Here is a 230686-nt window from a genome sequence, read left to right on the forward strand (position 1 = left end):
TCTGCTGCGAGGGGCAGCGAGATGACCATGGTGAGTCCACCGCCGGGGGTGTCCTCGGGTGTCAGGGTACCGCCCATGCCCTCGGCGAATCCGCGCGAGAGGGCGAGGCCGAGGCCGAGGCCGGTGGTGTTGTCGGTGTCGCCGAGGCGCTGGAACGGCTGGAAGATCTCGTCGCGCTTCTCGGCGGGAACGCCGGCACCGCGGTCGATGATGCGGATCTCGGCGTGGTCGCCGATCGTGCTCGTCGAGACGATCACCCGGCTGTCGGCGGGCGCGTGACGGTGGGCGTTCGCGATGACGTTGACGAGCACTCGCTGCAGCAGCACCGGGTCGGCCGACACGGCGGGCAGCCGGGCATCGAGCGCGAGCTCGACATCCGACGGCCCGAGGCCGAGCTCGTCGACGGCAGCGAGCACGGGGCCCGCGACATCGAGCCGCATGGTCGAGACGGCGAGCACTCCGGCCTGCACCCGGCTGACGTCGAGCAGGTCGGTCACGAGCGACGACAGGGTCGCGAGGCTCTCGTCGGCGGTCGCGAGCAGCTCTTCCCGATCGGATGCCGACAGCGCGTGCGCCCCGCGGAGTCCGCCGATCGCGGCGACGGCTGAGGCCAGAGGGCGGCGCAGGTCGTGGCTGACCGCCGAGAGCAGGGCGCTGCGCACCTGGTCGGTCTCGGCGAGGGCAGCGACCTCGCGCGCCGTGGCACGCAGGTCGGTGTGCTCGATGGCCGCCGCCAGCTGCGCGACGATCGCGTCGAGCAGGCGTCGGGCGGGGGTGTCGAGGGGTTCGCCGTGCAGCTCGAGCACGGCGGGTGCCGATCCTCCGGCACCGACCGGGATGGTCGTGGCGCGTCCGTCGGGCACGGGTTCGCCGTCGCTGGCGAGCACCTCGCCGTCGGCGGTGAGCAGGCGGACGCCGGTGAGTCCGAACGCCTCGCGCGTGCGGCTGACGAGGGCGAGCACCGCGTTGTCGCCGCGCAGCACGTTGCCGGCCACGGCCGCGAGCAGCTCTGCTTCCGCGGCGGCGCGCTGGGCGGTGCGGGCTCGTCGGGCGGCCTGGTCGACGATGATGCTGACGAGGATGGCGATGGTCACATACAGCGCGAGGGCGAGCACGTGCAGCGGGTGCGCGATCGTGATGGTGAAGAGCGGGGCGACGAACAGGAAGTCGAGGGTGATGCCCGACAGCACCGCCGCGAAGACGGCAGGCCGCACGCCTCCCACCAGGGCCACGATCACGACGAGCAGCTGGAAGGCCAGCACTTCGACCGTGATCGACTCGGGGCTGCGGAACGCGAACATCGCCCACGAGAGCAGCGGGCCGACGACGAGCGCCAGTGCGAACCCGAGCGCTTGACGCCGCCAGCCGAGGGCGCCGCCGGTGATGCGGGGGAGTGCGACGCGGCCGCCCGCGGCGGCGTGAGTGACGATGTGCACGTCGATGTCGCCGGAGCGGCGGATGACCTCCGAGCCGATGCCCGGTCCCGTCAGCGCCGCCGCGAGACGCCCACGCCGGCTGACACCGATCACGAGCTGAGTGGCATCCGCCCCGTGGGCGAACTCGACGAGCGTGCCGGGGATGTCGTCGCCGATGATCTGGTGGAAGCTGCCGCCGAGGGATTCGACGAGCGACCGCTGCGCGGCGAGGGCGCCGGGGGTCTCATCGCGCAGCCCGTCCTGCGCGGCGACGTGCACGGCGAGCAGTTCGCCGCCAGCCGAGCGTGCGGCGATGCGGGCCCCTCGGCGCAGCAGCGTCTCGCCCTCGGGTCCGCCGGTGAGGGCGACGACCACGCGCTCGCGCGCCTGCCAGGTGCCCTCGATGCCGTGGTCGGCCCGGTAGCTGCGCAGCGCGCTGTCGACCTCATCGGCGAGCCACAGCAGTGCGAGTTCACGCAGAGCCGTGAGGTTGCCCAGCCGGAAGTAGTTGGACAGGGCCGCGTCGATCCGCTCCGCCGGATAGACGAGTCCGGCGGAGAGACGGTCGCGCAGCGACTGCGGTGCCAGGTCGACGACCTCGATCTCGTCGGCGGCGCGCACGACGGCATCCGGGATCGTCTCCTGCTGCGCGATGCCGGTGATCTTCTCGACCACCGCGTTCAGCGACTCGATGTGCTGCACGTTCACGGTCGTGACGACGTCGATGCCCGCGTCGAGCAGCGCACCGACGTCCTGCCAGCGCTTCGGGTTCTGCGAGCCGGGGGTGTTGGTATGCGCGAGTTCGTCGACCAGCGCGATCTCGGGTCGGCGTGCGAGCACCGCATCCAGGTCCATCTCGCTGAGCGGCACGCCCCGGTGCAGATCGGTGCGACGGGGGACCTCGGGAATGCCGATGGTCTGCGCGGCGGTCGCCGCGCGCTCATGCGTCTCGACGATCGCGATCACGACGTCGCGGCCCTCGTCGAGCAGCCGGCGCCCTTCGACGAGCATCTCGAAGGTCTTGCCGACACCGGGGGCTGCGCCGAGCAGCACGCGGAGTCGGCCGCGCCGCGGCATCCGCTCTGCCGTCATCAGCCCTCCTGCTCATCGAGCGCGAGATTGAGTTCGGCGACGTTGATGCGTTCTTCGCCGAGGAATCCCAGATCCCGCCCTTGAATCCTAGACTCCACGAGGTCGCGCACCTGCTGCGCGGGCAGGTCGCGCTCGGCCGCCACCCGCGGCACCTGCAGCAGCGCGTACGCGACGCTGATGTGCGGGTCGAGGCCGGATCCGGATGCCGTCACGGCGTCGGCCGGCACAGCAGCCGGGCTCACGCCCTCGCGCTCGGCGATGGCTGCCTGGCGCTCGCCGATCGACGCGACGAGGTCGGGGTTCTCCGGACCCAGGTTGCTGCCGCTGGACGCGGCTCCGTCGTAGCCGTCACCGGCGGCCGACGGACGCGACTGGAAGTACTCGGGCAGCGCCTCGCCGTCGGCATCCGTGAACGACTGACCGATCAGCGAGCTGCCCTTGTCATCGCCCAGCGGCGAGCCGTTCGCCTGGAACGGCAGGAGCAGCTGACCGATGCCGGTGACGACGAGCGTGTAGCCGACGCCGAGCACGAGGGTGAGCACGAGCATCGCGCGGATGGCGACGCCGGTGGTGCGGGCGACGGTGCGGGAGGAGGACATGGAGTGCCTTTCGATGAGAGAAGGACGAAGACGGACGCCGGTCAGAAGCCGGGGATGAGGGTGATGACGAGGTCGATCAGCTTGATACCGATGAACGGTGCGATCACTCCGCCGAGGCCGTAGACGAGCAGGTTGCGCTGCAGGATCTGCGAGGCGCTCGCCGGGCGGTACTTCACCCCGCGCAGCGCGAGCGGGATGAGGAAGACGATCACGATCGCGTTGAAGATGATCGCGCTGGTGACCGCGGACGCCGGCGAGTGCAGCTGCATGATGTTGAGCGCCGCGAGGCCCGGGAACACCCCCATGAACATCGCCGGGATGATGGCGAAGTACTTGGCGATGTCGTTCGCGAGCGAGAAGGTCGTGAGCGCGCCGCGAGTGATGAGCAGCTGCTTGCCGATGCGCACGATGTCGATGAGCTTGGTCGGGTCCGAGTCGAGGTCGACCATGTTGCCGGCCTCCTTCGCGGCCGACGTGCCCGTGTTCATCGCGACGCCGACGTCGGCCTGGGCGAGAGCGGGGGCGTCGTTCGTGCCGTCGCCCGTCATGGCGACGAGTCGCCCGCCCTCCTGCTCACGCTTGATCAGCTCGAGCTTCTGCTCGGGTGTCGCCTCGGCGAGGAAGTCGTCGACGCCCGCCTCCTTCGCGATCGCGGCGGCGGTCAGCGGGTTGTCGCCCGTGATCATGACCGTGCGGATGCCCATGCTGCGCAGTTCCTCGAACCGCTCGCGCAGGCCGTCTTTCACGATGTCCTTGAGGTGCACGACGCCGAGCACCTCGCCGGATCCCGCCGGACGCTTCACGGCGACCACCAGCGGGGTGCCGCCGCTCGTGGCCACGCCGTCGACGAGGCCGGCGAGTTCGGCATCCGTGTCGAGCCCGAGCCAGGCGTCGATCGCCGAGCCTGCGCCCTTGCGGATCTGCGTCCCGTCGGCGAGGTCCAGTCCCGACATGCGGGTCTGCGCGGTGAACGGCACGACCACGGCATCCGCCGGCTCGTCGACCCGGATGCCGCGGCTCAGCGCCAGCTCGACGATCGAGGCGCCCTCGGGCGTGGGGTCGGCGAGGGATGAGAGGGCAGCGACACGCAGCAGCTCGTCGGGGTCGACGCCGCCGAGGCGAAGCACCTCGTGGGCGCGGCGGTTGCCGTAGGTGATGGTGCCGGTCTTGTCGAGCAGCAGCGTCGTGACGTCGCCTGCGGCCTCGACGGCGCGGCCCGACATCGCGAGCACGTTGCGCTGCACGAGACGGTCCATGCCGGCGATGCCGATGGCCGAGAGCAGGGCGCCGATCGTGGTCGGGATCAGGCACACGAGCAGGGCGATCAGCACCGGGATGCTGACGGGCGAGGCCGCATACGAGGCGATCGGGTTGAGCGCGAGCACGACCACGACGAACACGATCGACAGGCTCGCGAGCAGGATGTTGAGCGCGATCTCGTTGGGTGTGCGCTGACGGCTGGCGCCCTCGACGAGCGCGATCATGCGGTCGACGAACGTCTCGCCGGGCTTCGAGGTGATGCGCACGACGATGCGATCCGACAGCACGCGGGTGCCTCCGGTGACAGCGCTGCGGTCACCGCCGGACTCGCGGATGACCGGGGCGCTCTCGCCGGTGATGGCCGATTCGTCGACGGTCGCGATGCCCGCCACGATGTCGCCATCGCCGGGGACCAACTCGCCGGCCGTGACGATCACGATGTCGTCGCGCTGCAGCTCGGCCGATGAGACGTCGACCGCCTCGGTGCGCTCGGCCGTGGCATCCGTCGCCGAGTCATAGCGGACGACCTTGCGGGCCATCGTGCTGGTGCGGGTCTTGCGCAGACTCGCGGCCTGGGCCTTGCCGCGGCCCTCGGCCACGGACTCGGCGACGTTGGCGAACAGCACGGTCAGCCACAGCCAGATCGCGATGCCCCAGGTGAAGGGTGCGGGCACGGGTGTTCCGCCGGAGTCGGCCGGGCCGCCGAGGAGCGGCTCGGCGATCGCGAGCACGGTCGTGAATGCGGCACCGACCCAGACGAGGAGCATCACGGGGTTGCGCACGAGCGACGCGGGGTTGAGCTTGCGCAGGGCGCCGGGCAGGGCCTGCGTCAGCTGTGCCCAGCCGAATGAGCGGGGCGGTGCGGTCGGGGCGGGGGCGGATGCCGCAGCATCCTGCTGTTCCGAGGGCGTGGTGGTGAGGGTCATGTCAGACGAGTCCTTCAGCGAGGGGTCCCAGTGCGAGCACGGGGAAGTAGGTGAGTGCTGTGATGATGACCGCGACGGCGGCGAGGAGCCCGACGAACTGCGGCCGGTGCGTGGGCAGCGTTCCGGTGTTCTCCGGCACGCGCTGCTGTGCGGCGAAGGATCCGGCCAGGGCCAGCACGAGCACGATCGGAAGGAACCGGCCGAGCAGCATCGCGATGCCCAGTGCGGTGTTGAACCACGGGGTGTTCGCGGTGAGGCCGGCGAAGGCCGAGCCGTTGTTGTTCGACGCCGAGGTGAAGGCGTAGAGCACCTCGCTCATGCCGTGCACGCCGGGGTTGAGGATGCTGGTCGCCTCGACGTCGGCGCGGATGCCGGGGATCGCGAAGCTCAGGGCCGTGCCGACAAGAACGAGGGTGGGCGTCACGAGGATGTAGAGGCTCGCGAGCTTGATCTCCTTCGGGCCGATGCGCTTGCCGAGGTATTCGGGGGTGCGGCCCACCAGCAGTCCGCCGACGAACACCGCGATGATCGCGAGCACGAGCATGCCGTAGAGGCCGGAGCCGACGCCGCCGGGGGCGACCTCGCCGAGCATCATGTTGAGCATCGGCATCATGCCGCCGAGTGCCGTGTACGAGTCGTGCATCGAGTTGACGGCGCCGGTCGACGTCAGGGTGCTGGCGCTGCCGAACAGGGTCGAGCCGAGGATGCCGAAGCGCACCTCCTTGCCCTCCATCGCCGCACCCGCGAGTTCCGGAGCGCTGCCGCGGCCGGCGAGTTCGAGAGCCGAGAGCGCGAAAGTCGAGATCAGGAAGATCGTTCCCATCACGGCGGCGATCGCATAGCCCTGGCGGTTGTCGCCGATCATGCGACCGAACGTGCGGGGGAGTGAGAACGGGATCACGAGGATCAGCAGGATCTGCAGCAGGCTGGTCCAGCCGGTCGGGTTCTCGAACGGATGCGCCGAGTTGGCGTTGAAGAAGCCGCCGCCGTTCGTGCCGAGCAGCTTGATGGCCTCCTGCGAGGCGACCGGCCCGCCCGGGATGGTCTGCGTGCCGCCCGAGACCGTGGTCACATCCGTGAAGCCGGCGAAGTTCTGCACCACGCCGCCCGCGATCAGGGCGATCGCGCCGAGCAGGGCGATCGGAAGCAGGATGCGTCCGAGTCCGCGGATCAGGTCGACCCAGAAGTTGCCGATCGTCGTCGAGCCACGGCGAGCGAAGCCGCGGATCAGAGCGATCGCGACGGCGAGGCCCACGGCTGCCGAGACGAAGTTCTGCACCGTGAGGCCCGCGAGCTGCACGGTGTAGCCCATGGTCTGCTCGGGCGAGTACGACTGCCAGTTGGTGTTCGCGACGAATGACGCCGCGGTGTTGAACGCGAGCCCTTCGGGCACGGCCGGGAGTCCGAGCGACTCGGGCAGGAAGCCCTGCAGACGCTGCAGCCCGTAGACGAGCAGCAGACCGACCACCGAGAAAGCGAGCACGCTGCGGGCATAGGCCCGCCAGGTCTGCTCGGATGCCGGGTCGACGCCGATCAGTCGGTACAGGCCGCGCTCGGCCTTCAGGTCGCGCGGGGTGCTGAAGACGTGGGCCATGTAGTCGCCCACCGGGCGGTACAGCAGCACGAGGGCGATGATGAGGACGGCGGCCTGCAGGACGCCGAACCAGATGTCGGCACCCGCGCCCATCAGAACTTCTCCGGGGCGACGAGAGCCACCACGAGGTAGACGACGGCGGCCACGGCGAGGGCGGCGGCGATGATCTCGAAGACGCTCACAGTCGTTCCACCCCCTTCGCGACAAGAGAGACGAGGGCGAACAGCGCGAGAGTCAGCGCGATGTAGATGATGTCGAGCACGAGACTCGATACAACTCCCGTGCGGACCGGCATATGGCGATCCTCACGCTTTGCCTACGGGGCCGTGCGGGATGCATGCGACTTGCTCACATCTCGGGGTCGATCCGACTTTCTCGCATCTCGTTGTCGCATCCGTCGTTCGTCGTTCGTGGTTCGGGTAGGAGGTCCCCGATCGGGTGGCCTCAGACGCGAGAGGTGCGGTGGTGACTGTGTACAACGACCCGATGGTGGCGAACCTCGTCTACCGGCTCGAGGCTGAGCACGCCGAGGAGCAGATCGTGCGACGTCGGGAGGCGCTCGAGCATCCTGGTCTGATCCGGCGCCCTTCCCTCCGTGTGCGCGCTCGCCGCCTCTGGGCGCGCATCTCTTCCGGCGGAAGCGGGGAACCGGGATGATCGTCCTGACGGCAGGATCGGAGCGGAACCTGCTCGATCGAGCGGACGGAGAGACCACAGGTGACGCGGCGACGAGGTCGGATCGAGGGTTCTCGGTGAACACCGACGTCGCAGAGCACGTCGCGCAGGTCTATCGCGACGAGTGGGCGCGCATCGTGGGAGGTCTCACCCGACGATGCGGTGATCTCGACCTCGCCGAGGAGATGGCTGCTGAGGCGTTCGCGTCGGCCGCTGAGCGGTGGCCGAACGAGGGCGTGCCGCCCAATCCCGCCGGCTGGATCACCACCACGGCCTACCGAAAGGCCATCGATCGACTGCGTCGTGAGTCGTTCCGCGATGCCAAGCAGCGGGAGGCTCTCATGCTGCACGATCCCGAACCGCCGGAGCCGACGGGCGTCATCGACGACGATCGCCTCCGTCTGCTCTTCACCTGCTGCCATCCGGCGCTGTCACTCGAAGCACGCGTCGCCCTGACCCTGCGGATCATGGGCGGGCTCACCGTCGAGGAGATCGCCCGGGCCTTCCTCATCCAGGAATCTGCGGTGCGGCAGCGCATCACCCGAGCCAAGGCGAAGATCAAGACCGACCGGATCCCCTATCGGATGCCGGCTGCCGACGATCTCCGCATCCGGATCGACGGAGTGCTCGCAGTGCTCTATCTGATCTTCAACGAAGGGTATTTCGCGTCCGGGGCCGGAGTGCCCGCACTGCGTCGCGAGCTGACGGGCGAGGCGATCCGGCTCGCCGGACTGCTCCGCGAGCTGCTGCCCGCCGACGAGGAGGTCACGGGTCTGCTGGCGTTGATGCTGCTCAGCGAGGCGCGCGCCGCGGCACGCGTCACCGACGGCGGCGAGCTGGTGCGCCTAAATGAACAGGACCGTGGCTCGTGGGACCACGAGCTCATCGGTCGAGGCCTCGCACTGCTCGACGAGCCACCCACCGCGGCCCCCGGTCGTCACCGACTGCTGGCCGAGATCAACGCGGTGCATGTGCGGGCGACGGATGCCGAGCACACCGATTGGGCGCGCATCGTCGGACTCTACGAGCAGCTCGAGCGGATCGATTCCAGCCCGGTCGTGACCCTCAGCAGGGCGGTCGCCGTCGCAGAGCGGGACTCGCCCGAACGAGCACTGCTGATCGTGGAGACGCTGCGCGATGCGCTGGATAAGTTCCATGCCTTCCACGTGACGCGCGCAGAGCTGCTGCGCGCTGCGGATCGGTCGGACGATGCTCGGGCTGCCTACGAGCGCGCGATCGCCCTCGCCGACAACACCGCGGAGATCATCCACCTGACCCGACGCCGCGACGAGCTCGCGGCGTCCTTCGCACCCGGGGAGCCCGGGCGCACGACGAATGGAGAGAGCAGATGAGCAACAAGTACCTCGTGATCCACATGACCGACCCGACCGGCGGCACGATGCCGCAGGGAGAGGATCAGCGCCTTCTCGAAGACTGGGCGGATGAGGGCAGGGCGGCCGGCAGCCTGGGCGAGGGCGCACCCGTCGCCGGGGCGGACCAAGCCAAGTCGGTGGCCGTGCGAGACGGCAAGGTGCTCGTCACAGACGGCCCCTTCCCCGAGTTCAAGGAATGGTTCGCCGGCTACGACATCGTCACCGCCGAGTCGATCGACGAGGCGGCGAGCTTCATGGCGAAGCACCCGACCGCCGTAATGGGGCGGGTATACATCCTGCCGGTGGTCAAGCTCCCCTGGGACGAGGACTGAAGGCCGGACTGCTTAGATCGGTTGCGCTCGACGGCGGTGACGGTGGCGATCCCTGGTGCGTCGAGTGTGGCGGATGGTGTTCCGGCTGCGGAGATCGTCTATGACGCGCGGGGCAACACGACGCGTCTGGGTGACATGCAGTTCACCTATGACGCGGCGAACCGTCATGTCGGGACGACCTACGCGGATGGTTCGACCGTGGCGATCGCGTGGGATGCGACGGGGCGCATCGTGTCGCGGACGATGGATCCGGCGGGGTCTGCTCCTGCGGTGGTGACGCGGTATCTGTTCGCGGCGGCGGGGGATGCGGCATGGGGTCAGAAGGTCGGCACTGCCCTGACCCGCAGTCTCGGATTGCCGGGTGGGGTGTCATGGACGAATCAGGCGGGCATGGTGACGTGGTCGTTCCCGAATCTCGCCGGGCACGGGCTGATGACACGTTCGGGCGGGACGAACGGGGCGTTGCTGCTGTGGGATCCGTTCGGGCGGCCGGTGGATCCGGTGACGTTCGCGTTCGGCACGGCGGCGTCGAATGACACTGGTCAGGTGGCTGGCAACACGCTGTGGCATCAGGGGTCGTTGAAGCCTGCGGAGTCGGTGGGGTCGACATTGGTGGTCGAGATGGGTGTCCGGCTGTATGTGCCCGCGCTGGGCCGGTTCCTGCAGGTCGACCCTGTCGAGGGTGGCGGAGCGAACGACTACGCGTGGCCCACCGACCCCATCAATATGCATGACCTCAGCGGCAGAGCTTGGTGGGATGACGCGGCAAAGTGGATTACGGATAGTCCAGCGGGCAACGCGTTGATGTTCGCATGCGGATTCATCCCGGGCGCTGTTGGCATGGCGTGTGGTGCGATTGAGACAGCTGCCTATGTTGTGCAAGGCCGCCTCGGCGAAGCCGCCGTATCGGCCGTGACAATGGTGGCAAGCTCTGTCGGAGGGGGTGCGGCCATTCGGGCCCTGAACGCGGCCTCAGCAGGCGCCATTGCAAATCGAACGCTGCACGTGGGAGTGTCGGCTGCACGGCCGAATCGCGCAACGATCCGCGCAGTGACTCAGCAGGTGCGGTCGAACAACCGATGGCTCGGAAACGGGGTGGCAAACGTTATGGTCGGGTCGGCGAGCTACGCAGCCAAGCCAGTGGCTGCAGTGTGGACTGTCAACTGGGGCAAGCCCTATAGGGCGATGGGACGCTCGTGGGGAAGGTGAGAGGTTCTGGCCGCGGTGCCCGACTGGGCTGTTTGCTCTTGGGTGCGGCGGCTAGTGGCCTGTTCGTCGTGGTCAGCTGGGGCTCGGAGTACTGGTGGATTGGAGTTCCGGTATACGGCGTCGCCGTGGCCGCACTCCTTCGGTCGTTCTTCCTTGGCGTGTGGGCTGGGCCTGGCGAAGTAGTCGTGGTGTCGTGGTTTCGCCGCTACTCCTTCACTCGCGGACAGGTCTCGGCTTTCGATGTGACTCGCTACTACGGTGCGGGTGGCGATGGCGTCGGATGGCTCCCGTTCATCGGTTCCCTGCGCATGATCGAGGTAGAGCGTGTGACAGGTCGACGGGTGCCTCTGCCCGTCACCGTCGGGCGTAGCCGCAACGTCGTTCTCCTCGCTCGGCTCATGAGGGAAGCGCTCGAGATGAACCCCCACTAGCGTAGGAGCAGACGCAAGTGAGAAATCCCGGTGAACGCCTTCCGGAGTGCGATCAGATCCTTCGCCCAGTGCGCCGCAAGCATCAGCGGATGCGGCGCGGCGGTCCCGGACGCTCACCGGATCACACTCCCTCCGGATCTACACTCAGCGAGTGAGTGCGACGCGACGGCGGCTGGGAGCGGGGACGATCATCGTCCTGGCGCTCATCGCCGTGGCACTCGTCTGCATCGTCACGGGCGTCCTGCCGTCAGCGGATGCCGGGGCGCTCGGTGCCCGCATCGCACCGGTGCTCGGGTTCGTCATCGCGATCACGATCGTCGCTGAGCTGGCCCGGGATGCCGCGGTGTTCGACGTCGTCGCTCAGCGTCTGGCTCGGTGGGGGCACGGGCGCGTCATCCTGCTCTGGTTGTCTGTCGTGGTGCTCGCCGTCATCAGCACGGTGTTCCTGTCGCTCGACACCACGGCGGTGATCGTGACGCCGGTCGTGGTCGTGCTCGCGCAGAGCGTCGGCATCCCCCCGCTGCCGTTCGCCCTCGTCACCGTGTGGCTGGCGAACACCGCATCTCTCGCACTGCCCGTGTCGAACCTCACCAACCTGCTCGCGGCACGGTCGATCGGTGACGACCCGCTCGCGTTCCTCGCACTGAGCTGGGCGCCGACACTCGTCGGGGTGCTCGTGCCCGTCGTGATCCTCACGCTGCGACACCGGCGCACGCTTTTCGGCGGGTATCGCACTCCGACAGGCGGTGCCCCTTCCGACCGGATGCTCTTCTGGGCGGCGTCCGCCATCCTGCTGCTCCTGATGCCGCTGCTCGCAGTGACCCATGACGTGTGGATCCCCGCGACGGTCGCAGCGCTCGTGCTCATCGTCGTGTTCGGCATCCGGCGTCGCCATGTGCTGCGACTCTCGCTCGTGCCATGGCAGGCGATCGGCCTGGCGGCGGCCCTGTTCGTCGTGGTCGAGACCGCGCACGCGAACGGCATCCTCGACTTCCTGTCGGTCCTCGCGACCAGTGGACACGCGCCCGCAGAACTGCTGCGTCTCTCTGCGGCGGGCGCGCTCGCCGCGAACGGGGTCAACAACCTGCCCGCCTACCTGATCCTCGAACCCACAGCCGGCGATCCGGTCGCGCTCATGGCGCTGCTGATCGGCGTGAACCTCGGCCCCCTGATCACCCCGTGGGCATCGCTCGCCACCCTTCTCTGGCATCACAGGGTGGTGTCGCTGGGTGTCGAGATCCGCTGGGGCAGCCTGATGCTCTGGGGAGCGATCGTCGCCGTGCCGACGGTGCTGGTCGCCACGCTCGTGCTCGTCTTGGTCGCAGGCTGAGATCCGGCATCCCGATCCCGGCCGCAGGGGAGGGAAAAGGGCAGCGACTCGCGTCACGGGATCTGGGGGAGGTCCGCGGCACGACATGGGGAGTGTGTGCCGGGTGAGGGTCGCTGCCCTACTCCACAACGCTACGCACATGCCGTCGGATCCGGTGAAACTTCAGTGCCTGATGTATGGTGCGTCGGCATGACACCGGCATAAAGTGTGCCCGTGGGCGACATCAGCGCATCTCTGCCGATCCGGCCGCGGCAGCTGATCCGCGACCAGGTCTTCGCCACGCTCGCCGAAGAGATCATCTCTGGGCGCATGCAACCCCTCGAAGAGATTCGCGACCAGGACTTGCAGGCCGAATACGGCGTCTCCCGCACGCCCATCCGCGAGGCTCTCAACCGTCTCGCCGATCTCGGACTCATCGAGGTCAGCACCAACCGGTTCACACGCGTCGCGCCGGTCGACCTCGAGGCACAGGCGGAACGTGTCGAGACCGCCGTCGCCATGATCGGATACTGCGCCGTCAGAGCAGTGCCGACCTACACCGACGAGCAGGTCGCCTCTCTGCACGAGAGGATCGACGGACTCCTGGTCGCCGAGCTCGCAGGAACCTCGAGTCGCGAGGGGCTCAGCCTCTGGTACGCGCTGTGGGGCGAGATCGTGCTCAACGCCCACAACCAGACGATGATCGACATCCTCGACGGTCAGCTGGTGCTGCACCTCACCCGAACAGTGCCCGCGCAACGCGTGCCCGACGAACTCGTCGACTACATGCGCGCGGCCCTCGATCAGCTGCGTGCCCTGCTCGATCGGCGCGACGGCGTCGGGGTACGAGACCTCATCGAACCGCTGTTCCTGAGATCGACGATCGAACCTCTCCGCGCGGCGGCGGCGCTCGCCGCGGCATCCGCCTCCGTCTCCGCCGGCTCGACGCCCGCCGTCCTCTTACCCGGGGACTGACATGCCCGACCGGCGGATCGACAGGCTGAACTCCACGCGACTGCTGGGAGGGATCGAGCAGCCACCGCCCGTCATCACCTCCCGCGCGGATGCCGTCGTCGACTCGCTCGCGCACTCGATCGAGTCGGGCGAACTGGCGCCCGGCGATCCCTTATCGGTCACCGCCCTCGCACAGCGGCTCACCGTCGCCGCGGCGACCGTGCGATCAGCCCTCGGCACCCTTGAATCGATGCATCTGATCGAGCACCGTCTGAACAGGGCGTCGGTCGTCGTGACGCCGACCCCCGCGTGGTTCGTCGCTGTCGCCGCTGAGTGCTCCGGCCTGTCGATCGCGGCGGCCGACCTCGGCATCGCGGAGGCGACCGAGGCGCAGATCGCCGATCTCGCCGAGCGGGCGGCGACCGTCCGCAAACTCTGGGCGTCGGACGAGAGCGATCAGGTCATCGGAGCGGAGGGGCTGTGGGAACTGCTCGACCTGCTCGCGGTGTTCTCGCGCAACCGACACCTCAGCGCCCTGCACGCGTCGAAGCGCACGGCGCTGGTGCTCGGCATCCGCTCGCTCAGCCGGCCCCGCAACCCCGCCATGCTCCGATCGGTCGTCGACGCGCTCGTCGCCGCAGCGCGCGATCGCGACCGCCTCGAAGCGACGGATCTGGTGAGAGACCTCTACACGTTCGTGGTCGACGGGGTCACAGAACTCTGACGCGTCGGTGTCCACTCCTCCGCGAGGATGCCGTAGTTGAGCCCGTCGAGCCACTCGCCCGACCGGTGCAGAGCGGTCTTGCGGCTGAACTCCTCCCGGCGCATGCCGAGCCGCTCCATCAGACGCCACGAGGGCTCGTTGTCGGCGAAGCATCCGGCGTGCACCCGGCGCAGCCCCAGCGGACCGAAGCAGACGTCGATCACGGCGCGGATGGCCTCGGTCGCATAGCCGCGACCGGTGTGCGCGGGGTCGAGCACCCAGCCGAGCTCGGCCTCGACGCCCCTCGCCTGATCAGCGACCTCGAGCTGCGCCCAGCCGTCACCGATCCTGATCATGATGTCGCCGATCGGCGTGGGCCCGTCGTTCTCCGTGATCAGCTCGACGAGGTACATCGACGTGAGGCGGCCGGGGTCGAGATACCGCTCGCGGAACTCCTCGAGTGTGGCCGGCGCGAGTCCGAGCCACCGGTTCACCACCGGCCGTCGACGCCACTCCCACATGACGTCGACGTCGGGTGCCGTCATCGGCCGGATCTGCAGCCGCTCGGTGCGGACGGGCCAGACGTCGGTGTGCGGCGAATCGGTCATCGCCCCAGCCTATTGAGGGGCGTGGCCGGACACTCGACGCATCTCGGCCGCGAGTGCCGCGTTCGTCTCGTCGAACCGCCCGGTGATGGTGTCTCGCACCTCGGGAGACTTGTTCTGGCTCAGCTTGGCGCGCGCGTCGAACCGGTCGACACGCATCCTCAGCCCGACGGTTCCCTTCGCCGCTCGCCGGGTGCCGGCCTCGTCCTCCGACAGGCTGCGCCCGTGCGGCATTCCCTTCTCGAAGTGGTCGGTCAGCTGCGCGAGCATGGCGTAGTTCTCCTCCTCGGTGAGGATCTCGGGAGTGCCGTAGAGATGAGCGGTCACGTGGTTCCAGGTGGGCACGAGGTCGCCGGGTGCATAGAGGCTGGGCGACACGTAGTCGTGGGGGCCCTGGATGATCACGAGCACCTCGTGCGCGCCCAGTTCATGCAGCTGCTCGTCCGGCCGACCGAAGTGGCTCGCGATCACGATCTCGTGTTCGTCTTCGATCAGCAGCGCGGGGTAATGCGAAGCGATCAGCCCTGTGCTCGCGGGGGACACGAACGTGGCCCACGGGTTGCCGCGGATCAGGCGCTTCACCTCGAGCGGGTCGGTCATCAGGTAACGGGGTGTGTGGCGCATCAGAACTCCTCGTTCAGGGGGCGGGTGGTGGGTCGGGGATGGATCAGTCGGGTGCGCACCGCGAGCGCGGCGCACACGATGACGGCCAGGCCGCCGAGCGCGGTGGGCCATCCGATCTGCTCATGAAGAAGCAGCGCGGCCCACGCGATGCTCATCACGGGTTGGACGAGCTGGATCTGGCTCACCGGGGCCATGGGCCCGATCGCGAGCCCGCGGTACCAGGCGAAGAATCCGAGGAACATGCTCACCACGCCGAGGTAGGCGAAGGCGAGCCACTGCACCGGCGATGCCGTCGGCGAGTCGGCGACCGCCGAGGCCAGGGTCAGCACGAGCATCAGCGGCGCGGCGAGCACGAGCGCCCACGACACGGTCTGCCAGGCTCCGAGCTCCCGAGCGAGCAGGCCGCCCTCCGCATAGCCGACAGCCGCAGCGAGCACCGCGGCGAACAGCAGCAGATCGGCCCAGTGGAGTGCGCCGAGATCCCCGTTCTGCAGTGACGCGAAGACCACCGCCGTGATGGCGCCGAGTGCGGCGAACCACCAGAACGCACGTCCCGGCCGTTCGCGCGTGCGGAGCACGACGATGACGGCCGTCGCTGCGGGGAGCAGGCCGATCACCACGGCGCCGTGGCTCGCCGGTGCGGCGGTCATGGCGAACGACGTCAAGAGGGGGAACCCGGCGACGACACCACCGGCCACGATCGCGAGTCGCCACCATTGCACCCTGGTCGGCGGATGCTGCCGGGCGGCCGCCAGAGCGATGGCAGCGAGCGCTGCGGCGACGACCGCGCGACCGGATCCGATGAACAGAGGCGAGAGGCCGCCGACCGCGATGCGGGTGAAGGGGAGGGTGAACGAGAAGGCGGCGACGCCGAGAAGCCCCCACCAGAGGCCCGCACGGGATAGCGCTGTGCGAGCAGGAGCGATAACGCTACTCTGTTCTTTCATGAGTCAGGATAGCAGTGACCGGATCGTAGGAGAACTGCGTCGGTGGATCGAGGCGGCGCCTCCGGGGTCTCGGGTTCCCTCGAATCGAGCGCTCGTCGCGCAGTACGGAGCGAGCCCTGTGACGGTGCAGAAGGCGATGGGACGCCTCGCCCGGCTGGGCCTGATCGAATCCCGACCAGGCGCGGGGACGTTCGTGCGCGCGCAGAAGACGCCGCGCCCCGCCGACTACGGCTGGCAGACATCCGCGCTCGGGGCTCCTCCCGCGCGACTCGCCGGGCTCACCTCGACGCAGCGCACTGTCGCTCCCGACGCGATCGGCATGCATTCCGGGTATCCGGCGGTCGACCTGCTTCCCGAGCGGCTGGTCCGTCAGGCGATCACCCGTGCGGCACGCACCTCGTCAGCGCTCACTCGCTCGCCCGCCGCCGGGATGCCGGAGCTGCAGGCCTGGTTCGCGGCCGAGCTCGCGGCATCCGCCCCCGCAGACGTCACTCCGGCATCTGCCAGGGATGCGCTCGTGATCGCGGGCAGCCAGAGCGGGCTGAGCTCCATCTTCCGAGCCGTGGTCGGGGCCGGGCAGCCTCTGCTGATCGAGTCGCCCACCTACTGGGGTGCTCTTCTCGCCGCCGAGCAGGCCGGGGTGGTGCTGGTGCCGATCCCGTCGGGGCCGGACGGGCCCGATCCGGATGCCGTCGAGCGGGCGTTCGTCGAGACCGGCGCTCGTGCGTTCTACGCGCAGCCCACATTCGCCAACCCGACGGGCGCCAGGTGGCCCGCGTCGACCAGCCTCGCCGTTCTCGAGAGCGTGCGGCGGCACGGTGCCTTCCTCATCGAAGACGACTGGGCGCACGATCTGGCCATCGACGGCGATCCGCGTCCGATCGCGGCGATGGACGATGACGGCCATGTCGTCTATCTCCGTTCGCTGACCAAGAGCGTCTCGCCCGCGCTGCGGATCGCCGCGGTGATCGTGCGGGGTCCGGCGCGCGAGCGCATCCTCGCCGACCGTGCCGCCGAGTCGATGTACGTGAGCGGGCTGCTGCAGGCTGCCGCGCTCGACGTCGTGACCCAGCCGGCGTGGAAGAGCCACCTGCGTGGCTTCCGCGACCACTTGAGGGCGCGACGCGACCTGCTGCTCGCGAGCCTCGCCGAGCACGCCCCGACCGCGACGGTCGAGACGGTGCCGGCCGGTGGCCTCAACCTCTGGGTGCGGCTTCCGGAGGGCACCGATGTCGTCGGCGTGGTCCGAGGATGCGAGACCCGCGGCCTCATCATCTCTCCCGGATCCGAATGGTTCCCCGCGGAGCCCTCCGGAGCCTATGTGCGACTCAACTACGCGAACGCCGACCCGACGCGATTCCCCGAGGCGGCGGAGATCCTCGGCGGTGTGCTCGCGGCATCCTGACCGGCGTCAGCTCTCGGGCGGACCCTCGGGGCGGTGCGCGCGGCGGCCGTTCACGACGACCGGTCGCCCTGCGCGCTCCTGCCCCGGCAGCGGGCGTGAGCGTCGGCCGTAGATCAGCTCCGACGAGTCGAGCAGCCACGGCACGAGCGTGATCGAGACCCCGTGCACGAGCATCAGCTGGTTGGCCAGGCGGCGTGAGCGGCGGTTGTGCAGGAACGTCTCCCACCAGTGCCCCACGATGTACTGCGGCAGATAGACCGTGACCACGGACGAGCCGTGCTTCTCGCGGTACTGCTTGATGAACTGCGTCACCGGCTGTGCGAACGACCGGAACGGCGACTCGACGATCACCAGCGGGATCGGCACGAGGTGATCTGCCCAGTCCTTCTGCAGCTGCGCGGCATCGTCGGATGCGACGGCGACGTGCACCGCCAGAGTCTTGCCGTGCTTGGCGGCGATCGCATAGTCGATGGCCTTGATCACCGGCTTCTGCAGGCGGTTGACGAGCACGATCGCCAGGTCGCCGGTCGCGCCGAACTTCGTCGTGTCGTCGATCGCGATCTCGTGCTCGACGTCGCGGTAGTACCGCTTCACGCCCATCATCAGGAACGCCAGCACCGGGATCGCGAAGAACACCAGGTAGGCGCCGTGCGTGAACTTCGTGATCGTCACGATCAGCAGCACCGCCACCGTCATCGCGGCGCCCACCGAGTTGATGACCAGTCCGATCTTCGCCGAGCGGCGGTCGGATGCCGAGGCGCCGTCGACGCCCGACCCGGGAGTCGTCCCCACCGGCCCGCGCAGCACGCGGCGCCAGTGCCGGACCATGCCGATCTGCCCGAGCGAGAACGACACGAAGACGCCGATGATGTAGAGCTGGATCAGCGTGGTGAGCTTCGCCTGGAACACCACGAGCACGATGATCGCCGCGATCCCCAGCACGATCATGCCGTTCGAGAACACGAGGCGGTCGCCGCGGGTGTTCAGCGACTTGGGGGCGTAGCCGTCACGGGCGAGCACCGAGCCGAGCAGCGGGAATCCGTTGAAGGCGGTGTTGGCAGCCAGCAGCAGCACGCAGGCGGTCGCCGCCTGGATGATGAAGAACAGGATGCTGCCGCCGCCGAACGTCGCAGACGCGATCTGCGCCATCAGGCTCGGCTGCGGGTTCGAGCAGTCGAAGCCGATCAGGTCGCACGGGTTCTCGGCGTAGTGCACGCCGGTGATCAGGGCCAGGGCGGTGAGCCCGGCGAACAGGCACGCGGCGATGGAACCCATCAGCACGAGCGTGGTCTGGGCGTTGCGGACCTTCGGGGTGCGGAAGGCGGGCACGCCGTTCGACACCGCCTCGACGCCGGTGAGGGCCGAGCATCCGCTCGAGAACGCCCGCAGGATCAGAAGGATCACCGCGGCCTGGCCGAGGTCTTCGGAGTGCACGGCGAACTCGGCGCTCGAGGCGACCGGCGCATCGCCGAGGAAGGTGCGGAACAGCCCGGTCACGATCATGAAGCCGACGGAGGCGATGAACACGTAGGTCGGGATCGCGAAGACGAGCGAGGCCTCGCGCACTCCTCGCAGGTTCACCACGATGATGAGGATCACGAATCCGACCGCCAGCTCGACGCGCAGCGGATCGAGGCCCGGCACCGCCGAGATGATGTTGTCGACGCCGGATGCCACCGACACGGCGACCGTCAGCACGTAGTCGACCAGCAGCGCGGCCGCGACGATGACGCCGGGGATCTCGCCGAGGTTCTTCGAGGCGACCTCGTAGTCGCCGCCGCCCGAAGGGTAGGCCTTGATGAGCTGCCGGTAGCTGAGCACGACGACGATCAGCAGCACGACGACCGCGACCGCGACGAGCGGCGTGAACGACAGGAACGTCAGTCCGCCGATGAGGAGGATCATCACGAGCTCCTGCGGCGCGTAGGCGACCGAGCTCAGGGCGTCCGACGCGAAGATCGGCAACGCCATCTTCTTCGGGAGCAGCTGATCGTCGACCTGTGCGCTCGTCAGCGGGTCGCCGATGAGGATGCGCTTCACGCGAGGAGGAGCGTCGAGGTTGTCCCGGGTTTCATCTGACACGTCGGGCGACATTACGCCCGCGAACGGCTTCCTCACGCGTTCCTCACGGAATCCCTACGGGTGCCCCGGTGTCCCTAACGGAATCCTTACGCGGCCGAGGCGGTCACTCGGAATGAGGGCGCGGCATGTACCACTCGGTGAACGCGGTCGCCCGGCCCTCGGCATCCAGTCGGACGATCCAGAGATTGAGATAGTCCCTTTCAGACGGGTACTGCGTGCGCCCCTCGATCGCCACGAAGTCGTCATCCTCGCGGACGATCCACCACTCGAACGACCACGTACCCGGATCGTCGAGGTCCTCGAGCCAGCCGGCGACGATGTCGGCCCGACCGACCCGCGGCTCGGCGTCGGGGCTCGTGAGGTAGATCGCGTCTTCGCTGAAGAGCGCCGCGATCTGCTGCGGGTCGTTCGATCGCCACGCCTCGACGTACGCCTCTGTCCACTTCTCGCCTGCGGTAGCCATGTCGTCCGTTGTAGACCCGGCCTCCGACATCGTCAAGACCGCGCCGGACCGAATTTCTCATCGGCGATGCACAGCCTGCGCCGATCACGAACGCGTAACGTCGGATGCATGACGTCCCTTCAGCTCACCGACGATGCGATCCAGCAGACTCGGGAGCTCCGCGATGAGTTCCAGCGCTTCCTGCGCGAGTACGAGTTCGGGATGCGGGAGGTGGAGACGAAGATCTCGATCCTGCGTGACGAGTTCACCCATCACCACGCGTACAACCCGATCGAGCACGTCAAGAGCCGGTTGAAGACCCCCGACAGCATCGTCGAGAAGATCGCCCGCAAGGGCATCGTCGAGCCGGACTTCGAGCGCATCCGCTCCGAGATCACCGACATCGCCGGCGTGCGCGTGACGTGCAGCTTCGTCGCCGACGTGTACCGCCTGTTCGACCTGCTCACCGCGCAGGACGACGTCACCGTGCGCACTGTCAAGGACTACATCGCCACGCCGAAGGAGAACGGCTACAAGAGCCTGCACGCGATCATCGAGGTGCCGGTGTTCCTGTCGACCGGGGCGCTCGCGGTGCCGGTCGAGGTGCAGTTCCGGACCATCGCGATGGACTTCTGGGCCAGCCTCGAGCACAAGATCTATTACAAGTTCTCGAACCAGGTGCCCTCGCACCTCGTCGACAGCCTGACCGATGCGGCCGAGGCCGCCGCCGAGCTCGACAGCCGCATGGAGCGTCTGCATCGCGAGGCGCACGGAGTGCCGCAGCGCCAGCTCGCGCCGCCGCCCCCGCCGCACGTCGTGCAGGTCTGACCCGACGCTCGTCGTCTCCGGTGCGCGGCGCACGCGAGCGGCGCGGTGTTGCGCGCGGCGGCGGGCTCCGGGAGCATGGGCAGGTGGTGAAGACGCAGCAGCCCCCGGTCGCCGACCTCGAGCGCACCCTCGTCGAGCTCCCCGGTCTCGACCGCGGACGCCAGCTGTGCGAGTGCGACCACGGCGACGACGAGGCCTATGCCGCCTGCGGACGCAAGGCCAAGTGGCGCGTCACGGTCGACTGCGTCTGCGGGGAGAACCACCCGCGTCGCGTCGAGATCCTGTGCTCCCGGTGCCTGCGCACTCTGCGCCAGCTGCAGGACCGCGACACCATCACCGCGCGGCGTCTCTGACGCACCGGCGCTCGCGACCATCCGTTCGCGCCTTCGCTCCGAACAACCGCTGACCACACCGTCGGCGGTGCGAAGGAGCAGATCATGGCACAGCGCAGCAAAGACCCACAGCGCAGCAAGGGCAGACGATTCATCCTCTGGGCAGCACTCTCGGGTGTGATCAGCGGTGCCGTCTTCCTGGCCACCGCAGAGCTGTTCGCGCTGATCTTCGCGCGCTCAGCGAGCCCGATCCTCGCGGTCGGCGGTTTCGTGATCGACATCGTGCCGCAGCCCTTCAAGGAATTCGCGATCGCGACCTTCGGCGAGTACGACAAGATCGCGCTGCTGGTCGGTCTCGGTCTCGCGGTGGTGATCGCGTCGGCGATCGCCGGAATCCTTCAGCTGCTCCGTCCCCCGCTCGGCGTGATCGCCCTGGTGGTCGCGGGCGCGCTCTCCACCGCGGCGATCGTGACGAGGGCGGGAGTCACGCCCCTCGCCTTCCTGCCTCCCGTGCTCGGCACCATCGCAGGGTCGATCCTGATGGTGCTCCTGATCCGCCGTCTGAAGACGTGGAGGGCCTCGGCGGTTCCCGCCGTGATGACCGACCGCAAGGGCGAGGGTCTCGCCGCGACCGGCACCGGGACGGTGGGCCAGGATGCCGCGCAGCCGCCGAAGGATCTGGGGCGTCGGCAGTTCTTCATCCTCGCCGGGATCGCGAGCGTCTCGGCGGTCGTCGTCGGCATCGCGTCGCGCACGGTGAGCATGACGGTCGCCTCCGTGGCGTCGATCCGGGAGGCGCTGAAGCTCCCGGCGCCGAAGTCGACGGTCACGGTGCCGAAGGGCGCCGAGCTCGACATCCCGGGCCTGAGCAAGCTGTTCACCCCGAACAAGGACTTCTACCGCGTCGACACCGCGCTGACCGTGCCCACGATCGACCCCAGCACCTGGCGTCTCGTGATCGACGGCATGGTCGATCAGCGCGTCGAGATGAGCTTCCAGGACCTCCTCGACATGGGGCTCGACGAGTATGCGATCACCCTCACCTGCGTCTCGAACGAGGTGGGCGGCGACCTCGTCGGCAATGCGAAGTGGCTCGGCGTCCCGCTGCGCGATGTTCTCAAGAAGGCAGGGGTGAAGTCCGGAGCCGACATGGTGCTGTCGAAGAGCGTCGACGGATACACCGCGAGCACGCCGCTGTCGGCGCTGACCGACGACAACCTCGATGCGATCCTCGCGGTGGGCATGAACGGCGAGCCGCTGCCGCTCGAGCACGGGTTCCCGGTGCGCATGGTCGTTCCCGGTCTCTACGGCTACGTCTCGGCGACGAAGTGGCTGACCGAGCTCAAGGTGACGACGTTCGACAAGGACGAGGCCTACTGGACCCCGCGTGGATACAGCGCCGAGGCGCCGATCAAGTTCGCCTCGCGCGTCGACACTCCCAAGGTCGGCGAGGCGGTCAAGGCCGGCCGCATCCCGATCGCGGGCGTCGCGTGGGCGCAGTCGGTCGGCATCGAGCGGGTCGAGGTGCGCATCGATGAGGGCGACTGGATGCCGGCGACGCTGTCGGCACCGATCAACGAGGACACCTGGGTGCAGTGGTTCATGGAGTGGGATGCCACGCCGGGCACGCACTACGTGGCCGTGCGAGCCATCAACAAGAACGGCGACCTGCAGATCGAAGAGCGGGCGCCGATCGCGCCGAACGGTTCGTCGGGGTGGCAGCGGTCGCTGATCCGCGTCGCCTGATGCCGGTGCGTGACCCCGGGTCTCGCCCTAGTGTGGGAGCCATGACGTCGCTCCCCGCCTGCGTGATCACTGTCTCGGATCGATCCTTCGCGGGTGAACGCGAAGACAGGGGAGGGCCGATCGCGGTCGGGCTGCTGCGGGATGCCGGGTGGCACTGCCCGGATGCCGAGGTCATCGCCGACGGCGCCACCTCGGTCGCGGATGCGCTGCGCCGAGCGGTGGCCCGCGGCGTGAGGCTGATCGTGACGACCGGGGGGACCGGCGTCAGTCCGCGCGATGAGACGCCGGAGGGCACCCGTCGGGTGATCACCCGCGAGGTGCCCGGCATCGCCGAGGAACTGCGCCGCAGCGGCCTCGCCGACACCCCGCTGTCCGTGCTCTCTCGTGGCGTGGCGGGCATCGTCGAACCGGCCGGATCGCTCGTGGTGAATCTTCCCGGGTCGCCCCGGGCCGTGGCATCCGGTGTTCCCGTCGTGCTCACCGTCGCCAGACACGTCGTCGACCAGGTCGAGGGCGGTGATCACTCGTGAACGAGGTGCGGATCGCAGCGATCTCGGAGGAGAAGCTCGACGTCGACGCGCATCTCGCTGCGGTGGACGACCCGGCCCTGGGCGGGGTCACGACCTTCATCGGGCGCGTGCGCGACAACGACCCCGATGCGACGACCCCGGTGGTCGGGCTCGAATACAGCTCGCACCCCGATGCGGAGCCGACGCTGCGACGCATCGCCGAGGAGGCGGCAGCGGATGCCGTCGGCGACGCCAGGGTCGTGGTCGCCGTGAGCCACCGAATCGGTCGCCTCGACGTCGGGGATGCGGCCGTGGTCATCGCGGTCGCGGCAGAGCATCGTGCTGAGGCCTTCGAGGTGTGCCGCGCGGTCATCGAGGACATCAAGACGTCGCTGCCGGTGTGGAAGCGCCAGGTCGAGTCGGACGGCTCGACCTCGTGGAAGGGCATCGGCGGCTGAGTCGAGTCGCGGCTGCTTCACGCGGCCATTCGCGCTTCTGAAGGCCGTTTTCGGCATCCGCGTCCTTCTGACGCGCAGATCGCCGCACGAAGCGCACGCCCCGCGGGCATCGCTTCGCCTGCGGCCTATCCCCCGGCGAACGGGGGAAGCACGTCGATCAGCTGGGCGTCGTCGAGCGGACGGTCGTCATCGCTGCGCACACCGTCGACCATGACCGCGCACCGCGGAAGGATGTCGGCGAGCGCCGGATGGTCGGCGACGACGGCGGCGCGCAGCTGCTCGAGCGAGTGCTCGCCGCGGTCCTCGGCGTCGGTGCCCGCGGCCTCGGCGGCCGCAGCGAAATAGCGGACGCGGGTGGTCACAGGGTCTCTCCCTCGCGCACCCAGTCGCCCGAGCGCCCGCCCGACTTCGCGACGATGCGCACGTCTTCGATCACGACCGAGCGGTCGAGGCCCTTGATCATGTCGACGATCGCGAGGGCACTCACCGAGACCGCTGTGAGGGCCTCCATCTCGACGCCGGTGCGGTCGGCAGTGCCGACGGTCGCCTCGACGTGCACGCCGTCGTCGACGATGTCGAGTTCGACCGACGCGCGGTGCACGCCGATCACGTGGGCGAGGGGCAGCAGAGCGGGTGTCGACTTGGCGGCCTGGATGCCGGCGATGCGGGCGACCGCGAGAACGTCGCCCTTGGGTGCGGTGCCGTCGCGCAGGGCAGCGATGACTTCGGCGCCGCAGCGCACGAATCCGCGCGCGGTGGCGGTGCGGACCGTCGGCTGCTTGCCGGTCACATCGACCATGTGGGCGTGGCCGGCCGAATCGAGATGCGTGAAGCTCATCCGACCAGCATGACATCGATCGCATCGCCCACGGCGACGGCCTCGACCTCAGCGGGCACGACGGCGAACGCGTGGGCGCGGGCGAGTCCGCCGGCCAGGTGCGATCCCGAGCCGCCCGAGGTCGCCGGGCGCACGGTCCTGTTCACGAGGTCGACGACGGCGGGCAGGTACTGACGGCGTCCCGGCGGGGTGGTCCACGCGGCATCCGCGGTGAAGGATGCGCGCGGGCGGTGGATCTCGGAGCGACCCTGCAGCGCCAGCAGCGCGGGGCGCACGAACACCTCGAACGACACCGCCACGCTCACGGGGTTTCCGGGAAGACCGAACACCAGAGTGCCGGCGTCGAGCACGCCGAACGCCTGCGGCTTGCCCGGCTGCATCGCGACGCTCGCGAACTCGACCTCGCCGTGTCCGTCGAACGCGCCGCGCACGGGCTCGTACGCACCGGCGCTCACGCCGCCGGTGAACACGATCACGTCAGCGCCGCGTTCTACGGCGGTCGCCGTGACGGTGCGCACGGCATCGGCGTCATCCGCGACGCGGGCGACGAGCACGACCTCGGCGTCGGCATCGGCGACGAGGAGCTCGAGCAGCGGACCGTTGGAATCGGGGATGCGGCCGCGCGCTGCGGGCTCGCCCGGCTCGAGCAGCTCACTGCCGGTCGATACGACGGCCACCCGGGGTGCGCGTGTCACCGTCACGCTCTCGACCCCGGCGGCGACGGCAGCGGACAGCTGGAACGCTCCGAGGCGCTCGCCGGCGAGCACCACTGCGTCACCGGCGCGCAGGTCGGCGCCGCGACGGCGGATGAACGCTCCTGCGGTCGACGGTGCGCGCAGCACCCGCACCTCGCCCAGCGAATCGGCGAGACCGCCGACGGTGTCCTCGAAAGGCACGATCGCGTCCGCCGCCGTCGGGGCGGGCGAGCCGGTCATGATGCGTGCCGCCTCGCCGGCTCCGAGTGCCGGGTCGTCCGACACCCCGGCGGGCAGATCTGCGACGACGCGGAGCACGACAGGGCTCTCGTCGGATGCCGAGGCGACATCCGCTGCCCGCACGGCGAAGCCGTCCATCGCGGAGTTGTCGAAGAGCGGGATGTCGTGCGCCGCCGTCGCAGGCTCTGCGAGCGTGCGCTGGGCCGCGTCCCGGATCGCCCGTGCCTCGGCGGGCAGTGCGCGTACGGCATCCAGCACCCGCGCGAGCTGATCCTCGACGGATCGGCGGCCGCCGCCCTCGGCGCTCATGCCGACACCGCCGAACGGATGGCGATCTCGTGCTGTCTCGAGGTGAGGGAGTCGATCATCGCGAGCCGGCCGAGCAGCGGCTCGCCCGCGCCGGTGATGAGCTTCACGACCTCGCCCGCCAGCATCCCGCCCACCTGCACGCACAGGGCCCCGAGCACGCCGACCTGCGCGCAGCTGGGCGGCTCGCCCTCGGTGCCGAGCGGGAAGAGATCGGTGAGCACCACGGGCGTGTGGCCTTCGGGGGGATTCGACCAGAACACGGTGGCCTGCGCGTGCCACTCCTGCACGGCACCCCACACGAGCGGGATGCCGAGGGTCTCGGTCGCAGCGGCGACGTCGCGGCGGGTCGCGAAGGAGTCGCTCGTGTCGACCACGATGTCGGCCCCGGCGAACAGGCGCTCGGCGTTCTCGGAGTCGAGTCGCTCGGAGGCCGTCACGACCTCCGCACCCGGTGACAGTGCGCTGATCGCGCGCGCCGCCGAAACGGTCTTGGGGCGGCCGATGTCCTCGACACGGTGAGCGAGCTGGCGCTGCAGATTGGTCAGCTCCACGATGTCGTCGTCGATCACCGTGATGCTGCCGATTCCTGCCGCGGCCAGTGCGAGGAGCACGGGGGAGCCGATGCCGCCGGCGCCGACCACGGTGACGTGGGCCGCGGCGAGACGGCGCTGCCCCTCCTCTCCGATGCCCGTGAGCACCGCGTGCCTGGCGGTGCGGACGAGTTCGGCCGGGTCGAGGGCGGGCGCGGGAGCGACGAGCGGCTGCATTGCACCAGGCTATGCCCGGGGTGCGCGATTGCGGCGGGGGCGAGGGGATTCGTCCGGAGTTCGCAGCGAACGGATGCCGATCGAGCGTGTTGCTTCCGTGAATGCGGTGATTTTTGGTTTCAGCATCCGCGTCTGCGGTAGTGTTCACCCATGCAGAGCTTTCGGATCGCCCGCGCAGCACAGCTGCTCGGAGTGAGCGATGACACGGTGCGGCGCTGGATCGATCAGGGCCTGCTGCCGACGACGGATGCCGTCCCGGCCGAGATCCCCGGTGACGCTCTCGCCGCCCGCGCTGTGGAGCTCGCCGAGGAGGCGCAGGCGTCGGATCATGCTCTCTCGAGCGCCCGCAACCGCTTCGTCGGCATCGTGACGCGCGTGCAGATCGACGGAGTCATGGCACAGGTAGATCTGCAGTCCGGACCCCATCGCGTCGTCTCGCTCATGTCGGCCGAGGCCGCCCGCGAGCTGAACCTGGAGGTCGGCTCGCTCGCCACCGCATCCGTCAAGGCGACCAACGTCGTCGTCGAAGTGCCGAAGGGCTGACATGAATCGCGCCCTGCGTCGCACCGTCGCGGTCGTCCTGGCCGCCGCCGCTCTCGCCCTCACAGGGTGCACCGCCGAAGCCCCGGCCCCTGCCAGCTCGGGAGATGCACCGGAGAGTGCCGTCAGCGGCGAGCTCACGGTGTACGCCGCCGCATCGCTGTCGGGCGCCTTCGACGAGATCGGTGCGGCCTTCACCGACGAGAACCCCGATGTGACGTTCAGCGGCGTCTACGACGGATCGTCGACGCTGGTCACCCAGCTGCGCGAGGGCGCTCCGGCCGACGTCTTCGCCTCAGCCGACGAGGCGAACATGGACAAGCTCGAGGATGCCGCGGTCGACCCGACCCTGTTCGCCTCCAACACGCTCGTGATCGCCGTTCCCTCGGGCAATCCGGGTCGCGTCGAGGCCCTCGCCGATCTGGGCGACGTCACCACCGTGCTGTGCGCCCCCGAGGTGCCGTGCGGCGCCGCCTCGGCGACGCTGCTCTCGAACGCCGGCGTCGCGGTCGACGCCGCGAGCCTCGAGCAGAACGTCACCGCCGTGCTCACCAAGGTCGCAGCCGGTGAGGCGGATGCGGGCCTCGTCTACGCCACCGACGTCGTCGGTCGCGACGATGTCGAGGTGATCGTGCCCGACGGTGCCGACGACGTCGTCAACCGCTATCCGATCGCGACGCTGTCGGAGGCATCGAACTCTGCGGCCGCCGACGCGTTCGTCGCGTTCGTGCTGTCGGATGATGGCCAGAGCATCCTGGCCGACTTCGGCTTCGGAGCGCCGTGACCGCGGCCGCTTCACACGGATACGCGCCGCGTGCCCTGGCCATCCCGGCCCTGATCGGTCTCGCGTTCCTCATCCTCCCGCTCGCGGCGCTCGTCGCCCGTGTCGAGTGGTCGACCTTCATCACCGACGTGACGTCGGAGTCCGCGCGCTCGGCTCTGCTCCTGTCGCTCGGCACCGGCCTCGTCGCCACTCTGCTGTGCATCGTGATCGGCGTGCCGCTGGCGTTGACGATCGCCCGCTCCGGGCCCCGCCTGGCCGCCGTGCTGCGGGCCGCTGTCACGGTGCCGCTCGTGCTGCCGCCGATGGTCGGCGGTGTCGCCCTGCTCTACCTGTTCGGGCGGGCGGGGTGGTTCGGCGGTCTCGGGATCTCCTTCAGCACGCCGGCCGTCGTGCTTGCGCAGACCTTCGTGGCGCTGCCGTTCCTCGTGCTGGCGGTCGAAGGGGCTGTGCGCACCTCCGGTGTCGAGTACGAGCGGACAGCCGCCGCGCTCGGAGCCGGCCGCTGGACGATCCTGCGCCGCATCACGCTGCCGCTCGCGGCGCCCGGGATCGTCGCGGGCGTGGTGCTGTGCTTCGCCCGGGCCATCGGCGAGTTCGGCGCGACGGCACTCTTCGCGGGCAACCGCCCCGGCGTCACGCAGACCATGCCCCTGGCGATCTACACGGCCTTCAACGGCGCAGGCGTCACCCAGGGGGCCGCGGTCGCCCTCGCGCTGCTGCTGCTCGCCACGGCGATCCTCGTGCTGCTGCTCGTGCGCGGCTGGCGGCCGGGGGCGGCGCGATGAGCGCGCCTGCTGTCGCCGGGCTGCGCGCCCGCGTGGTCGTGCCGCGAGAGCACTTCACCGTCGATGTCTCGCTGCAGGTGGAGACCCGCGAGACGGTCGCCGTGATGGGACCCAGCGGAGCGGGCAAGTCGACGCTGCTGCAGGCGCTCGCCGGACTCGAGCCGCTGGGCGGGGGCGAGATCGCCGTCGAGGGCCGGGTCGTCGACCGGGTCGCGAAGCCGCGGGTGAGGACCGAGCCGATGCGCCGCGGGGTCGTGCTGCTCGGGCAGAAGCCCCGGCTGTTCCCGCATCTGTCGGCGCGCGAGAACGTGGCGTTCGGGCCACGGGCGGCGGGCACTGACGCCCGCGCGGCGCGGGCGGGGGCCGACGATTGGCTCGCACGGGTCGGACTCCCCGGCTCCGGAGAGCGGATGCCGCACGAGCTCTCCGGCGGTGAGCAGCAACGGGTCGCGGTCGCTCGCGCGCTCGCCGCATCCCCTCGCGTCGTACTGCTCGACGAGCCACTCGTTGCCCTCGACCCCGAGACGGCCGGCGACATCAGGCGGATGCTGCGCGACCAGCTCATCTCGACCACGACCGTCGCGGTCACGCACGATGCCGCGGATGCCGTCGCGCTCGCCGACCGGCTGATCGTCGTCGAGGCTGGTCGCGTGACGCAGGTGGGCCCGGTGCGCGAGGTGCTCGCCGCCCCGGCATCCGGTTTCGTCGCGTCGATCGCCGGGGTCAACCGCCTGGTCGGGGTCGCGAGTGGGGGAGCATGGCGCAGCGGCGACGCGCGGTTGACCAGCGCCCATCCTGCATCGCGTGCTCTCGCCGCGACGGACGGCGTTGCGCTCGCCGCGGTCTTCCGCCCGGGCGACGTGCGGGTCGCCGAGGCAGGCCCGGAGTCGTGGCCGGCTGCGGTGACGCGCATCGAGCCCACGCTGGGAGGCGTGCGCGTGCACACCGATGCAGGCGCGATCGACCTGTCGCTGGATGCTGCCGGAGGCGTGGCGGTCGGCGATCGGATTCGGCTGCGGGTGGACCCGGCGCTGGTGCGGTTCGTCGCAGTTCCGTGCGCTGAGCTCGCCCGATGACTGGTGAACTCCCGGCCGAATCTCCAGCCAGGTGGCCTGGGCGAGCGCCGCGCGTCCCGAAAGGACCTGGCAATATGCCGGTCGTCGCGCCCGCATGGGCCGCGCGACGCGGGGCGCGGGTAGTCTCGGAACATGTCGGGGAGAGGGAAACTGCGATGACGGCCGTGCCGGTCGTGATCGGTGTGCGCTCGCCGCATCCCGTGGTCGCCACAGACCCCGCGCCCGCGTCGCAGGGACTCGTCGACACCCACGGGCGCGTGCACCGCGACCTGCGCATCTCGCTGACCGACCGCTGCTCGCTGCGCTGCACCTACTGCATGCCCGAGCAGGGAAACGAATGGCTGGCGCGCACCAGCATCCTGTCGACCGACGAGATCGTCGAAGTGGCGCAGGTCGCCGCGTCGCTCGGCATCCGCACCTTCCGGCTCACCGGCGGTGAGCCGCTGCTGCGTGCCGACATCGTCGACGTCGTGCGCCGTGTCTCGGCGATCGAGGGGGACGAAGGCCCTGTCGAGGTCGCCATGACGACGAACGGCATCACGCTCGCGAAGCACCTGCCCGACCTGATCGACGCCGGCCTCACGCGACTGAACATCAGCATCGACACGGTCGATCGTCAGCGCTTCGCCGACCTCACGCGTCGAGACCGCATCGACGACGTGTTCGAGGGCATCGCGGCAGCGGCGGCATCCGAACTGCGCCCGCTCAAACTCAACACGGTCGCTATGCGCGGCGTCAACGACGACGAGCTGCCCGACCTGGTCGCGTTCGCGATGGAGGTCGGCGCGCAGTTGCGCTTCATCGAGCAGATGCCGCTCGACGCCGGGCACACCTGGGATCGCGATTCGATGGTGACGCGCGAGGAGATCCTCGAGAAGCTCAGCGCGCGGTGGGATCTGGAGCCGGTTCCCGGCCGCGGCGGTGCGCCGGCGGAGAAATGGCGCATCGACGGCGGACCGCACGAGGTCGGCGTCATCGCCTCGGTCACCGCCCCCTTCTGCGGCGCGTGCGACCGACTTCGACTGACCGCCGACGGACAACTGCGCAACTGCCTGTTCTCGAACGCGGAGTACGACCTGATCGGCGTGCTGCGCGGCGACGGAGCATCCGACTCCGCCCGGCGTGCTGGCGGGATCGCCGACATGCTGCGCTCCTGCGTGCACGGCAAGCTGCCGGGGCACGCGATCAACGACCCGTCATTCCTGCAGCCCGCCCGAGGCATGAACGCCATCGGCGGCTGAGTCAGCCCCGCTTCGCGTTCACAATTCAGCAGAGAACGTGCGTTCCGCGTGCTCAGGGCCTGAATCCGGCCCGATCCCGACCGCTGATGCTGAATTGTGAACGGCGAGAACGCGCGTCAGTCGAGGAACTCCCGCGCGGCGGCCGACAGTGCGGTGACGCCGACCTCGATCGTCGGGTGGATCTCGGGCGCGAAGAACGGCGAGTGGTTGGTCGGGATGTCCTTGTCGAGCGTGCCGGCGGCGGCGGATGCCGCGAACTTCGCCGCATCGATGCCGCCCCAGAACCAGAAGACCAGCGGCGCGCCGGTGTCGCGGGCGAACCACGACACGTCCTCGCTGCCGGTGAACATCCCGGGGTCGACGACCGACGCCTCGCCGAGCGCGCGCTGCAGGGCGGAGGTGACGCGCGCGGTGGCATCGGCGTCGTTGATCGTCGGCGGCAGGGTGTGGTCAGTGCGGATCTCGGGCTCGCGCTCGGCTCCGGATGCCGCCGCCTCGGCCCGCACGATGCGCTCGACGCTCGCGAGCACCTTGTCGCGCATCTCGTCGTTCGGATAGCGCAGGCTGAGCTCGAGCTTGGCCTCGGCCGGGATGATGTTGTTCTTGAGGCCCGCATGGATCGAGCCGACCGTCACCACTGCGACATCGCGCGGGTCGACCTCGCGCGATGCGATGGTCTGCAGCCGCATGACGGTCGCCGCGGCCATGACGACCGGGTCGATCGTGGAGTGCGGGCGTGAGCCGTGTCCGCCGCGTCCGTGCAGCACGACGGTGAGTCCGTCGGATGCCGCCATCTGCGTACCGGGGCGCACGCCGATGGTTCCGGCGGGCAGGGGAGTGACGTGCTGGCCGAGCACGACGTCGGGGTGCGGCACGAGATCGCGCAGTCCGGCGTCGAGCATGGCACGGGATCCGGCGCCGTACTCCTCGGCGGGCTGGATGAGCACGACCACGGTTCCCGACCAGTCGGCCTTCTCGGCGACGAGCTTCTCGACGGCGCCGATCATCGCCGTGACGTGCATGTCGTGGCCGCAGGCGTGCATGACGGGCACGGTGTTGCCGGCCGGATCGATGCCGGTCGCGGTGCTCGCGTACGCCAGCCCGGTCTCCTCGCCGACGGGCAGCGCGTCCATGTCGGCGCGCGCCCACACGACCGGGCCGTCGCCGTTGCGCAGGATGCCGACCACGCCGGTGACGCCGATGCCCTCGTGCACCTCGAGGCCGAGATCCCGCAGGTGGCCCGCGGCGATGCCGGCGGTGCGCGTCTCCTGGAACGAGAGCTCGGGATGCTGGTGCAGGTCGGTGTAGAGCGCTTCGAGGTCGATCGTCATGGCCCGAGCCTAGTCGCGGCGGTACGACTCCAGTGCCGGTCCTGGATGCAGTACGCCGTTGACGATCGACCGGATCGCGAACTCGCTCGCCTCGCCGAGGTCGAACACGTCGCGATGCAGCAGCCATTGCAGCTGCAGGCCATCCATCACGGCGAGGATGCTGGCGGCGGCCGTCGTGATCGTCGAGGGCTCGGTCACTCCCTCCTGCGCGCACAGGGCGTGGAAGGCATCCGTCACCTCGCGTCGCAGCGTCGTGTATCGCTCTTCGAAGTACTCGCGGCCGGGGTGGTTGTCGGTCACGGACTCCGATGAGAGCACGGTGTACGCCTGCACGATCCCGGGGCGCCGCTCGTTGGCGATGGCGGTGCGCACGAGGTGCAGGAAGAGCTCGGGTCCGCCGGGGATGTGCTTCTCGGCGAGCTCGGCGACGTCGGCCTGGTCGCGGTAGGCGAGCACCTCGAGCAGCAGCTTCTGCTTCGACCCGAAATGGTGCAGCACGCCGGCGTGGGTGATGCCCACCTGCTCGGCGACATCGGCGAGGGTGCCGTTGGTCGATCCCTTGTTGCCGAAGATCTCGACGGCGGCTTTGAGGATCTGCTCGCGCTTCTCGCGGGTGGCAGGCCGGACGGACGTGTGGGCGACAGCATCCTTCGACATGGTCCATCCTCTTCTGCACGGAATCCTGCACTGGATCGTACTTGCCAACTCTACTTACCAACGAGTAACCTCGCACCAGCTTACTTTCTCGCCAGTAAGCGAATGCAGTCGGATGCCCGGGCACCGACAGCCACACAGCACAACGACCCGTGCCCAAGGAGAAGCAATGAAGCTCAGAAAGTCCATGATCGCCGTCGCGGCGATCTCCGCCCTCGGCGTCTCGGCCCTCGCCGGCTGCGCAGCCGGCGGATCGAACGACGGTGACGCCGGATCCGGCGGCGCAGCACTGACGATCGCCAAGCCCGACGGTGCGATCACCACCGAGTCGAACAACCCCTACGTCGGCGACTCGTCGGCGTCGAAGTACGGCTACGGCAAGGTCATCTTCGAGACCCTCGGTCTCGTCAACCAGACCGGCGACCGCGAGGTCACCCCCTGGCTCGCCGAGAGCATCGAGTGGAACGACGACTACACGGCCCTCACCGTCGTGCCCCGCAAGGACGTCACCTGGAGCGACGGCGAGCCGTTCACCGCCGACGACATCGTCTTCACCTATGAGCTCGTGTCGACCCCCGAGCTCGACACCGCCGGCCTCAAGTTCGAGGGGGCGACCGTCGAGGGCGACGCCGTCACCCTGAACTTCGGCGAATCGAAGTACGTGAACCAGGCGCGCGTCCTGCACGTGCCGATCGTGCCGAAGCACATCTGGGAGAACCTCGACGAGCCGGCCACCGACCCCGTCAAGGGCGACGACCTGGTCGGCACCGGCCCCTACGCCCTGTCGAACTGGTCGACCGAGTCGGTCACGCTCGAGGCCCGCGACGACTACTGGGGCGGCGATCTCGCGGTTCCCGAGCTGCACTACGTCTCGTACGGCGACAACACCGCTCTGACGACGGCTCTCGCGCAGGGCGAGGCCGACTGGGCGCAGGCGTTCATCCCGCAGATCCAGGAGCAGTTCCTCGACGCCGACCCCGAGCACAACAAGTTCTTCGTCGCGCCGACCACGGGTTCGGCGACGCTGTTCATGAACCTGCAGCAGAAGCCGTTCGACGATGTGGCGTTCCGCCAGGCGCTCGCCTGGGTCATCGACCGCGACGCCTACGTCGACATCGCCCGTGAGGGCGCGAGCGAGCCGGTCTGGTCGGTGACCGGTCTGTCGTCGATCCTCGAGGACGAGATCCAGCCCGAGTTCCAGGGCGAGGAGTACTCGGTCGACGCCGAGAAGGCGCGCGACCTGCTCGAGAGCGCCGGATACACGTGGAAGGACGACGCGCTGATCGACCCCGACGGCACGCCCGTCTCGTTCACGCTCTCGGTGCCCTCGGGCTGGAGCGACTGGAACACCGCGCAGGAGCTCATCGCCGAAGACGTCACCGAGGCCATCGGCGCCGAGGTCAAGATCGACATGCCCGACTGGGGCGGCTGGGCAGGCCCCCGCGACGACGGCTCGTTCTCGGCCATCATCCACTGGCTGGAAGACAGCGGCACGGCATACGGCCTGTACACGTCGACGATGGACCCGCGCTGGATCTCGCCCGAGGGCATCGCCGGGTTCAACTTCGGACGCTTCGAAGACCCCGCGGCAACCGAGGCGCTCAACACCTACGCGAACGCGTCGTCCGATGAGGAGCGCACTGCGGCGATCACCACGCTCGAGCAGATCTTCGTCGAGCAGGTCCCGGCGATCCCGCTGGGCGCGCACCCGCTTCTCGGCGAGTACAACACCCGCAACTACGTCGGGTGGCCCTCGGAGGACGACCCGTACGCCTCGGGCGACCCGACGCAGCAGAACATCGTGCAGATCCTCACGAAGCTGAAGCCGGCCGAGTAAGCAGTCCCGGAGGGGCGGATGCAGCGGCATCCGCCCCTCCCACCGACCTCCCGACCGACGAAGGACCCCTCATGTCAGAACCACTGCTCAGCGTGCGCGACTTCTCGGTCGTGTACGACGTCGACCCTCCCGTCGAGGCGGTGAAGAACGTCACGCTCGAACTGCAGAGAGGCGAGATCCTCGGTCTCGCCGGGGAGAGCGGATGCGGCAAGACCACGCTCGCCTACGGCGTGCAGCGTCTGCTCCGGGCCCCTGCGGTGATCGCGGGCGGCAGCGTGACCTTCCACGATGCATCGGGTGTCGACGTCGACATCAACGCGCTCGACGTCGAGGCGATGCAGAAGTTCCGCTGGGACAAGGTCTCGATGGTGTTCCAGGGTGCGATGAACGCACTGAACCCGGTGGCGACGATCGGCTCGCAGCTCGAGGACGTGTTCGAGATCCACCGCCCTGACATGACGCGACGGCAGCGCAGGGCCGAGGCCGAGGAACTGCTCGAGATCGTCAAGGTCGGGCGTCAGCGCACCCGGTCGTTCCCGCACGAGCTCTCCGGCGGCATGCGCCAGCGTGTCATGATCGCGATGGCCCTGGCGCTGCGCCCGCAGCTGATGGTCATGGACGAGCCGACCACGGCGCTCGACGTGCTCGTGCAGCGGGAGATCCTCAAGCAGATCTCGCAGCTGCGGCACGAGTTCGGCTTCTCGGTGATCTTCATCACCCACGACCTTCCGCTGCTGCTCGAGATCAGCGACCGCATCGCCATCATGCGCGAGGGCGAGATCGTCGAGCTGGCCTCCGCCGAGCAGATCTGGACCGACCCGCAGAACGACTACACGAAGACTCTGCTGTCGTCGTTCCCCCGACTCACCGGTGCGAGAGGAGTGCTGACCCGATGACCACTCTCGAGTTCGCCCACGTCAGCAAGATCTACAACGTCCGCGGAGCCGGCCAGCTCAAGGCGCTCGACGACGTCAGCTTCACCCTGAACTCCGGCCAGACCATCGGTCTCGTCGGCCAGTCGGGCAGCGGCAAGTCGACCATCGCGAAGATCCTCACCCAGCTCGAGACTCCCACGTCCGGCGAGGTGCGGCTCGACGGCGCACCCATCCCGCGGCGCGGCAGGGGACTGCGGAAGTACCGCCAGCAGCTGCGGATGGTGTTCCAGGACCCGTTCGCCTCGCTCAACCCGTACCACTCGATCCGCTATCACCTCGAGCGCCCGATCCGTCTCGACGACGTCGTCCCCAAGAAGGACACCGAGGCCGAGGTGCGCCGACTGCTCGAGCGCGTGCGCCTCGACGCGGATGCCGTGATCGACCGCCGCCCTCATGAGCTGTCGGGCGGCCAGCGTCAGCGCGTCGCCATCGCCCGTGCGCTCGCCTCGCGGCCGTCGCTGCTCGTCGCCGATGAGCCGGTGTCGATGCTCGACGTGTCGATCCGTCTCGGAGTGCTGAACCTGCTCGCCGATCTGCAGCGCGAGGAGGGCCTCGGCGTGCTCTACATCACCCACGATCTCGCCACCGCCCGTCACTTCAGCGACAAGATCATGGTGCTGAACCAGGGTCGGGTCGTCGAGTACGGCGACGCCGACGACGTGATCCTCACCCCGCAGGACCCCTACACGCGCGAGCTGCGGGCGGCGTCGCCCGACCCCGACAAGCACTTCGCGACGACAGGCTCGCACGGAGGTGCACTGTGACCACCGCATCCCCCGATCTGGGTCAGATCGACCAGGAGAACCGCGACGCGCTCGAGGTCGGCACCACCGCGACCGTCGCGCAGAAGGGGCGAGCCGTCGTGCCCTGGCGGTTCTTCGCCGGTCGGGCCGGCTTCTACCTGTTCACGCTGTGGGCGGCCATCACGATCAACTTCTTCCTCCCGCGGTTCATGAAGGGCGACGCGGTCAGCTCGTACCTCGCGCGCAACCGCAACATCAGTCCCGAGGCGGCGGACTCGCTGCGGGCGCTGCTCGGCATCGACACCGACAAGTCGATGTGGCAGCAGTACTTCGAGTACTGGGCGATGCTGTTCCGCGGCGACCTCGGCATCTCGACACTGCACGGCCTGCGTCCGGTGAGCGAGGTGCTGGCATCCGCTCTCCCGTGGACGCTCGGTCTCGTCGGTCTCGCCACGATCATCTCGTTCGCGCTCGGCACGGTCGGCGGCGCGATCGTCGGCTGGAAGCGCGGCAGCAGGCTCGACGCCCTCATCCCGATCACGACGTTCTTCAACACGATCCCGTACTTCTGGCTCGGTCTCATCGCGATCGCGATCTTCTCGTCGACCCTCAAGTGGTTCCCGTCGTCGCACGCCTACGACAAGGGGCAGTCACCCGAATGGAGCCTCGACTTCATCGGCCAGGTCATCGTGCACGGCACCCTGCCGGCGGTCACGATCATCATCGCCTCGCTCGGCGGATGGATGCTGGGCATGCGCAACATGATGCTCACGGTGCTCGACGAGGACTACATCACCGTCGCCCAGGCCAAGGGCATGCCGAACAGGCGGGTGCTGTGGGCGTATGCCGCTCGCAACGCGGTGCTGCCGCAGATCCAGAGCTTCGCCCTCTCGATCGGGTTCATCGTCGGCGGCACGATCGTCATGGAGATGGTCTTCAGCTACCCGGGCGTCGGCAAGCTGCTGCTCGATGCCACGAACGCGAAGGACTTCGCCCTCATGCAGGGCGTGTTCCTCGTGATCACGCTGTCGGTGCTGGTCGCCAACATCCTGGCGGACATCGTCTACGCATACCTCGACCCGCGCACGCGCCAGACGGAGGCCTGACATGAGCGTTCCCACCTCGACCGACACGACCGCGCCCGACGGCAGCGCGATCCCCACCGGGATGCCGGAGACTGCCACGTTCCGCACGGCCCGCGGGGACCAGCCGACCCGCAAGACGTTCTGGTCGCAGCTCGCCCAATCGTTCGCGATGTTCCGCAACCCCAAGTCGATCGCCGGCCTGATCATCCTCGGGGTGTTCGTGCTGATCGCGATCTTCGCGCCGCTGCTCGCCCCCTACGGAGCCACGCAGAAGGACCGCACGGCGCTGCGGCAGCCGCCCTCGCTCGACCACTGGCTCGGCACCACGCACATGGGCGAGGACGTGCTCAGCCAGCTCATCTTCGGCACGCGCGGTGTCGTCGTGGTCGGATTCCTGTCGGCGATCATCGCCACCGTCATCGCGATCACGATCGGCGTCATCGCCGGATACGTGCGCGGGTGGAAGAGCGAGTCGCTGTCGGCGCTCACGAACGTGTTCCTGGTGATCCCCGGCATCCCGCTGATCATCATCGTGGCGTCGCAGTTCGAGAACCCGCCGCTGATCGTGATCGCCGCAGTGCTGGGCCTCACGGGGTGGGCATGGGGCGCGCGCGTGCTGCGCGCGCAGACCATGTCACTGCGCAACCGCGACTTCATCCAGGCGGCGCGCGCCAACGGCGAACCGCTGCACCGCATCATCACCGTCGAGATGCTGCCGAACCTCATGGCGCTGATCGCGTCGAGCTTCGTCGGCACCGTCACCGCGGCCATCCTCGGTCTGACGACCCTCGCCTTCATCGGGGTGATCCCGGTGAGCAACCTCAACTGGGGCACCATCCTGTTCTGGGCGCAGCAGAACGGCGCCTTCCCGAGGCTGTGGTGGTGGTACGTGCCCGCAGGACTCTGCATCGCGATCATCGGCGTCGCCCTGTCGCTCATCAACTTCGGCATCGACGAGTACGTCAACCCGAGGCTGCGGTCGGCCGGTGAGCGTGCCCGCGCGATGAAGAAGAAGGGGCTCGACGTGAACGATCCGGTGACGGCGGTGCGCAGCGCGCCGACGACCGACTCGGGTACCGTGCAGAGCGCGGCGACAGCGACGACGACCCATACGAAGACCGACAAGAAGACACAGAACGCCGAGTGATGACCTCTCAGACCCTGACCGAATCCCTGCCCTACCTCGACCCAGAACTGCCGATCGCCGCGCGCGTCGCCGACCTCCTCGACCGCATGACGGTCGAGGAGAAGATCGGGCAGATGCTGCAGCTCGACGCTCGCGACGACCTCGACGATCACGTGCTGGGCAAGCACGTCGGGTCGATCCTGCACACCTCGCCCGAGCGCATCATCCGGGCGAACGAGCTGACCGCCCAGACGCGACTGCGCATCCCGCTGCTCGTCGCCGAGGACTGCATCCACGGCCACTCCTTCTGGCCGGGAGCGACGATCTATCCGACGCAGCTCGGCATGGCCGCCACGTGGGACGCCGAGCTGGTCGAGAAGGTGGCGAGGGCCACCGCGGTCGAGGTCGCGGCGACCGGCATCCACTGGACCTTCTCGCCGGTGCTCTGCATCGCACGCGACCTGCGCTGGGGCCGCATCGACGAGACGTTCGGCGAAGACCCGTTCCTCATCGGCGAGCTCGCCTCCGCCATGGTGCGCGGATACCAGGGCGAGGGCCTCGACGACCCCACCGCGATCCTCGCGACGGCGAAGCACTTCGCAGGCTACTCCGAGACGCAGGGCGGGCGCGACGCCAGCGAGGCCGACATCTCGCGGCGCAAGCTGCGGTCGTGGTTCCTGCCGCCGTTCGAGCGGGTGGCCCGTGAAGGATGCCGCACATTCATGCTCGGCTACCAGACCACCGACGGGGTGCCGATCACGGTGAACGACTGGCTGCTCAGCGATGTGCTGCGCGGCGAGTGGGGTTACACCGGCACGCTGATCACCGACTGGGACAACGTCGGACGCATGGTCTGGGAGCAGCATGTGCAGCCCGACTACGCGCACGCCTCGGCTGCGGCGGTGAGCGCGGGCAACGACATGGTGATGAACACTCCGGGCTTCTTCGCCGGAGCTCTCGAGGCGGTGTCGAACGGCCTGCTCGCGGAGGACGCCTTCGATGACGCCGTGGCGCGCATCCTCACGCTCAAGTTCGAGCTGGGACTGTTCGAAGACCCGCGACTTCCGCAGGGCGACCTGGATGCCGTGGTCGGCAGCGCCGCCCACGCCGAGCTCAACCTCGAGACGGCCCGCCGTTCGATCGTGCTGCTCGAGAACGACGGCGTGCTGCCGCTCGACGCGTCGGCGCCGCTGACGGTCGCGGTCGTCGGGCCCCTCGCTGACGACGCCCAGACGCAGCTCGGCGACTGGGCCGGCGGATCGGGTCAGGCCGGATGGCTCGACGGACAGCCGCGCGAGATGATCGCCACCGTGCTCGACGGTCTCGCCGGTATCGACGGATGGTCGGTGACGCACACGCGCGGCGCCGAGATCCTCACGCTCGACGACGATCCGCGGGGCACGAAGTTCCCCGACGGGCAGCCCCGGCCCTCGGTCGTCGTCCCGAGCGCACCCGACGACACGATGATCGCCGAGGCCGTCGCTGCGGCCGAGGCGTCCGATGTCGTGGTCGCCGTCGTCGGCGACCGTATCGAGCTCGTGGGCGAGGGCCGCTCGACGGCGACGCTCGAGCTGATCGGCGGACAGAACGCGCTGCTCGACGCGCTCATCGCGACGGGGAAGCCCGTCGTCGTGGTGCTCCTGGCCTCGAAGCCGCTCGTGCTGCCGGCATCCGCATCGAAGGCCGCCGCCGTGATCTGGGCGGCGAACCCCGGCATGCAGGGCGGCCGCGCGCTCGCCGAGATCATCTCGGGTGCGGTCGAGCCGTCGGGGCGCCTGCCGATCTCGTTCGCGCGCCACGTCGGGCAGCAGCCGACGTACTACAACCAGATCCGCGGCCAGCACGGCGACCGTTACGCGGACCTCACGCAGTCTCCCGCGTGGGCGTTCGGCGAGGGGCTGTCGTACTCGACGGTCTCGTACGGCGAGCTCTCGCTCGACACCGACCGGCTCGGTCTCGCCGACACGATCGTCGCCGAGGTGACGGTGACGAACACCGGTTCGCGCCCGGTGCGCGAGACGGTTCAGGTCTACGTCCGCGACTCCGTCACGAGCGTGAGCTGGGCCGACAAGGAGCTCAAGACCTACCGCCAGGTCGACGTCGCGCCCGGAGAGTCGGCGCGCGTGCGGCTCGAAGTGCCGGTCGCCGAGTGCTCGATCGTGGATGCGGCCGGCAACCGTCGCGTCGAATCCGGCGCGTTCGAACTGCTGGTCGGTCCGAGCTCGCGCGAAGAAGCCCTGCGGAGTGCTGCGTTCACCGTGGCATGAGTCTGCGACGAGGGCGCTCAGGCGTCCTCGTCGCGGAGGCGCTGCGGCCCCGCGCCCTGACTTCCCAGGGCATCGTCGGGGTTGAGCAGACCGCACGCCTTCATCGACAGGCATCCGCAGCCGATGCATCCCGTCAGCTCTCGTTCGAGTCGCTCGATGCCCTCGCGGCGCTTCTCGAGTTCGCGCTTCCAGCGCCGTGACGCCCGCTGCCAGTCGGCGTGACTCGGGGTCTGCGTGAGCGGGACGTCGGCGAACGCGTCCTGCACATCCGACAGGGGGATGCCGAGGCGCTTCGCCACGGTGATGAGCGAGACCCGGCGCAGCATGTGTCGGGCGTAGCGGCGCTGATTGCCGGCGGTGCGCGTCGACGCGATGAGACCGAGGCTCTCGTAGAAATGCAGGGCGGACGGGGCGACGCCGGTGCGCCTGCTCATCTCGCCGATCGTCAGCGGCTCGTCGGGTCCGTGCGCAATCCGGTCCGGATCGGTGCTCATCGCGGCCTCCTCGATTTGACCTCAAGTGTACTTGAGGTCATACGGTGGCAACCGTGACCCGAACGGAGACCGCCACCCGATGACCTACGTGATCGCCCTGCCCTGCGTCGATGTCAAGGACCGTGCGTGCATCGACGAATGCCCTGTTGACTGCATCTATGAGGGCGAACGCTCGCTGTACATCCACCCCGACGAATGCGTCGACTGCGGCGCGTGCGAACCCGTCTGCCCGGTCGAGGCGATCTACTACGAAGACGACCTGCCTGACGAGTGGCAGGACTACTACAAGGCCAACGTGGAGTTCTTCGATGAGCTCGGGTCGCCCGGTGGCGCCGCGAAGCTCGGCATCATCGAGCGCGACCACCCGATCATCGCCGCACTTCCGCCCCAGGAGGCACCCGAATGAGCAGTCAGCAGCACCCCGCCGCGCCGGTTCCGTCCGAGGTCGGTGAAGGGCTCAAGGCCGCGTTCCGCGCGCATCCGGCGGGGGTCGCGATCATCACGGCGATGACCCCCACCGGTCCCGTCGGTCTCACGGCGTCGAGCGTCGCATCCGTCGCGGTCGACCCCGCGGCGATCGTGTTCTCGGTCACCAGGGCCACCGGCAGCGCGGGCTCGATCCTCAACGCCGAGTCGTTCGTCGTGCACCTGATCGACGACGAGCACTCGGCCCTGGCGCAGAGCTTCGCGGTGAGCGGCGCCGACCGCTTCACCCCCGAGCAGGGGTGGGGCACCCTTCCGACCGGTGAGCCGTACCTCGCCGAGGCGCGCGCCGCGATGCGCGGTCACACGATGTCGACGGTCGCGGTCGGCTCATCGACCGTCGTGGTCGCCGAGATCGACGAGGTGCTGCTCGGGCGGGCGGGCCGACCGCTCGTCTACCTCGACCGCCGATTCCACTCACTCCCCACCGATCAGAACGACTGAAAGGAACAGCATGCCCACTCCGTACACCCTTCCCGAGCTGCCGTACGACTACTCGGCGCTCGCCCCCCACATCTCCGGCAAGATCATGGAGCTGCACCACTCCAAGCACCACCAGGCGTACGTCACCGGTGCCAACACGGCGCTCGAGCAGCTCGGCGCGGCCCGCGAGTCCGGCGACTTCGCCGCCGTGAACAAGCTCGAGAAGGACCTCGCGTTCAACCTCGGCGGTCACATCAACCACTCGGTGTTCTGGGAGAACCTGTCGCCCGACGGCGGCGGCAACCCCGAGGGCGAGCTGGAGGCCGCGCTGACCGACGCGTTCGGCTCGATCGACGCCTTCCGCGCGCACTTCACCGCCACCGCGCTCGGTGTGCAGGGTTCGGGCTGGGCTGTGCTCGCGTGGGACAGCGTCGGTGCGCGTCCGGTCATGTTCCAGCTGTTCGACCAGCAGGGCAATGCCCCGCTCGGCGTCACGCCGCTGCTGCAGCTCGACGTCTGGGAGCACGCCTACTACCTCGACTACCTCAACGTGCGCGCCGACTACGTCAAGGCGTTCTGGGAGCTCGTCAACTGGTCCGACGTGCAGCGCCGGTTCCAGGCTGTGCAGGAGAAAACCGCGGGCCTCATCGTCGCCCGCTGAATCTCACGCCTTCTCGCCTGCGCGCGACCTGTCTTTGCCCGTTCCCTCGGGAGGAGATCACCACTCGGGAGGAGGATGCCACGGCATCCGTCCTCCCGAGGCGCACTTCTCCTCCCGAGGCGCAGCGGACACCGAGGATCAGGTCGGCGACGTGCGGTTCAGCGCAACTGGGCGAACCTCTCGACCTCGCGTGTGGGTCCGACGACGAGCACGACGTCGCCGTCGCCCAGCACTGTGGCCGCCTCTGCGTTGCGCCACTCGCCGTCCGGCGCGCGGAACGCCGCAATGGTGACGCCGTAGGTCGAACGCACCGCGCCATCGGTAAGGGTGATCCCCTGCAGGTGCGCCGGGGCGACCGTCTTCACCACGGCGTATCCTCGATCGATCTCGAGATAGTCGGCTGCCGCGCCGCGTACGAGGTGTGCGACGCGGCGGCCCATGTCCTTCTCGGGATAGATCACTCGGTGCACGCCGAGCTGCTCGAGCACGGCTCCGTGTCGTTCATCGACGGCTTTCGCCCAGATCACCGGCACCTTCATGGTCAGCAGCAGCGAGGCGGTGAGGATGGACGCAGTGATGTCGCTGCCGATCGCGACGACCACCCGATCGAACTCGCCGACCGCGAGCTGCTCGAGCACGTCGATACGCGTGGAATCGGCACGCACGACCTGCGTGAGCTGACCGTTGAGCGACTGCACCAGATCCTCGTCGGCGTCGATTCCCAGCACTTCAGTGCCCGAGGCCATCAGCTCGAGTGCGAGCGAGGTCCCGAACCGGCCCAGTCCGATGACCGCTACGGAGTCGGCCTCGGCGATCCGCCGAGCGTCCTGCCTGAATGAAAGAAATCTGGACACGCGGGTCCTTTCGTGCGTTGTGAGCGTGGCGATCAACCGATTGCGGGGCGCTCTTTAGGGAGATCGTAGGCGCTGGGGCGCTCGCGCAGGGCGAGAGCGGAACCGAGCGTCAGGGGCCCGAGCCGGCCGAGGAACATGAGCGCGACGAGGATCAGGTGCGCGGCCGGCGGCAGGTCCGCAGTGATCCCCGCCGACAGGCCGACGGTGCCGAAGGCCGACACCACCTCGAACAGCACGCGGTCGAGATCGAAGTCTGTCATTGCGAGGATCGCGATGACCCCCGTCATGACCGCACCCAGCGCGACGATCACGACGGTGATCGCCTCCCGGTGGACGGCGCGCGACAACCTCTTGCCGAAGACATTCACCGCCGCGCCGCCGCGGAGCTCCGTCCACATGATGAAGAAGAGAACTGCGAAAGTGGTCACCTTGATGCCGCCGGCGGTGCCGGCCGGTCCGCCACCGATGAACATCAGCACGTCCGTTCCGAGCCAGGTCTCGTCATGCATCTGAGAGATGTCGACGGAGTTGAAGCCCGCCGTGCGCGACTGCACGGAGTGGAAGAACCCGGCGAGGATCCGGTCGCCAGGCGAGAGCGCGCCGAGCGTTCCCGGGTTGTCCCACTCGAACAGCAGCACGTACGCCGTGCCGATCGCCAGCAGGGCCATCGTCGCCGAGAGCACGATGCGGGTGTTCATGGTCCAGTGCAATGGACGGCGGAACTCGCGTCGCAGCTGTCGCAGCACTGGGAAGCCGAGACCGCCGAGAACGATCGCCGCGCAGATCGGCAGGCAGATCCAGGGGTCGCCGACGAAGCCCATCAGGCTGTCTGTGTAGAGGGCGAATCCCGCATTGTTGAAGGCGGAGACGGCGTGGAACACGGCATGCCACGCAGCGCGCGCGGGGTCGTATCCATAGCCCGTGAGGAATCGCACGAACAGCAGCGCCGCCACGACGACCTCGATCATCAGGGTGGTGACGAGGATGCCGGTGGCGATGCGCTTCATACTTCCGCCGCCAGACGTCTTGGTCTCGGTGCCGGCGAGGATCCGCGATCGCACTGAGAGGCGGCGCGCGAGTGCGAGGCCGATGAGCGCCGCGAAGAGCATGATGCCCAGGCCGCCCACCTGGATCAGCGCCAGGATCACGACCTTGCCGAAGGGGCTCCAGAAGACCGCGGTGTCGACGACCACGAGACCCGTCACGCACACCGCGGACGTCGCGGTGAACAGGGCGTCGATCGGTGGAGTCCACGTCTGGGCGCTCGACGAGATCGGCAGCATGAGCAGCACCGTGCCGATGATGATGACCGCTCCGAACCCGGAGGCGATCACCTGGGCGGGGGCGAGACTTCGACGCCGACCGGCGGCGCGACGGAGCAGGGTCACGCATGGACACTACCCGTAACCGGGGTCGCGACCGAACGACATCCCGTGTGGCGCGTCACCGATCACGGGTTCCGAGCTCCTGCGTCTGAATGCCGCGGATCGGGGCCTCTCTGTGCAGAGACGAATGCGTTCGGCGTGCGTCGAGACACGAAGAGGTCGATCATGAGCAGGTTCCTGGTTCTCTACCGTTCAGCAGTGAGTGCCGCCGAGCAGATGGCGACAGCCGATCCCGAGTCGGGCGCGGAGTCGATGAAGGCGTGGATGGACTGGGCCGCGCGAGCGGGCGACGCGATCGTCGAACTCGGTTCGCCGACGCAGAGTGTCGCGGGCGGTGAGCCCGGTTCCTTCATCGGCGGGTATTCGATCATGCAGGCCGATGATCTGGCGGGCGTCACGGCCGCGCTCGCCGAGCACCCCCATCGCGGGTGGGGTGGGACGATCGAGATACTGGAGATGCTCGAGATCCCGGGCATGTGATCAGAGCGCGCTGAGCCGCTTCCGGGCGAGCGAGCGTCAGGCGAGCAGTTCGCCCGCGAGCGCCTCGATGCGACGGCGGATGTCGTCGCGGATCGGGCGCACGGAGTCGATGCCCTGCCCGGCCGGGTCGTCGAGCTCCCAGTCCTCGTAGCGCTTGCCGGGGAAGAACGGGCAGGCGTCGCCGCATCCCATCGTGATCACGACATCGGATGCCTGTACGGCCTCGGTCGTGAGCACCTTGGGCTGCTCGGCGGTGATGTCGATGCCGAGTTCGCTCATGGCCTCGACCGCGATCGGGTTGATCTGGTCGGCGGGCATGGATCCGGCGGAGCGCACCTCGATGCGGTCCCCGGCGACCTCGCGCAGAAAGCCTGCGGCCATCTGCGAGCGTCCGGCGTTGTGCACGCACACGAAGAGGACGGAGGGCTTGGTGGTGGTCGTGCCGGTTGTCGTGCTCCGGACGAGCAGCGTCTCTCGAATCTTGTTCGACACGGCCTCTCGCAGGGGGCGTACGGCATCGGCGTCCCAAGACTCGGGATTGGGGAACGACCACTCGAGCACTTCGCCGCGAGGGGTGGATGGCAGGGCGAGCCCCGGCTTCATGAGGACCACGATGTCTGCCGCATCCAGGTCGTCGGGCGTGACGGCCCGCGGCGTTCGGTCGGTGATGTCGATTCCCAGCTCCGCGACGGTGGCTGCGACGGCCGGGTTGACCTCGTCGGCTGGAGCGAGGCCGGCTGATGCGGCAGTGAAGCGATCACCCGCGAGGTGCTCCAGAAGGGCAGCGCCGAGCTGAGAGCGACCCGCGTTGTGCTGACAGATGAACAGGACGCGGGGAGTGCGGTCGGTCATGTGGTCTCTTTCCGGTGCGGTGGGATGGCGGCAAGACGCGGGGCCAGCGCCGTGATGCGGCGTTCCAGCTCTTCGAAAGCGGTATCGAAAGCATCGTCCGTGCCGAGGCGGACAGGGTCCGGGATGGACCAGTGCAGGTGCCCGGTGAGGCCGATCTCTTCGTGCGCGTTGTCGCAGACGGTGACAACCAGATCTGACGTATCCCACACCGACTCGAGCGCGCGCGGCGATTCGTCGGGCAGGTCGATCGCGCGGCGGCCGGCGACAGCGACGGCTCCTGCATCGATTCGATCGGCGGGATGGGTTCCTGCGGATGTGGCAGGGATGCTGCTGTGGGTCGACCATAGCGCCGCGGCGAGTTGAGACCGCGCCGAGTTCGCTGTGCAGACGAAGACGACGCGGCTCGCGCGCTCGACGCGCCCCGGGGTGAGCCCGTCGAGTGCGGAGTCGACGAGGTGGACGTAATTGCGACGTTTGTCGGCTTCTGACCTCGAACGGGACACCATCCCGACCGACTCCAGTCCGTTCAGATGGTGGGTGATCAGGTTCGAGGGGAGTCCCAACGCCACGCTGATCTCGCTCGGGGACAGATCTCCTAGGGTGAGAAGGTCGACGATGCGCAGGCGCGACGGGTCGCCGAGTGCAGCGTGCTTCGCGGCGCGCTCCTCGGCACTCTGCGGTCGATCGATATTCATTACTTCAATGTTGACTGAAGTACTTGGCGTAAGTCAAGATGAGCCGACATGAATACCGCCACCTCCTCACCCCCGGTGTCCCATCGACCCCATCTCATGCGCCGCGCTGCTGCCGAGTACGTCGGAACCGGCCTCCTCGTCGCCATCGTCGTCGGTTCGGGCATCGCCGCGCAGCGACTGTCTCCGGAAGACACTGGATTGCAGCTCCTCGAGAACAGCCTCACCACGGCGCTCGGTCTTGCGGTCCTGATTCTCATGCTCGGCCCCGTGTCCGGGGCGCACTTCAACCCTGCGGTGACGATCGTGGACTGGCTGCTGGGCCGCCGCGCCGGGACGGGTATCCCGGTGCGTGATGTCGCTCCCTATGTGCTCGCACAGATTCTCGGCGGGGTCTCCGGCACGCTTCTCGCCGGGGCGATGTTCGACGCGGCGCCCGCGTTCTCCCTCAATGAACGCGCGACAGGCGGGCATCTGATCGGCGAGGTGGTCGCCACCGCCGGGCTCGTTCTACTGATCTTCGCGCTGGCACGCACCGGCGCGGGGTCGGTCACGGCGGCGGCCGTCGGCGCCTACATCGGCGCGGCCTACTGGTTCACCAGCTCGACCTCGTTCGCGAATCCTGCGGTGACGATCGCCCGGATGTTCACCGATACCTTCGCCGGCATTGCGCCGGCATCCGTTGCGCCGTTCATCCTCGCCCAGCTCGTCGGCGCCGCCCTCGGCCTCGCGCTGCTGCTCCTCTTCTACCCGACCGTCGCCCGCATCGCGGGCGACGTCGTGGTTCCGCAGCTCGAAAACCGGCCCTGAAAGGCACGCTCATGCACCTTGTAGCGATCGGCGGAAGCGACGCCGGAATCTCGACCGCCATCCGCGCCCGCGAACTCGATCCGTCCGTCGATGTCACCGTCGTGGTGGCCGACGCGTATCCGAACTTCTCCATCTGCGGCATCCCGTACTACTTCTCCCGGGAGGTGCAGCCCTGGCAGTCGCTCGCCCACCGCACACACGCCGATCTCGAAGCCACCGGCATGAACCTCCGGCTCAACACTCTCGCGACCGCCATCGACGTCGACAGCCGCCGGCTCACCGTCCGCAACGCCGACGGCACGGAATCGACCATCGCGTACGACGAGCTCATGGTCGGCACGGGGGCATCGCCGTCGACGGCCGGCATCGCAGGGCTCGATCAGCTCGGCCCCGACGACGGCGTGCACCTATTGCATTCGATGGGCGACACGTTCGCGCTCGAGAGGTATCTCGATGAACATCAGCCCGAGACGGCGATCATCGTCGGAGCGGGCTACGTCGGCCTCGAGATGGCCGAAGCCCTCACCGTGCGCGGCCTCCAGGTCACCCAACTCCAGCGTGGACCCGAAGTGCTCTCTACTCTCGATCCCGAACTCGGTTCCCTCGTCCATGACGAACTCACCCGCCACGGCGTCGACGTCCTCACCCGCACGCGGGTGGAAGCCGTCATCCGCGACGCGGCCGGAATCTCAGTCCGGGGAACCCGCGACGGCGAGGCGTTCTCCCGCACTGCTGACGTGGTGCTCGTCGTCGTCGGCGTGCGCCCCAACACCGGGCTTCTCACCGCTGCCGGTGCGTCGACGGGAGCGGGCGGCGCCGTGGTCGTCGACGAGCGGATGCGCACCGGCCTTCCGCACGTCTGGGCCGCGGGCGATGGAGTCGTGACGCACCACCGTCTTCTCGGCGTCACCTACCTGCCGCTCGGCACGACGGCCCACAAGCAGGGGCGCGTCGCGGGCGAGAACGCGATCGGCGGCGACGCTCGGTTCGCCGGAAGCCTCGGCACGCAGGTGGTCAAGGTGTTCGACGTGGTGGCCGCTCGCACGGGGCTCCGCGACCACGAAGCAGAGGCGGCAGGGTTCGCACCGCGAAGCCATACCGCGCTCGCGGACGACCATAAGCGCTACTACCCGGGGGCGACACCCATCAGCATGCGTATCACGGGCGATAGTCAGGATGGCCGACTGGTCGGCGCGCAGCTCGTCGGTACGCGCGGCGCAGAGATCTCGAAGCGCGTGGACACCTACGCCACGGCGCTGCACCACGGGATGACCGTCGCTGCGATGAGTGACCTCGATCTCTCCTACACGCCCCCGCTCGGCTCCCCGTGGGATGCCGTGCAGATCGCCACACAGGCGTGGGAGCGCGAGGTGGGTTCGGCCTGAGGGCCCAGCGCTCGGTGAATCGCGATCAGCCGACGGTGACGGGGCGCAGGCCGATCTGCAGCACGGCCGGCGCGGCGCAGCATCCGCTCGCGCCGTCGTCGAAGTCCCCGGACCCCCCGCATACCCCGGTCGCGGGCAGGGTGAGTTCGTTGCGGGCCGCGTCCTCCCGATCGCCGACGAGGTGGGCGGCGACGCTGCGCACCTGCTCGTATCCGGTGAGGGCGAGGAAGGTCGGAGCTCGGCCGTAGGACTTCGCGCCGACGATGAAGAGGCCCTCCTCCGGCTGCATGAGCTGTCGGGCACCGGTCGCGCCCACCGAACCGCAGGAGTGGATGTTGGGGTCGATCTCGGAGGCGATGCCGGCGACCGCATCGAGAGCGGGGTCGAGATCGATTCGGAGTTCGCGCAGGATGCCGGTGTCCGGCCGGAATCCGGTGAGCGCGAACACGTGCGCGATCTCCGCCATCTCGCGTCCGTCTTCGGCGACGATCACCAGGCCGCTCCCGTCCCGTCGGAACTCGGCGACGCGGAATCCTGTCACCACCTCGACGACACCGTCATGGATCACCTTCGACACCCGAGAGCCGAGCGCTGCGCGTTCGGGCAGCTCGTCTCCGGCGCCGCCCCCGAGAACGTTCGCGGCGCTCCCTCGGCGGAGCAGCCAGGTGACGCGGGTCCCCGGCGACCGGCGGGCCAGTTCGCTCAGGCGCAGCACGGCGTGCGTGGCGGAGTGTCCCGATCCGACGACGACCACATGCGAGCCGGCGAGCCCGGACACGTCGTCGGGGATGCGGTAGGAGATCAGATCGGATGCCGCGGCCTCGCCCACGGCGGGGAAGCCGTCTGCGCCCGCAGGGTGGGGGAGACCCCAGGTGCCGCTTGCGTCGATGACCGCCCGGGCGCGGATCCGCGACTCGGTGCCGTCCGCGTCGAGGGTGTGCACGACGAACGGCTGGTTCCTGCGTCCGGACTCGACGACCTTGTCGCGACCCTGGCGAGCGACGCCCGTGACGGCGGTGCCGTACCGGATCCGCTCACCGAGTGCGCCCGCGAGAGGCGCCAGGTAGTCGCTCACCCATTCCGCCCCGGTCGGACAGCCCGCGGTCGGTGCGGTCCACCCGGTCGGCTCGAGCAGGCGACGCGCGGCGGCATCCGTCAGCTCGGGCCACGCCGAGAACAGGCGCACGTGGCCCCATTCGGAGACCGCGGCGGCAGGGCCGCGCCCTCGTTCGAGGACGACGACGTCTTCGCGGCGTTCGACGAGATGCGCCGCCGCTGCGAGACCCTGCGGCCCCGCGCCGATGACGACGATGGGAAGCTCGGACACGACATCTCCTCAGATCGAAAGACTTCAATATGAGAAGCGTCGCCCACGTATCGAACATTGTCAATACGTGAGAGGATGAGCGCATGACGCTTCCGGTGACGATCGAGCAGACGGGCTGCTGCACGCCGCGCGCGGCATCCGCTCTTCCGCTCGCCGAGGCTGAACGGATCGCCCGCCTGTTCAAGGCGCTCGGCGACCCGACGCGCATCCGTCTGCTCTCGCTGATCTCGTCGGCCGCGGGTGGCGAAGCCTGCATCTGCGACCTCACCGATCCGGTCGGTCTGTCGCAGGGCACGGTCTCGCATCACATGAAGCTGCTGGCGGACGCCGGACTCGTCACACGTGAGCAGCGCGGCAAGTGGGCGTACTTCTCCCTCGCCGAGGGTGCTCTCGACGCCGCCGGCGACGCCCTGCGAGCCGTCTGATCCTGCTGCGCTCCTCAGGTCGGCGGGCGGTCATCCCGATAGGCTGATTCCATGGCCCTCCTCTCGATCGCCGGTTCGGCGCGCGCTCCGCATGAGCTGCGCTCGGCGACTCCGATGAAGGAATGGATGCGCGTCGTGCTCCACCCGGGCACGAACGGGTGGACCAGCGTCTGGGGCACTCTCTCGCACGGCGAGATCGCGGGCTGCCCGCCGCCACGCGACTAGACCGCGCCTCTGTGGGGTGCGGTCTTCCGCGTCGTTCACCCCTTCTCTCGCGTGAGGTCTCGTCATGTCCGCTTCTCCTGTCCGCACCCGTCCCCGTCTCCGCCTGGCTCCCCAGGAGCTGTGGCGAGGCATCCGCTCCAACGCCCGCAGCGAGGTGCTCGGGGGTTCGCTGTTGCTCGCCGCCACCGTCGCCGCGCTGATCCTCGCCAACACCCCCGCCGTGTCGTGGTACGAGTCGGTGCGCGACTTCACGTTCGGCATCCCCGAGCTGCATCTCGATCTGAGCATCGGGGCCTGGGCCGCGGACGGCCTGCTCGCGATCTTCTTCTTCGTCGTGGGTCTCGAGCTGAAAGAGGAGTTCGTCACCGGCCGACTGCGCGATCCGCGTCAGGCGGCGCTGCCGATCGCCGCAGCCGTCGGCGGGGTGATCGTGCCGGCGATCATCTTCGCCCTGATCAACGCGGGCGACGGCGACGCCCTGCGCGGCTGGGCCATCCCGACCGCCACGGACATCGCGTTCGCGGTCGCCGTGATCGCCGTGGTCGGGAAGTCCCTCCCACCGGCGCTCCGCGTCTTCCTGCTCACACTCGCGATCATCGACGACCTGATCGCCATCACGATCATCGCGACCTTCTACACCGACTCGATCAGCTTCCCCTGGCTGACTCTCGCGCTGCTGCCCCTCGCAGGATTCGCGCTGCTCGTGCAGAAGGGCGTGCGGGCGTGGTGGATCCTGATGCCTCTCGCGATCGCCGTGTGGGTCTGCATCCATGCCGCCGGCATCCACGCGACCGTCGCCGGAGTCCTCCTCGGTTTCGTCGTTCCTGTCATCCCGACCGAGCGCGCTCGGGTGCCGCGAGGGACGGATGCCGACGGCGAGCCCCTCTACGACGGCCTCGCCCCGCACTTCGCCGACCGGTGGGGTGTCGTGGCGACGCTGTTCGCCGTGCCCGTGTTCGCCTTCTTCGCGGCGGGCGTCACGATCGGCGGACTCGCGGGGCTCGCGTCGGCGCTGACCGATCCGATCGCGATCGGCATCATCGTCGGCCTCGTCCTGGGCAAGCCGATCGGGATCCTCGCGACCACGTTCCTGCTCAGCCGGGTGCCCGCTCTGCGTCTCGACGAATCGCTGCGCTGGCCCGACCTCACCGGCATGGCGTTCCTCGCCGGAATCGGATTCACCGTCTCCCTGCTCGTCGGAGAGCTCGCCTACGGGTCGAGTTCGGTCGCCGACGAGCACGTCAAGATCGGTGTGCTCCTCGGCTCCCTGATCGCCGCGGTGATCGGCGGGCTGATGCTCGCGAGGCGCAACGCTCTCGCCCGCCGATCGCTGCTCGACGCCTGAGGGCGACGGTCAGGAGCTGCCGACCGTCGACTGCAGCTTCGCCATCACCTGGGTGATCGTGAACGATGCCGATTCCTGGCGAGCGGGGAACTCGGCAAGGGTGTGCAGCATGTTCGCCACATACGCCTGGGCCGGGATGAACAGGAAGATGTGGTCGAGCACCCAGTCCCAGTAGGTGTTCGAGGTGATGTCGGCGCGCTCGAACGGATCGGTGCGCAGATTGAAGAGCTTCGGGAACCGCAGCTCGATGTAGGGCTCCTGCCACACCTGCAGGGTTCCGACCGCGCGCTGCTCCAGGAAGACGAACTTCCAGTTCTCGAAGCGCAGCGCCGTGAGGTCGCCGTCGTCCGAGACGTAGAAGAAGTGTCGTCGCGGGCTGTGCTCGGCGACTCCCGTGATGTAGTCGAGCTGGTTGTTGCCGTCGAGATGGACCCTGAAGTCGGTGCCGTGCAGATCCGTGCCCGCCTTCAGACGCTCGGCGATGTCGGTGTCGCCGGCCGCCGCGAGCAGCGTCACGAACCAGTCGTTGTGGCTCACGATGCCGTTGAGCGTCGTGCCCGCGGGGACGTGCCCGGGCCAGCGCACCATCGCCGGGACCCTGTAGGCGCCCTCCCAGTTCGAGTTCTTCTCGTTGCGGAACGGCGTCATGCCGGCATCCGGCCAGCTGTTCATGTGCGGGCCGTTGTCGGTGGAGTACATGACGATCGTGTTCTCGGCGAGGCCGAGCTCGTCGAGCAGATCGAGCAGACTGCCCACCACGTCGTCATGATCGAGCATCGTGTCGTGATACTCCGACTGCCAGCGTCCGGCCCGCCCCTTGCTCTCCTCCTTGGTGTGGGTGCGGAAGTGCATGTGCGTCGAGTTGAACCACACGAAGAACGGGGTGTCGTCGTCGGCCTGAGCGCGGATGAAGTCCGCCGCAGCATCGCGGAACTCCTCGTCGACGGTCTCCATGCGCTTCTTCGTCAGCGGACCGGTGTCTTCGATGCGCTGCGTGCCGTCGTCGTTCGCCCACGAGTGGATCACGCCGCGCGGGCGGAACCGCTCGCTGAACCCGGGGTACTCCTCGTCGGTCGGGTAGTCCGGGTGCTCCGGCTCCTCCTCGGCGTTCAGGTGATAGAGGTTGCCGAAGAACTCGTCGAAGCCGTGCGCCGTCGGCAGGTGCTCATCGCGGTCGCCGAGATGGTTCTTGCCGAACTGGCCGGTGGCGTAGCCGTGGTGCTTGAGCGCATCCGCGATCGTCGGATCCTCGGGCTGGAGCCCCAGCTTCGCCCCCGGCATCCCCACCTTCGTGAGACCCGTGCGATAGGGGTTCTGTCCGGTGATGAACGCCGCACGCCCGGCGGTGCAGCTCTGCTCGCCGTAGTAATCGGTGAACTTCACACCCTCATCGGCGATCCGGTCGATGTTCGGAGTCCGATAGCCCATCAGGCCGTCGGTATAGGTGCTCAGATTGGCGATGCCGATGTCATCGCCCCAGATGATGAGGATGTTGGGCTTGTCGGACATTGTCGCTCCTCGGTCGGCGGTGAGGCCGGGCAGGCGCCCGTGCCGCTCAGCCAACCAGGGGCTCGGGTCAATGCCCAGGGGGGCCTCACACCGAGCGGGTGAGGCGGAATCCGATGTGCGACATGCCGGTGTCCTCCGCCTGGGGCGAGCGGGCGGCCGGGCGGAAGCGCAGGCAGTAGTCGGGGGAGCACAGGTGTGATCCGCCCTTCAGCACCCGGCGCGGGATGCTCGGGAAGCCCTCCTGCGCGCTCGCCGCTGCCAACAGGTTCGCGCGCTTGCCGGGATCCACCGGCTTGTCCGACAGTTTCAGATGCCGCGGCGTGTAGAAGTCGCTCGTCCACTCCCAGACGTTCGCGATCATGTCATAGAGTCCGTAGCCGTTGGGGGCGTAAGACCCGACCGGGGCCGTGCCGCCGACGCCCTGGTTGTCATACGGGAAGCGACCCAGCCAGGAGTTCGCCTGCGCCTCGCCACCGGGGTAGATCTCGTCGCCCCATGCGAAAGGCGCACCGTCGACCCCGCCTCGGGCGGCGTACTCGTGCTCGGCCTCGGTGGGCAGCCGCATCCCGACCCAGTCGGCGTAGGCGACCGCGTCCTCGAACGCGATGTGCACGACCGGATGCTGCAGCCGATCGTCGATCGACGAGTCGGGGCCGAACGGATGCCGCCAGGAGGCGCCAGCCTGCCAGCGCCACCAGTTGCGCCAGTTGCGCAGGTCGGTCGGGCCGGGGGTCGGCGTGAAGACCATGGAACCGGGCACGAGGTCCTTCGGATCCGCATCCGGAAAGGCAGCCGGGTCGAGAGGCCGCTCGGCCACAGTGATATATCCCGTGGCATCGACGAATTCCGCGTACTGCGCGTTGGTCACCTCGTAGCGGTCGATCTCGAACGAGGCGACCTCGCGCTCGTGCACCGGGCGCTCGTCGGGGTAGAAGTCCTCGGACCCCATCCGGAAGGTTCCGCCGGGGATCAGCACCATGTCGCGAATGTTCGTCACCCGCGTCAGCGTAGCGTCCGGGTCGTCGCGCGGGGCAGGATGCTCGCCCGCGTGGGGCTAGCCGACCAGGCGCGCGGTCGTGCCGCGGACGTTCAGCTCGTAGGGGAGCTCGGCCGGAATGCCGGCGGCGTCGCCGTCGGCGAGCTTGGCGAGCACGGCGTCCGCCGCACGCTCGCCCTGGCCCAGCGGGAACTGATCGACGGTGCTGAGTCGGAAGAACTCGCCGAGCTCGTGACCGTCGATGCCGACGATCGAGAGGTCGTCCGGCACGGCGAATCCGAGGTCGCGGGCGGCGAGGATCGCCCCGATCGCCATCTCGTCGGATGCCGCGAACACGGCGGTGGGTCGCGGGCCGGGGCGTCCGAGCAGCTGCTTCGCCGCGCGGTATCCGCCCTCGACCGTGAAGTCGGCGGGCTCGAGGAAGGCCGGATTCAGAGGGATGCCGGCCTTCGCCAGTGCCTTCTCGAAGCCCAGGCGACGATTCGTCGGGATGTGGAAGTCGATGTCGAACTCGGGGTTCGCGCCGATGTGGGCGATGTCGCGGTGTCCGAGACCGATCAGGTGCTCGGTCGCCAGCTGGGCCACGGCGACGTCGTCGACGGTGAGGGTGTCGAGCTTGGGGTTCGGCCCGCCGATCGCGATCACCGGCAGGCCGAGGTCGAGCAGGTACTGCGTCTCGTCGTCGTCGAGCTCGATCGACACCGCGATCACCGCATCCACTCGCTGCCGTCGCAGGAAGGTGTCGAACACGTGGCGGCGCACGTCCTTGTCGGCGGTGATGTTGTAGAGGGTGATGTCGTAGCCCTCGCGCATCAGCGCGGACGACACCCCCGACAGCACGGTGCTGAAGAACCATCGGTCGAGGAAGGGAACCACGACCCCGATGTTGCGGGTGCGGCCCGATGCCAGGCTCGATGCGCGGGAGGACACGACGTAGCCGAGCGCCGATGCCGCCTCCTGCACGCGCAGGCGGGCCGACTCCGACACATGGCCTCGGCCGCTCAGCGCGCGCGAGACCGTCGCGGTCGAGACGCCGGCGAGCCGGGCGACCTCATCGATGCTCGCCATGGGGGATCCTCTCTGAGCCGTTCCGGTCGCAGTTCGTGCCGTCGGGCGGTGCCGTGGGCGGCGCGAACTGCGACCGGAACATGATGCGACGTTACGCCTTGGTGTACCAGACCGCGGTGTCGACCGGCACGGCGCCACCGTCGAACGGCTGGCTCTGCAGGATCACGAACGCGTCGGTCGGCAGCGGCAGCGGCTCGGTGCCGAGGTTCGCGAGCACGTGCACGTCGCCGCGGCGGAACGCCACCGCATCTGCGCCGGCGTCTTCCCAGACGAGCGATCCGCTGCCGAAGCCGTGCTCACGGCGTCCGGCGAGCAGGCGCTTGTAGAGCGCCAGTGTCGAGGCGGGGTCGACCTCTTCGACGTCGCGCGAGTACGACGCCCAGTCGGCGGGCTGCGGCAGCCACGACGCACCGGTCTCGTTGAAGCCGAACGCCGGAGCATCCGCCTCCCACGGCAGCGGCACACGGCATCCGTCGCGACCGTAGCGCTCGCCGTTGGTGCGGAACCACGTCGGGTCCTGACGGAAGGCGTCGGGGATCTCCATCGCCTCGGGCAGGCCCAGCTCCTCGCCCTGGTAGAGGTATGCCGAACCCGGAAGCGCGAGCATCACGGTCGTCGCCGCGCGAGCGCGCGCGAGTCCGATGGCGGTGTCGGGCTTGTGCGGGGTGTTCGGGCCGATGCCCTCGCCCTGCGGGTTCTCGGCCGTGAGCGCGAGTCGCGACGCGTGGCGCACGACGTCGTGGTTCGACAGCACCCAGGTGCTGGGTGCGCCGACCTCGCCGAACGCGTCGAGGGATTCGCGGATGACAGACCCCAGAGCCTTCGCGTCCCACTCGGTCATGAGGTAGGGGAAGTTGAAGGTCTGGTGCATCTCGTCGGGGCGCACCCACAGGGCGGTCTGCTTGAGCGTCGGCATCCAGGCCTCACCGCACAGCGCGCGGTCGCCGTCGTACTCGGCCAGCACCTTGTGCCAGTCGCGGTAGATGTCGTGCACTCCGTCCTGGCCCCAGTACGGCACGTTCGCCTCGCCGCCGCCCATCGAGTCGGCGTCTGCCGGGGGCGTGTAGTCGGGCAGGCCGTCGGCCTTGATCATGCCGTGGGCCACGTCGACCCGGAAGCCGTCGACGCCGCGGTCGAGCCAGAAGCGCAGGATCGAGCGGAACTCCTCGCGCACCTCTTCGTTGTTCCAGTCGAAGTCGGGCTGCGTCGGGTCGAAGATGTGCAGGTACCACTGGCCCGGCGTGCCGTCGGCCTCGGTCACGCGCTCCCACATGCCGCCGCCGAAGACGGACTCCCAGTTGTTCGGGGGCAGCTCGCCGTTCTTGCCCTTGCCGTCGCGGAAGATGTACCGCGCGCGCTCGGGGCTGCCGGGAGCAGCCTTGAGGGCCTCCTGGAACCAGGCGTGCTGGGCCGACGAGTGGTTGGGGACCAGGTCGACGACGACGCGGATGCCGCGGGCGTGCGCCTCGTTCAGCATCGTGTCGAAGTCGTCGAGGGTGCCGAACAGCGGGTCGACGTCGCGGTAGTCGGCGACGTCGTAGCCGGCGTCCCGCTGCGGGCTCGTCATGAACGGGCTCAGCCAGATCGCGTCGACGCCGAGCTCCTTCAGCGAGTCGAGCCGGCTGGTGATGCCGGGCAGGTCGCCGATGCCGTCGCCCGAGGCGTCGGCGAACGAACGGGGGTAGATCTGGTAGATGACCGCGCTGCGCCACCACTCGGAACCGGGGGCTGCGATCTGCTCAAGCTGTGCCATGGCAACAGATTAGTGCAAACGCTTACATGATTGCCAGAGCGAGCATCGAATCGATTCGGGGATCCGATATTCTGCGCCGGTCCGCAGCCGCTTGCAGGCCCGGGAGTATGCTTCGGGCATCCGACCACAGGAGGCTGTCATGGTTCCCGAGATCAACTACTGGGCCGTTCTGCTCGCGACCGCCTCGAGCATGATCGTCGGCTCGATCTGGTACGCGCCGAAGGTGTTCGGCACCCGCTGGTCGAAGCTCGCGAACGTCGACATGGACCGTCCGGGGGCGAGCGCGACGATGGCGATCATCACCACCGTGATCGTGAGCTTCGCGACGGCGTGGGTGCTCGCCGGAGCATCCGCGATCGCCTGGCACTTCTACGACGGATCGTTCTTCTGGGCCGCCGTCGTCACCGGCGTGCTGCTGTGGGCCGGGTTCACGGCCGCGCGGTTCATCACGCACGACGCCTTCGAGGGTCGTCCGACGGCGTTGACCACCATGAACATCGCACACGAGATCGTCACGATCGTGGTCATGGCCGTGATCATCGGCGTCTGGCCGCCGGCTCTCGGCTAGCTCGCCGCGGCATCCTTCGTGAGGTCCTGCGCGAACATGACGAGGATCCCGCTCGGGCCGCGCAGATAGGTGAGCCGGTAGACGCCCTGGTAGTTCGCGACTCCTCGCAGCGGGTGATATCCGTGCCGGGCAGCGATGGCCAGGGACTCGTCGATGTCGTCGACGGAGAACGCCACCCGGTGCATCCCGATCTCGTTCGGCAGGGTCGGCTCGGTCTCGATCGCGTCGGGATGGATGTATTCGAACAGCTCGAGCTGACCGTGGCCGTCGGGTGTCTGCAGCACGGCGATCTTCGCGTGGTTGCCGTCGAGGCCGACGGCGGTGTCGGCCCATTCGCCGCTGACCTCGTCCCGACCGAGCACGGTGAGGCCGAGATCGGTGAAGAAGGCGATCGTCGCCTCGAGGTCGCGCACGGCGATGCCGACGTTCTCCAGTGTGATGGGCATGGCTCGCATGCTACTCGCGGGGCGCGACACGCCGGGCGCCTCGAAAGACTAGACCTTCGCCACTTCCGCCGAGACTTCCTGGTATGCCAGCATTTTGCACGTGACCTCCTGGTCGCCTGCGGTCGCCGACTGCGGTTCAGACCGAGGGGGTCTTCATGTCGGGTTCATCGCGCCGTTCAGCGCCATGGATGATCGCCGCCGCACTCATCGCCGCCGCGATGGTCGCGGGCGTGACCACCGCGGCCTCCGGTGATGCCCCCGCCGACGACCCGACCGCCGCACCGGATCCGACTCTGTCGGTCGCCCTCGCCTACGAGTTCCTCGATGCGCGCGTCGACGAGTTCTGCGACGGCGCGGGGCACTGCCTTCCCCGCAGCTATCAGGGAGGCTTCTTCACCGACCTGCCGACCTGGGACTTCACCCCGTCGTTCGTCTACGACGACGCCCTCGTCGTGATCGCGTACACGGCACGCGGGCTCCCCGACGACATCCGTCGGGCGCGGACCATCGGCGACACCCTGCTCTTCGTGCAGGCGAACGACCCGATCGGCGACGGCCGAGTGCGCACCTCGTACGAGCCGCACGGCATCCGTCAGGGGAGGGTCGAGATCACCGGCCCCGGCACGTTCACCGGCAACCAGGCCTGGACCGGTATGGCGCTCGCGCGTCTCTTCCACGCGACCGGCGACTCGAAGTACCTCGATGGGGCGGTGCAGATCGCCGAATGGATCCAGAACAACACCGCCGACATGGTGCGAGCGCCCTTCGGCTACACCGGCGGTCAGCTCGAGAACGGCTCGTCGCTGGAGTGGAAGTCCACCGAGCACAACAGCGATATCGCCGGCTTCTTCACGCAGCTCGCACAGCTCACCGGCGACTCCGTCTGGGCCGATCGGGCGGGCGTCGCGTCGGCCTTCGTGGCCGCGATGCAGAGCGCCGACGGCCATGTCGACACGGGCACCCTGCTGGATGGGTCGACGGTCAACACCCGCCCCATTCCCCTCGACGCGCAGACCTGGAGCTCGCTCGCCACGCGCGACCCCCGCTACGACACCTCGCTGGACTGGACGCTGACCCACCTCATCGCGACGGACGGGCAGTATCAGGGCGCGTCGATCAGCGACGTCGACGTGTCGAAGGTGTGGTTCGAGGGATCCGGCCACCTGGCGCTCGCTCTCACGCTGCGCGATGCGCCCGGTGACGCCGAGCGCGTGGAGTCGCTGCTGAGCAGCATCCGCCTCGGTCAGCGCGATGCGCCCAACGGCGACGGCAAGGGGATCGTGGCGACGTCGACCGACGGCCTCGACTCGGGCTTCGGCGACCTCTACTACGCCAGCCTGCACACCGGTGCGACGGCCTGGTACCTGCTCGCCGCCGCGGGCGACAATCCCTTCGCGCTGCCCGTCGACTGACCCGTCGCGCTCTGACGCCTGCCGCCACGTCGGGCGCGGTGCGGGGTCACTTTTGCACCGGCGGCGCGGTGCGGGGTCACTAGTGCACCTCCGACGCGGTGCGTGGTCACTATTGCACCGGATTCGGGTGATTCGGGTGCGGAACTGGCCCCGGCTGCGGGCGCGGTGCGGAACTGGCCCCGGCTGCGGGCGCGGTGCGGAACTGGCCCCGGCTGCGCGAGCGGGATCGGAACTGGCCCCGGCTGCGCGAGCGGGATCGGAACCGCCCCCCTCGGTGCTGGGGCCGGCGTCATCGCGCCGGTGCGGGGCCAAAAGCGCATCCTCCGCTGATGCGGGGCCAATAACGCATGCGAAACCGGCGATTCGGGTGCAGAACTGGCCCCGGCTGTGCGCGCGGGTGCAGAACTGGCCCCGGCTGTGCGAGCGGGTGCGGAACTGGCCCCGGCTGCGGGTTCGGATGCGGAACTGGCCCCGGCTGCGCGCGCCTACCGCTTACGCGGCGACGCGGGCGACGGCGGCGATCGCGCTGGTGAAGAAGTCGACTCCATCGATGCCCGAGCGCATGGCGGCCGAGGTGTCGGGGCCGAAGCCGGCCTCGGTCGCGTGCTCGGGGTGCGGCATGAGCCCCACGACGTTGCCCGCCTCGTTGGTGAGTCCGGCGATGTCGCGCAGGGAGCCGTTCGGGTTCACGCCCGCATAGCGGAATGCCACGAGGTTCTCGCCCTCGAGACGGTCGAGCGTCTCCTCGTCGGCGATGTACCCGCCGTCGGCGTTCTTCAGCGGGATCGTGATCTCCTGGCCCGTGCGGAAGCGGTTGGTCCACGCGGTGTCGGAGTTCTCGACGATCAGCTTCTGATCGCGCCGCACGAAGTGCTGGTGATCGTTGCGGATCAGGCCGCCGGGCAGCAGGTGCGCCTCGACCAGCATCTGGAAGCCGTTGCAGATGCCGAGGATCGGCATGCCCTTGGCCGCGGCGTCCTTGACCTCCGCCATGATCGGCGAGAGCGCGGCGATCGCACCGGCGCGCAGGTAGTCGCCGTAGCTGAAGCCGCCGGGCAGCACGAGGGCGTCGACGCCCTCGAGGTCGTGCGAACCGTGCCAGAGGGCCACCGGCTCGGCGCCGGCGATGCGCACGGCGCGCTGGGCGTCGCGGTCGTCGAGCGAGCCCGGGAAGGTGATGACGCCGATGCGCGTGGTCACTCGGCGACCTCGATGCCGACGACGTCCTCGATCACGGAGTTGGAGAGCACCTCATCGGCGATGCGGCGGGCCTCGGCGAGGATCTCGTCGGTGACCTCGCCTTCGACGGTGAGCTCGAAGCGCTTGCCGATGCGGACATCGGAGAAGCCCTCGACGCCCAGACGGGAGAATGCGCCGGACACGGCCTTCCCCTGCGGGTCGAGCAGTTCGGGCTTGGGCATGACGTCGACGACGATGGTGGGCATGAACGGCTCCGGAAGTCGCGGGCGGACGGGCTTGTCCAGTCTACCGGCTCGGGACTCGCCCGATTCCCGGGTGACGGGGCTCAGGCGTGGAAGACGGTGTGCAGGTCGCCGATCGCCTCGCGGCCGCCGAGACCGTCGATCTCGAACAGCACGGAGATGCCGACGACGTGGCTGCCCAGGCGCTCGACCAGTTCGCGTCCGGCGGCGAGCGTGCCCCCGGTGGCGAGCACGTCGTCGATGAGCAGCACGCGGGACCCGACGGGCAGATCGTCGTGCATCTCGATCGTCGCGGTGCCGTATTCGAGGGCGTAGTCGACGGATGCCGCGGGGCGGGGCAGCTTGCCGGCCTTGCGGATCGGGATGAGGCCGACGCCTGCGGCGATCGCGGCCGCTCCGGCGAGGATGAAGCCGCGTGCCTCGATGCCCGCCACGACGTCGAACTGTCCGGCGAACGGCGCGATGATCGCGTCGGTGGTCGCCTGCAGGGCCTCGGCGTCGGCGAGCAGCGGGGTGATGTCGCGGAAGATGATCCCCGCCTCGGGATAGTCGGGGATGCTGCGGATCAGGGATTCGGCGCGGACGAGGGCGGGGGAGAGATCGGTGTCGGGCACCGGTCAAGGCTACGCGAAAGGCTCGGGCTTGACACCATGGGAGCGCTCCCATAGAGTCACTGGACAGTGCATGGGAGCGCTCCCACAGGAATCCTCACGGGAAGCCATCACGGAAAGCCCACGCACGACCCCGAGCACCACCCGCACCACCACTGCACGACCCACCACAAAGGAGTGAACTGTGAACACACGTGCCCGCAAGCGGATCCTGACGACAGCAGCCGTCGCATCCGTCTCCGCCCTGGCCCTCGCCGGCTGCGCCTCCGCCGATGCCGGCGACAGCGCTTCCGGTGACGAGAAGGTCACACTGACCGTCACCACCTTCGGCACCTTCGGATACGACGACCTCTACGACGAGTACGAGAAGGCGAACCCGAACGTCACGATCGAGGCGACCAACATCGACACCGGCGGCAACGCCCGCACCGACGCGTTCACGAAGATCGCAGCCGGCTCGGGTCTCAGCGACGTCGTCGCGATCGAGGAGGGGTGGCTCGGCGCGATCATGGACGTCTCCGACACCTTCGTCGACCTGCGCGACTACGGCATCGAAGACCGCAAGTCCGACTGGGTCGACTGGAAGTACGGACAGGCGACCGACGCCGAGGGCCGCGTGATCGGCTACGGCACCGACATCGGCCCGAGCGGCATCTGCTACAACGGCGCCGCCTTCGAGGCAGCCGGCCTGCCCAGCGACCGCGAGTCCGTCGCCGAGCTGCTGAACGGCGACTGGGAGAACTACTTCGCGGTCGGCGCCGAGTACACGGCCAAGACCGGCAAGGCCTGGTACGACCACTCCGGTTTCGTCTGGAACGCCATGGTCAACCAGCTCGACGAGGGGTACTACACCTCTGACGGCGAGCTGAACGTCGAGGACAACGCCGAGCTGAAGGAGCGCTTCGAGCTGCTCGGAGCCGCGACCGAAGGCGGTCAGTCCGCTGCGCAGACCGCGTGGGACTGGAACGGCGGCAAGTCGTTCGTCGACGGCACCTTCGCCACGTTCGTCTGCCCGGGCTGGATGCTCGGCGTCGTGCAGGGCCAGGTCGAGGCCGGCGGCGGCGACGCCTCCACCGGCTGGGACTTCGCCGACGTCTTCCCCGGCGGCGCAGCCAACTGGGGCGGCGCATTCCTGTCGATCCCCGAGAGCTCGCAGCACAAGGAGGCCGCGGCCGACCTCGCCGACTGGCTGACGCAGCCCGAGCAGCAGGTCAAGCAGTCCGCCGCCGCGGGCAACTTCCCGTCGACGATCAAGGCGCAGGAGACCCTCTCGTCCGAGGCGACTCCGAACGCGTTCTTCAACGACGCACCCACCGGTGCCATCCTCGCCGAGCGCGCCAAGGGCGTCGTCGCCCAGTTCAAGGGCGCCGATGACTCGGTGATTCAGGAGAACGTCTTCGGTCCGGCCCTCAGCGGCCTCGACCGTGGCGAGACCGACACCCAGGGCGCCTGGGATGCCGCGGTCGAGCTCCTGAACGAGCTGGTCGACTGACCCAGCCACCGCATCCGTTCCGGTCGCAGTTCGTGCCGCGCCGCCTTCACCGGGGCGACACGGACTGCGACCGGAGCACCACGGAAGCCCGGAACAGGACCAAGGAAGAGTCATGACCCTCACGCATGAGCGCTCGGAGACGGCATCCGCGTCGTCGAACGACGCGAAGAGCCCGAAGACGGATGCCGCGGCTCGGCGTCCCTGGCGGCACCGCATCTCGCGGTTCGACCAGAACGCCTCCCCGTACTTCTACATCTCGCCGTTCTTCCTGCTCTTCGGGCTGGTCGGACTCTTCCCGCTGCTCTACACGGTGTGGGTGGCCGTGCACGAGTGGGACCTGCTCAAGGGGCAGGGCGAGTTCATCGGCGCCGGGAACTTCGTCGAGATCCTCGGCGACCCGATGTTCTGGAACTCGATCTTCAACACCCTGAGCATCTTCCTGCTGTCGGCGATCCCGCAGCTCGCGGTCGCCCTGGTGATCGCCTACCTCCTCGACCGCGGCCTGCGTGCCCCGACGTTCTGGCGCATGAGCGTTCTCATCCCGTTCGTCGTGACCCCCGTCGCCGTCGCCATCATCTTCTCGAGCATCTTCAACGAGGCCGACGGCCTCGCCAACAACCTGCTCAATCTGATCGGCATCGCCGACCAGGAGTGGAAGCACAACACGGCGCTGTCGCACCTCGCGATCGCCGTGATGGTGAACTTCCGCTGGACCGGCTACAACGCCCTCATCCTCCTCGCCGCCATGCAGGCGGTGCCGCGCGATCTCTACGAGTCGGCAGCCCTCGACGGAGCCGGCGCTGCCCGCCGGTTCTTCTCGATCACGATCCCCACGATCCGCCCCACGCTGATCTTCGTGATCATCACGGCGACGATCGGTGGTCTGCAGATCTTCGCCGAGCCCCGGCTGTTCGACGTCTCGACGGCGGGCGGCATCGGCGGCAGCGACCGGCAGTTCCAGACGACCGTGCTGTTCCTGTGGGAGCTCGCCTTCTTCCGCCGGGACCTCGGCGAAGCATCCGCCGTCGCCATCCTGCTGTTCCTGCTCATCGTCGGCATCGGCGTCATCAACTTCCTGATCTCCCGACGCATCTCGACCGGGGATGCTCCGAAGAGCCGCGCCGCGCGCCGACGAGCCCGCACCGCCGCTGCCGCCGCAGCCGAGACGGCCGCCGCCGGCACGACGATCGCCACCACGACCGAGGAGAATGCGCGATGACCGCCACCCAGGCGCTGAGCGTCCCCGAGAAGATCCGCCGCCGTCGAGGCGCCCTGGGCGGCAACGCCGGGATCGGCAGCCGCCCCGGCTTCCTCACCTACGGCCTGCTCGCCGCGTTCATCATCGGCAGCGTCTACCCGCTGTGGTGGTCGGTCGTCGTGGCGAGCGGCACGAACGCCACGCGTGGCGAAACCCTGCCGCTGATCCCCGGCGGCAACTTCTTCACCAACGCCGCCAAGGTGTTCGACGCGATCCCGTTCTGGCTCGCTCTGGGCAACTCGTTCCTCATCTCGGCGATCATCACGGTCTCGGTCGTCACGTTCTCGACGCTGGCCGGCTATGCCTTCGCCAAGCTGCGCTTCACGGGCCGCGACGGACTGATGATCTTCGTGATCGCGACCATGGCGATCCCGACGCAGCTCGGCATCATCCCGCTGTTCATGCTGATGCGGGAGCTCGGCTGGACCGGATCGATCGGCGCGGTCATCGTGCCGACACTGGTCACCGCCTTCGGCGTCTTCTTCATGCGGCAGTACCTGGTCGACGTGATCCCGGACGAGCTGATCGAGGCGGCGCGGATGGACGGCGCGAACCAGTTCCGCACGTTCCTCACCGTCGGCATCCCGGCCGCTCGCCCTGCCATGGCGATCCTCGGCCTCTTCACCTTCATGACTGCGTGGACCGACTACCTCTGGCCGCTGATCGTGCTCTCCCCGCAGAACCCGACACTGCAGACGGCCCTCAGCCAGCTGCAGTCCGGCTATTACATCGACTACTCCATCGTGCTCGCCGGTGCGGTGCTCGCGACCCTTCCGCTGCTCGTCCTGTTCGTCGTGGCGGGCCGGCAGCTGGTCAGTGGCATCATGGCGGGCGCGGTGAAAGGATGACCCCTATGACCCGTGCCTTTCCCGAGAACTTCCTGTTCGGCGCCGCGACAGCGGCGTACCAGATCGAAGGGGCGGCTTTCGAAGACGGGCGCACCGCGTCGATCTGGGATGCCTTCAGCAGGGAGCCCGGCGCCGTGATCGGCGGCGACAACGGCGATGTGGCGTGCGACCACTACCACCGCTATCCGCAGGACGTCGCTCTCATGAAGGAGCTCGGGCTGCAGACCTACCGCTTCTCGACCTCGTGGTCGCGCGTCCGGCCCGACGGCGGCGCGGTCAACGCGAAGGGCGTCGACTTCTACGAGCGCCTGGTCGACGAGCTGCTCGCGAACGACATCCTGCCCTGGCTGACGCTCTATCACTGGGACATGCCGCAGGCGCTGCAGGAGACCGGCGGGTGGACCAACCGTGACACCGTCGGACGCTTCCTCGAGTACGCCGGCACGATGCACGACGCCCTGGGCGATCGGGTGAACGTGTGGACGACCCTGAACGAGCCGTGGTGCTCGTCGTTCCTCTCTTATACCGGCGGCGAGCACGCTCCGGGTCACACGAGCGTCGCGGAGGGTCTGCTCTCGGCGCACCACCTGCTGCTCGCCCACGGCGAGACGGTCCGCGAGCTGCGTGGCCGGGATGCGAGCCTGAATCTCGGCATCACGCTGAACCACACGGTCGCAGACCCCGCCGATCCGACCAACCCCGCAGACATCGACGCCGCGCGTCGCGTCGACGGCCAGTTCAACCGCTGGTTCCTCGACCCGATCTACCGGGGCGTGTACCCGGACGACATCATCCGGGACATCCGGTCGGTGGATGCCGATGCCGTCGCCCGCTTCACGGATGCCGTGCACGACGGCGACCTCGACGTCATCTCTCAGCGCATCGACACGCAGGGCGTCAACTACTACCACGGCGACTTCGTCTCGGGCACGGCTCCCACCCCTGAGCGGACCCCGCTCAGCGGCGGCCCCGCGACCGACCGGGTCGGTCGAAGCCCGTATCCGTCGAGCGAGGGCATCCACCCCGTCGAACGCGGACTCCCGCGCACGGCGCAGAACTGGGAGGTGCAGCCCGAGGGGCTCACCCGTCTGCTGCAGCGCGTGTGGACCGAGTACGCCGAGCCCGCCGGAACCGTGCTGTACATGACCGAGAACGGTGCCGCCTATGACGACGTCGCGGTCGTCGAAGACGGTGAGACCCGCGTGCACGACGACGACCGCACCGAGTTCCTGCGCCTGCACCTGGCCGCCGTGCTCGATGCGGCGGATGCCGGCGTCGACGTGCGCGGCTACTTCTACTGGTCGATGTTCGACAACTTCGAGTGGGCCTGGGGCTACGACAAGCGGTTCGGCATCGTGCGCGTCGACTACGACACCCAGGAGCGGAGTCTGAAGGACTCCGGTCGGGAGTACGCTCGCATCATCGCCGCTCGCGCTCTCTGACGCCGGGCGGCGTCACCAGGGAGCATCCGGCCTCGCCGCCGGACGGAGGGAGAGTCGTGTCGTCACGAGCGACCATCGAAGAGGTGGCATCGGCCGCCGGAGTCTCACGGTCGACGGTGTCACGCGTCGTCAACGGGTCGACGGCGGTGAGTCCTGAAGCCCTCGAGTCGGTGAAGCGGGCCATCGAGGAGCTCAGCTACGTGCCCAACCGCGCGGCTCGCTCACTCGCGTCCCGACAGACCCACGCGATCGCCCTGATCGTCCCCGAGGACACCACGCGGTTCTTCGGAGATCCCTTCTTCGCGGCGATCGTCGCGGGCATCACGGGGGCGCTCCGCGGCTCTGACTACCTGCTCAACCTGCTGATCGCGAGCGACGACCCCGGCGACAAGATGACGAGCTTCGTGCGCAACGGCGGTGTGGACGGCGCGCTCATCGTCTCGCACCACACGAGCGACGCGTTCATCGACCGGGTCGCCGATGCCGTGCCCGTGGTCTGGGGCGGCAGGCCGGTGCGCATCCGCGAGGGCGACTACGTGGTCGACGTCGACAACGTCGCCGGCGCCCGCACCGCCACCCAGCACCTGATCGAGACCGGTCGCACGCGGATCGCCACGATCTCGGGGCCCATCACGATGGTCTCCTCCGTCGACCGTGTGCAGGGCTTCCGCGGGGCACTGGCCGATGCAGGGCTCTCGCCGTTCGCCGAGGAGGCCGGTGACTACAGCGAAGCCAGCGGAGCGGATGCCGCGCGCCGCATCCTCGCGGCGGGGCGTCCGGATGCGATCTTCGTCGCCAGCGACCTCATGGCCCGTGGCGCGCTCACGGCGCTGCGCTCGGCCGGCATCCGTGTTCCCGAAGACGTGGCGCTCGTCGGGTTCGACGACTCGTCGGTCGCGCTGAGCACTGACCCGCCGCTGACCACCATGCGGCAGCCCATGTACGCGCAGGGCGAGGCGATGGCCGGAGTGCTGCTCTCGCGCCTGGCCGGACGCGACCCGGCGCACACGACGATCCTGCCGACGGAACTGGTGGTGCGCGCCTCGTCGTGACCTCGCGCGGGCCGGGATCGAACGGGTGCGACCGAAGAACACGGATGCGGACCATACGCCCCTCCAGGTCGGTCCGCATCCGTGGGTCTTCGGGCGATCAGCCGATCCGGTCCCGTGACCGCTGATCGATCGTCGCGGGCCACGACAGCGTCGCCCACGGGCCGTTGCGCTTGGGCATCACTGCCGTCGCGAAATCCGTCCACACCTCGCCGTACTTCTCGAACGACTCCGCGTCGAGGTTCCCGTCGCTCCAGTGCATGACCCGTCCGGCGATGTAGCTCAGGCCGAAATCGACCCATGACACGAACGACGGGCGGGTGTCGACGTTGATCCGGTGGATGATGCGGCGGGCCTCTGCGACGTCGGCGTATCCGAGCGCGACACCCCACGTCGTCATCGCCACGGCCTGACCGAGCGCATACGCGTCGAGTGTGCGCACATACACATCGGGCGTCACGACATCTTTTCCGACTCGTCTGCGCACCTCGCGCTCGATGCGCTCGATGCCGGCCACGAACGGTAACGCGTCGCGCGCGTCTCCGCCTTCGGCGACGATCCCCGCGAGCCACTCCCGCGTGGTCGGCACACGCCCGAGGGCGGTGTCCAGGTCGTTGCGGACAGCCAGACGGAGCATCCAGGCCTGACGTCGACGTCTCACGGTGCTGAGATGGTCGATCATGCCGAGCCAGTCGTCACGGGAGCGGATGCCCCACGTCTCGGCGACGAGCGCTCTGTCGTCAGGTCCCAGAGAGGGGGCCGTCGGGTCGTTCCAGGGCCCGGACGGGAGGGAGCTGATCTGCAGCAGGCCCAGCGCGATCTCGTTCGCCTCGGTGTCGGTGGTGGAGAACCGCTCGGATGGCGCGAGCCTCTGGGGACGCGTGAACCATGATGTCGGGCTCATCACACTCCTGAGGGTGGGGCCTGGGGCCGCTCATAGCTTGAACAGCTATTCAGTCGCTAATATATAGCCTCCGGGGGGAAATCCGAAGTCGTCCGATGCTGGGGAGCGGGACCGATGGCACGTTCAGACGAACACAACCGGGCCGCGCGGGAGCGCGCCCGCGAAGCCATTCTCGAATCGGCCATCATCCTGTTCGCCGAACGAGGCGTCTCCGGCGCGAGCATCGCCGAGATCACCCGCCGCGCCGGGGTCGCGCAGGGACTCGTGAGCTACCACTTCGGCGGCAAGGACCAGCTCGTGGCCGCCGTGATCGACCGCTGGTACGAGGCGCTCTTCGCGATCCCGCAGGTCGAGGGGCCCGCCGACGTCCGGCTCGCCGGGATCATCGACGGTGCTCTCGCCGCCACCGGTTTCGCCCTCCCGGTGCAGCGAGCGGTGTTCGCGATGCAGCAGCAGCCCAGCACCCACCGCATGTTCGCCGAGGCCGAGACCCGGTTCGCGGAGCAGGCGATCGCATCGGAGAACGCCGTCCGCGAGATCTTCCGCGAGAGGGGTGCCGCCGATCCTCCGCTCGAGGAGATCATGCTGCGCACCACCCTCGAGGGCGTCTTCATGAAGTACGCCGTCTACGGCGACACCTACCCGCTCGAAGACGCCCGACGCTGGGTGCGGCGTCTCTACGGCCTGCCCGAGCCCGAGGCGCCGCTTCCGCTGCAACTCGCGCCCCGGGATCCGGACGCGAGGACCAGGGCGGCGGGGGCTCTGCGGGACGAGGAGTGACCGAGCTGCGGCCGACCCTCCATCGCGGACGGCGTCAGCCCAGCTGCATCCGGGCGAAGGCCCCGAGCACCACGCGCTCGGACTGCACGAGGTAGCGCTCGAGCTCGGCCGCACCGGCCGCCGCACCGCGGGCGAGGAAGGTGTCGAGCACCGCGCGGTTCTTGCGCACGAACGGCTCGTGCAGCGAGCGAGGATCGTCGATCTTCAGGAACGCGAGTCTCAGCTCTGCCGCGAGGTCACGGTAGGTGCGGGCCAGACGGGGGCTGTCCGCGAGCGACACCAGGGCGACATGGAACGCCATGTTGGCGCTGCCCACCGCGCGCCACGTCTCGGCGTCGTCGAGGAGTGCGTCGTGCGCCGCGGCCTCGGCGGCGAGCACGGCCTCCTGCATCTGCTGGACCGCCGGATGCTCCGGCTCGGAGTGCAGGAGCGCGGTGCACTCGATGATGCGACGTGCGCGATAGATGTCGATCACGTCGGCGATCGACGGCGAGGCGACGGAGACGCCCCGGTGCGGCACGTGCTCGAGCAGACCCTGCTCGGAGAGGGCGCGGAACGCCTCGCGCAGCGTGTTGCGTGCCACGCCGAAGTGCTCCGCGATGGCCGATTCCGACAGTCGGGAACCGGGTGCGAACGCGCCGTCGATGATCTGCTGTCGGAGCGCATCGGCGAGCATGCCCTGCTGGTTCATGCCTTCATCGTAGGCGGCGGCCTGAGCGGATCGTTCGAGGAAGCATCTCCGCCATCACACGAATGCAACTCGGCCGTAGCACAGCGGAAACAAAGTTGTTGAACAATATTGCTCGATCCGTTCTACACTGGGTGTCACTCGACACCCACCAACGACGATGGGAATCCCCCCCGCAATGTCAGAGAACACCGCAGCCCCGCTGTCCGCCGAAGACGAAGTCCGGCTCTCCGCCGCCAAGAGACGCGCCGGCCGCAGCGCCGTGATCGGCGCCATCTTCCTGATGGCCACCAGCGCCATCGGTCCCGGGTTCATCACCCAGACGGCCACCTTCACCGCGACGATGGGGGCGGCCTTCGCGTTCGCGATCCTCGTCTCGATCCTCGTCGACATCGCCGTGCAGCTGAACGTGTGGCGCATGATCACCTCCTCCGGCATGCGCGCCGGGGAACTCGCCAACAGGGCAATCCCGTTCTCCGGGCACGTGATCGCCGTGCTCGTCGTCATCGGCGGCCTCGCGTTCAACATCGGCAACATCGCGGGTGGCGGCCTGGGCATGAACGCGCTGCTCGGCATCGATCCCAAGCTCGGCGGAGCGCTGACCGCCGCCCTCGCGATCATCATCTTCCTCATCAAGAAGGCCGGTCCGGTGATGGACATCGTGCTCGTCGTGCTCGGCATCGGCATGATCGTGATGACCGTGATCGTCGCGGTGATCGCCCAACCGCCCATCGGCGAGGCGCTGCGCCAGACGTTCGCGCCGGACGAGCTCAACTTCGCCACGATCACCACGATCGTCGGCGGAACGGTCGGCGGATACATCACCTACTCGGGTGCCCACCGCTACCTCGACTCGGGTCACACCGGTCCCGAGCAGGCGGGTCCTGTCATGCGCGCCGCGGCGAACGGCATCCTCGTCACCGGCGTCATGCGCTACGTGCTGTTCCTCGCGGTCCTCGGCGTGGTCGCCTCGGGCGTCTCGCTCGACCTGTCGAGCCAGGCCGCGAACCCCGCGGGACAGGCCTTCGGCGCCGTGCTCGGCGACGCGGGACTCCGCATCTTCGGCGCGATCTTCTGGGCCGCCGCGATCAGCTCGGTGATCGGCGCGGCATACACGTCAGCGACCTTCCTCTCGACCTTCACGAAGAAGCTCCGGGGCGGATGGCCGCTGCAGCTGGCCACCGTCGCCTTCATCGTCGTGTCGCTGATCGTCTACCTCTCGATCGGCACCGCGCCGGCCGCGATCCTCGTCTTCGTCGGCGGCTTCAACGGGCTCATCCTCCCCATCGGCCTCACGGTGTTCATGTACATCGGCTGGTTCCGCCGTGACCTGCTCGGCTCGAAGAAGTACCCGCTGTGGCTGCTCATCGCCGGCACGCTCGTGACGCTGCTGACCTGGTACATGGGCATCGTCTCGGTCGGCCCCATCTTCGCCTTCCTCGGAATCGGAGCGTGACCCCATGACATCGATCGACCTGAACTCCGACCTCGGCGAGAACGTCCCCGACCGGGTGGTCAGCGACGACGAGAGCATGCTGCGCCTCGTGACGAGCGCGAACGTGGCGTGCGGGTTCCACGCGGGCAGCCCCGAGGGCATCCGATCGACTCTCGAGAGCGCCGTGGCCGGAGGCGTCGTGATCGGCGCGCACCCCGGCTACCGCGACTACGAGAACTTCGGCCGCACGAAGGTCGAGATCGACTCGGCCACCCTGCAGGCGCACGTCGAGTACCAGCTCGGTGCCCTGATCGGTCTTGCCGCAGCCGTCGGTGGCACGGTCGCCTACGTCAAGCCGCACGGAGCGCTCTACAACACGATCGCCCGCGACGAGCGGCAGTCGAAGGACGTGGTGGCGGCGATCCGCGCGATCGACCCGAACCTCGTGCTGCTGGGTCTGGCCGGAGGCGTCGTGCTCGACGTCGCCGAGCGTGCGGGCCTGCAGATCGCGGCCGAGGCCTTCGCCGATCGGGCGTATCAGCCCGACGGCCAGCTCGTCTCACGAACCGAGGCGGGCTCGGTGCTGCACGACCCCGTCGCGGTCGCCGAGCGCATGGTGCGCCTCGCCGGCGAAGGAGTGATCCGCGCGATCGACGGCACCGACGTGCCCGTCAGCGCGCAGTCGATCTGCGTGCACGGCGACAGCCCCGGCTCGGTGGCCATGGCCGCCGAGACCAAGCGGATGCTGCAGGACGCCGGCATCACGATCGCACCGTTCGCGGGAGTCTGAGATGACCGTTCTCGCCACCCCCGACCAGCTCGCCGCCGCGCGGGCAGCGCGAGCCGCCATCCGGGCGGGGCACGCCGCGCCGACCAGCGGCGTCGCCGTCGGACTGACGCAGGCGAACCTCATCTCGGTGCCCGCGGACTGGGCCTTCGAGACGCTGCTCTTCGCACAGCGCAACCCGAAGCCGTGCCCCGTGCTCGAGGTCATCGAACAGGGCGAGGTGGAATCGCGGCTCGCCCCGGGCAGCGACATCCGCACGGACATCGGCCGGTACCGCGTCTGGCGCGACGGCGAACTGGTCGACGAGGTCTCCGATGCGACCGAGGCGTGGGAGGAGCAACCCGACCTCGTCTCGTTCCTGATCGGATGCAGCTTCACGTTCGAGTCCGGGCTCGTGCAGGCGGGCATCCCGATCCGCCATCAGGAACTCGGACGCAACGTGCCGATGTACCGCACCGCAGTGACTTGCACCCCCGCGGGCAGGCTGAGCGGCGAGATGGTCGTGTCGATGCGACCGATCCCCGCGGACCGTGTGGCCGATGCCGTGCAGATCTCCGGCCGCACCCCCGCCGTGCACGGGGCCCCGGTGCACATCGGCGACCCGGCATCGCTCGGCATCGCAGACCTCGCCCGCCCCGACTTCGGCGATGCCCCTGAGGTGCGCGAGGGCGAGGTGCCGGTGTTCTGGGCGTGCGGCGTCACGCCGCAGGCCGCCATCATGGCCTCGAAGCCGCCGTTCGCCATCACCCACGCGCCCGGCTACATGTTCGTCACCGATGTCCCCGATGCGGAGTACCTGGTCTGATGCGCATCCTCACGGCATCCGACCACGCGCTTCTCGTCGAGGCGGCCGACCTCGACGAGGCGATGCGTCTGAACCTCGCGTGGGACGGCGTGCACGGCGTGGTCGAGCGCATCCCCGGCGCTCGCACGGTGCTCGTGCGGTTCGATCCGCTGGCGGTGTCGGCCGCCGATCTCGCCCGCGCGCTCGCCGCGACCGAGATCGACACCGCTCATCTGCCGGCCACGGGCGAGGTCACTGTTCCGGTGCGGTACGACGGGGAAGACCTCGACGAGGCGGCGTCCCTGCTGGGTGTCTCGGCATCCGAGCTCGTGAACCGCCACCTCGCCGCCGAGTGGACGGTCGCCTTCTCGGGCTTCGCCCCCGGCTTCGGGTATGTGGTGAGCAGTGATCCGCTGTTCGATGTGCCCCGCCGCTCGTCGCCCCGCACCCGTGTGCCGGCCGGATCCGTGGCCCTCGCCGGCCAGTTCACCGGCGTGTACCCGCGCGAGAGCCCCGGCGGATGGCAGCTCATCGGACGCACGGATGCCCTGATGTGGGACATCGATCGCGACCCTCCCGCGCTGCTGTCGCCCGGCACGACGGTGCGGTTCGAGCAGGTGCGGGCGCAGGCCGTGATGTCGGACAACGCAGACGATCGTGCCGACGCGCGGCGCGTCACCGAGCGAGACGCCGCGGCGAGCGCGACGGACCCGGGTTCTCCGGCGTCCCCGGCCGTCGAGGTCGTGCGTCCGTCGATGCAGCTGCTGGTGCAGGATGCTGGTCGTCCGGGATTCGCGGCGCTCGGCGTCTCGGCGTCCGGTGTCGCCGATCGCCGCGCCATGCGCGAGGCGAACCGGGCAGTGGGCAATGCGAGCGGCGCGGCGGTGCTCGAGAGCGTCGGCGGTGCCGTGCTGCGATTCCGGGGCGCCGGGGTCGCCGCTGTCACGGGCGCTGTCGGGGCGCTCGACCTGATCGACGCGGACGGTGTGGCGCGTCGCATCGCCCATGGCGCGCCCTTCGCCACCGTCGAGGGCGACGAGCTCACGCTGGGGCATCCGACCAGCGGGCTGCGCTACGTCATCGCGGTCCGTGGCGGAGTGGCCGTCGACACGGCGCTCGACAGCCGCGCGAGCGACACCCTCGCCGGGCTCGGGCCCGATCCGCTGGCTGCCGGAGACGTGCTGCGCATCGGCGCTTCCGCACGGCATCCCGTCGAGCCGGATGTCACCCCGCGGACGCTGCCGGCATCCGGTGACGTCGTCGACCTCGAGATCACCCTCGGCCCTCGGGACGACTGGTTCACCCCCGCAGCGCTCTCGACGCTCGCCGGCCAGGAGTGGACCGTGACCCCGCGGTCGGACCGCGTCGGCATCCGGCTCGAGGGCGACAGGCCCCTCGCGCGCTCCGTCGGGGGCGAGCTGCCCAGCGAAGGGGCGGTCACCGGGGCGATCCAGGTGCCGCCTGACGGTCAGCCCGTGCTGTTCCTCCCGGATCACCCGCTCACCGGCGGGTATCCGATCATCGGCGCCCTCACCGATCGCAGCCTCGACCTCGCCGCGCAGCTGCCGCCCGGCGTGCGCATCCGTTTCATCGTCAAGGAGACCTCATGACCAAGGTGCTGATCGCGAATCGCGGAGAGATCGCCGTGCGCGTCATCCGCGCCTGCGTCGAAGCCGGGTACACGTCGATCGCGGTCTACGCCGACCAGGATGCCGATGCGCTGCACGTGCGGCTCGCCGATGAGGCTGTCGGACTGGGGGGAGACACCGCTGCGACGACCTATCTCTCGATCGATGCGCTGCTGGACGCCGCCCGCACGAGCGGTGCGGATGCCGTGCACCCGGGCTACGGATTCCTCTCGGAGAGCGCGGAGTTCGCGCGGGCCGTCGAGGGTGCGGGCCTCATCTGGATCGGCCCGTCGCCCGACAGCATCGATGCGCTCGGCGACAAGATGACCGCGCGCCGGATCGCGCAGCGCGTCGGGGCCCCCCTGGCCGCCGGCACCGACCAGCCGCTTGCCGGCCCCGAGGAGGCCGTGGCCTTCGCCGAGGAGCACGGGCTTCCGATCGCGATCAAGGCGGCGTTCGGCGGAGGCGGCCGAGGGCTGAAGGTGGTGCATGAGCTGTCGGAGGTCGCGGATGCCTTCGAGGCCGCGACGCGCGAGGCCATCGCCGCCTTCGGGCGGGGGGAGTGCTTCGTCGAGCGCTTCCTCGAGAGCCCGCGCCACATCGAGGTCCAGGTGCTCGGTGACGGACTCGGCGGCGTCGTGGTCGTCGGCGATCGAGACTGCTCGATGCAGCGACGCAACCAGAAGCTCATCGAAGAGGCACCCGCGCCGGGCCTGTCGAGGGATCAGCGCACGCGGTTCCACGACGCGGCCAGGGCGATCTGCGCCGAGGTGCAGTACCGGGGCGCAGGAACCGTCGAGTTCCTCCTCGCGGCCGACGGCACGATCTCCTTCCTCGAGGTGAACACCCGACTCCAGGTGGAGCACCCCGTCACCGAAGAGGTCACCGGCACGGATCTCGTGCGCGAGCAGTTCCGCATCGCCTTCGGCGAGGGGATCTCGTTCACCGAGACGCCCATGCCGACCGGGCACGCCTTCGAGTTCCGGATCAACGCCGAAGACCCGGGTCGCGGATTCCTGCCCAGCCCCGGTCGTGTCGAGTCCTTGCGGATCCCCGGCGGACCCGGTGTGCGCTGGGACAGCGGCATCGAGGCGGGCGACGTCGTTCAGCCCGCCTTCGACTCGATGATCGCGAAGCTCGTCGTGCATGCCGACGACCGCGACGCGGCCCTCGTGCGGGCGCGTCGGGCGCTGCGCGAGCTTGTCGTCGAGGGGCCGGCCACGCTCATCCCGTTCGATATGCTCGCGCTCGACGACGAGGCGTTCGCCACCGAGACCTTCGCGGTGCACACCCAGTGGATCGAGAGCACCCTGCTGCCGCGCCTCGAGCCGCAACTGCGTCCCGCCCCCGCACCGGATGCCGCTCTCCAGCGCTTCCCCGTCGAGATCGACGGGCGCCGTGTCGTGCTCGGGCTCCCGATGGCGCTGCTCGCGGGGCTCGGCGGCCTGGCGGATTCCGGAGGTGCGCCCGCCGCATCCGATCCGACCGAGCTGCGTGCTCCGGCACCGGGAACGCTCGTGCGGTGGCTCGCAGACGACGGGGCGAGCGTCGCCGAGGGCGATCCGATCGCGGTGCTCGACGCCATGAAGATGGAGACCACGGTCACCGCCCATCGTGCCGGCACGCTGTCGCACAGTGTGGAGCTCTCGGCCTCGGTCGCGCCCGACGCGGTGCTCGCCGTCATCGCCTGAGCGCTACCGCGCCCTGACACGAAGATCCCGGATGCCACCTCAGCGGCGGCATCCGGGATCTTCGCGTTCGCGAGTCGAGCGTGATTACGCGGGGTCGCCGCCCAGCGGCCCCACGGCCTCGAGGGGGCGAGGGTCGTCGGCGCCGGTCTTGCGGGCGCGGGCGATGAGGTTGCCCACGTGGTAGATCAGCAGAGCGGCGACCGTGCCGAGCACGATGCCGCCGAAGGCGAAGTCGCCGAGCTGCATCGAGAAGCCGGCGACGCCGATCACGAGCGAGACGGCCGCGGTGTACTGGTTGACCGGTCGTGAGAAGTCGACCTTGCTGTCGACCCAGATCTTGATGCCGATGATGCCGATGAGACCGTAGAGCGCGGTGGTCGCGCCGCCGAGCACACCGGCGGGGATCGAGTTGAAGACCTCGCCGACCTTCGGCGAGAACGCCAGCAGGATGGCGAAGAGACCGGCGACCCAGTAGACGGCGGTCGAGTAGACGCGGGTCGCGGCCATGACGCCGATGTTCTCGCCGTACGTCGTCGTGCCCGAGCCGCCGAAACCACCGGCGATGGTCGTGGCGACCCCGTCGGCGATCAGCGCGCGACCGGTGTGCTTGTTGATCGCGGGGTCTTCGGTCATCGTCGCGACGCCGCGCACGTGCCCGACGTTCTCAGCGACGAGCACCAGGACGACCGGCAGGAACATCGCGATGGTCGACCAGGTGCCGGGAGCGACGAAGTCCGGAAGCTGGAACTCGGGCAGACCGACCCAGGGGGCGTCGGCGATGAGCTCCGCCGGCGTCTTGCCTCCGCGCAGCGCGTTGGGGACCTCGAAGGAGCCCGTGAAGGCGGCGTAGATGAAGCCGACGGCGACGCCGAGGAAGATCGAGATGCGTCCGAGGAATCCGCGGAACAGCACCGCGAACAGGATGATCGCGACGAGCGTGATGGTCGCGGTCACGGGGTCGATCCGGAAGTTGTTCCACGCGGTGGGGGCGAGGTTGAAGCCGATCAGGGCGACGATCGCGCCGGCGACCACCGGGGGCATCAGAGCGTCGACCCAGCGGAGGCCGGCGAACTGCACGACCAGGCCGACGACCGTGAGCAGGATGCCGACCGCGACCACGCCCGCGAGGGCGGATCCGGTGCCGCCGGCTGCGACCGCGGCGGTGATCGGCGCGATGAACGCGAACGACGAGCCGAGGTAGCTGGGCAGCTGGTTCTTCGTGATCAGCAGGAAGATCAGGGTGCCGAGGCCGCTGAACAGCAGCGTCGTCGAGACCGGGAAGCCGGTCAGCGTCGGCACCAGGAACGTGGCTCCGAACATGGCGACGACGTGCTGGGCACCGATCGCGATCGTGGCCGGCCAGTTCAGGCGCTCTTCGGGCTTGACGACGGCACCGGGTTCGACGGTGCGTCCGTTTCCGTGGGTCTTCCACAGGGGCATGCGGGCTCCTCAGGATCGGGGGGAGTGGGAGTGCTGGAGCAACACTACCGATTCCTGAGTGTTGGCTGGGTGCGCGGGGACGGAGGAGCGGCGGGGTCGCCGCGCGCTACGAAGGAGAACTCGCGCAATGAAGGACCGCATCCGCAGATCGCCCCTTCGCTGGGTGAGATCTCCTTAGCAGCGAGTGGGAAACGGAGTGAGGGACGGGGGCGGTACCGGGCCTCAGGCCCCGAGGCGCTCGATGAGCTCGCGATACCGGGCGGCGGTGCGCTCGACGATGTCGTCGGGCAGCACGGGCGGTTCACCCTGCTTGTCCCAGTTCGCGGCCAGCCAGTCGCGCACGATCTGCTTGTCGAAGCTCGCCATGCGCTCGCTCGGCGAGGTTCCGGTGCGCCAGGCCTCGGCATCCCAGTACCGGGACGAGTCGCTCGTGAGCACCTCGTCGGCCAGGTGCAGGACGCCGTCGGCATCCGTCCCGAACTCGAACTTGGTGTCGGCGAGGATCAGGCCCTTCTCCTCGGCGATCGCGGCGGCCCGTGTGTAGAGCGAGATCGAGACGTCGCGCAGCTCGGCCGCGCGCTCTGCTCCGACGAGCTCGACGGTCTGCTCGAAGGTGATGTTCTCGTCGTGCTCGCCCATCGGCGCCTTGTAGGCCGGGGTGAACAGCGGTTCGGGCAGGCGGTCGCCGTTCTGCAGGCCGGCGGGCAGCGGGATGCCGCAGACGGTGCCGCTCTCGGTGTACTCGGCCCATCCGGATCCGGTGATGTAGCCGCGCACGACGCATTCGACCGGAAGCATCTCCAGCGACTGCGCGAGCATGGCGCGGTCGGCGACGCTCGCGGGGATCTCACCGTCGGCGAGGTGGTTGGGCACATCGTCGAGCTCGCTGAACCACCAGCGGCTGAGACGCGTGAGCAGCGCGCCCTTCTCGGGGATGCCGGGCGAGAGCACGAAGTCGAACGCGCTCACGCGATCGGACGCGACCACGAGGATGCGGGTGTCGGCGGCGTCGTCCGAGGCGTACAGGTCACGGACCTTGCCCGAGTAGATGTGGCGCCAGCCGGGGATGGTCTGCGCGTTGCTGTCCGAAGGTGTGCTCACCCGCCCATTATCCCGGGTCGACGTCGCCGGTGTCGTGTCAAGCCCTGGTGCGACCTCCGATGCATCGGCGAGGCTCGACGGAAGACGAACGGAGGAGTCATGACGAAGGATCTCTCCACGGGGGACCGGGTGAGCTGGAACACGTCGCAGGGGCGCACGCACGGCACCGTCGAGGAGAAGCGGACGAAGGACTTCCGGTTCGCCGGGCAGAGCTTCACCGCCTCCGACGACGATCCCGCCTACATTGTGAAGTCGGAGAAGAGCGGCGACACCGCGGCGCACAAGGGATCGGCTCTGCGCAAGCTGAGCAGCTGACGCTCGCGGGCGCCGTCTTGTCGATGACGCGTGCCAGGCGTATAGTCCACATGGACTATTTCAAGCGGAACCATCTGGGGAGGGGCCGATGCAGCGATTGACCCCGATGGGCGTCATGGTGCTGGCGCTGCTGCGCGAAGGCGACATGCACCCCTACGAGATGGTGCGCCTGATGCGCGTGCGCCGCGACGAACGGCTGCTCGCCGTCACGAACGGGACGCTCTATCACACGGTCGGCCGACTCCAGCGGGCCGGTCTCATCGACGAGGTGGGCATCGACCGAGAGGGCAACCGCCCCGAGCGCACCACCTACACGCTCACGGATGCCGGACGGGACGCGCTGATCGCCTGGCTGCGTCGCGAGCTGTCGATCATCGAGCGCCCGGCCGAGTTCCGCATCGCACTCGCCGAGGCTCACAATCTCGAGCGTCCCGACGTCATCGACCGCCTCCGCGAGCGTCGCTCCGCGCTCGCCGAAGGCCACGCGCTGCACCGTGACGGGCTGGTCGGCGCTCGCAGAAGGGGCGCCCCCGAGCAGGTGCTCGTCGAGTTCGAGCGCCAGGAGGTGCTGCTCGACGCCGAGCTGCGCTGGCTCGACTCGCTCCTCGATCGTCTCGAGGCCGAGGAGTTCCCCTGGGGGCCCACGGCTTTCGAGAACACCGACCGCTACCTCGCTCAGCGAAAGGCTGCACAGCAATGACCGATTCCCCCTCGACCGGAGGCCGGCCCACGGCATCCGGGTCATCCGGTCCCTCGACCGGCACCTTCGCCGCCGGGCATCGACCCGCGAGCCCCTGGCCCGCGCTCTGGGCGCTCGTCATCGGCTTCTTCATGATCCTCGTCGACACGACGATCGTCTCGGTCGCGAACCCCGCGATCAAGGCGGCGCTCGACCCGACCACCAACAACCTCGACAACGTCGTGTGGGTCACCAGCGCCTACCTGCTCGCCTACGCGGTGCCGCTGCTGATCACGGGCCGTCTCGGCGATCGGTTCGGCCCGAAGAACATCTACCTCATCGGCCTCGCGATCTTCACGCTCGCCTCGCTCTGGTGCGGGCTGTCGAACTCGCTCGAGATGCTGATCGCCGCTCGCGCCGTGCAGGGGCTCGGCGCCGCCTTCATGACGCCGCAGACCATGGCCGTGATCACCCGCACGTTCCCGCCCGAGCGCCGCGGCGCCGCCATGGGGCTGTGGGGTGCGACGGCCGGCGTCGCGACCCTCGTGGGACCGCTCGTCGGGGGCCTGCTCGTCGACGGCTTCGGCTGGGAGTGGATCTTCTTCGTGAACATCCCCGTCGGGATCGTCGCCTTCGTGCTCGCGTGGAGGCTCGTCCCGAAGCTGCAGACCAGTGCGCACCGGTTCGACATCCTGGGCGTCATCCTCAGCGCGGTGGCGCTGTTCCTCATCGTCTTCGGACTGCAGGAGGGCGAGAAGTTCGACTGGGGCGTGATCTGGGGACCGATCTCGGTGTGGGGCATCATCATCACCGGCCTCGTCGTGCTCGCGCTCTTCATCGTGCAGCAGGCGCGCACGCGCAGCGAGGCCCTGGTGCCTCTCGCACTGTTCCGCGACCGCAACTTCTCGGGGGCGAACGTCGCGATCGCCGCGGTCGGCTTCACCGTGACGAGCATGTCGCTGCCGATGATGTTCTTCCTGCAGACGGCGCGAGGGCTCACCCCGACGCAGGCCGCGCTGCTGCTGATCCCGATGGCCGTGCTGTCGGGCGTGCTCGCCCCGTTCGCCGGCAAGCTGCTCGACCGCATCGACCCGCGGATCATCCTCATCCCCGGTCTGCTCTGCGTGGTCGTCGCGCTCGTCTGGTACTCGGCCCTGATCAACATGGACACCGAGATCTGGATGTTCCTGCTGCCCTCGGCGCTCATGGGCGTCGGCAACGCCGGAATGTGGGGACCGCTCGCCACCACCGCGACGCGCAAGCTGCCTCCCCGCCAGGCCGGTGCCGGCGCGGGCATCTACAACACGACCCGCACCATCGGATCGGTCATCGGCTCGGCATCCATCGCCGCGTTCATGCAGTCGCGTCTCGAAGCGAACCTGCCGGGTCTCGCCGACGCATCCGCGGGGATCGAAGGCGGAGGATCGCTTCCTCCGCAGGTCGCCGAGGGATTCGCCGCCGGCATGTCGCAGGCAATCCTGCTGCCGGCCTGCGTGATGGTCATCGCTCTCGTGGCGTCGCTCTTCCTCGGACGCTACGACAAGGCGGATGCCGCGGCATCCGCCCCCGCGGAGGCGCCCGCCCCCGCAGCGTGACCGGTCCGTCGGCGAGCCGGGTCGACTGCGCGATCGTGCAGCGGGCCCGGCTCTCCCGGTTTGCGGCCGTCACCGCGGATGTGATCTCATCGGGCGATGACGATCGAGCTCACGAGGCCCACCACCGACCTGTTCGACTCCTGGGCGGCTGCGGTCGCCGAGTTCGGTGACGGGCACGTCGACGGGTCGGGTCTGCAGGCGCCGGTCACCCCGGATCGGGCGACGCTGGACGCGCTGATCGAGAAGTCGGCGGTTCTCTCCGACACCTCCGCGCAGCTGCCCGAGGATGCCGTGCACAACGATCTGTACTGGATCGTGGATGACGGCGAGGTCGTCGGGTTCCTGTCCTTCCGTCACGAGCTCAACGAATGGCTGCGTGAGGCGGGCGGTCACATCGGCTACTCGGTGCGCGCCTCCCGTCGTCGCCAGGGCTACGCATCGGCCGCGCTGCGGCTCGGACTCGAGCGTGCCCGCGAGATCGGACTCGAGCGCGTGCTGGTCACGTGCGACGACGACAACGTCGGCTCCTACCGAACGATCGAGGGCGCCGGTGGCGTGCTGCAGGACGTCAGCGACCAGTCGGAGCGTGGACACGCCATGCTCCGGCGCTACTGGATCACGCTCTGACGCCGATCCGCGAAGCGCCTCCGGGACAGGGGTGCCGGTCGTCGCCGGTTAGGGTTGATGGTCGACGACCATCCCGGTGGCAGCATCCTGCCCCCCGTCCCCTCTGAGGAGCATCCGTCGTGATCCGAAATCCCACCTCTGCATCCGCGCGCCTGCGCGCGCTCGGACGCACCGCCGGGGCGATGGCGCTCACGGCGTTCGTCGCCGTCGGAGCCCTGCTCGGCGGAGCCTCCGCCGCGACTGCGGCCGATGACTCCGAGACCTACGTCATCGGCACGGACACCACGTTCGCGCCGTTCGAGTTCACCTCTCCCGACGGTGAGCTCGTCGGCATCGACATGGACCTGCTGCGTGCGATCGCGAAGGACCAGGGCTTCGAGGTCGAGATCCGTCAGCTCGGATTCGACGCCGCCGTGCAGGCCTTGCAGGCGAACCAGGTCGACGCGGTCATGGCCGGGATGTCGATCACCGAGGAGCGCCAGGAGACGTTCGACTTCAGCGAGCCGTACTTCACCAGCGGCATCCAGCTCGGAGTGCTCGAGTCGAGCGACATCCAGTCGCTCGACGACCTCGACGGCGAGGCCGTGGCGGTCAAGACCGGCACGCAGGGCCAGACCTTCGCGGAGGAGAACCAGGACGAGTACGGCTTCCGCATCACGCCCTACCAGGACACCACCGACATGGTCGACGCTGTCAAGGCAGGCCAGGCCGTCGGCTACTTCGAGGACTTCCCGGTGCTCGCCTACGGGATCCAGCAGGGGTCGGGCTTCCGCCTGATCGGTGAGCCCGAGCTCGGCGGCGAGTACGGGTTCGCCGTCAACAAGGGGCAGAACCCCGAGCTGATCGAGATGTTCAACGAGGGTCTCGCGAATCTCCAGGCCTCCGGAGAGTACGACGAGATCGTCGACAGCTACCTCGCCGGCGGCGAGGAGACCACGCAGGCGACCGACATCTTCTCCGTCGCCGTGAAGTACTGGCCCGCTCTCATGGAGGGCCTCTGGCTCACGATCCTCGCGACGCTCGTCGCGATCGTGGCCGCGTTCATCCTCGGCCTCATCTTCGGCTTCGGCCGCGTCTCGGCCTTCGCGCCGTTCCGCTGGGTGGCCACGGCCTACGTCTACGTCTTCCGCGGCACACCGATCCTCGTGCAGGCGTTCTTCGTGTTCTTCGCCATCCCGCAGCTCTTCCCCGGGCTCACGTTCAACCCCTTCGTCGCCGGCGCCATCACGCTCTCGCTCAATACGGGCGCGTACATGACGGAGATCATCCGCGGTGGCATCCAGGCCGTCGATCCGGGCCAGGCCGAAGCGTCGCGTTCGCTCGGTCTCGGACACTGGAAGACGATGCAGAAGGTCGTGCTGCCTCAGGCGTTCCGCATCATGGTCCCCTCGTTCGTCAACCAGGGCATCATCACCCTCAAGGACACGTCGCTCATCAGCGTCATCGGCCTCGCAGAGCTGACCTTCGTGTCGCGTCAGATCATCGCCTCGACGTACTTGTCGGCGCAGGTGCTGACGATCGTCGCCATCATCTACTTCGTCGTGATCACGCTTCTGACGCTGCTCGCGAACCGCCTGGAGAGGAAGTTCACCGCATGAGCAAGATCGAGGTCAGAGACCTGCACAAGTCCTTCGGCGACAACCACGTGCTCAAGGGCATCGACCTCACGGTCGAGGACGGCGAAGTCGTCGCGGTCATCGGCCCGTCGGGGTCGGGGAAGTCGACCCTGCTGCGCTGCCTCAACAAGCTCGAGGAGCCCACGTCGGGCCATGTCATCGTCGACGGCGTCGACCTGACCGACAAGAGCGTCAAGCTCGACGAGGTGCGCCAGCGCATCGGCATGGTGTTCCAGCACTTCAACCTGTTCCCGCACATGACGGTGCTCGAGAACATCACTCTCGCTCCCGTCGAGCTCGGCAAGCTCTCGAAGGCCCAGGCGAAGGAGCGCGCTCTGGCTCTGCTCGACCGCGTGGGCCTGGCCGAGAAGGCCGATGCCAAGCCGGCATCCCTGTCGGGCGGTCAGAAGCAGCGCGTGGCGATCGCCCGCGCGCTCGCGATGGACCCCGAGATCATGCTGTTCGACGAGGCGACCAGCGCCCTCGACCCCGAGATGGTGGGCGAGGTGCTGCAGGTCATCCGCGACCTGGCGTCCGGCGGCATGACGATGGTGCTCGTGACGCACGAGATGGGCTTCGCCCGCGAGGTCTCGGGCCGCACGGTGTTCATGGACGCCGGAGTCGTCGTCGAGGAGGCGCCGCCCGCCGAGCTGTTCGGCGCGCCGAAGAACGAGCGGCTGAAGGACTTCCTCTCGAAGGTGCTTTGAGCGGCACTCCGTGACGAAGGCCCCCATCCGGTTCCGGACGGGGGCCTTCGTTCGTGTCGGGTCAGGGGGTCGGAGTCGGCGTCGGCGCCGGATGCCGGCGGATCGTCGCGCTGACCAGCGCCGCTACCGCGCAGAGCCCGGCGGCGGCGAACCAGGCGAACGTGTACTGGCCGGTGTGGTCGCGCACCATGCCCGCAAGGAACGAGGCGATGCCGGCGCCGATCTGGTGCGCGGCGAACACCCAGCCGAACACCAGAGGCCCTCGGTCCCCGAAGACCTCGCGACACAGCGCGATGGTCGGCGGAACAGTCGCCACCCAGTCGAGGCCGTAGATCACGATGAAGACGATGATGCTCGGCTGCACCTCGGCCGACAGCAGGCTCGGCAGGAAGAGCAGGCTCACGCCGCGCAGCGCGTAGTAAGCGGCCAGCAGGATGCGGGGGTTCACCCGGTCGGTCAGCCACCCGGAGAACACGGTGCCGGCGATGTCGAAGATCCCGACGACGGCGAGCAGTCCGGCCGCGGTCGTCGTCGGCATCCCGTGGTCGTGCGCGCTGGGGATGAAGTGGGTGCCGATCAGGCCGTTGGTCGTGGCGCCACAGATCGCGAACCCGATCGCGAGGGCCCAGAACGTCTTGGTGCGGGCGGCGTCGCGCAGCGTCGTGAGGGCGAGGCGGGCGGCGCCCCACGCGTTGCCCTTCGGCCGCGCGGCCACGGTGACAGGGCCGGTGTCGCCGTAGCGGGTGACGCCGAGATCGCTCGGTCGGTTGCGCACGAAGATCCAGACCAGGGGGACGACCGCGAGAGCACCGCCGGCGATGATGAGAGATGCTCCGCGCCATCCGATGTCCTCGGCCGCCGCGGCGATCACGGGCAGGAAGATGAGCTGTCCGGTCGCGCTGCCCGCGGTGAGCACACCCGAGACCAGCCCGCGTCTGGTTGCGAACCAGGTGTCGGTGATCGTCGCAGCGAAGACCAGCGCCATGGACCCGGTGCCGAGCCCGATCAGCACACCCCACGTGAGTATGAGCTGCGCCGGGGTGGCCACGAAGACGCTCAGCGCGGCGCCGGCGCCGATCACGAACAGAGCGGTCACGGTCACCGCGCGGATGCCGAAGCGCTGCATCAGCGCGGCGGCGAAGGGGGCGGTGAGGCCGAACAGCAGCAGGTTGACCGTGACGGCGAGGGAGAGCTCCGCGGTGGTCCAGCCGAACTCGTCCTGCAGGGGCAGCATCAGCACCCCGGGCGCGGCGCGGAATCCGGCGGCTCCGATCAGGGCGATCAGGGCCACGAGTGCGACGATCCAGGCGGGATGGATGCGGCGCTGCCGGAGTGCGGGTGTCGGGGTGCCGGTCGGCTCCTCGACCGAGTCTGCGGTCACGCTGCGTCGCCCGACGTCAGGGCGAACGGCTCGCCGCCCATGCTGCGGCGGGTCCATCGCGTGCTGTCGGCGTCGAGTGGGGCGGCGCAGGTCGCGCACCAGTCGGCGGATGCCGTCGCCTCGCCGCAGCGACCGCAGCTGACGGTCAGGCCCCAGGACCCGTCAGGATCGGTCGTGCTCGTGAAGCGCGCGTAGGCGTGCAGGATCGGGAGGGTCTCGCGTCCGGCGTCCGTGAGCCGATAGCCGGGGTCACCGTGTGCGACGAGACCCGCCTCGCCCATCGAGGCGAGGCGCCGGGCGAGCACGGAGTCGGCGGCGCCGGTCGCATCGCGCAGCTCGTCGAAGCGCGAGCGGCCGGAGAAGAGCTCCCGCAGGATCAGGAGGACCCACGGGTCGGCGAGCACATCGGCGGAGCGGGCGATCGGGCAGGTGGCTGTCGACCAGTCGGAGCGGAGCGGCATCCGCCAACTTTCTTGAAGAAAGCTGGTGGTGTCAACAGTTCTCGGCCGAGTTGGCGGAGTACCTGCGCGAATCGGCAGGAAAGCGACGACGGGTCGGACTACTCCGCGACGCGGGCAGCGATGTCCGTGCGGAAGTGCGAGCCCTCGAGGGTGATGAGACCGATGGCCTCGTATGCCCGGTCACGCGCGGTGCGGAAGTCCGATCCCACGGCGACGACGTTGAGCACGCGGCCGCCGGTGGCGATCAGCGACCCGCCGGGTGCGTCGGGGCTCGCGGTCGCCGCGTGCACGAGACGCACGCCCTCGACCGCCGCCGCATCGGAGAGGCCCTCGATCGGACGGCCGGTCTGCGGAGCCTCGGGGTAGCCCTCGCTCGCGAGCACCACGGTGATTGCGACGTCGTCGCTGAACACGGGCTCGGGCTGATCCTCGAGCGTGCCCGATGCCGCGGCGAGCAGCAGCTCCGACAGCGGGGTCACGAGACGCGGCAGCACGATCTGGGTCTCGGGGTCGCCGAAGCGGGCGTTGAACTCGATCACGCGCACGCCTGCGGGAGTGAGGATGAGGCCGGCGTACAGCAGGCCGATGAACGGCGTGCCCTCTTCGTCGAGCTGACGGATCACGGGCAGGGCGACGTCGCGGGTGACCTCCTCGACGAAGGCCTGCTCGCTGCCGAACTGGTCGGTGAGCCAGGGCAGCGGCGAGTAGGCGCCCATGCCGCCGGTGTTGGGGCCTTCGTCGCCGTCGAGCGCGCGCTTGAAGTCCTGGGCCGGGCTGAGCGCTCGGACGGTGTCGCCGTCGCTCAGGAAGAACAGCGAGACCTCGGGGCCCGAGAGGAACTCCTCGATCAGCACGGGACCGGACGGCAGGTAGTGCTCGGCATGAGCGAGAGCCTCGGCGCGATCGGATGTCACGATGACACCCTTGCCGGCAGCGAGGCCGTCGGCCTTCACGACGTGCGGGGCGCCGAGGTCGTCGAACGCGGCCTCGACCTCTGCGGTGGTGGTGGCGCGCACTGCGCGCCCGGTGGGGACACCGGCGGCATCCATGATGCGCTTCGCGAACGACTTGGACCCCTCGAGCTGGGCCGCGGCCTTGCCCGGGCCGAACACGGGAATTCCGTGGGCCCGGAGGACATCGGCGACTCCGGCGACCAGAGGAGCCTCGGGGCCGACGACCACGAGATCGACCGCATGCTCGTTGGCGAAGGAGGTCACCGCGGCGCCGTCGAGCATGTCGAGGGTGACGGGGGTCGCATCCTGGGCGATGCCGGCGTTGCCGGGGGCGACGAAGATCTCGTGCTCCGCGGTCTCTGCTCGCAGAGCGAGGATGATCGCGTGCTCACGGGCACCGGAACCGAGGACGAGAATCTTCACCCGTCCAGACTACCGAGGCGGGGGCGCGGGTTTCGGCGGGTTCCCGGTCAGACGTCGATCGCCCGCTCGATCGACGGGTCCCACGGCAGAGTCCACCCGGCTGCATCGAACAGCGCATCGAGAACCATCGCCGTGAAGCCCCACACGATCGTGCCGTCGATGTCGAACGCGGGCCCCTTCCACGTGCGTCCCATGCGGTGGATGGTCGACGTGTGCCGATTGGCGGGGTCGAGCAGCTGTGCCACGGGAACGCGGAAGACCTCGACCGTCTCGGCGTGATCGACGGCGGCGACGCGCGACGGAGTGCGCCACCACCCGAGCACGGGGGTGACGACGTGGTTGCTGGCGGCGAGAGGAAGCTCGGGCAGCGTCGCGAGGATCTCGACGCCGTCCGGGTCGAGTCCGGTCTCCTCCTCGGCTTCGCGCAGGGCGGTGGCGACGGCATCCGCATCCGTGTTCTCGGCCCGGCCGCCCGGGAAGGACACCTGGCCGGGATGCGACGAGAGGGTCGCTGCCCGACGCTGCAGCAGTACATCGAGGTCGGCGGCGACAGTCGCCTCGTCGGTCCCGGCCGCGATACTGTCCAACCGCCCGAACAGCACGAGCACCGATGCCGGATGCGCACCGCCGCCGACCGCCGGGAACGGCTTCGCCCACGCATCACCGCGCCGCGTCGCCGCGATCAGCTCGGCTCGCGCGCCACGCAGGGTATCGGGATTCTGGCTCATCGCCTCGAGCCTATTCCTGTGCGCGCGGGCGCCGGGCGACTATCGGTCCGATCCAGGTCGCCGGCGAAGGAGATCTCCGCGTGCGAAGGAGGGATTCGGGTGATCTGTCCTTCGAAAGCGCAGATCTCCGTCCGAGGCGCCCGCGCCTACGAGGCACCCCCGACTGCGCCGCACAAGCCTCGGCGTACCCTTTCTCCATGCCCTCCAGGAAGATCGACATCATCGACGGACGCGCCGCCCTCGACGAGGTCAGGCGCGCGGATGCCGCAGGTGAGAAGCCGCAACGCGCTCCCCTCGCGACCGCCGTGCGCTACCTGCTGCAGCTGCTCGACGAGAAGGCCCCGGGCAACAGCGTCGAGGTGCGGGTGCCCCCGTTCGGTGCCGTGCAGGTGATCCAGGGCCCCCGTCACACCCGCGGCACCCCTCCGAATGTCGTCGAGATGGACCCGGCGACCTGGATCGCGGTCGCGACGGGCGTGGAGCACTGGTCGGATGCGGCGGGCTCGGGGCGCGTGAGCGCTTCCGGAACCCGCGCCGATCTCTCGGACGTCCTGCCACTGCGCCCCTGACCCGTCGCACGGCTGAGTGCGCAGGAGGGGGAGCGACCCGCAGCCAACGGTGGGACAATGGATGCATGTCCTCCCACGATTCCTCCCAGACGGTCGAGGCGACCGTCCGCCGCGTGCCGCGCTTCGGCGTGTTCATGGGCATCGGCGTCGTGCTCGGCATCATCGCCGCCGGCATCCTGACGATGATGGGCAGCTACGAGCCGTCCGAAGCGGTCAACGTCGTCTACCCGCCAGGGCAGGTGTTCGGATTCCTGCTGCTGTGGACGGTGCCGATCGGCTTCGCCCTCGCGAGCGTCGTCGCCTTGATCCTCGAACGCGTCGCGCGTCGCCACGACCACGTCGTCAGGGTCGAGCACGAGACGATCATCGCGAACGACTGATCACGCCCCGGGGCGTCACGCCAGTTCGGCGATGATGGGCCGGATCGCCGCGTCGAACGAGACCACGTCGCGGCGCAGGCCGTCGGTCACCGCGACGGTGAGCGCGCCGATCCACCAGATCCCCCGTTGCGAGAATGGCAGCACCTGCACGTTGAGCTCGAACGAGTGCGCACGGCGACCGATCTCGCGCTCGAACTCGGCGATCGCGCTGGCATAGGCGCGATACGACTCGCCCCCGATCGTCCCGCCGCCCGACCGGTTGGCGATCGAGCTGTGGATCGACGACACGTAGCGATCGTGCGCGACGCGGGCGTAGTGCATCGCCGATGCGGCATGCGGCGCGATCGCCTCGGCGAGCTGTTCGGCACCGGTCGCCGGCAGCGCCACCAGCGTGTCGAACCCGTCGACGAGCTCGAGCGGCACGCCGGACGGATGCGCTCGGGGCTCGACGGTCATGTCCCAGTAGTCGCGCCACTGCTTCTCGAGCTCGGGCGTCACCTCGGCGGCATCCGGTGCCCGGACGGGCAGATCGCGCAGGCTCGGAAGATCTTCCGGGGCGCGGATGCCGAGCGATTGCCGCAGCGCGAGCGCGACGAGCACCGGAACGCTCGCGTCCTCGCGGATCAACCACTGCGGCTTGTCGGCCATGGCCCCATCGTAGGAGATGGAGGGAGGGGAGAGGAGGTCTCCGCGGGCGGTAGGCTGGAGGTGTGGCTGCCTCCCCCACCAATCCCTATTCCGAAGCCGGCGTCGATACCGCTGCAGGCGATCTCGCCGTCGAGCTGATGAAGTCTTCCGTGCGCGCGACGCACGGCCCTGAAGTGCTCGGCGGTGTCGGCGGATTCGCCGGACTGTTCGACGCGAGTGCGCTGCGCGACTTCCGTCGTCCGCTGCTCGCCACGAGCACAGACGGCGTCGGCACGAAGGTCGCCATCGCGCAGGCCATCGACAAGCACGACACGATCGGCCAGGACCTGGTCGGCATGGTCGTCGACGACATCGTCGTGGTGGGCGCCAAGCCGCTCTTCATGACCGACTACATCGCGTGCGGCAAGGTCTTCCCGCAGCGGATCGCCGACATCGTGCGCGGCATCGCCGAGGCGTGCACCGCGACGGGGACCGCGCTCATCGGCGGCGAGACCGCCGAGCACCCCGGTCTTCTCGGCCCGCGCGACTACGACGTCGCAGGAGCCGCGACCGGAGTCGTCGAGGCCGACGGCATCCTCGGGGCCGACCGCGTGCAGGACGGCGACGTCGTCATCGCCGTCGAGTCCAGCGGACTGCACTCCAACGGCTATTCCCTCGTGCGCCACATCGTCACGAACGCGGGCATCGGCTACGGCGACAACGCCGCCGACTTCGGCAAGACGTGGGGCGAGGCGCTGCTCGAGCCGACTCGTCTCTACACGCTCCCGCTGCTGCGCCTCATCGAGCAGCTCGGCGGCGGCACAGGCTCGGGCGGGGTCCACTCGCTCAGCCACGTCACCGGCGGCGGCATCGCGGCGAACCTCGCGCGCGTGCTCCCGCAGGGCAGCTGGGCCGAGGTCGACCGCAGCACCTGGTCGCCGAGCCCGGTCTTCCGCGTGCTCAGTGACATCGCCGGGTCCACGCTGGAGTCCGCCGAGGGCACCTGGAACCTCGGAGTCGGGTTCCTCGCGATCGTCGCAGCCGACAAGAAGGATGCCGCGATCGCAGCGCTCGCGGCCGACGGCATGCCCGCGTGGCAGGTCGGAACCGTGGGCTTCGGCGCGCGGCCGGCAGGAGAGTTCGAACAGGGCGCCAAGGGCGTCGACGGTGGAGCGGTGCGCCTGATCGGCGCCTACGCGGACGGAGCGAAGTAAGAGTCCATGTGCGGCATCGTCGGAATGGTGGGCTCTGCCCCGGTCAATCAGGACATCTACGACGCACTCCTGCTGTTGCAGCACCGCGGTCAGGATGCAACGGGAATCGCGACCGCCGAGGCGAACGGCGTGATGCACAACGCCAAGGCGCAGGGCATGGTCCGCGAGGCGTTCCGCACTCGTGACATGCGCGGACTGCTCGGCAACGTCGGCCTCGGTCATGTGCGTTACGCGACCAAGGGCACCGCGTCGAACGAAGAGGAGATGCAGCCGTTCTACGTGAACGCGCCCTACGGCATCATCCTCATCCACAACGGCAACCTGACGAACACGCGCGAGCTCACGGCCGACATGGCCAAGCGCGACCGCCGTCACCTCAACTCGTCGAGCGACACCGAGCTGCTGCTCAACGTCCTCGCCGGCGAGCTGCAGAACACGACGTCGACGGTCGACCTCGACGCCGAGCGCGTCTTCGAGGCCGTCGAGCGCACGCACGAGCGCATCGAGGGCGCGTACGCCGTGATCGCGGTGATCGCGGGCTACGGTCTGCTCGCGTTCCGCGACCCGTTCGGCATCCGTCCCCTGATCCTCGGCCGTCGTCCTTCGACCGTCCCCGGCGCAGAGGGCCGCGACGAATGGGTCGTGGCGAGCGAGTCGCTGGTGCTCGAGAACGCCGACTACGAGGTCGTGCGCGAGGTCGAGCCCGGTGAGGCGATCTTCATCACCAACGAGGGCGAGCTGCACAGCCGGCAGTGTGCGAAGGAGACCACTCTCGCGCCCTGCGCGTTCGAGTACGTCTACCTCGCCCGACCCGACTCGGTCATGAACGGCGTCTCGGTCTACGAGTCGCGCCTGCGCATGGGCGACCGTCTCGCCGACACGATCGCGAAGCACGTGCCGATGGACAAGATCGACGTCGTCATGCCGATCCCCGACTCCTCCCGGCCCGCCGCCATGGAGGTCGCCCGCAAGCTGGGCATCGAGTACCGCGAGGGCTTCTACAAGAACCGCTACGTCGGCCGCACCTTCATCATGCCCGGGCAGGCCGTGCGCAAGAAGAGCGTGCGTCAGAAGCTGAACGCGATGTCGACCGAGTTCCAGGGCAAGAACGTGCTGCTGATCGACGACTCGATCGTGCGCGGGACCACGTCGAAGGAGATCATCCAGATGGCCCGGGATGCCGGTGCCACCTCTGTGACGTTCGCCTCCGCGGCTCCGCCGGTGCGTCACCCGCATGTCTACGGCATCAACATGCCGTCGCGTCACGAGCTCATCGCCCACGGCCGGACGATCCCCGAGATCGCCGCCGAGCTGGGCTGTGATCACCTGGTCTATCAGGAGGTCGAGGACCTCAAGGCTGCGATCACCGAGGGATCCGTGCTGAGCGACCTCGACATGAGCTGCTTCGACGGCCGGTACGTCACCGGCACGGTCTCCGACGAGTACCTGGCCTGGGTGGAGGGGTCGCAGACCTCGTGACCTCGGGTGCGCAGCCGCTCTGGCGTGGCCGTGCGCTCGCGCTGGTCGGCATCGTGCTGGTCGCGTTCTCGCTGCGCTCGGCCGTGGCGTCGCTGTCGCCCGTGCTCGACCACGTCGCCGACGACTTCCCGGTCTCGTCGGTCGTCGTCGGCCTGATCGGAGCCGCGCCGCCGGTGTGCTTCGCGGTGTTCGGGCTGCTGACGCCGCTGTTCGAGCGGAGATTCGGACTCGAGCGCGTGGCTGTCGTGGCGATCGCCCTGATCGCCGCCGGACTGCTGCTGCGCAGCCTCGCCGTCGACTCGACATCGCTGCTCGCCGCGACGGCAGTGGTGTTCGCGGGCGTCGGCTCGGGGAACGTGCTGCTGCCGCCGCTGGTGAAGAAGTACTTCCCCGATCGCCTCGGCCTGATGATGACGGTCTACTCGACCACCATGGCGGTGTCGACGTTCGTGCCGCCGCTGGTCGCAGTGCCGCTCGCCGACTCGGCCGGGTGGCGGGTGTCGCTGGGGCTGTGGGGCGTGTTCGCCGCGATCGCGCTCGTGCCCTGGGTGGCGATGCTCGTCACGAGCCGGGCGGATGCCGTCGCCTCGGCCCCCGCGCGTACGGAGTCCGCCGCGACCGAGATCGAGCGCGACGGCTACGACGCAGCATCCGTGGCGACCGGACCGATCGCGACGACGCCCGCCAACCCGCGGGTCTTCGGTCGGCTGTGGCGGCTGCCGATGGCCTGGTCGATCGCGTTGGTGTTCGCGTCGTCGTCGACGCTGGCCTACGTCTCCTTCGCATGGCTGCCGTCGATCATGATCGACGTGGGCGGGGTCTCACCGACGAATGCGGGGCTGCTGCTCTCGCTGTTCGGTCTGATGGGCCTGCCGTGCTCTCTGCTCGTGCCCATTCTCATCGTCCGGTTCCAGGCGACCCGTCCTGTGTTCTTCATCTCGATCGCGTGCGGGCTCATCGGGCTGTTCGGATTCCTGTTCCTGCCCACGGTGGCGCTGCCGCTGTGGGTGGTCTTCTACGGCCTCGCACCCGGGCTCTTCCCGCTCGCCCTCGTGCTGCTCAGCATCCGGGCCCGCACGCCCGAGAGCGCGGTGGCGCTCAGCGGTTTCGTGCAGAGCATCGGCTACGCGGTCGCCGCGGTGTTCCCGCTGCTGATCGGCCTGCTGCACGACATGACCGACAGCTGGGAGATTCCCCTGTGGGTGCTCGTCGGGGTTCTGATCGCGGTGATCCCCGCCGGATGGATCGCCGGTCGACGTCGCACCATCGAAGAGGACTGGGAGCGTCGCCACGGTCGCTGGTGACTCGCGGCGGTGAAGGGGCGCCGGTGGATCGGCGTGGGCCCGAGGCCCCTCAGTGCGCTCGCACCTCGTCGCCGACGCTGATCGTGCCGCCGACCCACGGCGCTGACGCATCGGCCGGGTCCTGCGGCGGCAGAAGGAGTCGGCCGAGAGTCGGCTCGTCCTGACCGTGGGCGCTCGTGAGGGTCGTGAGCACCTTCGCGTCGCGAACGCCCGTGTCGGGGTTGGCGTGTGTCGCGAGGCAGCGCACGATCGGCCCCGCGGTGCGGAACGTCACCTCGCCGATGCTCAGCTCGCCGGCCCAGTCGAGCTCCGACCAGGGGGCGACGTCGTCGATGACGACGTTGGAGCGGAACCGGCGGTCATCGATGCCGAAGCCGAGAGAGTCGCTCAGTGCGTCGACACTGCCACGACTGTGCACGGAGACGTAGCCGCGCTCACGATCCTGGAACCTCGGCGTCACACCGTCGCCGACGAGTACGAGCGGCAGTCGTCCGGGGCGCCGGATCCGCCGGCCCTCCGGGCTCGCGAGCACGAAATCGGTCACCGCGTCCGCGAGCTCGCCACGACCGGAGTCATCGAGTCCCGCCTCGACGAGCACGGAACCCTCGTGCTCTATCCGCACGCGCTGCCGATCGTCGTCGTAGTCGGTGCGCAATGCCGCGAGGCCCGGGAAGTCCTGCAGGGAGAGTCCCTTCGCCTTCGGCCAGTGGTCGAGTCCGTCGCGAGACTCCGGCGCGATCGCGTCGGCGAAGCGGAACGCCAGCACGCGATCGCCGGCGATGCGCCCACCAGGCTGCACGGTGAGGGACTCGACCGACTCGGGCGTGAAGCCCTTGATCGGATGACGGAAGAGGGAGACGACGCGGGCCATGGGTCGATCCTCTCAGGGCACGCGGTGTCCGTCCGTCACGAGCCCGGCGTGGATGCCGAGAGTTCCGGGATTTCGGACACGACGAAACCCCCGTGCGGTGCACGGGGGAATCGATGACGAGCGAAGAGGCGGTCAGGCCTTTTCGAGTTCGTCCTCGTCTTCGTCTGCATACTCGTCGGCCCACTTGTCGACGTATGCGTCTTCAGCGTCGCTCGGGTGCGCGAGTTCGCGCTCGAGCGCCGAGTAGTTCACCGACGGACTGAACGACTTCAGTTCGCGGGCGATCTTGGTGTGTTTCGCCTTTTGACGGCCACGGCCCATGCCTGAGACCCCCTCACGAGTTAAGCTGCGGGCAACGACTGGCCCGAGTCATTCACGACACCGGCTGAGGGCCGGTAAGAGTAGCATTCAGAATAGCACGCGGCCAGACCGCACTGGCCCGTTGGCAGCTGGTGAAGGGAGCGATCCTCATGACCGACAACACCTCGACGCCCTCCGACGAGGCCGCGCAGAACGCGACACTGCAGAAGGCCGTGATCGTCGGGATGCAGCCGGGGCAGCCGAAACGGGTGATCGAAGAGGCGGCGCGATTCGCACGGCTCCTCCGCGTGCCGCTGGTGGTCGCACACGTCGACGTCACGCGCTTCGTCACCTATGAGGACCCCGACGGCTACGTGCACTCGGCGCCCATCGACATCAACTTCGATGCCGGCACGGCCGAGTTCGAGGCCGTGCAGGCGGAGGCGGCTGCGGCCCTCGACGGAACGGGCCTGACATGGACGGCCCGGCAGCTCGTGGGCGATCCGGCGCTCGCCATCAAACAGCTGGCGAACAAGCTCGACGCCCAGCTGATCGTGGTCGGCACACGCAAGCGCGGCATCGGAGAGTCGATCCGCGAGTTCTTCACGGGGTCCGTCGCTGCCCGCCTCGCGCACCGCCAGCACCGGTCGGTGCTCGTCGTGCCGCTGCAGGAGCCCGTGCCCGACGAGCAGCCCGAGATCTGGACCGAGTAGGTCTCGCATCCCTCGCTGAGCTCCGACGGGTGCGAACGGCCGAAGCCCCTCTCGTCGTGTGACGGGAGGGGCTTCGAGCGTCTCAGCAGGCGTCGGCCGCTGAGCTCAGCGGCCGAGTGACGCCAGCGCGGTGGTGATGCCTCGCGCCGCGGCGTCCAGGCCGTCCTCCAGCTGCGAGACGACGGATGCCGGCAGCGTGCCGCCCTTCGCCACATGCGTGCGGAGGTCGGTGCGCACGCGTGCGCGGAAGGCGTTGATGACGGCATCCGCTCGGTGCAGCTCCTCACGGGTGACGATGCGCTCGTCGTCGCCTGCGGTCCGCGGACGGGACTTGGATGCGGCGCGGTCGTCCTTCTCCGCCGTGGCGAGGTCGGCGCGGAGGCTCTTCATGGCCTCCTTGACGCTCTGCCGCACCTCGTTGGCGATCAGTCGCACCGAGTCGGTCAGGCCGGCCTCGATTCCGGCGAGGTCGCCCTCGCGAGATGCCAGCTCGGCGCGTCCCGCATCCGTGATCGCGTAGATCGTGGTGCGACCGTCGACCGTCTTGGTGACCAGCCCCTCTTCCTCGAGCTTGGCCAGCCGAGGGTAGATGGTGCCGGCGCTCGGCGTGTAGGTGCCGCCCGTGCGATCGGTCAGTGCCTGGATGATCCCGTAGCCGTGCTGCGGCGCCTCGGCGAGCAGCGAGAGCAGGTAGAGCCTGAGGTCGCCGTGCGAGAAGACTGCGGGGCTCATGCTTCCCACTCCGCATCGTCGGTGATCGACTCGGGCGTGCGCCGCAGCACGGTCACGCCGCCGGAGACCGAGTTGGCGCGCAGATCGACGAAGCGTCCTGCGAGCTCGCCCGTCGAGCCGGTGTAGTTGTTGATGCCGGAGGAGCCGCGTTCGACGCCGTCGATCAGCAGTCGCCCGCTCAGCGAGCGGATGACGTAGTTCGCAGCGAGCGACTCGTCGAGGCGCACCGTGGTGCCGCCCGAGACCGAGTTGACGTTGATCGTGTTCACGTCGCCTGCGGCGTCGACCAGTGTCGAGCCCGAGACGATGTCGACGGTCGCGCGACGGATGGTGCCCGTGACTGCGACATCGCCCGAGACGCTGTTCGCGCTGATCGATCCCGTGAGTCCGCGCACCTGCACGTCGCCGGAGACCGAGTTGACGGTCAGGTCGCCGATGAGGGTGTCGACGATGAGGTCGCCCGAGACGGTGTTGAGGCGGGCGTCGTTGCGGATGCCCGAGACGAGCGCTCCGGCGCTCACGACGCCGAGGTTGAGGGCGATCGAGCGGGGGACGGCGACGCTCACCTCGGCCTTGGGGCCGCCCGATCCGAAGTTGCGGAACACCTCGAGGAAGTTGTCCCAGCCGAGCTGCGGGTGGTCGATCTCGACCTCGCCGTTGTTCGCCTCGATGCGGAGGTCCTTGGTCGTGACGCCGTGCACCTCGATGCGGATGCCGGGTTCGTCGTGTGCGATGACATCGACCTGACCGCCGACCAGGCCGATCTTCAGTCGGGTGACGTTCTCGATGTCGATGACGCGTTCTTCGCCGGGGGCGATGAGCCACTTCTCGGTCATGTCTGCTTCTCCTGGTTCGAGGGATCACGATATATCGTGTCTGCACAGAGTAACACGATATATCTCGACTCTGTCAAGGGGGGGTGTGGCCGGAGCATCCCGTCTGCAGAATCGCGGCACGTCTGCAGGAGAATCCGCCTGGGAGGTTCCTGCAGACGTGCTTCGGTCCTGCACACGGTCTGGACGATCCGGCCTGCACACGGTCTGGACGACCGGGCCTGCAAACGGTCTGGATGACCGGGCCTGAACACAGGAGACAGCCCAGGAGGACGCCTCAGACGAGAGGCGGGGTGTGCCAGATCCGGTCGATGTAATCGCGGATCGAACGGTCGGACGAGAAGAAGCCGGTGCGGGCGACGTTGAGGATCGCTGAGCGGGTCCACGCGTCCTGGTCGGCGTACGCGGCATCCACTCTGCTCTGTGCCTCGATGTAGGACGCATAGTCGGCGAGCACCATGAAGCGGTCTTCGTAGAGGAGATTCGAGACGACCGGCTCGAACACCGAGCGGTCGCCGCGGGAGAAGGCCCCGGATGCGATCAAATCGATCGCCCGGCGGAGTCCCTCGTCGTGCTGGTAGAACTCCTGCGGCCGGTAACCGCGGATGCTGAGCGCCTCGACCTCGGGCTCGCTCATGCCGAACAGATAGAAATGGTCGTCTCCGACGAGCTCGCGGATCTCGACGTTCGCCCCGTCGTCCGTCCCGATCGTGAGCGCGCCGTTCAGCGCGAACTTCATGTTGCCGGTGCCTGACGCCTCCTTGCCTGCGAGCGAGATCTGCTCCGACAGGTCGGCGGCGGGGATGACCCGCTCGGCCAGCGTCACGTTGTAGTTCGGAGGGAAGACGACCGTGAGGCGGCCTTCCAGCCGAGGGTCGGTGTTCACGACCTCGCCGACCGCGTTGATGAGGTGGATGATGCGCTTCGCCATCGCGTAGCCGGGAGCCGCCTTCGCCCCGAAGATCGCGGTGCGCGGCACGACATCCGACACTGCGAGGCGTCCGGAGATCACCCCCTCGTAGGTGGTGACGATGTGCAGCACCTTGAGCAGCTGACGCTTGTACTCGTGCAGGCGCTTGACCATCACATCCAACATGTGGCCGTCGCTGATCTCGACACCGTCGCGTTCGCGCAGCGCGTCGCTCAGGCGGCGCTTGTTGGCGGCCTTCACCGAGGCGAACGCGGCGCGGAACTCGGCATCATCGGCGAAGGGCTCGAGTTCGTGCAGGCGCTCCAGATCGGTGGTCCAGCCCTCGCCGATCGCCGCGGTGATGAGCGACGAGAGCTCGGGATTGGCGAGGCGGAGGAAGCGCCGCGGCGTCACGCCGTTGGTCACGTTCGTGAACTTGTCGGGGAAGAACGCATCGAAGTCGCTCAGCACCTTGTCGCGCAGCAGCTGCGAGTGCAGTTCGGCGACGCCGTTGACCTTGGCGCCCGCGACGGTCGCGAGGTATGCCATGCGCACCGAGCGGACCGGGTGCTCCGCGATGATCGACATGTTGCGCACGAGCATCTCGTCATCGCCGAACCGCTCGCGCACCGCGACGAGGAACTCGTCGTTGATGCGATAGATGATCTCGAGGTGGCGGGGCAGCAGGCGTCCGAGCAGCTCGACCGGCCACACCTCCAGCGCCTCCGGAAGCAGTGTGTGGCACGTGTAGGCGAAGCACTGCTGCGTGATGGCCCACGCGGCATCCCACTCGAGATGCCTCTCGTCGACGAGCACCCGCATGAACTCGGGCACAGCGATCACTGGGTGCGTGTCGTTGAGCTGGAAGATCACGCGGTCGGGGAGGTTCGCGAGCTCGAAGCCGTCGGCGAGCATGTTGTCGAGGAAGTCGTGGATCGACGCGGCGACGAAGAAGTACTGCTGCTGCAGACGCAGTTCCTTGCCCTGCGGCGTGGAGTCCTCGGGGTAGAGCACCTTCGAGATGGTCTCGGCGTAGGTCTGCGCGCGCACCGCCTCTTCGTAGTCGCCGGAGTTGAAGATGCGCAGGTCGAACGCGCTGGTGGCGACGGCGCTCCACAGGCGCAGGGTGTTGACCCGCCCGTTGCGGAACCCAGGGACCATGTAGTTGTACGGCACCGCCTGCACGTTCCACGCCGGCACCCAGCGGCTGCGCGTGATGCCGTCGTCGTCGTACTTCTCGGTGTGGCCGCCGAACGCGATGGTCTGTGCGTCTTCGGGACGGGCGAACTCCCACGGCGAACCGAGCGTGAGCCAGGAGTCGGGCTGTTCGACCTGCTGGCCGTCGACGAACGTCTGTCGGAAGATCCCGTACTCGTAGCGGATGCCGTATCCGATGCTGGGCACGCCCATCGTGGCGAGCGAGTCGACGAAGCAGGCCGCGAGGCGCCCGAGCCCGCCGTTGCCGAGACCGGGCTCGACCTCGTGCGCGCGCAGGTCGTCGAGCGAGACGCCGCACGCGGCGAGGGCCTCGTCGGCGATGTCGGTGAGGCCGGCCGCGAGCAGATTGTTGTCGAGCTGGCGACCGAGCAGGTACTCCGCCGAGAGATAGCAGACGCCCTTCGCCTGCGTCTCCTTCTGGTGACGCAGATCCTCGAGCCAGCGAGCCATCAGGTAGTCGCGCACCGTGTGCGCGAGCGCGAGATAGCGGTCGTTCGCGCTCGATGCCGACAGTGCGACGCCGCGCTCGAGATTGAGGTTGTGCAGAAATCGCTTCACGAATTCGTCGACGGTGCTCGGGGGAGCGATCACCGGAGCGAGGGCGAGCGGATGCATGGCGGAGTGTGATTCGGGCACGTGTCGACCGTAGCGATGGTGGGGCCACAACGTGTGACGAGCGGATGAAGAATATCGGTTGGCGTCACTCGACCGCCCGCGAGGAGGCGGTGCGGCGAGCCCGACTGACGGACCACAGGATCCGGCCGTCGTTGAAGACCGGAATGAGGAACACGGCATGCGCCAGGTACCACCCGTGCAGCTGGAGTCCCGGCGCGAGCAGCCACAGGGCGGCTCCGACGACGACGCACGCGCCAGGACCCGCGAGGGCGGCGAGCACGGCGTCCCGGTCGCCGACTCGGCCGTGCGGACTGATCGACGTCCTCCACAGCGAGCGCTCGAGCGTGATCGCCGTGACGCCGGTCGCCCGGGACAGCACGGCGAGGTGCCCGAGTTCATGCAGCGCGAACGACCCGCCGAGGCCGGCGGCGTAGTGGACTGCGATCATCAGTGCGGCCTCGACGATCGCGGGCTGCCCGGTGATCGCGCCCAGAGCGACGGTCGCGGTCAGCAGAACCGCGAACACGGTGTTCATCGGCCAGGCGGCGAGCAGCAGCCATCGGCAGACCAGAACCCCATCGATGCGCGACACACTGACCGACCACATGTCAGTCGGCCTCGGCGAGGAGCTGCCTCTTCCGTTCGAGAAGGCCGTCATGCACGACGAACACGGCGAGGATGAACACGGCGACCACGATCACGCCGAGGATCAGCGGAAGGGGATCGTTGACGCCGGTGCCGAGCTGGACCGCGCCCTCTGCGCTCTGCCGGACGTCGACGAAGACCGAGTCGAAGAACCCCAGGCGTCGACCCTCGGCGGATCCTCCGGTGAACATCAGCCAGATCGCGGCGGTGACGGCGGATCCTGCGATGACGACGAGCGCTCCGACGACGCTGATGGCGGCCCTAAACAACCACTTCATGACGAGAGGTCCTTTCTATCCTGTCCATCCCTGCGATGGAGAGTGCGGCGGCGATCAGGGTGAGCGCGAGCATCACTCCGACCGTGAACGGTGGGGGAAGACCCAGGAGGTTGGTGCCGAGCATGATCGTGCCCGTCACGAGGCCGGCGACGGCGGCTCCCGCGATGACCGAGAAGGGGTTGCCCTTCTCGGGCGGGAAGGCGATGCCGGCGAGGGTGAGCACGATGACGTTCGACACCGCGAAGCCGACGACGGAGAGGATCTCGTCGAGCCTCGCCCCGGTGAGAGCGGACAGGATGCTGATCGGAGGTGCGATGATCGCGAGGGTCGCCAGCTGGGGTCCGATCACGAGCACGTACCGCATGCCTGGACCGTGGCGGCGCGGACCGCACGCCCGCAGGGGCTCCGTCGAGACGTAGGCGTACACGGACTGCACGGTGACGGCCAGCAGCAGGATCGGCGGGAGTCGGATGTCGGCGAGGAAGAGCGCGTAGGAGCCTGCGAGGGAGATGCCGCAGACCGTCACCGTCTCGATTCCCCTGATGTGGGCGGCGAAGTACGCGCCGAACTCCGTGGGGCCGAACAGGCGGGGCACGATCGCGAAGCGACGGGTCGGATCGAACTGTCGCGGCGCGATCGCGAAGACGGCGCAGACCAGCAGCGCCAGCATGGCCAGCCAGATGCCCGTGGCCGCCATGATCCCGTGACTCGCGGCGATGTCGGCGAAGAGCAGCTGCACCGCGAAGTAGTCGCCGCCCTGGCCGACCGCCGCGAAGAGCACGGATTCCGACTGCGTCGACACGCCGAGGTAGAGGGCGACAAGCGTGGCCGCCAGCACCACCGGCACGATGAACGCCCGGAGCCTCGCCAGCCGCAGACGCAGCAGCAGTCGCTCCAGGCCCAGGTAGTAGACGCTCGCGACGAGATAGGCGACGGTCGAGGGCATGACCAAGCAGGTGATGACCTGATCGAGGATCCCGAATCCGCCGATCGAGATCGTGCCGGTGACCAATGCGCCGAGCATGAGTATCACGCCGAGGCCCACGACCAGCGACTCGAAGAGCATGAATCCCAGCGTTCGCGCCCGATTGGTCAGGGGGAACGAGAACGTGAGCTCGACCAGATCGCTCGCCTTCATGAAGAGCACGCGCACGACCGTGAAGACCGTCAGGACCCACAGCGGGGTGGACACGCCGACGACGCGCAGAAGCGGGGAGAGCTGCTCGGGCTCGCTGATCAGCTGGCGGAGGATCACCACCCCGAACGCGCAGAAGCCGACGAAAGCGGCGAGACCGGCGAGAGCGATCGTCCAGCGCACCGACGGCAGGCGCAGCACGCCCCGACGAGCGATGCGCCTGACGAGGAACACCGAGAGGAAGCCGGCGAGCTGCAGGGCGGGAGTCATTCCACCGCCCTCGACGGCTGCGCGATCGCGGTCTTGACGAGGGAGTCGACCGAGCCGAATTCGCGCAGGATGCGGGGGAGCGGGAGGTCGAAGGCGATCTCTCCGCGACGCAGCACGATGATGCGGTCGCACACGGCCTCGAGAAGACGGAAGTCATGGCTGCACAGCAGCAGCCCCTTCGCCCCTCCGATCCGGGATGCATCCGTCTCGAATTCGAAGAGCGCATCGACGTCGACGCCGTTGAGCGTCTCGTCGATGATCGTGAGCGGGCGCTCGAGCAGAAGCGTCGAGATGAGCTGGATCTTCTTGCGCATGCCGTGCGAGTAGTCCTCGATGAGGTCGAACTGACGCGCCTCCATCTGATAGCGGCTGAGGAGTTCGTCGGCCCTGGTCGGGTCGGCACGGTGGCGATAGAGGCGGAGCATCAGATCGAGGTACTCGCGCCCGGTCAGGAACTGCGGCAGGTAGTCGTTGCTCGCGATGAAAGCCAGCTGCTCGCGCGATGCGCGGTCCTGATGAGGGCGCCCGGTGATGCGGATGCTCCCCTGGCCGAGCTGCAGCAGATCGGCGGTGAGGCGGATGAGCGTCGACTTGCCCGATCCGTTGGGTCCGACGAGACCCACTTTCTCGCCGCGCTCGATCGCGAACGACACATCACGGAGCGCCGGAGCGCGCTTCGAGTAGGCGAACGAGACCGATGAGACGTCGAGGAGGACGTGCGGGTCCGGTGCGAAGCCGCCGCTTCCGGACATCGGGGTCGATGTCCGGAAGCGACGAGGGGTTAGACGCATTCGATCCACACTGAGACGCCGCTCTTGCCCCACTGCCAGTTGCCGGTGAAGCGCCTGCCACCCGCCTTGAAGAAGCACCACAGCGCCAGCGCTGCCAGGAACGCGACGCCGAACACGAGAATCGCCGCGATCACCACCAGCCACCAGGCATCGAGACGCAGGATCGCCTCATCCAGTGCGTCCTGTGCGCGGCGCTTCATCAGCGTCGGCTCCATTGCCGCCATTAGGGACATCTGTCCACCTCCGTTTTGTCGTTACACACGGAGGCTGTCATCGCTGCGTCACGAAAGCTAGTCATTCGAGTGCAGAATGCCGACATGCGTGGATTCACTTGACATTGACGCAGCGTCAACTTCTACCGTGGAGTCATCATCAGTTCCAGGGAAGGAGGACGAGATGGCTGGTCGCGAATGGTCGATCCAGGACATCGCCCGTCTCGCGGGCACCACGAGCAGAACCCTGCGTCACTACGACGACGTGGGCCTGCTGCCGCCCTCGCGCATCGCGCACAACGGCTACCGGCACTACGACGAGGCGGCGCTCGTGCGCCTGCAGCGCATTCTGCTGCTGCGCGAGCTCGGACTCGGTCTGCCGCAGATCGCCGAGGTGCTCGACCCGGTGAACGCACGGCAGAGCGAGGAATCCGCGCTGGAGACGCACCTCGAGCTGCTGCGCGAGGAACAGTACCGACTGGCGCGGCAGATCGCGTCGGTCGAGAACACCATCAACGCATTGAGAGGAGGTGAAGAACTCATGGCAGAGAACATGTTCGACGGTTTCGACCACACCCGTTACAAGGAGGAGGTCGAGCAGCGCTGGGGTCGGAAGACCTACGCCGACAGCGACCGCTGGTGGCGCGGGATGACCGACGCCGATCGCGCCGACTGGCAGCAGCGCGTCTCCGACCTCGGCCGGGACTGGACAGCTGCCGCCGAGAGGGGCATCGATCCGGCATCCGCCGAGGCTCAGGACATCGCCCGCCGTCACGTCGAGTGGCTGACCGGCATCCCGGGCACTCCCGCGGCCGTGCCCGGCGGCGACGTCAAGGCGTACGTCATCGGCCTCGGTGAGATGTACGTCGCCGACCCGCGCTTCGGCGCGAACTACGCCACGTCCGCCGGCGGAACGCAGGGCGCCGAGTTCGTCCGCGACGCGCTCCGCGTCTACGCGGACGGCAACCTGTAACCCGCTGCACCGCCTTCGCCGGTCGCCGCGGGGTCGAGAGCGCATCCGAATCACCCGATTCCGATGTGTTCTCGACCCCGCATGGGGGTCACGGCATTGCACAAGTGCGGACACCGGATCAAGGCCGGGAACGGATGCCGGAGGTGGGCGTAGGGTCATGGCATGGGCCACCGACGCAGACGCACGGATGCCGCGCCGCTGTTCGCGGCGGCGGCCGTCGCCTACACCGCGAACGTCGCCCTCGGTTCGGCCGTCGCCGCGAGACTCATCGACACGAGCAGCTTCCGCTGGCTGCACCATGCGATCTACATAGCGACGTGCGCCACTTCGGCCGCCGCGTTCTCGGCGATCCTCTGGGGCCGGCCGAAGCACGCGAGCCGTCGCGCGGCCCTGGCCCTCGCGCCCGCCGCCGCGCCGCTCGCCGCCATCCCGTATCTCGGCACGCACAGCCGACGGCATCCGCTCGTCGCGCTCGCCGCAGCCCCTTTCATCGTCGCGGGCCTCGTCTGCTCGCGCCTCGCCACCGACCGGAAGTGAACGCATGGAACTGCTCGACGCCATCCGCCGCCGCAAGACCACGAACGGGCCCTTCCTGCCCGACCCGGTATCGGAGGAGCATCAGCGCATCCTGCTGGAGGCGGCAGGTCGGGCGCCGTCGCAGCTGAACAGCCAGCCGTGGCGGTTCGTGGTCGTCGAGAACCGCGACACGATCGACAAGATCGCCCGCATCTCGGGCGACAGCATGACCGAGGCGATGTCGAACGGCACGTTCTTCGAACGCTACAAGCCGTACTTCCGCTTCAGCCAGGCCGAGATGGAGGAGAAGCGCAGCGGGATGCTGTTCGACAAGCTCCCCGCGGCCCTCCGCCCGTTCACGAGTCAGGTGTTCACCAAGCGCGGCCAGAAGCTGATGAACACGTTCGGGGTGCCGAAGACCCTCGGGGAGGAGAATCACAAGCTCGTCGCGGGATCGCCGCTGCTGCTCGGCGTGATGCTCGATCGCAGCGAGTACCGACCGGGCCAGCTGTCGTCGTTCTACTCGGTGTTCAGCATGGGCGCGGCGATGGAGAACGTCTGGCTCACCACGGTCGAGCTCGGCATGGGCATCCAGTTCATCTCGTTCCCGATGGAGGTCCCTGGGCAGTGGGACGAGATCGTGAAGCTGCTGCGCGTGCCGGACGACCTCGAGCTCATGGCGGTGTACCGCCTCGGCTATCTGCCGCCCGAGCAGCGCCGCCCGGCCATCGACTGGTCGAGCCATCAGCGCAAGCTCGCCTCGCAGTACGTGTTCCGCGAGAACTGCGACCAGCCGCAGCAGGGATGGGACGCGCCGCCGCCGGGCGCCGGAGCGCCGACGGCGGGCTGAGCCTCAGCCGCCGACCTTGCGGGGCACGGGCTTGAGGTCCTGCAGCGCCGGCCCCTCGATGCGCGTGCCGTCCGCCGTGAAGCGCGAGGCGTGCAGCGGGCAGTCCCACGTGCACTCGGCGTCGTTCCAATCGAGCACGCCTCCGAGGTGCGGGCACACGGCCGAGACGGCCCGAGTGACGCCGTCGACCGTCGAGATGCCCACGGGTCGGCCGCTGCGGTTCGCGACCACGCCCTCGCCCTCTGCCGGCTTCGGGACCGGCACGGGCCGACGCTCGGCGTCGACCCACCCGGTCGTCGCTGCGGCGGCGACCTTGGCGCCCTCGATGGCCCCGCGGGCAAGATCGGCCGGCACGGTGAGCCTCGTGCCGATCTTGACCATCCACGACGGTCGGTCGTGCCAGTTCGCACCGAGGATCTCCGCGGTGAGACGCAGAGCGGCGGCGGGGGCGTTCGACAGACCCCACTTGGCGTACCCGGTCGCGAAGCGGATGCGGCCGAGACCCCGGGGCATGGCGCCGACGAAGGGGATCTGGTTGTTCGACTGATAGTCCTGGGCAGACCAGCGGTGGGTCTCCTCGGCATCCGGGAAGTACCGCCTCGTCCACTCGACCAGATCGTCGATCGCGGCGGTCTCGCCGTCCGAGCGGCCGACGGAGTGGCCGTTTCCGCCGACCACCAGTCGAGCAGGACCGCCGGGGCCGTCCGCATCCGACACCGGGCGGATCGAGCGCGTGGGGCTGTCGACCGAGATGAACGTGCTGTCCGGCACGCCGCCGGGGAGGCGGAACGAGACGCAGTACGAGCGGAAGGCGCGCATCTTCGCGAAGTAGAGTCCCCGGTCGAGGATCGGGTACCCGGTCGCGATCACGATGTGATCGGCGAACAGCGGGCCGAGCGGTGTCTCTACTCGAGGGTCGGGCAGCGCATGCGTCGCCGTGACCCGGACGCCGGTGTGCAGGGTTCCCCCGGCGGAGAGAAGCTCGTCCGCGAGCGCATGGGTGACGAGTGCCGGATCGATGGTCACCTGGTCGTCGAGCGCCACGGCTCCCGCGGCGGGGAAGGCCGCACCGGCCAGCTCTCCTCGCGTGAGCATCCTGGTCTCGAGGCCCGCCTCCCGCGCCGCCTCGTGCACTTCGCGCACCGAGTCGATGCCGCCGGCGTCCTGCGCGTACGAGTGGTCTATCCGCCGCTCGTAGCTGACTCCCGCGTGATCGGCGAAGCCGACCAGCCAGTCCATGCCCTCGCGATTTCCCTCGACGTAGGCCTGCACGAGCGCCGCGGAGTGGTGCTTGCGGATCTCGGCGAGACGCTTCCCCTGCAGCAGGGTGAGCTTGCCGGTGTTGCCGCCGGTCGCGAGCTCGGCGACGGATCCCGCCTCGATCACCGCGACGTCGAGACCGGCGCGCGTGAGCATGACCGCCGTGCTGAGGCCGGTGAGGCCCGCACCCACGATGATCACGTCGTGTCGTGCGCCGGGGTCGAACGGTGTGCCGATGGGCGGGGTCCGGTCGAGCTTCCACAGTGGCTTCATGGCCTCAGTCTTCGCCTGCCGACCGGCTTCGCCCAACGGGTTGACATTCGAGGGATGCGTTGCAATGGCGCGGATAGAGTTGCCGCGTGACCTTTCGCCGCCTGCTCCTCGTCTTCGTCGGCGGGAGCATCGGCACCGCCGCTCGGCTCGCGATCGGTCTGCTGATGCCGGATGTCGGGGGCGTGCCTCTCGCGACCATCGTCGTGAACGTGCTCGGATCGCTCCTGATCGGCGTTCTCGCCGCGCGCCTGCCCGGCGCCACGGAGCTCAGACTGTTGCTCGGCACGGGCGTGCTCGGCGGCTTCACGACCTACAGCGCGTTCATGACCGGAACGGTCGCGCTCTGGGGCGACGCCCCGGTGCTCGCATTCGCGTATGCGGCCGCCAGTCTGGTCCTGGGACTCGCCGCCGCCGCGGCGGGCCTGCGACTCGGACGCCCGCGTCGACCGACGCTCCCTGCGGGAGGGAGGGCATGACTCCGCTGCTGTTCGTCGCGGCCGCGCTCGCCGGAGGGGTGGGAGCCCTCCTCCGGTACGTCATCGACCTCGGTGTCTCGAAGGTCGTCGGACGCCGCCTCCCTTGGGGCATCCTCGTCGTCAATCTCACCGGATCGTTCGCGTTGGGCCTGCTGACCACGGCACTGCCGTCCGAGTCGTTCGTGGTCGGGGCCGGTCTTCTCGGCGGATACACGACGTTCAGCACCGCCATGCTCGACACCGTCGTGCTGTGGCGAGACGGTCAGCGCAGAGCATCCGCTGTCAACGCCATCGGGATGCTGCTGCTCGGGCTGATCGCCGCTGGTCTCGGGCTGGCGCTCGGGTCGACGCTCTGACCGTCGACGTCGGGATCCGGGCGAACCCACAGCTTCGCGATGCAGAATGTACAAACGTACATGTACGCCCGTACAGGGGTGATCGCGCTGGGGGTCAGGATGAGCGATGGCACGCGCCGCCGCCGCGATCCTGAAGCGCGCCGTCGCGAGATCATCACCGCGGCAGCCGAGCTGATCGTCGAGATCGGCGTCGACGCACTCACCCACCGCAAGGTCGCAGCCCGGGCCGGAGTGCCGCTGGGATCGACGACGCAGTACTTCGCCACGCTCGACGATCTGCGTGACGCGGCGATCGGAGCGCTGGCCGCCGAGATCGAGGCGCGCATCGACGCGACACGACGGGCCGTCGTGATCGAGGGAGTGACGCCAGAGGGGCTCGCGCGCCTCGTGCGCCGCGGGCTCGAGGACGCACGCGCCGTCCAGGCCGACCGCGCCGTCGTGACCGCCGCGGTGCATGACCCGCGCGTCCGGCAGTTCGCGCGACTGTGGTCCGACGAGATCGTCGGCTTCATCGCGCCCGTTCACGGGGTCGACAGAGCGAGGGCCGCAGCCGTCTTCATCGACGGCGTACTCTGGCACTCTCAGATCCACGACGAGCCGCTCGACGAAGAGCTCATCCGCGACGCCCTCGCCGGGATCCTCACTCCTCAGGCGTCCACCTCCGCACCCACCGCCGCAGCATCCGCCTGACCCGCAGAGAGAGAATCCGCCTTGTCGAACCTCGCCGTCCTGAGTCTGAAGAACCGCGCACTGATCGCGTTGATCACGATCGTCGCCGCCGTGTTCGGCGGGCTCGCTCTGACGAACCTCAAGCAGGAGCTCATCCCGTCGCTCGAGCTGCCCAACCTGATGGTCATGACGACCTACCCCGGCGCCTCGCCCGAGGTCGTCGAGAACGACGTCTCGACCCCCATCGAGTCGGCGATCCAGGGTGTCCCCGGCCTCGAGGGCACGACCGCCACGAGCACGACGAACGCGTCGATCGTGCAGGCCACCTTCGCCTACGGCACCAACCTCGCGACCGCCGAGCAGAAGATCCAGCAGGCGATCAACCGCATCTCGGGGCAGCTGCCGGAAGACGTGAGTCCGCAGGTGCTGACGGTGTCGATCGATGACTTCCCGGTGATCCAGGTCGCCGTGACCGGCTTCGAAGACGCCGAGAACGCGCAGGCCGAGCTGCAGAGCGTCGCGATCCCCGAACTCGAAGACGTCGACGGTGTCAACGCCGCGGAGATCATCGGCGGCGTCGGCCAGCGCATCACGATCACACCCGACGTCGCGAAGCTGGCGGCGATCGGTCAGAGCACGCAGGCCATCACCACGGCGCTGCAGCAGAACGGCACGCTGTTCCCCGGCGGCGACATCACCGAGAACGGCCAGACGCTCACCGTCCAGACCGGCGCGAAGATCACCTCGGTCGATGAACTCGCGGCGCTGCCGCTCGTCGGCACCACCGAGAGCATCGGCGACGTCGCCACGGTGGTGCAGGAGAGCGACCCCATCTCGTCGATCTCGCGCGTCGACGGCAAGGACGCCCTCTCGATCTCGATCACCAAGCTGCCGGCCGCGAACACCGTCGAGGTGTCGCAGGGTGTCATCGCCGCGCTCGACACGATCGGCGAGGCCTTCCCCGACGCCGAGTTCACGATCATCTTCGACCAGGCTCCGTTCATCCAGCAGTCCATCGAGACGCTCGCCACCGAAGGCCTGCTCGGACTCGTCTTCGCCGTGATCGTCATCCTCGTGTTCCTGCTGTCGATCCGCTCGACGCTCGTCACGGCGATCTCGATCCCCACCAGCGTGCTCATCACCTTCATAGGGCTGCAGGCGTTCGGATACTCGCTGAACATCCTCACCCTCGGCGCGCTCACGATCGCGATCGGCCGTGTGGTCGACGACTCGATCGTCGTGATCGAGAACATCAAACGGCACTATGTGGGGGATGCCGACAAGGGAGACGCCATCCGTCTGGCGGTGCGCGAGGTGGCGATGGCAGTCACATCCTCGACCATCACGACGGTCGCCGTCTTCCTGCCCATCGTGTTCGTCGGCGACATGGTCGGCGAGCTGTTCCGGCCGTTCGCCATGACCGTGTCGATCGCGATGGTGGCGTCGCTGCTGGTCTCGCTGACCATCGTGCCGGTGCTCGCGTACTGGTTCCTCCGCCCGGGAAAGCCGCTGCTCGATGAGAACGGCGTGCAGATCGACCCGGAGGACCCGGACGCTCCGCCGACGCGACTGCAGAAGGGCTACCGTCCGATCCTCGGCTGGACGCTGAAGCACTCCGGCCTGACCGTCGTGCTCGCCGTCGTGGTGCTCGGTGCGACGCTCGCCGCCGCACCGCTCATGAAGATCAACTTCCTCAGCGACTCCGGTCAGAACACCATGACGGTGACGCAGGACCTCGGCCCGACCGCGAGCCTGGAGACCAAGTCGGAGGCGGCGATCGCCGTCGAGGACGCACTGCTCGACATCGACGGCATCACCCACGTGCAGGCCTCGATCGGCTCGAGCGGATCCGCCCTGCGTGACGCGTTCTCGGGCGGAGCGGGCGTGACCTATTCGGTGCTCACCGACGCGGATGCCGACCAGGAGAAGCTCCGAGCCGATGTCCAGGACGCGATCGAGGGCCTCACCGACGTCGGCGAGGTGTCGGTCGCCGCCTCCGCCGGACTCGGCTCGAGTGACATCGAGATCACCGTCTCGGCATCCGACTCCGAAGACCTGCAGACCGCCACCACCGCCGTGGTGGACGAGCTCGACGGTCGGGACGGCATCGGACAGGTCACCGACAACCTCGCCGCGGCTCTGCCGTACCTGGCCGTGGTCGTCGACCGCGACGCCGCCGCGCAGCGTGGACTGTCGGAGGTCGCCGTCGGATCCATCGTCTCGAACACGATGCGCCCCCAGCAGGTGGGCACGGTCGAGATCGACGACACCGCGCTGACTGTCTACCTCGCCGCATCCGAGCCGCCCGCCACCGCGCAGGCGCTTCGTGAGCTCACCATCCCGAGTGCCACCGGTGTGGTGCAGCTGCAGGACATCGCGACCGTCGAGGAGCGCAACGGCCCGACCTCCATCACCACCGAGCAGGGACGCCGCACCGCCACGATCACGGTGCCCCCGGCATCCGACAACCTCGCCGTGGCGACCCAGTCGGTCACCGAGGCGCTGGCCGCGGTCGACCTGCCTGACGGCGCGTCAGCCGAGGTGGGCGGTGTCGCCTCGCAGCAGGCCGACTCGTTCTCGCAGCTCGGGCTCGCCATGCTCGCCGCGATCCTGATCGTCTACGTCGTGATGGTCGCGACGTTCAAGTCGCTGCGTCAGCCGCTGCTGCTGCTCGTCTCTGTGCCGTTCGCGGCCACGGGCGCGATCCTGCTGCAGATCGTCACGGGTGTGCCGCTCGGCGTCGCCTCGCTGATCGGTGTGCTGATGCTCATCGGCATCGTCGTGACCAACGCGATCGTGCTCATCGACCTCGTCAACCAGTATCGCGAGAAGGGGCTGTCGACGATCGATGCGGTGAAGGCCGGTGGCGAGAAGCGTCTGCGTCCGATCCTCATGACGGCGCTGGCGACGATCTTCGCGCTCACCCCGATGGCACTCGGCATCACCGGGCACGGCGGGTTCATCTCGCAGCCGCTCGCCATCGTCGTGATCGGTGGACTCATCTCATCGACCGTACTGACGCTGATCGTTCTGCCGACGCTCTACAACCTGGTCGAGGGTGCGAAGGAGCGGCGACGCGCCCGCAAGGCGGGGTCGGGCGACGACGGCTCTGCACCGAACGGCGACTCGGACCCCTCGGACGGCCCTCGTCCTTCGGGCGATCTGGCGCTGGCCGGCGCGGGCACGTCGGAATCGGGCTCGGCGGAATCGGGTTCGTCGCTGCCGCACGCGAATCAGCTGACGCGCCGGGAGCTGCGCGAGCGCGGCGAGTAGTCGCCCTCGCCGTCCCGTCCTCCGCACGACGGAGTCTGACGCCCGCCCGGAACTTCATTCCGGGCGGGCGTCAGCCGTTTCCGGCGGAGTTGTGGAGCGGGCGCCGCCGAGCTCAGTCGAGCGTGATGCCCCAGTCGAGGGTCCAGGTCTCACCGGGGGCGAGGCGGCGCAGGCCGACACCGCTGTTCAGCGCATCGGCGGGCGCGGTCATGGGCTCGATCGCCACCGCGAGGGGCTGGCCCGGGTACTTGTCGGTCGTGTAGACCTGCACGAAGTCGAACCCGGCGCCCTGCCAGAGGGTGAGTCGCCGACCGTCGGGGGCGGTCAGCGAGTGCCGGACCAGCCCGTCGGCATCACGGTCGAGGTCGGTGAATCCGGTGTCGAGGCTCACATCGCCGATGCGCACTCCGTCGCGCAGCGCGGCATCCGCCGGGTGCGTGCCCGTGGGGAGCATGCGCTCGTCGGTGTCGAACGCGGTCTGCGCCGGCACCCGCAGCACGAGCTCGTGCGGGTCGACGTCGCCGATCGTCACGAACGGATGCGTGCCGAGTGCCACCGGTGCCGCGGTGGCGGAACGGTTGGTCAGCGCGTGCGTGACGTCGATCCCGTCGGCACGCAGCACGTAGGTGACACTGGTCTCGACGAGATAGGGGTAGCCCGTCTGCGGCACGATCGTGGCGCTCAGCGTCGTCGCCGACGCCGTCTCCTCGATCGCGTAGGCCGTGAATCGCAGCAGCCCGTGGCTGGCGTTCATGAACTTCGGCTCGGTGATCGCGAGCTGCCGCTCGGTGCCCTCGTCGTTCCAGGCTCCATCCCTGACGCGATTCGGCCAGGGCGTGAGCACGACGCCCGAGCAGGAAGGGGTCGGCGAGTCGAGTGGATACGGGGCGATCAGATCGACGTATCCGATGCGGAGCGAGCGGAGGGATGCGCCGACCTGCGCGATCTGAGCGCTGACGTCGCCGAGCTGGAGGTGCACCTGTGTGCCGGTGGGGGATGCGGAGTTCACTCCGCAATCGTATGGCGAGCAGCATCCGCGATGGGGCTGGGCGGTTTTTCAGGTGCGACCGCTACACTTGATGGGTCGGCTTCGGACACCCGCGCATGGCGCGGACGTTTTTGTGTAAGAAGTGTGAGTCCAGGGGCCGATGGTGAGCGTCGCTCGACGCTAATCAACCATCACATGAATGGCCCCGGCCGCTGACAGTCCGGAACCCCGTCCGATCGCATCCGATCCGGCGCTGGGTGCTCGCGCGTGTGCGCGGCGCTGTTCTCGTGCGAGAACTCAGAAGGACACACCCATGCCCAAGAACAAGAAGCCCCGCGGCGGACGCCCCTCCGCCAACTTCGAGCCGCGCTACGGCGCGAACAAGACCTCGTTCCACGACCGCCACGCCGGTGGGCGCGACAGCGCTCGCGACACCCGCGATTCCCGCGACGTGCGGGGCGGACGAGCGGATGCCGGCGAGCGGCGCACCCCGGCGGCCGGCTTCGACCGTCGTCCCGGCAGCCGCAGCGCCAGCCACCGCGGCTACCGTCCCGCAGAAGAGGGCGCACCCAAGCAGCGCTGGTCCTCGCAGGAGCGCGCGGGTCGCGATGAGGCCCGTGGCATCCGCAACCGTGCGGAGTCGGGTCGCCGCGAGGCACCGCACCGCGGCGGTTCCGAGCGTCCGCGCTTCGACGATCGTGCCGAGCGCCCCCGCTACAACGACCGTTCCTCCACGGGCTTCGACCGTCCGCGTCGCGATGACCGCGGCGGTCAGCGTCCGACCGGTCCCGGTACGTACCGCGATGAGCGCGGCGGCCAGCGCGACGAGCGTCCGCGCCGCGACGACCGCGGTGCGGGCACGCAGCGCCAGGGCTTCCGCGACAACGATCACCGCGATGGCGGACGTCCGGGCCGTGACCAGCGCTCCGGCGGCTTCCGCGACGATCGCGGTGGTCAGCGCTTCTCCCGTGACGAGCGCCCGCAGCGCGACGACCGCGGCGCATCCGAGCGTCCGCGCTTCAACCGCGACGACCGCTCGCCGCGTTCGGGCGACCGCACCGAGCGTCCGCGCTTCGACCGCGCGGCATCCGAGCGTCCCCGCTTCGACCGTGACGACCGCCCGCGTCGTGATGACCGTGGCGCGGGCCCGCGTCGCGATGACCGCGGCGCCGAGCGTTCCTACGACGCCGACCGCGCACGCCGTGCCTTCGACCGCGACCGCACGCAGCGGTCGATCGAGGGTGGGCGTGACGAGCGTTCGCGTCCCTCGACCGGTGGCGCGTACCGCACCGATCGTCCCCGCCCGCTGACGTCGGACACCCGCGGGCGGCCGTCGCGCAATGAGCGACCCAGCCGTAACGACTGGAACGCCACATCGAGCGCGGCACCCGCCAAGAAGTTCGAGCCGACGGACGACGTCGTGCACGAGCGCCTCGAGGCCAAGTCCGTCGCGGCGGTCGAGGTCGACGGTGTGACCTTCGGCGACCTGGGTCTCGGATCCAACATCGTCGAGACCCTCGTCGGCATGGGTGCGGCGACTCCGTTCCCCATCCAGGCGGCCAGCATCCCGGCCGTGCTCGAGGGGCGCGACGTCCTCGCCCGTGGCCGCACCGGCTCAGGCAAGACCATCGCCTTCGGCGCACCGCTCGTCGAGCGCGTGCTGCAGTCGCAGGCGGGCAAGCGCCGTGAGTTCGGCCGCTCGCCGCGCGCGATCATCCTCGCTCCCACGCGCGAGCTCGCACTGCAGATCGACCGGACCATCCAGCCGATCGCCCGCAGCGTCGGCCTGTTCACCACGCAGATCTACGGTGGCGTCCCGCAGGGCCGTCAGGTGGGTGCGCTGAAGAAGGGCGTCGACATCGTCATCGGCACCCCCGGTCGTGTCGAGGACCTCATCAACCAGGGCAAGCTCGACCTCTCCGACTGCCGCATCGCGGTGCTCGACGAGGCCGACCACATGTGCGAGCTCGGATTCGTCGAGCCCGTGCAGCGCATCCTGCGTCACACGGCCGACGGCAGCCAGAAGCTCCTCTTCTCGGCCACGCTCGACCGTGAGGTCGCGGCACTCGTCGACGAGTTCCTCGTCGACCCGGCCGTCTACGAGGTCGCCGGTGAAGATCAGGACTCGAGCACCATCGAGCACCGTGTGCTCGTGATCGAGCACCGCGACAAGGCCGAGATCCTCACCTCGCTCGTCGACCGCGACGGCAAGACCCTGGTCTTCGCCCGCACCCGCGCCTACGCCGACATGCTCGCCGAGCAGTTCGACGACGCCGGCATCCCCGCGGTCTCGCTGCACGGTGACCTCAACCAGGCCAAGCGCACGCGCAACCTGGAGCGCCTGACGTCGGGTCGCGTGAACGTGCTCGTCGCCACCGACGTCGCCGCCCGCGGAATCCACGTCGACGACATCGACCTGGTCGTGCAGGCCGACGCTCCTGACGAGTACAAGACGTACCTGCACCGTTCAGGCCGCACCGGCCGCGCCGGTCGCTCGGGACGCGTCGTCACGCTCATCACGCGTCAGCGCCAGCGTCGCATGACCGAGCTGCTGGAGCGTGCGGAGATCGACGCGCCATTCGAGAACGCGCGCATCGACGACGACCTGATCGAGGAGATCGCCGGTCGCGTGCCGACCGCCGCCGACCTCACGGCCTGATCCGTCACGTTCGAAGGCCTCGCTTCCGCATTCGCGGCGGCGGGGCCTTCGTCGTTTGCTCGGCCGATCTGCGGCACAGGGACGCGCGGTGCGGTCGGGTGCGCGTCCTGCGAAGGAGATCTCTCACTCCGAAGGGCTGACGCGTCGGATCGCTCCTACGGAGCGCGTGATCTCCTTCCGAGCGGCGGCTCAGCCGAGCTGGTGCTCGTGGATGGCCGTGGTCAGTGTCGTGCCGTTGAGGTCGAGGTAGAGCACCTGCTCGGTCACGGTGAGCGTCATCGTGTTGCGGCGTGCGATGAGCGGTGCCGCGGAGTCGATGAAGCCGGGGTCGAAGCTGTAGACCCGGAGGTCCTCGGAGCGGTGGATGCGCTTGTCGGCCCACGGCGCCATGACCTTCGCGGGGTCGCGGTGCGTATAGACGACGGTGCGCTCGGCGAGGCGGCTGCCGTAGTGGAGGCGCTCTGCATCGGGCGCGCCGACTTCGATCCACGCCGTCGTCTTTCCGGTGAGGTCGCGCACCAGCACGGCGGGCTCATCGGTCTGCGAGATGCCGCCGCCGAATGCGATGCCCTCGGTGAACTCGAGTCCATAGGCGAGCACGCGGGTCAGCATGTAGGCGTCGGTCTCGGACGGATGCCGCGCCACGCGCAGCGAGTAGTCGTCGTAGACACCGCGATCCATGTCGGCCAACTGGACGTCGAACGTGTGCATCGTGGAGCCGGTAGCCATAACGCTCGAGCCTACGCGCCCCGGGGGTGGCTTCCCGACCTCCGACGCTCCACCGGACCGGCGTTCAGAACAGCATCGGCTGTGCGGGGGCGGGCGCTGGCGTGAATGCGGGCGCCGGCCTCCCGTGCGGTGCAGAAGCCCGGATGCCGCGCACGGGGTAGTCGTCCTCGTGCTGCCCATCGAGTCCGTGCAGTCTGATCAGCGGCCGTGCGCGCTTCGCGAGCCATTGGCGGTAGCCCTTCGGCGCCTCGGCGGAGACTCCGGGGTACAACCCGCGATACGACGACACGAGGTCGGGGCGGAAACCCTCGAGCCACTGCATGAACCAGGGCTTCACTCCGGCGCGCAGGTGCAGGGCGCCGTAGATCACGCGGCTCGCTCCGGCCTCCTTGATGCGCCGCAGGGCGGTGTCGATCGCCTCGACCGAGTCGGTCATGTGGGGCATGATCGGCATCAGGAAGACGGTGACGCGGAAGCCGGCATCCCGCAGTGCGCGTACCGTGTCGAGCCGTGCCTGGGTCGTCGGAGTCCCGGGTTCGATCGCCTTCTGCAGATCGTCGTCGTACATCGCGATGGACATCTGGATGTCGACGGGAACGCGCTGCGCCGCCCGCACCAGCAGCGGGATGTCGCGCCTGATCAGGGTGCCTTTGGTGAGGATCGACATCGGTGTGCCCGACGTCGCGAGGGCATCGATGATCCCCGGCATCAGCTTGTACCGACCCTCGGCGCGCTGATACGGATCGGTGTTCGTGCCCAGAGCGACCGTCTCGTGCTCCCAGCTGCCGCGACGCAGCTCCTTCTGCAGCACCTCGACGACGTTGACCTTCACGACGATCTGCGAATCGAAGTCCGATCCGCCGTCGAGATCGAGATACTCGTGCGTTCCTCGGGCGAAGCAGTAGACGCAGGCATGGCTGCACCCGCGGTACGGGTTGATGGTCCAGGCGAACGGCATGCGCGATGCGCCGGGTACATGGTTGAGGGCCGACTTCGACAGCACCTCATGGAACGTCATGCCTGCGAACTCCGGCGTGGTCACCGTGCGGAGCACGCTGGAGCGATCTTCGAGGCCGGGTAGCGCAGCGGCGTCGACGTCACCGAGTTTCTGTCCTTGCCACCGCATGTCATCCATTCGAACATAAAGACGATACTCCGTCAACCGAGCGTGTGAATTCTGTTCGAATGGACATGAGGGACAATGGAAGCATGTTCTTCCCGCCGCAGCCTCAGCATGCGGCGCCGCGCTCCCCGATCCGCGGACCCGCACTGCCCATCGGTCTCGCGGCGACGGCGATCGGCGTCCTGCTGTCGCTGGCCGGTGCGCCGGTGGCCGAGACGACCGACGAGCTGGCGATGCCGCAGCCGTCCGTCGTGCAGGAGGTGCCGGCGGTCGAGGTCGGTGCGACCACCGCTGCCGATCCGTGTTCGGAGCCGAGCGTGCTCGAGGCGATAGCCGTCGCCGACGATGCGGCGATCATCGCCGGCTTCGGGGGTGGCGAGAGCTTCCGTTCCGCTGTCGTGGCGGGCAACGCACCCTGCATCGCGCTCGACGACCCGGCTCACGTCTGGGTCGTCGTCAACAAGGCGCGTCCGCTCGCTCCGGTCTCCTTCGCGCCGTCGGCGCTCGCCGACCTTCCGCTGCAGATGACCACCCGCTCCGGTCAGGCGCGGACGGACGTCGCCGCGGCGGTCGGAGAGATGGCTGATGCGGCGGCCGCCGAGGGCGCGGGGCGCATCGGAGCGAACAACGGCTACCGATCGTATGAGCTGCAGGTCGTGACCCACGCCTCGCATGTGCGCAACAGCGGGCAGGCGGGAGCGGACGCCTCGTCGGCGCGTGCCGGTCACAGCGAGCATCAGACGGGGCTGGCGCTCGATCTCGTGGCGTGCGATTCGTCGTGCGGAGCCATCGAGTCGTTCGGCGCGACGGTGCAGGGGCAGTGGATCGCGGCGCACGCCTGGGAGTACGGCTTCATCGTGCGCTACGAGCAGGTCGGCTCCGGCATCACCGGATACAAGCCCGAGCCCTGGCACCTGCGATATCTCGGCCGCGAGCTCGCGGCGGCGTATCACCACGGCGGGTATCACACGCTGGAGGAGTTCTTCGGGCTCCCCGCGGCCCCTGATTACGCCCACTGAGCGCAGTGACAGCGGCGCGTGTGCGACCGCATTGCGGCATCCGACAATCGCGGTACCGAGTCTCACGGATTGTGGGATGCATTCTCACAACGAGCTGTCGCGGTGTCGGCGACCCGGCATAGAATCGCCGGAGCAATGACGCACGAACGTTCGGGAGGACGCAATGGAACGCGACATCTACGAAGAGGATCACGAGGCCTTCCGCGACCTCGTCAAGGACTTCGTCAAGCGCCACGTGAACAACGAGGCCATCGAGCGGTGGGATGCCGCGGGTGAGATCGACCGGGCGACGATGCTGGCCGCAGGCGAGGCCGGTCTGATCGGACTGTCCGTCCCCGAGGAGTTCGGCGGTGCCGGCATGCTGCAGGACTACCGCTTCCGCACCATCGTCATGGAGGAGGTCATCGCTTCCGGAGCAGGGTCGCTCGCCGGTGCCTTCGGCATCCAGGACGACCTCGCCGTGCCCTACCTCGTGCACATGGGCACGCAGGAGCAGAAGGAGAAGTGGCTGCCCCGCATGGCCACGGGCGAGGTGCTCGGTGCGCTCGCCATGACCGACCCCGGCGCGGGCTCGGACCTGCGCGGCATCAAGACCAACGCGAAGAAGGTCGACGGGGGCTACATCCTCAACGGCGCCAAGACGTTCATCTCGTCGGGCTCGACGGCCGACGTCGTGGTGACCTTCGTCAAGACCGGTGAGGGCAACCGTCCCGACGCGTTCAGCCTGCTGCTCGTCGAGAAGGGCATGGAGGGCTTCGATCAGGGCAAGAAGCTCAGCAAGATGGGCTTCCACGGCTGGGACACGGCCGAGCTCAGCTTCACCGACGTGTTCATCCCCGACGAGAACCTCATCAGCGGCAAGGAGGGGCAGGGCTTCATCCAGCTGATGCTGAACCTGCCGCTCGAGCGGCTGTCGATCGGCGTGGCCGCGGCCGCTGCCGCCCAGGCCGCCCTCGACTGGACCGTCGCCTACACGAAGGATCGTGAGGCGTTCGGCGAGCGCATCGCCGACTTCCAGAACACCCGCTTCCGGCTCGCCGACATGGCGGCGACCACCGACGCGATGTGGGCGTACATCGACCGTGCGCTGCTCGCCTACAAGAACAGCACCCTCACCGCCGAGGACGCTGCGAAGGTCAAGTTCTGGGCGACCGAGCGCGAGTGGGAGGTGCTCGACACGGGTGTGCAGCTGCACGGCGGCTACGGCTACATCATGGAGTACCCGATCGCCCGCGCCTTCACCGACGCCCGCGTGCACCGCATCTACGGCGGCACGAACGAGATCATGCGCGACCTCGTCGGCCGCCAGATCGTCGGCAAGCGCTGACGAACCTCTCAGAGAAGGGCCCCGGATGCCGGCATCTGGGGCCCTTCTCCTGTCGATGGCACGGCTGACCGCATGAAACGGGCCTGCAGGCGCGCAGGCGGACAGGAGCCAGCGCGGGTCAGCGGGGCAGCCGGCCACCGACGCCGGCCTTGCGCAGCCGATCGGCGATGAGGATGCCGAGTGCGGTGGCGCCGAGGCAGCTGCCGAGGGTCACGGCGAAGAAGGTGATCTGGAGGGGAAGCCCGAAGCTGCCGAGATCGAACGAGGCCCAGGCGAGGATCGGGTAGACGATGCCGACGATCAGTGCCCCGAGGTAGTGCAGCCAGGTTCCCCAGTAGCGCCAGAGGACGAACAGGAACGGCAGCTCGGTGAACGCCGCCCACCAGAGGTTGGTGGCCACGCTGCTGAAGCCGTAGCCCGAGAACGGCACGATCACGAGACCGGCCAGCAGGCCCACCAGCAGGCCGACGAGTGGGCGCCGCAGCAGGCGGAGGGCGATCACCGAGGGGAGCAGCCAGAGGCCGGCCAGCGCCACGCTCACGAAGGGCAGGCCGGGGAAGAGGATCGTCGAGATCCAGTTCGCCGGGGCGAGGAGCGCGCCACCGGCGACTCCGAGTGCCGCGCACGTCAGCAGGATCGCCGTCGGGATGCGGAATCGCGAGCGTCCGCCGCCGGTGCGGGGTCGATTCTGCACCTCGGAGCCCGATTCGCGGTGCGTTTCCGACCCCGCACCGTTCACAGCATCCGCGCCGCTCATGCGAGGGGCTCCGCCGCAGCCTCGCGGGCCGCCTTCGAGGTGGGCGAGGCCGCGCCGATCTTCCAGTAGCCGCAGAAGCTCACGTCGTTCTTGTCGACACCGCGCTCGCCGACGAGATGCTTGCGTGCACCCGAGGCCAGCGACTGCTCGCCCGCGGCGTACGCGTGGAACGGCGCTGCCGGCAGCGTCAGCTCGCGCAGCCGGGCGAGGGCGAACGACCCGGGGGCGAACTCGTGCGGCCGCGCGAGCCAGATGATCTCGACGCCGGCGGGGTGCGGGAACTCCAGAGCGTCGGCCTCGGACGGCACCTCGATGATCGCCGTTCCCGTCGCGTCCGCAGGCAGTGACGCGCAGATCGAGGCGATCGCGGGGAGCGCCGTCTCATCGCCGACCAGCACCACGCGATCCGTTCCGCGCTGCGGGTTGAACGTGAGGCCCTCGTCGATGATGAGCACGTGCTCGCCGGGTTCGCAGGTCTCCGCCCAGCGTGACGCGGGGCCGGCCGTGCCGTCGGCCGCAGACCCGTGCAGCACGAAGTCGACGTCGATCTCGGCGCCCGACTCGGCGGTGGCCCCCCGGTACGCGCGCACGCTGTAGTTGCGCATGACCGGGCGCTCGCCGTCGGGGATCCGCAGGAACCTGAGGTATCCGAACATCTTGTTCGCCTTCGCGGGAACGCGGTCGAGCCCCGCGTCGCCGCCGATCGGCAGGAACAGGCGGAACCACTGGTCGAAGCCCATCGGGCGGAACTTCTCGATCTCACCGCCTCCGAGCGTGACCCTCATCCAGTGCTCGGAGAGGCGCTCGGTGCGCAGCACGCTGAGATGGAGGAGTTCGGCGGTCTCGGGCTTGACCAGTCTGCTGTATGCCATGCGGGCGCCTTTCAGGGCAGCTGCCAGGGGAAGAAGAGCATGAAGATCGCGGCGGATGCGGCGATCGAGGCGACGATGAAGACGGTGTCTCGGATGCGGAACGGCACGAGGTGCCTCTCGGTGCGCGTCGAGTGCGCGCCGAAGGCCCGCGAGTCCATGGCCAGGGCCACGCGCTCGGCGTGGCGGATCGCACCCGCGAGCAGCGGAACGATGTATCCCCAGCCGCGAGCGATGCGCGCGAAGGGACTGCTGCCCCCATGGTGCCCTCGCACGCGATGCGCGGCTCTGATCACCGCGAGCTCGTGCCCGAAGCGCGGCACGAAGCGGAACGCGGCCAGGGCCGTGTAGCCGATGCGGTAGGGCACCCGCAGCTGCTGCACGCTGGCGCGCACGAGGTCGGGGCCGGTCGTGGTCAGGCCGCCGATGAGTGCGAGGGAGACGATCGCGCCGAGCCGCAGAGCCGTGGCGAAGCCGATCGCGAGGGCGCCCTCGCGCAGCGTCCAGTCGCCGAGCTGCACCACGGCAGCGGTGTCGCGCACGATCTCGGCGTCGACCCACAGCGAGAACCCGAGCCCGATGGCGATCATGCCGATCGGGAGTGCGAGGAACAGCACCGCGGCGATGCGCCAGGTCACCCGCGATCCGAGGACGATCACCGCGAGGGACAGCGCCAGGAAGGCGGCGGGCGTGGCGAGATCGCGCACGAGGATCAGCAGCACCATGGCCGGGGCGACTCCCGCGACCTTCGCCAGCGGATTGAGCGCATACAGGAACTGGCGCCGAGACGATGCCGACATCGCGGCATACGGGTCGAAGGCGTGGGCGGTCATGCGATCGCCCGTCCCGCTGCGGCGAGCACGCGCTGCAGCGCCGGAAGGCGGAGCCCTGCCTCGACGAACGGCGTCTCGTCGGCGAAGAGCGCGTCGGTGCGGTCGGCGGCGTGCACGCGACCGTCTTTCAGGATCACCGTGTGCGACGTGTGCTCGGCGACGAGCTGCAGGTCATGGGTCACGATGACGATCGTCGTCCCCTCGTCACGCAGGTCGTGCAGCAGAGTGAGGAGCTCGGACGCCCGTGCACGATCCTGGCCGAAGGTCGGTTCGTCGAGGGCGAGCACCCGCGGGCGGGTGATCAGGGCCGTGCCGACCGAGAGGCGGCGCTTCTCGCCGCCCGAGAGCAGGAACGGATGCACATCGGCCTTCGCCTCGAGGCCGAAGCGCATCAGCATGGCGTCGACGCGCTCGCGCGTCTCGGCATCCGGGGTGTGCCGCAGCCGAAGTCCGTGCGCGAGCTCGTCGAACACGGTGTGCGCGATGAACTGGTGCTCCGGGTTCTGGAACACGAACCCGATGCGGCTCGAGAGCTCGCGCGGCGAGGCCGACCCGGGGTCCATGCCGTCGACCGTGACCTGCCGCCGGGGCGGCGGGACGACACCGGCGAGCGCCTGCAGAAGGGTGGTCTTTCCGGCGCCGTTGGTCCCGACGATCGCCGTCAGGGTTCCCGCCTCGATGTCGAGGTCGATGCCGTGCAGGATCTCCGTGCGGTGACGACGAACCGTCAGCCCGCGGGCGCGGACGATCGGAGTGGCTGCACGGTCTGCCGCATCCGTCATTCCTTCGTGCGTCTGCAGGACCGACGCACGGATGCCGGAGGAGACAGCGGTATCCGGTCCTGCATCCGTGCCGTGGTCCTGCACACCGGACGGGTCAGGAGTGGCGGATGCCGCCGCCAGTGCCGCGGCAAGCTCCTCGGGTGTCAATGGAAGGTCGTCGAGATGCAGTGTTCCGGCATCCCGCATCCGCAGGGCCGCGAGTGTCGCCGCAGGCAGCCAGACACCCATCTCGACGAGCTCCGCCGCGTGCTCCCGGATGATCCGGGCCGGCGGTCCGTCGAAGACGACCCGCCCTGCGCGGTCGAGCACGATCGTGCGGGTCAGGAACCCCATCGCGGCGTCGAGATTGTGCTCGACGAGCAGGATGCCGCGGTCGCCCGCTGCGATCACGTCGGTCAGTGCGGCGTAGACGTCGTCGATGCCCTGCGGATCGAGGTTCGCGGTCGGTTCGTCGAGCACGATCAGGGGCGACCCCATCGCCAGCGCGCACGCGATCGCGAGACGCTGACGCCCGCCGCCGGACAGGCGATCGGGGTTCTCATCGCGCCGCTCCCACAGGCCGACACGGCGCAGTGCGTCTTCGGTTCTCGTGCGCACCTCGTCGAGCGACAGCAGCAGGTTCTCGGGGCCGAAGGCGACCTCGTCGTAGACCGTGCCGGTGACGATCTGGGCGTCCGGGTCCTGGAAGACCATCGCGACGTGGGTGCTCAGCGATGCGGTGTCGGCATCCGCCGTGCTGACTCCGCCGGCCTCGACCGATCCCGTCATGGTCGCGGGCACGGCGTGCGGGATCAGCCCGTTGAGCGCGAGCGTGAGCGTCGACTTGCCCGAACCCGAAGGGCCGAGCAGCAGCACCACCTCGCCGGCATCGATGTCGAAGGTGACGTCCCGCGGCGAGGGGTGCACAGCATCGGCGTGGGTGATCGAGAGGTCACGCACGCGGAGGAGAGGCGCAGATGAGCGCACGGCATAACCCCGGTTTCAGCGGATCGGTACCGTTCTAACTTAGCTGAGCCTTACCTGATCTGCACAGGCCGGACGGCTCGGAAGGGTCGGACGCCGTGATCAGCGCCGAGCGACGCCTGCGCGGCTGAGAGACGATCCGATCGCGAGTCCTGCTGCGGTCCACGCGATCGGACCGAGCACCGCGATCACGAGGTAGGAGATCTCCGCCCACAGCGGGAAGGTCGCGAGGTCGACGGCGAAGAACACCACGACGGCCACGATGACCCCGATGATCGCTGCGGAGATGAAGAAGCGCCAAGGGCCCCAGGAGCGGTAGCGGGTGAGCGCGGCGATGCCCTCCTGGATCGCCCCGAACAGCAGAGCGGTGCCGATGAAGCGCAGCGTCCAGGCGGGATTGAACGCGCTCGAGATGAGGGCGGCGAACACGTGCGTGACGAGGGCCACGAAGGGGCGGCGCAGCACCTCCTGAGCGATGATCCCCGGCAGCACGTGCGAGCCGAGCACGAGTCCGTAGAGATACGGAGCGCCCACGATGACGATCGGCGTGATGAGCCCGGCGATCCCCCCGAGGATGCCCGTGGCGACGCCGATCGCGGCGCAGACCAGCAGCACGCGGGTCGTCAGAACGGGGGAGGGGGCCACCCCTCCAGCCTACTGTCGACCATTGTCGACACGGCTGGCCGTTCGTCCAGGAATAATCCCCGACCCTGGTGTGTGGACGGAAGCCGGGCGTAGCTTGAACGGCGGTGCGGCACCGCAGTCGCACCGTGATCATCGGGAGAAGCACATGGGTCGAACACCCCTCCGGATGGCAGCGGCCACCACCCTGGCAACGCTGTTCATCGCATCGACGGCAACCGCAGGCTACGCAGGCACGGAGGAGGTGACAAACCCCACTCCGGTCGACGGCACGCCCGGTCACTACATCGTCGTGCTGAAGTCCGATCCGCTCGCGAGCTACACCGGCGACGTCAACGGGCTCAAGGCCACCAAGCCCGCCGAAGGCGAGCAGCTCGAGACGCAGTCGCAGGATTCGCAGCGCTACGTGCAGCACCTCGAGGCCGAGCAGCAGACGGTCGCGCAGGAGGCGGGAGTCACTCCCGAGATCAGCTACCAGGTCGTGCTCAACGGCTTCAGTGCCGAGCTCACGGGCGCGCAGGTCGACAAGCTGCGGGCGTCGAAGGACGTGTACGACGTCTACCCCGACTTCATCCGTCACCCCGACGCGCAGACGTCGACGGACTTCCTCGGCCTCGGCGATGACAAGAAGGGGCGTGGCGGCGTCTGGCAGCAGACCGGCGGCGTCGACAAGGCCGGCGAGGGCGTGGTCGTGGGTGTCATCGACACGGGCATCGCTCCCGAGCACCCCTCCTTCGAGGGCAAGAAGCTCAAGAAGCAGCCGAAGAACGACAAGCGCCACAAGGGCGGTCAGCCGTACACCGACGGCACCTTCGTCTACTTCGACAAGTCCGACGGCGGCCAGTTCCAGAGCACGATGGTCGAGGCTCAGGAGTGGGACAAGGGCGACTACTCGTCGAAGCTCATCGGAGCCCAGTACTTCTACACCGGTGCCGAGGCGGCCGGATTCGACTTCCAGTACGACTACCTCTCGCCGCGCGACGGCGACGGCCACGGTTCGCACACCGCGAGCACGGCGGCCGGCAACTTCGGCGTGAAGGCCTCGATCGAGGACGTCGACTTCGGCAAGATCTCGGGGGTCGCCCCCGGAGCCAAGGTCGCCGCCTACAAGGCCTGCTACGTCGGGCCCGATGAGGCCGTCACCACCGACGACATCTGCGCGGGCAGCGACCTGATCGCCGCCATCGACCAGGCGGTCGCCGACGGCGTCGACGTGATCAACTACTCGATCGGCGGCGGAGCGGCATCCACCGTGCTCGCCCCCGAGGACATCGCGTTCTTCAACGCGGCGGCAGCCGGCGTCTTCGTCGCCACGAGCGCCGGCAACGACGGTCCCGACTCCGTCACCGCCGACCACGCCTCCCCCTGGTACACCACGGTCGCGGCATCGACGATCCCGACGTGGGAGGGCACCGTGCAGTTCGACGGCTTCGCCCAGGCCGGCGCATCGGTGAGCGTGCCGTTCGGCACGACTGTCACCGGGCCGTCGATCTACGCGGGTGACGCGCCGGCTGCCGGACAGGCTGCCGCCGATGCCGCGCTGTGCCTTCCGGGCACGCTGGATGCGGCGAAGGTCACGGGTCACATCGTGGTCTGCGACCGCGGGGGCAACGCCCGCGCCGAGAAGTCGCAGGTCGTGAAGGATGCCGGCGGCATGGGCGTCGTGCTCGTGAACGTGCCCGGTGGTGCGGACTCGCTCGACAACGACTTCCACGCGGTGCCCACCGTGCACCTCTCGTCCGTGCATCGCGCAGCCGTGCTCGCCTATGTGCAGGGCGGCGCCGATCGCCCGATCACGCTCGTCGGCGAGAACACGACCGGTGTCGTGACCCCGGTGCCCCAGATCGCCGGCTTCTCGAGCCGTGGCCCGATGCTCGCCGACGGCAGCGACATCATGAAGCCCGACATCGCAGCCCCCGGCGTCGCGATCCTCGCGGCCACGCAGAACGGGCCCGGAGAGGCGCCGACCTTCGGCATCCTGTCGGGCACGTCGATGGCGTCACCGCACATCGCCGGTCTCGCGGCGCTGTATCTCGGCGAGCGTCCCAACGCGAAGCCGGCTGAGGTCAAGTCGGCCATGATGACGACCGCCTACGACACGGTGAACCCCGACGGCTCGGCCAACAAGGACCCGTTCCAGCAGGGTGCGGGCCAGGTCGACCCGAAGCGCTACTTCAACCCGGGCCTGCTCTACCTGAACGACGTGCCCGACTGGGCCGCGTTCCTCGAGGGCAAGGGTCTGGCGGAGTTCGACGGCGTCGAGCCGATCGACGGCAGCGACCTGAACATCGCATCGTTCTCGATCGGATCGCTCGCGAGCGCGCAGAGCGTCACCCGCACGGTCACGGCGACCGAGAAGGGCACGTTCACGGCATCCGTCGATCTGCCCGGCGTCGACGTGACCGTCGAGCCCTCGACGCTGAAGTTCACCAAGCCCGGCCAGACCGCGACCTACACGGTCACGTTCGACAACCAGAGTGCTCCCGTCGAGCAGTGGGCGACCGGGTCGCTCACCTGGACGAGCAAGAGCAACTCGGTGCGCTCGCCGATCGCGGTCTTCCCCGTGACGGCCGACGCGCCGGCCGAGGTCGAGGGCACCGGAGTCGAGGGGGCGACCACGGTCGAGATCACCCCCGGCGTCGACGGTGCTCTGGCGCTCGGGCTCTCGGGACTCACGCCGTTCAGCCTGCTGGAGGACCCCGACGGCCGTGTCGTCGGACACTCGGGCGATGAGGCGTCGGGCGACGAGAACAAGGACGTGTCGTGGATCGTCGACGTGCCGGCGGGCACGACGCTCTCGCGCTTCGATCTCGACTCGTCGGATGACGCGGGCAGCGACCTCGACCTGACCGTCTACCGGGTCGTGAGCGCCGACGACCTGCGCTACTACGAGCGCTGGCAGTCGGCGACCGGTTCGGCGGATGAGCAGGTCACACTCCCGGCTCCGACGGCGGGCACCTACCTGGTGGTCGCGAACGTCTACTCGACCTCGGCCCCGATGACGTGGGACATGACCTACGCCAACGTGCAGCCCGAGGGCGAAGGGGCGTTCACCGCGACCCCGAACCCGATCGAGGCCGTCCGCGGCCAGGCGACGAGCTACGAGCTGAGCTGGACCGGCCTCACCGCCGGCACCCGGTACCTCGGCCTCGTGCAGTACGGCGAGTCCGCCGTGCGCACGATCGTGACGGTCGACACGCAGTAGCGATCAGCGCCGGCGCCCCGTGCTCTTCGGAGCGCGGGGCGCCGTCGCGTGCGGTCGCCGCATCGTCGAGGCCGCGTCGCGTCGCGCGCGGGGCGCGGTGTCGCAGTCAGAGCCGTCAGATCTTGCGGCCGCGCGGCATCAGCCGCACGTCGGGAAGAGGCGGAGCGGGGATGCGGACGTCGTGCCCTTCGACGACACCGAACCGCGCGGAGGCCGCCTCCCATTCGGTGCGAGCCTCGACGATCTCCTCGTGCGTGCGTCCGGCGAAGTTCCACCACATGACGATCTCGTCCTCGAAGGGCTCGCCGCCGATGAGGAACAGCAGCGCTCCCTGTGTGCTGGACACCTCGACCGAGTCCCTCGAGTCACCGAGGTACAGCATGTCGTTCGACGACATCCCGTGCGTGGCGACGACGGCATCACCCTCGACGAGCATGAGGCCGTGCTCCCATCCCGAACGCAAGGGCAGGTGCAGGCGAGCGCCCGCGGGGATCCGGATCTCCGCGCCGACGATCGGGGTGTGCACGGTGGCGGGCGATGAGGTGCCGGCGAACTCGCCGAGGACGACCGTGGCGGTGGCGTCCTGACCCTCGTCGGCAGGGAGCGGCAGCTGTGGCAGCTCGGTGTGCCGTTCGAAACCGGCAGCGCCGTGCCGTGCGCTCTCGGGCAGCACCACCCAGAACTGCAGGGCGTCGAGGGGGATCGGATCATCACCGATCGAGTACTCCGAATGCGAGATGCCGTTGCCGGCGGTCATGAGGTTCAGCTGGCCCCTGCGGAGGTCGGCGTCGCTGCCGACCGAGTCCCGGTGACGGATCTCTCCGACCAGCGGCCAGGTCACGGTCTGCAGGCCGATGTGCGGATGCGGTTCGACCCGCATCCTGGTGTCGGCGGGGCCGAACCGGTCGAGGAAGCACCACGCACCGATGGTCGGGAGGTTGCGATGCGGCAGCACGCGCAGCACGTTCATCCCGCGCACCCCGCCGAGCGGCACCTCGCGTGGCTCGAGCACGATGCGTCGTTCGCCGATCATCACGCCTCCGTCGGAGCAGCGCCGGGCCGCTTCGGCCAGCGGATCTCGGCGCCCGGGATCTCATGCGTCGTCAGGTACTTCGCGATGTACGGGCAGAGCGGCACGATCGCGTCGCCGGATGCCGCGGCATCCGTCAGGGCGCGCTCAGCGAGGATCCCCGCGAGTCCCTGACCCTGGAACGCGGGGTCGATCTCGGTGTGGATGAAGCGGATCGCGCTCGGACGCAGCTCGAACTCGGCGAAGCCGGCGAGCGTCTCATCCGAGTGGATCTCGTAGCGGGAGGCGTCGTCGTTGCGGGTGACGGTGATGTCGGTCATCGGGGCTCCTTCGGGCGTCTGCGACAAACCTACGCCCGCTGAGCGTCCACAGGCGCGGCCGACGTCGGCGGGGGTCGTTACGCTGGAGGGATGCCGCAGACTCCCCGTGACCCGTACGAGGATCTGCCCTACGCCGACGAGCCGTGGGACGGCGCAGGGTGGGAGCCCTCCGAGCCGCCCGAGCCGATGGACTGGGAGCCGCAGGGCGCCGGGTACGAGCCGCCGCTCGACTGGGGCCAGGGCCCCGTGACACCGGTCGGATCGGCGTCCGCGCGCTCATCCGCACGCCCGTCTGCTCCCGGGGTGACGGCGACGGCCGCGCGACAGGCGGCCCCCAGCCGATACGCGACTGCGGCCGAGGCGCTGCACACGGTCTTCGGCTACGACGAGTTCCGCGGCGATCAGGCCGCGATCGTCGATCAGGTCATCTCGGGCGGTGACGCTGTCGTGCTCATGCCCACCGGCGGCGGCAAGAGCGTCACCTATCAGGTGCCCGCACTCGTGCGCGAGGGCACCGGCCTCGTGATCAGCCCGCTCATCGCCCTCATGCACGACCAGGTCGACGCGCTCCGGGCCAACGGCGTCAACGCCGCCTATCTCAACTCGACCCAGGCGATCGAAGAGCGGCGCGAGGTCGAACGGGCGTACGTCGCCGGCGAACTCGACCTCATCTACGTCGCCCCCGAGCGGCTGTCCTCGCCGCAGACGACCGCCCTGCTGCAGCGCGGCACGCTCAGCGTCATCGCGATCGACGAGGCGCACTGCGTGTCGCAGTGGGGTCATGACTTCCGCCCCGACTACCTCGCACTCGGCGATCTGGGCGAGCGGTTCCCCGGTGTACCGCGCATGGCGCTCACGGCCACCGCCACCCGGGCGACGCACAAGGAGCTCACCGAGCGACTGCGTCTCGACGCCGCCCAGCACTACGTGGCCAGCTTCGACCGGCCCAACATCCAGTATCGGATCGTGCCCAAGGTCGATCCGCGCAAGCAGCTCGTCTCGTTCATCCGCGCGCAGCCGGAGGGCTCAGTCGGCATCGTCTACGCGCTGAGCCGGAAGTCCGTCGAGCAGACCGCGACCTATCTCGCCGCTCAGGGCTTCGACGCGCTGCCGTATCACGCCGGTCTTCCGGCCGAGGTGCGCGCGAAGAACCAGTCCCGGTTCCTGCGCGAGGACGGCGTCGTGATGGTCGCGACGATCGCCTTCGGCATGGGAATCGACAAGCCCGATGTGCGCTTCGTCGCTCACATCGACCTGCCGAAGTCCGTCGAGGGCTACTACCAGGAGACCGGTCGCGCGGGCCGTGACGGCGAGCCGTCGATCGCCTGGATGGCGTACGGCCTGGGCGACGTGGTGCAGCAGCGCCGCATGATCGACCAGAGCCCGGGCGATCGCACGTTCAAGATGCGCCTGGGGCAGCACCTCGACGCGATGCTCGCGCTGTGCGAGACGGTCGAGTGCCGCCGCCAGAACCTTCTCGGCTACTTCGGGCAGGACTCGCAGCCGTGCGGCAACTGCGACACGTGCCTCGACGAGACCGAGACCTTCGACGGCCTGATCCCGGCACAGAAGCTGCTCTCGACGATCGTGCGGCTCAAGCGCGAGCGCAATCAGGCCTTCGGAGCCGGGCATCTGATCGACATCCTCCGCGGAGCCTCGACCGAGCGCATCCGTCAGCAGGGGCACGAGAAGCTCGCGACCTATGGAATCGGCGCCGACCTCTCCGACCAGGACTGGCGCAGCGTCGTCCGCCAGCTGCTCGCACGGGGGATCATCGTGGCGCAGGGCGACTACGGCACGCTCGCTCCGGGCGAGCAGTCGGCCGGCGTGCTGAAGGGCGAGACCCCGGTGCCGTTGCGCAAGGACACGATCGGACGCCCCGCTTCGTCGCCGCGGGCACGCAAGGCGAGTGCGGCGGACGCGCTCGATCAGTCCGACCGCCCGCTCTTCGAGGCGCTGCGGGCGTGGCGCGCCGAGACGGCGCGCGAGCAGGGCGTTCCGGCGTACATCGTCTTCGGCGATGCGACGCTGCGTGCGCTCGCCGAGCATCGTCCGGCTTCGCTGGCCGACCTCGACGGGATCACGGGGATCGGCGCCAAGAAGCGGGATGCCTACGGCGAGGGAGTGCTCACCGTCATCGCGGCCGGTTGACGCAGGGCGCCGTTCAGCTCGGCAGCACGTCTTCGAGATGCGCGCGCAGGTGGGCGCCGACGTCGACGGCCCCGCGGTCGTAGAGCCACTGGTACTGCAGGCCGTCCCACAGGGCGATCAGCCAGATCGCCTCGTGCTCGGGGTCGCGGTGCTCGGGCAGATCGCCGTCGATGCGGGCGAGACGGAACAGCTCGGTGAAGTAGTCGATCGCCTGGGAGAACCGCGTGGCGAAGTAGTCGTGCGCAGGGTGCATGGCCGGCACCGCTTCGCAGGAGAGCACCGCGTAGACCTCGATGAGGCCGGGCTCGTCGAGTGCGCTCACCCGTGCTCCGAGCGGGATCGCGCGCAGCGCGTCGGCGGCTCGCTCGGCATGGGTGGACTCGCTGCGCACACGGATCGCGCTGTCGCGCTCGGAGAGCACCGCGCTGAGCAGCAGTTCCTTCGACGGGTAGTGGTGGAGCAGAGTGGACTTCGAGACGCCGACAGCCTGGGCGATGTCCCGAAGACTGGTGTCCCCGTAGCCGTCCTGGGAGAACAGGCGTGAGGCGTCGGCGAGGATCTGCGCGCGGCGGCGCCGTCCCACCTCGTATCCCGGGGAGTCGTCGACGGCGGGCTCTCCGAACACCGGCGGCAGGGGACCGGCAGCGGTCGGAGAAGGGTCGGGGCTGTCGGCATCCCGCCACCCGTAGGGCAGTGCCCACAGGGCTTCGCGCTCCTCGAGCATCTGCACGACGTCGACCCGGTCAGGCAGGTACTGAGAGATCAGCTGCAGCCCGTCCCAGCCCGCGCTGTGACGCACGGACTCGTCCGCGACGTCGCGGTCGGCGCCGATCGTCCCATGCAGCGCCGCATCTTCGAGGACATCCGTGCTGAGGCGGTGCAGGCGTGCATACCGCTGGCGCATCCGCTCGTGCGCCGGGTGTCCGGAGGCGGATGCTTCCCCGGTGAGTGCGGCGAAGAGTTCGAGGTAGCCGGGGGTGCGCGCGTTGCGTCGAGCCACGTCCGCGAAGATCAGTTCACCGGAATCGGATGCCGCAGCGAGCAGGTCGAATGCCCGTTCGTTGTCGTCCTCGAAACCGGCGACGACCTCGGCGAGCAGGTCGTCCTTCGACGCGAAGTGTCCGAGCAGCCCCGGATGGCTCACGGATGCCGCGGCGGCGATGTCGCGCAGGGACGTCGAACGGTATCCGTTCGAGACGAAGAGCTCTCGGGCCGCGTCCACGATCCGCTGACGCGTGGCCGCGGCGCGCGCCTGGCGCGAGCCCGTCGTGGCTGCTGTCGTCATCCCGTCCACCCTTCCCTCTCATTCTCTCTCATTACCAATCGGTAGACATTCACTTACCAATCGGTCGATATTCCGGTATTGTCATCCTCACGTCGTGTCGCAGATGACCGGCGCACCTTGCCCGAAAGGATCCACCCGTGACAGAGCTGTCATCGGCCGCCACCGCGGCCGCCGTAGGAACGACCGGTTTCAAAGTTCCCGGCACCACCCCGCTGAAGACGCCCCGTGGCTACACCCCCGGACTCGCCGCCGTGAACTTCGGCGTCTACCTCGCCCTGCTCACCCCGGTGATGGTGTCGATGGCCTTCAAGATCCAGCGGCTCGACCCCACCAACACCGAGGCGAGCCTCGGACTGGTGATGGGTGTCGGCGCGGCCTTCGCTCTCGTCGCGAATCCCCTCGTCGGTCGCCTCTCCGACCGCACGACCTCGCGGTGGGGCATGCGTCGCCCCTGGATCCTCGGCGGTGCGATCGTCGGCCTCGGCGGCTTCGCGATCATCGGCGCCGCGACCTCGGTGCTCGTCGTTCTCCTCGCGTGGTGCCTCGTGCAGGCATCCATGAACGCCGTGCTCGCGGCGGCCAACGCGACCCTGCCCGATCAGGTGCCGGTCTCGAGCCGTGGCAAGGTGTCGGGCATCATCGGCATCACGACCCCCATCGGCATCCTCGCCGGCAGCTTCATCGTCAACTTCCTCCCCGGCGACTTCGAGCGCTTCTTCGTCCCCGGCGCCATCGCGCTGATCCTCGTCATCGTGTTCGTGCTCACCCTCAAGGACCGTCGTCTCACCGAGAAGCCCGCCACGCGCTTCACGGTCGGCACGTTCTTCGGCTCGTTCGTGTTCAACCCCCGCAAGCACCCCGACTTCGGATGGACCTGGCTCACGAAGTTCTTCGTGATGTTCGGCTACGCGGGCATCGCCACCTTCCTGCCGCTCTACCTGGTGACCAAGTTCCAGCTCGACGAGCAGGGCGCAGTCGGCACGATCCTGATCGCCAACCTCGCCTCCATGGCCGCGATGGCTATCTCCGCGCCGCTCGGCGGATTCCTCTCCGACAAGATCGGCAAGCGCCGGCCGTTCGTCGCGATCGCCGGCGTCATCATGGTCGTGGGCCTCGTCATCCTCGCGATCGCTCCGTCGATCGCCGTCGTCATCGTCGCTCAGGCCATCATCGGACTCGGTGCCGGGTCGTTCCTGTCGGTCGATCTCGCGCTGGCGACCGAAGTGCTGCCCAACCCCGACGACGTGGCGAAGGACCTCGGCGTGCTCAACATCGCCAACGCCCTTCCCCAGTCGATCGCCCCGGCCATCGCGCCGAGCATCATCGCTCTCGGCGCCGCGACGCCGCTGGGCGGCTACACGACCTGGTACCTCTTCGGAGCGCTCGTCGCACTCGCCGGCGCCGTTCTCGTCTACCGCATCAAGGGAGTCAAGTGACCATGACCGACACCGACGTGACCACCGCCCGACCGTGGCTCGACGCGGCCCTGCCGGTCGATGAGAGAGTGCAGCTCCTCCTCGACGAGATGACCGTCGAGGAGAAGGCCGGACTGTTCTTCCACACGATGATCGCGATCGGAGACCTCGATGAGGCGAACCCGATCTTCGGCACACCGAGCGCCCGCGAGTTCATCGACCTCAAGAACATGACGCACTTCAACCTGCTGGGGGCGGCGCCCACCGGGCGAGAGATAGCCGCCTGGCAGAACGAGCTGCAGCGGCTGGCGGCCTCGACCCGGCTCGGCATCCCGGTCACGCTGTCGACCGACCCGCGGCATTCGTTCAGCGAGAATCCCGGGGCGTCGATCCTCGCCGGACCGTTCTCGCAATGGCCGGAGACCCTGGGTCTCGCAGCCACCCGTGACCCCGAGCTGGTCGAACGGTTCGCAGATATCGCTCGTCAGGAATATACGGCTGTCGGCCTGCGCGTCGCCCTTCACCCGCAGGTCGACCTCGCCACCGAACCGAGGTGGGCGCGGCAGACGGCGACGTTCGGAGAGGACCCCGAATTGACGGGCATTCTGGGAGCGGCATATATCCGCGGGTTCCACGGCGATTCGTTCGGTCCCGGATCGGTCTCGACCATGACCAAGCACTTCCCCGGCGGCGGGCCGCAGCTCGACGGCGAGGACCCGCACTTCCCGTACGGGCGGGAGCAGGTGTATCCCGGGGGTGCGTTCGACCTGCACCTCAAGCCCTTCGAGGATGCACTGGCCGCCGGCACGCGTCAGATGATGCCGTACTACGGCATGCCCGTCGGCACCGAGTACGAGGAGGTCGGGTTCGGCTTCAACAGGTCGGTGATCACCGGGCTGCTGCGCGAGCGATTCGGGTTCGACGGCCTGGTGTGCACCGATTGGGGGCTGATCAACGATGCGGAGATCTTCGGCCAGCCGTTCCCTGCCCGCGCCTGGGGCGTGGAGCATCTGACGCCGCGAGAGCGGATGCTCAAGGTGCTCGATGCGGGTGTCGATCAGTTCGGTGGCGAGGACTGCCCCGAACTGCTGCTCGGGCTGGTCGCCGAGGGCTCGGTCTCGGAGGAGAGGCTCGACCTCTCCGCGCGACGGATCCTGCGGGAGAAGTTCGAGCTCGGGCTCTTCGAGAACCCGTTCGTCGACGAGGACGCGGCGGACGAGATCGTCGGCAGCGCGGAGTTCCGCGCCGCGGGAGAGGCGGCCCAGCGCGCCTCCGTGACCGTGCTGACGAACGATGGCTCGCTGCCCTTCGCCCCCGGGATCAAGCTCTACGTCGAGGGGATCGAACCATCCGTCGCAGCCGCGTACGGCGACGTCGTGGCGACCGTCGACGAGGCCGACCTGGCGATCCTCCGTCTCCAGGCGCCGTTCGAGCAGCGCGACACGACCTTCGAGAACTTCTTCCATGCGGGGTCGCTCGAGTTCTCCGACGAGGTGCTCGCGCATGTCGCCGCCATCGCCGGAGCCGTGCCGACCGTGGTCGATGTGCTCGCCGATCGACCGCCCATTCTCGAACCGATCGTGGCCGGTGCGGCGGCCGTCACCGTCAACTGGGGTGTCTCAGGGGCGGCGCTGCTCGATGTGCTGAGCGGCGTCGCGAGCGCGCAGGGCAGGCTCCCGTTCGACCTGCCGAGGTCGATGGCCGCGGTCGTCGCCTCGCGACCCGATGTGCCGTTCGACACCGCTGATCCGCTCTTCCGATTCGGCGACGGGCTCGCTCTGTAGCCCTCGCTTCACGCCCTGAACCGCCCCGCAGACCTCGGTCTGCGGGGCGGTTTCGTCGTGTGGCCGGAGTGCGTGTCGCGCCTGCGCGGAGTGCGCTGGGCCCCTCCTATTCGTCCTGGAAAAGGCGTCCTCGCCGACAGACCTGTGGGCAGGTCTCAATGACCGATGACGAAATGTCTCACCCGATGACGTTTCCTGAAAGATCACTGGACAATCGCTGGACTTAACATTCTTGATCCGGCAATACTGTCTGGACATGCGCTCGGTCGGCACCTGTCGACGCCTGGGGAGGGCCTTGTGACGCGGAACATCTGCATCACGGGAGAGGCGAATGGAATTCTTGGAGGGGAAGACTCTGCGGCGACGCAGAGCCATCGGGGGAGGCATCGCCGGCGTGACCGTCGGCGCGATGATCCTTGCGGGTGCACTGGTACCGACGGCGGCGAATGCGCTCGATGACGCGAATCCGAACGATCCGTCGGTCGCGCAGGGACAGATCATCCAGTTGCCGGCCGACCTGCTCGGCGGATTGGACGTCGCCGCACTCGGGCACACGCTGACGAGCAACCCGGCCGCGGTCGGCCCTGAGCTCGGCGGTCTCGACCTCGACGTGCTCGAGGCGCTCAGCATCGACGTGGGCACGCTCAACGTGCCGCTGCTGACCGACGGCACGTCGCCCGGTCTGCTGCAGCTGGGCGATCTGGGGGGCGCGCAGAGCTTCAGCTCCTCACCCACGCAGACCCAGTCGATCGCGTCCTCCGGCGCGATCACCTCCGGTGGTGCGATCGATGCGGGGGCGATCGACGGAAGCGTCAACCCCGCCACCCTCGAACTCACCGATCTCTTCGACCAGCTCAGCGTCGCCGGTCTCACCGACGCCGTCCTCGACGAAGCGTCGGTCGGCATCGGAGCCCTCGCATCGCGGGCGGAGTCGAACGCCGGCGTCGCCGGCTCCGAATACCGCATCGCGGGCCTGGACCTCGACCTGCACAGCAACCTCGTCGCGGGGCTCGCGACCACTCTGGGCGCGGCCATCCAGGGCACGGTGACCCCGGTCAGCGACCTCGCCGGTCCCGGCGGAGCGCTCACCGGGCTCGTCACGACCGTGGTCGACACGATCAACGCGATTCCGGATGTGCCGCTCGTCGCCGCCTTCGAGGCGACGGGCGGAACGGTCGCTATCGCCGGCCTCGACACAGTCGGGGCGACGGTCGTCACGGAGCTCCTGACGGAGCCGCTCGAGAACACCACGGGCTCGGTGCTCGTCGACCTGAGCGACGGGACGATCTCGGTCGACCTCGCTCAGATCCTCGTGGAGACGGGCGCAGGAGCCGACCTCAACTCGCTTCCCGCGAACACCCCTGCGCTGTCTGCGACGACGATCGCCGCCATCCAGCAGGGGATCACCTCTGCTCTGACGGGAACGCACCCGAACAGCCTCAACGGCAAGGTCGCGACCATCCTCGACTCCACCCTCGACTCGCTGGCGGTCACGCTCACCGTCGGGGTGGATCTCACCAACCCGCTCACCGGGATCGACCTGGTCTCCGGCGATGTCACGATCGCCGGCTCGCTCGCTCAGTTCGCGGGCACGGCCACGCCGGTTCCGACGGTGACCACCGACATCTCGCTCGCCGGGCTCAACATCGGTGCGCTGCTCAACCCGGTGGTGAGCGCTGTGACCACGGCGGTCACCACGACCACCGGCCCTCTGGTGAACACCGCGCTGACCAGCGTCATCCCGCTCGTCCAGCCGGCCCTCGCAGCGGTCACCGGCCCCGTGCTCTCGACGCTGGACCCCGTGCTGCAGGGCGTGCTGTCCGGCATCGCGACCATCACGATCAACGAGCAGTCCGAGCCGGGAGACATCCCCGGTGACAGCTTCACCGTGCGGGCGCTCGCCATCGATCTGCTCCCGGCCGTGGGCGGAGGGGTCGAACTCGATCTCGCGTCGTCGACCGTCAAGGCAGCGGCGGCGGCAGTCGCGGCTATCGACGCCGCAACCACCGTGCAGGCCGGAACCGATCTTCCGGTCACCGGCTCCGGATGGCCGGCCAACACCCAGGTGACGATCCAGGTGGCAGCACCGGACGGAACCCCGGTCAACGAATCAGCGCCGGTGACCACCGACGCGTCGGGCAACTTCACCGGCACGGTCTTCATCCCGGCCTCGACCGTGCCCGGCACCGGCTACATCGTCACGGCGACCGACGGCACCAGCACGGCGACGGACACCACCGAGGTGACCGCCGCGGCAGCGATCGATGCGGCACCTGCCGTGCAGGACGGAACCGACCTCGGCGTCTCGGGCACCAACTGGCCCGCGAACACACAGATCTCGGTGCAGCTGACCGCTCCCGGCGGCGGCGCGAACATCGGCGGCCCCGAGCTCGTCACGACGGACGGGTCGGGTGCCTTCGTGCTCGGCTACCCCGTTCCGGCCGGAACTCCTGCGGGAACCGGCTACACGGTCACCGCGACGCTGGGCGCGCAGACGGCGACGGACACCACCGAGGTGACGAACGCTCCGGTCGCCTCGATCGATGCGGCGCCGACCGTTCAGGCAGGCACCGATCTCGCGGTCTCCGGCTCCAACTGGCCGGCGAACACCGAGATCTCGGTGCAGCTGACGGCTCCGGGCGGAGGCGCGGACGTCGGTGGCCCCGAGACGGTCACGACGAACGGCGACGGTGAGTTCACGCTCTCCTACCCGGTGCCCGCATCGGCGACGCCCGGCACGGCCTACACGGTCACCGCGACCGCTGGCGCCGAGACGGCGATCGACACCACCGAGGTGACGGCCGCCGCTGCGGTGGATGCGGCCGACACGGTGCAGGCGGGAACCTCTCTCCCCATCACCGGTGCGAACTGGCCGGCCAACACCGTCGTCGAGGTGCAGCTGACGGACCCGGACGGCGCTGACGTCGGGGGTCCCGAGACGGTCACGACCGATGGCGACGGCGGGTTCACGCTGAACTACCCGGTTCCCGCGTCGGCGACCCCGGGCACGGGGTACACCGTGACCGCGACGGTCGGCGGCCAGACGGCTGAGGACACGACCGAGGTGACCGCCGCGGCAGCGGTGGATGCCGCGGACACGGTGCAGGCGGGCACGAGCCTTCCCGTCACCGGCACCGGCTGGCCGGCGAACACCGAGGTCTCGGTGCAGCTGACCGCTCCGGGCGGAGCGACCGTCGGCGGTCCTGAGACGGTCACGACCGATGGCGACGGCGGGTTCACGCTCGACTACCCGGTTCCCGCCTCGGCGACGCCGGGCACGGGCTACACGATCACCGCGACCGTCGGCACCCAGACGGCGACCGACACGACGGAGGTGACCGCAGCGGCGACCGTCGACGCGGCCGCGACCGTCGAGGCCGGGGCGGACCTGGCGATCACCGGTGCTGAGTGGCCGGCCGACACCGAGGTCACCGTGCAGCTGACAGCCCCCGGTGGTGCGGTCATCGGCACGCCCCAGACGGTGACGACCGGTGCTCTCGGCGGCTTCGCGATCGACTATCCGGTGCCGGCGGGAACTCCCGCGGGCACGGGATACACGGTCACCGCGAGCGCGGGCACGCAGACAGCCACCGACACGACCGAGGTGACGGCTGCTCCGGTCGTCGTCGACGCGGCCTCGTCGGTTCCGGCAGGTACCAACCTCGCCGTCACCGGCACGGGTTGGCCGGTGAACTCCACCGTGTCGCTGCAGCTCACCGCGCCAGGCGGGGGAGCGGACATCGGAGGCCCGGTCATCGCGACCACTGACGAGTTCGGTGCGTTCACGGAGAACTACCCGGTTCCGGCTGATGCCGAGCCCGGCGCGGGCTACCTGCTCACCGCGACATCCGGCGCGTCCAGCGACACGGACACCACCGAGGTGACCGCGGGCGACCCGGGTGACGTCAACACCAACGCGGCTGCATCGGCATCCGCTTCGGCTGACGCGACCGCAGACGGCGACCCGTCGGCGCAGGCGGCGGCTGAGGCCGCGGCCCTCGCAGACGCGACGTCGGCGGCCTCAGCGGCGGCGACCTCGGACGCCACCTCGGCGGCGGATGCGGCGGCGACGCCGGATGCCTCGTCGGCCGCGACCACCGATGCCACCTCGACGGCCAACGCCTCGGCGGCAGTTGCTGCGCAGGCGGCGGCCCAGGCCGACGCGTCGGATGACGTGAACGCGGATGCATCGACGGCGGCGGAGTCGAACTCGGCGTCGTCGTCGGAGTCGGCGGCCATCGCCGACTCGTCGACGGATGCCTCCTCCGAGGCTGCGGCCAACACGAACGCGGCGGCGTCGGCATCCGCGTCGGCGAACGCCGATGCATCGACCGACGCGATCGCTGAAGCGGCCGCGCAGGCGGCGGCGTTCGCGGATGCCACGGCAGAGGGATCGGCTGCGGCTGACCCGACGGCTGAGGCTGCGGCGGAGTCGGCGGCGACGGCGACATCGTCCACGGCAGCCACGGCGGACGCCACCTCGGAGGCGAACGCCGGTGCAGCGGTAGCGGCTCAGGCTGCGGCGCTGGCCGACGCGACGACGGATACCGCGGCTGAGGCCTCGGCGACTTCGGACGCCTCGACGAGCGCAGCATCGAACTCGAGCGCGGCGGCGATCGCCAGTGCATCGACCGACGCCTCGTCCGATGCAGTCGCCACGGCCGATGCCTCGGCTGCGGCCGACCCGTCCGCTGAGGTCGACACCAACGCCTCGGCATCCGCTGCGGCGTCGGCTCAGGCTGATGACGACAGCAACGCGGCGGCTCAGGCGGCGGCTGTCGCTGCGGCTCTGGCCGATGCGACGAGTTCCGCTTCGGCGGCGGCTGACGTGACGGCTGATGCGGCCGCGTCTGCGGCGGCGACGGACGACGCATCCACGGACGCGTCGACCACGGCCACGACGGATGTGGACGCGTCTGCTGCAGCGGCCGCTCAGGCGGCGGCGCAGAACGATGCGACCTCGACGAGTGCGGCTGACGCGTCCGCGGCGGCAGATGCCGATCCGAACGCGTCGGCGGCCGCGGCGGCCAACGCCTCGTCGTCGGCCACGGCGTCCGCGACGGCGGCGGCTGACGCTTCCGCTGAGGCAGAGGTCGAGGCATCCGCTGCGACCACGGCTGACGCTGCGGCTACGGCTGATGCCTCGGCTGCGGCCGACCCGTCGGCTGAGGTCGACACCAACGCCTCGGCATCCGCTGCGGCGTCGGCTCAGGCTGATGACGACAGCAACGCGGCGGCTCAGGCGGCGGCTGTCGCTGCGGCTCTGGCCGATGCGACGAGTTCCGCTTCGGCGGCGGCTGACGTGACGGCTGATGCGGCCGCGTCTGCGGCGGCGACGGACGACGCATCCACGGATGCCTCGGCCACGGCCACGACGGATGCGAACGCGTCGGCCGCCTCCGCGGCAGCGGCGCAGGCGTCGGCGCAGAACGACGCGACCTCGACGAGTGCGGCTGACGCATCGGCTTCGGCTGACGCTGATCCGACCGCGTCGGCGGCCGCGGCGGCAAACGCCTCGTCGTCGGCCACGGCGTCCGCGTCGGCGGCGGCTGATGCCTCCGCTGAGGCTGCTGCCGAGGCATCCGCCTCGGCGACTGCTGAGGCCTCGGCGTCTGCAGACGCGGCAGCCGACCCGACCGGACCGATCGCCATCACGATCAAGGTCCCGGTTCTGGAGCGCGGAGAGAAGCAGACGGCGGTCGGCACCGGGTTCCAGCCCGGCGAGTCCGTCACCGGTGTGATGACGTCCGAGCCGATCGCACTGGGCACCCAGGTCGCCGATGCGCAGGGCACGGTCACCTTCACCTGGACGATCCCCTCCGGCACCGACCTCGGAACCCACGCCGTGACACTGACCGGAGCGACCTCCGGCAGCGTGTCGGCCTCGTTCCAGGTCGTGGCCACGGGCCTCGCCACCACCGGTGGTGAGATCCAGGGCGGGTGGATCGCGCTGGCGGCTCTGCTGCTGATGCTCGGACTCGGGATGACGAGGGTCGCGCGTTCCAGACGGCCGCTCGTCCAGACGGAGTAACGCAGTGCAGGAACGCTGAGAGGTCGGGGCCGTCGCTGCGGCGGCCCCGACCTTCAGCGGTGAGAAGGATGTGGATGGGCACGATGACTGAGACCTCACCCGAAGTGCAGGATGCGGCGGTCGCCGCGACCGCCCCTCGACCGCGCCCGACCTGGTGGGTGAAGCTCATCGCGTTCGCCGCGTGTCTGCTCACCCTGTGGCACGTGGGGGCGTCGTTCCTGTGGATCGCTCCGTACTCGGCGCTCCGCGAGATCCCCACGCAAGAAGTCCTCGCCGGGTACATGCTGCCGATGTTCGGTCAGTCGTGGAGCGTCTTCGCGCCCGAGCCCATCAACGGCGACTACCACTTCAACGTGCGTGCCGTCATCGAGAAGGACGGTGAGGAGATCGAGACCGGGTGGGTGAGCGCCACCGACGTCGAGCTCTCGATGATCCGCTACAACCTCTTCCCGCCCCGAGCGGGGATCCAGTCGAGCGAGGTCGCGAGCGGCCAGATGAACGCCTACAACAAGCTGGACGACGACCAGAAGGCCGTCGTCGGGCTCGACTTCGCCGAGGATGGCTGGGAGGAGTGGATGGTGCGCTCCTTCGACGAACTCGAGGGCGACAACCCGTCGACCGACGCGTACATGGCGGAAGAGCACCTCTCCACCGCCTACGCCACCCAGGTGGCCTATGCGATCTGGGGCGCCGACTCCGTCATCAAGGTCCAGTACCGAGTGAGCCGCCAGAACGTGGTGCCCTATGCGGATCGGAACGATCCGAGCGCGCAGCGCCCCGACCCCACGTTCTCGACCACCGGGTGGCGCCTGCCTATAGAAGAGGAAGGGCAGAGTCGCGAGAACTTCGCGAACACCTTCCGCGCCCAGTTCGAGAGGATCCAGCCGTGAGCGCGCCCACCAAGACCGCGCCCCAGACGAACGGCGCCGCGAACCGGGACCGGAAGAAGGATGCTGCCGGGCGGTCGACCGTGACGGCGCCCGCTCCGGCATCCGCTCCACCCGCCTCTGCGCCCGAGCCTTCGCCGCCGCGCACGCCCGCGCCTGCCGCCCCGCCTCCCGGGTCTTTCGTGACCCGCCTGCTGAGCTTCGCCTCGTCGATGATCGGCGGACTGTGGTCGATGGTCCTCTCGGCGATCGACCGGATCTCCGCGTTCGTGGGGGACTGGCTCTTCAACGGCAAGAAGGCCCTCTACGGTCTCGCGGTCACCCGCATCCTCTTCGGCGTCACAGCGATCGGCCTGCTCGCGTCGAACTTCAGCACTCGTCTCTATACGTTCGGCTCGGGGTCGGCGTGGAACGGCGAACTCGCCGAACCCGTCAGCGAGTTCCCGAAGATCTGGATCTTCAGCGCGTTCCATGCCGCGATGGGCAATGACGCGCTCTACACCGCCCTCTATCTGCTGCTCGGCGTGCTGGCGGTGCTGTTCGTCCTCGGCTGGCGTTTCCGGATCGTCCTCCCGGTGTTCTTCTGCCTCTGGGTCGGGTTCATCGAGGCGAACGACATGGTGGGCGATCAGGGCGACAACATGTTCCGCATCGCGCTGCTCCTGCTGTTCTTCGCCGACCCGGCCGCTCGCTGGTCGATCGATGCCAGACGTCGCGCCAAGAAGGGGGAGTGGTTCGCTCCAGGAAGCCAGCCCGCCCTCCTGGGAACGGTCTTCCACAATCTGGCCCTCGTGGCGCTGACCGCGCAGGTGTGCTTCGTGTACGCATCGGGTGCTCTCTACAAGGCGGGAGGTGCGCCCTGGGAAGAGGGTTACGCGGTGTACAACCCGCTGCAGACCGCTCGGTTCGGCACGTGGCCGGTGCTGAGTGACCTGGTCACGACCTGGGGCCCGATGGTGGTCGCGGCGACCTGGGGTTCGATCATCCTGCAGGTGGCGTTCCCGCTGATGCTGCTCACACGGCCCACTCGGCTGATCGGCCTCATCGGCATCCTCTCCTTCCACATCGGCATCGGCGTGCTGATGGGGCTGCCGTGGTTCTCGCTGACGATGATCGCGATCGACTCGATCTTCATCCGCGATCGGACGTGGGCGCGGTTGAGCGAAGGGACGAGACGGCGGTGGGAGCAGGCGCAGACCGCGCCTCCCACGCCCGCACGCGTCGAGGCCTGAGACTGCGGCTGGGCTGAGACTGTGGTCTGACGACAATCCGACCGGGCGCCGTCCCGGGAGCTTGTTGGAGGATGCGCACACAGCAGTTCGCTCCTGGTTGTGGCAGACCTACCATGGGAGTATCCCTACTTCCCTCTGAGAGGAACGCTCATGGTCGACGCCGCCGTCCGTCCGAAGACGACTCGCCCGCACACCGACAGCGCAGATGCGAACCTGAGGTTCGATGTCGCCCGGGTCACCGATCTGCTGATGGGCACCTGGGCTGACACGCGCCGCGAGGCGCGCGAGCTGATCAAGGATTCGGCGTTCTGGCGCGATGACGCGCTGAGCAAGGACGAGCACCGCGAGCGTGTGCTCAGCCAGCTGCACCTGCTCGTCGAGAACAAGGCAGTGCACCGGGCGTTCCCGACCGCACTCGGCGGAGAAGACAACAACGGCGGCAACATCGCCGGCTTCGAGGAGCTCGTCGTCGCCGATCCGAGTCTGCAGATCAAGTCGGGAGTGCAGTGGGGGCTGTTCGGCTCCGCCATCCTGCAGCTCGGCACCGCCGAGCACCACGAGAAGTGGCTGCCCGGTGTCATGGATCTCTCGATCCCCGGCGCCTTCGCGATGACCGAGATCGGGCACGGCTCCGACGTGGCAGCGGTCGGCACCACCGCCACGTACGACCCGAGCACCGAGGAGTTCGTGATCAACACGCCGTTCCGCGGCGCGACGAAGGAGTACCTCGGCAACGCGGCGCTGCACGGCGTGGCGGCGACGGTGTTCGCTCAGCTGATCACGAACGGCGTGAACCACGGGGTGCACTGCTTCTACGTGCCGCTGCGCGGCGAAGACGGCGTCGATCTTCCCGGCATCGGTCGTGAGGATGACGGACTCAAGGGCGGACTCAACGGCATCGACAACGGCCGCCTCAGCTTCGACCACATCCGCATCCCCCGCACGAACCTGCTGAACAAGTACGGCGATGTGGCGGCCGACGGCACGTACTCGAGCGCGATCGACAGCCCCGGTCGCCGCTTCTTCACGATGCTCGGCACGCTGGTGCAGGGACGGGTCTCGCTCGACGGCGCCGCGTCGTGGGCTTCGGCTCTCGGGCTCAAGATCGCGATCACCTACGCGACGCAGCGCCGCCAGTTCGACGGAGCAGACGGCCAGGAGGTCGTGCTCATGGACTACGGCAAGCACCAGCGCCGCCTGCTGCCGCGCCTGGCGACGACCTACGCGCAGATCTTCGCGCACGACGAGTTCCTGCAGAAGTTCGACGGCGTGTTCTCCGGCCGCATCGACACCCCTGATGACCGTGAGGACCTCGAGACCCTGGCGGCAGCCCTCAAGCCGCTGTCGACCTGGCACGCGCTCGACACCCTCCAGGAGGCTCGCGAGGCCTGCGGCGGAGCGGGCTTCATGTTCGAGAACCGTCTCGTGGGACTTCGCGCCGACCTCGACATCTATGTCACTTTCGAGGGCGACAACAATGTGCTCCTCCAGCTGGTCGGCAAGCGGCTGCTCACCGACTACGCCAAGCAGTTCACCGGCAAGGATGCTGCGGCCCTGGCCAAGTTCGCCGTAGGCATGACCGCCGGCAAGCTGTTCCACGGCGCAGGCCTTCGTCAGTTCGGCCAGTCGGTCGTCGACCTCGGTCAGGTCTCGCGTTCGGTCGAGAACGGTCTGCGTGAGGAGCAGCAGCACCAGCTGCTCGCCGAGCGCGTGCAGCAGATGGTCGCCGACATCGCCGGCCGGCTGCGTCCGGCGGGCAAGGACAAGGCCCTCGGCGCGAAGCTGTTCAACGAGAATCAGGCCGAGCTGATCGAGGCGGCCCGTGCGCACGGTGAGCTGCTGCAGTGGGAGGCGTTCACGGATGCCGTCCACCGCGTCGACGACGCCGACACCAAGAAGGTGCTCACGTGGCTGCGCGACCTCTTCGGTCTGCAGCTCATCGAGAAGCACCTCGCCTGGCACCTCATCCACGGGCGTCTCTCGACGCAGCGCGCCGCCGCGGTCTCGCGATACATCGACCGACTGTGCGCCAGGCTCCGTCCGTACGCACTCGACCTGGTCGACGCGTTCGGCTACGAGCCGGAGCACGTCCGGGCGCCCATCGCATCCGGCGCCGAGCGCGTGCGGCAGGACGAGGCTCGGGAGTACTACGCGGCGCTCGCGGCATCCGGTGACGCCCCTGTGCTGGAGAAGGCGCTCAAGAAGAACGCGAAGCGCTGAGGTTTCCTCGTCGCTCCGCTGACGAAGGCCGGGATCAGTGGTCCCGGCCTTCGTCGTGGGCGGTCAGGTGCCGCAGAGGAGGGCGCGAGTAGTGTCGATCTGGCCCATCCGCACCGATCAGAGGAGTCCGAGATGACCCGTGTCACCGCCTATGCCGCACCCAGCGAGGCCGCACCGCTCGAGAAGACCGTCATCGAGCGTCGCGAGCTCGGCCCGAACGACATCCTGATCGACATCGCGTTCGCCGGCATCTGCCACTCCGACATCCACACGGTGCGCGGAGACTGGGGGCCGCAGCAGTACCCGCTCGCACCCGGACACGAGATCGCCGGAACCGTCGCGGCCATCGGATCGGATGTCACCAAGCACGCCGTCGGCGATCGGGTCGGCGTCGGCTGTCTCGTGAACTCGTGCGGAGAATGCCGCAACTGCCTGCGCGGCGACGAGCAGTTCTGCTCCAACGGTGCGATCTTCACCTACGGCAGCACCGACCGTGACGGCAGCGTCACTCAGGGCGGATACTCCGAGCAGGTCGTGGTGACCGAGTCCTTCGCCGTGCGCATCCCCGACGCGCTCGGGCTCGACGTCGCGGCACCCCTGCTCTGCGCAGGAATCACCACGTACTCCCCGCTGCGGCACTGGAACGTCGGACCCGGCACGCGCGTGGCGGTCGTCGGCCTCGGCGGACTCGGCCACATGGGCGTGCAGATCGCGCACGCTCTCGGAGCAGAGGTCACCGTGCTGTCGCAGACGCTCAGCAAGAAGGATGACGGCCTCCGTCTCGGTGCCGATCACTACTATGCGACGAGCGATCCCGAGACGTTCCGCTCGCTGCGCGGGTCGTTCGACGTCATCCTCAACACGGTCAGCGCGGTCGTCGACCTCCGCGCCTACCTCGGTCTGCTCGACGTGGGCGGGTCGATGGTCTGCGTGGGAGCCCCCGCAGAACCGCTCTCAGTGAACGTCTCGTCTCTGATCGGCGGGCGTCGATCGCTCGCGGGGTCCAACATCGGCGGCATCCAGGAGACCCAGGAGATGCTCGATTTCTGCGCCGAACACGGCATCGCAGCCGAGATCGAGATCATCAGCGCATCGCAGATCAACGAGGCGTACGAGCGCGTGCTCGCCTCTGACGTGCGCTATCGCTTCGTGATCGACGCCGCGACCATCGCCGACTGAGTTCCGGAGGGGGTCCTCGGGGTACGCCCCAGGGGACCCCCGTCGGTTGCTCCCCTGGGACCGTTCGCGCAGTGGGTGCGGCGGTGTGGGTCGGGGTGGTGCTGGGCCTGTGCGGCAGGGCGGCGCGGTAGCCGTAGCCGTAGCCGCGCTCAGTTCGCGGGATCCGGCTCGCGGTAGTACTCGAGGAAGTTGACGCGCGTCGCGGCGTGCAGCTCGTGGATCAGATCTCCGGCTCGTTCGCCGTCACGGGCTTCGGCCGCTGCAGTGATCGCGCGGATGAAATCGCGCGCCTGGAGAGGCGTGACGAGGTTCTCGCGAGGCGTGAGGAAGCGCACCAGCTGCAGCGACAGGGTCTCGGCCTTCGCTCGCAGCACGGAGTTCGTCGCGGCGCGGACGACGACGAGGAAATACCGGCGGATCGCTCGTCCGAGAGCGGCCGCGTCATCTGCATCCACCGCATCCTCGACATGCGCCAGCTCGCGACGCAAGTCGGCGATATGCGCATCCGCGAGGTCGGCGGTGGTGGTGCGGGCAAGGTGCTCGTGGATCACTCCGATCACGAACAGGCTCTCGTTGATCGCCGCGACGTTCACCGGGGCCACCCGGGTGTGACGGTGCGGCACCAACTCGACGACGTCCTCCTCGGCGAGTCGATTGAGCGCCTCGCGGATCGGGGTTCTGGACGACCCGAGCCACGTCATGAGCTCCTCGTCGTGGAGAACTTCCCCGGGTTCCAACGTCCCGTCGAGGATCGCCCCGAGGATCGTGTCGTAGACCTCGTCGCGAAGCAGCCGCCGCGGCGGAGGTGTGTCCCTCGTGGGCATCACGCGTCCTCGCTTCCGCGCCGCTCAGCTGTATCGGCGCCAGCAGCGACCTGCGGGCTCGATTCGGCCGCATCTCGTGCCTGCACGCTTGCGGCCCCTGCAGTGAAGTACGCCTGTGCGGCCAGGGCTGCGGCATCCGCGTTCCCTGTGGCGGCGGCGGAGGCAAGTGCGTCGAGCGCGGCCGATGTGTCGGTCGCGTCGAGTGCGCCGGGTCGAGCGGTGATCATCCGGGTGACGTGCGGCACCGACTTCTCGCGGATGCGCTGAACGAGGGTGTTGCGGTAGCGGTCGACGAACACGTTCATCAGGTTGTTCACGATCCGTGCGCGTTCGAGGGCGTTCGAGGTCCGGCTCACCGTCGTGTGCAGGTCGGCGATCTGCGTCCGGTCCGCGTCGGTGAGGAGCGGGACAGCCTCGCGCACCGTCGCCGCGTACACGACGCCGAGCATCTCCATCTCCTCTGCGAACCTCGTGGGATCGAGAGGTGCGATGCGGGTGCCCCTCTGCGGAAGCACTTCGATCAGCCCCATGCCGGCGAGCCGGTTCACCGCCTCCCGGATCGGCGTGCGCGAGGCGCCCAACCAGCTCTCGAGCTGCTTGTCGGAGATCGGCTCTCCTGCGGCCAGGTCACCGGCGACGATGGCATCCAGAAGCGTGTCGAAGATCTGGTCGCGCAGCAGCTTTCGGGGCATTTGCGCCGGGGTCTTGGGCACAGGCATGGGTCAATGCTAGTCGGAATCATCTGGGTACCTGATATATCAATCGCCCGCAATATATACCCATGCCCTGTCTCTCGGTGGATGAGGCGACGACTTCAGGCAGGGTGCCCGAGCATTGAAATATCAGATGATTTGTGTCCGCGGCTCACTTATGTCATCCTCTAATCATCCAATATGTTAGTTGATGAGAGCGATGTGATCATGCCCATGGGCTCCCTCGAGGACCAACTGCGCCCGCAGCTTCTCAGCGGTCTCGCATACGAGCGCCTGCTCGCCGAGATCGTGAGCGGCCGCATCCCGCCCGGCCAGCGACTGCGGCTCGATCTGCTCGCCCACGCGTGGGCCGTCTCCCGGACGCCGGTGCGCGAGGCGCTGCAACGGCTTGTCGAGATGCGGTTCGTCCAGGTGTCTCCGAGCGCCGGAACTCGTGTGGCGGAGTGGTCGCGCGCTGACATGATCGAGCGCGCCCACGTCGTCGGTCGCCTGATCGTCGAGAAGAGCTGCATCGGCCCGCCCGTGCGCACGCACCAGCAGTCGACGCGACTGGCGGACGAGACCTGCGAGCTGCTCGGCTACCTCGAGCTCTCCGAGATCCTCATCTCGCGGGAGCTCGGCCGTCTGGGCCCCCGCCTCGCCCGCGACCACATCGACCCGCTGCGGCTGTTCGTGGATCCGCAGACGGCCCGCCACCACGGCATCGATCTCGACACGGATCGGGCCTCCCGCCGCCGTCTCCTCTCCGCCGCCCTCGCCGCCATCGAACGACAGGATGCTGCCGCGGCGCGCGAAGCCCTCGACGGGTTCTCGACGTCGTTCATCGACGCGCTCGGATCCGGCCCCGCAGAGGCCGCTGCGTAGTCCCGGCAGGAGAGCCGGCATCACCCGCCGTGTCGGTGGCGGCGGCTAGCGTGGGCTCATGACGTCTCTGATCGCCGGCCCCGACCTCCGCGACCGATGCGGGTGGGTGGGCGACGACGCCGAATACCGCCGGTATCACGACGAGGAATGGGGCACCCCGCTCCACGGCGACCGGGCGCTGTTCGAGAAGATGGCCCTCGAGGGGTTTCAGGCGGGGCTCTCGTGGATCACCATCCTGCGCAAGCGCCCCCGGTTCCGCGAGGTCTTCGCCGGCTTCGAGCCCGAGCGGGTCGCCGAGTTCGACCGATCCGACGTCGAGCGGCTCATGGCGGACGCGGGGATCATCCGCAACCGGGCGAAGATCGAGGCCACCATCGGCAACGCCCGAATCGTGCGCTCGATGGCAGACGGCGAGCTGGATGAGCTGATGTGGTCGTTCGCGCCGGCATCGGGACCGCGGCCCGCATCGTTCGCGGATGTTCCGGCGGTGACGCCGGAGTCTACGGCGATGAGCAAGGAACTGCGTCGTCGCGGCTTCCGATTCGTGGGTCCGACGACGATGTACGCGCTCATGCAGTCCGCGGGCATGGTCGACGATCATGTCGTCGGGTGCTGGCGCGCCTGACCACCGAGGCGTGCTGGGCGCGCCCGCCGTGTCGGGGCGAGTGCAGGGGCGATCGCCCGCCTTCGGGATCGTCCACACCCTCGATATACTCGTGGTCGGGGGGATCGCCCAGCGCGGCGCGCAGGGATCATGCAGAGCGCGGTCTCCCGACCGACCGTGAGGAGCATGGGTGGCCACGCGCATGGCATCGACACCGCCGACGCTGGCGGGGTACAGCTATGTGCGTCCGCTCGGATCCGGCGGGTTCGCAGATGTCTTCCTCTACGAACAGGACATGCCGCGACGCGTCGCCGCTGTGAAGGTGCTGCTGGCGGATGCCGTGAACCGCGAGGTTCTCCGCACCTTCAACGTCGAGGCCGACATCTCGGCGCGGCTCAGCGCCCACCCCTCGATCGTCACCATCTATCAGGCGTCCATCTCTGCAGACGGTCGGCCGTACTTCGCGATGGAGTACTGCCCCGACACCATGAGCGCCCGGTACAAGAAGGCGCCGCTGGCGCTCGCCGAGGTGCTCGACACGGGCGTGCGCATGGCAGGCGCCCTCGAGACCGTGCACAGGGCCGGACTCCTGCATCGCGACATCAAGCCGTCCAACGTGCTCATCAACTCCCTCGGCGCCCCCGTGCTGGCCGACTTCGGCATCGCGGCCGCCGTGATAGACGAGGGCGACGTAGAGACCATCGCGATGTCGGTGCCGTGGAGCTCGCCGGAGGTGCTGCAGGAGCGCGTCTCCGGATCCGTCCCGAGCGAGATCTGGAGCCTCGGAGCCACCCTGTACACGCTCCTCGCGGGAAGAAGCCCGTTCGAACGCGCCGACCGAGGCTCCAACTCCCGCGACCAGCTCACCGAGCGCATCATCAAGGCGCGCTATACCGCGGTGCCGATACCCGGCATCCCGCCGATCATCGACGAGATCTTCGCGACCGCGATGCACCGTGATCCGGCCAGACGGTTCGCAAGCATGGCCGACTTCGCGGAACGCCTGCGCTGGGCGCAGTTCGAGCTGGGTCTGCACCCGACGGCCTTCGAGGCGGCGTCCGCTGAATGGGCCGCAGCAGCGCCCGTCAGCTTCTCCGACTCCAGCGCCCGCGGCCCGGTGATCACCACCGTCGCCCCCGACTCGCGACGTGCAGTGCGCGCCGCGAAGCAGCAGGCGATGCCGCGCGACCGCGACGAACTGCCCGCCGCGCGTGCGAAGACCCGCTCGCCCCTCGTCGCCGGCGTGATCGGCGCGTTGATCGGAGCAGCGGTCCTCGGTGGCGTCGGCGTCGGCGTGCTCTACCTGACCGGGGTCCTGTGATGGCCATCGGCGACCGCGCTCGCGCGGAGGCGAACCCCCGATCGCGCGGACGCCTGATCGCGGCCATCTCGGGTGTCGCCGCCCTGGCGGTGGTGCTCACGCTCGCCATCACGGCCCAGGGATACCAGTCGCAGGAGGTGCCCCGCCTCGAGTCGTCCGTCTGGGTCATGCGCGACAGCGGCCAGTACGCCCGCGTGAACACCGAGCTCGCCGAGATCGACACCGTGCGCAACGTCGACGATCCCGAGGCCGTCTGGCAGAGCGGCTCGGCGGCCGTCATCTACGCCCAGGGCAACAGGCAGCGGTGGGATCTCGACCCCGCGAATCCCGCCGACCTGCTCTCCGACGCGTCGGATGAAGGCACGCCGATCGCTTCCGAGCCGACGCCGGCGGGCACGCGGGAGATCCTGTCGGCCGGTGCCTATGTGGCGTATCGCACCGACACCGGCCAGGTATCGGTCACCACTCTCGAGGCGGGTGCCGCCACTGCTCTCGTCGACCCGTTCGCGGGCGTCGAGGTCGAGGAGGGCGAGGACCCTCCGACGTACACGGCGGATGCGATCGGGCTGTCGCCCGCGGGCCTGCTGGTGCTCTTCTCCGCAGACGAGGGCGCGATCCGCCGGTTCGACATCGACGAGCACCGCTTCCTCGGCGATCCCGAATCCGTCTCGCAGGCTCCGGATGCCGCAGAGGGCCTCCTCGTCACGGTCGTGGGCGACCGCTGGGCGATGCTCCAGGCGGGCACCGGCGAGCTGTGGCTGCAGGGGCGCGACGAACCCGTGGAGCTGGACGTCGCTGAGGACGCGCGTCTCCAGGAGGGCGCTGAGTCGGGCGCGAACGTGTCGATCGCCGACTCCGACGGACTCGTGTCGGTCGATCTGGATTCCGGAGAGTCGGAGCGGGTCGCTGACGCGTCGGGCGTGCCGGCGACGCCGGTCGTCGTCGACGGCGAGGTCTATGCCGCCTGGCTCGACACGGGTGCGGGCACTCTGTGGGCAGGTGGCGAGACCGTTCCGCTGCGTGTTCCGGACGAGGCCCTCGACTCTTCGACGATCGAACCGGTCTTCCAGGAGAACGGCGATCGAGCGGTGCTGAGCGAGATCGGCACCGGACTCATCTGGACGGCCCCCGACGGCGTGCTCATCCCGCTCGAGCAGTGGGCGATCGAAGACGACACCGAGCAGCAGGAGGGCACGATCATCGTCGAGGACGTGGCCGAGCAGATGCCGCCCGTCGCCGTCGACGACGCATTCGGTGTCCGTGCGGGCGAGCAGGTGATCCTGCCGGTGCTCCTCAACGACCACGATCCGAACAAGAAGGACGTGCTGTCGATCGATCCCGAATCGGTCTCGGGCGGGCTCGGCGACCCGGCGTTCGGAGACCTGACCCTCGTCGCGAACGGGCAGTCGCTGGTGGTCGACGTCAAGGCGGGCTCGGGGCAGGCGAGCTTCACATATGCGGTCACCGACGGCGCCGCGGTGTCGGCTCCGGCGACCGTGACCCTGACCGTCGTCGATCCGGAAGCGAACTCCGCGCCCGTGTGGTGCGGAGTCGACGCCTGCCAGCAGGAGTGGCCGACGCCCCAGCTCCTTCCGGGCGGCAGCACGGTCGTCTCGGCGTTGTCGGGCTGGGTCGATCCCGAGGGCGATCCGTTCGTGCTCAGCGATGCCTACGAGACCGATTCCTCGTCGCCCGTCATGGTCGTGCCGATGGCCGACGGACGGGTGGCCATCCGCCACACCGACCCGAATGCCGCGGATGCCGTGATCTCGGTCACCGTGGTGGTCGAGGACGTGCACGGTGCGACCGCGGAGAAGACCCTCGATGTGCAGGTCACAGGGAGCCCGGCTCTCGTCGCCTCGCCGGTCGCGCTGACCGCGCGTGTCGGGGAGCTCCAATCGGTGCGCATCTCAGATCATCTGTCCGGCGGCTCCGGTTCGTATCGTCTCGTCGACGCCGTGCAGACTGCGGCGACCGCGCAGGGGCTCGAGGTCAACCCGAACGCGGCATCCGGCACCGTCGAGATGACGGTGGCCGAACCGGGGCAGTACGTCGTCACCTACACGGCTCAGGACGTCACTACCCAGGCCGAGCAGTCGGCCGTCATCCGCATCACCGCGGTCGACGGATCCGCGGGCCTCGCGATGGCACCGCTGACCGCGTTCGTCCGCGAGGGCGAGGACACGACGGTCGACGTCATCCGCGCCGTGCAGAACACCAGTGGTCGGGTGCTGATGCTGGCCGATGCGGTGAGCTCGACGCCGCAGCTCGGCGTGCGTGTGGTCGGCAACGAGAGCATCCGGGTGAACGGCACCACGGAGGACGGCGAGCCCGGGGTCATCGGCAAGGCCACCGTGACGATCGCCGACGGCACCGGTGCCGCAGTGCAGGGAACCGTCACGGTTTTCCTCACGCCGCCGTCGACGGTGACGCGTCCGATCGTCTTCCCCGACGCGATCACCGTGCGCGCAGGTTCGCTCACGCGCATCGCTGTCACGGCCAATGACGTGGCGCCGCGAGGGGAGCCCCTGGTCGTTCTCCCCGAGGTGACCGGCTCGGGCGAATCGGGTGAGCTCGTCTTCGCCGACCGCAACGCGCTGCGCTACCTCGCACCCACGACGCCCGGCACCTACCGTCTGTCGTACTCGGTGTCACTCGAGCGCAACCCCGCTCTCGCCGACAACGGTGTCGTGACGGTCACGGTCGTGCCTCCGGGCACCAACCGTGCCCCGACGCCGTCGACCCTGACCGGCCGAGTCCTCAGCGGTCAGACCGTGTCGCTGCCCGTGCCTTCGACCGGCATGGACAGCGATGGCGATCGAGTCGTGCTCGCGGGCGTCGACCAGCCCCAGAAGGGTGCGGGCACGGCGACGATCTCGGCCGACGGCGACGCGATCGTTTACCGGGCGCCCGCGGGCGGTGTCGACGGCGGTCAGGTGAGCTTCGGTTACACGGTGCGCGACCCGCAGGGCGAGCAGGGGACGGGCACCGTCCGCGTCGGCGTGCTCGACGCGGACATCGATGACGCGGCGCCCGTGACCTTCAGCGATTACGTGCGCGTCGAGGCCGGGTCGACGACACCGATCGTCCTCGACCCGCGTCTCAACGACCTCGATCCGGCGCAGAGCGAGCTCGAGATCACCGAACTCGTGCCGAACGCGCCACCGGTCAAGGGGAATCCGCTCTACGACCGCCTGAACGCGCTGATCGATCCCGACACCTCTCTCGAAGACGGCCGTGTCGTGCTGCGCGCGGGGGACACCGCCGGCACGAACTCCTACTTCTATACGGTCAGGTCCACTCGCACATCCAGCACGTCGCAGGGTCTCATCGTCGTGACCGTGACCGACGGTGCGGTCGCCGACCAGCCGAGCGTCGCCGACACGGTGCTCACTGCGCGCGATCGGGAGGAGCTCCCGGATCGCGGCATCGACGTCGTGACCGATCGTGTCAGCTGGCCCTCGGGTGACGCCTCCTCCCTCACCTTGAGCCTGTGGGGCGACCAGCCCGGGTTCACTGTTCAGGGGAACCGCATCGTGGGCGCCGCCCCCGAAGACGGCGCGCTCGTTCCGTTCCAGCTGAAGGGCGAGGGATCGGGCGGCAGAGCAGTGGTCGCCTACGGGTTCCTGCGCATACCCGCCTTCGACGACATGCAGGTCCAGCTCAAGCCTGGCTCGACTCCTGTCGTGGTCGACGAGGACGCCTCGGTCTCGTTCGATGCGGCCGACTATGTCGACCTGACCTCCTCAGATGCCCTCGAAGTGGGATCCGGGCAGTTCACCGCGCAGCGGGCGGCCGCATCGTGCTCCGCCGAGGGCTCAGGCAGCGTGACGTATCGCGCCGGCCGTGAAGCGCCATGGTCGGACACCTGCCTGGTCCAGGTGCGGTTGCAGGGGCAGGAGCGCTGGTCGTTCATCGACGTGCCGATCAGCATCCGTCCTGCCGAGCCGCAGCTGCTGCTGTCGTCGATCTCGCACACGATCGCCCCCGGAACCACCGAGACGGTCGACATGTACGCGAACATGGCCGCGTGGGAGGGCGGACGTGAGGGTGACGCGGGATCCCTCGAGTACCGGATCGTCTATTCGGGCTCGGCCTTCATCGTCACCCGAAACGGGCCTCAGCTGACCATCGAGGCACGCGCAGACGCGCGACCCGGCAACGCCGAGAACGTCAGCGTCACGGTGCCCCAGTACGGCGAGCCGTCGGCATCCGTCCGCCTCGTCGTCGGAGCCGCGCCACCGGATGCGCCGCGCGGCGCGACCTTCACGAAGCAGTGCATCGTGACGAACCCCAGCTGTACCATCGACGTCGTCGACGTCGCCGGCGAGTACGACCCGTTCGCCGGGAAGCCCGGATCGGGCCTCCGACTGATGTCCCTCGGCGGGGGCACACGATGCGATGTCGCGTCGATCTCGACTTCGGGAAGCAAGGCGATCACGGCGAGCTGGCCCGGCGGAGGGCAGGCGCCGGGTGGACAGTGCATCATCCCCTTCGTCGTGCAGGATGCGCAGGGGCGCACCGGCACCGGAACCCTGACCCTCGATCTGCAGGGCTTCCCGCAGGCACCCGCCAGCGTCACGACGGTCGGATTCACCCGCTCGACCGTGGTGCTCGACGTGCCCCTCGGCGAGGCCGGTCGCGCGCACCCCGGCGTCACGGGGGTCGAGATCCTGCAGGACGGAGCGCCGGCGAACGCGTCGTGCAGCCCGGCGGCAGGTGCCTACCGGTGCACGGTGAACGGACTCGTCAACGGAGCGCCGCACGTCTTCACCGCGGCGGCCGTCAACGCGGTCGGCACATCGGCTGCGACGTCACCGCACACCAGCTGGGCGTACGCCGCCCCTGTGGTGTCGAAGGCGAACGCCACACCCGTCTATCGCCCCGGCAGCACGGAGCGCGGGCGCGGCATCGTCGCTCTCGCGGTCGATGCGTCGGACGACTCCCTCGCGTTCCGCATCGAGGAGACCGGGCAGGTCATCAACCGCACCGGCGCGACGACGACGGCCGACATCGCGCTGGCGCCGGGCCCGCAGAACATCACGATCGTCCCGATCAGCCAGTTCCAGCCGCCGACGGGCGATGGTGGAAACGAGGGCGGAGCCTTCCGCACGTCCGTCACCGCTGCGGGAACCGTCTACTTCGACCCCTCGGGAGCACGCGCGATCGCGACGTCGAACACCTCGATCGACGTCTCGGGAGTGGCAGCGCAGCCGAACGGCAGCGCCCTCGGCATCGACGTCGTGTACCTCGCCTGGCGATCGGGCAACGCGAGCTGCACCGCTGACGGCGACGGTCGTCTGCAGGTCTCGGGTGCGGAGGCGCAGTCTTCGTCGCCCACACTCACCAAGCTCGCCGAGTACTCGACCTACAACGTGAAGGCGTGCGCATCGAACGGCTTCGGCGTCGCCGAGTCGGCGACCACCCAGGTCTTCACGTTCACCTTCGTGGAAGGCCCGAAGGGCAACACGAGCTACACGATCGCCACCCAGCCGTCGGTCCAGGACAACCGCTATTCCTACCGGCTCGAGTCGGCGCCCGACATCGCCGTGCGAGACGGCTTCGTTCCGCAGTACTACATGTACGGGTCGTGGCGGTCGGACTTCCAGCTGAGCACCGACTCATCACCGTTGCCGGTCGGGGCGCGCTCCTGCCACGCGGTGCTGCGGGAGTACTGCTCCGATTCGGTCGAGATCTCGCCCCGGACGGCGCCGACGACGGTGGCGGTCGAGTTCCGCGAGTGCGTGCCAGCCAACCCGGATGACGCGTTCGTCGTCAGCCCTGCCGCCCGCGGGTCGTACTCCCTCGCCGTGACTCCGAGGATCGTCGACGGCATCTCCATGGTCGACATGAAGATCACGTGGACGGGCGCTTTCAGTTCGCTCAAGCCGATCACGCACCGCGTGACGCTGTGCACCCAACCGGAGCCGGAGCCGGAGGATCCGAAGGACCCCGACAAGCCCGCCGACCCCGCCGATCCTGCCGGATGAACCCGCCGCGATGACGACTCCCTCCTCCCCACCGCCCTGCACACCGCAGGTGCCAGAGACGAATACGGTTGCCCTATGCCTGCTCCCTCCGCTGCTCCCGTGACCATCGCCGCCGAACAGGCCGCCTGGTTCGCCGAGACGTTCTCGATCCTCACCGCCAACGTCGAACAGGCGATCCTCGGCAAGCGGCACGTGATCGAGCTCGTGCTCGCCGCGGCGGTCAGCGGCGGCCACGTGCTGCTCGAGGACTTCCCCGGCACAGGCAAGACGGCTCTCGCGCGGGCGATCGCGCAGACCGTGACGGGAACGAGTACCCGGATCCAGTTCACGCCCGACCTGCTCCCCGGCGATGTCACGGGCATCACCGTCTACGACCAGAAGGAGGGCGCCTTCGAGTTCCACGCCGGTCCCGTCTTCGCGAACATCGTGCTCGCCGACGAGATCAACCGGGCGAGCCCGAAGACGCAGTCGGCGCTGCTGGAGGTCATGGAAGAGGGCACGGTCACGGTCGACGGCGTCACGCGGCCGGTCGGATCGCCGTTCCTCGTGATGGCCACGCAGAACCCGATCGAGCAGGGCGGCACCTACCGTCTGCCCGAGGCGCAGCTCGACCGCTTCATGATCAAGACGTCGATCGGATACCCCGACGAAGCCGCGACCATGCGCATCCTCCAGGGAGCAGCCCAGCCGAAGCACGTGCTCGACGGCATCGTCGGCGTCGACACCATCCTCACGATGGCCGAGATGACCCGCGGCGTGTACGTGAACCCGCTGGTCTCCGACTACATCATGCGCATCGTCGACGCGACGCGTCGAGCGTCCGAGGTCCGCCTCGGTGCCAGTGTGCGAGGAGCCCTCGCCCTGTCACGTCTCGTGATGACGTGGGCTGCCAAGAACGGTCGCACCTTCGTCACCCCCGACGACGTCCGAGAGCTCGCCGTCGTCGCCCTCGCGCACCGCCTGGTGCTCGAGCCGGAGGCCGAGTTCGACGGCGTCACCGCGGTCGCCGTGGTGGGGCAGATCCTGCTCGACGTCGAGCCGCCGCGCGAGAACGGCACTGCGTGAGCTTCAGCACCGAGTCCCGTCTGACGCGCACCACGGCGGGCACCAGCACGTCGACGCGCACGTCGACGGTCACGCGCTACGACCGCACGCGCCGCGGCCCCGTCCGCGGCGCCGTCTTCGGCGTGCGTCGGGCTGCTCGCAGCACGGAGCGCGCAACCCGTGCGGCTGTCGCGTGGGTGCGTGAGACGGTCACATCCGCCGGGATGCTGGTCGTCGCGGCGCTGGTCCTGTGCGTCGCCGCCGGGCTGCTGTTCGGCTGGGTCGAGGCGTGGGCGGTGGCGGCGATCGCGCTCGTGCTGCTGATCGCCTGCATCCCCTTCATCCTCGGCACCCACGACTATCGCATCGAGCTGACCCTCGACCGCGACCGCGTGGTCGCCGGTGCCGAGATCGGTGCGACGCTCGACGTGCGCAACAACAGCGAGCGTCTGTCGCTGCCCGGCATCGTCGACGTTCCCGTGGGGGACGGGCTCGTCGAAGCGCACGTCCCCCTGTTGCGCCCCGCCGCCCACCATCGCGAGCAGCTGACGATCGCCGCCCACCGCCGCGGTGTCATCGACGTCGGCCCCATGACCATCACCCGCGGTGATCCGATCGGCATCCTCCGCCGTGAGCTGCGCTGGCCCGATGTCCAGCGCATCCACGTGCATCCGGTCACGGTGCGCCTGCCCAGCACCAGCGCCGGTCTCATCCGCGATCTCGAGGGCACGCCGAGTTCGACCCTCGTCGATGCCGACCTCTCGTTCCACGCGGTGCGCGAGTACGTCGTGGGCGATTCGCAGCGGCACGTGCACTGGAAGTCGACCGCCAAGACCGGCAAGCTCATGGTGCGTCAGTACGAGGAGTCGCGGCACGCTCGCATCGCCATCATCCTCGACCTCGACAGCGAGTCGTACGAGAGCGACGACGAGTTCGAGAACACGGTCAGCGCCGCCGCATCCCTCGCCCTGCAGGGTGTGCGCGACGGTCGTGACGTGCTCTTCTCGGTGAGCAACGAGATCCCCGAGCACAGCCGTGCCGAGTTGCTGTCGATACGCACTCTTCCCACGGTGACTCCCAAGGCCCTCCTCGATGCCACCTCGACCATCGATCCGGCCGACCGCGTGATGCGGCTCGAAGCGGTCGCCGCGCTCACCGCCCAGTCCTACCCCGACCTGTCGATCGGATTCCTGATGACGGGCTCGCGCATGCCGCTCGAGCGTCTGCGCCACGCCGCCATCACTCTGCCGGCGGCGGTCGAGGCGGTCGCGGTGCGCAGCGAACTCGGCGAGCAGCCCACCCTGCGCACGGCGCGCGAACTGGCCGTGATGACGCTGGGCGCACTCGGCGACCTTCCGCAGATGCTCGCCCGCGGAGCACTGCGATGAGCGCCGCGGGTCCGCGGCGCGGCGTCGTGAGGTCGCGCCGGACGTTCGCGCTCTCGGCTCTGACCCTCTGGTCTCTCGGATACGTGCTGGTCGGCATCGGTCTCGCCACGGCGGCTTCATGGCCGGTGTACGAGTCCCCCCGGGCGCTGGCGGTCGGTCTGATCGGCGGCCTGCTGGGCATGGTCGTCGCCGTGCTGACCCGGCTGCTGCGGTGGGGGCTGCTGATCGGCGCTCTCGCGGTGACCGGCGTCTATCTGGTCGTCTCGGTTCCGCTCGCCATCCCATCGGCGCTCTCGTCGCTTCCCGCGTTCCTGGGCGGAATCCGCGACGCGGTGCTGGGGGTGGTGCTCGGCTGGAAGCAGATGCTGACGCTGAACCCGCCCCTCGGTGAGTACCAGGCGGTGCTCATCCCGCTCCTCGTGGTCATGCTGTTCGGTTCCTTCATCGCCACTCTGCTCGTGCTCGAAGGCGGACGTCGGGCGACCATAGCGGTTCCCGTCGTGACCGCGATGAGCGTCTTCGGAATCGCCTTCGGTGTGAGCGGCACGACGGCTCCGGTCTCAGTGCTCGGCGTCGCGCTTCCCGCTCCTCGGGAATGGCTGATCGGCGTCGCGCTCTTCGTGGTCTCTCTCGTCTGGCTGGTCGGACGCTCGCGGCTTCAGCGCGCACAGGCGCTGCGCACCGTCGCGGCGGCGAACATCTCGCGCCGGGCGACCCCGGTGTGGCTGACGATCCGTCGGCATCTCCTGTCGGCCGGTCTCGCGGTGATCGCCCTCGTCGCCGGTTTCGCGGTGGCGCCCGCCGCGGCCGGCTGGAGCGACCGCTCCGTTCTGCGCGACGAGGTCGAGCCGATGATCGTCGTGCAGCAGCAGGCGAGCCCCCTCAGCGCCTACCGGTCGTGGTTCGCCGGCAGCACTCTCGATGACACGGTCGTGCAGGTGGAGGGTGATCCTGGAGCGCTGGAGCGCCTCCGGCTCGTCACCCTCGACTCGTACGACGGCGAGGACTTCCATATCGCGCCGGACGACCGGTTCAGCCGGCTGCCCCGCAGCGCGATGCCCGGCGAGGGCCGCGTGTCGCTCGGGATCACGATCGGCGACGCCTATCGAGGCATCTGGGTCCCCTCGCCGGCCGGTCTCGCCGAGGCGCCGGACTTCTCGGGTGCGCGCGCCGAAGCGCTCGCCGACGGGTTCCACGTCAACTCGGGCGGCGACACGGCGATCACCGTGGCAGAGGCGCCCGGCGGGGGAGAAGGGCTCGTTCCGGGCGATCGCTACAGAGTGCTCGTGGACGCCCCGGCGAGCCCCGGCGACATCACCGCCGTGCAGGGCGGTGCCTCGAACCTCGACACCGACCTGTATCCCGCGCTCACCGAGTGGGCCGAGATGCAGGAGCAGCCCCGCACCGGGGCCGGGTATCTCGAGATCATCGACCGCCTGCGCTCCCGCGGTTACCTCAGCCACGCGCTGATCGACGATGAGGCGGCGGCGGGATGGATCGCCTCGTTGAAGGAGTCCGAGGGGTACGCGTTCGCACCCAGCTATGCGGGACACTCCGCGGCCCGCATCGAGGAGCTGTTCACCGACCTGCTCGAACAGGAGCGCAGGGCAGGCTCGGATGCCGCGCCGGAGCTGCTCGTGTCGGCGGTCGGCGACGATGAGCAGTTCTCAGTGGCAGCGGCGCTTCTCGCCGAGCACTGGGGGCTCGAGTCCCGAGTCGTGATCGGTGCGCGCCTTGCGGCCGCAGAAGAGGTGCCCGGCATTCCCGCCTGCACGGAGACCTGCACGGGCGCGAACATGAGCGCCTGGGTCGAGGTGAGAGGCTCGGGCGGCGAGTGGATGCCGGTCGACACCACACCGCAGTACGCGATGCTTCCGAGTTCCATCACCGAGGGCGAGCAGCTGCCCGAGCATCCCACGGTGCCCGAGCAGCCCCGGTCGGAGGCGTTGGATCCGCCTCAGGCGCAGAGCGATTCCAACAATGACGCGCCTCCGCTCGAGTCGCCGCAGTCAGAGGTGCTCGCCGTCCTGCTGCCGATCCTCCGCGCTGTGGGGCTCGGCATGCTCGCGCTGGCATTGCTCGCGCTGCCCTTCCTCGTGCTGCTGCTGGCCAAACGGCAGCGAGCCAGGGCCCGCCGAACCGCCGAAGATCCCGAGGTGCGTCTCGCCGGGGCGTGGGAGGAGCTGGTCGACGTGTACGCCGACCACGATGTGCCGATGGATGCCGAAGGCACCCGCATCCAGCGCGCACTCTCGACCGACCGAGAGGCAGCGGACCGCCTGGCAGAGATCGTCGATCGCGCCGTGTTCGCCGAGCATCCTCCGACGGACGAGGATGCGCGCGCCGCCTGGGAGATCGTCGACGCCGAGCGGACGGAGCTCGCAGCGGCAGGCAGATGGTGGCATCGCATCGTCATGCGCGTGCGACCGACGTCGTTCGTCGGTCGCATACGGGGCGCGAACGGTCGTGGATTCACGGCCGCCGTGCCTGTGCTCGCTACGCTCGGATTGACCTGGTCGCCCGGCGACCGGAAGAAGGGGAACTCATGATCGCGCCCGTGGATACCGGCTACGTCACGATGCTCGCCATCGTCGGCGGCGTCGGCGTGCTCATCGGCCTCGCCGTCTACGTCTGGTACGCGCTGGCGCTGTCGCGCCTCTTCCCGCGCATCGACGGAGAGGGGTGGAAGGGCTGGGTCCCCATCCTCAACGAGGCGGAGATCCTGGCGCGCGGCGGAGTGCCGGCGTGGTCGGTGGTGTTCTACTTCATCCCGATCGTGCAGCTGTACGGCATCTACCTCAAGGTCGTCGCGACCCACCGCATCAATCGGAGGTTCGGTCGCGGTGCGGGAATGACGGGGCTCGCGATCCTTCTACCTCCGGTCTGGGCGACGGTTCTCGCCTGGGGCGCCCCGCCGTATCCCGAGGGCGAACGGCTGGCCGCTCTGCAGCCCGGCCCGCGCCGAAGCTCGCAGCCCACGGCCACCCCGGCGAGGGACGCATCGGGATACACGATCCCGTCCCTGGCTCCGCATACGCAGAGCCAGCCTGACGCCCCCGCGCCCGTGTTCCCCGACTACGCCGCACCGAGCCGTCCGGCCGTGCAGCCCGACCGGAATGCGACCGCAGCCGCGGCGAGCGGTGGTCCCGCGGGTTCAGGGTGGGGCGCGCCTCCCGTCCCGGGCGCCCCGCCGGTTCCCGTCGCCGGACAGCCCCCGGTGCAGGGTGCGCCGGCGGCATCATTCGCTCCGCCGCAGCCGCCCGCCTCGTCCTTCGCGCAGCAGCCTCCTGCTCCTCAGCCTCCTGCTCCTCAGCCTCCTGCTCCTCAGCCTCCTGCTCCTCAGCCTCCTGCTCCTCAGCCTCCTGCTCCTCAGCCTCCTGCTCCTCAGCCTGCGGCTCCTCAGGCGCCGGCTTTGCAGCCTCCTGCGCCGCCCGCGCCGGTGCGCGCACCTGAGCCCCCTGCGGTGGAGCAGCCACCCGCCGTGAACCCGCCGGCTCCGACCGAGGCGCACCCGACCACCGGCATCATGGCCGCAATGGGTGGCGCGCCTGTGGCTCCGGCGGCGCCGCAGCCACCCGCGCCGCCGGTACCGGTATCCGACGACGTCGTGCCTCAGCAACCGGCACAGACACCGGCGGCGGCCCCGGCATCCGCTCCCGTGCCCGAGTTCGAGCGGCCGGCGGAGAACCCGCCTGCCGCGGCTCCCGCCGAAGAGGCGCAGCGTATGGTGCGGCCCGCTCCGCCCTCGTTCCGAGATGGTGGCCTCTCGGATGCACAGCCGCAGGCGCCGGTGATCCGTCCTGTCCCGTCGTCCCCCGCGGCTGCGGGGACCACCGCGGATGTGCATACGGCCGCGGTGGTGCCCCCGGCCGATGCAGCGCCCGCACCCGCGGTCGAGGAACCCGTCCCGGCGCCCCTCGCGATGCCGTTCGGAGGCCTCGCGGCCGACGTCGACAAGACGGTCGTCACACCGCGTCCGACGCACGATGTCGACGAGGACCTCGACGCCACCGTCGTCGTCGCCCGCAAGCGCGGAGTCCGCCGATCGCTCGTGCTCGATGACGGACGGAAGTTCTCGCTGTCCGGCGCCAGCGTCGTGATCGGCCGCAATCCGATCGGCGAGCCGGGCGAGCAGCGACTCGCCATCTCCGATACGACCCGCACGCTGTCGAAGACGCACGCTCGTCTCGTCGTGCACGACGACGAGTGGCGTCTCACCGATCTGCACGCCACGAACGGCGTCGTCGTGGTCGAGGAGAACGGCACCGAGACCCTGCTCGATCCCGGAGAGAGCGTCACCGGCAACGGCCGCTTCATCCTCGGTGAAGTGGGGATGCATGTGATCGCGGAGCGCGATTCATGACGCTCTCCTCGGTCGTCCTCAGCGTCGCGTCACTCACCGACACCGGTCTCACGCGCTCGGCGAATGAGGACTCGGTGCTGGTGGCGTCTCCGGTCTTCCTCGTCGCGGACGGCATGGGCGGGCATGAGGCGGGGGATCGTGCGAGCGCTGCGGTGGTGGAGGCGTTCGAGCCGCTTCGCGGGGCGACGGTCGACGTCGCCGACATCGGACAGGCATTGAGTCGCGCTTCGGCTGTGGTCGATGACATCTCCGCCGAGCACAAGCGCGGCGCAGGAAGCACCGTGACCGGTGTCGCTCTCGTCGATCACGACGGCGTGCCGCACTGGCTCGTCTTCAACGTCGGCGATTCCCGTGTCTACCGGCACCACGGCAACGAGCTGACACAGCTGACGATCGATCATTCGCTGGGGCAGGAACTGGTGGATGCCGGTGAGCTCCGCGCCGAGGATCTCTCGACGTTCTCGCAGCGCAACGTCATCACGAGGGCGATCGGTGCTCCCGACAGCACCGCGGACAGCTGGCTGCTGCCCGTGGTCGACGGCGAGCGACTGCTGATCTGCTCCGACGGCCTGAGCGGCGAGGTGAGCGACGAGGCGATCCGAGCGACCCTGACGATGAACGGGCGGCCGGAGACCGCGGCAGCGGCTCTCGTGAGCCGGGCGCTCAAAGCGGGTGGTCGCGACAACGTGTCGGTCGTCGTGATCGACGTGATCTCGGGAGGCGCGAACGGGCACTCGGACGACCTCACTGCGGGCCGCGATGCCGCATCCGCCTCGCTGACCGATTCGATGCTCGAGGGCACGACGATCCCGGTTCGAGCCAGATGACGGACGACGAGACCGAGGTCGAAGAGACCGTCATGCTGACCAGACGCGATCGGCGCCGGGGGAGACCGGTCGCCGAGTCCGGCGAAGTCGCCGAGCCCGCCGAGCCCGTCGAGCCTGCCGAGTCCGCTGAGCCCGCCGAGCCCGCCGAGCCTGCCGAAGTCGCCGAACCCGCTGAGCCAGCGGATGACGTGGACGAGGCGACGGTCGTCGTCGACCGGAGACCCGCGGAGGCTGAGGAGCCAGGTGCCGATCGGGAGGACGACCCTGTCGACGAGTCGACGGTGCTCGTCTCCCGGACGCCGCGTCGTGTGCGACGCAAGAGATCGGAACAGCCCGCTGACAGCGACGACTCTGCCGACCGCGCAGAGGCTGACGTGCCCGCCTCGTTCGAGGCGCCGACGGATGCGCCGGCACCGGAGATCTACCGGCCCCGTCCGGCCCCGCTCGGCCCTTCTGCCCCGCCCGTCGTGATCGGCGCCGCGGCGCCCACGCGCACGGTGGACCCGGATCTCCCGTCGGTCGCGAAGCAGGGACTGCGCTGGAGCCGGGCGGCCCTCATCACGTTCGCAGCAGCCTGCGTCGTCTCCGTCGCGGGTCTGGTGGGTCTGGGCTTCTTCGTCTTCGGGTGACGCCCTCACCCTGACGGAGCCGTGCTCAGCGTCCGCGCACTCCCACCGGCCGTCGGGCCGCCTGGGTGCCCTGAAGCGGCCGCGCCGTGTCGCTGCGGACCATCGCGCCGCGCGTCTCAGTGAAACGTGCTCGGGTCACCCGATGCCGGACCGGGGATGTTGAGCAGTCCGCCTTCGCGTTCGACCTCGACCGGATCCACGACCGGCTGCTCTCTGCGGCGACGCAGCACGATGAGGATGCCGAGCACACCGAGCAGAGTCGCTCCGCCGATCGCGGTGAACAGCGCGGCCTCCCGTGTGAGCAGGAACGGCGACGCTCCATGGTCGGGGTCGGCGGTGGCTGCGGGCGGTCGCACGGCGCTCTCCGAGGTGTCGAAGTATGGGCTCACGGGCCCGCGCGTCGTCTCATCCGGGAGCAGCTCGATGGCGGCGAGCGGCTGGATGAAGCCCCAGCCGTCGATGTCGTCCCGATTGTCGGCGTCGGTTCGCAGCGCGGTGGCGGTGAGCCGATACGCCCAGCCGGCGGGCGGATCCTCGGGGTGCGCTTGCGCCACCAGTGCGGCAGCCGCGCTCGCGTATCCGGTCGCGAAGCTCGAGGCAGGGGCATCGGCGGCGAAGACGCAGTCGCCCCCGCCCACCGCTGCGCTCAGCACCGTGCTTCCGGGGGCTGTCACGCCGACCTGGGGTCCGTGGATCGAGTCATCGGTCGCGCGTCCGGTGGCGTCGGCCGCGCTGACCCCGAGAACCTGCTCATAGGCCGCGGGGTAGCGAGCGCCGTCTTCCGCGTCCGGATCTGACGCCCTGTTCCCGGCGCTCGCCACGACCAGGGCGCCGACGGCGGACGCGTGTTCGACCGCTGCCCGGAGATCGGGGGAGTCGGCTGTCTGCGAGATCGAGACGTTGATGATGTCCGCGCCGTTGTCGGCCGCCCAGTGGATGCCGTCCGCGATGCGCTGCGAGGTGGGCCCGTACCCCTTGTCCTTGTCCTGCTGCTGCTCGCTGCGGAACACTCGCACGGAGAGCAGCCGGGCGTCGGGCGCGAGCCCGACGACGCCGGAGTCCGCGACCGGCTGTGCGGCGATCTGCCCGGCGATCGCCGTGCCATGCCCGGTCGTGTCGGTCAGACCGTCAGCCCGCTCGCCGTCTCCGACGAGATCGACACCGCCGATCACGGCTCCGGCGAGATGCGGATTGCCGGCATCGATGCCCGAGTCGACGACGGCGACGACGACCCCTCGGCCCGTGGCGACGCGGTGGGCCTCGTCAGCACCGAGCATTGCGAGGGCGGGTGGGACCTCGGGCGTGAACACCACGTTGCCGGGTGTGCAGGCATCGCCGGACGTCGCCATCGATGCGATCGACGTCGGGACGGCAGGCGATGCCAGAGCGGATGCCGGTGCGCCGAGCAGCGTGGCGCCGAGGATGACGGCCGTGAGAGCGGCTGTGCGGCCGCGCATCAGTCGGTCCCCGAGCCGGGCGACTCTCTCGCAGCATCGGAGGTCAGCGCGGGGCCGGCGGCGAAGAACTCGATCCACGCGTCCGACACCTGTCCGACGTCATCGGGGGAGTACCCGAGCTGAGCGATGGGGCCGCTTGCGGACTCCTCGGCGTTCTGCGCTGCTGCAGCACCGGGGATCGCGAACGCGGTGCCGGATTCGTCGATGAGCACGGCCAGACCCGCCGCGTCCTCGGACCCACCCGTGACCTCGACGAGGGCGCCGCCACCGACCTTCACATCGACGCCGGAGCGCTGCTCGGGCAACTCGGTGGTCGTCGCCGCGAGCACCGTGTGCGCGTCATCGGTGAGCATCGCGCAGGGCGTCTCGCCGGCGGCGAGCGTGGTCAACGGCAGCGTCGGCCAGTCCTCGCCCCCGATGTACGGGCGGGTCTCCACGTCGGCGACCTCGGCGGGGGAGACCTCCTGCTGAGCACCGACCTCCTGGCCGCTGCCGAGGAGGTAGAGCTGATATGCGAGGGGACTGAGCCTGGCGAGCTCGCCGGTGCCGAGCGCCACGTAGCGCTCGTCGGCAGGGCTGCCCTGGGTGTGCACGATCGTGCCGGCTCTCAGATCCGTTCCGGGCACCGATGCGCCGACGCCGTTGATGCGGATCGGCTCGAGCTCGTCACCGGACTCGAAGAGGTTGAGCCATCGTCCGTCGACCTCGAGGACGTCGCTGGTGCCGAGTCCGACGGCGCGGAGCACGGCGTTGGCATCGTCGGCGGGCACTGCGTGGCGTTTGCCGTCTGCGATCACGAACAGCTCGTCGCCGCGCTGGACGACGGCACCGGTTCCCGTCGACACCTCGGCGATCGGCGCGCTCGACAGTGACACGGCGGCGCCGGCCGTGTCGTCGATGCACGCTGTCCAGGAGGAGTTGATCAGTGCCGCGGGCGCGGGCAGATCATCGGGCGCACCGAGGATGCCGATCGAGGGGCCGACCGGGATCCCGTCGAGCGCCGCCTGATCCGTGCGCACCACCTTGAACTCTCCGGCGGGGATCAGAAGCCGCGCGCTGGCCGTGTTGATCACCGGGTACAGCGTGCCCTCGACGGAGACGTAGCGGGCACCGGTGTCGGTGGCGACGATCAGGCGGTTGTTCTGCCAGTCGCCGGGGAGCCCGGGCTGCATGATTCCCCAGAACACCCCGACGAGGATCACGCCGACCGTGAGTGCGACTCCGGCGACGACCGCGCGCAGGGGCTTGGCGGGATCGAGCTCTTTGCCCCCGGGGGCTCCGCCGGTGAACGCCGAGAGGAGGCGGCGCCTGCTGAAGCCCTGGGCCTCGATCAGATCCTTCTTGGTCGCCATGGGTCAGATGAGTCCGGCCGTCGTGACGCCGAGCGGCAGCAGCAGAGCGAGTGCGATGACCTCGACCGTGTCGCCCAGCCTCGTGAGCCGCAGACGCGCTTTCGGCGTGAGCAGCGTGAGACCGACCAGGATCACGGTGGCCACGACGAGGATGAGAAGCATCCAGGTGCGTACGTCGGGCAGAGCGAGTGCCACCGTCACACCGGTGACGGCGAGCCCGATCGCGCCGATGGCCATGAGGACGAGCACGCCGAGGCGCGCGTGGATCTGACGCGACTGGAACATCATGCCCACGAACGCGAGCACGCAGAGCAGAGCGCCGAAGACGCCGCTCCCGGCGACCAGAGGGGTCGCGATCAGCGCCGCGAGGCCCAGCGCAGCGCGCAGTGCGATGAGAGTGCGCGTCCCCGCGGCGGCGCGGCGCTTGACCTCGTCGGCATCGATGGGCTCGGGTGCGGCGAACATGTCGGCGTCGCTCTGAGGGGAGATGACTCTGATGCGCGTCGAGCTGAGAGCGAGCCACGGGATGCCGTTCGCGAGCAGTGCGGTCGTGGCGAGCATGATCGCGTAGGGAGCGAGCGCATCGCCGAAGATCGCGGCGGTCGTCGCGGTGATGCCGATCGAGGCGCCGAGCGCGATCGGCACGAGATGGATCTCGGGCTTCTCCTGGGTGACGGCGAGGCCGAGGCCGCCGACGATGACGAGACCCAGTCCCATGGCCGCGAGCGGCCAGCCCCAGATGCTCTGCACGGGAACGGCGAGGAAACCCGCGAGCCCTCCGTAGGCTGCGGCGGTGAGTCCCAGGGCGTGTCCGGCTTCCGGCTGACGGAGACGCATGAGCACGGCGGCCGCGACGCTGAGGACGATGGCTCCCGAGCCCGCGATGATCGCGGGCAGGAGGGACGTCGGCGGTGTGGCGACGAGCAGCAGCGCGCAGAGGGCGAGGAAGGTGAGGCTGACGAAGAGCGCCGTGCGCGAGCTGTCCGCGGGCGTCCAGGAGCCGTGCTGCTCTGCCGTCGCGTCGATCACCGCTTCGACGACGTCGTCGTAGACGCGCGGCTCCTGCATGAGGCCGCCGCGGACGAGAGTGAGCAGCTCTCCGTCGTGCACCCCCTGCGCCGCCGCGCCGCGTGCCGGGTCCAGCGGTGTGCCATCGGCTCGCTGCAACGAGTAGCCGCCGTGGGTGAGGGTCGGGTCGAGCACGCCGAGACTCCGGGCGAACCCGGGGATGATCTCGACTAGCGGGACCTGCGACGGCACGCCGACGTCGAGCCGACGGTCGTCGCTGACGACGGAAAGCCGCAGCACGGTGCCTGCCGTTGCGCTGCTCTGAGTCATGGAACGATGCCCCCTCCATGGTGTGCAGCCGGGCGGGAGGAGACCCGTGGCTGCGCATTCCGCCTTTCACCCTAGTTGAGGCGTGCGACAACGCACAGTCGCAGGATGCGACGTTTCTCCATCGACTGCACGACCTCCCGGAGGATGCGCTGTGCGTTCTGGTGATCGGAGGCAGGACCTCTCGAGCCTCTACTCGATACTCGAAGCGCGGGGGAACCAGTGCGCTGATCGTGTGCCCGTGACAGGGCGCGGAACTGAGCATCTTCGATTTTCTCCATCGACTGCAGGATCTCCGCTCGGATGCATCATGAAATCTGGCGATTCGTTCCGATGTGTTCTAGCCTGTGTCGTGAAACAGATTCGTGGGGGGTTGTTTCGTTGTCGTCCCAAGACTGGGATGCGCTCCCCCGCACGTGTGTCCCATGTGGACCGGAGGGAGTGAGTTATGGCTGATGTCATCTCCGCAGAAGAAGGGGCTCTGCGTCGCGGAGCCCAGGCGGTGCGGGAGACCAAGTCCGGGATCGACCAGCAGACCAAGAAGGTCCGCGGTGAGATCGAGCAGCTGCGTGGTTTCTGGACCGGTGCGGCTGCTGTGTCGTTCACGACGCTGATGTCGCGCTGGGACGAGCAGGCGCGTCAGCTGAACGAGGTCCTCGTGACGCTCGAGGATGCTCTTGCGGGCACCGAGCGTGACCAGGCTGCGACCGAAGAAGCTCACCAGCAGACCATCTCGGGCCTCGGCTCGATGATGGGCGCCTGAGCGTAGACCACAGAGATTTCAAGGAGAACATGATGCAGTCGATGTCAGTTCGCCCGGAGCAGGTCAACGCTCTGGCAGCGCAGATCCGCAGCGGGTCGCAGGGTATTCGTTCCGAGCTGGACCGTCTCGAGTCCGAGGTCAGCAAGCTCCGTGCGGCGTGGGATGGTTCCGCGCAGCAGGCGTATGACCAGGCCCAGGCCAAGTGGAACCGTTCGCTGAGCGAGATGCAGCAGCTTCTCACGCAGATCGCGGGCAAGACCGAGGAGATCTCGGGCCAGTACGTCCAGACCGACAAGTCGGCCGCTGGGCGTTTCGGGGCCTGATCCGTGGCGCGGGCCCGACGCAGCGATGCGCCGGGCCCGCGCCGTCTGCTGTGCTGTTCGGCGATCGAGTCGGAGGGCGCAGCAGATGTTTCGGAATCATCTGCCGTTGTGAAGGGGAGGGGCGTCGATGAGCATCGCAATCGACTTCGATGGAGTGTTCGCTGAGCTGAAGCGGATCCTGCGTGAGCTGCAGGAGTTCCCCAGCCCGTCTGAGGTGGCGGTCTCCGAGGGAGGGTCGTCGAAGGCCACCGTCGACTTCCGGCGGGCCGTGGCCGATGCCGCGCAGTCGATGGGAGACGCCACGGCGCGGACCATCGCCAAGATCCAGGACACTCACGACGTGATTCGCGCCGCCGTGATGCAAATCGCCGAGCAGGACGCGTCGCTCGCCGACGAGACGAAGCTGATCGTGTCGCTGCTGGACTCGGCCGTCGCCCAGGGCGACGGCGACACCGCGACATCGACAGGCGCTGGGACCGGCGCGACGGGTGGGGGCTCAGCCGGAGTCCAGGCATCTGCACCGACGTCTACGGGTGCCGATGAGCCCGAAGAGGCCGACTACTGATGAGACGCACTCGCCGCGGAGTGATCGCGGCGGTCGGCGCTATGGCGCTGGCCGCCGCGATCGCGGTGCCCTCGAGCGCGACAGCGGCCGCCGCATCGGGTCTGTGGTGGTTCGATCGCGGCAAGGTCCAAGAGGCGCACGATGCGGGCTTCGACGGGGCGGGAATCAAGATCGCCGTGATCGACAGTCAGATCAACCCCGACGTGGTCGGGCTCCGCGGGGCGAACGTCACCGTCGATGACTCCTCCTACTGCTTCGACGCGACCGGCCAGCCGTATCCGGCGGTCTCTGCCGAGTACGGCAGGTCCTCTCACGGCACCCAGGTGGTCTCGATGATCGCCGGAACCGGCGAGGCTCCGGCCGGGGGTGCCCCGGTCAAGGGTGTGGCGCCGGGTGCAGAGGTGGTCTTCTACAGCACCGGCGTCCTCGACGGCGTCCTCGGCGAAGACGGCGGCGATGCGGAGTGCCTCCAGGAGAACGGCGAGGAGCTGGGCGACGACGGTCGTTTCGCTCTCGACCGCGCGATCTCGGACGCCGCGGCAGATGGCGCCGACATCATCTCGATCTCCTCCGGAAGCAGCATCAACATGCGGCAGGGTCTCGCCGACGCCTATGCCTCCGACGCGGTCGTCGTCGCCGGCATGTCGAACGAGGACGGGATCAGCCTGTGGCCCGCGGGGCTCAACGGAGTCGTCGCGGTGCAGGCCTTCGGTGAGGACGGCAAGATCCAGACCGGAACGAACGGCAAGCCGAACCTGGCGGAGGACGTCGTCGTCGCCGCACCCGGGGTCGGGCTCCTCCTGCAGGGGACCCCGGATTCCTGGGACGCCCAGCAGATCGGGTCGGGAACGTCGTTCTCGACGCCTATCGTCGCGGGCTTCCTCGCGATGGTCAAGCAGAAGTACCCGGATGCGACAGCAGGGCAGCTGATCCAGAGCCTGATCCACAACACGGGCACCAAGGGCGAGCACGAGCCGGAGTGGAACGACAGCACCGGGTATGGAGCGGCCTCCCTCACGGGGATGCTCGCGGTCGACCCGTCGAAATATCCTGACGTGAACCCGCTCTTCGACACCGAGGACACGTACGCGCAGCCGTCTCTCGGCGACGTGAACGAGGCGAAGGCGGCGCTCGGAGGCGGCGCGCAGACATCCGTCCCGACAGACGCGCCGGTCGCCGAGCAACCCGATCAGCAGGCATCGCCGATCACGCCCTGGCTCATCGGCGGAGGGATCGTCCTCCTGCTGCTGGTGATCGGCGGGATCATCCTCGCGATCGTACTGACACGCTCCTCACGACGAGACACCACCGAACAAGGGGGAAACCATGGCCGGTAAGCAGATGGGCCCGGGCGGGTACGAGGCGGAACTGAACCGCATCCGGCAGCTCGACGACTCGATCATCCCGCGGCTCTCCGCCGTGACGAATGCGTTCACCTCACTGGAGCGAGCGCTCTCGGCCGTGCGCCTCTCCGAGTTCTGGGAGGGCGAGTCCGCCAAGGGGGCGACCGCTGACATCGACGAGATCCGATCGAAGGTGTCGGCCATTCTCAGACTCGTCGAGGCCGTGGACTCCGCGGTCGTCGAAGGCAACTCGGCTCGACGCGAGATCGCGGCCGCCGAACTCCCGTCGGCATCGATCGACCCCTTCTGGGCGAACGCTGCCAAGGGCGCGTCCTTGGTGGTGCACCCGGTCCTCGGTCCGCTCGCGGCGGACAAGGCTCTGGACGCCATCGGCGACTTCCTCGGCAACCAGCGGGAGGATGCCGCGCGCGAGGTCGTTCAGAAGGTCGAGGCGTCGCTGACGGAGCCGACGAACAAGCTGGCTCAGGCGGCCCGCGCGATGAACGAGGTCGACTACCGGTCGTCGAAGGCCCCGTCCGGTTCTGACGAGCCGATCCCGGGCACGCAGATCGACGCCCCGAGGATCGGATCCCCGGGGATCGGCGGCGGCCCGTCCGGGTACACGCCCGGTGGCGGTGGATACCAGACCGGTGGCGGTGGAGGCGGGGTCGGCGAGTATGTCCCGCCGACGCCGACGGACCCGACCGTCCCCGAGTACCTGCCTGACCCCACCTATCCGACGATTCCCGATGGTCCCGGAGACTGGGAGTACGACCCCGACGGACCGGGAGGCCCCGGTGATACCGGCGGCGATGACCCGACGGTCGACTTCCCCGGCGGCGGCGTGCTGCCGGGAGGCACCGGCGGCGGCGGTTCAGGAACCGGAGGCGGGTATCCGCTGCACCCCGGTTCGACGCTCCCCGGCGGAGTCATCGGTGGGGGCAGCGGCATCGGCGGCATCGTGGGCGGCGGCGCAGGAGCCGCGGCCATCGCTGCGGGATCCAAGATCGCCGGTATCGGCAGCATGGGCACCCTCGGCGGATCCGCACTCGGAGGCTCGTCCGGCGCCGGCCAGAGAGGCAGTGGCGGCCTGCTGGGCAAGTCCGCCGTCGGCGGAGTCGGTGCGCGCGGCGCGGGTGGATTCGGCTCAGGTGTCGGTGGCGCTGGCGGCGTCGGTGGCGCTGGCGGTGTCGGCGGTGTCGGCGGAGCAGGCGGTGCGGCGGGCTCGTCCGGCGCAGCAGGCTCCGGCATGCGTCCGGGTATGGGAATGATGGGCGGCGCGGGAGGCTCCGACGAGGAGGAGAAGGCCAAGCGCTCCGGTCTCGGTGGTCCGATCGCTCCCAAGCTCGAAGACGACGAGGAGCGCGGTCCGCGTGCCAAGGGCGCCCAGGCGGGCTCCCGCGACGAGCACGCGGACTGATCAGGATCACCGCGGCGGGCGTGGACGGCGGATGCCGTCCACGACCCGCACGCGTGCATGGTCGGTGGTCGGTCACGCCGCGGAGTGAGCAGCCGCACACGGTCGATAGGGTTCAGGTATGTCAGTCGAAACGGTAGAACGGCGTCGGATCGTTCTTCAGAGCGAGGACCGTCGTTTCGACCTCTCGCTTCCCTTCGACGAGACCCTCGATGACGCGCTCGTCCTCAGCGGACTGTCGACGGCCGATCGCTTCGCGACGATCGGTCCCGGCGGATTCGAGATCCCCGGCGACACCGAATGCGAGGACCTCATCGACGGAGGCCTCTACGCGCTGATCGACCGCACGGCACTCGCGCCGCAGGCGCGAGCCACGGGCGCGCCGGAGCGGCCTTCGCGCGCGGACCACGGCGCCCGATGGTGGATGCTCGGCGTCAGCGGACTGCTGCTCGTCGCGGTCTTCGCCCAGGGGGCCGGAGATCCGCTGCTCAGGCTCCTGATCGGTCTCCTCCTCGTGGTCGGCGCCGTGAGCGGTGCCGTCGCATGGTCGCGCCGGGACTCCGCAGCGGGGGTGCGCGGCATCCTCGGCGTCCTCGCGCCTGTCCTCCTGTCGTTCTCGGCCGGAGCGCTCCTGATCCCGGCTCAGCTCGACGCGAGTGCGCACCTCTCTGCCGCATCCGGGTTCCTCGCCGCGGGCATCACCACTTCGGTCATCGCCGTCTCTGCGCGAGCCCGTCCGATGCGCGCGGCCGCCGGAACGGCGACGGTGCTCCTCGTGGGTCTCGCGGCGGTCTGGGGGCTCTCGCTGCTGCTGCGATGGGGCCCCGCCGAGGCCGCAGCCATCTCTCTCGGACTCGTGCCGCTCGGGCTGCGCGCACTGCCCAGCAGCCTGGTGAACCTCCCGGAGGGGTACTTCATCGACTACAAGCACTTCATGACCAGCCGGTGGACGGTCCGAGGAGCGATCCCGGAGTCGGTCGGGCTGCTCCGGCCCGAGCGCATCATCGCCGTCGTCGATGACTCCTCGGCCCGGCTCATCGCCGGAACGGCGGTGCTCAGCGTCGTCGCCGCGCTCATGGCTCCTCTCGCCTTCCTGCGCCCGTGGCCGGACGACCCCTTCGTGATCTCGGGTGGTATCGCACTCCTCGTCTGCGTCGCGCTCGCACTCCTCCTGACCCCTCGGCACACGACGTCGCGCATCCTCCGCTGGCTCCCGCGTGCGGCGGCGGCGGTGGTGTCCGTGGTCGCCGGGCTGCAGGCGGCCGCAGCGCTGGGCTCCGGCTTCCAGGTGCTCGGCGCCGCCGTCCTGTTCGCGGTGGGCCTCGCGGCGGTCGCCGTGATCATCCCCGTCTCCCGCGGTGCGAGCTCGCTCATCTGGTCGCGCTTCGGTGACGCCTTCGAATGGCTCGCCGTCGCCCTCGCCCTTCCCGCGGCGCTGCTCTACGCGAATGTGCTGTCCCTCGTTCGTGGAATGATGGCCGGATGAGCGGGAACGGTGAACCACAGTCCTGGCCGGGCGGTGGAGCGATCCCGCCCGTCCAGCCCGGACCCGGCCAGCTCGGGGAGGTCCCTGCGCTCCCGCCGGCGCTGATCGCCGCGGCCCCCGGTGTCGACGGCGCGCCCCTCCGGTCCGCATCCGCGCCTCCCAGCCCCACTCCGATCGTCTCGACACGCGCCAGGGCGAGACGACCCGAAGACGGGCTCGGTCCGGCTTTCGTCGGCTCGCCCGCGGGAACCGGGGCGCGGATCGCCGCCTTCACGCTCGACAGCGCCGCCGTCATCCTCGCCGCGTCCATCGTCCTCATCACCACTCGCAGCATGCTGCTGGCCGGCCTCACGGTCGCCGAGCTCGCGATCTTCCTGTGCGTGCTCGAAGCGCGCACAGGACTCACCCTGGGCAACGCCGTGCTGCGTCTGCGCGCGTCTCGCGGCGACCGGCCGTACTCGCCCGGCGTGGGGCGCCAGTTCGTGCGGGGGATCATCACCGGCGCCGGCTTCCTCGTCGCGGTCGGCAGCTGGGTCGTCGTCGCCTCGAGCGCATGGGACCGTGGCGGACGTCGTCAATCGTGGGCCGATCGCGTGGCCGGCACGGTCGTCGTCGCCGTCCCGCCTCGGGCGCCCGCCGATGCGCCGCAGGAGGTGACGGTCGCCGAGGTCGCCACTCCGCTCGCTCCTCCGCAGGTCGTGCCTCTCGGTGCCCATCCGTCCGTCGTCGACGAGGACTCCGAGCCCACCGACGCCCGCGCGGCCTCGCACCGCACCGAGAAGCCCGCCCCCGCGGCCCAGGGTGACGACAAGCCGCTCTTCACCGTCGCCCCGGCGGCTGCGCAGCATTCCGATGCTCCGACTCCGGCATCCGAATCCGGGGCGCTGCTCCTGATCTTCGACACCGGCCAGCGCGTGCAGCTGGGGCTCCCTCTGGCGGCGAACATCGGTCGCGCGCCGGTGGCGAGTGTGCACGACGATCGGCTGGTGACCGTGACCGACCCCGACTCCTCGGTGTCGAAGACGCACCTCCGGCTCGAGCACTCGCGCGGCAGAACCTGGGTGACCGATTTCGGCTCCACCAACGGGTCCGACATCCGATCCGACGACGGGCAGACGACCGAGCTCGTCGCCGGCGAGCGCGTTCTGCTCGACGATGCCGACCGGGTGCGCATCGGCAATCGCAGCTTCACCATCAGCCTCCTGCTGGCCACCGACAGCAGCGCCGGAGAGAGAGCATGACAGGACCCCGTCTCGCGCCGCCCCGAGTCCCCTCCGGAAAGCTCCCCGTCCAGGCGCCGCCCGAGCTGCAGCCCAATGACGGCGGTATGGGAATCCTCGGATCCCTTCTGCCGATGCTGGGCAGCGTGGGCGCGATCGTCATGGTCACGATGTCGAACCAGTCGGTGACCGGACTGCTCACCGGCGGGATGTTCCTGCTGTCGTCGCTCGGCTTCGTGGCGGTGAACGGATGGCGTCAGCGATCCCAGCGGCAGGCCGCGACGCTCGGCTCGCGCCGTGAGTATCTCGCCTACCTGACCGAGCTGCGTCAGACCGTGCGGGTCGCGGCTCGCCAGCAGCGCCGTGCCGCGAACTGGCACCTCCCCGCACCGTCGGCGCTGCCGTACATCGCCGAAGAGCGCACCAGGGTGTGGGAACGCGGGATGAACGATCCCGACTTCCTGACGGTACGTGTCGGCACGAGCGACCAGCCGCTGTGCATCTCGCTCGAGGCACCGGAGCTGCCGCCGCTCGCCCAGCTCGACCCGGTCGCCGCCTCTGCCGCGCACCGCTTCATGCTGACGCACGAGATCCAGAAGAACCTCTCGCTCGGCATCACGCTGCGCGACTACGCCCGTGTCGAGATCACGGGAGACGAGACCGAGTCCCGCGGCCTCGCGCGCGCCATCCTGCTGCACCTCGCGACGATGCACGATCCCGACACGGTGCAGGTCGTCATCGCGGCGGACGCGGCGGTGCTCCCGCAGTGGGAGTGGGCGAAGTGGATGCCGCACACGCACTCGCGCACGGTCAGGGACGGGCTCGGCGCTGCGCGCATGATCGGCTCTCAGCTGTCGGAGCTCGAGGAGATGCTTCCGGCCGAGGTCAGGGAGCGGTCGCGTTTCGCGCGTGACGGATCCGGTGCCAAGGTGCCGCACATCGTCATCCTGACCGATGGGGTCAGCACCTCCTTCAACGACGCGCTCGTCAGCGGCGACGGCGTGCAGGGTGTGACCGTGATCGACCTCCCCTCACGGTGGGGCGATCTCGACGATCCGAACGCCCTGCGCATCGCGTTCGAGCCGGGGGACAAGGGTCGCCGAGCCGAGCTGGTCAGCCTGCAGGTTCCCGCGCGTCCGTTCGAAGCAGACTCGATCAGCATCGTCGAGGCCGAGGCGACAGCGCGTCGACTCATCGCCCTCTACGCGGGTGGCACGACCGTCGCGAAGAAGAAGAGCGCGACCGATCAGGCGGAGCTCGTCGAGCTGCTCGGCCTTCCCGACGTCCGCGATCTCGATCTCGATGCCGCGTGGGCTCCGCGTCTCGAGCGCGACCGTCTCCGGGTGCCCATCGGGCAGACCGAAGACGGCAGCCCTCTGATCCTCGACATCAAGGAATCGGCCCAGCAGGGCATGGGCCCGCACGGCCTCATCATCGGTGCGACGGGTTCGGGCAAGTCCGAGGTCCTCCGCACGCTCGTGCTCGCGCTGGCGATGACGCATTCTCCCGAGCAGCTCAACTTCGTGCTGGTCGACTTCAAGGGTGGTGCCACCTTCGCCGGTATGGCGGACATGCCCCACGTCTCGGCGATCATCACGAACCTCGGCGAGGAGATCTCGCTGGTCGATCGTATGCAGGATGCGCTGCAGGGCGAGATGGTCCGCCGTCAGGAGCTGCTGCGGGCGACGGGGCCCTTCGCCAACGTCGCAGACTACGAGAAGGCCCGCCGTGGCGGACGAACGGACCTCGCTCCGCTTCCCGCTCTGCTCATCGTCGCCGACGAGTTCTCGGAGCTGCTGTCGGCGAAGCCGGAGTTCGTCGACACGTTCGTCAACATCGGTCGCCTCGGACGTTCGCTCCAGGTGCACCTGCTGCTCTCCTCGCAGCGCCTGGAAGAGGGCAAGCTGCGCGGTCTCGACACGCACCTGTCGTACCGGATCGGCCTCCGCACGTTCTCGGCCGCCGAGTCGCGCACCGTGCTCGGAGTTCCTGACGCGTACCACCTGCCCACTCAGCCCGGTGCCGGAATCCTGAAGTCCGACACCGAGACCATGACGCAGTTCCGCGCCGCCTATGTGTCCGGGCCCCCGCCCCGCCGTCGGCGCCGCGCGGCATCGGGCTCTGCGCAGAGCACCGGGTCGACAGCGGTCGAGCTCTTCACCGCAGCACCCGTGTGGCGGGCCGAGACGCCCGTCGACGAGCCTGAGGTCGTCGTCGACGCCGAGCCCGAGGAGAAGCGCAACACGTTCGAGATCGCCGTCGAGACGATGAGTGGCCGAGGACCGGCCGCCCACCAGGTGTGGCTCCCGCCGCTCGAGACGCCCGCGACGCTCGACCAGCTGTTCGGCGACCTCGTCGAAGACCCCGCCCTCGGTCTCATCTCCCCGCGCTGGCGGGGCGCCGGCGCACTCACCGTGCCGCTGGGAATCGTCGACGTGCCGCTCGAACAGCGACGCGAGAACCTCGCGATCTCGCTCGGAGGGGCGGCCGGTCACATGGCGATCGTGGGCGCTCCGCTCAGCGGCAAGAGCACCCTCGCCCGCACCACGTTGGTCGCGCTGGCGCTCACGCACACTCCGCAGGAGGTGCAGTTCTTCGTCATCGACTTCGGCGGCGGCAGCTTCACCGGCCTGCAGCGGTTCACGCACATCAGCGGGGTGGCCACGCGTTCGGAACCCGACATCGTGCGTCGCACGGTGGCCGAGGTCACGGGCCTGCTCAACGCCCGCGAGGTGTACTTCCGTCAGAACGGCATCGACTCGATCGACACCTACCGCCAGCGCCGCGCCCAGGGACTCGCCGACGACGGCTACGGCGACATCTTCCTCCTGGTCGACGGCTGGGGAACCCTGCGTGCCGAGTTCGAGATGCTCGAACCCCAGATCCAGGCGATCGCCGCGCGCGGCCTCACCTACGGTGTGCACATCGTCATCACGGCGTCGCGCTGGATGGAGGTCCGAGCCAACATCAAGGACCTCATCGGCACCCGCATCGAGCTGCGCCTCGGCGATCCGACCGACTCCGAGGTCAACCGCAAGGCCGCCGAGAACGTCACGTCGATCCCGGGCCGCGGACTCAACGAGAACGGCCTGCAGATGCTGACCGCACTGCCGCGCATCGACGGTGTCGATGACGCCTCCTCGCTGGCCGACGGCATCGACGACCTGGTCACCCGGGTGGCATCAGCGTGGCACGGCCCCGCGGGTCCGAAGCTTCGTCTGCTGCCGTCGCGCATCAGCCACGCCGATCTGCGAGCGGTCGCCGCCGCCGCTTCGACCGACGGCTCGGAACCCCGCGAGATCCTGCTGGGAATCGACGAGGCCAACCTCGCCCCGTTCTCGATCGATCCGCTCGAAGAGCCTCTGCTCTACCTCTACGGCGACGCCGACTCGGGCAAGTCGTCGATGCTCCGTGGCGTCGTGCATGAGATCACGCGTCTCTACGGCCCGACGGAGGCGAAGATCTTCGTCGTCGACTATCGCCGAGCGCTGCTGGGCGAGATCCCGCAGGAGTATCTCGGCGCCTACCTCACGTCGCACGAGATGACCGAGGGCGGGATGAGCGAGCTCGCGCAGTTCTTCCAGAGCCGCATCCCCGGCGCCGATGTCACGCCCGACCAGCTGCGCTCCCGGTCGTGGTGGAAGGGCGCCGAAGGTTTCGTGCTGATCGACGACTACGACCTCGTGGCGACGTCGCAGGGCAATCCGGTCGCTGTGCTCGCACCTCTGCTCGCGCAGGCCGCCGACCTCGGGCTCCACGTGATCCTCACGCGTCGCACCGGCGGAGCCAGCCGCGCGGCCTACGATCCGATCATCCAGCGGATGACCGACCTGGGCGCCACCGGCATCCTGCTCTCGGGAAACCCCGAGGAGGGTCAGCTGATCGGCAAGGTCAAGGCGATCCCGGCCATTCCGGGGCGTGCCCAGATCGTCAGCCGAGACCGCGGGCTGGTCGCCGCCCAGCTGCTGTGGGTGCCGCCGAGCTACCAGTAGGACCGAGAGAGAGGCCGTCATGACCTTCGAACCCCTAACGCCGTCTCAGCCGATGGTGCCGCCCGTGCTGTATCTGCCGTTGAGCGTGACGTCGACTCCGGAGGCGCAGCTCGTCGAGATCAGGGAGTTGAAGGACGGGCGACTCGCTCTCCTCGCATACACGGCGCTCGACCGGCTGCTGACGCTTGCGGGCGAACGGCAGCCGTGGATCCTGGTGCGCACCGAGGACCTCGCGGAGATCAAACGCGCGCAGCCGTACGACGTCGTGATCTTCGATCTCGATGTGCCCGCGTCGTATCGACGGGACGGGGCGATCGCATGACTCGCATCGCGATGGACCCGGAGGTCATGGCCGTCCACGCGAGCATGCATGAGGAGGCCGTGGAGGCGATCGAAGGCAAGCTCGCCGCCATTCCGACCGCCGTCGACGGTGGCCTCGCTTCCGATGCGGTGGCGGCGATCATGATGCGGGTCGGTGACGGCGTCGACGCGCTGTACCGGATCAACGGCACGCTCGGAGAGATCGTCCGTGCCATCGCACAGGATTCTGCGACGAACGAGCAGGACGTGATCGATCAGCTCACCCCGGTCGCGACGATCGTCGAGGACCTCTGATGACGATCGACACGACCACCCATGGTGACGCCGCGCAGGTGCGGGCGGCTGCGGAGTGGCTCGATCCCGGTCTGAAAGACGCGGCCGACGGTTCGTCCCGCACGACGAGCTTCATCCCCACGGGCGTGCGATCGCACTGGTACGGCGAATCGGCTGACGATTACGTCACCATCCTGTCGCGGACCACGGACGCGGCGGACGAGATCGCAGGGTTGGCGCGCGACGCGGCGGAGAAGCTGCGCTCGTACGCCGGCCAGCTGGAGCGGATGAAGGAGGACTTCGCCGCGCATCGGGAGAAGGCCCGCGGCGAGGGGCTCCCCGTGAACGGAATGGTGATCGGTCGGCCGGTCTCCCTGATTCCCGTGTGTCCTGCGACGCGCGACGATCCGTACTGGGATGAGTGGCAGCAGCACCTCGACCGCATCGACCTGTACAACAAGATCGCCGAGGACGTCGGTTCGTGGTGGGGCGAGCTCGAAGTCTGGATCAGCGAGAATCTCGACGGCTTCCTCGATGGGCTCCCGACGCAGTCCACCGCACAGAAGATCCTCGCCGGGCTCCACGAGGCGGGCGGTGAGGCTCCGAAGATCTACCTCGAAGGGCAGGCGCTCGCGTGGAAGACGACGGCGACCGACCTTGTCTCCCATGCGGAGGATCTCCGCCTCGGGGCCTCCGACTTCGTGCGCGAGCTGCGGTCCGGGAACCCGGCTGTGAAGGCGGCTGCGGAGGCGGCCAACCCCGGCGGAATGCGCTGGGCGGCGGACGAGGCGGAAGACCTCGCTCGGCGACTCTCCCGAGCGGGCAAGGCGCTGCCGGTCGTGGGTTGGGGCATCGACATCTGGAACCTGGGTTCCGACATGTCCACAGGTGACGACCCCTCCTCCACTGCTGTGGAGATCGGCGGCGGTGTCATCGGCGGCATCGCTGCCACCGCCGGCGTCGCGGCTCTCGCCGCGGCGGGCGTGATCACTCTGCCGGTCTGGGGCACTGCGGTCGTCGTCGGCGGGGCAGCGGTGGCAGTGGGCGCCGGCGCTGTCTGGGCGTACGAGAGCTGGGTGCCGCAGGACGTGCGGGAGTCCATCGATGCAGGGATGGAGAACGCATGGGACGCGACCACGGACTTCGCCGAGGACGCGTGGGAGAACACCACCGATTTCGTCGGCGACGTCGGTGACGGCGTCGGGAAGGCGTGGAAGGGTCTGTTCGGGTGATGGGGCAGGAGAAGACCGCGGAGACCGTCTGGGTTCCCGGCCATGCCGGATGGCAGGGCCAGAAGGGGTCGACGACGGGGCTGGTGGTGCTCGGCGTCGTGCTCACGGCAGCAGTCGTCTTCTATGCGGTGACACTGCTGGCTGACCCCGCCCCGGCCATGAAGCTCCTCGGATCGGGGGTCGTGCTGGCGGTCGGCGTCGCGGCGTGGCTGTTGACCGCTCATCTCCGGATCGAACGAGTGAGGGTCGTACGGGTTGCGGTCGACGGATCGACGGTCGTGTTCGGCGGTGCGGCGGAGGTCGTCTGGCCGCTGCGCGCGTTCGTCGCAGCCGGAGCGCTGCTCCTCGCCGGATGGGCGTGGAGCATCTTCACCGTTCCTGCCGAACGGATGACGATACTGACTCTGCTGGGCGTGCCGGTGATCGGGCTGATCCTGCTCACCGTCGGCGTGCGCTCGTGGTTCCGTCCTCTCGACGGCCATCGCCTCACCCTGCGTCGTGACGGGGTCGAGCTGCGGATTCCACGCAACCGCGTGAATGCGGCCTGGGATGAGATCTCGGCTGCATCATTGGAGGGCGATCGCGTGGTCGTCCGTACGACGACGACGCGACCATCCTCGTGGGCGACGCGCGATCTCGCGAGTGATCCGGTGATCCTCGCGGAACTCGTCTCTTTCTACGGGAAACGCCCCGCAGCCCGCGCCGAGATCGGAGCGGGAACTCTCGCTCGACTTCGCTCGGGAGACTTCTGAGCGCGAGACATGTGAACCCGCGAGCTCAGCGCGTGGCGTCGGCCAGATGACGCGCGTCGTGACTCAGCACCTTGACGATGATGCCGTGGCGACGCAGCTCCTTGGCGGTACGCGCGCCCTCTTCGGAGTCGCGGCCGAGAGCGTTGATGTTCGCCACGACCAGGACGTCACCGGGCTTCAGTGTGCTGATCAATCGCGACAGCCGATCGCTCCAGCTCTCGAGGATGTCGGGAGCGGGGTGCCGGAATCCTTCGATCGGCACCCCGAAACGTGTGAGATCGTCGCGCTGCTCGACCACCGAGGGCATGCCCTCGCGGGAGACCACGAGCCCGACCAGACGTGAACCGTCAGGGCGTGCGAGCCAGAAGTCGCGATTCTGCTGCAGTTCTGTGAAGCACTTGGGGCACTCCGCAGCCGCGTGCGGCAGATGCAGCGGGCTCGTCAGGGCCTCGTCGACGGATGCCGTCGCCTTCATGGGATCGATCGTCTCGCTCATCGCGCACCTCCGGCATCCATTCTGCCCTGCGCGGAGCCGGAGCGGTGACCTTTCAGAGCATCCCGAGGGCTGTGACCGCGTCCCGTTCCTCGACGAGCTCGGCCACCGAGGCGTCGATGCGCGTGCGGGCCCACTCGCTGACCTCGAGCCCCTCGACGATCTGCCATTCTCCGTCGACCGACCGCACGGGGAACGACGAGATCAGGCCGGCGGGCACGCCGTACTCGCCATGCGAGACCACGCCGGCCGAGGTCCAGTCGTCGGTGCCGCGCACCCAGTCGCGCACATGCTCGATCGTGGCGTTCGCGGCGGAGGCGACGGACGATGAGCCGCGCACCTCGATGATCTCGGCACCTCGCTTCGCGACCCGGGGGATGAAGGTCTGCTCGAGCCACGTGGGCACATCGCCGACGATGGCCTCGAGCGCATCCGCGACGGGCCTGCCGCCGACGGTCGCGTGCGAGACGTCGGGGAACTGCGTCGCGGAGTGATTGCCCCAGATCGGCACACGTCGCACGGTGTCGACCGGCACGGCGAGCGTCTGTGCCAGCTGGGCTCTGGCGCGATTCTCGTCGAGCCGGGTGAGCGCCGCGAATCGCTCGGCCGGAACGCCGTCCGCCGAGGCCGACGCGATCAGCGCGTTCGTGTTCGCCGGGTTGCCGACCACCGTGACCCGCACGCCATCCGCGGCATGGGCGGCGATCGCGGCACCCTGGGGACCGAAGATGCCGGCGTTGGCCGCGAGCAGGTCTCCGCGCTCCATGCCCGGCCCGCGCGGTCTCGCGCCGACGAGCAGAGCGAGATCGCACCCGTCGAAGCCGACGGCCGGGTCGTCCGTGACCTCGACGTGCTCGAGCAGTCCGAAGGCGCCGTCCTGCAGTTCGAGGGCCGCACCCTCGGCGGCGCCGAGCCCCTGAGGGATCTCCAGCAGCCGCAGCCGTACCTTCTCGTCGGGGCCCAGCAGGTCTCCCGCGGCGATCCTGAAGAGCAGTGCGTAGCCGATCTGTCCGCCCGCACCCGTGAGCGTGATGGTGGTCGTCATGCCTCGAGCCTACGACGGTGCGAGCCCGTGGTGCAGAGTACCCTCGTGGCATGACCTTCAACCCTGACGCAGACGTCTCCGGCAACACGGCCCGCCGACGTGGCCGTGGTGCCGTCGTCGCCGGAGCGGGCGGCGTCGGCCTGCTCGGCATCATCGCCCTGATCGCCGGACCCCTGCTCGGCATCGATCTGACCGGCCTCCTGGGCGGCGGCACGACCGGTGGCGGGACGGAGCCGCAGGGGGGCAGTGTGATCGAGAACTGCCAGACCGGCGAGGATGCCAACGAGAACGTCGACTGCCGTGTCGCCGCATCCCAGCTCGCGCTCGACGGCTACTGGGAGGACTACATCGATCCGTATCGGCCGCCGCAGCTGATCGTGGTCGATGGAGCGACCTCGACCGCCTGCGGCACCGCGTCGAACGCGGTCGGTCCCTTCTACTGCCCGCCGGATGAGACGGTCTACATCGACCCCACGTTCTTCGATCTGATGGAGCAGCAGTTCGGAGCATCCGCCGGCAACCTCGCCCAGCTGTACATCGTCGGGCACGAGTGGGGACACCACATCCAGTACATCACCGGCGTCATGGACAGGTACCCGAACAACGGCACGGGGCCGGACAGCAACGGCGTGCGCGTCGAGCTGCAGGCCGACTGCTATGCGGGTGCGTGGATCGGGCAGATGACGAAGGAGAAGGACCCCGACGGGGTTCCTTACCTCCTGCCGCCGACCGAGGCGGAGCTCGAGGACGCCCTGAACGCCGCGAACACCGTCGGCGACGACAACATCCAGCAGCAGTCGTCCGGCACCGTCAATCCCGAGAGCTTCACGCACGGCACGAGTGTGCAGCGCAAGGCCTGGTTCGCCCAGGGATACACCAACGGTCTGGACGTCTGTGAGCAGCCGCTGACCGTGTCCGGCGGAGAGCTGTAGGCAGGCGCGATGGACCTGGACGCGCTGTACCCGCCCATCGAGCCCCATGAGACGGGCGAGCTGCTCGTCGGTGACGGACACCGCATATACTGGGAGGTCAGCGGGAACCCCGAGGGCAAGCCCGTGGTCTTCCTCCACGGCGGACCGGGCAGTGGCACCTCGCCCTGGCAGCGACGATTCTTCGACCCGGAGGTCTACCGCATCGTGCTGCTCGACCAGAGGGGCTGCGGGCGCAGCACCCCGCACGCGAGTGCGCCGGACGCCGACCTCCGCTTCGTCACCACCGCGCACCTGATCGCCGACATCGAGCTGCTGCGCAAGAACCTCGGCGTCGAGCAGTGGCAGGTGTTCGGGGGATCGTGGGGTAGCGCGCTCGCACTCGCCTATGCGCAGGCTCATCCGGATGCCGTCAGCGAGCTGATCCTGCGAGGCATCTTCACCCTTCGGCGCGCAGAGCTCGAATGGTTCTACGAGGGCGGGGCCGCCGCGCTGTTCCCCGACCTGTGGGAGGAGTTCATCGCTCCGATTCCGGTGCTCGAGCGCTCGCACATGATCGAGGCCTACCACCGGCGTCTGTTCGACGCCGACCCTGCGGTGCATGGTCCGGCGGCGGTGGCCTGGTCACGGTGGGAGGCGTCGACCGTGACCCTTCGCCCGGACGCCGCGCAGATCGAGGCGATGTCAGACCCGGACACGGCTATCGCCTTCGCCCGGATCGAGAATCACTTCTTCGTGAATCGCGGATGGTGGAGCGAGGGTCAGCTGATCGACGGTGTCGACGGCATCCGCCATATCCCGACGGTCATCGTGCAGGGACGCCACGACGTGTGCACGCCGATGATGACGGCGTGGGATCTACACGTGGCCTGGCCGGAGGCGGAGTTCGTCGTGGTCGACGACGCGGGTCACTCGGCGACGGAGCCCGGCATCCAGCGAGCGCTGCGTGCAGCGACCGACCGCTTCTCGGCCTGACGGCTCGCGGCCGCAGGGAGTGCGTCAGGCGCGCAGAGCCGCAGTCAGCGTCTTCACCAGCCGGATCAGACCGCCGTCGGCGCGGAATCGCGTGAGTCCTTCGCTGACCGTCGCCCCCGTGCGCGCGGAGACGAACCACGGCGGCTTCGGGAGGATGCTGAGGCGTCCGCCGCCATTCGCCACCGGGAGCGACCGGGGGAAGGGACGGAACGGTCCGCGGATCACCGAGCGCTCGACGCGGTCGAGAAGGAGCGCGTTGTGGACCACTCCGATGCCGCTGCCGACGTCGGCGATCGTGCTGCCGGGGAATGCTCCCCAGGTCATCGTCGGGGTGATGAAGCCGAAGGCGGTCCAGCCGTTGATCGCGATAGACCCGTAGCGCAGGGCGGCGATGGCACGGTCGAATCCGGCGCCGAGGGCCTTCTCGGTCGACGGCTCGATGAGCAGGTTCGCCCCGAGGGTCCCCTGCAGCCGGTCATTCGCATAGGCCACCGCCGAGTCGAGGAACTCCTGACCGGTTCCGGCGAGCGAGACGACGCCCAGCACCGGGGCGAAGTACTCGGTGCTCTGCAGCGCCGTGGCGTCGTCGCCCTCGGAGACCTCGACCAGCACCCTGTCGCCGAGCACGAGGGCATCGGGGTACGCGTCGGTCGCGAGGTGCATCCGCGAGGGGGAGCCCGGGTACCAGATCGGTCGTTCCGGAGCGTTCGCATAGGCGCGGCGGAGCGCCGCCCGGAAGTCATCGGCCTGCGCCCAGTCGGAGGACATGATGACGACCTGCCCGGCGATGCAGTTGTGGCCGCTGTTCTGCAGGCGCATGGTGGCGACGTGCTCGGCCTGGTACGTGAGATCGGCGTCGGTCCACTCGCCCGGCACGATGATGATGGGCGATACTCCGCCGAGCTCGGCGGTGATGGGCTTCTTCAGCAGCGGGCGGTCCTCACGGCGTCGCCGGGTGGCGGCAGCTCCGGTGCCCCACACGATCGTGTCGAAGGTCGCGGCCGATCCGGTGATGTGCACGTGCGCGAGGCCGGAATGGCCGGTGAGGTAGGTGCCGACCTCGGGCCCGCCACGGGTGATGCGCAGCAGTCCTGGGCCGATGAGCGGTGCGAGCGCCCGCTTGTAGACGGGCACCAGCGCATCCTGGGTCGGATTGACCTTGAGCAGCGCCGTGCGATTGTGCGCGAGCAGTTCGTAGAGCACGTCGAGCACGGGGATCGAGGTGATGTTGCCGGCGCCGAGCACGAGCCCCACGCCTCCCGATTCCGAGGGTGTGCGCTGGGCCAGTCCGGCCGCGGCGCGTGCGCCGTTCGGGGTCACCCCGGGTTCGAGCCAGACCTCGCTCGTGTAGCCCGAGAGCAGGAACCGATCGAGGCCCGTGAGAGGGAAGGCATGCACGCGGGTGCGTCCACCGGGGGCGCGGTCGATCGTGATCCCGTCGAGCGGATTGGTGCCGTGCGCGAGGCGCGCGAGGGTCTCGATGTAGGCGTCGAGGGCGCCGAGAACGCTGTAGGGACCGCTGAGCCATTCCTCGCCACGCAGCGGATGCCGGGCGTCGAGGCCCTTCGAGGCGGCTGCGGTGTGCGCCCAGTCCTCAGCAGCGGCGGCGACGCTCGAGCGGACGGCCCGCAGGAGCGTGACCCGCTGAGCCAGTGTCAGCGCTGCCCAGGTTCGGGTGCCGGCGTGCAGGTCCTCGATCGCGGTGTCGAGGCGAGTGCGTTCGGCCTCGCCCAGCTCGGGGCTCGCCGTCGAAGCGGCGGGCGTTGTCGCAGAAGTCATCGGCGTCTCCTTCGGACGGGATCCCAGCTTATGTCGCGTACTCCGGTCGGGTGTCGATGTCGGCGCGACGCAGACGGTAGTGGCGGAGCGTCAGCAGGCTCGCTGCCATCAGGAACGAGGGGAGGATGCTGAACGCCAGCACGATGCCCGTGATCGCGGCATCCGGTTGTGAGGCTGTGGCACCTGCGACGCTCGACACGTAGCCCGTCGCGGCGAGGGTGAGGGACACAGCGCTCGCTCCGAGCGCGAACCCGATGGTCTCTCCCGCCGTCCACACTCCCGTGAAGGTGCCCGCCTGCCCGCGCCCGCTATGCCGCTCATCGTGCGAGATCACGTCGGGGAGCATCGCCATGGGCAGCGACTGCAGCCCGGCGTAGGCGATGCCCGCCACCGCGATCGAGCCGTACATCCATGCTCCCGGCGTCCAGACCGCGACGACGAGCGATGCGGCGGCGGTCAGGAAGACCCCGCTCGCGATCGCGAACGCCCGCTCCTTGCCCAGGCGTCGCGCCACCATCGTCCAGCCGGGCGTCGCCACCAGGGCGGGACCGACGAGTGCCAGGAAGACCAGCGTGACGGCGTCCTCCGAGCGCAGCACCCAAGTGGCCACGTACTGCGCGCCGGCGAGCATCGTGCCGGTGGCGAGCGCCTGCAGGAGGAACGTGCCGAGCAGTGCGCGGAAGGGCTGGCTGCGACGCAACGTGTGCAGGCCCGCAGCGTACTGCTCACGCAAGCCCACGGGGACGAGGGCCTTCGGTCGGTCAGCCGCGGCCATGCTCCGCGCGGCCGCATCGGCTGTCCGCGATGCGATGAGCATGCCGATGCCGATGACCACACCGGCGACCACGCCCATCAGCAGGTATCCCGTGACGGGGTCGGCGGTCGCGCGTCTCAACTCGGGTCCGCCGGCGCCGAAGAGCAGGATGGATGCGGTGAGCACGACCACGCGCCACCCGAGCAGGCGGGTGCGCTCGTCGTACCCTGACGTCAGCTCGGCGGGCAGCGCGACGTAAGGCACCTGGAACAGGCTGAATGACGTCGCGGTGGCGAGGAACGCGAGCAGCACGCACACCGCGCCGGCGAGGGGCCCCCACGCCGGCGGCACCGCGAAGGTCAACGCGAAGAACACGGGGAGCGTCAGAGCGCCGACGACCATGAGTCCGCGACGCGAACCGGTCTTCGCGTACTGGCGGTCCGAGGCTGCGCCGATCAGGGGGTCGATGATGACGTCCCAGATCTTCGCCGCGGTCACGATGAGACCGGCCGCGAGTGCGGCGACGCCGAGATTGTCGGTCAGGAAGTACGTCAGCACGAGCCCGGGCAGCGTGGCATAGCCGCCTGTGCCGAGCGAGCCGATCGCGTACAGGGCGACCGTGCGAACGGGCAGGCGGACGGACGCCCGTTCGGGCCGAGCCGCGGTGCTCATCGCGCCAGTGTATCGGTGCGCGACGAGGCCGCTTCAGGTCAGATCAGGGAGAGTTCGCGGAGCTTCGACTCGACGTCCGCGTTCGACGGCTCGACGTGGTGCGAGGAGTCGGGGTAGACCACGACGGGGATGTTCGTGCGACCGGAGATCTCCTTCGCGACGTCGGCCGCGGAGGGGTCGGCGACGAGGTCGACATAGGTGTACTCCACGCCGAGGGAGTCGAGCTGCTTCTTGGTGCGGATGCAGTCGCGGCACCAATCGGCACCGAACATCGTGATGGCGGAGTCTGCAGGAGAAGTCATGTATCCAGCGTAGAGCCGCTCGGCTGGGCAGGCGCCGAGACGGCGGATGCGGCGATGCGACTGATCCGCCATTGAAAGATAAGGGTACCCTTACCTATACTCGGGCGTATGAACAGCGCATGCGAGCACCTCGAGGATCCGGACTGGGAGAACATCGAGGGAGTCGTGCTGATCGCGGGTGATTCGACCGATGCCGGGGCCATCGCTGCCATCGCCGCTCGCATGCCGTGGGATGCCGAGGGGGTCATCCTCATCGAGGCGGCCGCTCGCATCCAGTTCCGCCACATCGACGTGCCCGAGGGAGTGTCCGTGCGGTGGCTGCTGCGCGGTGACGGTGCCCGTCAGCATGCGAAAGGCGAGCGCCTCGCGAACGCGGTGCACTCCTGGTGCGTCGAGTGGACGTGCGCGGAGCCGGCGCTGCAATGGACGGTCTGGCTCGGTGCGCACACGCCGCCGCACGTCGCACGGATGGCGCGCAGCCTGCTCGGCGTCGCGAACTGACTGACGGCAGGGTCCGGCCCGGGCCCGCCCCGCCGTCAGTCAGGGGCAGTCAGCGCGTCGCGAGCGCAGGAGCGCCGCCGACGGTCGCGCCTGCGCTGATCGCATCGAGCGCACGACGCAGCGACGAGCTCGACGTGTGCGCGGTGTACGGGAAGTACACGACCTCGACGCCGACCTCCCCGAACTCCCTCTCGAGCCGTAGGCCCTTCTCGGTGCCCCGCCAGTCGTCGCCCTTGAAGAAGTGCGTGAACTGCACGTCTCGCCACGAATCCATCTTCGACGGCGTGGTCTCGACGTACACATCATCGACGAACGAGATGTGACGGACGATCTCCGCCCGCTCAACGGTCGGGATGACGGGCTCGATGCCCTTCACCTGCCGCAGCATCTCATCGCTGACGACACCGGCGACGAGAATGTCGCAGTGCTGCTTGGCGTGACGAAGAAGGTTGAGATGCCCGACGTGAAACAGGTCGAAAGCACCCACGGCATAGCCGATGCGCGTCCCCATGATCTCCCCAGATCAGTATTTCCCCAGAGGCGGATCCCCATCCGCCCAGCGACTCCCACAGCCGCATCCCGTCACTCTAGCAGGTCGCGGTTTCCCGACGCATAGGAACACATGGAACTATGGAGTCCGCAGTGATGCCGGTACAGGCGAAGGGGGCGGACAGTGGGGACAGCGGTCACCGTCATCGTGCCGACCTTCAACGAACGCGACAACGTCGCTGAACTGGTGGCCCGCACCGCGCTCGCGCTCGCCGCGTACGACGCCGAGATCCTGTTCGTCGACGACAGCACAGACAGCACGGCCGCCGAGGTCGAGCGGGTGGCAGCCGATGCTCCGCTGCCCGTGCGCGTGATCCACCGGGCCGACAACACCGGTGGGCTCGGGGGAGCGGTCGTCGTCGGGCTGGAGGCCGCACAGCACGATCTCTGCATCGTCATGGACGGCGACCTGCAGCATCCGCCCGAGCTGCTTCCCGTTCTCCTGGGAAGGCACGGCGAAGGCGGCGCCGATCTCGTCGCCGCCTCGAGATACATCGGCGGCGGCGACACGAGCGGCTTGGGAACGGCGGTCCGCTTCGGTGTCTCCAGGGCGGCCACCTGGCTGACACGGGCGATGTTCCCGATCCGTCTCGCCCGCAGCACCGATCCGATGACCGGGTTCTTCCTCGTCGACCGGTCGCGTCTGGACCTGGCCGCCCTCAAGCCGCAGGGATTCAAGATCCTCCTCGAGATCCTCGCTCGCACGGACCTCCGCATCGCCGAGGTGCCGATGGAGTTCGGCGAGCGTCGTCACGGGACCTCCAAGGCGAGCCTGCGTCAGGGGGCGACCTTCGTGGCACACCTGGCCAGACTCCGATTCGGCAAGATGTCGCTCTTCGCGATCATCGGAGTGATCGGCGCGGCCGCGAACCTGGGGATCATGTGGCTGCTCACCGCCGCAGGTGTTCCTTATATATGGGCCGCGATCATCGGCGCCGAGGTCACGATCATCGGCAACTTCCTCCTGCAGGAGCGGTTCGTCTTCGCGGACATGCGCACGGACGCACGCGGACTGGGCGGCCGATTCGCCGCGTCGTTCACCTTCAACAACGTCGAAGCCGCACTGCGGATCCCCGTGATGGCGCTCATGGTCGAGACCTGGCATATCTCCAGCGTGCTCGCGACGGGGCTGTCGCTCATCGTCGCCTTCTTCGCGCGATTCCTCTTCCACTCCCTCGTGGTCTACGCGCCGCAGCGACGGGCGAAGGAGGCGACGCAGGACGGGGAGCCGAAGCCGGACACGGCGACGCTGCGCATCATACGGGCGATCGATGCCGAGGCGATGAAGCCCGGCGAGCTCTGAGCCGAAGAGCGTATCAGGGGGGACCCGGATGCGGAATATATCGCCCTGAAGACATGGGTCTACTGGAATATTCCAGATTCTCGGGTGACATACAGGTTCGACCCACCTAATATGGCCTGCGATAGCCGCCAAACTCTGTGCCTCGGCGCAGCCCCTCCCCGAAACGGCTGGACACCTATGAATAACATTTCTTACCCTGCCCTCGTCCGCTCAACCCGATCCTCCACCTCGACCCCTCGAAGCGCCCGACTTCTGGTCGCTCTCCTGCTCTCGACGATCCTCGTCGCCGCAGGGCTGATCTTCGCTCCACCCGCAAGCGCCGCGACCTCGGTCACGATCAAGCCGGGTTCGCTGTCCACCGTCGCGGTCGGAAGCACCGCGATCCGTGATGCGAAGGTCACAGCATCGACCACCCTCGCTTCGCTGCCCGGTTCCGGGAGCGGCGTCTACACATCTGTGCAGGCCCGATCCGGAAAGACCGGTGCGTACGTCGCTCAGGCCCGCAGCTACCCGAACGGGACCGTCTCGGTCTCGATCAAGCGCATCAACGGGACCGGACGCTCGCTGACCCAGTCGACGATCTCGTCGTACATCACTCTGCCCGAGAAGATCAAGGCGGGCCAGAAGCTCACCCTGACGCTCGAAGCCAAGGGCACCTCCACGGTGACCCTCAAGGCAACCGCCAAGATCGGCACTTCTGCGGCCCGCGAAGTGTCTGCGAAGGACACGTCGGGCTCGCGCATCTCGGCTGAGGGCAAGGGGGCGGTGACCTTCTACACCTCGAAGGGATCGCCGTCGCTCAAGGCCGCGGTGAACTCGTCGTCCTACGCGGCAGCGCAGCTGCCGGCTCCGGCCCCGAAGCCGACTGCCACGACCAAGCCGACCGCTCCGGCACCGGCTCCGGCTCCGGCACCGGCTCCGGCGCCCGCTCCGGCACCTGCGCCGGCTCCCGCACCTGCGCCGGCTCCCGCACCGCCCGCCAACCCGACGGTGCCCGAATCCGGTCACCCGACGGCAGCCACCACCGGCGTACCCGCTGGCGTGACGCTGAAGGTGCACCAGGGCGACCTCGTGATCACGAAGGCCAACACCGTCGTCGACGGGCTGGAGGTCAGAGGGATCATCGAGATCAAGGCGCCCGGCGTCGTGATCAAGAACTCCCGCATCGTCGGCGGTTCGACGGCGCGCAGCATCGGACTCGTCACCAACGTCAACTCGGGTCAGCCGTTCACCATCCAGGACTCCGAGGTCTACGCGGCATCGGAAGACCCGGCATGGAACGGCCTGGTGGGTTCCAACTTCACTGCGCTGCGGATGGACATCCACCGCGTGGTCGATCCCGTCCGCGTCCTCGGAGACAACGTCGTCGTGCGCGACTCCTGGCTGCACGACAACTCCCACTGGGAGAAGGACCCGCTGCGCGGTGGCACGCCGTCGCATGATGACTCGGTGCAGATCGAAGGCGGCGCATCGATCCTCCTCGAGGGCAACCGGATGGAGGGCGCGACGAACGCTGCGGTGCAGATCACCCAGAACTCGTCGATCGCGAAGCTCGGCTCCATCACCATCCGCGACAACTATCTGCAGGACGGTGGTTGCACCATCAACGTCGGAGCATCTGCGGCGAACAACCGACCGATCGTCACGAGCAACGTCTTCGGACCCGAGCGCATCTTCGCCGGGTGCGGGATCGTGGCACCCGTGTCGAGCGCACCGGTGCTCAGCGGCAACATCTGGGAGGTGGGCGCTGTGCCCCTCACCCGCTACACGATCGGCTGATCACTCCCGCCACAACAGAGAAGCCGGGCGGTGCGACATCCTGTCGCACCGCCCGGCTTCATGCATGACCGAGGTCAGAGGCGCTCGATGCCCTCGCCTCGCAGGCGGTTGCGCGTGTCGAAGACGGGTACACCGCTCGCTTCGAGCACCTCGTAGTCGACGTCGTCGTGATCCGTGATGAGCACGATGACGTCGTACGCGTGGAAATCGACCTCCGCGGCGGGGATCCTTTCGACGGTGCGAGGCCAATGGTGCTCTTCGACGTGCGAGTCCACCGCATGCACGACCGCCGATTGATCCTGCAGCAGCTCGATGAGCGGAAGCGCCGGCGACTCGCGGATGTCACCGGTGTTCTTCTTGTAGGCGAGCCCGAGGAGCAGAACGCGCGCGCCGTTGAGTGCGCTGCCCTCCTCGTTGAGGCGTCGGCTGACCCGCTGCAGAACGTATTCGGGCATGTGGTCATTGACGTCATTGGCGAGCTCGACGAACCGGAAGCTCTTGCCGAGCTTGCGACGCACCTGCCACGACAGGTAGCTCGGGTCGACCGGGAGGCAGTGCCCGCCGACGCCGGGACCCGGCGTGAACTTCATGAAGCCGAACGGCTTGGTGGCGGCCGCGTCGATCGACTCCCACACGTTCACACCGAGGGCGTGAGCGAAGACCGCGAGCTCGTTCACGAGAGCGATGTTCACGTGACGGAAGGTGTTCTCGAGGAGCTTCGCCATCTCGGCTTCCTTCGGGGAGCTCACCGGCACGATCGTGTCGACGATCGCCGAATAGAACTCCGACACCTTCGCGAGCGATTCCGGATCGATGCCCGAGACGATCTTCGGCGTCTCCTGCAGGCCCCAGGTCGGGTTGCCCGGGTCGATCCGCTCGGGGCTGTAGCCGGCGAAGAAGTCCGTGCCGGCGGTCAGGCCGGAGCCCTCTTCGAGCAGCGGGATCAGCAGCTCCTGCGTCGTACCCGGATACGTCGTCGACTCGAGAACCACGAGCGCTCCCCGTGTGAGCTGCGGCGCGAGGGACACCGCGGCGCTCTCGATGAACGAGAGGTCCGGAAGTGTCTCTCGAAGCGGCGTCGGCACGGTGATCACGGCGACGTCGAAGCCGGCTGCATCCGCGTAGTCGGACGACACGCGGTAGCGGCCGGAGTCGAGCGCGGCACGCAGCTCGTCGTCCGAGATGTCATCGACATGCGAGCTGCCGGCGCCGAGGCTGTCGATACGGCGTGGATCGAGGTCGAGACCCACGACTTCATGGCCGATGGCGACCGACCGCATCGCGACCGGCAGACCGACATACCCCTGTCCGATGACGACGACCTTCTGTGCCTCTCGGCGGTTCTCCTCAGTCATCTTTCTTCCCCTTCATCGTTTGAACCAGATTCCCTTCACCGGCGAGCCGGAGGTCAGTGCCTGCGCGAGACTGCGCGCGTGGAGTCCTCGCTCGCGATACGCCGCCAGGATGCGGGTCGCGAGAGCGCTCCGATCCACGGTCGGCGGTGAATCGCGGCGACCGCCGTCGGCGAAGCCCGCGTACGAATCGTGCGACAGCAGGATCGCGCCGGCTTCGGCACCGCGAAGCGCGCGGGCGACCCGCTGCTCCGTCGTCGCCTCGCGAGAGTCCCATGCCGTCGGGCCCCAGAGCACGGGTTCGAGACCCGTCGCCTTGATCGCCCTGAAGCTGGTGAGAGACTGCAGTCCGTAGGGCGGGCGGTACCACCGCACCGCAGTGCCGGAGATGTCCTCGAGCTCGGCCTTCGCCGCAGCCGTCCGGTCGCGGACCTCGCGGTAGCCGAGGCGTGAGATCGGCCTATGGTCGGGTCCGTGCAGCGCGACCTCGTGGCCGGCGGCGAGGATGTCCGAGATCAGCGTCCGATGCTCACGGGCCCGCGTCATCAGCACGAAGAAGGTCGCGGACGCGGACTCATCGCGGAGCACCTCGAGAACGCGTTCGGTCTCGACGGGATCCGGTCCGTCGTCGTAGGTGAGCACGAACTCTGGGCGACTCGTGCGCACACGCACGATCGACCCGAGGGGGCCGCCATGGCTGCGCAGCCATCGCCGTGCCGGTGCCGGGACGAACCGGCTCATGCCGAGGCGCCCGGCCGAGAGTATGCGGAGTATGTCTGTCCGATGCTCGCCGAGATCATTCCCGCTCCTCGGTACGCGAGGCGCAGCCCCTTGGCATCGTGGCGGATCGAGCGAGTCAGGCGCCCGAAGAGATGGCGCGCGAATCCTGCGACGACGCGGGCGGCGCCACCGGCGAGTCCCTTCGCGCGGATGAGCAGGCGACGTGCGGTTCGCGACTCCAATCGCAGCTGCACGAGGATCGACACGTTTCCGTGGCTGAACGACCGCTTCAGCGCCCACGGCCGGGTCTGACGTTCGGGCTCCACCGTGTCCTCGGCGACGGATTCGTTGCACCACACGAGGCGCGCGCCCGTCTTCTTCAGGCCCATGCTGAAGAGAGTGTCGGAGCCGCCGCCGAGCCCGATCCGCTGATCGAAGCGCACACCGCTGGCACGCACCTGATTCAGGTCCAGCAGCAGGTTCCCTGTCGCTGCAACACCTATCTCGGTACCTGTCGGGCGTTGCGGACGACGGAAGAGGCCGCTCTCGAGAACCCACGGATCGGCGTCCGGGTCGAAAAGCGACACGACGCGGCCCATGACGGCGGCCGGCTGATCGGAGTTCGACCAGGTGAGCAGAAGCGACGAGATCCACCCCTCGAGCGGAACCTCGTCGTCGTCGATGAACGAGAGGAGGTCGACATCCACCGACTCATCCAGGGCGCGGTTGCGAACCGCGGGGATGCCGGGTGTCGCCTCCGCGACGTAGCGAGTGGCCACGCCGGCGTACTCGTTCTCGACGACCGAGCGAGCGGACTCGGCAGGGTCGTTGTCGATGACGAGGATCGAGACGGACCTCGCGTGTCTGGCGTCGATGAGCGGCGCCAGCTGCTCTCCCACCAGCTGCAGAGTCTGGACCAGACGCTCGGGGCGCTTGAAAGTCGGAATGGCGACGACGAGTGATACCTCGTCGCTCTTCCGCGATTGCGCCGTGCGGTCGTGTGCTGCCTGCATGTGGTTCCCCCTCGGAGCCGACGTGCGTGAATCAGATGTGTACGGTGAACCGGACTGACGGTGTTCGTCGATCGACGGCACGCAGAATCACGTGACCGCAGGGCGCGTGTGTCGCTGCTCCCGCGGGTGCGCCAGAAATCACTGACATCCCCAGATCCCCAAAATCCCCAAAGTCCTTCCAGCCACGCCGTCCCCACGGTCATGACTGTGGATCAGCTTACACATTTCCTCCGCCGTCGCCACCCATCGATGTCTGTCGGGTGCGGATGACCTTCGCCGGGCTGCCTGCGGCGATGCTGTAGTCGGGGATGTCCCGGGTGACGACGCTGCCACTGCCGATCACGACTCCGCGTCCGATCGTCACGCCCGAGGTGATCGTCACACCGCTGCCGATCCAGCAGTCGTCGCCGATCGTCACGGCGCCTCTCTGAACCCCCTGCGACTTGATGGTCGCGCTCGGATCCGAGAACACGTGGTTCTCGGAGAACACGCGAACACCCGGGCCCAGCATCACGTCATCGCCGATCACGATGCTGCCGGAGCAGCCGATGAAGCATCCTGTCGCGAAGCTCGAGCGGTCGCCGACGCGGAGTCCCTCCCCGACTTCGCCGCCATAGTACGACGAGGGGCGGATCGCCGTACCGGCTCCGATCGACACCCCGGATCCGAAGACGATCCCGTTCTTGGAGAGTCCCTGCAGTTCGACTCCGTCCTCGACGACGAGCCGTCCGGCGTAGCGGATGAACGACGGGTTGGTGATCCGCACCCGGCGTCCGAGAAAGAGCGGGCCGCCCGCGGTTCCGAAGAACGGCCGACGGACGAGGCCTCGGGCGATCATTCCCGCCGCCCGGCGGTACGCGCTCCATTTCGCTGCGCGTGACTGGCGCGCGGAGAGCCCGGAGAACTCAGGCATGTCCTGCCCCGCTCGGGCCGAGGGAACGGTGCCAGCGAACGACCGAGGCGATCAGGATCAGGGCGTTCACTACCAGCAGCGCCGTGTACAGCGTGATGAACAGCCAGGGGACCCAGAGCGTCGCGAACACCAGGATCAGCAGTCCGTAGTCGGCGGGCAGCACGAGCAGGGCGTACAGCGGCGAGTTCCGGAATGCGGCCTTCGACGTCGTACCCGTCGCACCGACGCGGCGGATCAGCTCGGTGAGGATCACTCCGAAGAAGAACACGGAGGCCACGACCTGGAAGCCGAGAGGGATCAGGAGCATCGGCGGCTGAAGATCGTAGAAGCGCCACCAGCAGATCAGGACGGCTATGTGGATCGTCGCCATCTTCGTGGCGTCGACCATGTGATCGAGCCATTCGCCGCGGGGCGAACCGCCGCCCCGAAGTCGTGCGAGCTGGCCGTCGGCCGAGTCGAGGGCGTACCCCAGGACGAGGAAGAGCACGATGAGCAACGAGGTGAGCAGCGTCGGCGGTGCCAGCGCGATGAGCGCGATCCCGGCGAAGGTGAACAGGGCGCTGACAGCGGTCACCTGGTCGGGAGTGCGTCCCCATGCGAACGCGACGGCGGCGAACACGCGGCCGATCGGACGGTTCACGAACCGCGAATATGCGGGCGCTCCCGAGTTGGACTTCTGGGCGGCCCGCAGCGAGGCGAGCGCTTCTCGGACGCCTGGCGTCTGCTGGGACATGAATCCTCCGGTCGTTGCTGATCGGGATGGCGGACTCGCCGGTGCGGCCGCGCAGAGCGTCGGTCGGCTCGACCTCCCCAAGGCCGACCCGCGCCGGTGACGCGCGGTTGCACTGACTTTAGCCGACGCATCGACCGTTCGCGGTGCAAGCGGTAAAGTTTGCCGAACGCCGAGATCGCACAGACGTCGAGGCGCAGGGGAGAGGGACCCATGACTCGAACGCGCAAGACGATTCTCATCGCAGTGGGGGCGGTCCTGGTCGTCGTCGTGGCCGGGATCATCTGGTTCCTGACCGCCCAGGGCGCGCAGCAGAATGCCGAGCCGTCGCCGACGGCGCCCGCGTCGGTGCCGCCGACGCCCAGCGTGTTCCCCTCGCCCACGCCCGGTTCCACCGATGTCGAGCCGTCGGAATCAGAGCCTGTCGAGGTCGACATCGATGAGACCGCCACTGTGGTCGAGGGAGTGACCGTCGAGGTCGTCTCGATGACGGCGTTCGAGTCCTCGAGCGAGCAGCCCGGCGATCTCGCCGGTCCCGCGCTGAAGGTCGTGGTCCGCGTCACCAACTCCACCGACGCCGCGCTCGATCTCGGGGGAGCGACGGTGAACCTGGCGTCAGGGCCCGATCAGAACCCCGCTCCGCCGCTCGGCGACACTGTGGCGAGTGGCCTTCCGGCGACGCTCGCGGCCGGTGAGAGCGCGGACGGCGAGTACTCGTTCTCGATTCCGGTTGACGCGCGGAGCGATGTAGGGGTTACAGTGGACCTGCTAACTGGCGAGCCTTATGCCGCGTTCAGGGGTGCGGCACCCGCCAGCTAGCGATAACTGGGGTTATCTGGGGATCTCGTCCTTCACCGGACGTGTCAATTCATTGGGGAATGAATTATGGCTGTACAACTGGGGATTTTCGCGCGCTCGCGCGCCGTGGGTCGGGCGGTTCTCGTCATGGCGACCGCGGGGGCGGTGGTCGTGGCAGGGCTCGTACTCGCGCCGTCTGCGGCATCCGCCGACACCGCGCCGGTCGACACGAGCACGCCGAAGACGGTGACGACCGACGCGCTGCCGACCGTGCAGATCAACGGGGCGGCGTGGGATCAGGTGATCGTCGGCGATACCGTGTTCGCCGGCGGCACGTTCACGACGGCGCGTCCGGCGGGGGCAGCCGCGGGCACCGAAGAGGTGACACGGAAGAACGTCCTCGCGTACGACGTGCGAACGGGAGCCCTGCTTCCCTTCGCGCCCGACGTGAACGGCCAGATCAACTCGGTCGCCGCATCTCCGGACGGCACCCGCCTGTACGTGGGGGGCGACTTCACGACGGTCGACGGGCAGCCCCGCAACAGGATCGCTGCATTCGACCTGCCCTCTGGGACCCTCGTCAGCACGTGGGCTCCGAGCGTGAACGCCTCCGTGCGAGGCATCGTCGCGACGAACGCAGCGGTGTACTTCACAGGCAACTTCGGTCGCGTCGCCAGCAACGATCGCAGTCGCGCCGCGGCAGTGACGTCGGCGGGCGACCTGCTGCCCTGGGCCCCCGTGCTCGACAACAGGGGCAACGACATCGTCATCTCGGCCGACGAGCAGAAGGTCGCGCTCGGAGGGCACTTCACGACGGTCAACGGGTCGTCCAACCCCGGATACGGCATGGCCCTGGTCGATGCGACCACGGGCGGCCTGCTTCCGTTCGCGGCCAACGGCGTTGTTCGGAACGGTGGCGAGGACAGTGCGATCTGGTCTCTGAGCACTGACGGCACGAGCCTCTACGGAACCGGATACACCTTCGGCGGAGGCGGCAACCTCGAGGGCATCTTCAAGAGCGATTGGGCGACCGGCGGTGTGACCTGGGTCGAGGATTGCCATGGCGACACCTACAGCGCGTACGCCACACCCGACGCCGTCTACGGCGTCGGGCACTCCCATTACTGCGAGAGCGTCGTCGGCGGCTTCCCGCAGAGCGACCCATGGACCCACTATCGTGCGGTCGCGTTCTCGAACTCCGTCGCGCGAACCACGCCGAACGGCCTGGCGCTCGGGTACGCGAACTGGGCGGGCAACCCCGCTCCTCGTCTCCTGCACTGGTACCCGACGTTCGACACCGGAACGGTGAGCGGCGCGACGCAGGCGGCCTGGAGCGTCACCGGCAACGCCGACTACGTCGTGATGGCGGGGGAGTTCACCCGCGTGAACAACCAGATCCAGCAGGGTCTCGTGCGCTTCGCCACGACCGAGAAGGCGCCGAACACCGACGGGCCGAGGCTGAGCGGCAGCACCTGGGTGCCCACCGCGACTGCGGTCGCCTCGGGTGCCGTGCGCGTGACCTGGCCGTTGAACTGGGATCGCGACAACGAGTTCCTCGAATACAAGGTGATCCGCGACGGGGTCAACGGGTCTCCGATCCACACGACCACTGCCCGTTCGAAGCCCGCCGACTGGGGCCTTCCCGGCATGGCCTTCGTCGACTCCGGCGTCGCCCCCGGCAGCTCCCACACCTATCGAGTGCGCGCGCAGGATGCCAAGGGCAACGTGGCCTGGAGCACCATCGTCACGGCGACTGCGGGCACCTCCGGCAATCTCAACGCCTCGTCCTACTCGCAGGCGATCCTCGCGGACCGCCCGACGCACTACTGGCCGCTCAATGACACCGGACAGGCATCCTCCGACTGGGCGGGTGCGAACAACCTCGCGGTCCGCAACGGGGTGACGCGGAGCGTCGACGGTGCGTTGGCTACCGCGACGATCCCCGCGTCTCGATTCAACGGCACCACGTCGGGGTATGCCTCGACCGAGACTGCCGAAAGAGGACCGCAGTCCTTCGCTGCTGAAGCCTGGTTCAAGACCACGACGAACGCCGGCGGGCGAATCCTCGGCTTCGGCAACCGGTCGAGCGGCACGTCGACGTCGAGCGACCGCGCCATCTACATGGACACGAGCGGTCGGCTGAACTTCGGCGTCTACCCGGCCGAGAGGCGCGTTCTCACGTCTCCGAACGCCTACAACGACGGTGCATGGCACCACGTCGTCGGCACCATGGATCCGATCGCAGGAATGACCTTCTATGTCGACGGCGTGCGCGTCGGGCAGCGGACCGACTCGTACTCGGCCGAGATCTACAGCGGCTTCTGGCGCGTCGGAGGCGATGCCACATGGTCGGGTGCGCAGTACTTCTCCGGCACGATCGATGAGGTCGCGGTGTACGGTGCATCGCTCTCTGCCACTCAGGTGGCGCAGCACTTCACGGCCGCCGGCCGCACGGTCGGTGTGCAGAACCCGCCCGCCGACGCCTACGGCTCGACCGTCGTGAAGTCCGATCCCACCCTCTACTGGCGTCTCGCGGAGTCCACGGGAACCGTGGTTCAGGATGCGTCGGGATCCGGGCAGGGCGGCAAGTATGTGGGCGCCAACACCAAGGGCCAGGCGGGTGCGCTTCAGGGCGTCGCCAACTCGGCAGTCACGTTCAGCGGGGGCCAGGCGATCAGCCAGACGGCATTCGTGAACCCCGTGGTGTATTCGACGGAGGCCTGGTTCAAGACGACGTCGACGTCGGGCGGCAAGATCGTCGGGTTCGGCAACAGCGCGACAGGAAACTCGTCGAGTTATGACCGGCACGTCTATATGACCAGCGCAGGGCAGCTCGTCTTCGGGGCGACCAATGGGGGGCAGGTGCGCCTGACCTCGAGCGGTTCCTACAACAACGGGCAGTGGCATCACGTGGTCGCGACGCAGGGTTCTTCGGGCATGCGGCTGTATGTCGACGGTGCGCTCGTCGGAGAGAACGCGAACAAGACGTCGGGCAACTACACGGGGTACTGGCACGTCGGAGGTGACGTGTCGTGGGGCCCCGGGGGCAACACCTTCCTGGGGACCATCGATGAGGTCGCCGTCTACCCGTCGGTCATTCCCGCGGCGACGGTGAGCGACCACTACAGCCTCGGACGCGATGGCGTCACCGTGAACAAGCTGCCGTCGGCGAGCTTCGCGTCGCAGGTGTCGAAGCTCAAGGTCGATGTCGACGGGTCGGCATCCGCAGACATCGACGGGACGATCGCGTCGTACGACTGGAACTGGGGCGACGGAAGCTCGCACGGCTCCGGTGCGACCGCGACCCACACATTTGCCGAGGCCGGAACGTACTCCGTGACTCTGACGGTCACGGACGACAGGACAGGCACCGCAGAGAAGACCACCTCGATCGCGGTCGTGGCGAACGTCGCGCCGACAGCGACCTTCACCTCGGCACTGTCACCGCTGAAGGTCGACGTCAACGGATCCGGATCCACGGATTCGGACGGGTCGATCGCGTCGTACGACTGGAACTGGGGTGACGACACCGCGCACGGTTCCGGCGCGACCGCGACCCACACGTATGCGGCAGCCGGGACGTATCCGGTCACGCTGACGGTGACGGACAACGATGGTGCGACGACGACCAAGACGGAATCCGTGGCGATCTCTGTCGGCGACGGGATCCTCGCGTCGGACGTCTTCGATCGCACAGTCGCGAGCGGTCTCGGCGAGGCCACGGCCGGCGGGGCGTGGTCGTTGGCGAACGCGGCATCGAACTATGCCGTGGACGGTTCGGGTGTGTTCCGGCTGACGGCCGGTGGCGCGCTGCGGACGGCGTATCTGCCCGGTGTCTCGTCGGCAGCGACCGAGGTCACGGTCGATGCGACGTTCGATTCGGTGCCGGTCGGTGGCAGCGTGTGGGCGCAGGCGCTCGCTCGTCGGATCGGTGCGGACGACTACCGGGCTCGGGTCACGGTCACAGCCAGCGGTTCGGTGAGTCTGCAGGTGCTGCGCAGCGGCACGACGCTGGCGACGCAGAACCTGACGGGTCTGACCGTCACGCCGGGAACAACGTTGACGCTGCGGGTGGAGGCATCGGGGACGAACCCGACGACCGTCCGGGCGAAGGCGTGGAAGTCGGGCACGGCGGAGCCGGCGGCATGGCAGCTGAGCACGACGGATGCGACGGCCGCGCTCCAGGCGCCCGGTCAGGTGGGCCTGGCGGCATACGCGGGATCCGGAGTATCGAACGTGCCGTTCCTGGTGCGGTTCGACAACCTGGTCGCCAAGATCCCCGGCACGGTCGTGCCGCCGCCCAATGCGAACCCGGTGGCGTCGTTCACCTCGTCGGCGAACGCTCTCGCTCTGAGTGTGGACGGGTCGGGCTCCACCGACTCCGACGGCTCGATCACGTCATGGGAGTGGGACTTCGGAGACGGCGCGGTCGGCACCGGTGCAACGGCGTCGCACACCTACGCCGCGGCCGGCACGTATACGGTCGCCCTGAGGGTCACCGATGACCGAGCGGGTGTTCACACCGTCACGAACACCGTCACCGTCACTGCTCCCGAGCCGGAGCCCGTTCTTCCGCTCGTGGTGGACGAGTTCGACCGGACGGGCGTCAACGGCTGGGGCTCGGCCGCCACCGGTGGCGCGTGGTCGTACTCGACCACGTCGCTGTCGGCGTACTCGGTCGACGGTGCGGCGGCGAAGATCGCCGTCGGAGCTGGATCGACGCGCGCTGCATATCTCGCATCGATCTCATCGGAGTCCACTGATCTCACCGCGGCGATGACCGTGAGCGAGCTGCCGGTCGGCGGCAGTGTCTTCACGTCGTTCATCGCGCGTCGGGTGGGCGCTGAGGATTATCGGGCTCGAGTCGTGATCGCGGCGAACGGTGCGGTGCAGCTGCAGGTGCAGCGCACGGCGACGACGCTGACCGCGGCGAACATCGCGGGGCTCACGCTCGCGGCCGGTGAGGAGCTGCAGGTGCGGGTGCAGGCGTTCGGTGCGAATCCGACCACGATCCGCGCGAAGGTGTGGAAGACGGGCACGACCGAACCCGCCGCCTGGCAGGTGAGCACGACGGATGCGACCGCCGCGCTGCAGGCCGCGGGCCACGTCGGCGTCGCCGCGTACCTCGGCTCGGGCACGACCAACGTGCCCTACACCGTGTCGTTGGGCAGCATCAGGGCCGTTCCGGTCCCCTGACCCGGCACCGCCGATCGCAGAACCCGGATCCGCGGGGCGTCACCGACGCCCCGCGGATCTTTTGCTGCGCCCATTACCAGAAACATCTGTGGTCGCTATAGACGGCATACAGACATTCCGGTATTCTGGCGATCGCTGCACACTTAGCCGTCTTGCGTGAAGGGGTTCGCGAAGACTGGCGGATGCAGCATCTGGGGTACTGGGGAGCACTCTTCGAGTGCATTGAATTTGGGGAGCGAGCACATGGGTGTTCTGCGCAATTTTCTGGGGAACAAGAAGGCGTCCGGACTGAGGTTCGGTACGACGCTCGCTGTGACCGCGTTGATCGCGAGTGGTCTGGTGCTCGCGCCAGCTGCCGCCAACGCCGACACTGCGCCCGTCGAGCCGACCGTGCCGTCGACGGTGACGACCGACGCGCTGCCGACCGTTCAGGTCAACGGCATCGTCTGGGACCAGGTGATCGTCGGCAACACCGTCTACGCGGCCGGTCAGTTCGCCACCGCCCGGCCTGCGGGCGCGGCGGCCGGCGTCAACGAGGTCGCTCGTAACAACGTCATCGCGTACGACATCCGCACAGGTGCGATGACGTCGTTCGCCCCGAACGTCAATGGCCAGGTGCGATCGATCGCGGCATCCCCCGACGGCAAGCGCCTCTACATCGGCGGCGACTTCACCGCGGTCAACGGTTCCACGCGCAACCGCGTCGCGGCTTTCGACATCCCTGCCGGGACGCTGGTCGGAACCTGGGCCCCGAGCGTGAACGCCTCGGTGCGCGCGATCACCGCCACCAACTCCGCGGTGTACTTCACCGGCATCTTCGGCCGGGTCGCCAGCAACGACCGAGTGCGAGCCGCTGCGGTGAGCTCCTCGGGAGCGCTGCTGCCCTGGGCCCCGCAGCTCGACAACCGCGGCAACGACGTCGTGGTCTCGGGCGACGGCACCAAGGTCGCGCTGGCCGGGCACTTCACCACGGTCAACGGTTCGTCGAACCCCGGATACGGCATGGCTCTGGTCGATGCGACGACTGGTGGGCTGCTGCCGTTCGCGGCCAACAGCATCGTCCGCAACGGCGGCCCCGACGCCGCGATCTGGTCGCTGACGACCGACGGCGACAACCTCTATGGCACCGGCTACCACTTCGGCGGCGGTGGCAACCTCGAGGGGATCTTCAAGAGCGACTGGGCGACGGGCGGTCTGACCTGGGTCGAGGACTGCCACGGAGACACCTACAGTGCTTACGCGACTCCCGACGTCGTGTACGGCGCCGGCCACTCCCACTACTGCGGCAGTCTGGTCGACGGGTTCCCGCAGAGCGAGCCGTGGACGTTCTACCGCGGTGTCGCCTTCTCGAACTCCGTCGAGCGCACCACCCCGTACGGCCTCGGCTACGGATACTACGACTGGGGCGGAAACCCGGCTCCTCGTCTGCTCCACTGGTACCCGACGTTCAACACGGGCTCGGTGAGCGGTGCGAACCAGGGTCCCTGGAACGTCACCGGCAACACCGACTATGTCGTCATGGCGGGTGAGTTCACCCGCGTGAACAACCAGCTCCAGCAGGGCCTCGTCCGATTCGCGACGACGTCGAAGGCGCCGAACAGCGATGGTCCTCGCCTGAGCAGCAGCACCTGGGTGCCGTCGGCGAACTCGATCGCCCAGGGGACCATGCGCGTCAGCTGGCCGCTCAACTGGGATCGTGACAACGAGTTCCTCGAGTACAAGCTGATCAGAGACGGCGCCAACGCGTCGCCGATCTACACCACCACAGCACGGTCGAAGTCGGCCGACTGGGGTCTGGCCGGACTCTCCTTCATCGACAAGGGGCTCGTCCAGGGCAGCACGCACACGTATCGCGTCCGAGCAGAGGACGCCCACGGCAACGTGGCGTGGAGCAACATCATCACCGCGACGGTGAACGGTGCGGGGGTCATGCCGGCCTACTCGACGGCGGTGCTCGATGACGCCCCTACCAGCTACTGGCCTCTCAATGATTCGGGCTCCTCGTCGATCGACTGGGCAGGTTCCAGTGACCTCGCTGTACGCGACGGCGTGACCAGGAGCGTCGACGGCGCTCTGACGCCGGCATCCGTTCCGGCATCGAGCTTCAACGGCACGAACACGGGCTTCGCCACGACGCAGACGGCCATCGAGGGTCCGCAGAAGTTCGCGATCGAGGCCTGGTTCAAGACCACGACCACCGAAGGCGGCAAGATCGTCGGATTCGGAAACAGCCCGACCGGGACCTCCTCCGCGTACGACCGTCATGTCTACATGGACCAGAGCGGTCGAGTGAACTTCGGCGTCTACCCGAATGCCTCTCGCATCGTCACCTCATCGGACGCGTACAACGACGGTACGTGGCACCACGTGGTCGCATCGCTCGATCCGACCGACGGCATGGAGCTGTTCATCGACGGCGTGAAGGTCGCGCAGCGCTCCGACACGACGTCGGCTCAGGCCTACACGGGCTACTGGCGCATCGGCGGCGACTCGACGTGGTCGGGCTCCCAGTTCTTCAACGGCTCGATCGACGAGGTCGCGATCTACAACGGCGCTCTCTCCCGCACGCAGGTCCAGGAGCACTACGTGGCCTCCGGTCGCACGCTCGAGGGATCCACGCCGCCCAGTGACGGATACGGCGCGGCTGTCTACGCGGCAGAACCGACTCTGTACTGGCGTCTCGACGAGACATCCGGGACGGTTGCGGCCGATTCGTCAGGCTCGGCGCAGCGCGGTTCGTACTTCGGTGCTCACACGAAGGTCGCCACTGGAGCTCTCGACGGAGTGACCAGCGGATCGACCACCTTCGAGGGCGGACAGCTGATCAGCCAGAAGTCCTTCGTGAATCCGGTGGTGTACTCGACGGAGGCGTGGTTCAAGACCACCTCGTCGTCCGGCGGCAAGATCATCGGCTTCGGCAATGGCGCGACGGGCAACTCGTCGAGCTATGACCGCCATGTCTACATGACGGATGCCGGGCGGCTCGTCTTCGGTGCCTATACGGGGCAGACCGTGATGGTCACCTCGGACAACTCGTACAACAACGGCCAGTGGCACCACGTCGTGGCGACCCAGGGGCCTGCGGGCATGCGGCTCTATGTCGACGGCGCTCTCGTCGGCGAGAACCCGAACACGGCAGCGGAGAACTACACGGGCTACTGGCACGTCGGTGGCGACGTGACGTGGGGACCTGGCGGCAACGAGTTCGCCGGCACGATCGATGAGGTCGCCGTCTACTCGTCGGTGCTCTCTCCTGCGACCGTCGCAGACCACTACAGCCTGGGCAGCGAGGGCGCTCCGGCGAACAAGCTGCCGTCTGCGAGCTTCGCGTCGCAGGTGTCCAAGCTGAAGGTCGACGTCGACGGCTCGGCATCCACCGACGAGGACGGAACGATTGCCTCGTACGACTGGAACTGGGGTGACGACAGTGCGCACGGTGTGGGAGCGACAGCCACCCACACCTATGCGACCGCCGGCACGTACACGGTGACACTGACGGTGACGGACGATCGCGCCGGCACGGCGCACAAGACCGCCGAGGTGGTCACGGTGGCGAATGTGCCCCCGACTGCGGCATTCACCTCCTCGGTGACACCGTTGAAGGTCGCTGTGGATGCGTCGACCTCGGTCGACTCGGACGGGACGATCGCTTCGTACGACTGGAACTGGGGCGACGGAAGCGCGCACGGTTCGGCTGCGACCGGGACACACACCTACGCGGAGGCCGGCACATACCTGGTGACGCTGACGGTGACCGACAATGACGGCGTCACGGCGACCAAGACGGAATCCGTCGTGGTCCCCCCGATTCCGGCGAACGTCGCGCCGACTGCAGCATTCACCTCGACCGCGAACGGTCTGGCTACGTCGGTGAACGGCGGCGGGTCCACGGACTCCGACGGCTCCATCGCGTCGTACGACTGGAACTGGGGTGACGGTACTGCGCACGGTTCCGGTGCATCGGCCACTCACACGTATGCGGAGGCCGGCACGTACACGGTGACGCTGACCGTGACGGACAACGTCGGAGCGACGGGGACCGTCGCGCACGACGTGACGGTCGAAGCACCGGTCGGGCCGAGTGTCCTCGCGACGGACTCGTTCGGACGGACGCTCCCGAGCGGTCTCGGGACGTCCGACCTGGGCGGTGCGTGGTCGCTGGCCAATGCGGCATCGAACTATGCCGTGGACGGATCGGGTGTGTTCCGGCTGACGGCCGGTGGCGCACTGCGGACGGCGTATCTGCCCGGTGTCTCGTCGGCAGCGACCGAGGTCACGGTCGACATGACATTCGATTCAGTGCCGGTCGGCGGCAGCGTGCAGGCGCAGGCGCTCGCCCGTCGGATCGGTGCGGACGACTACCGGGCTCGGGTCACGGTCACAGCAAACGGTTCGGTGAGTCTGCAGGTGCTGCGCAGCGGCACGACGCTGGCGACGCAGAACCTGACGGGTCTGACCGTCACGCCGGGAACAACGTTGACGCTGCGGGTGGAGGCATCGGGGACGAACCCGACGACCGTCCGGGCGAAGGCGTGGAAGTCGGGCACGGCGGAGCCGGCGGCATGGCAGCTGAGCACGACGGACTCGACGGCCGCGCTCCAGGCGCCCGGTCAGGTGGGCCTGGCGGCATACGCGGGATCCGGAGTATCGAACGTGCCGTTCCTGGTGCGGTTCGACAACCTGGTCGCCAAGACGCCCGGCACGGTCGTGCCGCCGCCCAACGTGAACCCGGTCGCGTCGTTCACGTCATCGGCGAACGCGCTCGCCCTGAGCGTGGACGGATCGGGGTCCACCGACTCCGACGGCACGGTCACCTCCTGGGAATGGAACTTCGGCGACGGGGCGACGGGCACAGGGGCGACGGCGTCGCACACCTACGCCGCGGCGGGAACATACGCCGTCACGCTGAAGGTGACCGACAACAGTGGGGGCACGCACACCGTCACGAACAACGTCACCGTCACCGCGCCGACACCTCCCGACCCGACTCAGCCGCTCGTGCTCGACGAGTTCAACCGCACAGGTGTGAACGGCTGGGGCGCGGCCGCCGCGGGCGGCGCGTGGTCGTACTCGACCACGTCGCTGTCGGCGTACTCGGTCGACGGCGCGTCGGCGAAGATCGCCGTGGCAGCGGGTTCGACTCGTGCGGCGTATCTCGCCACCGTGTCCACGGCCGCGGCGGATCTGACCGCGACCACCTCGGTCGCTCAGCTGCCCGTCGCGGGGAGCGTCTACAGTTCGTTCATCGCGCGTCGGGTGGGGGCTGAGGATTATCGGGCTCGTGTCGTGATCGCGGCGAACGGTGCGGTGCAGCTGCAGGTGCAGCGCACGGCGACGACGCTGACCGCGGCGAACATTGCGGGGCTCACGCTCGCGGCCGGTGAGGAGCTGCAGGTGCGGGTGCAGGCGTTCGGTGCGAATCCGACCACGATCCGCGCGAAGGTGTGGAAGACGGGCACGACCGAACCCGCCGCCTGGCAGGTGAGCACGACGGATGCGACCGCCGCCCTCCAGGCCGCGGGCCACGTCGGTGTCGCCGCCTACATCGGAGCCGGTGTGACGAACGTCCCGTACACGGTGTCGTTCGGCAGCATCAAGGTCGTCGCGATCCCCTGATCCGGCACCATCGAGTCACCACAGAGACTCACAGCACACAGATCCGCGGGTGCCTCACCGGTGCCCGCGGATCTCTGCTGCACGGGCGTATGCCGTGGCGTGCTGGCGGGCCGTCACCGGCCACTCCCGAGCGCTGAGATCGGGGGATCCGTCGGGGATGCCCCGTTGCAGCGCGTCGCGGATGGCCCGCGTGAGCTCGGTGTCGGCATCGAGCAGGTGCACCCAGGATGCGCCGATCTCCTGCTGCAGGTCCCGAGTCACCGCGTTGTCGGGGACGAGGACGGGGCGATCGAGTGACAGCGCGAGGAGTGCGACTCCGGAGTTGTGCAGCTGACGATAGGGGAGTGCGACCAGGGAGGACGAGGAGATGATCTCCACGATCCGCCGGTCGTCCACGAAATCCAGCTCGAGGGTGATGCGATCCGATCCGGACGCGTTCCTCCTGAGCGTGTCCCGCAGCGCCGCGTCAGCGGGCTTCCCCGCCACATGGAGCCGGAAGGCTCCGTGCTCCGTGTCCTCGGCGACGGCTGCGACCAACTCCTCCATGCCCTTGTAGGGACGGATGTGTCCGACCACGCTCACGAGATCGTCGGTCGCCTGCAGGCGCGGGAAAGGTGCGAAATGATCGCGGTAGTGACCGTGAGGGATCAGCACCCGCTCTGCGGACGTCTCGGTGCGCGTGCGCTCATTGAGGATGATCCACAGGGTGGTGAGGCGATTCCATCGCCGCAGGATCGCGCTGTCCACTCTCGAGGTGGACTCGTGCGGTCGCTCATTGTGCGCGGTCCGGACGAGAGCGGTCCTGGTCAGGGCGATGCGACTCTGCAGCGCCGCGGTCAGCGCGCGTCGCGCCCAGCGCTTGGGGCCGCTCGACGCCGAGGTGAAGATCTCGGGCCAGTGGACATGAAGCACGTCGTAGCGACCGAGGATCGCGGTGCGCCACGAGAAGAGCTGGACATCGACCTCCTGTCCCACGGCATCCACCAGCTGCACGATGTAGGGGTTCGTCGTCTCACGGATCGCCGGAGTCGACATCATCACCCGAAGGTGCCTCGCGCTCATCGTCTGAGACTCTTCTCTCGCCACGGTGATTCCTCGAAGCGAAGATGGGGCCCGGCCAAGGCGAGCCCGAGGGCGAGGCCGAAGAAGGGCGCTGAACTGTAGATCGGGTTGAAGAACAGGTTCCAGGCGGTGATGATCACCGCGAACAGCAGAAGCGCGGTGGCGGTTCCCCGGGCGAGCTCGACGGCGACTCTGCGGACCATGACGACCACGGCGATGACGAGGAAGATCAGCACGGGCCAGCCGAAGTACGCCCAGAGATCCCCGGTCATCGAGTGCAGTTCGAACTTCGTGGGTCCGAACATGAAGTTCTCGACGTAGCCGTTGTTCGGGTCGTAGTTGATCACCTGCATCCCGGATTTGGCCACGAGGATGTCCGACGGCGAGGCGATCGTCCCGGCGCCGAACCCGAGTGGGCGACTCAGGAAGAGTGCGGCGGTCGCGGCCAGCTCGGGACGCCCGCCCACGAGGATGGAGCCTGCTCGCTCCTGCTGCTCGACGGAGCGCGCCTGAGCGTCCTCGCCGAGGTAGCCCTCGACGAGGAGACTCGTTCCGATCACGTACACGGTCACGCCGATCGCCGCCGCCCAGACGAGGACCTTCGCCGCCGACATCCGCTTGTTCGAGATCCGCGGCATCGCCTGCCACACGAGCAACAGCAGCACGATGGTGAAGACGCCGAAGAACGCGCGGGAGTCCATCGCAACGGAGACGAGCGCCAGCGCGCCGAGGGCGAGCATGTCGCTCAGACGTCGTCGAGAGCGGAGTGTCAACGAGAGGACGATGACGGCCACCGGGAGTCCGATCGCGAACTTCCAGGGGTTCTCGGCGAAGGTGGACGGGCGCATGACGGCTGCCGCGACCATTCCGAGCCCATAGGTGAAGCCGATGGTCCACAGCGGGACGAAGCGTTGCGCCCAGACAACGATCCCCGCGACCATGGGCACGCTGAGGAACAGCAGGGTCGTCGCGATCAGCGTGCTCTGCGAGGTGTCATGGTCTTGCGCGGCGACGGCCGTCAACCAGACGCCCGACACAGCGGAGACGGCTGCGGTGATCGCGAGCCAGAGTCCGGCCCGGCTCGCCACGAGCCGGGGCACCCAGAGAGGGAGGAGCACGAGGGCCAGGACCTGACCGACGCTGACGCCGGAGCCGACGAAGATCCGAGCCCCGATGAGGAACAGCGTCAGCAGTGCCAGAGCGGCTTCGGCGTCGGTGAAGAAAGTCCTGTGCAGACGCGAGGTCTGAGGCGCGACCGTCATCATGCGTGACCCCCCTCGTCCGCCTGCGGCTGTAGTATTACCCACATCGAGTCTACGGGCTCATCGGGGCGGAATACTGGGGGTATCGGGAGTGGGCTCTCAGCGCGCGTCTTTGGGGGATGCGGCCGCACGCGGAGCGAGTGTGACACTCGCCGGGCAGCTGTACCGGACGGTTCTCCAGTTCGTCTCGATCTTCGTTCTCGCGCGATTGCTGACGCCCGACGACTTCGGTCTGATCGCGATGGTCGCCGCGGTCATCGGCATCTCGGAGCTCTTCCGAGACTTCGGCCTGTCGAGCGCTGCGATCCAGGCCAAGCACGTCTCGATCGGCGAGCGCACGAACCTCTTCTGGGTGAACACGGCCCTCGGAACGGGATGCGCCGTCATCGTCGCCCTCGCCGCCCCTCTGGTCGGTCTGCTGTACTCCAACGACCAGGTCCCGGCGATCGTGGTCGTGATGTCGATCGGCTTCGTGCTGAGCGGCATGGTGACTCAATACCGGGCCGACCTGACCCGCCGGCTGCGGTTCCTCGGCCTCTCGATCACCGAGGCCGTCGCACCCACCGTCGGATTCGCCGTCGGCATCATCCTCGCCCTGCAGGGGTTCGGCTACTGGGCGCTCGTCGTGCAGCAGCTGTCGTCGTCCTTGGTGCTTCTCGTGCTCTCGGTCGTCATCGCCCGCTGGCTGCCGGGACTCCCGCGGCGACGCACGTCGATCCGACGGTTCATGAAGTTCGGAGCGGCGCTCTTCCTGACGCAGCTGATCTCGTACGGAACGAAGAACGTCGACAACATCGCGATCGGTGTCGTGTGGGGTGCCGGCCCTCTCGGCTACTACGACCGCGCGTACCAGCTTCTGATGGCCCCGCTCAACCAGATCAACGCGCCGATGACGCGCGTCGCGCTTCCCGTGCTCTCGAGGATCCACGAAGAGAAGGAGCGGTTCGCCGGCTACCTCCTGAAGGCGCAGATCGTCGGGGGATACGCCACCGCGACGCTCTTCGCCCTGGCCGCCGGAATGGCTCCGGCGATCGTCGATGTGCTCTTCGGTCCGCAATGGGCGCCGATGGCGCCGATCTTCGCCGTACTGGCCATCGGCGGAGTGCTTCGTGCCACCGCGCAGGTCTCCTACTGGATGTTCCTCGCGACGGCGAACACCGGGGCGCAGCTGCGGATGTTCCTCGTCGTGCGTCCGATCATGATCGTGATAATCCTGGCCGGGCTCCCGTGGGGGGCGTTCGGCGTCGCCGTCGGAAGCACGGTGGCGTATGCGCTGCACTGGATCGCATCGCTCGTCTGGGCGTCTCGAGTGACCGGAGTCCCCGCCAGGCCCCTCATCACGAACATCATTCGCATACTCTTGACGGTCTCCGTGCCGTGCGGGCTCCTTGCCCTCGGAATCAGCGCACTGGGATGGAGCTCGATCGCGACCGTTCTCGTGGCGGTCGGAGCGAGCATCGCCTATCTGCTGCTCCTCACACTCGTGTCGCCCCGGACGCGCGAAGATCTGCTCACCGTGGTCTCCTTCATCCGCCGCTCGTTCGGCAAGCGGTCGCGATGAACGGGTTCGCGCGGGAGCGTGCGGCGAAGGCGGCGCTGGCCGCTGCCCTGCGCGAGCGCAGCGCCGACGTGGCGCCCGGAGTCTGGCGGATTCTCGACACCCGGTCTGCCGTGCTTCCCGAGCACCGTCAGGGTTGGCGGATCGTGATAGATCATCTGGGACGGGGGAGCGGCGCGAAGCGGGCACTGCTCGACATGCGGCGCCTTCTTGCGGCGCCGCGGCGCGTGCGTCTCGGTGATCCCGAGGCGGGGATGCCGGCGGCACAGATGCCGGTCCGGGTTCTGATGACGAAGGACGGTGGTCTGGTCGGCTTCGACCGCGCAGATTCGACCGTCACGCACCTGCGTCGGACTGCACTCCCTCCCGAGTATCGCGAGCGCCGTCTCGCGCTCGGCGAGGTCTACTCCGCCGTGGAGTGGCATCTCGACGACGATGGCAGGCGGCTGACGGAAGCGCGCGTGCCAGGGCGGCCGGCGCAGCTCTGGGCGCCGGCGGACCGGATCGCTCTCCTTCGCACCCTCCTCGTCATCTCGACATCTCGTCTCACCGCCGACGCGGCCGCACAGCCGCTCCTGACGGAGGCTCGGGCAGCGCTCGAGGGCCTGTCGGGGCAGGCCAGGTGGGAGGAGGCAGGCAGAGCAGCAGATCTCGTGGGAGAGGTTCCGTGGGTGCTCGCGCACGGCGACCTCACGCCGGAGAACGTCCTGGGTCATGGTCCTGAGGACTGGGGCCCGATCGACTTCGAGGACGCGCGTCCCGCGCCGTTCTTCTACGACGCGCTCTCCCTCGCCGTGAGAGACGACGCGATGCGTGCCGCGCTCAGTGGTGGCGAGCTCGAAGAGGAATGGTGTGACCTCCTGAGTGCTGCGGGGGTCGACCCGGCGATCCTCACTCCCGTGATCGCGATGGATATCGTCGCTGTCATCGCCGCCGACCATCACCGCCGCGAACACGGCGGGGACTTCGGCTACACGCTCGCGTCGCTCACCTGAATCGCATCACCGCGCGGTCTTGGCCGAAGCGTCCTTCTCGGTCTTCTTCTTGGAGGCGGCCTGCTTCTCGGACGAGCGGGTCTCCGGTACCTTCTTCTCGGTGGCGGGCTCGGCGGGCTCGGCATCCTCGTAGTAGCTCGAGGAGGAGTGCTCCGGCGGAACCGCGTTCAGCACGAAGCCGATGACGCGGGCGCCGGCACCGGTGAGAGTCTCGACGGCCCTGCGCAGCGACTGGCGACGTGTGACCTTGTATCGACCCACCAGGAGGCTCGCGCCCGAGGCGCGGGCGAGCGTGAGCGTGTCGCTCACCGGAAGCACCGGCGCGGAATCGACGACCACGAAGTCGTAGTGCTCGCGCACCTCGCGGAGCAGATCCTGCATAGCCGTGGAGCTCACGATCTCGGTCGGGTTGGGCGGACGCAGTCCACTGGTCAGCACATCGATGTTCCTGGTGCCCCAGTTCTGGATGGAATCCGCGAGGGATGCCTGGTGCGTGAGGGCAGTGGTCAGGCCCACCGATCCGTCGAGTCCGCAGGCTTCTGCGATCCGGGGGCGGCGCAGGTCCGCGTCGATCAGGAGCACCCGGGGGCGGCGCTCGGCGAGCGCGAGCGTGAGGTTCACCGCGGTGGTCGTCTTCCCCTCACCCGCGAACGCCGAGGACACGACGACCATGCGGAGGTCTCCGTCGATGTCCGCGAAGTCGAGGCTGGCGGCAAGGCGACGATACGCCTCGCGCGTCGAGGCGGAGGAGTCCCACTGTCCGCTGATCGACGACCGCTGCGCACGGCGCTTGCCGCTGGGGCGGGGGATACGCCCGAGGAAGGGGATGCCGGCCGAGCGCTCAGCGTCCTCTTCGGAGCGGATGCGGGTGTCGAGCAGCTGCTTGAGGACTGCGTAGATGACGGCGAGGACGAGTCCCAGAGCCGCGCCCGTGACCGCGATCAGGCGAGTGTTGGGCGCGAAGGGGAACTTCGGCACGCTCGGCGGCGTCACCGTCGTCAGAACGATAGACGGCCTTCCCGCGGCGTCCTTGGGCGACAGGTCGCTGGTCACGTTCGCGAGCGAGTCCATGACGGCGGCTGCCGTCTCCTGGGCCTGCTCGGGATCGGTGCTGACGACGGTCAGGGTGACGATGACGGTGTTCAGCTCGACTTCCGCCGACACCGACTCGGCCAGGCCCTCGACCGTCTTGTCGAGCTCGAGGTCTTCGATGACCGGTTCGAGCACCGCGGGTGTCGTCGCCAGGTTGGCGTAGGACTGCATGAGGCTCTGGGTGTACTGCGATCCCTGCACGAGTTCGCTCACGGTGTCGCCGCGCTGCGAGGAGACGTACGCGCTGGTCGTCGCCTCGTACTGGTCGGGCTGGACGGTCGCGTATGCGAATCCTGCGACCCCGCCGATGACCGTCGCAGCGACGAGCAGATACCACCGGTCCCGCAGAGCCGTGAGGTAATCCTTCAGATCCATGTTCTTCCCCCGTACCAAGTCCAGCTGCCTGCGATCCGTGTCGATTCGCCCCCCACAGGATTCACTCGCACAGAGCAGGCACGCAGGTGCGCTGTATAGCCTAGGGGCACCGGCATGTGAGGAGAATGAATGCGGCCCGAATCGGTGCTCGCCGTCTGCGCGGCGAACGTATGCCGATCGCCGGTGATCTCGTTCCTCATGGCTCGGGAGTTCTCGACGTTCGGCGCACCCGAGGGATCGGTGTTCGCCTCCGCGGGCGCCAGCGCGCGTGGCGGAGTGGCCGTCTGCCACACGATGCGTTCGAGGTTGACCGAACGAGCGGGCTGGTCGGACTTCGCCGAGGGATACCGCTCGGTGCGACTCGCACCGGACCACATCGATTCGGCCGAGCTCATCCTCACCGCGACCGCGGCCGAGCGCGGCGCGGTGGCGCGCCTCCGGCCGTCGGCGCGGACGCGCACGTTCACACTGCTCGAGGCGGTCGCCCTCGCAGAGCATGCGAACGCGGCGCCGGTTCCCGCGATGGACTTCGATCTCTCGACGCTCGCCGAACTGATGAATGCGCAGCGCGGGCTCGTCGAGCCCCCGAGACCGCCGCGCTGGCGCCGGCCCGGGCCGGAGGAGGTCTTCGACATCCCCGATGCGCACACGAGCCGGGCGCGCCACGAGCGCGTCCTCCGGACTGTCGAGATGGCGTCCACGCGTCTGGGGGCGGCCGTCAGAGCGCTCATGACAGCGCCCTGACAGCGGGCGAGAGCGGAGCGGTTCACGTGGGGTCGACCACGTGTCCGGTCACTGTCGCCCGATACTGCTCCGGGGCGTGACGATCGAGAGCGATGCGACGCGATTCGTCGACACCCTCGCGCACCGTCGGCCACTGCTCGATGATCCGGGCGAACGAAGCGGCGAGCGCCGAAGGATCGTCAGCGGGCACCAGCGTCGACGTGGGATAGCCCCCGGCGGCCTCGCGCAGACCGCTGCTGTCACTCGCCACCACCGGGCGGCGGGCGAGGATCCCCTCGACCGCCGTGTTGCCGAAAGGCTCGTCCACGCGCGAGGGCACGGCGAGCGCATCGGCGTCCTCGAGGAACGGCCAGATGCTCTGATGGAAACCGGCGAAGACCACCTCGACGCCCGATTCGGCGGCGCGACGTCGCAGCTCCTCTTCGAACCACTCATACCCGGCGAAGACGGCGCCGAGGAGCGTGACCCGCACGTCGTGCCCCGAGCGCGCCAGTTCGGCCGCGGCGTCGATGACGACATCCGGCCCCTTGCGGGGGGAGAGGCGACCGATGAACAGGACTCTGAACGGACCGTCGATGTCGCGCCGGGGCGCGGCCGGGAGCTCGGGTGACGCCACGCCGTTGTACACCACCACGCTTCTGCGGGCGAGGAGCGGAAGGGCGTGCGCGATCGTGTCGAGACTGAATCGGCTGTTCACCAGCGTGCGGTGGGCAGCGAGATGCGGCAGGTACAGCACCGTGTTCACGAAGCGGTTCCCGGAAGCCTCGGCCTCATGCACGTGGCTCACGGCTCGGAGCTGGCGGAGGCGCGCCACCAGGGGCCACTGCGGGATGATGATCGTCGACACGTAGACGACGTCCGGGCGCACTCTGCTGATCAGTCGCCAGGAAGCGCGGAGCCCCCGGAACATGTCGCGGAAGAGCGTGGGCAGGCCTCTGGGCGTGAGCAGGACCTTTCGCAACACGAGCATCGGGATGATGACGACCTCGGCGCCGGCCCTGCGAAGTTCGACATCCAGCATTCCGCGGGCCGGGAGTGCGACGACGACGCGTGCGCCGCTCTCGACGAAGCCGATGACGCTCTCGAGAAGCATCCGGTCTGAGCCGAACATCTCGGCGCCAGGATGCGCGACGAGAACGGTCCGAGAGGACGCGCCGCTCACCAGTCCTCCGCCCGTCGTCTCGCGCGGCGAGCGATGCGGTGCACGCTGTGACCGGTAGAGAGCCGTCGGGCGAGGTCTTCGTAAGCGTCTGCGACGTCGTCCCAGCGGAACACCTCCTGCGCTCGCCTCTGCGCGCGCAGGCCGCTCTCTCGCGCTGCGGAGATGTCCGCCTCGGCGCGCTCGAAGGCCGCTGCTGCGTCGTCGGGCGTCGCGAAGAACCACCCGTCGTCATGAAGGACCTCGCGGTTGAACGGCACGTCGAAGGCGATCGTCGCCGTGCCTGCGCCCATGGCCCGCAGGAGTGAAGGATTCGTGCCGCCGACCGAATGACCGTGGTCGTACGTGAGGGCATGGAAGTACAGGGCGTCGAGGAGTTCCTGGTCGTACACGCCGCCGACCAGACGGATGCGGTCGTCGCCGTGAGCTGCCTGCTGGATCTGCTCGGTGTACTCGTTGCTGTACGGGGCTGATCCGACGACGACGAGCGGGAGGGTCGCGTTGCTCCGGCGGAATCCCTCGACGATCTCGAGCACGTGGTTCTCGGGTTCGAAGCGTGCGACGACCAGGTGGTATCCGCCGGCGCGGAGGTCGAGCTCGTCGAGGCGGGCATCGGCTACCGAGTCGAGCATGGGAGCGCCGTAGCGGATCATCTCGGTCGGCACGTCGAACTGATGCGTGTAGTAGTCGGCGATCCCCGGGGCGTCCGCGATCAGCGCGTCGCTCGTGCGCACGCCGAACTGCTCCGCCCATCGGTAGTACGCCTTGCCGCGCGGGCCCCACTTGGATCGCCGCCACTCGAGGCCGTCCATGTGGAGGGCTGTGGGTACGCGCCGCAGGCGGAACAGGGGGACGAACGGTGAGTTGGCGGCATTGAACACGAACGCCGCGTCGGGACGCCTCCGGAAGATCAAGTGGAGTGCCGAGAAACCGGTGTGGCTCAGAGTCTCGACCTGCTTCACCGGGATGGCGGGAAGGTGGACCACGCGCATTCCGAGGTACTTCTTGTCGCGGCTCTGCGAACCCCGGGTGTACACGACGACGTCGTGACCTCGGTCTGCGAGCCGTCGACCGACCTCTTCGACAGCCGTCTCGAATCCGCCGTAGGCCGCGGGCACCCCCCGTGTCCCCACCATCGCAATGGTGAGGGCATTCCCCTTGATCATGTACTCAGTATGCTCCGCTGGGCTGGACCATGACCTTGGCGGTGCGCCACATGATCTGCAGGTCGTTCATGACCGACCAGTTCTCGACGTAGCGCAGGTCGAGGCGAACGCTCTCGTCCCACGAGAGATCGCTGCGCCCGGAGACCTGCCACAGGCCCGTGATGCCCGGCTTGATGTAGAGCCGACGGAACACGGTGCCGTCGTAAGCGGTGACCTCGGTGGGCAGCGGCGGGCGCGGACCCACGACGCTCATGTCGCCGATGAGGACGTTCCAGAACTGCGGCAGCTCGTCGAGAGACAGCTTGCGCAGGATCCTGCCCACCCGCGTGACGCGGGGGTCGTCCTTCATCTTGAACAGCAGGCCCGCTCCCTCGTTCTGCTCCTTGAGCGTCGCGAGCTGCTGCTCGGCGTCGGTCTTCATCGAGCGGAACTTCATGATCTTGAAGGTGCGACCGTCGCGACCGACGCGCTCCTGCGAGAAGAACAGCGGTCCGGGCGAGTCCAGCTTGACGAGGAGCGCGAGGATCGGGGTGATGAGTGCGATCGGGATGAGAGCGACGGACGCGACGGCGATGTCGAGTGCGCGCTTCAGCACGTGCTGACCGCCCTCGTACGAGGGGATCTGCACCTGGATCAGCGGAAGACCTTCGACAGGAGCGAAGGAGATGCGCGGACCCGCGACATCGGTGAGGCGGCTCGAGAGCACGAGCTCTGCGGCGGTGCCCTCGAGCTGCCAGCTGAGGTGCTTCACGAAGTCGGGCTCGCCGTCTGGGCGGCTTGCGACGATGATCGTGTCGGCGCCCAGTTCGGCAGCCACGGTGGAGACGGAGTTGACGTTGCCGAGCACGGGGAACTGCTCGCCGCGTGCTTCGACATCTCGCGCGTTGCCGTCGAGCAGCGTCGCGCCCACCACCTGGTACCCGGAGGCGCCGATCGGGTGCAGGGTGCGGATGACGTACTCGACGTCGTCGCGGTTGCCGACGACGAGCGTGCGCGAGGCGAAACGACCTCGCGCACGCTGCGCCGTCAGCCAGTGCCGCCACGCCCAGCGCGTGACGAGCAGCGTGAGGACACCGAGCGGCAGGCCGACCAGCAGCACGAGCTGCATCGTCTGCCAGCCGAGCACGACGCTGAGCATGGCGATGATCCCGAACGCCAATCCACTCGCGTGTGCCACACCGCGGTACTCGGTGGCGCTGGCGCGGAACAGCGCTGCGTCACGGGTGTGCAGCGCGCCGAGCATCAGATACCAGAGCGTGGCCAGCAGAATGCCGTTGCGCAGGGCCTCTTCCCCTGCGACACCGGTCATCACCTGGACCGCTGCTGTGATTCCGACCGCGAACAGGATGACCCCAGCATCCGTGATCCGCAGTCGCATCCGATAACGCCGCTCCCACTGGCGACGTCGCTCCAGCGTTGCGGACACGCGCGGTGTGACCACCGTGCGCGTGACCGACTTCGCGGCTCGCGGAGCAGAGACCGGCGTGAAGACCGAACCCGCGCGAGTGATGCTCAGAGCATCCTCGACGGAAGTCATGCCGAGGCCCCTTGAGCCTTGAATGTACGCAGAATTCCCCAGTGCGCCATAGTTATCCCCAGATATTCCCCAGACCACGGACCCCACGTCCATGGCATCGTCTGCGTTCCCGACCCCTCGGGTCCTGCTGCATCCGTGATCCCACATCACGGGTTGCGGTCACCGTCCCACACGGTGGTGCTGGCAGCAGGCACTGCAGACTTCGTTCACTCTAGCGGAACCAAACGTTCAGGGGAAGATAATTCACGGGAGTGGATCAACCTGTATTCCGGTACATCTGCTTAGTCGGAGAATGGCCCCCGATATTCTGACCGCGTGACCACCACTTCAGCGCCTCGATTCCATCTCAGCCGCATGCTGCCGAGGGATCCGGCTCAGCCTCATCGCACGGCCAGCACGCTCGAGCTGTTCTTCGATCTCGTCTTCGTCGTCGCGGTGAGCATCGCCTCAGCCCAACTGCACCACGCGCTGAGCCACGGCGACTTCGTGCACGGAATCACCTCCTACGCGATGGTGTTCTTCGCGGTGTGGTGGGCGTGGATGAACTTCACCTGGTTCGCCACCTCCTTCGACACAGACGACTGGTTGTATCGCGTCACCACCATCATCCAGATGGGCGGAGTGCTCGTGCTCGCTGCCGGCATCCCTGCGGCGTTCGAGGAGGGGGACTTCACCGTCCCGGTGATCGGCTACATCGTCATGCGTGTGGCCATGATCGCGCAGTGGCTGCGGGCGTCCCGCGGTGCGGCAGATCTCAAGGGCGCCGCGCGTCGCTACGCCATCGGGATCGCCGGCGTGCAGGTGCTCTGGGTGCTGTTCCTGCTCATCCCGTCGGGCCCCCTCCAGCTCGTGGCCTTCGTGGTCTTCGCTCTCGTCGAGGTCAGCGTGCCCGTGTTCGCCGAGCACCGCCGACAGACGCCCTGGCATCCCCATCACATCACCGAGCGCTACGGGCTGTTCACCCTGATCGTGCTCGGCGAGAGCCTCCTCGCCTCCGCCAATGCGATCATCGACGCGAAGAACGAACTCGACTCCTTCGTCCCTCTCATCTCGATCTCCGTGCTGACCCTGGTCGTGACCGCGTCTCTCTGGTGGATCTACTTCTGGGCGCCGCACCACAGGGCGATCACGACGTTCGGCCGCTCGCTCCGCTACGGGTACACGCACTATCTCGTCTTCGCCGCGGCCGCCGCCTTCTCGGCGGGCATCGAGGTCGAACTCGACGTCCTGATAGGGGAGAGCCATCTCTCCACCATCCAGGCGTCGTTCACCGTGACCATCCCGATCGCGATCTTCCTGCTCGGCGTCTGGTGGATCGCGATCCGCGAGAACGCCGACAGGGTGGTGAACACCGTCGTGCCGGTCGGTGCGGCTGTCGTCCTCCTCGACGCCCTGCTGCCTATCCCCGTGGCGGTCAGCGCCCTCGTTCTCGTGGTGATCGTGGTCGTCCTCGTCCTCCATCCGCCGGTGCGTCGAGAGCCATAGATTCTGCATAGACGCGGCATAGCTCGCTGATCGTCTTCTCCGTGACCATGGGTACATCGACACCCATCCACATCGAGAGGAGCACGATCATGAGCCGCATCCCCGAACCCGTACAGACCCCTGAGGGCCCGACCTACGAGGGGCGGCTGCTCGACCGTGCCGATGAGGAGGTCGTGGATCAGGGCGCCGCCTTCGACATCCGCACCCTGGTGACGCGCCGCGGCATTCTCGGACTCGCCGGACTCGGGGTGGGCGCGATGGTGCTCGCCGCGTGCGCCCCGTCGGGCGGCGGCAGCACGAGCGAGTCGACATCGACGAGCGATACGGGGACGACGTCCGGATCGTCGACCACGACAGCGGCCGGCGAGATCCCCGACGAGACCGCAGGCCCCTACCCCGGAGACGGATCGAACGGACCGGACGTCCTCGAGGATTCGGGCATCGTGCGACAGGACATCACGACGTCGATCGACGGGTCGGCGACAGCCGACGGCATCCCGCTGACCTTCGAGTTCCAGGTGGTCGACCTCGTGAACGGCAGCGTCCCCTTCGAGGGCGTCGCGGTGTACGCATGGCACTGCACGGCTGAGGGGGAGTACTCGATGTACTCGTCGGGGCTCGAGGATGTCACCTACCTCCGTGGAGTGCAGGTGGCGGATGCCGAGGGGAAGGTCTCGTTCACGTCGATCTTCCCCGGCTGCTACTCGGGCCGCTGGCCGCACATCCACTTCGAGGTCTACCCCGACCTCGCCTCGATCACCGACTCGGCCAACGCCATCGCCACGTCCCAGCTGGCACTGCCCGAAGATGTCTGCGCCACCGTCTACGCCGATTCCCGCTACCCGGGCTCGACGCAGAACCTGTCGCAGACGAGCCTCTCCGGCGACAACGTCTTCGGCGACGACTCCGGGGCCCTTCAGCTGGCCGCTGTCACCGGCGGCGGCAGCGGATACACCGCGACGCTCGTGGTCGGCGTCGACACGGCCACGACGCCCAGCGCAGGCTCCGCGCCGTCGGGCGGCGCGGGCGGCCCCGGTGGTGGCGGCGAGCCGCCGTCCGACTGAACCCGAACCCCGACAACCCCTCCACGCGAAAGAACAGAGACCATGCTCCAGAACCTCACAGGGTGGCACGCCCTGATCATCCTCGCGATCGTCGTCCTCGTCTTCGGCGCCGCGAAGCTCCCCGCCCTCGCCAAGAGCGTCGGCCAGTCGATGCGCATCCTCAGATCGGAGGTCGCCGAGCCTTCGAACGAGGCACGGGTCGAGCCGACGCCGAGGGGCCGGGACCGTGTCGACGCTCGGGAGTCCGCAGACCTCCCGCAGCCCGTCCTGCGGCCCGCGGAGTAAACCGTGTCCTCGCTCGCCGCTGATGCCGTCGAGGCGAGCACCGCGCCCGCCCTGGCCCGGATGCCGCTGTCCTCGCACCTGCGGGAGGCGCGCACGCGCTCGTTCCGTGCGACGGCGGCGCTCCTGACCGGGGTGGTCGCCGGGTATCTCCTCTCGGACCAGATCCTCGAGGTCGTGCGAGCACCGATCAGTGCGCTCGCCGAATCGCGCGATGCGAGCCTCAACTACGACAGCATCACCGGGGCTTTCGACCTTCGGCTCAAGATCGCGCTCTTCGCCGGTGTCGCGCTGTCGAGTCCCGTCTGGATGCACGAGCTGCTCGCGTTCCTCGCTCCGGGTCTGACCACCAGAGAGAAGAGGTACACGTTCGGCTTCCTGGCAGCATCCGTTCCCCTGTTCGTCGGCGGATGCCTGATGGGCTTCCTTCTCTTCCCCCACATGGTCGAGCTGCTCGCGAGCTTCGCCTCGACCGAGGACAGCACGCTGCTGCAGGCGTCGTACTACGTCGACTTCATCCTCAAGATCGTGCTCGCGACCGGGGTCGCCTTCGTGCTCCCGGTGTTCGTCGTGATGCTCAACCTGCTCGGTGTCGTGTCGGCGGCGGCGATCGCGCGGAGCTGGCGTCTCGTCGTCGTCGCGATCGTCCTCTTCAGTGCGGTCGTGACCCCCGCGGCCGACGTGCTGTCGATGTTCCTGATCGCGATCCCCATGACCCTGCTGTTCCTGATCGCCCTGCTGCTCGCATGGCTGCATGACCGCAGGGTCGGGGAGTCGGCCGTCGGCACGACGGAGGCATGACGATGTTCGGACTCACGATCGAGAAGCTGTTCCTCGTCGCGCTGATCGCAGCCGTGATCATCGGTCCTCGGCGACTGCCGGAGTATGCGGGCCGTCTCGGCGCCCTCGCCCGCCGGGTGACGCTCACCGTCGGCGAGGCGGCGCGGCGAGCCGAGCAGGAGGCCGGAGTGGCGAGCATCCGCCAGGAATGGACCGCCGTGGATCCTCGGCAGTACGACCCGAGGCAGATCATCCGCGAGGCGTGGGGTGCGGGGGAGGAGCCGGACGGCTCGAAAGCCGCTGAGGCCCCGCAGCCGGAGCCCGAGGGGCGCTGGATCGTGGCTGGATCGTCCGGTCATCCACGGCGCGTGTGGGAGCCCGTTGAGGCGGAGGCCCGCGTGCGCGGCGCCGACCTGCTAGACTGATTGAGCAACGTGAGTTCTGGCCGCCCTCTAGGCCACCACGGAGCCACTGATCAGGGCCATTACGGACCAAGCGCATCGATGCGCGCGGCATCCGCCTTCGATCTCACATCTTGCGGGTCGCGACAACGCGTGCCCGTCACACAGCAATGAGTATCACCATGAGCACGACCACTTTTCCTCCTTCCGATCCGTTGACCTGGAAACAGGCCGACACAGATGTGCACGTCGCGACCCGCGGCGGCGAGTTCGCCGGGTTCGTCGAATTCGACGGCACCGCGCATGTCGCCCGCGACCAGCGCGGTGACGACCTCGGCTCGTTCGAGTCGCTGGATGCCGCCCGTGACGCCCTCGAGAGCGCGAATGCGCCGAGATCTCGCCCGCGCAGCCTCACCTCTCCCTTTCGCCGCGCCCTCCGCAGCCGACCGCGTCGCGCACGCGCCTGACCGTTCCATGCGGGGGAACTGTGAATCGTCAAGGGATGCTGATGTATTCCCCAAATCGCATGAGGGCAGGGTTAGCCTGAGTTAAGCGTTCGGCGATCTGCCTTGGGCTTCACATCAGCTCAAGGGCTCCGATCGACGGGAGAGCAACATCTCCATTTCACAGGTCGAAAAGACCGACGCAGTTCTCGGACCGGTACGTCAGACGTATTCGGGCAATGCGGACATTCCTCCGATGACCCACGCCTACAAGCAGGTCTCGCAGGTCATCCGCGAAACCGGCCTCCTCCAGCGCGCCGGATGGTTCTACATCTTCGTGGCCGCCGGCATCGCCGTGGCTCTGGGCGGAGTCATCACCGGCTTCATCCTTCTCGGCGACAGCTGGCTCCAGCTCCTGATGGCCGGGGCTCTCGGCATCATCCTCACGCAGGTGGCGTTCCTCGCCCATGAGGCCGCGCATCGTCAGATCCTCTCCACGGGCCCGGCGAACTTCCGCCTCGCCCGCATCCTCGCCGCCGGCGTGGTGGGAATCAGCTATTCCTGGTGGGACTCCAAGCACACCAAGCACCACGGCAACCCGAACCAGGTCGGCAAGGACCCCGACATCGAGGTCGACACGATCTCGTTCCTCGAGACCGACGCCGCGCAGTCCCGCGGTATCGTCCGTCTGATCACGCGCAAGCAGGGGTGGCTGTTCTTCCCGCTGCTGACGCTCGAGGGCCTGAACCTCCACTACCTGGGCGTGAAGCACCTGGTGACCAGCAAGAAGGCCAAGGGCCGCTGGATCGAGCTGGGCCTCATCGCCCTCCGGTTCGCGATCGTCCTCGTGCCTGTGTTCCTGATGCTGCCGCTCGGCATGGCATTCGCCTTCATGGGTGTGCAGCTCGCCGTCTTCGGCGTCTACATGGGCGCGTCCTTCGCGCCGAACCACAAGGGCATGCCGATCATCGATCCCAACGCCCGTCTCGACTTCTTCTCGAAGCAGGTGCGCACCTCTCGCAACATCCGCGGCGGATGGTGGGCCACCTGGCTCATGGGCGGACTCAACTACCAGGTCGAGCACCACCTGTTCCCGAACATGCCCCGCCCGCACCTCTCGAAGGCTCGCGAGGTCGTGCGCGACTACTGCGCCGCCAACAACGTGCCCTACACCGAGACCAGCCTCGGCCGGTCGTACGCGATCGTGATCGAGTACCTCAACCGCGTCGGTCTCGCCGCCGGTGCTGATCCGTTCGACTGCCCCGCAGCGGCCCAGTTCGTCCGGGCGTAGACACTCTCGCGGCATCGCAGCCGACCCGCACATCGAACGGCCCCATCCTTCGGGATGGGGCCGTTCGCATGCCAGACGGTCAGTTCCGCCGGATCCAGCGGAACGTCACGCGGCTGAGGATGAAGCCGACCACGAGCCATGCGGCGAGGGCGACCGCCACGAGCCCGAGATCCCATGATCCGCTCGGCTCTGCCGAGGAGAACGACTCGGGCAGGATCGCCGCGCGCATACCCTGAGCCATCCACTTGAGGGGAAAGACGGAAGCGACGTTCTGCAGCCATTCCGGCAGCGCGGTGAAGGCGATGTAGACGCCGGAGATGAACTGCAGCAGCAGCACGACCGGGATCACCACGGCGGACGCCGTCTTGCCCGACCGCGGCACGGCAGACAGTGCGATGCCGAGAAGGGTGCACGAGAGCAGGCCGAGCACGAAGACCCAGGCGAAGCGACCCCAGGCCTCAGCATCCGAGGGCAGCTCGACCTGATAGAGGACGACCGCGACGACCAGCAGCAGAGTGATCTGCAGGATCGCGGTGACGAAGACCTCACCGATCTTGCCGATGAAGTACGTCGCCGGTGAGATCGGCGTGCTGCCCAGCCGCTTGAGGGTTCCGTCGCTCTTCTCCACTGCGATCTCGATCGACAGGCCCTGCATCCCGGAGAGGAAGATGCCTCCTGCGACGAGACCGGGAAGGTAGTACGTCGCCATGCTGATCTTGTCGGGCCCTTCGCCGATGTCGCCCGTGAAGATCGTCGCGAAGATGAGGTACATGAGGGTGGGGAACAGGAAGGTGAAGAAGACCTGGTCGCTGGCGCGGAAGTACTGACGCAGTTCGAACGGGATGCGGCGTACCCCGAGGCGAACCGTGCGAGCGAGCCCGAAGTTCGGCGTGGCAGTCGTGGTGCTCATGCGGACTCCGCCACATCTGCCCGCAGGGCCTCTGCGGTCGGATCGGAATCGGATGCGGCTCCGTGTTCACGGATGAGGCCGAGGTAGATGTCCTCGAGAGTGGGACGCACGACCTCGAGGCCGTCCGGCTCGCCGCCCGCTCGCTGAAGCTCGGAGACGACCGCGCCGGGAGCGGTCGTGCGCTGCTCGTGGCGCACGCCGGCGGCATCCCTCCAGCGAACCATCGGCGTCCTCGCCTCGGGCCCGCCGATCTCGTCGATCTTCCCGATCGCCACGATGCGCCCGTCTGTGATCACCGCCGCGCGATCGCCCAGCCGGGCGGCCTCATCGAGATAGTGAGTGGTCAGCAGGATGCTGGTGCCCTCGGACTTCAGGGTGCGGATGAGCTGCCAGAACTGCTGTCGGGCCTCGGGATCGAAGCCGGTCGTCGGCTCATCGAGGAACAGGAGTTCGGGGCGTCCGATGATCCCGAGGGCGACATCGAGACGGCGCTGCTGACCACCGGACAGCTTGCCCGCTCTGGATCGCT

General features: G+C 68.8%; 202 protein-coding genes and 1 pseudogene (2 of these 203 only partly in view). 117 read left to right on the plus strand and 86 right to left on the minus strand.

Features of this window, described 5'->3' with window-relative positions; all coding sequences use genetic code 11:
• The 5 genes in view from BMW26_RS01650 to BMW26_RS17540 are tightly spaced (at most 41 nt apart) and all read right to left on the minus strand, a layout consistent with a single transcriptional unit that may run on beyond the window.
• Positions 1-2492, minus strand: the 5' portion of a protein-coding gene (locus BMW26_RS01650; protein ID WP_072592186.1) for an ATP-binding protein. It extends 31 nt beyond the left edge of the window; only the first 2492 of its 2523 coding nucleotides appear in the window; its start codon is at positions 2490-2492; its stop codon lies beyond the left edge, outside the window.
• Positions 2493-2506: 14 nt separating this feature from the next.
• Complete coding sequence (gene kdpC / locus BMW26_RS01655; RefSeq protein ID WP_072590581.1) at positions 2507-3106, minus strand: potassium-transporting ATPase subunit KdpC; 600 nt, start codon at positions 3104-3106, stop codon at positions 2507-2509.
• Between the two features lie 41 nt (positions 3107-3147).
• Positions 3148-5292, minus strand: a complete 2145-nt coding sequence (kdpB, locus tag BMW26_RS01660) for a potassium-transporting ATPase subunit KdpB (protein ID WP_072590582.1) — start codon at positions 5290-5292, stop codon at positions 3148-3150.
• A 1-nt stretch (position 5293) separates the two neighbouring features.
• The gene (kdpA, locus tag BMW26_RS01665) at positions 5294-6979 is read right to left on the minus strand and encodes a potassium-transporting ATPase subunit KdpA (RefSeq protein ID WP_072590583.1); all 1686 of its coding nucleotides are present in this window, start codon (positions 6977-6979) and stop codon (positions 5294-5296) included.
• A complete protein-coding gene (locus tag BMW26_RS17540; protein WP_072590584.1) occupies positions 6979-7068 on the minus strand; it encodes a potassium-transporting ATPase subunit F in 90 nt (29 codons plus the stop codon). The genes kdpA and BMW26_RS17540 overlap by 1 nt, the downstream gene beginning before the upstream one ends.
• 283 nt (positions 7069-7351) lie before the next feature.
• Between BMW26_RS17540 and BMW26_RS01675 the strand changes: the two genes are divergently transcribed.
• From BMW26_RS01675 to BMW26_RS01710, 7 genes are all read left to right on the plus strand, one after another.
• On the plus strand, positions 7352-7543 hold the full coding sequence (locus BMW26_RS01675) for a hypothetical protein (protein ID WP_157557387.1): 192 nt from the start codon (positions 7352-7354) through the stop codon (positions 7541-7543).
• On the plus strand, positions 7540-8913 hold the full coding sequence (locus tag BMW26_RS01680; protein ID WP_083569256.1) for an RNA polymerase sigma factor: 1374 nt from the start codon (positions 7540-7542) through the stop codon (positions 8911-8913). The genes BMW26_RS01675 and BMW26_RS01680 overlap by 4 nt, the downstream gene beginning before the upstream one ends.
• Complete coding sequence (locus BMW26_RS01685; protein WP_053098543.1) at positions 8910-9266, plus strand: YciI family protein; 357 nt, start codon at positions 8910-8912, stop codon at positions 9264-9266. The genes BMW26_RS01680 and BMW26_RS01685 overlap by 4 nt, the downstream gene beginning before the upstream one ends.
• Positions 9267-9308: 42 nt before the next feature.
• On the plus strand, positions 9309-10475 hold the full coding sequence (locus BMW26_RS01690; RefSeq protein ID WP_157557388.1) for an RHS repeat-associated core domain-containing protein: 1167 nt from the start codon (positions 9309-9311) through the stop codon (positions 10473-10475).
• Positions 10476-11057: 582 nt separating this feature from the next.
• The gene (locus BMW26_RS01700) at positions 11058-12236 is read left to right on the plus strand and encodes an SLC13 family permease (protein ID WP_198032364.1); all 1179 of its coding nucleotides are present in this window, start codon (positions 11058-11060) and stop codon (positions 12234-12236) included.
• A 213-nt stretch (positions 12237-12449) separates the two neighbouring features.
• A complete protein-coding gene (locus tag BMW26_RS01705) occupies positions 12450-13190 on the plus strand; it encodes a GntR family transcriptional regulator (RefSeq protein ID WP_072590588.1) in 741 nt (246 codons plus the stop codon).
• 1 nt (position 13191) lies between these two features.
• The gene (locus BMW26_RS01710) at positions 13192-13893 is read left to right on the plus strand and encodes a GntR family transcriptional regulator (RefSeq protein ID WP_072590589.1); all 702 of its coding nucleotides are present in this window, start codon (positions 13192-13194) and stop codon (positions 13891-13893) included.
• Here BMW26_RS01710 and BMW26_RS01715 read toward each other — a convergent pair.
• Genes BMW26_RS01715 through BMW26_RS01725 form a run of 3 tightly spaced genes read right to left on the minus strand, consistent with a single transcriptional unit; the run spans position 13857 to position 16048 of the window.
• Positions 13857-14480, minus strand: a complete 624-nt coding sequence (locus tag BMW26_RS01715; protein ID WP_072590590.1) for a GNAT family N-acetyltransferase — start codon at positions 14478-14480, stop codon at positions 13857-13859. The genes BMW26_RS01710 and BMW26_RS01715 overlap by 37 nt on opposite strands.
• Positions 14481-14489: 9 nt before the next feature.
• Positions 14490-15101 carry an FMN-binding negative transcriptional regulator gene (locus BMW26_RS01720; protein WP_072590591.1) on the minus strand — a complete coding sequence of 204 codons (612 nt, stop codon included), beginning with the start codon at positions 15099-15101 and terminating at the stop codon, positions 14490-14492.
• Complete coding sequence (locus tag BMW26_RS01725) at positions 15101-16048, minus strand: DMT family transporter (protein ID WP_072590592.1); 948 nt, start codon at positions 16046-16048, stop codon at positions 15101-15103. Before BMW26_RS01725 ends, BMW26_RS01720 begins: the two co-directional genes overlap by 1 nt.
• Between BMW26_RS01725 and BMW26_RS01730 the strand changes: the two genes are divergently transcribed.
• Complete coding sequence (locus BMW26_RS01730; RefSeq protein ID WP_072590593.1) at positions 16047-17453, plus strand: aminotransferase-like domain-containing protein; 1407 nt, start codon at positions 16047-16049, stop codon at positions 17451-17453. The genes BMW26_RS01725 and BMW26_RS01730 overlap by 2 nt on opposite strands.
• Before the next feature lie 6 nt (positions 17454-17459).
• On the opposite strand, the gene BMW26_RS01735 is transcribed toward BMW26_RS01730, so the two are convergent.
• On the minus strand, positions 17460-19547 hold the full coding sequence (locus BMW26_RS01735) for an APC family permease (RefSeq protein WP_072590594.1): 2088 nt from the start codon (positions 19545-19547) through the stop codon (positions 17460-17462).
• Positions 19548-19638: 91 nt separating this feature from the next.
• Positions 19639-19998 carry a nuclear transport factor 2 family protein gene (locus BMW26_RS01740; protein ID WP_056276387.1) on the minus strand — a complete coding sequence of 120 codons (360 nt, stop codon included), beginning with the start codon at positions 19996-19998 and terminating at the stop codon, positions 19639-19641.
• Positions 19999-20106: 108 nt separating this feature from the next.
• Here BMW26_RS01740 and BMW26_RS01745 point away from each other — a divergent pair, with 108 nt between their 5' ends.
• The 5 genes from BMW26_RS01745 (at position 20107) to BMW26_RS01765 (ending at position 23850) form a co-directional block, all read left to right on the plus strand.
• Positions 20107-20805, plus strand: coding sequence for a GTP pyrophosphokinase (locus BMW26_RS01745; RefSeq protein ID WP_053098552.1), 699 nt, complete (start codon positions 20107-20109; stop codon positions 20803-20805).
• An 83-nt stretch (positions 20806-20888) separates the two neighbouring features.
• Positions 20889-21158: a hypothetical protein gene (locus BMW26_RS01750; protein ID WP_053098553.1), complete on the plus strand. Its 270-nt coding sequence runs from the start codon at positions 20889-20891 to the stop codon at positions 21156-21158.
• Positions 21159-21242: 84 nt separating this feature from the next.
• Positions 21243-22883 (plus strand): molybdopterin-dependent oxidoreductase, encoded by a 1641-nt coding sequence (locus tag BMW26_RS01755; protein WP_072590595.1) that lies wholly within the window; start codon positions 21243-21245, stop codon positions 22881-22883.
• A 41-nt stretch (positions 22884-22924) separates the two neighbouring features.
• Positions 22925-23413 (plus strand): MogA/MoaB family molybdenum cofactor biosynthesis protein, encoded by a 489-nt coding sequence (locus tag BMW26_RS01760; protein WP_072590596.1) that lies wholly within the window; start codon positions 22925-22927, stop codon positions 23411-23413.
• A complete protein-coding gene (locus tag BMW26_RS01765; RefSeq protein ID WP_072590597.1) occupies positions 23410-23850 on the plus strand; it encodes a molybdenum cofactor biosynthesis protein MoaE in 441 nt (146 codons plus the stop codon). The genes BMW26_RS01760 and BMW26_RS01765 overlap by 4 nt, the downstream gene beginning before the upstream one ends.
• Positions 23851-23975: 125 nt before the next feature.
• Here the strand turns inward: BMW26_RS01765 and BMW26_RS01770 are convergent, their stop codons facing one another.
• The 4 genes from BMW26_RS01770 to BMW26_RS01785 are packed head-to-tail and all read right to left on the minus strand — an operon-like array spanning position 23976 to position 26699.
• A complete protein-coding gene (locus tag BMW26_RS01770) occupies positions 23976-24212 on the minus strand; it encodes a MoaD/ThiS family protein (RefSeq protein WP_056276399.1) in 237 nt (78 codons plus the stop codon).
• The gene (gene moaC / locus BMW26_RS01775; RefSeq protein WP_053098558.1) at positions 24209-24688 is read right to left on the minus strand and encodes a cyclic pyranopterin monophosphate synthase MoaC; all 480 of its coding nucleotides are present in this window, start codon (positions 24686-24688) and stop codon (positions 24209-24211) included. The genes BMW26_RS01770 and moaC overlap by 4 nt, the downstream gene beginning before the upstream one ends.
• Positions 24685-25932, minus strand: a complete 1248-nt coding sequence (locus tag BMW26_RS01780; protein ID WP_072590598.1) for a molybdopterin molybdotransferase MoeA — start codon at positions 25930-25932, stop codon at positions 24685-24687. Before BMW26_RS01780 ends, moaC begins: the two co-directional genes overlap by 4 nt.
• The gene (locus BMW26_RS01785; RefSeq protein WP_072590599.1) at positions 25929-26699 is read right to left on the minus strand and encodes a HesA/MoeB/ThiF family protein; all 771 of its coding nucleotides are present in this window, start codon (positions 26697-26699) and stop codon (positions 25929-25931) included. Before BMW26_RS01785 ends, BMW26_RS01780 begins: the two co-directional genes overlap by 4 nt.
• Before the next feature lie 150 nt (positions 26700-26849).
• Here BMW26_RS01785 and BMW26_RS01790 point away from each other — a divergent pair, with 150 nt between their 5' ends.
• From BMW26_RS01790 to moaA, 5 genes are all read left to right on the plus strand, one after another.
• Positions 26850-27242, plus strand: a complete 393-nt coding sequence (locus BMW26_RS01790) for a TOBE domain-containing protein (protein WP_056276411.1) — start codon at positions 26850-26852, stop codon at positions 27240-27242.
• Between the two features lies 1 nt (position 27243).
• A complete protein-coding gene (gene modA / locus BMW26_RS01795; RefSeq protein ID WP_072590600.1) occupies positions 27244-28023 on the plus strand; it encodes a molybdate ABC transporter substrate-binding protein in 780 nt (259 codons plus the stop codon).
• Positions 28020-28808: a molybdate ABC transporter permease subunit gene (gene modB, locus BMW26_RS01800; protein ID WP_072590601.1), complete on the plus strand. Its 789-nt coding sequence runs from the start codon at positions 28020-28022 to the stop codon at positions 28806-28808. The genes modA and modB overlap by 4 nt, the downstream gene beginning before the upstream one ends.
• Positions 28805-29884 (plus strand): sulfate/molybdate ABC transporter ATP-binding protein, encoded by a 1080-nt coding sequence (locus BMW26_RS01805; protein WP_198032365.1) that lies wholly within the window; start codon positions 28805-28807, stop codon positions 29882-29884. The genes modB and BMW26_RS01805 overlap by 4 nt, the downstream gene beginning before the upstream one ends.
• A 155-nt stretch (positions 29885-30039) precedes the next feature.
• Entirely contained in the window at positions 30040-31125 is a 1086-nt protein-coding gene (gene moaA, locus BMW26_RS01810) for a GTP 3',8-cyclase MoaA (RefSeq protein ID WP_072590602.1), read from the plus strand.
• A gap of 116 nt (positions 31126-31241) precedes the next feature.
• On the opposite strand, the gene BMW26_RS01815 is transcribed toward moaA, so the two are convergent.
• On the minus strand, positions 31242-32456 hold the full coding sequence (locus BMW26_RS01815; protein WP_053098565.1) for an amidohydrolase: 1215 nt from the start codon (positions 32454-32456) through the stop codon (positions 31242-31244).
• Positions 32457-32465: 9 nt separating this feature from the next.
• Complete coding sequence (locus tag BMW26_RS01820) at positions 32466-33113, minus strand: TetR/AcrR family transcriptional regulator (protein ID WP_053098566.1); 648 nt, start codon at positions 33111-33113, stop codon at positions 32466-32468.
• A gap of 166 nt (positions 33114-33279) precedes the next feature.
• Here BMW26_RS01820 and BMW26_RS01825 point away from each other — a divergent pair, with 166 nt between their 5' ends.
• The 6 genes from BMW26_RS01825 to BMW26_RS01850 all read left to right on the plus strand — a co-directional run bounded on the left by BMW26_RS01825 (position 33280) and on the right by BMW26_RS01850 (position 41103).
• Entirely contained in the window at positions 33280-34947 is a 1668-nt protein-coding gene (locus BMW26_RS01825) for an ABC transporter substrate-binding protein (RefSeq protein ID WP_072590603.1), read from the plus strand.
• Positions 34948-35018: 71 nt separating this feature from the next.
• Entirely contained in the window at positions 35019-35843 is an 825-nt protein-coding gene (locus BMW26_RS01830) for an ABC transporter ATP-binding protein (protein ID WP_053098568.1), read from the plus strand.
• Entirely contained in the window at positions 35840-36646 is an 807-nt protein-coding gene (locus BMW26_RS01835; RefSeq protein WP_053098569.1) for an ABC transporter ATP-binding protein, read from the plus strand. Before BMW26_RS01830 ends, BMW26_RS01835 begins: the two co-directional genes overlap by 4 nt.
• A complete protein-coding gene (locus BMW26_RS01840) occupies positions 36643-37731 on the plus strand; it encodes an ABC transporter permease (protein ID WP_072590604.1) in 1089 nt (362 codons plus the stop codon). The genes BMW26_RS01835 and BMW26_RS01840 overlap by 4 nt, the downstream gene beginning before the upstream one ends.
• A gap of 1 nt (position 37732) precedes the next feature.
• Positions 37733-38857, plus strand: a complete 1125-nt coding sequence (locus tag BMW26_RS01845) for an ABC transporter permease (RefSeq protein WP_232224521.1) — start codon at positions 37733-37735, stop codon at positions 38855-38857.
• Complete coding sequence (locus BMW26_RS01850; protein WP_072590605.1) at positions 38857-41103, plus strand: glycoside hydrolase family 3 N-terminal domain-containing protein; 2247 nt, start codon at positions 38857-38859, stop codon at positions 41101-41103. The genes BMW26_RS01845 and BMW26_RS01850 overlap by 1 nt, the downstream gene beginning before the upstream one ends.
• 17 nt (positions 41104-41120) lie before the next feature.
• On the opposite strand, the gene soxR is transcribed toward BMW26_RS01850, so the two are convergent.
• A complete protein-coding gene (gene soxR, locus BMW26_RS01855; RefSeq protein ID WP_053098572.1) occupies positions 41121-41597 on the minus strand; it encodes a redox-sensitive transcriptional activator SoxR in 477 nt (158 codons plus the stop codon).
• A 79-nt stretch (positions 41598-41676) separates the two neighbouring features.
• Between soxR and fdxA the strand changes: the two genes are divergently transcribed.
• The 3 genes from fdxA to BMW26_RS01870 are packed head-to-tail and all read left to right on the plus strand — an operon-like array spanning position 41677 to position 43164.
• Positions 41677-42003 (plus strand): ferredoxin, encoded by a 327-nt coding sequence (gene fdxA, locus BMW26_RS01860; protein ID WP_053098573.1) that lies wholly within the window; start codon positions 41677-41679, stop codon positions 42001-42003.
• Positions 42000-42524: a flavin reductase family protein gene (locus BMW26_RS01865; protein ID WP_072590606.1), complete on the plus strand. Its 525-nt coding sequence runs from the start codon at positions 42000-42002 to the stop codon at positions 42522-42524. Before fdxA ends, BMW26_RS01865 begins: the two co-directional genes overlap by 4 nt.
• A gap of 10 nt (positions 42525-42534) precedes the next feature.
• Complete coding sequence (locus BMW26_RS01870) at positions 42535-43164, plus strand: superoxide dismutase (RefSeq protein ID WP_072590607.1); 630 nt, start codon at positions 42535-42537, stop codon at positions 43162-43164.
• 158 nt (positions 43165-43322) lie between these two features.
• Here the strand turns inward: BMW26_RS01870 and BMW26_RS01875 are convergent, their stop codons facing one another.
• Both BMW26_RS01875 and BMW26_RS01880 read right to left on the minus strand, forming a co-directional pair.
• Entirely contained in the window at positions 43323-44018 is a 696-nt protein-coding gene (locus tag BMW26_RS01875) for a potassium channel family protein (RefSeq protein ID WP_198032366.1), read from the minus strand.
• A gap of 32 nt (positions 44019-44050) precedes the next feature.
• Entirely contained in the window at positions 44051-45406 is a 1356-nt protein-coding gene (locus BMW26_RS01880) for a TrkH family potassium uptake protein (RefSeq protein ID WP_072590608.1), read from the minus strand.
• 162 nt (positions 45407-45568) lie between these two features.
• Between BMW26_RS01880 and BMW26_RS01885 the strand changes: the two genes are divergently transcribed.
• Entirely contained in the window at positions 45569-45883 is a 315-nt protein-coding gene (locus BMW26_RS01885) for a hypothetical protein (RefSeq protein ID WP_157557389.1), read from the plus strand.
• Positions 45884-45919: 36 nt separating this feature from the next.
• Here BMW26_RS01885 and BMW26_RS17860 read toward each other — a convergent pair whose 3' ends face one another.
• The 3 genes and pseudogenes from BMW26_RS17860 to BMW26_RS01895 form a co-directional block, all read right to left on the minus strand.
• A complete protein-coding gene (locus BMW26_RS17860; RefSeq protein WP_232224572.1) occupies positions 45920-46264 on the minus strand; it encodes an arsenate reductase/protein-tyrosine-phosphatase family protein in 345 nt (114 codons plus the stop codon).
• A 228-nt stretch (positions 46265-46492) separates the two neighbouring features.
• A pseudogene (locus tag BMW26_RS17865) lies at positions 46493-46735 on the minus strand (arsenate-mycothiol transferase ArsC); the annotation flags it as partial.
• On the minus strand, positions 46732-47430 hold the full coding sequence (locus BMW26_RS01895; RefSeq protein ID WP_072590611.1) for an arsenate reductase/protein-tyrosine-phosphatase family protein: 699 nt from the start codon (positions 47428-47430) through the stop codon (positions 46732-46734). The pseudogene BMW26_RS17865 and the gene BMW26_RS01895, both read right to left, overlap by 4 nt.
• Before the next feature lie 48 nt (positions 47431-47478).
• Here BMW26_RS01895 and BMW26_RS01900 point away from each other — a divergent pair, with 48 nt between their 5' ends.
• Positions 47479-48237 carry an aquaporin gene (locus tag BMW26_RS01900; RefSeq protein ID WP_072590612.1) on the plus strand — a complete coding sequence of 253 codons (759 nt, stop codon included), beginning with the start codon at positions 47479-47481 and terminating at the stop codon, positions 48235-48237.
• Positions 48238-48248: 11 nt separating this feature from the next.
• Positions 48249-49622: an FAD-dependent oxidoreductase gene (locus BMW26_RS01905; RefSeq protein ID WP_072590613.1), complete on the plus strand. Its 1374-nt coding sequence runs from the start codon at positions 48249-48251 to the stop codon at positions 49620-49622.
• A gap of 25 nt (positions 49623-49647) precedes the next feature.
• Here the strand turns inward: BMW26_RS01905 and BMW26_RS01910 are convergent, their stop codons facing one another.
• Positions 49648-50949 (minus strand): NAD(P)-binding domain-containing protein, encoded by a 1302-nt coding sequence (locus tag BMW26_RS01910; RefSeq protein WP_072590614.1) that lies wholly within the window; start codon positions 50947-50949, stop codon positions 49648-49650.
• A gap of 83 nt (positions 50950-51032) precedes the next feature.
• Between BMW26_RS01910 and BMW26_RS01915 the strand changes: the two genes are divergently transcribed.
• The 3 genes from BMW26_RS01915 (at position 51033) to nhaA (ending at position 52944) form a co-directional block, all read left to right on the plus strand.
• Positions 51033-51374, plus strand: coding sequence for an ArsR/SmtB family transcription factor (locus tag BMW26_RS01915; RefSeq protein WP_053098578.1), 342 nt, complete (start codon positions 51033-51035; stop codon positions 51372-51374).
• Between the two features lie 51 nt (positions 51375-51425).
• Positions 51426-51599 carry a hypothetical protein gene (locus tag BMW26_RS17710; RefSeq protein WP_171821976.1) on the plus strand — a complete coding sequence of 58 codons (174 nt, stop codon included), beginning with the start codon at positions 51426-51428 and terminating at the stop codon, positions 51597-51599.
• Positions 51600-51663: 64 nt separating this feature from the next.
• Positions 51664-52944 (plus strand): Na+/H+ antiporter NhaA, encoded by a 1281-nt coding sequence (nhaA, locus tag BMW26_RS01920; protein WP_072590615.1) that lies wholly within the window; start codon positions 51664-51666, stop codon positions 52942-52944.
• A 9-nt stretch (positions 52945-52953) separates the two neighbouring features.
• Here nhaA and BMW26_RS01925 read toward each other — a convergent pair whose 3' ends face one another.
• The 4 genes from BMW26_RS01925 to BMW26_RS01940 form a co-directional block, all read right to left on the minus strand.
• Positions 52954-54453, minus strand: a complete 1500-nt coding sequence (locus BMW26_RS01925) for an arylsulfatase (protein WP_072590616.1) — start codon at positions 54451-54453, stop codon at positions 52954-52956.
• Positions 54454-54538: 85 nt separating this feature from the next.
• The gene (locus BMW26_RS01930; RefSeq protein WP_198032400.1) at positions 54539-55432 is read right to left on the minus strand and encodes a formylglycine-generating enzyme family protein; all 894 of its coding nucleotides are present in this window, start codon (positions 55430-55432) and stop codon (positions 54539-54541) included.
• Between the two features lie 75 nt (positions 55433-55507).
• Complete coding sequence (locus tag BMW26_RS01935; RefSeq protein WP_072590617.1) at positions 55508-56518, minus strand: LacI family DNA-binding transcriptional regulator; 1011 nt, start codon at positions 56516-56518, stop codon at positions 55508-55510.
• 91 nt (positions 56519-56609) lie between these two features.
• The gene (locus tag BMW26_RS01940) at positions 56610-58271 is read right to left on the minus strand and encodes a glycoside hydrolase family 13 protein (RefSeq protein ID WP_072590618.1); all 1662 of its coding nucleotides are present in this window, start codon (positions 58269-58271) and stop codon (positions 56610-56612) included.
• Between the two features lie 139 nt (positions 58272-58410).
• On the opposite strand from BMW26_RS01940, the gene BMW26_RS01945 reads away from it, so the two are divergent.
• A complete protein-coding gene (locus BMW26_RS01945; protein ID WP_053098583.1) occupies positions 58411-58839 on the plus strand; it encodes a DUF1761 domain-containing protein in 429 nt (142 codons plus the stop codon).
• On the opposite strand, the gene BMW26_RS01950 is transcribed toward BMW26_RS01945, so the two are convergent.
• On the minus strand, positions 58836-59285 hold the full coding sequence (locus BMW26_RS01950) for a VOC family protein (RefSeq protein ID WP_072592192.1): 450 nt from the start codon (positions 59283-59285) through the stop codon (positions 58836-58838). The genes BMW26_RS01945 and BMW26_RS01950 overlap by 4 nt on opposite strands.
• Before the next feature lie 155 nt (positions 59286-59440).
• On the opposite strand from BMW26_RS01950, the gene BMW26_RS01955 reads away from it, so the two are divergent.
• On the plus strand, positions 59441-60697 hold the full coding sequence (locus tag BMW26_RS01955; protein ID WP_072590619.1) for a hypothetical protein: 1257 nt from the start codon (positions 59441-59443) through the stop codon (positions 60695-60697).
• 492 nt (positions 60698-61189) lie between these two features.
• Here BMW26_RS01955 and purQ read toward each other — a convergent pair whose 3' ends face one another.
• The 3 genes from purQ to BMW26_RS01970 form a co-directional block, all read right to left on the minus strand.
• On the minus strand, positions 61190-61897 hold the full coding sequence (purQ, locus tag BMW26_RS01960; protein ID WP_053098585.1) for a phosphoribosylformylglycinamidine synthase subunit PurQ: 708 nt from the start codon (positions 61895-61897) through the stop codon (positions 61190-61192).
• The gene (purS, locus tag BMW26_RS01965) at positions 61894-62142 is read right to left on the minus strand and encodes a phosphoribosylformylglycinamidine synthase subunit PurS (protein ID WP_053098586.1); all 249 of its coding nucleotides are present in this window, start codon (positions 62140-62142) and stop codon (positions 61894-61896) included. The genes purQ and purS overlap by 4 nt, the downstream gene beginning before the upstream one ends.
• Before the next feature lie 80 nt (positions 62143-62222).
• Positions 62223-62753 (minus strand): adenine phosphoribosyltransferase, encoded by a 531-nt coding sequence (locus BMW26_RS01970; RefSeq protein ID WP_056276456.1) that lies wholly within the window; start codon positions 62751-62753, stop codon positions 62223-62225.
• Positions 62754-62934: 181 nt separating this feature from the next.
• Here BMW26_RS01970 and BMW26_RS01975 point away from each other — a divergent pair, with 181 nt between their 5' ends.
• From BMW26_RS01975 to BMW26_RS01995, 5 genes are all read left to right on the plus strand, one after another.
• On the plus strand, positions 62935-64242 hold the full coding sequence (locus BMW26_RS01975) for an ABC transporter substrate-binding protein (protein ID WP_072590620.1): 1308 nt from the start codon (positions 62935-62937) through the stop codon (positions 64240-64242).
• Between the two features lie 112 nt (positions 64243-64354).
• Positions 64355-65461: a carbohydrate ABC transporter permease gene (locus BMW26_RS01980; RefSeq protein WP_072590621.1), complete on the plus strand. Its 1107-nt coding sequence runs from the start codon at positions 64355-64357 to the stop codon at positions 65459-65461.
• Complete coding sequence (locus BMW26_RS01985; protein ID WP_072590622.1) at positions 65458-66348, plus strand: carbohydrate ABC transporter permease; 891 nt, start codon at positions 65458-65460, stop codon at positions 66346-66348. The genes BMW26_RS01980 and BMW26_RS01985 overlap by 4 nt, the downstream gene beginning before the upstream one ends.
• 5 nt (positions 66349-66353) lie before the next feature.
• The gene (locus tag BMW26_RS01990) at positions 66354-67790 is read left to right on the plus strand and encodes a GH1 family beta-glucosidase (RefSeq protein WP_198032367.1); all 1437 of its coding nucleotides are present in this window, start codon (positions 66354-66356) and stop codon (positions 67788-67790) included.
• Positions 67791-67846: 56 nt separating this feature from the next.
• On the plus strand, positions 67847-68842 hold the full coding sequence (locus BMW26_RS01995; RefSeq protein WP_056276469.1) for a LacI family DNA-binding transcriptional regulator: 996 nt from the start codon (positions 67847-67849) through the stop codon (positions 68840-68842).
• Positions 68843-68939: 97 nt separating this feature from the next.
• On the opposite strand, the gene BMW26_RS02000 is transcribed toward BMW26_RS01995, so the two are convergent.
• Positions 68940-69743 (minus strand): DUF1266 domain-containing protein, encoded by an 804-nt coding sequence (locus BMW26_RS02000; protein WP_072590624.1) that lies wholly within the window; start codon positions 69741-69743, stop codon positions 68940-68942.
• A gap of 114 nt (positions 69744-69857) precedes the next feature.
• Here BMW26_RS02000 and BMW26_RS02005 point away from each other — a divergent pair, with 114 nt between their 5' ends.
• A complete protein-coding gene (locus tag BMW26_RS02005) occupies positions 69858-70523 on the plus strand; it encodes a TetR/AcrR family transcriptional regulator (RefSeq protein ID WP_082297963.1) in 666 nt (221 codons plus the stop codon).
• A 34-nt stretch (positions 70524-70557) separates the two neighbouring features.
• On the opposite strand, the gene BMW26_RS02010 is transcribed toward BMW26_RS02005, so the two are convergent.
• On the minus strand, positions 70558-71214 hold the full coding sequence (locus tag BMW26_RS02010; protein ID WP_053098594.1) for a GntR family transcriptional regulator: 657 nt from the start codon (positions 71212-71214) through the stop codon (positions 70558-70560).
• Positions 71215-71389: 175 nt separating this feature from the next.
• Between BMW26_RS02010 and BMW26_RS02015 the strand changes: the two genes are divergently transcribed.
• The 5 genes from BMW26_RS02015 to BMW26_RS02035 are packed head-to-tail and all read left to right on the plus strand — an operon-like array spanning position 71390 to position 77536.
• On the plus strand, positions 71390-72667 hold the full coding sequence (locus tag BMW26_RS02015; RefSeq protein WP_072590625.1) for an NRAMP family divalent metal transporter: 1278 nt from the start codon (positions 71390-71392) through the stop codon (positions 72665-72667).
• 4 nt (positions 72668-72671) lie between these two features.
• Entirely contained in the window at positions 72672-73436 is a 765-nt protein-coding gene (locus tag BMW26_RS02020) for a LamB/YcsF family protein (protein ID WP_053098596.1), read from the plus strand.
• Between the two features lies 1 nt (position 73437).
• Positions 73438-74238 carry a putative hydro-lyase gene (locus tag BMW26_RS02025; protein WP_072590626.1) on the plus strand — a complete coding sequence of 267 codons (801 nt, stop codon included), beginning with the start codon at positions 73438-73440 and terminating at the stop codon, positions 74236-74238.
• Entirely contained in the window at positions 74238-75827 is a 1590-nt protein-coding gene (locus BMW26_RS02030; RefSeq protein ID WP_072590627.1) for an urea amidolyase family protein, read from the plus strand. Before BMW26_RS02025 ends, BMW26_RS02030 begins: the two co-directional genes overlap by 1 nt.
• Positions 75824-77536 carry an acetyl/propionyl/methylcrotonyl-CoA carboxylase subunit alpha gene (locus BMW26_RS02035; protein WP_072590628.1) on the plus strand — a complete coding sequence of 571 codons (1713 nt, stop codon included), beginning with the start codon at positions 75824-75826 and terminating at the stop codon, positions 77534-77536. The genes BMW26_RS02030 and BMW26_RS02035 overlap by 4 nt, the downstream gene beginning before the upstream one ends.
• Before the next feature lie 84 nt (positions 77537-77620).
• Here BMW26_RS02035 and BMW26_RS02040 read toward each other — a convergent pair whose 3' ends face one another.
• Complete coding sequence (locus tag BMW26_RS02040) at positions 77621-78976, minus strand: uracil-xanthine permease family protein (protein ID WP_056276489.1); 1356 nt, start codon at positions 78974-78976, stop codon at positions 77621-77623.
• 222 nt (positions 78977-79198) lie between these two features.
• Complete coding sequence (locus BMW26_RS02045) at positions 79199-80077, minus strand: phosphoribosylaminoimidazolesuccinocarboxamide synthase (protein ID WP_072590629.1); 879 nt, start codon at positions 80075-80077, stop codon at positions 79199-79201.
• 99 nt (positions 80078-80176) lie between these two features.
• On the opposite strand from BMW26_RS02045, the gene BMW26_RS02050 reads away from it, so the two are divergent.
• The 6 genes from BMW26_RS02050 to BMW26_RS02075 all read left to right on the plus strand — a co-directional run bounded on the left by BMW26_RS02050 (position 80177) and on the right by BMW26_RS02075 (position 85616).
• Complete coding sequence (locus BMW26_RS02050; protein WP_072590630.1) at positions 80177-80392, plus strand: DUF2945 domain-containing protein; 216 nt, start codon at positions 80177-80179, stop codon at positions 80390-80392.
• 88 nt (positions 80393-80480) lie between these two features.
• The gene (locus tag BMW26_RS02055) at positions 80481-81092 is read left to right on the plus strand and encodes a PadR family transcriptional regulator (RefSeq protein ID WP_053098603.1); all 612 of its coding nucleotides are present in this window, start codon (positions 80481-80483) and stop codon (positions 81090-81092) included.
• The gene (locus BMW26_RS02060) at positions 81089-82666 is read left to right on the plus strand and encodes a DHA2 family efflux MFS transporter permease subunit (RefSeq protein ID WP_072590631.1); all 1578 of its coding nucleotides are present in this window, start codon (positions 81089-81091) and stop codon (positions 82664-82666) included. Before BMW26_RS02055 ends, BMW26_RS02060 begins: the two co-directional genes overlap by 4 nt.
• A gap of 96 nt (positions 82667-82762) precedes the next feature.
• Entirely contained in the window at positions 82763-83293 is a 531-nt protein-coding gene (locus BMW26_RS02065) for a GNAT family N-acetyltransferase (protein WP_072590632.1), read from the plus strand.
• 119 nt (positions 83294-83412) lie between these two features.
• Entirely contained in the window at positions 83413-84891 is a 1479-nt protein-coding gene (locus tag BMW26_RS02070; protein WP_072590633.1) for an amino acid ABC transporter substrate-binding protein/permease, read from the plus strand.
• Positions 84888-85616, plus strand: coding sequence for an amino acid ABC transporter ATP-binding protein (locus tag BMW26_RS02075; protein ID WP_056276496.1), 729 nt, complete (start codon positions 84888-84890; stop codon positions 85614-85616). Before BMW26_RS02070 ends, BMW26_RS02075 begins: the two co-directional genes overlap by 4 nt.
• A 61-nt stretch (positions 85617-85677) precedes the next feature.
• Here BMW26_RS02075 and BMW26_RS02080 read toward each other — a convergent pair whose 3' ends face one another.
• The 4 genes from BMW26_RS02080 to BMW26_RS02095 all read right to left on the minus strand — a co-directional run bounded on the left by BMW26_RS02080 (position 85678) and on the right by BMW26_RS02095 (position 89562).
• Positions 85678-86997 carry an MFS transporter gene (locus BMW26_RS02080; protein WP_072590634.1) on the minus strand — a complete coding sequence of 440 codons (1320 nt, stop codon included), beginning with the start codon at positions 86995-86997 and terminating at the stop codon, positions 85678-85680.
• Positions 86994-87458 carry a winged helix-turn-helix transcriptional regulator gene (locus tag BMW26_RS02085; protein WP_056276503.1) on the minus strand — a complete coding sequence of 155 codons (465 nt, stop codon included), beginning with the start codon at positions 87456-87458 and terminating at the stop codon, positions 86994-86996. Before BMW26_RS02085 ends, BMW26_RS02080 begins: the two co-directional genes overlap by 4 nt.
• A 98-nt stretch (positions 87459-87556) precedes the next feature.
• Positions 87557-88834 carry a phosphoribosylamine--glycine ligase gene (gene purD / locus BMW26_RS02090; RefSeq protein WP_072590635.1) on the minus strand — a complete coding sequence of 426 codons (1278 nt, stop codon included), beginning with the start codon at positions 88832-88834 and terminating at the stop codon, positions 87557-87559.
• A gap of 47 nt (positions 88835-88881) precedes the next feature.
• Entirely contained in the window at positions 88882-89562 is a 681-nt protein-coding gene (locus BMW26_RS02095) for an NUDIX hydrolase (protein ID WP_072590636.1), read from the minus strand.
• A gap of 197 nt (positions 89563-89759) precedes the next feature.
• On the opposite strand from BMW26_RS02095, the gene BMW26_RS02100 reads away from it, so the two are divergent.
• Together BMW26_RS02100 and BMW26_RS02105 are read left to right on the plus strand one after the other, a co-directional pair.
• Positions 89760-90131, plus strand: a complete 372-nt coding sequence (locus tag BMW26_RS02100) for a sterol carrier family protein (RefSeq protein WP_056276513.1) — start codon at positions 89760-89762, stop codon at positions 90129-90131.
• Positions 90132-90196: 65 nt separating this feature from the next.
• Positions 90197-90511 carry a hypothetical protein gene (locus BMW26_RS02105; protein WP_053098612.1) on the plus strand — a complete coding sequence of 105 codons (315 nt, stop codon included), beginning with the start codon at positions 90197-90199 and terminating at the stop codon, positions 90509-90511.
• Positions 90512-90526: 15 nt separating this feature from the next.
• Here BMW26_RS02105 and BMW26_RS02110 read toward each other — a convergent pair whose 3' ends face one another.
• On the minus strand, positions 90527-91159 hold the full coding sequence (locus BMW26_RS02110) for a hypothetical protein (RefSeq protein WP_053098613.1): 633 nt from the start codon (positions 91157-91159) through the stop codon (positions 90527-90529).
• A gap of 62 nt (positions 91160-91221) precedes the next feature.
• Between BMW26_RS02110 and purM the strand changes: the two genes are divergently transcribed.
• Genes purM through BMW26_RS02125 form a run of 3 tightly spaced genes read left to right on the plus strand, consistent with a single transcriptional unit; the run spans position 91222 to position 95135 of the window.
• Positions 91222-92352, plus strand: coding sequence for a phosphoribosylformylglycinamidine cyclo-ligase (purM, locus tag BMW26_RS02115; RefSeq protein ID WP_072590637.1), 1131 nt, complete (start codon positions 91222-91224; stop codon positions 92350-92352).
• 6 nt (positions 92353-92358) lie between these two features.
• Positions 92359-93831 carry an amidophosphoribosyltransferase gene (purF, locus tag BMW26_RS02120; protein ID WP_053098615.1) on the plus strand — a complete coding sequence of 491 codons (1473 nt, stop codon included), beginning with the start codon at positions 92359-92361 and terminating at the stop codon, positions 93829-93831.
• The gene (locus BMW26_RS02125) at positions 93828-95135 is read left to right on the plus strand and encodes an MFS transporter (protein ID WP_072590638.1); all 1308 of its coding nucleotides are present in this window, start codon (positions 93828-93830) and stop codon (positions 95133-95135) included. Before purF ends, BMW26_RS02125 begins: the two co-directional genes overlap by 4 nt.
• 49 nt (positions 95136-95184) lie before the next feature.
• Here BMW26_RS02125 and BMW26_RS02130 read toward each other — a convergent pair whose 3' ends face one another.
• Together BMW26_RS02130 and BMW26_RS02135 are read right to left on the minus strand one after the other, a co-directional pair.
• A complete protein-coding gene (locus BMW26_RS02130) occupies positions 95185-96006 on the minus strand; it encodes an MOSC domain-containing protein (RefSeq protein ID WP_072590639.1) in 822 nt (273 codons plus the stop codon).
• Positions 96007-96138: 132 nt separating this feature from the next.
• Complete coding sequence (locus BMW26_RS02135; RefSeq protein WP_042537993.1) at positions 96139-96327, minus strand: DUF3073 domain-containing protein; 189 nt, start codon at positions 96325-96327, stop codon at positions 96139-96141.
• A gap of 149 nt (positions 96328-96476) precedes the next feature.
• Here BMW26_RS02135 and BMW26_RS02140 point away from each other — a divergent pair, with 149 nt between their 5' ends.
• Positions 96477-97019 (plus strand): universal stress protein, encoded by a 543-nt coding sequence (locus BMW26_RS02140; RefSeq protein ID WP_053098618.1) that lies wholly within the window; start codon positions 96477-96479, stop codon positions 97017-97019.
• A 105-nt stretch (positions 97020-97124) separates the two neighbouring features.
• Here the strand turns inward: BMW26_RS02140 and BMW26_RS02145 are convergent, their stop codons facing one another.
• From BMW26_RS02145 to BMW26_RS02180, 8 genes are all read right to left on the minus strand, one after another.
• On the minus strand, positions 97125-97751 hold the full coding sequence (locus tag BMW26_RS02145) for a PadR family transcriptional regulator (RefSeq protein WP_053098619.1): 627 nt from the start codon (positions 97749-97751) through the stop codon (positions 97125-97127).
• Complete coding sequence (locus BMW26_RS02150) at positions 97748-98587, minus strand: DUF4097 family beta strand repeat-containing protein (RefSeq protein ID WP_053098620.1); 840 nt, start codon at positions 98585-98587, stop codon at positions 97748-97750. The genes BMW26_RS02145 and BMW26_RS02150 overlap by 4 nt, the downstream gene beginning before the upstream one ends.
• A 274-nt stretch (positions 98588-98861) precedes the next feature.
• Complete coding sequence (locus tag BMW26_RS02155; RefSeq protein ID WP_072590640.1) at positions 98862-101327, minus strand: glycogen/starch/alpha-glucan phosphorylase; 2466 nt, start codon at positions 101325-101327, stop codon at positions 98862-98864.
• Between the two features lie 85 nt (positions 101328-101412).
• Positions 101413-101934, minus strand: coding sequence for a hypothetical protein (locus BMW26_RS02160; RefSeq protein ID WP_072590641.1), 522 nt, complete (start codon positions 101932-101934; stop codon positions 101413-101415).
• Between the two features lies 1 nt (position 101935).
• Positions 101936-102250 (minus strand): hypothetical protein, encoded by a 315-nt coding sequence (locus tag BMW26_RS02165; protein WP_056276528.1) that lies wholly within the window; start codon positions 102248-102250, stop codon positions 101936-101938.
• Positions 102234-103655: a hypothetical protein gene (locus tag BMW26_RS02170; RefSeq protein ID WP_072590642.1), complete on the minus strand. Its 1422-nt coding sequence runs from the start codon at positions 103653-103655 to the stop codon at positions 102234-102236. Before BMW26_RS02170 ends, BMW26_RS02165 begins: the two co-directional genes overlap by 17 nt.
• Positions 103652-104407, minus strand: a complete 756-nt coding sequence (locus BMW26_RS02175) for an ATP-binding cassette domain-containing protein (RefSeq protein WP_053098625.1) — start codon at positions 104405-104407, stop codon at positions 103652-103654. Before BMW26_RS02175 ends, BMW26_RS02170 begins: the two co-directional genes overlap by 4 nt.
• A 29-nt stretch (positions 104408-104436) precedes the next feature.
• Complete coding sequence (locus BMW26_RS02180; RefSeq protein ID WP_198032368.1) at positions 104437-104646, minus strand: hypothetical protein; 210 nt, start codon at positions 104644-104646, stop codon at positions 104437-104439.
• 196 nt (positions 104647-104842) lie between these two features.
• Between BMW26_RS02180 and BMW26_RS02185 the strand changes: the two genes are divergently transcribed.
• From BMW26_RS02185 to BMW26_RS02195, 3 genes are all read left to right on the plus strand, one after another.
• On the plus strand, positions 104843-105631 hold the full coding sequence (locus BMW26_RS02185) for a MerR family transcriptional regulator (RefSeq protein WP_072590644.1): 789 nt from the start codon (positions 104843-104845) through the stop codon (positions 105629-105631).
• A 162-nt stretch (positions 105632-105793) separates the two neighbouring features.
• A complete protein-coding gene (locus BMW26_RS02190) occupies positions 105794-106168 on the plus strand; it encodes a hypothetical protein (protein ID WP_056276548.1) in 375 nt (124 codons plus the stop codon).
• A gap of 4 nt (positions 106169-106172) precedes the next feature.
• Entirely contained in the window at positions 106173-106997 is an 825-nt protein-coding gene (locus BMW26_RS02195; RefSeq protein ID WP_053098629.1) for a nitroreductase family protein, read from the plus strand.
• Positions 106998-107000: 3 nt separating this feature from the next.
• On the opposite strand, the gene BMW26_RS02200 is transcribed toward BMW26_RS02195, so the two are convergent.
• Complete coding sequence (locus tag BMW26_RS02200) at positions 107001-108530, minus strand: FAD-dependent oxidoreductase (RefSeq protein WP_072590645.1); 1530 nt, start codon at positions 108528-108530, stop codon at positions 107001-107003.
• An 86-nt stretch (positions 108531-108616) separates the two neighbouring features.
• Between BMW26_RS02200 and BMW26_RS02205 the strand changes: the two genes are divergently transcribed.
• The 4 genes from BMW26_RS02205 to BMW26_RS02220 all read left to right on the plus strand — a co-directional run bounded on the left by BMW26_RS02205 (position 108617) and on the right by BMW26_RS02220 (position 113304).
• Positions 108617-109006: a fluoride efflux transporter FluC gene (locus BMW26_RS02205; RefSeq protein ID WP_072590646.1), complete on the plus strand. Its 390-nt coding sequence runs from the start codon at positions 108617-108619 to the stop codon at positions 109004-109006.
• Positions 109003-109362, plus strand: a complete 360-nt coding sequence (locus BMW26_RS02210; protein ID WP_056276557.1) for a fluoride efflux transporter FluC — start codon at positions 109003-109005, stop codon at positions 109360-109362. The genes BMW26_RS02205 and BMW26_RS02210 overlap by 4 nt, the downstream gene beginning before the upstream one ends.
• Positions 109363-109461: 99 nt before the next feature.
• A complete protein-coding gene (locus BMW26_RS02215; protein WP_056276561.1) occupies positions 109462-110052 on the plus strand; it encodes a TetR/AcrR family transcriptional regulator in 591 nt (196 codons plus the stop codon).
• A gap of 21 nt (positions 110053-110073) precedes the next feature.
• A complete protein-coding gene (locus BMW26_RS02220; protein ID WP_072590647.1) occupies positions 110074-113304 on the plus strand; it encodes an efflux RND transporter permease subunit in 3231 nt (1076 codons plus the stop codon).
• A 112-nt stretch (positions 113305-113416) separates the two neighbouring features.
• Here BMW26_RS02220 and BMW26_RS02225 read toward each other — a convergent pair whose 3' ends face one another.
• Positions 113417-114313 carry an aldose 1-epimerase family protein gene (locus BMW26_RS02225; protein WP_072590648.1) on the minus strand — a complete coding sequence of 299 codons (897 nt, stop codon included), beginning with the start codon at positions 114311-114313 and terminating at the stop codon, positions 113417-113419.
• 292 nt (positions 114314-114605) lie between these two features.
• Here BMW26_RS02225 and BMW26_RS02230 point away from each other — a divergent pair, with 292 nt between their 5' ends.
• Entirely contained in the window at positions 114606-116951 is a 2346-nt protein-coding gene (locus BMW26_RS02230; RefSeq protein WP_053098636.1) for a DEAD/DEAH box helicase, read from the plus strand.
• A 189-nt stretch (positions 116952-117140) separates the two neighbouring features.
• Here BMW26_RS02230 and BMW26_RS02235 read toward each other — a convergent pair whose 3' ends face one another.
• Both BMW26_RS02235 and BMW26_RS02240 read right to left on the minus strand, forming a co-directional pair.
• The gene (locus tag BMW26_RS02235) at positions 117141-117680 is read right to left on the minus strand and encodes a YaeQ family protein (protein ID WP_053098637.1); all 540 of its coding nucleotides are present in this window, start codon (positions 117678-117680) and stop codon (positions 117141-117143) included.
• A 64-nt stretch (positions 117681-117744) separates the two neighbouring features.
• Positions 117745-118806 carry an Rv2578c family radical SAM protein gene (locus tag BMW26_RS02240; protein WP_072592194.1) on the minus strand — a complete coding sequence of 354 codons (1062 nt, stop codon included), beginning with the start codon at positions 118804-118806 and terminating at the stop codon, positions 117745-117747.
• A gap of 83 nt (positions 118807-118889) precedes the next feature.
• Here BMW26_RS02240 and BMW26_RS02245 point away from each other — a divergent pair, with 83 nt between their 5' ends.
• Both BMW26_RS02245 and BMW26_RS02250 read left to right on the plus strand, forming a co-directional pair.
• Positions 118890-119822 carry a M15 family metallopeptidase gene (locus BMW26_RS02245; RefSeq protein ID WP_072590649.1) on the plus strand — a complete coding sequence of 311 codons (933 nt, stop codon included), beginning with the start codon at positions 118890-118892 and terminating at the stop codon, positions 119820-119822.
• A 163-nt stretch (positions 119823-119985) separates the two neighbouring features.
• On the plus strand, positions 119986-121149 hold the full coding sequence (locus BMW26_RS02250) for an acyl-CoA dehydrogenase family protein (RefSeq protein WP_053098639.1): 1164 nt from the start codon (positions 119986-119988) through the stop codon (positions 121147-121149).
• 118 nt (positions 121150-121267) lie between these two features.
• Here the strand turns inward: BMW26_RS02250 and BMW26_RS02255 are convergent, their stop codons facing one another.
• The 5 genes from BMW26_RS02255 to BMW26_RS02275 form a co-directional block, all read right to left on the minus strand.
• Positions 121268-121906: an ECF transporter S component gene (locus BMW26_RS02255; protein ID WP_083569260.1), complete on the minus strand. Its 639-nt coding sequence runs from the start codon at positions 121904-121906 to the stop codon at positions 121268-121270.
• Positions 121903-122778, minus strand: coding sequence for a siderophore-interacting protein (locus tag BMW26_RS02260; protein WP_072590650.1), 876 nt, complete (start codon positions 122776-122778; stop codon positions 121903-121905). Before BMW26_RS02260 ends, BMW26_RS02255 begins: the two co-directional genes overlap by 4 nt.
• Before the next feature lie 11 nt (positions 122779-122789).
• Positions 122790-123608 (minus strand): energy-coupling factor transporter transmembrane component T, encoded by an 819-nt coding sequence (locus BMW26_RS02265; RefSeq protein WP_072590651.1) that lies wholly within the window; start codon positions 123606-123608, stop codon positions 122790-122792.
• Positions 123605-125356 (minus strand): ABC transporter ATP-binding protein, encoded by a 1752-nt coding sequence (locus tag BMW26_RS02270; RefSeq protein WP_056276576.1) that lies wholly within the window; start codon positions 125354-125356, stop codon positions 123605-123607. Before BMW26_RS02270 ends, BMW26_RS02265 begins: the two co-directional genes overlap by 4 nt.
• Before the next feature lie 99 nt (positions 125357-125455).
• Positions 125456-125998, minus strand: coding sequence for an ECF transporter S component (locus BMW26_RS02275; RefSeq protein ID WP_053098643.1), 543 nt, complete (start codon positions 125996-125998; stop codon positions 125456-125458).
• A gap of 145 nt (positions 125999-126143) precedes the next feature.
• Between BMW26_RS02275 and BMW26_RS02280 the strand changes: the two genes are divergently transcribed.
• On the plus strand, positions 126144-129200 hold the full coding sequence (locus BMW26_RS02280) for a S8 family peptidase (RefSeq protein ID WP_198032369.1): 3057 nt from the start codon (positions 126144-126146) through the stop codon (positions 129198-129200).
• Between the two features lie 115 nt (positions 129201-129315).
• Here BMW26_RS02280 and BMW26_RS02285 read toward each other — a convergent pair whose 3' ends face one another.
• Together BMW26_RS02285 and BMW26_RS02290 are read right to left on the minus strand one after the other, a co-directional pair.
• Positions 129316-130233, minus strand: coding sequence for a pirin family protein (locus BMW26_RS02285; RefSeq protein WP_072590653.1), 918 nt, complete (start codon positions 130231-130233; stop codon positions 129316-129318).
• The gene (locus BMW26_RS02290) at positions 130233-130550 is read right to left on the minus strand and encodes a GNAT family N-acetyltransferase (RefSeq protein ID WP_056276588.1); all 318 of its coding nucleotides are present in this window, start codon (positions 130548-130550) and stop codon (positions 130233-130235) included. Before BMW26_RS02290 ends, BMW26_RS02285 begins: the two co-directional genes overlap by 1 nt.
• A 90-nt stretch (positions 130551-130640) precedes the next feature.
• Between BMW26_RS02290 and recQ the strand changes: the two genes are divergently transcribed.
• Positions 130641-132701, plus strand: a complete 2061-nt coding sequence (recQ, locus tag BMW26_RS02295; RefSeq protein WP_083569262.1) for a DNA helicase RecQ — start codon at positions 130641-130643, stop codon at positions 132699-132701.
• Positions 132702-132714: 13 nt separating this feature from the next.
• Here recQ and BMW26_RS02300 read toward each other — a convergent pair whose 3' ends face one another.
• A complete protein-coding gene (locus BMW26_RS02300; RefSeq protein ID WP_072590654.1) occupies positions 132715-133986 on the minus strand; it encodes a TetR/AcrR family transcriptional regulator in 1272 nt (423 codons plus the stop codon).
• A 137-nt stretch (positions 133987-134123) separates the two neighbouring features.
• Between BMW26_RS02300 and BMW26_RS02305 the strand changes: the two genes are divergently transcribed.
• The 7 genes from BMW26_RS02305 (at position 134124) to BMW26_RS02335 (ending at position 148734) form a co-directional block, all read left to right on the plus strand.
• Complete coding sequence (locus BMW26_RS02305) at positions 134124-135422, plus strand: MFS transporter (protein ID WP_056276597.1); 1299 nt, start codon at positions 134124-134126, stop codon at positions 135420-135422.
• A 2-nt stretch (positions 135423-135424) separates the two neighbouring features.
• Positions 135425-137185: a glycoside hydrolase family 3 protein gene (locus tag BMW26_RS02310; RefSeq protein ID WP_072590655.1), complete on the plus strand. Its 1761-nt coding sequence runs from the start codon at positions 135425-135427 to the stop codon at positions 137183-137185.
• 331 nt (positions 137186-137516) lie between these two features.
• Positions 137517-143216 carry a choice-of-anchor G family protein gene (locus tag BMW26_RS17545; protein WP_157557391.1) on the plus strand — a complete coding sequence of 1900 codons (5700 nt, stop codon included), beginning with the start codon at positions 137517-137519 and terminating at the stop codon, positions 143214-143216.
• Between the two features lie 83 nt (positions 143217-143299).
• Positions 143300-144106: a DUF5819 family protein gene (locus tag BMW26_RS02320; RefSeq protein WP_230100871.1), complete on the plus strand. Its 807-nt coding sequence runs from the start codon at positions 143300-143302 to the stop codon at positions 144104-144106.
• The gene (locus BMW26_RS02325; protein ID WP_072590656.1) at positions 144103-145335 is read left to right on the plus strand and encodes an HTTM domain-containing protein; all 1233 of its coding nucleotides are present in this window, start codon (positions 144103-144105) and stop codon (positions 145333-145335) included. The genes BMW26_RS02320 and BMW26_RS02325 overlap by 4 nt, the downstream gene beginning before the upstream one ends.
• A 150-nt stretch (positions 145336-145485) precedes the next feature.
• Positions 145486-147555, plus strand: coding sequence for an acyl-CoA dehydrogenase family protein (locus BMW26_RS02330; protein WP_056276610.1), 2070 nt, complete (start codon positions 145486-145488; stop codon positions 147553-147555).
• A gap of 132 nt (positions 147556-147687) precedes the next feature.
• Positions 147688-148734 carry an NAD(P)-dependent alcohol dehydrogenase gene (locus BMW26_RS02335; protein ID WP_053098655.1) on the plus strand — a complete coding sequence of 349 codons (1047 nt, stop codon included), beginning with the start codon at positions 147688-147690 and terminating at the stop codon, positions 148732-148734.
• A 149-nt stretch (positions 148735-148883) separates the two neighbouring features.
• On the opposite strand, the gene BMW26_RS02340 is transcribed toward BMW26_RS02335, so the two are convergent.
• Entirely contained in the window at positions 148884-149558 is a 675-nt protein-coding gene (locus BMW26_RS02340; protein ID WP_056276614.1) for a GntR family transcriptional regulator, read from the minus strand.
• Positions 149558-150277: a GntR family transcriptional regulator gene (locus tag BMW26_RS02345; RefSeq protein ID WP_083569263.1), complete on the minus strand. Its 720-nt coding sequence runs from the start codon at positions 150275-150277 to the stop codon at positions 149558-149560. Before BMW26_RS02345 ends, BMW26_RS02340 begins: the two co-directional genes overlap by 1 nt.
• A gap of 201 nt (positions 150278-150478) precedes the next feature.
• Between BMW26_RS02345 and BMW26_RS02350 the strand changes: the two genes are divergently transcribed.
• From BMW26_RS02350 to BMW26_RS02395, 10 genes are all read left to right on the plus strand, one after another.
• Positions 150479-151135, plus strand: a complete 657-nt coding sequence (locus BMW26_RS02350; RefSeq protein WP_198032370.1) for a GntR family transcriptional regulator — start codon at positions 150479-150481, stop codon at positions 151133-151135.
• Between the two features lie 58 nt (positions 151136-151193).
• On the plus strand, positions 151194-151760 hold the full coding sequence (locus BMW26_RS02355) for a DNA-3-methyladenine glycosylase I (protein ID WP_053098659.1): 567 nt from the start codon (positions 151194-151196) through the stop codon (positions 151758-151760).
• Between the two features lie 169 nt (positions 151761-151929).
• Positions 151930-153060: a serine/threonine-protein kinase gene (locus BMW26_RS02360; RefSeq protein ID WP_232224522.1), complete on the plus strand. Its 1131-nt coding sequence runs from the start codon at positions 151930-151932 to the stop codon at positions 153058-153060.
• Positions 153060-159050 (plus strand): Ig-like domain-containing protein, encoded by a 5991-nt coding sequence (locus BMW26_RS02365; protein ID WP_072590659.1) that lies wholly within the window; start codon positions 153060-153062, stop codon positions 159048-159050. Before BMW26_RS02360 ends, BMW26_RS02365 begins: the two co-directional genes overlap by 1 nt.
• A gap of 99 nt (positions 159051-159149) precedes the next feature.
• A complete protein-coding gene (locus BMW26_RS02370) occupies positions 159150-160115 on the plus strand; it encodes an AAA family ATPase (RefSeq protein ID WP_053099368.1) in 966 nt (321 codons plus the stop codon).
• Entirely contained in the window at positions 160112-161482 is a 1371-nt protein-coding gene (locus tag BMW26_RS02375) for a DUF58 domain-containing protein (RefSeq protein WP_072590660.1), read from the plus strand. Before BMW26_RS02370 ends, BMW26_RS02375 begins: the two co-directional genes overlap by 4 nt.
• Positions 161479-164031 carry a transglutaminase domain-containing protein gene (locus BMW26_RS02380; protein ID WP_072590661.1) on the plus strand — a complete coding sequence of 851 codons (2553 nt, stop codon included), beginning with the start codon at positions 161479-161481 and terminating at the stop codon, positions 164029-164031. Before BMW26_RS02375 ends, BMW26_RS02380 begins: the two co-directional genes overlap by 4 nt.
• Positions 164028-165845, plus strand: a complete 1818-nt coding sequence (locus tag BMW26_RS18020; protein ID WP_072590662.1) for a DUF5684 domain-containing protein — start codon at positions 164028-164030, stop codon at positions 165843-165845. The genes BMW26_RS02380 and BMW26_RS18020 overlap by 4 nt, the downstream gene beginning before the upstream one ends.
• Positions 165842-166672, plus strand: coding sequence for a PP2C family protein-serine/threonine phosphatase (locus BMW26_RS02390; RefSeq protein WP_056276631.1), 831 nt, complete (start codon positions 165842-165844; stop codon positions 166670-166672). Before BMW26_RS18020 ends, BMW26_RS02390 begins: the two co-directional genes overlap by 4 nt.
• On the plus strand, positions 166669-167301 hold the full coding sequence (locus BMW26_RS02395) for a hypothetical protein (RefSeq protein WP_072590663.1): 633 nt from the start codon (positions 166669-166671) through the stop codon (positions 167299-167301). The genes BMW26_RS02390 and BMW26_RS02395 overlap by 4 nt, the downstream gene beginning before the upstream one ends.
• Positions 167302-167417: 116 nt before the next feature.
• On the opposite strand, the gene BMW26_RS02400 is transcribed toward BMW26_RS02395, so the two are convergent.
• The 3 genes from BMW26_RS02400 to eccD are packed head-to-tail and all read right to left on the minus strand — an operon-like array spanning position 167418 to position 171448.
• Complete coding sequence (locus tag BMW26_RS02400) at positions 167418-168758, minus strand: S8 family serine peptidase (protein ID WP_072590664.1); 1341 nt, start codon at positions 168756-168758, stop codon at positions 167418-167420.
• Positions 168758-170110, minus strand: coding sequence for a type VII secretion protein EccB (gene eccB / locus BMW26_RS02405; protein ID WP_072590665.1), 1353 nt, complete (start codon positions 170108-170110; stop codon positions 168758-168760). Before eccB ends, BMW26_RS02400 begins: the two co-directional genes overlap by 1 nt.
• A 3-nt stretch (positions 170111-170113) precedes the next feature.
• On the minus strand, positions 170114-171448 hold the full coding sequence (gene eccD, locus BMW26_RS02410; RefSeq protein WP_056276643.1) for a type VII secretion integral membrane protein EccD: 1335 nt from the start codon (positions 171446-171448) through the stop codon (positions 170114-170116).
• A gap of 445 nt (positions 171449-171893) precedes the next feature.
• Between eccD and BMW26_RS02415 the strand changes: the two genes are divergently transcribed.
• From BMW26_RS02415 to BMW26_RS02470, 12 genes are all read left to right on the plus strand, one after another.
• Complete coding sequence (locus BMW26_RS02415; protein ID WP_053098670.1) at positions 171894-172208, plus strand: WXG100 family type VII secretion target; 315 nt, start codon at positions 171894-171896, stop codon at positions 172206-172208.
• A gap of 41 nt (positions 172209-172249) precedes the next feature.
• The gene (locus tag BMW26_RS02420) at positions 172250-172531 is read left to right on the plus strand and encodes a WXG100 family type VII secretion target (RefSeq protein WP_082298072.1); all 282 of its coding nucleotides are present in this window, start codon (positions 172250-172252) and stop codon (positions 172529-172531) included.
• Positions 172532-172658: 127 nt separating this feature from the next.
• Positions 172659-173096 (plus strand): hypothetical protein, encoded by a 438-nt coding sequence (locus tag BMW26_RS02425; protein ID WP_053098672.1) that lies wholly within the window; start codon positions 172659-172661, stop codon positions 173094-173096.
• Positions 173096-174433 carry a S8 family peptidase gene (locus BMW26_RS02430; protein ID WP_072590666.1) on the plus strand — a complete coding sequence of 446 codons (1338 nt, stop codon included), beginning with the start codon at positions 173096-173098 and terminating at the stop codon, positions 174431-174433. The genes BMW26_RS02425 and BMW26_RS02430 overlap by 1 nt, the downstream gene beginning before the upstream one ends.
• The gene (locus tag BMW26_RS18025) at positions 174423-175859 is read left to right on the plus strand and encodes a hypothetical protein (RefSeq protein WP_072590667.1); all 1437 of its coding nucleotides are present in this window, start codon (positions 174423-174425) and stop codon (positions 175857-175859) included. The genes BMW26_RS02430 and BMW26_RS18025 overlap by 11 nt, the downstream gene beginning before the upstream one ends.
• 118 nt (positions 175860-175977) lie before the next feature.
• A complete protein-coding gene (locus BMW26_RS17550) occupies positions 175978-177342 on the plus strand; it encodes a hypothetical protein (RefSeq protein ID WP_053098675.1) in 1365 nt (454 codons plus the stop codon).
• The gene (locus BMW26_RS02445; RefSeq protein ID WP_072590668.1) at positions 177339-178583 is read left to right on the plus strand and encodes an FHA domain-containing protein; all 1245 of its coding nucleotides are present in this window, start codon (positions 177339-177341) and stop codon (positions 178581-178583) included. The genes BMW26_RS17550 and BMW26_RS02445 overlap by 4 nt, the downstream gene beginning before the upstream one ends.
• Positions 178580-182554, plus strand: coding sequence for a type VII secretion protein EccCa (eccCa, locus tag BMW26_RS02450; RefSeq protein ID WP_072590669.1), 3975 nt, complete (start codon positions 178580-178582; stop codon positions 182552-182554). Before BMW26_RS02445 ends, eccCa begins: the two co-directional genes overlap by 4 nt.
• A 19-nt stretch (positions 182555-182573) precedes the next feature.
• Positions 182574-182876: an SAV_915 family protein gene (locus BMW26_RS02455; RefSeq protein WP_053098678.1), complete on the plus strand. Its 303-nt coding sequence runs from the start codon at positions 182574-182576 to the stop codon at positions 182874-182876.
• Positions 182873-183169, plus strand: coding sequence for a hypothetical protein (locus BMW26_RS02460; RefSeq protein ID WP_053098679.1), 297 nt, complete (start codon positions 182873-182875; stop codon positions 183167-183169). Before BMW26_RS02455 ends, BMW26_RS02460 begins: the two co-directional genes overlap by 4 nt.
• Positions 183169-184380 carry a hypothetical protein gene (locus BMW26_RS02465; RefSeq protein WP_056276658.1) on the plus strand — a complete coding sequence of 404 codons (1212 nt, stop codon included), beginning with the start codon at positions 183169-183171 and terminating at the stop codon, positions 184378-184380. The genes BMW26_RS02460 and BMW26_RS02465 overlap by 1 nt, the downstream gene beginning before the upstream one ends.
• Positions 184380-185132, plus strand: a complete 753-nt coding sequence (locus tag BMW26_RS02470; protein ID WP_072590670.1) for a hypothetical protein — start codon at positions 184380-184382, stop codon at positions 185130-185132. The genes BMW26_RS02465 and BMW26_RS02470 overlap by 1 nt, the downstream gene beginning before the upstream one ends.
• Positions 185133-185157: 25 nt before the next feature.
• On the opposite strand, the gene BMW26_RS02475 is transcribed toward BMW26_RS02470, so the two are convergent.
• Both BMW26_RS02475 and BMW26_RS02480 read right to left on the minus strand, forming a co-directional pair.
• On the minus strand, positions 185158-185628 hold the full coding sequence (locus BMW26_RS02475) for a recombinase family protein (protein WP_056276664.1): 471 nt from the start codon (positions 185626-185628) through the stop codon (positions 185158-185160).
• Between the two features lie 52 nt (positions 185629-185680).
• Positions 185681-186670, minus strand: a complete 990-nt coding sequence (locus BMW26_RS02480; protein ID WP_072590671.1) for a malate dehydrogenase — start codon at positions 186668-186670, stop codon at positions 185681-185683.
• 50 nt (positions 186671-186720) lie between these two features.
• Here BMW26_RS02480 and ypfJ point away from each other — a divergent pair, with 50 nt between their 5' ends.
• Together ypfJ and pip are read left to right on the plus strand one after the other, a co-directional pair.
• The gene (ypfJ, locus tag BMW26_RS02485) at positions 186721-187602 is read left to right on the plus strand and encodes a KPN_02809 family neutral zinc metallopeptidase (RefSeq protein ID WP_056276671.1); all 882 of its coding nucleotides are present in this window, start codon (positions 186721-186723) and stop codon (positions 187600-187602) included.
• A 9-nt stretch (positions 187603-187611) separates the two neighbouring features.
• A complete protein-coding gene (gene pip, locus BMW26_RS02490; RefSeq protein WP_198032371.1) occupies positions 187612-188574 on the plus strand; it encodes a prolyl aminopeptidase in 963 nt (320 codons plus the stop codon).
• 24 nt (positions 188575-188598) lie between these two features.
• Here pip and BMW26_RS02495 read toward each other — a convergent pair whose 3' ends face one another.
• The 3 genes from BMW26_RS02495 to BMW26_RS02505 are packed head-to-tail and all read right to left on the minus strand — an operon-like array spanning position 188599 to position 192081.
• The gene (locus BMW26_RS02495) at positions 188599-190353 is read right to left on the minus strand and encodes an aldehyde dehydrogenase family protein (RefSeq protein ID WP_072590672.1); all 1755 of its coding nucleotides are present in this window, start codon (positions 190351-190353) and stop codon (positions 188599-188601) included.
• A 28-nt stretch (positions 190354-190381) separates the two neighbouring features.
• Positions 190382-191779: an MFS transporter gene (locus BMW26_RS02500; protein ID WP_072590673.1), complete on the minus strand. Its 1398-nt coding sequence runs from the start codon at positions 191777-191779 to the stop codon at positions 190382-190384.
• Positions 191780-191817: 38 nt separating this feature from the next.
• Positions 191818-192081: a glutaredoxin family protein gene (locus BMW26_RS02505; protein WP_053098687.1), complete on the minus strand. Its 264-nt coding sequence runs from the start codon at positions 192079-192081 to the stop codon at positions 191818-191820.
• A gap of 108 nt (positions 192082-192189) precedes the next feature.
• Between BMW26_RS02505 and BMW26_RS02510 the strand changes: the two genes are divergently transcribed.
• Positions 192190-192582 carry an SIP domain-containing protein gene (locus BMW26_RS02510; RefSeq protein WP_056276678.1) on the plus strand — a complete coding sequence of 131 codons (393 nt, stop codon included), beginning with the start codon at positions 192190-192192 and terminating at the stop codon, positions 192580-192582.
• Between the two features lie 49 nt (positions 192583-192631).
• Here the strand turns inward: BMW26_RS02510 and BMW26_RS02515 are convergent, their stop codons facing one another.
• The gene (locus BMW26_RS02515; protein ID WP_053098689.1) at positions 192632-193093 is read right to left on the minus strand and encodes an adenylyltransferase/cytidyltransferase family protein; all 462 of its coding nucleotides are present in this window, start codon (positions 193091-193093) and stop codon (positions 192632-192634) included.
• A 162-nt stretch (positions 193094-193255) separates the two neighbouring features.
• Here BMW26_RS02515 and BMW26_RS02520 point away from each other — a divergent pair, with 162 nt between their 5' ends.
• Positions 193256-194434 carry a glycosyltransferase gene (locus tag BMW26_RS02520; RefSeq protein ID WP_056276680.1) on the plus strand — a complete coding sequence of 393 codons (1179 nt, stop codon included), beginning with the start codon at positions 193256-193258 and terminating at the stop codon, positions 194432-194434.
• 177 nt (positions 194435-194611) lie between these two features.
• A complete protein-coding gene (locus tag BMW26_RS17555) occupies positions 194612-196213 on the plus strand; it encodes a right-handed parallel beta-helix repeat-containing protein (protein ID WP_157557392.1) in 1602 nt (533 codons plus the stop codon).
• Positions 196214-196287: 74 nt separating this feature from the next.
• Here BMW26_RS17555 and BMW26_RS02540 read toward each other — a convergent pair whose 3' ends face one another.
• From BMW26_RS02540 to BMW26_RS02560, 5 genes are all read right to left on the minus strand, one after another.
• The gene (locus tag BMW26_RS02540) at positions 196288-197568 is read right to left on the minus strand and encodes a nucleotide sugar dehydrogenase (protein WP_072590677.1); all 1281 of its coding nucleotides are present in this window, start codon (positions 197566-197568) and stop codon (positions 196288-196290) included.
• Positions 197569-197580: 12 nt separating this feature from the next.
• Positions 197581-198306, minus strand: a complete 726-nt coding sequence (locus BMW26_RS02545) for a polysaccharide deacetylase family protein (protein ID WP_072590678.1) — start codon at positions 198304-198306, stop codon at positions 197581-197583.
• The gene (locus BMW26_RS02550; RefSeq protein ID WP_072590679.1) at positions 198303-199298 is read right to left on the minus strand and encodes a glycosyltransferase family 2 protein; all 996 of its coding nucleotides are present in this window, start codon (positions 199296-199298) and stop codon (positions 198303-198305) included. The genes BMW26_RS02545 and BMW26_RS02550 overlap by 4 nt, the downstream gene beginning before the upstream one ends.
• 217 nt (positions 199299-199515) lie before the next feature.
• On the minus strand, positions 199516-200211 hold the full coding sequence (locus BMW26_RS02555; RefSeq protein WP_083569266.1) for an acyltransferase: 696 nt from the start codon (positions 200209-200211) through the stop codon (positions 199516-199518).
• A complete protein-coding gene (locus BMW26_RS02560) occupies positions 200204-200944 on the minus strand; it encodes a CDP-alcohol phosphatidyltransferase family protein (RefSeq protein WP_072590681.1) in 741 nt (246 codons plus the stop codon). Before BMW26_RS02560 ends, BMW26_RS02555 begins: the two co-directional genes overlap by 8 nt.
• 210 nt (positions 200945-201154) lie before the next feature.
• On the opposite strand from BMW26_RS02560, the gene BMW26_RS02565 reads away from it, so the two are divergent.
• The 3 genes from BMW26_RS02565 to BMW26_RS02575 all read left to right on the plus strand — a co-directional run bounded on the left by BMW26_RS02565 (position 201155) and on the right by BMW26_RS02575 (position 212551).
• Positions 201155-201760, plus strand: a complete 606-nt coding sequence (locus BMW26_RS02565; RefSeq protein WP_072590682.1) for a lipase chaperone — start codon at positions 201155-201157, stop codon at positions 201758-201760.
• 66 nt (positions 201761-201826) lie between these two features.
• Positions 201827-206935 (plus strand): PKD domain-containing protein, encoded by a 5109-nt coding sequence (locus tag BMW26_RS02570; protein WP_157557393.1) that lies wholly within the window; start codon positions 201827-201829, stop codon positions 206933-206935.
• Between the two features lie 243 nt (positions 206936-207178).
• The gene (locus BMW26_RS02575; protein ID WP_198032372.1) at positions 207179-212551 is read left to right on the plus strand and encodes a PKD domain-containing protein; all 5373 of its coding nucleotides are present in this window, start codon (positions 207179-207181) and stop codon (positions 212549-212551) included.
• 54 nt (positions 212552-212605) lie between these two features.
• On the opposite strand, the gene BMW26_RS02580 is transcribed toward BMW26_RS02575, so the two are convergent.
• Both BMW26_RS02580 and BMW26_RS02585 read right to left on the minus strand, forming a co-directional pair.
• The gene (locus tag BMW26_RS02580; protein WP_072590683.1) at positions 212606-213613 is read right to left on the minus strand and encodes a glycosyltransferase; all 1008 of its coding nucleotides are present in this window, start codon (positions 213611-213613) and stop codon (positions 212606-212608) included.
• The gene (locus tag BMW26_RS02585; protein WP_072590684.1) at positions 213610-214878 is read right to left on the minus strand and encodes a hypothetical protein; all 1269 of its coding nucleotides are present in this window, start codon (positions 214876-214878) and stop codon (positions 213610-213612) included. Before BMW26_RS02585 ends, BMW26_RS02580 begins: the two co-directional genes overlap by 4 nt.
• On the opposite strand from BMW26_RS02585, the gene BMW26_RS02590 reads away from it, so the two are divergent.
• Entirely contained in the window at positions 214877-216436 is a 1560-nt protein-coding gene (locus BMW26_RS02590) for a lipopolysaccharide biosynthesis protein (RefSeq protein WP_083569267.1), read from the plus strand. The two genes, BMW26_RS02585 and BMW26_RS02590, sit on opposite strands and share 2 nt — an antisense overlap.
• A complete protein-coding gene (locus BMW26_RS02595) occupies positions 216433-217428 on the plus strand; it encodes a phosphotransferase (RefSeq protein WP_072590685.1) in 996 nt (331 codons plus the stop codon). Before BMW26_RS02590 ends, BMW26_RS02595 begins: the two co-directional genes overlap by 4 nt.
• Before the next feature lie 6 nt (positions 217429-217434).
• On the opposite strand, the gene BMW26_RS02600 is transcribed toward BMW26_RS02595, so the two are convergent.
• Complete coding sequence (locus tag BMW26_RS02600) at positions 217435-218895, minus strand: polysaccharide biosynthesis tyrosine autokinase (RefSeq protein ID WP_072590686.1); 1461 nt, start codon at positions 218893-218895, stop codon at positions 217435-217437.
• A gap of 129 nt (positions 218896-219024) precedes the next feature.
• On the opposite strand from BMW26_RS02600, the gene BMW26_RS17560 reads away from it, so the two are divergent.
• Complete coding sequence (locus BMW26_RS17560; RefSeq protein WP_072590687.1) at positions 219025-219639, plus strand: arsenate reductase/protein-tyrosine-phosphatase family protein; 615 nt, start codon at positions 219025-219027, stop codon at positions 219637-219639.
• Positions 219640-219661: 22 nt separating this feature from the next.
• Here the strand turns inward: BMW26_RS17560 and BMW26_RS02610 are convergent, their stop codons facing one another.
• The 3 genes from BMW26_RS02610 to BMW26_RS02620 are packed head-to-tail and all read right to left on the minus strand — an operon-like array spanning position 219662 to position 223501.
• On the minus strand, positions 219662-220801 hold the full coding sequence (locus BMW26_RS02610) for a glycosyltransferase (protein WP_072590688.1): 1140 nt from the start codon (positions 220799-220801) through the stop codon (positions 219662-219664).
• A complete protein-coding gene (locus tag BMW26_RS02615) occupies positions 220798-221964 on the minus strand; it encodes a DUF1972 domain-containing protein (protein WP_072590689.1) in 1167 nt (388 codons plus the stop codon). Before BMW26_RS02615 ends, BMW26_RS02610 begins: the two co-directional genes overlap by 4 nt.
• 4 nt (positions 221965-221968) lie before the next feature.
• On the minus strand, positions 221969-223501 hold the full coding sequence (locus BMW26_RS02620) for a sugar transferase (RefSeq protein WP_072590690.1): 1533 nt from the start codon (positions 223499-223501) through the stop codon (positions 221969-221971).
• 354 nt (positions 223502-223855) lie between these two features.
• Between BMW26_RS02620 and BMW26_RS02625 the strand changes: the two genes are divergently transcribed.
• The 7 genes from BMW26_RS02625 to BMW26_RS02655 all read left to right on the plus strand — a co-directional run bounded on the left by BMW26_RS02625 (position 223856) and on the right by BMW26_RS02655 (position 229247).
• The gene (locus tag BMW26_RS02625) at positions 223856-224986 is read left to right on the plus strand and encodes a low temperature requirement protein A (RefSeq protein WP_072590691.1); all 1131 of its coding nucleotides are present in this window, start codon (positions 223856-223858) and stop codon (positions 224984-224986) included.
• Positions 224987-225075: 89 nt separating this feature from the next.
• Positions 225076-226050: an intradiol ring-cleavage dioxygenase gene (locus tag BMW26_RS02630; RefSeq protein ID WP_072590692.1), complete on the plus strand. Its 975-nt coding sequence runs from the start codon at positions 225076-225078 to the stop codon at positions 226048-226050.
• 42 nt (positions 226051-226092) lie between these two features.
• Entirely contained in the window at positions 226093-226335 is a 243-nt protein-coding gene (locus BMW26_RS02635; RefSeq protein WP_056276723.1) for a twin-arginine translocase TatA/TatE family subunit, read from the plus strand.
• A 3-nt stretch (positions 226336-226338) separates the two neighbouring features.
• The gene (gene tatC / locus BMW26_RS02640; RefSeq protein ID WP_320491445.1) at positions 226339-227133 is read left to right on the plus strand and encodes a twin-arginine translocase subunit TatC; all 795 of its coding nucleotides are present in this window, start codon (positions 226339-226341) and stop codon (positions 227131-227133) included.
• Positions 227130-227537, plus strand: a complete 408-nt coding sequence (locus tag BMW26_RS02645) for a Sec-independent protein translocase subunit TatA/TatB (RefSeq protein WP_072590693.1) — start codon at positions 227130-227132, stop codon at positions 227535-227537. The genes tatC and BMW26_RS02645 overlap by 4 nt, the downstream gene beginning before the upstream one ends.
• Positions 227538-227695: 158 nt before the next feature.
• The gene (locus tag BMW26_RS02650) at positions 227696-227980 is read left to right on the plus strand and encodes a hypothetical protein (RefSeq protein WP_150115151.1); all 285 of its coding nucleotides are present in this window, start codon (positions 227696-227698) and stop codon (positions 227978-227980) included.
• Between the two features lie 148 nt (positions 227981-228128).
• The gene (locus BMW26_RS02655) at positions 228129-229247 is read left to right on the plus strand and encodes a fatty acid desaturase family protein (RefSeq protein WP_053098710.1); all 1119 of its coding nucleotides are present in this window, start codon (positions 228129-228131) and stop codon (positions 229245-229247) included.
• A gap of 79 nt (positions 229248-229326) precedes the next feature.
• Here BMW26_RS02655 and BMW26_RS02660 read toward each other — a convergent pair whose 3' ends face one another.
• Positions 229327-230157 (minus strand): ABC transporter permease, encoded by an 831-nt coding sequence (locus BMW26_RS02660; protein WP_072590695.1) that lies wholly within the window; start codon positions 230155-230157, stop codon positions 229327-229329.
• On the minus strand, positions 230154-230686 hold the 3' portion of the coding sequence (locus tag BMW26_RS02665) for an ABC transporter ATP-binding protein (protein ID WP_072590696.1). Its footprint extends 373 nt past the window's final position; the window shows 533 of its 906 coding nt (coding positions 374-906); its start codon lies off the right edge, out of view; it ends in the stop codon at positions 230154-230156. The genes BMW26_RS02660 and BMW26_RS02665 overlap by 4 nt, the downstream gene beginning before the upstream one ends.

Source organism: Microbacterium sp. 1.5R, assembly GCF_001889265.1.
In the GTDB taxonomy this organism is placed as follows: domain Bacteria; phylum Actinomycetota; class Actinomycetes; order Actinomycetales; family Microbacteriaceae; genus Microbacterium.

Coding starts and splice junctions, on each gene's coding strand:
- eccCa (WP_072590669.1), top strand. CDS start 178,580: ATGACAGGACCCCGTCTCGCGCCGCCCCGAGTCCCCTCCGGAAAGCTC.
- BMW26_RS02340 (WP_056276614.1), bottom strand. CDS start 149,558: ATGCCCACGAGGGACACACCTCCGCCGCGGCGGCTGCTTCGCGACGAG.
- BMW26_RS02135 (WP_042537993.1), bottom strand. CDS start 96,327: ATGGGCCGTGGCCGTCAAAAGGCGAAACACACCAAGATCGCCCGCGAA.
- BMW26_RS01760 (WP_072590596.1), top strand. CDS start 22,925: ATGACGTCGCTCCCCGCCTGCGTGATCACTGTCTCGGATCGATCCTTC.
- BMW26_RS01950 (WP_072592192.1), bottom strand. CDS start 59,285: ATGCCCATCACACTGGAGAACGTCGGCATCGCCGTGCGCGACCTCGAG.
- BMW26_RS02015 (WP_072590625.1), top strand. CDS start 71,390: ATGTCAGAGAACACCGCAGCCCCGCTGTCCGCCGAAGACGAAGTCCGG.
- kdpC (WP_072590581.1), bottom strand. CDS start 3,106: ATGTCCTCCTCCCGCACCGTCGCCCGCACCACCGGCGTCGCCATCCGC.
- BMW26_RS02600 (WP_072590686.1), bottom strand. CDS start 218,895: ATGGATCTGAAGGATTACCTCACGGCTCTGCGGGACCGGTGGTATCTG.
- modA (WP_072590600.1), top strand. CDS start 27,244: ATGAATCGCGCCCTGCGTCGCACCGTCGCGGTCGTCCTGGCCGCCGCC.
- kdpA (WP_072590583.1), bottom strand. CDS start 6,979: ATGGGCGCGGGTGCCGACATCTGGTTCGGCGTCCTGCAGGCCGCCGTC.
- BMW26_RS01935 (WP_072590617.1), bottom strand. CDS start 56,518: ATGGCGAGCATCGATGAGGTCGCCCGGCTCGCCGGCGTCTCGACCGCG.
- BMW26_RS02445 (WP_072590668.1), top strand. CDS start 177,339: ATGAGCGGGAACGGTGAACCACAGTCCTGGCCGGGCGGTGGAGCGATC.
- BMW26_RS02010 (WP_053098594.1), bottom strand. CDS start 71,214: ATGAACCAGCAGGGCATGCTCGCCGATGCGCTCCGACAGCAGATCATC.
- BMW26_RS01710 (WP_072590589.1), top strand. CDS start 13,192: ATGCCCGACCGGCGGATCGACAGGCTGAACTCCACGCGACTGCTGGGA.
- BMW26_RS02240 (WP_072592194.1), bottom strand. CDS start 118,806: ATGCGGTGGCAAGGACAGAAACTCGGTGACGTCGACGCCGCTGCGCTA.
- BMW26_RS02005 (WP_082297963.1), top strand. CDS start 69,858: ATGGCACGTTCAGACGAACACAACCGGGCCGCGCGGGAGCGCGCCCGC.
- BMW26_RS02250 (WP_053098639.1), top strand. CDS start 119,986: ATGGAACGCGACATCTACGAAGAGGATCACGAGGCCTTCCGCGACCTC.
- purS (WP_053098586.1), bottom strand. CDS start 62,142: ATGCCCACCATCGTCGTCGACGTCATGCCCAAGCCCGAACTGCTCGAC.
- BMW26_RS01835 (WP_053098569.1), top strand. CDS start 35,840: ATGACCACTCTCGAGTTCGCCCACGTCAGCAAGATCTACAACGTCCGC.
- pip (WP_198032371.1), top strand. CDS start 187,612: ATGGACCTGGACGCGCTGTACCCGCCCATCGAGCCCCATGAGACGGGC.
- BMW26_RS02595 (WP_072590685.1), top strand. CDS start 216,433: ATGAACGGGTTCGCGCGGGAGCGTGCGGCGAAGGCGGCGCTGGCCGCT.
- BMW26_RS01780 (WP_072590598.1), bottom strand. CDS start 25,932: ATGAGCGCCGAGGGCGGCGGCCGCCGATCCGTCGAGGATCAGCTCGCG.
- BMW26_RS02380 (WP_072590661.1), top strand. CDS start 161,479: ATGAGCGCCGCGGGTCCGCGGCGCGGCGTCGTGAGGTCGCGCCGGACG.
- BMW26_RS02455 (WP_053098678.1), top strand. CDS start 182,574: ATGACCTTCGAACCCCTAACGCCGTCTCAGCCGATGGTGCCGCCCGTG.
- BMW26_RS02165 (WP_056276528.1), bottom strand. CDS start 102,250: ATGAAGTGGTTGTTTAGGGCCGCCATCAGCGTCGTCGGAGCGCTCGTC.
- BMW26_RS01980 (WP_072590621.1), top strand. CDS start 64,355: ATGACCCTCACGCATGAGCGCTCGGAGACGGCATCCGCGTCGTCGAAC.
- ypfJ (WP_056276671.1), top strand. CDS start 186,721: ATGACCTTCAACCCTGACGCAGACGTCTCCGGCAACACGGCCCGCCGA.
- BMW26_RS02095 (WP_072590636.1), bottom strand. CDS start 89,562: ATGAGCCAGAATCCCGATACCCTGCGTGGCGCGCGAGCCGAGCTGATC.
- BMW26_RS02145 (WP_053098619.1), bottom strand. CDS start 97,751: ATGAGCCCCGCAGTCTTCTCGCACGGCGACCTCAGGCTCTACCTGCTC.
- BMW26_RS02345 (WP_083569263.1), bottom strand. CDS start 150,277: ATGCCTGTGCCCAAGACCCCGGCGCAAATGCCCCGAAAGCTGCTGCGC.
- BMW26_RS01815 (WP_053098565.1), bottom strand. CDS start 32,456: ATGACGATCGACCTCGAAGCGCTCTACACCGACCTGCACCAGCATCCC.
- BMW26_RS02575 (WP_198032372.1), top strand. CDS start 207,179: ATGGGTGTTCTGCGCAATTTTCTGGGGAACAAGAAGGCGTCCGGACTG.
- BMW26_RS02050 (WP_072590630.1), top strand. CDS start 80,177: ATGACGAAGGATCTCTCCACGGGGGACCGGGTGAGCTGGAACACGTCG.
- BMW26_RS02170 (WP_072590642.1), bottom strand. CDS start 103,655: ATGACTCCCGCCCTGCAGCTCGCCGGCTTCCTCTCGGTGTTCCTCGTC.
- BMW26_RS02625 (WP_072590691.1), top strand. CDS start 223,856: ATGCTGCCGAGGGATCCGGCTCAGCCTCATCGCACGGCCAGCACGCTC.
- BMW26_RS02590 (WP_083569267.1), top strand. CDS start 214,877: ATGCGTGACCCCCCTCGTCCGCCTGCGGCTGTAGTATTACCCACATCG.
- BMW26_RS01985 (WP_072590622.1), top strand. CDS start 65,458: ATGACCGCCACCCAGGCGCTGAGCGTCCCCGAGAAGATCCGCCGCCGT.
- fdxA (WP_053098573.1), top strand. CDS start 41,677: ATGACCTACGTGATCGCCCTGCCCTGCGTCGATGTCAAGGACCGTGCG.
- BMW26_RS01735 (WP_072590594.1), bottom strand. CDS start 19,547: ATGTCGCCCGACGTGTCAGATGAAACCCGGGACAACCTCGACGCTCCT.
- BMW26_RS02550 (WP_072590679.1), bottom strand. CDS start 199,298: ATGCAGGCAGCACACGACCGCACGGCGCAATCGCGGAAGAGCGACGAG.
- BMW26_RS02075 (WP_056276496.1), top strand. CDS start 84,888: ATGAGCAAGATCGAGGTCAGAGACCTGCACAAGTCCTTCGGCGACAAC.
- BMW26_RS02155 (WP_072590640.1), bottom strand. CDS start 101,327: ATGCATCCGCTCGCCCTCGCTCCGGTGATCGCTCCCCCGAGCACCGTC.
- BMW26_RS01790 (WP_056276411.1), top strand. CDS start 26,850: ATGCAGAGCTTTCGGATCGCCCGCGCAGCACAGCTGCTCGGAGTGAGC.
- soxR (WP_053098572.1), bottom strand. CDS start 41,597: ATGAGCACCGATCCGGACCGGATTGCGCACGGACCCGACGAGCCGCTG.
- BMW26_RS01915 (WP_053098578.1), top strand. CDS start 51,033: ATGACGCTTCCGGTGACGATCGAGCAGACGGGCTGCTGCACGCCGCGC.
- BMW26_RS02130 (WP_072590639.1), bottom strand. CDS start 96,006: ATGGCCCGCGTCGTCTCCCTCTTCCGTCATCCGATCAAGGGCTTCACG.
- BMW26_RS17555 (WP_157557392.1), top strand. CDS start 194,612: ATGAATAACATTTCTTACCCTGCCCTCGTCCGCTCAACCCGATCCTCC.
- BMW26_RS18025 (WP_072590667.1), top strand. CDS start 174,423: ATGGCCGGTAAGCAGATGGGCCCGGGCGGGTACGAGGCGGAACTGAAC.
- BMW26_RS02105 (WP_053098612.1), top strand. CDS start 90,197: ATGTCCTCCCACGATTCCTCCCAGACGGTCGAGGCGACCGTCCGCCGC.
- BMW26_RS02415 (WP_053098670.1), top strand. CDS start 171,894: ATGGCTGATGTCATCTCCGCAGAAGAAGGGGCTCTGCGTCGCGGAGCC.
- BMW26_RS17560 (WP_072590687.1), top strand. CDS start 219,025: ATGCGGCCCGAATCGGTGCTCGCCGTCTGCGCGGCGAACGTATGCCGA.
- BMW26_RS02585 (WP_072590684.1), bottom strand. CDS start 214,878: ATGATGACGGTCGCGCCTCAGACCTCGCGTCTGCACAGGACTTTCTTC.
- BMW26_RS02650 (WP_150115151.1), top strand. CDS start 227,696: ATGAGCACGACCACTTTTCCTCCTTCCGATCCGTTGACCTGGAAACAG.
- BMW26_RS02495 (WP_072590672.1), bottom strand. CDS start 190,353: ATGACTTCTGCGACAACGCCCGCCGCTTCGACGGCGAGCCCCGAGCTG.
- eccB (WP_072590665.1), bottom strand. CDS start 170,110: ATGGCGACCAAGAAGGATCTGATCGAGGCCCAGGGCTTCAGCAGGCGC.
- BMW26_RS02215 (WP_056276561.1), top strand. CDS start 109,462: ATGAGCGATGGCACGCGCCGCCGCCGCGATCCTGAAGCGCGCCGTCGC.
- BMW26_RS02035 (WP_072590628.1), top strand. CDS start 75,824: ATGACCAAGGTGCTGATCGCGAATCGCGGAGAGATCGCCGTGCGCGTC.
- BMW26_RS02285 (WP_072590653.1), bottom strand. CDS start 130,233: ATGATCGGCGAACGACGCATCGTGCTCGAGCCACGCGAGGTGCCGCTC.
- BMW26_RS02540 (WP_072590677.1), bottom strand. CDS start 197,568: ATGACTGAGGAGAACCGCCGAGAGGCACAGAAGGTCGTCGTCATCGGA.
- purF (WP_053098615.1), top strand. CDS start 92,359: ATGTGCGGCATCGTCGGAATGGTGGGCTCTGCCCCGGTCAATCAGGAC.
- BMW26_RS02515 (WP_053098689.1), bottom strand. CDS start 193,093: ATGGGGACGCGCATCGGCTATGCCGTGGGTGCTTTCGACCTGTTTCAC.
- BMW26_RS17710 (WP_171821976.1), top strand. CDS start 51,426: ATGGCCCTCCTCTCGATCGCCGGTTCGGCGCGCGCTCCGCATGAGCTG.
- BMW26_RS01845 (WP_232224521.1), top strand. CDS start 37,733: ATGAGCGTTCCCACCTCGACCGACACGACCGCGCCCGACGGCAGCGCG.
- BMW26_RS02645 (WP_072590693.1), top strand. CDS start 227,130: ATGACGATGTTCGGACTCACGATCGAGAAGCTGTTCCTCGTCGCGCTG.
- BMW26_RS17860 (WP_232224572.1), bottom strand. CDS start 46,264: ATGGCCGCAGGCTTTCTGCGCGAGGTCGCCGGGGACCGCATCGAGGTG.
- BMW26_RS01720 (WP_072590591.1), bottom strand. CDS start 15,101: ATGCGCCACACACCCCGTTACCTGATGACCGACCCGCTCGAGGTGAAG.
- BMW26_RS01745 (WP_053098552.1), top strand. CDS start 20,107: ATGACGTCCCTTCAGCTCACCGACGATGCGATCCAGCAGACTCGGGAG.
- BMW26_RS01830 (WP_053098568.1), top strand. CDS start 35,019: ATGTCAGAACCACTGCTCAGCGTGCGCGACTTCTCGGTCGTGTACGAC.
- BMW26_RS02465 (WP_056276658.1), top strand. CDS start 183,169: ATGACGATCGACACGACCACCCATGGTGACGCCGCGCAGGTGCGGGCG.
- BMW26_RS02190 (WP_056276548.1), top strand. CDS start 105,794: ATGGGCCACCGACGCAGACGCACGGATGCCGCGCCGCTGTTCGCGGCG.
- BMW26_RS02430 (WP_072590666.1), top strand. CDS start 173,096: ATGAGACGCACTCGCCGCGGAGTGATCGCGGCGGTCGGCGCTATGGCG.
- BMW26_RS02425 (WP_053098672.1), top strand. CDS start 172,659: ATGAGCATCGCAATCGACTTCGATGGAGTGTTCGCTGAGCTGAAGCGG.
- BMW26_RS02500 (WP_072590673.1), bottom strand. CDS start 191,779: ATGAGCACCGCGGCTCGGCCCGAACGGGCGTCCGTCCGCCTGCCCGTT.
- BMW26_RS02280 (WP_198032369.1), top strand. CDS start 126,144: ATGGGTCGAACACCCCTCCGGATGGCAGCGGCCACCACCCTGGCAACG.
- BMW26_RS02150 (WP_053098620.1), bottom strand. CDS start 98,587: ATGACCGAGAAGTGGCTCATCGCCCCCGGCGAAGAACGCGTCATCGAC.
- BMW26_RS02085 (WP_056276503.1), bottom strand. CDS start 87,458: ATGCCGCTCCGCTCCGACTGGTCGACAGCCACCTGCCCGATCGCCCGC.
- BMW26_RS02210 (WP_056276557.1), top strand. CDS start 109,003: ATGACTCCGCTGCTGTTCGTCGCGGCCGCGCTCGCCGGAGGGGTGGGA.
- BMW26_RS01850 (WP_072590605.1), top strand. CDS start 38,857: ATGACCTCTCAGACCCTGACCGAATCCCTGCCCTACCTCGACCCAGAA.
- BMW26_RS02510 (WP_056276678.1), top strand. CDS start 192,190: ATGAACAGCGCATGCGAGCACCTCGAGGATCCGGACTGGGAGAACATC.
- BMW26_RS01945 (WP_053098583.1), top strand. CDS start 58,411: ATGGTTCCCGAGATCAACTACTGGGCCGTTCTGCTCGCGACCGCCTCG.
- BMW26_RS02065 (WP_072590632.1), top strand. CDS start 82,763: ATGACGATCGAGCTCACGAGGCCCACCACCGACCTGTTCGACTCCTGG.
- BMW26_RS01725 (WP_072590592.1), bottom strand. CDS start 16,048: ATGAAAGAACAGAGTAGCGTTATCGCTCCTGCTCGCACAGCGCTATCC.
- BMW26_RS02055 (WP_053098603.1), top strand. CDS start 80,481: ATGCAGCGATTGACCCCGATGGGCGTCATGGTGCTGGCGCTGCTGCGC.
- BMW26_RS02355 (WP_053098659.1), top strand. CDS start 151,194: ATGACGTCTCTGATCGCCGGCCCCGACCTCCGCGACCGATGCGGGTGG.
- BMW26_RS02020 (WP_053098596.1), top strand. CDS start 72,672: ATGACATCGATCGACCTGAACTCCGACCTCGGCGAGAACGTCCCCGAC.
- BMW26_RS01820 (WP_053098566.1), bottom strand. CDS start 33,113: ATGTCGAAGGATGCTGTCGCCCACACGTCCGTCCGGCCTGCCACCCGC.
- nhaA (WP_072590615.1), top strand. CDS start 51,664: ATGTCCGCTTCTCCTGTCCGCACCCGTCCCCGTCTCCGCCTGGCTCCC.
- BMW26_RS02245 (WP_072590649.1), top strand. CDS start 118,890: ATGTTCTTCCCGCCGCAGCCTCAGCATGCGGCGCCGCGCTCCCCGATC.
- BMW26_RS01740 (WP_056276387.1), bottom strand. CDS start 19,998: ATGGCTACCGCAGGCGAGAAGTGGACAGAGGCGTACGTCGAGGCGTGG.
- BMW26_RS02555 (WP_083569266.1), bottom strand. CDS start 200,211: ATGCCTGAGTTCTCCGGGCTCTCCGCGCGCCAGTCACGCGCAGCGAAA.
- BMW26_RS02475 (WP_056276664.1), bottom strand. CDS start 185,628: ATGAGCGAGACGATCGATCCCATGAAGGCGACGGCATCCGTCGACGAG.
- BMW26_RS02235 (WP_053098637.1), bottom strand. CDS start 117,680: ATGGCTACCGGCTCCACGATGCACACGTTCGACGTCCAGTTGGCCGAC.
- BMW26_RS01870 (WP_072590607.1), top strand. CDS start 42,535: ATGCCCACTCCGTACACCCTTCCCGAGCTGCCGTACGACTACTCGGCG.
- BMW26_RS02260 (WP_072590650.1), bottom strand. CDS start 122,778: ATGGCATACAGCAGACTGGTCAAGCCCGAGACCGCCGAACTCCTCCAT.
- BMW26_RS01885 (WP_157557389.1), top strand. CDS start 45,569: ATGAGCAGGTTCCTGGTTCTCTACCGTTCAGCAGTGAGTGCCGCCGAG.
- BMW26_RS01940 (WP_072590618.1), bottom strand. CDS start 58,271: ATGGCACAGCTTGAGCAGATCGCAGCCCCCGGTTCCGAGTGGTGGCGC.
- BMW26_RS02030 (WP_072590627.1), top strand. CDS start 74,238: ATGCGCATCCTCACGGCATCCGACCACGCGCTTCTCGTCGAGGCGGCC.
- BMW26_RS02330 (WP_056276610.1), top strand. CDS start 145,486: ATGGTCGACGCCGCCGTCCGTCCGAAGACGACTCGCCCGCACACCGAC.
- BMW26_RS02025 (WP_072590626.1), top strand. CDS start 73,438: ATGACCGTTCTCGCCACCCCCGACCAGCTCGCCGCCGCGCGGGCAGCG.
- BMW26_RS02365 (WP_072590659.1), top strand. CDS start 153,060: ATGGCCATCGGCGACCGCGCTCGCGCGGAGGCGAACCCCCGATCGCGC.
- BMW26_RS02000 (WP_072590624.1), bottom strand. CDS start 69,743: ATGAGCCCGACATCATGGTTCACGCGTCCCCAGAGGCTCGCGCCATCC.
- BMW26_RS02195 (WP_053098629.1), top strand. CDS start 106,173: ATGGAACTGCTCGACGCCATCCGCCGCCGCAAGACCACGAACGGGCCC.
- BMW26_RS01955 (WP_072590619.1), top strand. CDS start 59,441: ATGTCGGGTTCATCGCGCCGTTCAGCGCCATGGATGATCGCCGCCGCA.
- BMW26_RS02620 (WP_072590690.1), bottom strand. CDS start 223,501: ATGACTTCCGTCGAGGATGCTCTGAGCATCACTCGCGCGGGTTCGGTC.
- BMW26_RS01930 (WP_198032400.1), bottom strand. CDS start 55,432: ATGGTGCTGATCCCCGGCGGAACCTTCCGGATGGGGTCCGAGGACTTC.
- BMW26_RS02160 (WP_072590641.1), bottom strand. CDS start 101,934: ATGTGGTCGGTCAGTGTGTCGCGCATCGATGGGGTTCTGGTCTGCCGA.
- BMW26_RS02395 (WP_072590663.1), top strand. CDS start 166,669: ATGACGGACGACGAGACCGAGGTCGAAGAGACCGTCATGCTGACCAGA.
- BMW26_RS01755 (WP_072590595.1), top strand. CDS start 21,243: ATGGCACAGCGCAGCAAAGACCCACAGCGCAGCAAGGGCAGACGATTC.
- BMW26_RS02140 (WP_053098618.1), top strand. CDS start 96,477: ATGACCGACAACACCTCGACGCCCTCCGACGAGGCCGCGCAGAACGCG.
- BMW26_RS02255 (WP_083569260.1), bottom strand. CDS start 121,906: ATGAGCGGCGCGGATGCTGTGAACGGTGCGGGGTCGGAAACGCACCGC.
- BMW26_RS02390 (WP_056276631.1), top strand. CDS start 165,842: ATGACGCTCTCCTCGGTCGTCCTCAGCGTCGCGTCACTCACCGACACC.
- moaC (WP_053098558.1), bottom strand. CDS start 24,688: ATGAGCTTCACGCATCTCGATTCGGCCGGCCACGCCCACATGGTCGAT.
- BMW26_RS02420 (WP_082298072.1), top strand. CDS start 172,250: ATGTCAGTTCGCCCGGAGCAGGTCAACGCTCTGGCAGCGCAGATCCGC.
- BMW26_RS02630 (WP_072590692.1), top strand. CDS start 225,076: ATGAGCCGCATCCCCGAACCCGTACAGACCCCTGAGGGCCCGACCTAC.
- kdpB (WP_072590582.1), bottom strand. CDS start 5,292: ATGACCCTCACCACCACGCCCTCGGAACAGCAGGATGCTGCGGCATCC.
- BMW26_RS02060 (WP_072590631.1), top strand. CDS start 81,089: ATGACCGATTCCCCCTCGACCGGAGGCCGGCCCACGGCATCCGGGTCA.
- BMW26_RS02180 (WP_198032368.1), bottom strand. CDS start 104,646: ATGAAGCGCCGCGCACAGGACGCACTGGATGAGGCGATCCTGCGTCTC.
- BMW26_RS02660 (WP_072590695.1), bottom strand. CDS start 230,157: ATGAGCACCACGACTGCCACGCCGAACTTCGGGCTCGCTCGCACGGTT.
- BMW26_RS01805 (WP_198032365.1), top strand. CDS start 28,805: ATGAGCGCGCCTGCTGTCGCCGGGCTGCGCGCCCGCGTGGTCGTGCCG.
- BMW26_RS01730 (WP_072590593.1), top strand. CDS start 16,047: ATGAGTCAGGATAGCAGTGACCGGATCGTAGGAGAACTGCGTCGGTGG.
- BMW26_RS02185 (WP_072590644.1), top strand. CDS start 104,843: ATGGCTGGTCGCGAATGGTCGATCCAGGACATCGCCCGTCTCGCGGGC.
- BMW26_RS02300 (WP_072590654.1), bottom strand. CDS start 133,986: ATGACGACAGCAGCCACGACGGGCTCGCGCCAGGCGCGCGCCGCGGCC.
- recQ (WP_083569262.1), top strand. CDS start 130,641: ATGCCGCAGACTCCCCGTGACCCGTACGAGGATCTGCCCTACGCCGAC.
- BMW26_RS18020 (WP_072590662.1), top strand. CDS start 164,028: ATGATCGCGCCCGTGGATACCGGCTACGTCACGATGCTCGCCATCGTC.
- BMW26_RS01825 (WP_072590603.1), top strand. CDS start 33,280: ATGAAGCTCAGAAAGTCCATGATCGCCGTCGCGGCGATCTCCGCCCTC.
- BMW26_RS02480 (WP_072590671.1), bottom strand. CDS start 186,670: ATGACGACCACCATCACGCTCACGGGTGCGGGCGGACAGATCGGCTAC.
- BMW26_RS01900 (WP_072590612.1), top strand. CDS start 47,479: ATGAATACCGCCACCTCCTCACCCCCGGTGTCCCATCGACCCCATCTC.
- BMW26_RS01715 (WP_072590590.1), bottom strand. CDS start 14,480: ATGACCGATTCGCCGCACACCGACGTCTGGCCCGTCCGCACCGAGCGG.
- BMW26_RS01785 (WP_072590599.1), bottom strand. CDS start 26,699: ATGCAGCCGCTCGTCGCTCCCGCGCCCGCCCTCGACCCGGCCGAACTC.
- BMW26_RS02350 (WP_198032370.1), top strand. CDS start 150,479: ATGCCCATGGGCTCCCTCGAGGACCAACTGCGCCCGCAGCTTCTCAGC.
- BMW26_RS02635 (WP_056276723.1), top strand. CDS start 226,093: ATGCTCCAGAACCTCACAGGGTGGCACGCCCTGATCATCCTCGCGATC.
- BMW26_RS02470 (WP_072590670.1), top strand. CDS start 184,380: ATGGGGCAGGAGAAGACCGCGGAGACCGTCTGGGTTCCCGGCCATGCC.
- BMW26_RS02570 (WP_157557393.1), top strand. CDS start 201,827: ATGGCTGTACAACTGGGGATTTTCGCGCGCTCGCGCGCCGTGGGTCGG.
- BMW26_RS02110 (WP_053098613.1), bottom strand. CDS start 91,159: ATGGCCGACAAGCCGCAGTGGTTGATCCGCGAGGACGCGAGCGTTCCG.
- BMW26_RS02400 (WP_072590664.1), bottom strand. CDS start 168,758: ATGCGCGGCCGCACAGCCGCTCTCACGGCCGTCATCCTCGGCGCCACG.
- BMW26_RS01925 (WP_072590616.1), bottom strand. CDS start 54,453: ATGTCCGACAAGCCCAACATCCTCATCATCTGGGGCGATGACATCGGC.
- BMW26_RS01905 (WP_072590613.1), top strand. CDS start 48,249: ATGCACCTTGTAGCGATCGGCGGAAGCGACGCCGGAATCTCGACCGCC.
- BMW26_RS02200 (WP_072590645.1), bottom strand. CDS start 108,530: ATGAAGCCACTGTGGAAGCTCGACCGGACCCCGCCCATCGGCACACCG.
- BMW26_RS01895 (WP_072590611.1), bottom strand. CDS start 47,430: ATGAATATCGATCGACCGCAGAGTGCCGAGGAGCGCGCCGCGAAGCAC.
- BMW26_RS02505 (WP_053098687.1), bottom strand. CDS start 192,081: ATGACTTCTCCTGCAGACTCCGCCATCACGATGTTCGGTGCCGATTGG.
- BMW26_RS02175 (WP_053098625.1), bottom strand. CDS start 104,407: ATGTCCGGAAGCGGCGGCTTCGCACCGGACCCGCACGTCCTCCTCGAC.
- BMW26_RS02320 (WP_230100871.1), top strand. CDS start 143,300: ATGACTGAGACCTCACCCGAAGTGCAGGATGCGGCGGTCGCCGCGACC.
- BMW26_RS01680 (WP_083569256.1), top strand. CDS start 7,540: ATGATCGTCCTGACGGCAGGATCGGAGCGGAACCTGCTCGATCGAGCG.
- BMW26_RS01685 (WP_053098543.1), top strand. CDS start 8,910: ATGAGCAACAAGTACCTCGTGATCCACATGACCGACCCGACCGGCGGC.
- BMW26_RS17545 (WP_157557391.1), top strand. CDS start 137,517: ATGGAATTCTTGGAGGGGAAGACTCTGCGGCGACGCAGAGCCATCGGG.
- BMW26_RS02615 (WP_072590689.1), bottom strand. CDS start 221,964: ATGATCAAGGGGAATGCCCTCACCATTGCGATGGTGGGGACACGGGGG.
- BMW26_RS02100 (WP_056276513.1), top strand. CDS start 89,760: ATGCCCTCCAGGAAGATCGACATCATCGACGGACGCGCCGCCCTCGAC.
- BMW26_RS02565 (WP_072590682.1), top strand. CDS start 201,155: ATGACTCGAACGCGCAAGACGATTCTCATCGCAGTGGGGGCGGTCCTG.
- BMW26_RS02310 (WP_072590655.1), top strand. CDS start 135,425: ATGACCGACACCGACGTGACCACCGCCCGACCGTGGCTCGACGCGGCC.
- BMW26_RS02040 (WP_056276489.1), bottom strand. CDS start 78,976: ATGCCCCTGTGGAAGACCCACGGAAACGGACGCACCGTCGAACCCGGT.
- BMW26_RS02460 (WP_053098679.1), top strand. CDS start 182,873: ATGACTCGCATCGCGATGGACCCGGAGGTCATGGCCGTCCACGCGAGC.
- BMW26_RS01865 (WP_072590606.1), top strand. CDS start 42,000: ATGAGCAGTCAGCAGCACCCCGCCGCGCCGGTTCCGTCCGAGGTCGGT.
- BMW26_RS02545 (WP_072590678.1), bottom strand. CDS start 198,306: ATGAGCCGGTTCGTCCCGGCACCGGCACGGCGATGGCTGCGCAGCCAT.
- BMW26_RS02230 (WP_053098636.1), top strand. CDS start 114,606: ATGCCCAAGAACAAGAAGCCCCGCGGCGGACGCCCCTCCGCCAACTTC.
- moaA (WP_072590602.1), top strand. CDS start 30,040: ATGACGGCCGTGCCGGTCGTGATCGGTGTGCGCTCGCCGCATCCCGTG.
- BMW26_RS01990 (WP_198032367.1), top strand. CDS start 66,354: ATGACCCGTGCCTTTCCCGAGAACTTCCTGTTCGGCGCCGCGACAGCG.
- BMW26_RS02580 (WP_072590683.1), bottom strand. CDS start 213,613: ATGAGCGCGAGGCACCTTCGGGTGATGATGTCGACTCCGGCGATCCGT.
- eccD (WP_056276643.1), bottom strand. CDS start 171,448: ATGACTCAGAGCAGCGCAACGGCAGGCACCGTGCTGCGGCTTTCCGTC.
- BMW26_RS02265 (WP_072590651.1), bottom strand. CDS start 123,608: ATGACCGCCCACGCCTTCGACCCGTATGCCGCGATGTCGGCATCGTCT.
- BMW26_RS02335 (WP_053098655.1), top strand. CDS start 147,688: ATGACCCGTGTCACCGCCTATGCCGCACCCAGCGAGGCCGCACCGCTC.
- BMW26_RS02560 (WP_072590681.1), bottom strand. CDS start 200,944: ATGTCCCAGCAGACGCCAGGCGTCCGAGAAGCGCTCGCCTCGCTGCGG.
- BMW26_RS02290 (WP_056276588.1), bottom strand. CDS start 130,550: ATGACCGACATCACCGTCACCCGCAACGACGACGCCTCCCGCTACGAG.
- BMW26_RS17550 (WP_053098675.1), top strand. CDS start 175,978: ATGTCAGTCGAAACGGTAGAACGGCGTCGGATCGTTCTTCAGAGCGAG.